Source organism: Nocardia suismassiliense, assembly GCF_900269665.1.
GTDB lineage: Bacteria > Actinomycetota > Actinomycetes > Mycobacteriales > Mycobacteriaceae > Nocardia > Nocardia suismassiliense.
Window position 1 is genome coordinate 6,324,616 of the sequence record NZ_LT985361.1, and the last position, 230,686, is coordinate 6,555,301.

General features: G+C 67.3%; 219 protein-coding genes and 5 pseudogenes (2 of these 224 running past the window's edge). 89 read left to right on the forward strand and 135 right to left on the reverse strand.

The annotated features are described in order from the left end of the window. Together DBO33_RS27915 and DBO33_RS27920 are read left to right on the forward strand one after the other, a co-directional pair. A protein-coding gene (locus DBO33_RS27915; RefSeq protein WP_107660641.1) for a TIGR02678 family protein crosses the window boundary here: on the forward strand, positions 1–621 show its 3' end. Its footprint begins 804 nt before the window's first position; only the last 621 of its 1,425 coding nucleotides appear in the window; the start codon falls outside the window, past its left edge; its stop codon occupies positions 619–621. 4 nt (positions 622–625) lie between these two features. After that, the gene (locus DBO33_RS27920; RefSeq protein WP_107657728.1) at positions 626–4,810 is read left to right on the forward strand and encodes a TIGR02680 family protein; all 4,185 of its coding nucleotides are present in this window, start codon (positions 626–628) and stop codon (positions 4,808–4,810) included. On the opposite strand, the gene DBO33_RS27925 is transcribed toward DBO33_RS27920, so the two are convergent. The 11 genes and pseudogenes from DBO33_RS27925 to DBO33_RS27975 all read right to left on the reverse strand — a co-directional run bounded on the left by DBO33_RS27925 (position 4,811) and on the right by DBO33_RS27975 (position 14,530). Beyond that, on the reverse strand, positions 4,811–5,209 hold the full coding sequence (locus DBO33_RS27925) for a PPOX class F420-dependent oxidoreductase (protein WP_107657729.1): 399 nt from the start codon (positions 5,207–5,209) through the stop codon (positions 4,811–4,813). 76 nt (positions 5,210–5,285) lie between these two features. Continuing rightward, positions 5,286–5,762: a DUF1772 domain-containing protein gene (locus DBO33_RS27930; RefSeq protein ID WP_107657730.1), complete on the reverse strand. Its 477-nt coding sequence runs from the start codon at positions 5,760–5,762 to the stop codon at positions 5,286–5,288. Between the two features lie 125 nt (positions 5,763–5,887). After that, on the reverse strand, positions 5,888–7,297 hold the full coding sequence (locus DBO33_RS27935) for a serine hydrolase domain-containing protein (protein ID WP_107657731.1): 1,410 nt from the start codon (positions 7,295–7,297) through the stop codon (positions 5,888–5,890). A 61-nt stretch (positions 7,298–7,358) separates the two neighbouring features. After that, entirely contained in the window at positions 7,359–8,372 is a 1,014-nt protein-coding gene (locus DBO33_RS27940) for an alpha/beta hydrolase (protein ID WP_107657732.1), read from the reverse strand. A 132-nt stretch (positions 8,373–8,504) separates the two neighbouring features. Then, positions 8,505–10,103, reverse strand: a complete 1,599-nt coding sequence (locus tag DBO33_RS27945) for an FAD-dependent oxidoreductase (protein ID WP_107657733.1) — start codon at positions 10,101–10,103, stop codon at positions 8,505–8,507. Positions 10,104–10,155: 52 nt separating this feature from the next. Next, entirely contained in the window at positions 10,156–10,806 is a 651-nt protein-coding gene (locus DBO33_RS27950; RefSeq protein WP_107657734.1) for a TetR/AcrR family transcriptional regulator, read from the reverse strand. A 51-nt stretch (positions 10,807–10,857) separates the two neighbouring features. After that, a pseudogene (locus DBO33_RS27955) lies at positions 10,858–11,223 on the reverse strand (M15 family metallopeptidase); the annotation flags it as partial. 183 nt (positions 11,224–11,406) lie between these two features. Next, the gene (locus tag DBO33_RS27960; protein WP_107657735.1) at positions 11,407–11,712 is read right to left on the reverse strand and encodes a hypothetical protein; all 306 of its coding nucleotides are present in this window, start codon (positions 11,710–11,712) and stop codon (positions 11,407–11,409) included. Continuing rightward, the gene (locus tag DBO33_RS27965) at positions 11,709–11,951 is read right to left on the reverse strand and encodes a hypothetical protein (protein WP_159080572.1); all 243 of its coding nucleotides are present in this window, start codon (positions 11,949–11,951) and stop codon (positions 11,709–11,711) included. The genes DBO33_RS27960 and DBO33_RS27965 overlap by 4 nt, the downstream gene beginning before the upstream one ends. A 463-nt stretch (positions 11,952–12,414) precedes the next feature. Beyond that, on the reverse strand, positions 12,415–12,711 hold the full coding sequence (locus DBO33_RS43650; protein ID WP_199856783.1) for a hypothetical protein: 297 nt from the start codon (positions 12,709–12,711) through the stop codon (positions 12,415–12,417). Between the two features lie 508 nt (positions 12,712–13,219). Then, positions 13,220–14,530 (reverse strand): sensor domain-containing diguanylate cyclase, encoded by a 1,311-nt coding sequence (locus DBO33_RS27975; protein ID WP_234391081.1) that lies wholly within the window; start codon positions 14,528–14,530, stop codon positions 13,220–13,222. Positions 14,531–14,927: 397 nt separating this feature from the next. Between DBO33_RS27975 and DBO33_RS27980 the strand changes: the two genes are divergently transcribed. After that, a complete protein-coding gene (locus DBO33_RS27980; RefSeq protein ID WP_107657737.1) occupies positions 14,928–16,040 on the forward strand; it encodes an alkane 1-monooxygenase in 1,113 nt (370 codons plus the stop codon). Positions 16,041–16,070: 30 nt separating this feature from the next. On the opposite strand, the gene DBO33_RS27985 is transcribed toward DBO33_RS27980, so the two are convergent. Further along, complete coding sequence (locus DBO33_RS27985) at positions 16,071–17,747, reverse strand: fumarate hydratase (protein WP_199856784.1); 1,677 nt, start codon at positions 17,745–17,747, stop codon at positions 16,071–16,073. A 273-nt stretch (positions 17,748–18,020) separates the two neighbouring features. On the opposite strand from DBO33_RS27985, the gene DBO33_RS27990 reads away from it, so the two are divergent. Further along, complete coding sequence (locus DBO33_RS27990) at positions 18,021–18,491, forward strand: MarR family winged helix-turn-helix transcriptional regulator (RefSeq protein ID WP_107657739.1); 471 nt, start codon at positions 18,021–18,023, stop codon at positions 18,489–18,491. Positions 18,492–18,495: 4 nt separating this feature from the next. Here DBO33_RS27990 and mftD read toward each other — a convergent pair whose 3' ends face one another. Together mftD and mftE are read right to left on the reverse strand one after the other, a co-directional pair. Beyond that, positions 18,496–19,707 (reverse strand): pre-mycofactocin synthase MftD, encoded by a 1,212-nt coding sequence (gene mftD, locus DBO33_RS27995; protein ID WP_107657740.1) that lies wholly within the window; start codon positions 19,705–19,707, stop codon positions 18,496–18,498. After that, positions 19,704–20,480 carry a mycofactocin biosynthesis peptidyl-dipeptidase MftE gene (mftE, locus tag DBO33_RS28000; protein ID WP_107657741.1) on the reverse strand — a complete coding sequence of 259 codons (777 nt, stop codon included), beginning with the start codon at positions 20,478–20,480 and terminating at the stop codon, positions 19,704–19,706. Before mftE ends, mftD begins: the two co-directional genes overlap by 4 nt. A gap of 40 nt (positions 20,481–20,520) precedes the next feature. Here mftE and mftR point away from each other — a divergent pair, with 40 nt between their 5' ends. The 8 genes from mftR to DBO33_RS28040 all read left to right on the forward strand — a co-directional run bounded on the left by mftR (position 20,521) and on the right by DBO33_RS28040 (position 27,123). Next, entirely contained in the window at positions 20,521–21,114 is a 594-nt protein-coding gene (mftR, locus tag DBO33_RS28005) for a mycofactocin system transcriptional regulator (protein ID WP_107657742.1), read from the forward strand. Between the two features lie 122 nt (positions 21,115–21,236). Further along, positions 21,237–22,139 (forward strand): STAS domain-containing protein, encoded by a 903-nt coding sequence (locus tag DBO33_RS28010; protein ID WP_107657743.1) that lies wholly within the window; start codon positions 21,237–21,239, stop codon positions 22,137–22,139. A 14-nt stretch (positions 22,140–22,153) separates the two neighbouring features. Then, complete coding sequence (locus DBO33_RS28015) at positions 22,154–22,543, forward strand: STAS domain-containing protein (RefSeq protein WP_107660644.1); 390 nt, start codon at positions 22,154–22,156, stop codon at positions 22,541–22,543. Next, positions 22,521–22,946 (forward strand): ATP-binding protein, encoded by a 426-nt coding sequence (locus DBO33_RS28020; protein WP_107657744.1) that lies wholly within the window; start codon positions 22,521–22,523, stop codon positions 22,944–22,946. Before DBO33_RS28015 ends, DBO33_RS28020 begins: the two co-directional genes overlap by 23 nt. Continuing rightward, the gene (locus DBO33_RS28025) at positions 22,939–23,574 is read left to right on the forward strand and encodes a SpoIIE family protein phosphatase (protein ID WP_107657745.1); all 636 of its coding nucleotides are present in this window, start codon (positions 22,939–22,941) and stop codon (positions 23,572–23,574) included. The genes DBO33_RS28020 and DBO33_RS28025 overlap by 8 nt, the downstream gene beginning before the upstream one ends. 13 nt (positions 23,575–23,587) lie before the next feature. Continuing rightward, positions 23,588–25,924, forward strand: coding sequence for a SpoIIE family protein phosphatase (locus tag DBO33_RS28030; protein ID WP_107657746.1), 2,337 nt, complete (start codon positions 23,588–23,590; stop codon positions 25,922–25,924). A 59-nt stretch (positions 25,925–25,983) separates the two neighbouring features. Next, the gene (locus DBO33_RS28035; protein ID WP_107657747.1) at positions 25,984–26,613 is read left to right on the forward strand and encodes a flavin reductase family protein; all 630 of its coding nucleotides are present in this window, start codon (positions 25,984–25,986) and stop codon (positions 26,611–26,613) included. Between the two features lie 171 nt (positions 26,614–26,784). Then, on the forward strand, positions 26,785–27,123 hold the full coding sequence (locus DBO33_RS28040; protein WP_107660645.1) for an STAS domain-containing protein: 339 nt from the start codon (positions 26,785–26,787) through the stop codon (positions 27,121–27,123). A 164-nt stretch (positions 27,124–27,287) separates the two neighbouring features. Here DBO33_RS28040 and DBO33_RS28045 read toward each other — a convergent pair whose 3' ends face one another. Then, positions 27,288–28,325: an LLM class F420-dependent oxidoreductase gene (locus DBO33_RS28045; RefSeq protein ID WP_107657748.1), complete on the reverse strand. Its 1,038-nt coding sequence runs from the start codon at positions 28,323–28,325 to the stop codon at positions 27,288–27,290. Between the two features lie 143 nt (positions 28,326–28,468). Here DBO33_RS28045 and DBO33_RS28050 point away from each other — a divergent pair, with 143 nt between their 5' ends. The 4 genes from DBO33_RS28050 to DBO33_RS28065 all read left to right on the forward strand — a co-directional run bounded on the left by DBO33_RS28050 (position 28,469) and on the right by DBO33_RS28065 (position 32,236). Beyond that, entirely contained in the window at positions 28,469–29,128 is a 660-nt protein-coding gene (locus DBO33_RS28050; protein WP_107657749.1) for a cyclodeaminase/cyclohydrolase family protein, read from the forward strand. A gap of 68 nt (positions 29,129–29,196) precedes the next feature. Further along, complete coding sequence (locus DBO33_RS28055; protein WP_107660646.1) at positions 29,197–30,162, forward strand: TIGR03557 family F420-dependent LLM class oxidoreductase; 966 nt, start codon at positions 29,197–29,199, stop codon at positions 30,160–30,162. A 223-nt stretch (positions 30,163–30,385) separates the two neighbouring features. Continuing rightward, complete coding sequence (locus DBO33_RS28060) at positions 30,386–31,135, forward strand: L,D-transpeptidase (RefSeq protein WP_107657750.1); 750 nt, start codon at positions 30,386–30,388, stop codon at positions 31,133–31,135. 198 nt (positions 31,136–31,333) lie between these two features. Next, on the forward strand, positions 31,334–32,236 hold the full coding sequence (locus tag DBO33_RS28065; protein ID WP_107657751.1) for an alpha/beta hydrolase: 903 nt from the start codon (positions 31,334–31,336) through the stop codon (positions 32,234–32,236). A 43-nt stretch (positions 32,237–32,279) separates the two neighbouring features. Here DBO33_RS28065 and DBO33_RS28070 read toward each other — a convergent pair whose 3' ends face one another. Next, a complete protein-coding gene (locus DBO33_RS28070) occupies positions 32,280–34,037 on the reverse strand; it encodes an ABC transporter ATP-binding protein (RefSeq protein ID WP_107657752.1) in 1,758 nt (585 codons plus the stop codon). Between the two features lie 84 nt (positions 34,038–34,121). On the opposite strand from DBO33_RS28070, the gene DBO33_RS28075 reads away from it, so the two are divergent. Then, positions 34,122–34,547 (forward strand): MarR family winged helix-turn-helix transcriptional regulator, encoded by a 426-nt coding sequence (locus DBO33_RS28075; protein WP_107657753.1) that lies wholly within the window; start codon positions 34,122–34,124, stop codon positions 34,545–34,547. Positions 34,548–34,718: 171 nt separating this feature from the next. Further along, positions 34,719–35,474 carry a hypothetical protein gene (locus tag DBO33_RS28080; protein ID WP_159080573.1) on the forward strand — a complete coding sequence of 252 codons (756 nt, stop codon included), beginning with the start codon at positions 34,719–34,721 and terminating at the stop codon, positions 35,472–35,474. A gap of 9 nt (positions 35,475–35,483) precedes the next feature. Here DBO33_RS28080 and DBO33_RS28085 read toward each other — a convergent pair whose 3' ends face one another. From DBO33_RS28085 to DBO33_RS28115, 7 genes are all read right to left on the reverse strand, one after another. Continuing rightward, complete coding sequence (locus DBO33_RS28085; protein WP_107657755.1) at positions 35,484–36,617, reverse strand: mandelate racemase/muconate lactonizing enzyme family protein; 1,134 nt, start codon at positions 36,615–36,617, stop codon at positions 35,484–35,486. Then, positions 36,614–37,993, reverse strand: a complete 1,380-nt coding sequence (locus DBO33_RS28090) for an aldehyde dehydrogenase family protein (protein ID WP_107657756.1) — start codon at positions 37,991–37,993, stop codon at positions 36,614–36,616. The genes DBO33_RS28085 and DBO33_RS28090 overlap by 4 nt, the downstream gene beginning before the upstream one ends. Next, positions 37,990–38,580 carry a thiamine pyrophosphate-dependent enzyme gene (locus DBO33_RS28095; RefSeq protein ID WP_107657757.1) on the reverse strand — a complete coding sequence of 197 codons (591 nt, stop codon included), beginning with the start codon at positions 38,578–38,580 and terminating at the stop codon, positions 37,990–37,992. Before DBO33_RS28095 ends, DBO33_RS28090 begins: the two co-directional genes overlap by 4 nt. A gap of 2 nt (positions 38,581–38,582) precedes the next feature. Continuing rightward, the gene (locus tag DBO33_RS28100) at positions 38,583–39,125 is read right to left on the reverse strand and encodes a thiamine pyrophosphate-binding protein (protein ID WP_107657758.1); all 543 of its coding nucleotides are present in this window, start codon (positions 39,123–39,125) and stop codon (positions 38,583–38,585) included. A 126-nt stretch (positions 39,126–39,251) separates the two neighbouring features. After that, positions 39,252–39,971, reverse strand: coding sequence for a GntR family transcriptional regulator (locus DBO33_RS28105; RefSeq protein WP_107657759.1), 720 nt, complete (start codon positions 39,969–39,971; stop codon positions 39,252–39,254). Positions 39,972–40,048: 77 nt separating this feature from the next. Then, a complete protein-coding gene (locus DBO33_RS28110; RefSeq protein WP_107657760.1) occupies positions 40,049–41,383 on the reverse strand; it encodes an MFS transporter in 1,335 nt (444 codons plus the stop codon). Between the two features lie 192 nt (positions 41,384–41,575). Next, the gene (locus DBO33_RS28115; protein ID WP_107657761.1) at positions 41,576–42,427 is read right to left on the reverse strand and encodes a bifunctional 5,10-methylenetetrahydrofolate dehydrogenase/5,10-methenyltetrahydrofolate cyclohydrolase; all 852 of its coding nucleotides are present in this window, start codon (positions 42,425–42,427) and stop codon (positions 41,576–41,578) included. 244 nt (positions 42,428–42,671) lie between these two features. Here DBO33_RS28115 and DBO33_RS28120 point away from each other — a divergent pair, with 244 nt between their 5' ends. Beyond that, positions 42,672–43,541 carry a YdcF family protein gene (locus tag DBO33_RS28120; protein ID WP_107657762.1) on the forward strand — a complete coding sequence of 290 codons (870 nt, stop codon included), beginning with the start codon at positions 42,672–42,674 and terminating at the stop codon, positions 43,539–43,541. A gap of 111 nt (positions 43,542–43,652) precedes the next feature. Continuing rightward, entirely contained in the window at positions 43,653–44,465 is an 813-nt protein-coding gene (locus DBO33_RS28125) for a putative protein N(5)-glutamine methyltransferase (RefSeq protein ID WP_107657763.1), read from the forward strand. 14 nt (positions 44,466–44,479) lie between these two features. Here the strand turns inward: DBO33_RS28125 and DBO33_RS28130 are convergent, their stop codons facing one another. The 3 genes from DBO33_RS28130 to DBO33_RS28140 form a co-directional block, all read right to left on the reverse strand. Continuing rightward, positions 44,480–45,556: a S8 family serine peptidase gene (locus tag DBO33_RS28130; protein WP_107657764.1), complete on the reverse strand. Its 1,077-nt coding sequence runs from the start codon at positions 45,554–45,556 to the stop codon at positions 44,480–44,482. Positions 45,557–45,660: 104 nt separating this feature from the next. After that, positions 45,661–46,491: an SDR family NAD(P)-dependent oxidoreductase gene (locus tag DBO33_RS28135; RefSeq protein WP_107657765.1), complete on the reverse strand. Its 831-nt coding sequence runs from the start codon at positions 46,489–46,491 to the stop codon at positions 45,661–45,663. Between the two features lie 31 nt (positions 46,492–46,522). Beyond that, positions 46,523–48,094, reverse strand: a complete 1,572-nt coding sequence (locus DBO33_RS28140) for a succinic semialdehyde dehydrogenase (RefSeq protein WP_107657766.1) — start codon at positions 48,092–48,094, stop codon at positions 46,523–46,525. A gap of 172 nt (positions 48,095–48,266) precedes the next feature. Between DBO33_RS28140 and DBO33_RS28145 the strand changes: the two genes are divergently transcribed. Then, a complete protein-coding gene (locus DBO33_RS28145) occupies positions 48,267–48,944 on the forward strand; it encodes a TetR/AcrR family transcriptional regulator (RefSeq protein ID WP_107657767.1) in 678 nt (225 codons plus the stop codon). 67 nt (positions 48,945–49,011) lie between these two features. Here DBO33_RS28145 and DBO33_RS28150 read toward each other — a convergent pair whose 3' ends face one another. Both DBO33_RS28150 and DBO33_RS28155 read right to left on the reverse strand, forming a co-directional pair. Then, positions 49,012–50,037, reverse strand: a complete 1,026-nt coding sequence (locus DBO33_RS28150) for a PDR/VanB family oxidoreductase (RefSeq protein ID WP_107657768.1) — start codon at positions 50,035–50,037, stop codon at positions 49,012–49,014. 41 nt (positions 50,038–50,078) lie between these two features. After that, positions 50,079–50,954 (reverse strand): metal-dependent hydrolase, encoded by an 876-nt coding sequence (locus DBO33_RS28155; protein ID WP_107657769.1) that lies wholly within the window; start codon positions 50,952–50,954, stop codon positions 50,079–50,081. 133 nt (positions 50,955–51,087) lie between these two features. Here DBO33_RS28155 and DBO33_RS28160 point away from each other — a divergent pair, with 133 nt between their 5' ends. Next, positions 51,088–51,753, forward strand: coding sequence for a TetR/AcrR family transcriptional regulator (locus tag DBO33_RS28160; protein ID WP_107657770.1), 666 nt, complete (start codon positions 51,088–51,090; stop codon positions 51,751–51,753). A gap of 8 nt (positions 51,754–51,761) precedes the next feature. Here the strand turns inward: DBO33_RS28160 and DBO33_RS28165 are convergent, their stop codons facing one another. Next, on the reverse strand, positions 51,762–53,255 hold the full coding sequence (locus tag DBO33_RS28165) for a flavin-containing monooxygenase (RefSeq protein WP_107657771.1): 1,494 nt from the start codon (positions 53,253–53,255) through the stop codon (positions 51,762–51,764). A 551-nt stretch (positions 53,256–53,806) separates the two neighbouring features. On the opposite strand from DBO33_RS28165, the gene DBO33_RS28170 reads away from it, so the two are divergent. Genes DBO33_RS28170 through DBO33_RS28200 form a run of 7 tightly spaced genes read left to right on the forward strand, consistent with a single transcriptional unit; the run spans position 53,807 to position 62,174 of the window. Next, positions 53,807–54,856: a 3-oxoacyl-ACP synthase III family protein gene (locus tag DBO33_RS28170; protein ID WP_107657772.1), complete on the forward strand. Its 1,050-nt coding sequence runs from the start codon at positions 53,807–53,809 to the stop codon at positions 54,854–54,856. An 8-nt stretch (positions 54,857–54,864) separates the two neighbouring features. After that, on the forward strand, positions 54,865–55,773 hold the full coding sequence (locus DBO33_RS28175; protein WP_107657773.1) for a beta-ketoacyl-[acyl-carrier-protein] synthase family protein: 909 nt from the start codon (positions 54,865–54,867) through the stop codon (positions 55,771–55,773). Beyond that, positions 55,770–57,443 carry a fatty acid CoA ligase family protein gene (locus DBO33_RS28180; RefSeq protein ID WP_107657774.1) on the forward strand — a complete coding sequence of 558 codons (1,674 nt, stop codon included), beginning with the start codon at positions 55,770–55,772 and terminating at the stop codon, positions 57,441–57,443. Before DBO33_RS28175 ends, DBO33_RS28180 begins: the two co-directional genes overlap by 4 nt. After that, positions 57,440–57,742, forward strand: a complete 303-nt coding sequence (locus DBO33_RS28185) for a hypothetical protein (RefSeq protein WP_107657775.1) — start codon at positions 57,440–57,442, stop codon at positions 57,740–57,742. The genes DBO33_RS28180 and DBO33_RS28185 overlap by 4 nt, the downstream gene beginning before the upstream one ends. Next, positions 57,739–58,785, forward strand: coding sequence for an NAD-dependent epimerase/dehydratase family protein (locus tag DBO33_RS28190; protein ID WP_107660647.1), 1,047 nt, complete (start codon positions 57,739–57,741; stop codon positions 58,783–58,785). The genes DBO33_RS28185 and DBO33_RS28190 overlap by 4 nt, the downstream gene beginning before the upstream one ends. A gap of 33 nt (positions 58,786–58,818) precedes the next feature. Beyond that, on the forward strand, positions 58,819–60,063 hold the full coding sequence (locus DBO33_RS28195; protein ID WP_107657776.1) for a peptide synthetase: 1,245 nt from the start codon (positions 58,819–58,821) through the stop codon (positions 60,061–60,063). Then, complete coding sequence (locus DBO33_RS28200) at positions 60,060–62,174, forward strand: MMPL family transporter (protein ID WP_107657777.1); 2,115 nt, start codon at positions 60,060–60,062, stop codon at positions 62,172–62,174. The genes DBO33_RS28195 and DBO33_RS28200 overlap by 4 nt, the downstream gene beginning before the upstream one ends. A 375-nt stretch (positions 62,175–62,549) precedes the next feature. On the opposite strand, the gene DBO33_RS28210 is transcribed toward DBO33_RS28200, so the two are convergent. After that, a complete protein-coding gene (locus DBO33_RS28210) occupies positions 62,550–63,569 on the reverse strand; it encodes an NAD(P)/FAD-dependent oxidoreductase (RefSeq protein ID WP_107660648.1) in 1,020 nt (339 codons plus the stop codon). 80 nt (positions 63,570–63,649) lie between these two features. Between DBO33_RS28210 and DBO33_RS28215 the strand changes: the two genes are divergently transcribed. Together DBO33_RS28215 and DBO33_RS28220 are read left to right on the forward strand one after the other, a co-directional pair. Next, positions 63,650–64,240 carry a helix-turn-helix domain-containing protein gene (locus DBO33_RS28215; protein ID WP_107657779.1) on the forward strand — a complete coding sequence of 197 codons (591 nt, stop codon included), beginning with the start codon at positions 63,650–63,652 and terminating at the stop codon, positions 64,238–64,240. Between the two features lie 167 nt (positions 64,241–64,407). Further along, a complete protein-coding gene (locus DBO33_RS28220) occupies positions 64,408–65,142 on the forward strand; it encodes a nucleotidyltransferase domain-containing protein (protein ID WP_107657780.1) in 735 nt (244 codons plus the stop codon). 422 nt (positions 65,143–65,564) lie between these two features. Here DBO33_RS28220 and rpmB read toward each other — a convergent pair whose 3' ends face one another. From rpmB to DBO33_RS28245, 4 genes are all read right to left on the reverse strand, one after another. Continuing rightward, positions 65,565–65,783 carry a 50S ribosomal protein L28 gene (gene rpmB / locus DBO33_RS28230; RefSeq protein ID WP_167768759.1) on the reverse strand — a complete coding sequence of 73 codons (219 nt, stop codon included), beginning with the start codon at positions 65,781–65,783 and terminating at the stop codon, positions 65,565–65,567. Positions 65,784–65,996: 213 nt separating this feature from the next. Next, on the reverse strand, positions 65,997–66,602 hold the full coding sequence (locus DBO33_RS28235; protein ID WP_107657783.1) for a response regulator transcription factor: 606 nt from the start codon (positions 66,600–66,602) through the stop codon (positions 65,997–65,999). Between the two features lie 412 nt (positions 66,603–67,014). Further along, positions 67,015–69,030 (reverse strand): TerD family protein, encoded by a 2,016-nt coding sequence (locus DBO33_RS28240; RefSeq protein WP_107660649.1) that lies wholly within the window; start codon positions 69,028–69,030, stop codon positions 67,015–67,017. A gap of 259 nt (positions 69,031–69,289) precedes the next feature. After that, complete coding sequence (locus tag DBO33_RS28245) at positions 69,290–69,622, reverse strand: hypothetical protein (RefSeq protein ID WP_107660650.1); 333 nt, start codon at positions 69,620–69,622, stop codon at positions 69,290–69,292. A 270-nt stretch (positions 69,623–69,892) separates the two neighbouring features. Here DBO33_RS28245 and DBO33_RS28250 point away from each other — a divergent pair, with 270 nt between their 5' ends. From DBO33_RS28250 to DBO33_RS28265, 4 genes are all read left to right on the forward strand, one after another. Beyond that, a complete protein-coding gene (locus tag DBO33_RS28250) occupies positions 69,893–70,222 on the forward strand; it encodes a hypothetical protein (RefSeq protein WP_107657784.1) in 330 nt (109 codons plus the stop codon). Continuing rightward, on the forward strand, positions 70,203–70,724 hold the full coding sequence (locus DBO33_RS28255) for a DUF6879 family protein (RefSeq protein WP_107657785.1): 522 nt from the start codon (positions 70,203–70,205) through the stop codon (positions 70,722–70,724). Before DBO33_RS28250 ends, DBO33_RS28255 begins: the two co-directional genes overlap by 20 nt. Next, on the forward strand, positions 70,721–71,560 hold the full coding sequence (locus DBO33_RS28260) for a helix-turn-helix domain-containing protein (protein ID WP_107657786.1): 840 nt from the start codon (positions 70,721–70,723) through the stop codon (positions 71,558–71,560). The genes DBO33_RS28255 and DBO33_RS28260 overlap by 4 nt, the downstream gene beginning before the upstream one ends. 105 nt (positions 71,561–71,665) lie before the next feature. Next, positions 71,666–72,181 (forward strand): DUF6879 family protein, encoded by a 516-nt coding sequence (locus DBO33_RS28265; protein WP_107657787.1) that lies wholly within the window; start codon positions 71,666–71,668, stop codon positions 72,179–72,181. Positions 72,182–72,245: 64 nt separating this feature from the next. Here DBO33_RS28265 and DBO33_RS28270 read toward each other — a convergent pair whose 3' ends face one another. From DBO33_RS28270 to DBO33_RS28290, 5 genes are all read right to left on the reverse strand, one after another. Continuing rightward, positions 72,246–72,602, reverse strand: coding sequence for an SRPBCC family protein (locus DBO33_RS28270; RefSeq protein WP_107657788.1), 357 nt, complete (start codon positions 72,600–72,602; stop codon positions 72,246–72,248). 62 nt (positions 72,603–72,664) lie between these two features. Continuing rightward, complete coding sequence (locus DBO33_RS28275; RefSeq protein WP_107657789.1) at positions 72,665–72,895, reverse strand: ferredoxin; 231 nt, start codon at positions 72,893–72,895, stop codon at positions 72,665–72,667. A 12-nt stretch (positions 72,896–72,907) separates the two neighbouring features. Continuing rightward, entirely contained in the window at positions 72,908–74,110 is a 1,203-nt protein-coding gene (locus DBO33_RS28280) for a cytochrome P450 (protein WP_107657790.1), read from the reverse strand. 108 nt (positions 74,111–74,218) lie between these two features. Further along, positions 74,219–74,815 (reverse strand): TetR/AcrR family transcriptional regulator, encoded by a 597-nt coding sequence (locus DBO33_RS28285; RefSeq protein ID WP_107657791.1) that lies wholly within the window; start codon positions 74,813–74,815, stop codon positions 74,219–74,221. A 143-nt stretch (positions 74,816–74,958) separates the two neighbouring features. Then, positions 74,959–75,978, reverse strand: coding sequence for an alpha/beta hydrolase (locus tag DBO33_RS28290; RefSeq protein WP_107657792.1), 1,020 nt, complete (start codon positions 75,976–75,978; stop codon positions 74,959–74,961). 879 nt (positions 75,979–76,857) lie between these two features. On the opposite strand from DBO33_RS28290, the gene DBO33_RS28295 reads away from it, so the two are divergent. Next, a complete protein-coding gene (locus tag DBO33_RS28295) occupies positions 76,858–77,061 on the forward strand; it encodes a cold-shock protein (RefSeq protein ID WP_069166293.1) in 204 nt (67 codons plus the stop codon). Between the two features lie 58 nt (positions 77,062–77,119). Here DBO33_RS28295 and DBO33_RS28300 read toward each other — a convergent pair whose 3' ends face one another. The 8 genes from DBO33_RS28300 to recC all read right to left on the reverse strand — a co-directional run bounded on the left by DBO33_RS28300 (position 77,120) and on the right by recC (position 88,961). Further along, positions 77,120–77,632, reverse strand: coding sequence for a methylated-DNA--[protein]-cysteine S-methyltransferase (locus DBO33_RS28300; RefSeq protein WP_107660651.1), 513 nt, complete (start codon positions 77,630–77,632; stop codon positions 77,120–77,122). 62 nt (positions 77,633–77,694) lie between these two features. Then, a complete protein-coding gene (locus DBO33_RS28305) occupies positions 77,695–77,973 on the reverse strand; it encodes an Ada metal-binding domain-containing protein (protein WP_107657793.1) in 279 nt (92 codons plus the stop codon). Beyond that, positions 77,960–78,682 carry a 2OG-Fe(II) oxygenase gene (locus DBO33_RS28310; protein ID WP_107657794.1) on the reverse strand — a complete coding sequence of 241 codons (723 nt, stop codon included), beginning with the start codon at positions 78,680–78,682 and terminating at the stop codon, positions 77,960–77,962. The genes DBO33_RS28305 and DBO33_RS28310 overlap by 14 nt, the downstream gene beginning before the upstream one ends. After that, positions 78,679–79,293 carry a methylated-DNA--[protein]-cysteine S-methyltransferase gene (locus DBO33_RS28315; RefSeq protein WP_107657795.1) on the reverse strand — a complete coding sequence of 205 codons (615 nt, stop codon included), beginning with the start codon at positions 79,291–79,293 and terminating at the stop codon, positions 78,679–78,681. The genes DBO33_RS28310 and DBO33_RS28315 overlap by 4 nt, the downstream gene beginning before the upstream one ends. Then, on the reverse strand, positions 79,293–79,766 hold the full coding sequence (locus DBO33_RS28320; protein ID WP_107657796.1) for an RNA polymerase sigma factor: 474 nt from the start codon (positions 79,764–79,766) through the stop codon (positions 79,293–79,295). Before DBO33_RS28320 ends, DBO33_RS28315 begins: the two co-directional genes overlap by 1 nt. A 49-nt stretch (positions 79,767–79,815) precedes the next feature. Then, positions 79,816–81,726: an exodeoxyribonuclease V subunit alpha gene (gene recD, locus DBO33_RS28325; protein ID WP_107660652.1), complete on the reverse strand. Its 1,911-nt coding sequence runs from the start codon at positions 81,724–81,726 to the stop codon at positions 79,816–79,818. A 232-nt stretch (positions 81,727–81,958) separates the two neighbouring features. Further along, entirely contained in the window at positions 81,959–85,477 is a 3,519-nt protein-coding gene (locus DBO33_RS28330; RefSeq protein WP_407670541.1) for a UvrD-helicase domain-containing protein, read from the reverse strand. A gap of 103 nt (positions 85,478–85,580) precedes the next feature. Further along, positions 85,581–88,961, reverse strand: a complete 3,381-nt coding sequence (gene recC / locus DBO33_RS28335) for an exodeoxyribonuclease V subunit gamma (protein ID WP_107657798.1) — start codon at positions 88,959–88,961, stop codon at positions 85,581–85,583. 674 nt (positions 88,962–89,635) lie between these two features. On the opposite strand from recC, the gene DBO33_RS28345 reads away from it, so the two are divergent. Then, on the forward strand, positions 89,636–90,481 hold the full coding sequence (locus DBO33_RS28345) for a serine hydrolase (RefSeq protein WP_107657799.1): 846 nt from the start codon (positions 89,636–89,638) through the stop codon (positions 90,479–90,481). A 25-nt stretch (positions 90,482–90,506) separates the two neighbouring features. Here the strand turns inward: DBO33_RS28345 and DBO33_RS28350 are convergent, their stop codons facing one another. Beyond that, positions 90,507–92,018, reverse strand: coding sequence for a cytochrome P450 (locus DBO33_RS28350; RefSeq protein ID WP_107657800.1), 1,512 nt, complete (start codon positions 92,016–92,018; stop codon positions 90,507–90,509). 230 nt (positions 92,019–92,248) lie between these two features. Here DBO33_RS28350 and DBO33_RS28355 point away from each other — a divergent pair, with 230 nt between their 5' ends. Both DBO33_RS28355 and DBO33_RS28360 read left to right on the forward strand, forming a co-directional pair. Then, a complete protein-coding gene (locus DBO33_RS28355; RefSeq protein ID WP_107657801.1) occupies positions 92,249–93,688 on the forward strand; it encodes an NAD(P)/FAD-dependent oxidoreductase in 1,440 nt (479 codons plus the stop codon). Positions 93,689–94,026: 338 nt separating this feature from the next. Then, the gene (locus tag DBO33_RS28360) at positions 94,027–94,746 is read left to right on the forward strand and encodes a hypothetical protein (RefSeq protein WP_107660653.1); all 720 of its coding nucleotides are present in this window, start codon (positions 94,027–94,029) and stop codon (positions 94,744–94,746) included. A 341-nt stretch (positions 94,747–95,087) separates the two neighbouring features. Here DBO33_RS28360 and DBO33_RS28365 read toward each other — a convergent pair whose 3' ends face one another. Genes DBO33_RS28365 through DBO33_RS28375 form a run of 3 tightly spaced genes read right to left on the reverse strand, consistent with a single transcriptional unit; the run spans position 95,088 to position 97,120 of the window. Further along, positions 95,088–95,744 carry an urease accessory protein UreD gene (locus tag DBO33_RS28365; protein WP_107657802.1) on the reverse strand — a complete coding sequence of 219 codons (657 nt, stop codon included), beginning with the start codon at positions 95,742–95,744 and terminating at the stop codon, positions 95,088–95,090. Continuing rightward, a complete protein-coding gene (gene ureG / locus DBO33_RS28370; RefSeq protein ID WP_107657803.1) occupies positions 95,734–96,444 on the reverse strand; it encodes an urease accessory protein UreG in 711 nt (236 codons plus the stop codon). The genes DBO33_RS28365 and ureG overlap by 11 nt, the downstream gene beginning before the upstream one ends. A gap of 25 nt (positions 96,445–96,469) precedes the next feature. After that, positions 96,470–97,120: an urease accessory protein UreF gene (locus DBO33_RS28375; protein WP_199856787.1), complete on the reverse strand. Its 651-nt coding sequence runs from the start codon at positions 97,118–97,120 to the stop codon at positions 96,470–96,472. Between the two features lie 181 nt (positions 97,121–97,301). Here DBO33_RS28375 and DBO33_RS28380 point away from each other — a divergent pair, with 181 nt between their 5' ends. From DBO33_RS28380 to DBO33_RS28390, 3 genes are read left to right on the forward strand one after another with little or no spacing between them, the layout of a single operon-like run. After that, positions 97,302–97,640, forward strand: a complete 339-nt coding sequence (locus tag DBO33_RS28380; protein ID WP_107657804.1) for a hypothetical protein — start codon at positions 97,302–97,304, stop codon at positions 97,638–97,640. Next, complete coding sequence (locus DBO33_RS28385; RefSeq protein WP_159080574.1) at positions 97,622–98,725, forward strand: polymorphic toxin type 44 domain-containing protein; 1,104 nt, start codon at positions 97,622–97,624, stop codon at positions 98,723–98,725. The genes DBO33_RS28380 and DBO33_RS28385 overlap by 19 nt, the downstream gene beginning before the upstream one ends. Beyond that, positions 98,725–99,081: a hypothetical protein gene (locus DBO33_RS28390; RefSeq protein ID WP_107657806.1), complete on the forward strand. Its 357-nt coding sequence runs from the start codon at positions 98,725–98,727 to the stop codon at positions 99,079–99,081. Before DBO33_RS28385 ends, DBO33_RS28390 begins: the two co-directional genes overlap by 1 nt. A gap of 207 nt (positions 99,082–99,288) precedes the next feature. Here DBO33_RS28390 and DBO33_RS28395 read toward each other — a convergent pair whose 3' ends face one another. The 3 genes from DBO33_RS28395 to DBO33_RS28405 all read right to left on the reverse strand — a co-directional run bounded on the left by DBO33_RS28395 (position 99,289) and on the right by DBO33_RS28405 (position 102,238). Beyond that, a complete protein-coding gene (locus DBO33_RS28395; RefSeq protein WP_234391084.1) occupies positions 99,289–100,182 on the reverse strand; it encodes an SDR family NAD(P)-dependent oxidoreductase in 894 nt (297 codons plus the stop codon). Between the two features lie 86 nt (positions 100,183–100,268). Further along, positions 100,269–100,715, reverse strand: coding sequence for a Cif family virulence factor (locus DBO33_RS28400; RefSeq protein ID WP_107657807.1), 447 nt, complete (start codon positions 100,713–100,715; stop codon positions 100,269–100,271). A 17-nt stretch (positions 100,716–100,732) separates the two neighbouring features. Further along, complete coding sequence (locus DBO33_RS28405; RefSeq protein WP_107657808.1) at positions 100,733–102,238, reverse strand: MFS transporter; 1,506 nt, start codon at positions 102,236–102,238, stop codon at positions 100,733–100,735. A gap of 91 nt (positions 102,239–102,329) precedes the next feature. On the opposite strand from DBO33_RS28405, the gene DBO33_RS28410 reads away from it, so the two are divergent. Continuing rightward, a complete protein-coding gene (locus DBO33_RS28410; protein WP_107657809.1) occupies positions 102,330–103,010 on the forward strand; it encodes a TetR/AcrR family transcriptional regulator in 681 nt (226 codons plus the stop codon). 52 nt (positions 103,011–103,062) lie between these two features. Next, positions 103,063–104,058: a zinc-binding dehydrogenase gene (locus DBO33_RS28415; RefSeq protein ID WP_107657810.1), complete on the forward strand. Its 996-nt coding sequence runs from the start codon at positions 103,063–103,065 to the stop codon at positions 104,056–104,058. A gap of 79 nt (positions 104,059–104,137) precedes the next feature. Here the strand turns inward: DBO33_RS28415 and DBO33_RS28420 are convergent, their stop codons facing one another. The 7 genes from DBO33_RS28420 to DBO33_RS28455 all read right to left on the reverse strand — a co-directional run bounded on the left by DBO33_RS28420 (position 104,138) and on the right by DBO33_RS28455 (position 112,318). Then, positions 104,138–104,815 carry an O-methyltransferase gene (locus DBO33_RS28420; protein WP_107657811.1) on the reverse strand — a complete coding sequence of 226 codons (678 nt, stop codon included), beginning with the start codon at positions 104,813–104,815 and terminating at the stop codon, positions 104,138–104,140. A gap of 76 nt (positions 104,816–104,891) precedes the next feature. Then, a complete protein-coding gene (locus DBO33_RS28425) occupies positions 104,892–105,065 on the reverse strand; it encodes a hypothetical protein (protein ID WP_159080575.1) in 174 nt (57 codons plus the stop codon). A 344-nt stretch (positions 105,066–105,409) separates the two neighbouring features. Continuing rightward, complete coding sequence (locus DBO33_RS44485; protein WP_159080576.1) at positions 105,410–107,320, reverse strand: tetratricopeptide repeat protein; 1,911 nt, start codon at positions 107,318–107,320, stop codon at positions 105,410–105,412. Next, positions 107,317–109,182, reverse strand: a complete 1,866-nt coding sequence (locus DBO33_RS44490; RefSeq protein ID WP_159080577.1) for a hypothetical protein — start codon at positions 109,180–109,182, stop codon at positions 107,317–107,319. Before DBO33_RS44490 ends, DBO33_RS44485 begins: the two co-directional genes overlap by 4 nt. Before the next feature lie 30 nt (positions 109,183–109,212). Beyond that, a complete protein-coding gene (locus DBO33_RS28445; RefSeq protein ID WP_234391085.1) occupies positions 109,213–110,505 on the reverse strand; it encodes an ABC transporter substrate-binding protein in 1,293 nt (430 codons plus the stop codon). 31 nt (positions 110,506–110,536) lie between these two features. Next, positions 110,537–111,886, reverse strand: coding sequence for an SPFH domain-containing protein (locus tag DBO33_RS28450; protein ID WP_107657816.1), 1,350 nt, complete (start codon positions 111,884–111,886; stop codon positions 110,537–110,539). Further along, on the reverse strand, positions 111,887–112,318 hold the full coding sequence (locus DBO33_RS28455) for an NfeD family protein (RefSeq protein ID WP_107657817.1): 432 nt from the start codon (positions 112,316–112,318) through the stop codon (positions 111,887–111,889). It lies immediately after the preceding gene. A gap of 151 nt (positions 112,319–112,469) precedes the next feature. Between DBO33_RS28455 and DBO33_RS28460 the strand changes: the two genes are divergently transcribed. The 3 genes from DBO33_RS28460 to DBO33_RS28470 all read left to right on the forward strand — a co-directional run bounded on the left by DBO33_RS28460 (position 112,470) and on the right by DBO33_RS28470 (position 115,095). Continuing rightward, on the forward strand, positions 112,470–113,297 hold the full coding sequence (locus tag DBO33_RS28460; protein ID WP_107660657.1) for a DUF3097 domain-containing protein: 828 nt from the start codon (positions 112,470–112,472) through the stop codon (positions 113,295–113,297). 90 nt (positions 113,298–113,387) lie between these two features. After that, a complete protein-coding gene (locus tag DBO33_RS28465; protein ID WP_107657818.1) occupies positions 113,388–114,203 on the forward strand; it encodes a hypothetical protein in 816 nt (271 codons plus the stop codon). 142 nt (positions 114,204–114,345) lie between these two features. Continuing rightward, a complete protein-coding gene (locus DBO33_RS28470) occupies positions 114,346–115,095 on the forward strand; it encodes a S1 family peptidase (RefSeq protein ID WP_107657819.1) in 750 nt (249 codons plus the stop codon). Positions 115,096–115,144: 49 nt separating this feature from the next. On the opposite strand, the gene DBO33_RS43100 is transcribed toward DBO33_RS28470, so the two are convergent. From DBO33_RS43100 to DBO33_RS28515, 9 genes are all read right to left on the reverse strand, one after another. Continuing rightward, on the reverse strand, positions 115,145–115,633 hold the full coding sequence (locus DBO33_RS43100) for a hypothetical protein (protein WP_199856788.1): 489 nt from the start codon (positions 115,631–115,633) through the stop codon (positions 115,145–115,147). Positions 115,634–115,703: 70 nt separating this feature from the next. Next, positions 115,704–116,765, reverse strand: coding sequence for a ferrochelatase (locus DBO33_RS28480; RefSeq protein WP_107657820.1), 1,062 nt, complete (start codon positions 116,763–116,765; stop codon positions 115,704–115,706). Between the two features lie 17 nt (positions 116,766–116,782). Continuing rightward, entirely contained in the window at positions 116,783–117,619 is an 837-nt protein-coding gene (inhA, locus tag DBO33_RS28485; RefSeq protein WP_107657821.1) for an NADH-dependent enoyl-ACP reductase InhA, read from the reverse strand. A 76-nt stretch (positions 117,620–117,695) separates the two neighbouring features. Continuing rightward, positions 117,696–118,412: a 3-oxoacyl-ACP reductase FabG1 gene (gene fabG1 / locus DBO33_RS28490; protein ID WP_107657822.1), complete on the reverse strand. Its 717-nt coding sequence runs from the start codon at positions 118,410–118,412 to the stop codon at positions 117,696–117,698. A gap of 232 nt (positions 118,413–118,644) precedes the next feature. Next, positions 118,645–119,646 carry a VWA domain-containing protein gene (locus DBO33_RS28495; protein WP_107657823.1) on the reverse strand — a complete coding sequence of 334 codons (1,002 nt, stop codon included), beginning with the start codon at positions 119,644–119,646 and terminating at the stop codon, positions 118,645–118,647. After that, complete coding sequence (locus tag DBO33_RS28500) at positions 119,643–120,599, reverse strand: DUF58 domain-containing protein (protein WP_107657824.1); 957 nt, start codon at positions 120,597–120,599, stop codon at positions 119,643–119,645. The genes DBO33_RS28495 and DBO33_RS28500 overlap by 4 nt, the downstream gene beginning before the upstream one ends. A gap of 26 nt (positions 120,600–120,625) precedes the next feature. After that, positions 120,626–121,840: an AAA family ATPase gene (locus DBO33_RS28505; RefSeq protein ID WP_107657825.1), complete on the reverse strand. Its 1,215-nt coding sequence runs from the start codon at positions 121,838–121,840 to the stop codon at positions 120,626–120,628. A gap of 125 nt (positions 121,841–121,965) precedes the next feature. After that, a complete protein-coding gene (locus DBO33_RS28510; RefSeq protein WP_107657826.1) occupies positions 121,966–123,381 on the reverse strand; it encodes an NlpC/P60 family protein in 1,416 nt (471 codons plus the stop codon). Positions 123,382–123,696: 315 nt separating this feature from the next. Beyond that, positions 123,697–124,260, reverse strand: a complete 564-nt coding sequence (locus DBO33_RS28515; RefSeq protein ID WP_107657827.1) for an Rv1476 family membrane protein — start codon at positions 124,258–124,260, stop codon at positions 123,697–123,699. 332 nt (positions 124,261–124,592) lie between these two features. Here DBO33_RS28515 and DBO33_RS28520 point away from each other — a divergent pair, with 332 nt between their 5' ends. Beyond that, entirely contained in the window at positions 124,593–127,412 is a 2,820-nt protein-coding gene (locus DBO33_RS28520) for an aconitate hydratase (RefSeq protein WP_107657828.1), read from the forward strand. A gap of 87 nt (positions 127,413–127,499) precedes the next feature. Continuing rightward, the gene (locus DBO33_RS28525) at positions 127,500–128,066 is read left to right on the forward strand and encodes a TetR/AcrR family transcriptional regulator (RefSeq protein ID WP_107657829.1); all 567 of its coding nucleotides are present in this window, start codon (positions 127,500–127,502) and stop codon (positions 128,064–128,066) included. A 2-nt stretch (positions 128,067–128,068) separates the two neighbouring features. Here DBO33_RS28525 and DBO33_RS28530 read toward each other — a convergent pair whose 3' ends face one another. Then, positions 128,069–128,863, reverse strand: a complete 795-nt coding sequence (locus DBO33_RS28530; RefSeq protein ID WP_107657830.1) for a hypothetical protein — start codon at positions 128,861–128,863, stop codon at positions 128,069–128,071. A gap of 196 nt (positions 128,864–129,059) precedes the next feature. Then, positions 129,060–129,629 (reverse strand): MarR family winged helix-turn-helix transcriptional regulator, encoded by a 570-nt coding sequence (locus DBO33_RS28535; protein WP_234391086.1) that lies wholly within the window; start codon positions 129,627–129,629, stop codon positions 129,060–129,062. Positions 129,630–129,734: 105 nt separating this feature from the next. Between DBO33_RS28535 and DBO33_RS28540 the strand changes: the two genes are divergently transcribed. From DBO33_RS28540 to DBO33_RS28555, 4 genes are all read left to right on the forward strand, one after another. Continuing rightward, entirely contained in the window at positions 129,735–130,238 is a 504-nt protein-coding gene (locus tag DBO33_RS28540) for a cupin domain-containing protein (protein ID WP_107657831.1), read from the forward strand. 79 nt (positions 130,239–130,317) lie between these two features. Beyond that, positions 130,318–130,734, forward strand: coding sequence for an acyl-CoA thioesterase (locus tag DBO33_RS28545; protein WP_107657832.1), 417 nt, complete (start codon positions 130,318–130,320; stop codon positions 130,732–130,734). Positions 130,735–131,005: 271 nt separating this feature from the next. Further along, on the forward strand, positions 131,006–131,551 hold the full coding sequence (locus DBO33_RS28550) for a hypothetical protein (protein ID WP_107657833.1): 546 nt from the start codon (positions 131,006–131,008) through the stop codon (positions 131,549–131,551). 11 nt (positions 131,552–131,562) lie between these two features. After that, a complete protein-coding gene (locus DBO33_RS28555; protein ID WP_107657834.1) occupies positions 131,563–132,525 on the forward strand; it encodes a hypothetical protein in 963 nt (320 codons plus the stop codon). Between the two features lie 313 nt (positions 132,526–132,838). Here the strand turns inward: DBO33_RS28555 and DBO33_RS28560 are convergent, their stop codons facing one another. Together DBO33_RS28560 and DBO33_RS28565 are read right to left on the reverse strand one after the other, a co-directional pair. Beyond that, positions 132,839–133,072, reverse strand: a complete 234-nt coding sequence (locus tag DBO33_RS28560; RefSeq protein WP_040736162.1) for a helix-turn-helix domain-containing protein — start codon at positions 133,070–133,072, stop codon at positions 132,839–132,841. Between the two features lie 80 nt (positions 133,073–133,152). Further along, a complete protein-coding gene (locus tag DBO33_RS28565; RefSeq protein ID WP_107660659.1) occupies positions 133,153–134,784 on the reverse strand; it encodes an ABC-F family ATP-binding cassette domain-containing protein in 1,632 nt (543 codons plus the stop codon). A 163-nt stretch (positions 134,785–134,947) separates the two neighbouring features. On the opposite strand from DBO33_RS28565, the gene DBO33_RS28570 reads away from it, so the two are divergent. The 4 genes from DBO33_RS28570 to DBO33_RS28585 all read left to right on the forward strand — a co-directional run bounded on the left by DBO33_RS28570 (position 134,948) and on the right by DBO33_RS28585 (position 138,483). Next, a complete protein-coding gene (locus DBO33_RS28570; RefSeq protein WP_107657835.1) occupies positions 134,948–135,712 on the forward strand; it encodes an SDR family oxidoreductase in 765 nt (254 codons plus the stop codon). Positions 135,713–135,757: 45 nt separating this feature from the next. Continuing rightward, complete coding sequence (locus tag DBO33_RS28575; RefSeq protein ID WP_107657836.1) at positions 135,758–136,870, forward strand: lycopene cyclase family protein; 1,113 nt, start codon at positions 135,758–135,760, stop codon at positions 136,868–136,870. 88 nt (positions 136,871–136,958) lie between these two features. After that, on the forward strand, positions 136,959–137,894 hold the full coding sequence (gene ku, locus DBO33_RS28580; protein ID WP_107657837.1) for a non-homologous end joining protein Ku: 936 nt from the start codon (positions 136,959–136,961) through the stop codon (positions 137,892–137,894). 34 nt (positions 137,895–137,928) lie between these two features. Then, entirely contained in the window at positions 137,929–138,483 is a 555-nt protein-coding gene (locus DBO33_RS28585; protein WP_107657838.1) for a GNAT family N-acetyltransferase, read from the forward strand. 6 nt (positions 138,484–138,489) lie between these two features. Here the strand turns inward: DBO33_RS28585 and DBO33_RS28590 are convergent, their stop codons facing one another. After that, positions 138,490–138,867: a nuclear transport factor 2 family protein gene (locus DBO33_RS28590; protein ID WP_107657839.1), complete on the reverse strand. Its 378-nt coding sequence runs from the start codon at positions 138,865–138,867 to the stop codon at positions 138,490–138,492. Between the two features lie 86 nt (positions 138,868–138,953). Between DBO33_RS28590 and DBO33_RS28595 the strand changes: the two genes are divergently transcribed. Continuing rightward, complete coding sequence (locus DBO33_RS28595; RefSeq protein ID WP_234391087.1) at positions 138,954–139,766, forward strand: helix-turn-helix domain-containing protein; 813 nt, start codon at positions 138,954–138,956, stop codon at positions 139,764–139,766. Between the two features lie 4 nt (positions 139,767–139,770). On the opposite strand, the gene DBO33_RS28600 is transcribed toward DBO33_RS28595, so the two are convergent. The 3 genes from DBO33_RS28600 to DBO33_RS28610 all read right to left on the reverse strand — a co-directional run bounded on the left by DBO33_RS28600 (position 139,771) and on the right by DBO33_RS28610 (position 141,887). Then, positions 139,771–140,385, reverse strand: coding sequence for a hypothetical protein (locus DBO33_RS28600; RefSeq protein ID WP_107657841.1), 615 nt, complete (start codon positions 140,383–140,385; stop codon positions 139,771–139,773). Between the two features lie 44 nt (positions 140,386–140,429). Then, positions 140,430–140,870, reverse strand: coding sequence for a hypothetical protein (locus DBO33_RS28605; protein WP_159080578.1), 441 nt, complete (start codon positions 140,868–140,870; stop codon positions 140,430–140,432). Between the two features lie 150 nt (positions 140,871–141,020). After that, positions 141,021–141,887, reverse strand: a complete 867-nt coding sequence (locus DBO33_RS28610) for a MetQ/NlpA family ABC transporter substrate-binding protein (RefSeq protein WP_107657843.1) — start codon at positions 141,885–141,887, stop codon at positions 141,021–141,023. A 132-nt stretch (positions 141,888–142,019) separates the two neighbouring features. Here DBO33_RS28610 and DBO33_RS28615 point away from each other — a divergent pair, with 132 nt between their 5' ends. The 3 genes from DBO33_RS28615 to DBO33_RS28625 are packed head-to-tail and all read left to right on the forward strand — an operon-like array spanning position 142,020 to position 144,597. Continuing rightward, on the forward strand, positions 142,020–142,895 hold the full coding sequence (locus DBO33_RS28615; RefSeq protein WP_107657844.1) for a MetQ/NlpA family ABC transporter substrate-binding protein: 876 nt from the start codon (positions 142,020–142,022) through the stop codon (positions 142,893–142,895). Beyond that, the gene (locus tag DBO33_RS28620; protein WP_107657845.1) at positions 142,892–143,923 is read left to right on the forward strand and encodes a methionine ABC transporter ATP-binding protein; all 1,032 of its coding nucleotides are present in this window, start codon (positions 142,892–142,894) and stop codon (positions 143,921–143,923) included. The genes DBO33_RS28615 and DBO33_RS28620 overlap by 4 nt, the downstream gene beginning before the upstream one ends. Positions 143,924–143,934: 11 nt before the next feature. After that, on the forward strand, positions 143,935–144,597 hold the full coding sequence (locus tag DBO33_RS28625; RefSeq protein ID WP_107657846.1) for a methionine ABC transporter permease: 663 nt from the start codon (positions 143,935–143,937) through the stop codon (positions 144,595–144,597). Between the two features lie 57 nt (positions 144,598–144,654). Here DBO33_RS28625 and DBO33_RS28630 read toward each other — a convergent pair whose 3' ends face one another. The 6 genes from DBO33_RS28630 to DBO33_RS44800 all read right to left on the reverse strand — a co-directional run bounded on the left by DBO33_RS28630 (position 144,655) and on the right by DBO33_RS44800 (position 148,933). After that, positions 144,655–145,095, reverse strand: coding sequence for a DUF4189 domain-containing protein (locus DBO33_RS28630; protein WP_107657847.1), 441 nt, complete (start codon positions 145,093–145,095; stop codon positions 144,655–144,657). A gap of 166 nt (positions 145,096–145,261) precedes the next feature. Then, positions 145,262–145,738 (reverse strand): DUF4189 domain-containing protein, encoded by a 477-nt coding sequence (locus DBO33_RS28635; RefSeq protein WP_234391088.1) that lies wholly within the window; start codon positions 145,736–145,738, stop codon positions 145,262–145,264. A gap of 121 nt (positions 145,739–145,859) precedes the next feature. After that, entirely contained in the window at positions 145,860–146,645 is a 786-nt protein-coding gene (locus tag DBO33_RS28640) for an ESX secretion-associated protein EspG (protein WP_234391089.1), read from the reverse strand. Next, entirely contained in the window at positions 146,632–147,960 is a 1,329-nt protein-coding gene (locus DBO33_RS28645) for a PPE domain-containing protein (RefSeq protein WP_107657849.1), read from the reverse strand. Before DBO33_RS28645 ends, DBO33_RS28640 begins: the two co-directional genes overlap by 14 nt. Beyond that, complete coding sequence (locus DBO33_RS28650) at positions 147,957–148,268, reverse strand: hypothetical protein (protein ID WP_159080579.1); 312 nt, start codon at positions 148,266–148,268, stop codon at positions 147,957–147,959. Before DBO33_RS28650 ends, DBO33_RS28645 begins: the two co-directional genes overlap by 4 nt. A gap of 83 nt (positions 148,269–148,351) precedes the next feature. After that, positions 148,352–148,933, reverse strand: coding sequence for a DUF3558 domain-containing protein (locus tag DBO33_RS44800; protein ID WP_107657851.1), 582 nt, complete (start codon positions 148,931–148,933; stop codon positions 148,352–148,354). Between the two features lie 503 nt (positions 148,934–149,436). On the opposite strand from DBO33_RS44800, the gene DBO33_RS28660 reads away from it, so the two are divergent. Continuing rightward, the gene (locus DBO33_RS28660) at positions 149,437–150,468 is read left to right on the forward strand and encodes a type IV toxin-antitoxin system AbiEi family antitoxin domain-containing protein (RefSeq protein WP_159080581.1); all 1,032 of its coding nucleotides are present in this window, start codon (positions 149,437–149,439) and stop codon (positions 150,466–150,468) included. 76 nt (positions 150,469–150,544) lie between these two features. Here DBO33_RS28660 and DBO33_RS28665 read toward each other — a convergent pair whose 3' ends face one another. The 4 genes and pseudogenes from DBO33_RS28665 to DBO33_RS44805 all read right to left on the reverse strand — a co-directional run. Further along, the gene (locus tag DBO33_RS28665; RefSeq protein WP_107657853.1) at positions 150,545–151,054 is read right to left on the reverse strand and encodes a DUF3558 domain-containing protein; all 510 of its coding nucleotides are present in this window, start codon (positions 151,052–151,054) and stop codon (positions 150,545–150,547) included. Continuing rightward, positions 151,051–153,510 (reverse strand): TPR repeat region-containing protein, encoded by a 2,460-nt coding sequence (locus DBO33_RS28670; RefSeq protein WP_159080582.1) that lies wholly within the window; start codon positions 153,508–153,510, stop codon positions 151,051–151,053. Before DBO33_RS28670 ends, DBO33_RS28665 begins: the two co-directional genes overlap by 4 nt. Then, positions 153,503–153,769 (reverse strand): hypothetical protein, encoded by a 267-nt coding sequence (locus tag DBO33_RS28675; RefSeq protein WP_107657855.1) that lies wholly within the window; start codon positions 153,767–153,769, stop codon positions 153,503–153,505. Before DBO33_RS28675 ends, DBO33_RS28670 begins: the two co-directional genes overlap by 8 nt. Before the next feature lie 196 nt (positions 153,770–153,965). Continuing rightward, positions 153,966–154,046 (reverse strand): annotated as a pseudogene (locus DBO33_RS44805) (metal-sulfur cluster biosynthetic enzyme); the annotation flags it as partial. 92 nt (positions 154,047–154,138) lie between these two features. On the opposite strand from DBO33_RS44805, the gene DBO33_RS28680 reads away from it, so the two are divergent. Beyond that, positions 154,139–154,366: a hypothetical protein gene (locus DBO33_RS28680; RefSeq protein ID WP_159080583.1), complete on the forward strand. Its 228-nt coding sequence runs from the start codon at positions 154,139–154,141 to the stop codon at positions 154,364–154,366. Positions 154,367–154,550: 184 nt separating this feature from the next. Here DBO33_RS28680 and DBO33_RS28685 read toward each other — a convergent pair whose 3' ends face one another. From DBO33_RS28685 to DBO33_RS28730, 9 genes are all read right to left on the reverse strand, one after another. Beyond that, a complete protein-coding gene (locus tag DBO33_RS28685; protein ID WP_107657857.1) occupies positions 154,551–154,919 on the reverse strand; it encodes a metal-sulfur cluster assembly factor in 369 nt (122 codons plus the stop codon). Further along, the gene (sufU, locus tag DBO33_RS28690) at positions 154,916–155,383 is read right to left on the reverse strand and encodes a Fe-S cluster assembly sulfur transfer protein SufU (protein WP_107657858.1); all 468 of its coding nucleotides are present in this window, start codon (positions 155,381–155,383) and stop codon (positions 154,916–154,918) included. The genes DBO33_RS28685 and sufU overlap by 4 nt, the downstream gene beginning before the upstream one ends. 3 nt (positions 155,384–155,386) lie before the next feature. Further along, positions 155,387–156,640 carry a cysteine desulfurase gene (locus DBO33_RS28695; protein WP_107657859.1) on the reverse strand — a complete coding sequence of 418 codons (1,254 nt, stop codon included), beginning with the start codon at positions 156,638–156,640 and terminating at the stop codon, positions 155,387–155,389. Between the two features lie 2 nt (positions 156,641–156,642). Beyond that, entirely contained in the window at positions 156,643–157,419 is a 777-nt protein-coding gene (gene sufC, locus DBO33_RS28700; protein ID WP_107657860.1) for a Fe-S cluster assembly ATPase SufC, read from the reverse strand. 36 nt (positions 157,420–157,455) lie between these two features. Beyond that, on the reverse strand, positions 157,456–158,664 hold the full coding sequence (gene sufD, locus DBO33_RS28705; RefSeq protein WP_107657861.1) for a Fe-S cluster assembly protein SufD: 1,209 nt from the start codon (positions 158,662–158,664) through the stop codon (positions 157,456–157,458). Beyond that, positions 158,664–160,100, reverse strand: a complete 1,437-nt coding sequence (gene sufB, locus DBO33_RS28710) for a Fe-S cluster assembly protein SufB (RefSeq protein WP_107657862.1) — start codon at positions 160,098–160,100, stop codon at positions 158,664–158,666. The genes sufD and sufB overlap by 1 nt, the downstream gene beginning before the upstream one ends. After that, complete coding sequence (locus tag DBO33_RS28715; protein ID WP_107657863.1) at positions 160,097–160,900, reverse strand: helix-turn-helix transcriptional regulator; 804 nt, start codon at positions 160,898–160,900, stop codon at positions 160,097–160,099. Before DBO33_RS28715 ends, sufB begins: the two co-directional genes overlap by 4 nt. Before the next feature lie 355 nt (positions 160,901–161,255). Next, positions 161,256–162,275 carry a zinc-dependent alcohol dehydrogenase gene (locus DBO33_RS28725; protein ID WP_107657865.1) on the reverse strand — a complete coding sequence of 340 codons (1,020 nt, stop codon included), beginning with the start codon at positions 162,273–162,275 and terminating at the stop codon, positions 161,256–161,258. A gap of 27 nt (positions 162,276–162,302) precedes the next feature. Next, complete coding sequence (locus DBO33_RS28730) at positions 162,303–163,055, reverse strand: TetR/AcrR family transcriptional regulator (RefSeq protein ID WP_107657866.1); 753 nt, start codon at positions 163,053–163,055, stop codon at positions 162,303–162,305. Positions 163,056–163,160: 105 nt separating this feature from the next. Between DBO33_RS28730 and mptB the strand changes: the two genes are divergently transcribed. The 5 genes from mptB (at position 163,161) to pip (ending at position 169,566) form a co-directional block, all read left to right on the forward strand. Continuing rightward, positions 163,161–164,843: a polyprenol phosphomannose-dependent alpha 1,6 mannosyltransferase MptB gene (mptB, locus tag DBO33_RS28735; RefSeq protein ID WP_107657867.1), complete on the forward strand. Its 1,683-nt coding sequence runs from the start codon at positions 163,161–163,163 to the stop codon at positions 164,841–164,843. A gap of 73 nt (positions 164,844–164,916) precedes the next feature. After that, complete coding sequence (locus DBO33_RS28740) at positions 164,917–165,846, forward strand: ABC transporter ATP-binding protein (RefSeq protein WP_107657868.1); 930 nt, start codon at positions 164,917–164,919, stop codon at positions 165,844–165,846. Then, positions 165,843–166,634: an ABC transporter permease gene (locus DBO33_RS28745; protein WP_107657869.1), complete on the forward strand. Its 792-nt coding sequence runs from the start codon at positions 165,843–165,845 to the stop codon at positions 166,632–166,634. The genes DBO33_RS28740 and DBO33_RS28745 overlap by 4 nt, the downstream gene beginning before the upstream one ends. A gap of 212 nt (positions 166,635–166,846) precedes the next feature. Beyond that, a complete protein-coding gene (locus DBO33_RS28750; RefSeq protein WP_107660661.1) occupies positions 166,847–167,815 on the forward strand; it encodes a COX15/CtaA family protein in 969 nt (322 codons plus the stop codon). Between the two features lie 764 nt (positions 167,816–168,579). Continuing rightward, the gene (gene pip / locus DBO33_RS28755) at positions 168,580–169,566 is read left to right on the forward strand and encodes a prolyl aminopeptidase (protein WP_199856789.1); all 987 of its coding nucleotides are present in this window, start codon (positions 168,580–168,582) and stop codon (positions 169,564–169,566) included. A 12-nt stretch (positions 169,567–169,578) separates the two neighbouring features. Here pip and DBO33_RS28760 read toward each other — a convergent pair whose 3' ends face one another. Genes DBO33_RS28760 through DBO33_RS28810 form a run of 11 tightly spaced genes read right to left on the reverse strand, consistent with a single transcriptional unit; the run spans position 169,579 to position 179,363 of the window. Beyond that, positions 169,579–170,190 (reverse strand): TetR/AcrR family transcriptional regulator, encoded by a 612-nt coding sequence (locus DBO33_RS28760; protein ID WP_159080584.1) that lies wholly within the window; start codon positions 170,188–170,190, stop codon positions 169,579–169,581. After that, complete coding sequence (locus DBO33_RS28765) at positions 170,187–170,861, reverse strand: TetR/AcrR family transcriptional regulator (protein ID WP_159080585.1); 675 nt, start codon at positions 170,859–170,861, stop codon at positions 170,187–170,189. Before DBO33_RS28765 ends, DBO33_RS28760 begins: the two co-directional genes overlap by 4 nt. 45 nt (positions 170,862–170,906) lie before the next feature. Further along, positions 170,907–171,488: a hypothetical protein gene (locus DBO33_RS28770; protein ID WP_107657873.1), complete on the reverse strand. Its 582-nt coding sequence runs from the start codon at positions 171,486–171,488 to the stop codon at positions 170,907–170,909. Between the two features lie 15 nt (positions 171,489–171,503). Further along, positions 171,504–172,448, reverse strand: a complete 945-nt coding sequence (locus tag DBO33_RS28775; protein WP_107657874.1) for an MlaD family protein — start codon at positions 172,446–172,448, stop codon at positions 171,504–171,506. Beyond that, positions 172,445–173,464 carry an MlaD family protein gene (locus tag DBO33_RS28780; protein WP_107657875.1) on the reverse strand — a complete coding sequence of 340 codons (1,020 nt, stop codon included), beginning with the start codon at positions 173,462–173,464 and terminating at the stop codon, positions 172,445–172,447. The genes DBO33_RS28775 and DBO33_RS28780 overlap by 4 nt, the downstream gene beginning before the upstream one ends. Next, entirely contained in the window at positions 173,461–174,510 is a 1,050-nt protein-coding gene (locus DBO33_RS28785) for an MCE family protein (RefSeq protein ID WP_107657876.1), read from the reverse strand. The genes DBO33_RS28780 and DBO33_RS28785 overlap by 4 nt, the downstream gene beginning before the upstream one ends. Then, positions 174,510–175,556 carry an MlaD family protein gene (locus DBO33_RS28790; protein ID WP_107657877.1) on the reverse strand — a complete coding sequence of 349 codons (1,047 nt, stop codon included), beginning with the start codon at positions 175,554–175,556 and terminating at the stop codon, positions 174,510–174,512. Before DBO33_RS28790 ends, DBO33_RS28785 begins: the two co-directional genes overlap by 1 nt. Continuing rightward, positions 175,553–176,560 carry an MlaD family protein gene (locus tag DBO33_RS28795; protein WP_107657878.1) on the reverse strand — a complete coding sequence of 336 codons (1,008 nt, stop codon included), beginning with the start codon at positions 176,558–176,560 and terminating at the stop codon, positions 175,553–175,555. Before DBO33_RS28795 ends, DBO33_RS28790 begins: the two co-directional genes overlap by 4 nt. Beyond that, complete coding sequence (locus DBO33_RS28800) at positions 176,557–177,540, reverse strand: MlaD family protein (protein ID WP_234391090.1); 984 nt, start codon at positions 177,538–177,540, stop codon at positions 176,557–176,559. Before DBO33_RS28800 ends, DBO33_RS28795 begins: the two co-directional genes overlap by 4 nt. A 48-nt stretch (positions 177,541–177,588) precedes the next feature. Then, a complete protein-coding gene (locus DBO33_RS28805) occupies positions 177,589–178,458 on the reverse strand; it encodes an MlaE family ABC transporter permease (protein WP_107657880.1) in 870 nt (289 codons plus the stop codon). Further along, on the reverse strand, positions 178,458–179,363 hold the full coding sequence (locus tag DBO33_RS28810) for an MlaE family ABC transporter permease (RefSeq protein ID WP_407670633.1): 906 nt from the start codon (positions 179,361–179,363) through the stop codon (positions 178,458–178,460). Before DBO33_RS28810 ends, DBO33_RS28805 begins: the two co-directional genes overlap by 1 nt. Positions 179,364–179,489: 126 nt before the next feature. Here DBO33_RS28810 and DBO33_RS28815 point away from each other — a divergent pair, with 126 nt between their 5' ends. From DBO33_RS28815 to DBO33_RS28830, 4 genes are all read left to right on the forward strand, one after another. Continuing rightward, positions 179,490–180,401, forward strand: coding sequence for a 2-hydroxyacid dehydrogenase (locus DBO33_RS28815; protein WP_199856790.1), 912 nt, complete (start codon positions 179,490–179,492; stop codon positions 180,399–180,401). 139 nt (positions 180,402–180,540) lie between these two features. Beyond that, entirely contained in the window at positions 180,541–181,230 is a 690-nt protein-coding gene (locus DBO33_RS28820) for a TetR/AcrR family transcriptional regulator (RefSeq protein ID WP_107657882.1), read from the forward strand. Between the two features lie 14 nt (positions 181,231–181,244). Further along, a complete protein-coding gene (locus DBO33_RS28825; RefSeq protein WP_107657883.1) occupies positions 181,245–183,860 on the forward strand; it encodes a PEP/pyruvate-binding domain-containing protein in 2,616 nt (871 codons plus the stop codon). Between the two features lie 12 nt (positions 183,861–183,872). Next, on the forward strand, positions 183,873–184,700 hold the full coding sequence (locus DBO33_RS28830) for an alpha/beta hydrolase (RefSeq protein ID WP_107657884.1): 828 nt from the start codon (positions 183,873–183,875) through the stop codon (positions 184,698–184,700). On the opposite strand, the gene DBO33_RS28835 is transcribed toward DBO33_RS28830, so the two are convergent. Together DBO33_RS28835 and DBO33_RS28840 are read right to left on the reverse strand one after the other, a co-directional pair. Further along, positions 184,697–185,491 carry a transporter substrate-binding domain-containing protein gene (locus tag DBO33_RS28835; protein WP_107657885.1) on the reverse strand — a complete coding sequence of 265 codons (795 nt, stop codon included), beginning with the start codon at positions 185,489–185,491 and terminating at the stop codon, positions 184,697–184,699. The two genes, DBO33_RS28830 and DBO33_RS28835, sit on opposite strands and share 4 nt — an antisense overlap. Positions 185,492–185,494: 3 nt before the next feature. Beyond that, positions 185,495–185,845 (reverse strand): hypothetical protein, encoded by a 351-nt coding sequence (locus DBO33_RS28840; protein WP_107657886.1) that lies wholly within the window; start codon positions 185,843–185,845, stop codon positions 185,495–185,497. 105 nt (positions 185,846–185,950) lie between these two features. On the opposite strand from DBO33_RS28840, the gene DBO33_RS28845 reads away from it, so the two are divergent. Next, on the forward strand, positions 185,951–186,922 hold the full coding sequence (locus DBO33_RS28845) for a quinone oxidoreductase family protein (RefSeq protein ID WP_107657887.1): 972 nt from the start codon (positions 185,951–185,953) through the stop codon (positions 186,920–186,922). Between the two features lie 6 nt (positions 186,923–186,928). Here the strand turns inward: DBO33_RS28845 and DBO33_RS28850 are convergent, their stop codons facing one another. Further along, positions 186,929–187,525, reverse strand: a complete 597-nt coding sequence (locus DBO33_RS28850) for a TetR/AcrR family transcriptional regulator (protein ID WP_107660663.1) — start codon at positions 187,523–187,525, stop codon at positions 186,929–186,931. A gap of 87 nt (positions 187,526–187,612) precedes the next feature. Between DBO33_RS28850 and DBO33_RS28855 the strand changes: the two genes are divergently transcribed. Beyond that, positions 187,613–189,034: an FAD-dependent monooxygenase gene (locus DBO33_RS28855; RefSeq protein ID WP_107657888.1), complete on the forward strand. Its 1,422-nt coding sequence runs from the start codon at positions 187,613–187,615 to the stop codon at positions 189,032–189,034. A gap of 7 nt (positions 189,035–189,041) precedes the next feature. Here DBO33_RS28855 and DBO33_RS28860 read toward each other — a convergent pair whose 3' ends face one another. After that, positions 189,042–190,064, reverse strand: a complete 1,023-nt coding sequence (locus DBO33_RS28860; protein WP_407670542.1) for a heme o synthase — start codon at positions 190,062–190,064, stop codon at positions 189,042–189,044. 384 nt (positions 190,065–190,448) lie between these two features. Between DBO33_RS28860 and tkt the strand changes: the two genes are divergently transcribed. The 9 genes and pseudogenes from tkt to DBO33_RS28900 all read left to right on the forward strand — a co-directional run bounded on the left by tkt (position 190,449) and on the right by DBO33_RS28900 (position 202,102). Further along, positions 190,449–192,608 (forward strand): transketolase, encoded by a 2,160-nt coding sequence (tkt, locus tag DBO33_RS28865; RefSeq protein WP_107657889.1) that lies wholly within the window; start codon positions 190,449–190,451, stop codon positions 192,606–192,608. A gap of 6 nt (positions 192,609–192,614) precedes the next feature. Then, positions 192,615–193,748: a transaldolase gene (tal, locus tag DBO33_RS28870; protein ID WP_107657890.1), complete on the forward strand. Its 1,134-nt coding sequence runs from the start codon at positions 192,615–192,617 to the stop codon at positions 193,746–193,748. Positions 193,749–193,753: 5 nt separating this feature from the next. Then, positions 193,754–195,313 carry a glucose-6-phosphate dehydrogenase gene (gene zwf / locus DBO33_RS28875; RefSeq protein WP_107657891.1) on the forward strand — a complete coding sequence of 520 codons (1,560 nt, stop codon included), beginning with the start codon at positions 193,754–193,756 and terminating at the stop codon, positions 195,311–195,313. Then, positions 195,310–196,218 (forward strand): glucose-6-phosphate dehydrogenase assembly protein OpcA, encoded by a 909-nt coding sequence (gene opcA / locus DBO33_RS28880; protein ID WP_107660665.1) that lies wholly within the window; start codon positions 195,310–195,312, stop codon positions 196,216–196,218. The genes zwf and opcA overlap by 4 nt, the downstream gene beginning before the upstream one ends. Next, positions 196,211–196,960 (forward strand): 6-phosphogluconolactonase, encoded by a 750-nt coding sequence (gene pgl, locus DBO33_RS28885; protein WP_107657892.1) that lies wholly within the window; start codon positions 196,211–196,213, stop codon positions 196,958–196,960. The genes opcA and pgl overlap by 8 nt, the downstream gene beginning before the upstream one ends. A gap of 1,966 nt (positions 196,961–198,926) precedes the next feature. Further along, positions 198,927–199,958, forward strand: a pseudogene (locus DBO33_RS44915) (thiamine pyrophosphate-dependent enzyme); the annotation flags it as partial. 381 nt (positions 199,959–200,339) lie between these two features. Then, a pseudogene (locus DBO33_RS44920) lies at positions 200,340–201,221 on the forward strand (alpha-ketoacid dehydrogenase subunit beta); the annotation flags it as partial. Positions 201,222–201,380: 159 nt separating this feature from the next. After that, positions 201,381–201,614: pseudogene (locus DBO33_RS28895) on the forward strand (MFS transporter); the annotation flags it as partial. Positions 201,615–201,619: 5 nt separating this feature from the next. Continuing rightward, positions 201,620–202,102 carry a hypothetical protein gene (locus DBO33_RS28900; RefSeq protein ID WP_107657893.1) on the forward strand — a complete coding sequence of 161 codons (483 nt, stop codon included), beginning with the start codon at positions 201,620–201,622 and terminating at the stop codon, positions 202,100–202,102. 191 nt (positions 202,103–202,293) lie between these two features. On the opposite strand, the gene DBO33_RS28905 is transcribed toward DBO33_RS28900, so the two are convergent. From DBO33_RS28905 to DBO33_RS44170, 6 genes are read right to left on the reverse strand one after another with little or no spacing between them, the layout of a single operon-like run. Beyond that, positions 202,294–203,475, reverse strand: a complete 1,182-nt coding sequence (locus tag DBO33_RS28905; protein ID WP_199856792.1) for a cytochrome P450 family protein — start codon at positions 203,473–203,475, stop codon at positions 202,294–202,296. 29 nt (positions 203,476–203,504) lie between these two features. Then, the gene (locus DBO33_RS28910; RefSeq protein ID WP_107657895.1) at positions 203,505–204,788 is read right to left on the reverse strand and encodes a cytochrome P450 family protein; all 1,284 of its coding nucleotides are present in this window, start codon (positions 204,786–204,788) and stop codon (positions 203,505–203,507) included. Continuing rightward, positions 204,785–205,396, reverse strand: a complete 612-nt coding sequence (locus DBO33_RS28915; protein WP_107657896.1) for a GTP-binding protein — start codon at positions 205,394–205,396, stop codon at positions 204,785–204,787. Before DBO33_RS28915 ends, DBO33_RS28910 begins: the two co-directional genes overlap by 4 nt. Then, entirely contained in the window at positions 205,377–205,739 is a 363-nt protein-coding gene (locus DBO33_RS28920; RefSeq protein WP_107657897.1) for a DUF742 domain-containing protein, read from the reverse strand. Before DBO33_RS28920 ends, DBO33_RS28915 begins: the two co-directional genes overlap by 20 nt. Then, positions 205,736–206,152 (reverse strand): roadblock/LC7 domain-containing protein, encoded by a 417-nt coding sequence (locus DBO33_RS28925; RefSeq protein WP_107657898.1) that lies wholly within the window; start codon positions 206,150–206,152, stop codon positions 205,736–205,738. The genes DBO33_RS28920 and DBO33_RS28925 overlap by 4 nt, the downstream gene beginning before the upstream one ends. Beyond that, positions 206,149–208,380 carry an ATP-binding protein gene (locus tag DBO33_RS44170; protein WP_234391093.1) on the reverse strand — a complete coding sequence of 744 codons (2,232 nt, stop codon included), beginning with the start codon at positions 208,378–208,380 and terminating at the stop codon, positions 206,149–206,151. The genes DBO33_RS28925 and DBO33_RS44170 overlap by 4 nt, the downstream gene beginning before the upstream one ends. A 372-nt stretch (positions 208,381–208,752) precedes the next feature. On the opposite strand from DBO33_RS44170, the gene DBO33_RS28940 reads away from it, so the two are divergent. Continuing rightward, positions 208,753–209,265 (forward strand): SRPBCC family protein, encoded by a 513-nt coding sequence (locus tag DBO33_RS28940; RefSeq protein ID WP_234391094.1) that lies wholly within the window; start codon positions 208,753–208,755, stop codon positions 209,263–209,265. Positions 209,266–209,284: 19 nt separating this feature from the next. Here the strand turns inward: DBO33_RS28940 and DBO33_RS28945 are convergent, their stop codons facing one another. Then, positions 209,285–209,887 (reverse strand): DUF7691 family protein, encoded by a 603-nt coding sequence (locus DBO33_RS28945; protein ID WP_107657900.1) that lies wholly within the window; start codon positions 209,885–209,887, stop codon positions 209,285–209,287. A gap of 59 nt (positions 209,888–209,946) precedes the next feature. Next, on the reverse strand, positions 209,947–210,333 hold the full coding sequence (locus DBO33_RS28950) for a hypothetical protein (RefSeq protein WP_107657901.1): 387 nt from the start codon (positions 210,331–210,333) through the stop codon (positions 209,947–209,949). 92 nt (positions 210,334–210,425) lie between these two features. Here DBO33_RS28950 and DBO33_RS28955 point away from each other — a divergent pair, with 92 nt between their 5' ends. Further along, positions 210,426–210,863, forward strand: a complete 438-nt coding sequence (locus DBO33_RS28955) for a hypothetical protein (protein ID WP_107657902.1) — start codon at positions 210,426–210,428, stop codon at positions 210,861–210,863. Between the two features lie 57 nt (positions 210,864–210,920). Here the strand turns inward: DBO33_RS28955 and DBO33_RS28960 are convergent, their stop codons facing one another. Further along, positions 210,921–211,910, reverse strand: a complete 990-nt coding sequence (locus DBO33_RS28960) for an alpha/beta hydrolase (protein WP_234391095.1) — start codon at positions 211,908–211,910, stop codon at positions 210,921–210,923. 54 nt (positions 211,911–211,964) lie between these two features. Between DBO33_RS28960 and DBO33_RS28965 the strand changes: the two genes are divergently transcribed. Continuing rightward, a complete protein-coding gene (locus DBO33_RS28965) occupies positions 211,965–212,813 on the forward strand; it encodes an SDR family NAD(P)-dependent oxidoreductase (protein WP_107657903.1) in 849 nt (282 codons plus the stop codon). Between the two features lie 22 nt (positions 212,814–212,835). Here the strand turns inward: DBO33_RS28965 and DBO33_RS28970 are convergent, their stop codons facing one another. After that, complete coding sequence (locus tag DBO33_RS28970; protein ID WP_456093883.1) at positions 212,836–214,026, reverse strand: LysR family transcriptional regulator; 1,191 nt, start codon at positions 214,024–214,026, stop codon at positions 212,836–212,838. Positions 214,027–214,095: 69 nt separating this feature from the next. Between DBO33_RS28970 and DBO33_RS28975 the strand changes: the two genes are divergently transcribed. Further along, a complete protein-coding gene (locus DBO33_RS28975) occupies positions 214,096–215,229 on the forward strand; it encodes a YbfB/YjiJ family MFS transporter (RefSeq protein WP_234391097.1) in 1,134 nt (377 codons plus the stop codon). Here the strand turns inward: DBO33_RS28975 and secG are convergent. From secG to DBO33_RS29005, 6 genes are all read right to left on the reverse strand, one after another. Further along, positions 215,216–215,449, reverse strand: coding sequence for a preprotein translocase subunit SecG (secG, locus tag DBO33_RS28980; protein WP_107657905.1), 234 nt, complete (start codon positions 215,447–215,449; stop codon positions 215,216–215,218). The genes DBO33_RS28975 and secG overlap by 14 nt on opposite strands. Positions 215,450–215,573: 124 nt before the next feature. Continuing rightward, positions 215,574–217,166: an MFS transporter gene (locus DBO33_RS28985; protein WP_234391414.1), complete on the reverse strand. Its 1,593-nt coding sequence runs from the start codon at positions 217,164–217,166 to the stop codon at positions 215,574–215,576. Positions 217,167–217,205: 39 nt separating this feature from the next. Further along, the gene (locus DBO33_RS28990; protein ID WP_159080587.1) at positions 217,206–217,373 is read right to left on the reverse strand and encodes a hypothetical protein; all 168 of its coding nucleotides are present in this window, start codon (positions 217,371–217,373) and stop codon (positions 217,206–217,208) included. A gap of 96 nt (positions 217,374–217,469) precedes the next feature. Then, positions 217,470–218,378: a DMT family transporter gene (locus DBO33_RS28995; RefSeq protein WP_107657907.1), complete on the reverse strand. Its 909-nt coding sequence runs from the start codon at positions 218,376–218,378 to the stop codon at positions 217,470–217,472. 199 nt (positions 218,379–218,577) lie between these two features. Further along, entirely contained in the window at positions 218,578–219,105 is a 528-nt protein-coding gene (locus tag DBO33_RS29000) for a hypothetical protein (RefSeq protein ID WP_107657908.1), read from the reverse strand. Positions 219,106–219,114: 9 nt separating this feature from the next. Beyond that, positions 219,115–219,744 carry a TetR/AcrR family transcriptional regulator gene (locus DBO33_RS29005; RefSeq protein WP_107657909.1) on the reverse strand — a complete coding sequence of 210 codons (630 nt, stop codon included), beginning with the start codon at positions 219,742–219,744 and terminating at the stop codon, positions 219,115–219,117. 170 nt (positions 219,745–219,914) lie between these two features. Here DBO33_RS29005 and DBO33_RS29010 point away from each other — a divergent pair, with 170 nt between their 5' ends. Both DBO33_RS29010 and DBO33_RS29015 read left to right on the forward strand, forming a co-directional pair. Then, on the forward strand, positions 219,915–221,336 hold the full coding sequence (locus DBO33_RS29010; RefSeq protein ID WP_107657910.1) for a lipase family protein: 1,422 nt from the start codon (positions 219,915–219,917) through the stop codon (positions 221,334–221,336). Between the two features lie 48 nt (positions 221,337–221,384). Next, positions 221,385–222,167: an META domain-containing protein gene (locus tag DBO33_RS29015; protein ID WP_107657911.1), complete on the forward strand. Its 783-nt coding sequence runs from the start codon at positions 221,385–221,387 to the stop codon at positions 222,165–222,167. A gap of 73 nt (positions 222,168–222,240) precedes the next feature. Here DBO33_RS29015 and tpiA read toward each other — a convergent pair whose 3' ends face one another. The 7 genes from tpiA to uvrC all read right to left on the reverse strand — a co-directional run. Then, a complete protein-coding gene (tpiA, locus tag DBO33_RS29020) occupies positions 222,241–223,038 on the reverse strand; it encodes a triose-phosphate isomerase (RefSeq protein ID WP_107657912.1) in 798 nt (265 codons plus the stop codon). Between the two features lie 8 nt (positions 223,039–223,046). Further along, entirely contained in the window at positions 223,047–224,261 is a 1,215-nt protein-coding gene (locus tag DBO33_RS29025; protein ID WP_107657913.1) for a phosphoglycerate kinase, read from the reverse strand. Between the two features lie 4 nt (positions 224,262–224,265). Continuing rightward, on the reverse strand, positions 224,266–225,285 hold the full coding sequence (gene gap, locus DBO33_RS29030) for a type I glyceraldehyde-3-phosphate dehydrogenase (RefSeq protein ID WP_107657914.1): 1,020 nt from the start codon (positions 225,283–225,285) through the stop codon (positions 224,266–224,268). Positions 225,286–225,754: 469 nt separating this feature from the next. Then, positions 225,755–226,738 carry a DNA-binding protein WhiA gene (gene whiA / locus DBO33_RS29035; RefSeq protein ID WP_040736336.1) on the reverse strand — a complete coding sequence of 328 codons (984 nt, stop codon included), beginning with the start codon at positions 226,736–226,738 and terminating at the stop codon, positions 225,755–225,757. Further along, positions 226,729–227,775, reverse strand: a complete 1,047-nt coding sequence (locus DBO33_RS29040; protein ID WP_107657915.1) for a gluconeogenesis factor YvcK family protein — start codon at positions 227,773–227,775, stop codon at positions 226,729–226,731. Before DBO33_RS29040 ends, whiA begins: the two co-directional genes overlap by 10 nt. A 34-nt stretch (positions 227,776–227,809) precedes the next feature. After that, positions 227,810–228,790 carry an RNase adapter RapZ gene (rapZ, locus tag DBO33_RS29045; RefSeq protein WP_107657916.1) on the reverse strand — a complete coding sequence of 327 codons (981 nt, stop codon included), beginning with the start codon at positions 228,788–228,790 and terminating at the stop codon, positions 227,810–227,812. A gap of 335 nt (positions 228,791–229,125) precedes the next feature. Further along, a protein-coding gene (uvrC, locus tag DBO33_RS29050) for an excinuclease ABC subunit UvrC (RefSeq protein ID WP_107657917.1) crosses the window boundary here: on the reverse strand, positions 229,126–230,686 show its 3' portion. Its footprint extends 449 nt past the window's final position; only the last 1,561 of its 2,010 coding nucleotides appear in the window; the start codon falls outside the window, past its right edge; its stop codon occupies positions 229,126–229,128.

Genomic DNA, 230,686 nt, shown 5'->3' on the forward strand with positions numbered 1-230,686 from the left:
CGCCGGGCGGAGGGGGTCGCGCTGATCGACATCTCCGGGCGGCTCTCGGATATCCGCTTCCCGAGCACCGGAACGTTGGCGCAGGTGGGGCTGCTGCTGGCCGGTGAGATCGCCGACCGGGTGCTCGATCTCGACAACCCGCTCGAACAGCGGCCCGGCGCACCGGATCCGGGCGAGGCGCTCGCGGCGCAGCTGGACGGCGCGATTCCGGAGTCGACGGTGTTCGCTCCGCTCGCCGAGTTGCGCGCGCTGGATGACTTTTCGGCACAGTCGGATTCGGCGTTCGATGCCGACGAGGACACCGACGATCCGGTCGAGACCACGTATCCGGTAATCGATGCGGCGTGGGTGCGCGAGACCGTACAGGCACTCGCCGATCGGTACGGCGCCACCTTCGCCGCGCAGTGGCAGGCCGATGTACCCGGCCTGACCACCGAGGTGGTGGCACTGCTGGAACGGCTGCGCCTGGTGCAGACGGTCGAGGACGGGCTGCTGGTGTTGCCTGCCCTGGCGCGTTATCGCGGCGCCGTCGTCACCGTGCGCACGAAGCGCACCGAGGAACTGTTCGTCACCGCGGCCGACACCTATGGGTCCGACAGCACTGGCACGGAAGGGAACTGAGGCGATGTCGCTCATTCACGGCGGAGTGCGGTTCATCCCGACCCGCGCCGGAATCGTCAACCTGTGGGACTACCGCGACCAGGAATTCTGCTTCGCCGACGGCAGATTGGTGCTGCGCGGACCGAACGGGTCCGGCAAGACCAAGGCCCTGGAAGTGCTGTTCCCGTTCGTGCTGGACGGGCGGATCGAGCCGCGCAGGCTCAACCCGTTCGCCGGTGAAGAGCGCACGATGAAGTCGAACCTGTTGTACCGCAAGCAGGAATCGGCCTACTCGTATGTGTGGATGGAGTTCGCGCGCGGCGACTGGGACGACCCGGAGGCGGTGACCGTCGGCATCGGCATGCGGGCCACCCGCTCCTCGGACAAGGTGACCCGCTGGTACTTCGTGGCTGACGGCCGGGTCGGCGTGGACTTCTCGCTGATCGGGCCCGACGACCGGCCGTTCACCCGCAAGCAGCTGGCCGAGCAGATCGGCACCGACGCCATCGTCGATCGCCCGGTCGAGTACCGCAACGCCATCGACGCCAGGATGTTCGGGCTCGGCACGCAGCGCTACGACCAGCTGATCAACCTCATCCTCACGCTGCGCCGCCCGCAGCTGGCGAAAAACCTGGACCCGCGCGGACTCTCGCAGGCGCTCACCGACGGCCTGCGCCCGCTCGACGAGCAGCTGATCCTGGACGCGGCCCGCTCGTTCAGCGACATGGAGGAGGTCGGCCGCCCCCTGGAGGGGCTGGTGCACGCCGACAGCGCCACCCGCGCCTTCGTCGACGTCTACCGCAAATACCTTGCGGTGCAGGCCAAGACGGACGTCGACCAGTTACGCACCCGGCTCGACGCGGTCACCCACGCGAGCACCGCGTTGTTCGCCGCGACCGCGTTGCGCGAGCGGCGCGAGGCCGAACGCGCCACCGCCGAGACCCGCGCCGAGGATGCCGACCGCGCCTATGAGCAGGCGCTCGGGGACCGGGAGAACCTGCAGCGCTCCAGCGCGTACGAGGGCAAGCAGCAGCTCGACGATCTCGCCGACGCGGTCCGCCGGCTGGAGACCTCGGCCAGCGTGCACGGGGACAAGGCGCTCAAGGCGCGCCAGACGCTCGACCAGCGGGCGCAGGAGGCCGAGCGGGCACGCACCGCCGTGCGCACCGCCGCCGCGGCGCTGGCCCGTGGCGAGGACGAATTGCGTTCCGCCGCTGAGGAAGCGGGTATCAACTGGACGGCCCTGTCGGAGACGGCCCGGGCCGAGCAGCTCACCGCGACGGTCCGTGGCCACGCCGAGGAACGCGATGCCGATGTGCGCGCGGTCCGGCAGGCCCTCGGGGTCATGGAGACCACGGCCGCCGAACGCACCAGGGCCGAGCGGCTCGCCGAACGCGCCCGCGAGCTGAGCGAGGCGGCCGCCGCCGAGGTCGCGCACGCCGAGGCGGCGGTGGTGCTGGCCCGCACCGAAGCCGCTGCGGCGCTGCGCAAGTGGTGGGACGAGCACCGCGAGGTGTACGCCCCGCTGGGCAACGGACTGTTCGAGGCCTTGGATACCGCGCTGGCGCAGGCGGGTTCGGAGGAGGCGACGGTCGCGGAGGTGCTCGCCGAACGCACCGAGTCGCTGATCGACGAGATCCGCACCGAGCGCCAAGAAGCGCGCGGGCGGGCGGTGATCGCGCGCGAGCAGATCGCCGAGTTGACCGCCGAACGGGACCGCGTCGCCGCGCAAAGCGATGACGCGCCACCGGCTTTCGCCGCGCGAGACAGGAACGCCGGCGATCGGCCCGGTGCTCCGCTGTGGCGGCTGGTTCGCTTCGCCGACGACGTCGCGCCGCAGACCGCCGCGGGCATCGAGGCCGCCCTGCACGCCGCCGATCTGCTCGACGGCTGGATCTGCGCCGAGCCGCCCGCGAAGTACGACTCGGACCAGTTCCTCGTCCCGCTGCCCGCCAAGGAACGGCCGAAGGGCCGCACGCTCGCCGATGTCCTTGTCGTGGAAGAGGATTCGAGCGAGCTGACGGTGCCCAGGCAAGCCGTCGCCGACGTGCTCGCCTCGATCGCCCTGCACGAGGGCAAGGGTGATCCCGCCGGCGGTATTGCGGTGAGCACCGCAGGCGCCTTCCGGCAGGGCGTCCAGGTGGGCAGGCATCACAAGGCCGACGCCGAGTTCATCGGCGCCACCGCCCGGGCCCGCCGCCGGGAACTACGGCTCACCGAGCTCGCCGCCGCGCTCGAGGCGGCCGGCGAAGCCCTGCGGGCCGCCCAGGATCAGGAGGCCGACGCCAACGCCGAACTCGCGCGAATCTCGGCCGCCGCCAAGGCGTTGCCGCGGGCCACGGCGGTCGCCACCGCGTTGCGCGCGGTCTCCGAGACGGCGGGCATGATGCGCTCCCGCTCCGAGGCCGCCGCCCAGGCCGAGCGCGATCTCGATCAGGCCGTCGCCGAGGCCACCGCGGTCGAGAAGAAGCTGCGCGCGGCCGCGACGAAACACCGGACCCCGCGCGATCCGCGCGAACTCGACGCCTTGGCCGCCGCCATCCGGCATTTCGAGAACACCGGCACCGGGCTGCTGCGGCTGCGCACCGAACACGAGCGGGAACGCGAACGCGAACGCGAGGGCAGCGACCGCCACGACGAGGCCAAGGATCTGGCCGAGGCGTTCGCCGAGGAGGCCGAGGCGGCCAAGTCCGGCTACCAGGAGCAGCTGCGCAAACTGGAAACCCTGCGCGAGGCCCTCGGTGCGGGCGCCGCCGACATCGATCAGGAACTCGAGCGGGCACGCGCGAAGATCGAGGCGACCAAGGCCGAGCAGAAAGCCGCGCGCAAGGCCGCCAACGAGGCGATCGAGGCGATCGGCGACGCGGAGGCCGCCTATCGGACCGCGCACGAAGCATTGGGCACCGCGCTCAACGAGGTGCTCGCCGACGTGAAAGCCCTTGCCCCGTACGCCCGTCCGGACCTGCTCCGGCTACTCGGTGCGACGTCCGAGGGCCGCTGGCCGAGCAGCGAAGCAGCCTGGTCCACGCCGGAACAGTTGCTGTATCGCATTTCCCAGGCGGGGCCGGAGGCCGAACCGCAGGTGCTGCCGGACGAGGTCGCCGAGCTCTTCGAAAGTCTCACCACCGCAACCGCTTCGGTTCGAGCCAGCGAGGCGACGCGCAAGTCCACCCGCAGCGCGGTGACGGCAGCGCTACAGGAATTCGATGCCGCGCTCGCCGGGTCCGGGCGCGACTACCGGCTCCAGTGGGACGCCGCGGACGGGCTCACCGTCGTGCAGGTGCAGGACGACGACGGCATGTCGGCGCTCGCCGATTTCGCTGCCCGCATCGACAGTGCGCGCAAAGACCAGGAGTTGCTGCTCACCGACGCCGAGCGCCGCATCCTGGAGGATGCGCTGCTGACCGGGCTGGCCCAGCAGATCTACGAACGCACCAGCGACGCCCGCGATCTCATCGCCAGGATGGGCGCGGAGATGAAGCAGCGGCGGATGTCCTCCGGCAACACCATCGGCGTGCACTGGGTGCTCGCCGACACGCTCTCCGACCCGGCCCGAGCCATGTGCAAGCTGCTCGACCGTGACGCGTCGGCCCTCGGCGCGGACGAACTCGCCACCATCCGTGCGCATTTCGCCTCCGAGATCCGGGCGGCGCGGGCGGCGCACCCCGAGCGCTCCTACCCCGAAATCCTGGCGGCGACCCTGGATTACCGCACCTGGCGGGTGTTCTCGTTCACCCTCATCTCCGCCGACGGCAGCGAGGACAAGCTCACCGTGGCCAGGCACAGCGCGCTCTCCGGTGGCGAGCAGTCCGTCTCGCTGCACCTGCCGCTGTTCGCCGCCGCCCACGTCATGCTCGACTCGGCCGACCCGCAGGCCCCGCGCCTGCTCGCGCTGGACGAGGCGTTCGCCGGTGTCGACGACAACGGCCGCAGCGAATTGCTCGGGCTCAGCGTGCAATTCGATCTCGACCTGTTCATGACCGGCTACGACCTGTGGATCACCTACCCCCACGTCCCCGGCTGCGCCCACTACGACCTCGCCCACGCCGCCGCCGAGAACACCGTCAGCGCAACCCTGCTCGTATGGGACAGCGGCGACCTGCTCGCCGAACACGACGGCACCGACCTCACCGCCGCCCTCGGCTCCCCCAACCGCCGCCGCGTGCACTCCACGATCGAAGGTGGGATCGAACTGACAACGGTCGGCTGACTACTCGGCGCGGCGGCTGGTGAAGTCGAAGGAGCCGCCGTCGATGCCCCAGGAGATGATCCGTGCGGGGTGGATGCGGATGATCGCGCGATCCTGGGGTGGGAACGGCGGCTCCTCGTCGTCGAGTGCCTCGGCCGTGCCGCGGACCTCGATGCCGCGAATGACGTAGGGGTCCAATGAAACCTGTTGGTCGATGACGAACGAGACTCGGCTGCCCGCCTCGACATTGCGGAACTTTCGACTGGCGCGCATGCGCATGCCGCCGATGTCGATCGTGCCGTCGGGGTTCACCCGATAGCTGGTCGGGTTGTTCTGCACCTCACCGTCGGGGGATACCGTGGCCAGCCGGCCGATCGCGGCCTCGGCGAGGAACTGCTGTTCATTGGTGGTGAAGGTCATGTCGGTTACTCCTCGATTCGATATCAGGATTGCCCGGCGATCAGCCGGAAGTTGTCGAGTGTGGAAAGCGCTGGGATCAGAACAGGATCAGCGCGGCGCACAGTCCGGCGATGGCGATGAACTGCAGCGGGACGCGGTATTTCAGCAGGCTGTCCCACTTGTCTGGCAGCGCACGGGCATTGGGCGGGATGATGCCGCTCGGCGCGGCGGCGGTCTGCTGGGAGTTGATCGGCTTCGCAATGCGGACGTACGGGGCGGGCCAGGTCAGCGGGGCCGCGACCGTGATCCCCGCCGCGACCGCGGCGCCGGCCTGCCCGGCCAGAATCGCGATCAGCAGCGTGAGCACCGCGGTGACCACACCGCCCGCACCGACCACCGGCATGCGCTTGTCGCCGTAGTAGTGACCCCAGCCCGCACTCACGGTCACGGTCGCGTCATCGAGCTTGCGGTAGACCGAGCGCATGATCACCGCCCCGCAGACATCGGTGCCATAGACGACGGCATTAGCGAGAACGGCGATGGCGGCGATGATCTGGCCGGTGACGATGAGCATTTCGGCTTCCCTTTCCAAAATCTAGCAACGCTAGAAGCTGGAGCAACGGTAACATTCCGCTACTAGCTTGTCTAGCGTTGCTAGATTTCAGATCGAGACCGCGGACCGCGGTCGAGCCAGGAAGGTCAGCGTGGGCCGTGGCCGAGGCCGAGCAGGGCGGCGACGATCTGGCCGGTGGAGTCGAGCATGTTCGCGAAGATGTCCTGCGGCACCAGCTTTCCGTTGCACCACAGCACATTGCAGTTCGACTGGGCGTACGGGCCGACACCGAAGAGGATTTGGGCGGTGTGTGCCGGGTCGACCCAGAAGGCGAGATCGTCGAGATCACTGATGATGGGGCCGAAGGTGTCGCCGTAGCGGTACGGGTCGTCGAACGGTTCGGCGGGCACGTCGGTGACGGCCGCGACCACCCGGCGCAGGAACTCCTTGTTGTCCGGATTCGACTCGGCCGCAAGGGAAGTCTGCACGTTGCCGGTGTCGATGCCGCCGGGCACGCCGAGCCGGACGATCACCATGTCGCGGCTCGGGATCACCACATTGAACTGGCCGAGCGCGCCGACGAACGCGTACAGGTCGCGGGGCGCGCCGGGGAACATCGCATGGTCGAACACCTTGGCGGTGGGCACCGTCGCGGTCTTGTAGGAGTCACCGGCGTTGAGCCAGAACAGGAATCCGTAGCCACCGTTGGCATCGGTCGGCTGACGCGCCTGCCGGATGTAGTCCGGATCGATCAGTTGTGTTGCACCCCAGCGACCTTCGTGCAGCAGGAGCAGGCCGAGCCGGGCCAGATCGTCGGCGCGCATCGCGAGACCACCGTTGACGGCGGTGTTTCCGCTGCGGTCGCGCAACCACACCCACTGGTCGCGGGCGATACCCAATGGCTGCATGAGTTCTCGCTGGACGAAGTCCTGGAAATCCGTTCCGGTGGTGAGCTCCACGATCTTCGGCAACAGGGCCAGCACGGCCTGGGCGTACTGGAAGGTGGTGCCCGGCTCGAAGGCGGGCGGGGTGTGCAGGGCTTGCAGCACCTCGTCGGTGGCGATACCCGCGATATCGGCGGCCCAGGAGAAGCGCAGGCCGGTCGTCTGATTCAGCACCTGCCGCACGGTCAGCGCGGCATGCGCGGCGTCGGCCTGCGGGAAGAACTTGCCGAGCGGGTCGTCGAGGCCGAAGTAACCCAGGGTGATCGCGCGACCCACCGCGACCGAGGTCACGCCCTTGGACGAGCTGGCCAGCGGCATCGGCAGGTTGCCGGTGCCGGTGCGGTCGCCGACCAGGCAGCCGTGGCGGTACACCTGGATCGCGTACGCGCCCTTGGCCGAGCCGAAGTTCAGTGCGTCGGTGAATGCCGCGGGGTCGAAGCCGGCGGTGGCCGGGTCGACGCGCTGCACCGCTCGGCCTGCAGGAGGTTCGGCGCACGCGGCGCTGGGCTCCCCCGCAGCGCTCGGTTCTGCCGCAGCGCTGGGCCCTACCACTGCGAAGGTGACCACAGCGGTGGCACTGAGCCCACCCGCCCACGCCCGACGGAAATTCATGCTCGACCCATTTCTGTGCTGTTCCTTTGCTGATTCGACGGAGCTGTTCAGTGCATCGGCGCTAGTTCAGCGCGTTGGCGAGGGCATTGCGCTGCACGCTGAAGAAGGTCTTGTCGGCGGGCAGCCACCAGTCGGGGCCGACGAAATACGCCTTCGCGACCTCGTCACCGAATGCCTGGTACCGCAGCCACGCCAGCGCGGTGCCCGTGTGCAGATAGCTGTCCAGCCCGTCGACCGGCGAGAAATGGCTCACCCCACGGGCATTGGCGATCCACGCGGGCGCCTGGAAGGACAGGTTGTACTGCCACCAGCGCACCCAGGCGAAGTCGGGCACCACGAAATCGTTGTAGCCGGTGAGGAACAGCGTCGGCACCGAGATCAGTGCACCCACCGCCAGCGGGCCCGGTTCGATGGCGAGCACGCCGCGCACCCGCATCGCCGGATCGATCATCGATGCGATACCCGGGAACACCGTTCCCGCTTGCAGCGCCGCCTGCCCACCGCCGGAATGCCCACCGAAGATCGTGCGGCTCAGATCAATGTTGTTGTACAGCGGTGAATTCGGATCCCGAGCGGCGACCACGGCGGTGGCGACGCCGAGGGCGGGCACGTACACCAGCGAGTTGAAGAACTCATACGGGATCACCACGACGAAACCGTGGCTCGCCCACTGCCGGGCGAGTGCGTCGTACATTCCCGGGTTCGCGCCGAACCCGGAAGTGAACACCAGCAGCGGCGCCGCGGGGAGTTCGGCGATGTCGGCCGGGTAGTAGGTGTTCACCCCGATCGGCGAGTCCAAGCCGTTGGGAAAGGCCTGGGTGCAGGTCATGTCGTCGCGGTTGCCGAGCATGTGCACGACGATGTGTTCGACCATGCCCCAGACCGATTCCTGGCACGGATTTGTGCGCACCGGGGTCGCGACCGGATGAGGACCGGGCTTGTTGAACACGCTCTGCGCGGTGGTGCCCGGTTCGGGTATGTCCGCGGTCGCGGCAGGCGCCACCGTGGCGAACACCACGATCGCCGCCGCCAGAATCGCGGTCGCCGCACGTATCCGAGTAGCAAACCTCATCATCGAGGGCTCCCTCATCCTCCGGCATCGTTGCCGGACCTGCCTATCCGATAGTGAAACCATTCAGTCTCGAATTGCAGACAGTACTCGGTAGTGGCCTACGACACAATGGGGCCCGGCAGCGATCCAGGCCGGTCAGTCCCCCTTTGCCAGGTCGCGTCCCGCGATCCAGCCCCAGGTGAGCGCCGAAGCGATCGTCAGTCCGCCCGCGAGCGTGCCAGGCCCGAACACTGCCGCGGCCGCGTTGCCCGCGGCGTAGAGACCGGGGATCGGCCGGTCGGACCAGTCGAGGACGCGGGCGCGGGTGTCGGTGCGCGGGCCGCCCTTGGTGCCGACCGCACCGGGGTAGACGGGAACGGCGAAAAACGGTGGCTCGCTGACCGGTCCGAGATTCGGATGGGCCGCGGTCGGATCGCCGAAGGCCTGCTCGTATCGGGTACGGCCCCGCTGGAAATAGTCGTCGCGCCCGGCCTCGGCCATCGTATTGAAGCGAGTGACGGTGTGCGCCAACGCCGCCGGGTCGATATCGATGCGCTCGGCGAGTTCGGCGAGGCTGTCGGCGCGGATCAGCCAGTCCGGGGCGGGCGTGCCGGCGGGGATGCCCGCGACCGAGTATTTGGCGCGGAACTGCGCGTCGCCAATGGCCCAGGCGGGCAGGTTGCGCGGCCGGTGGGTGTTGGGATCGAGTTCGGCGAAGGCGCTCGCACAGTTGTGGCTGGCCTCGTTGACGAAGCGGTGGCCCGCGGTGTTCACCCACAACACATGGGGCAGTGACCGTTCCGGCAAGGTGAGCTGCGGTTGCGGAGTGGCGGCGGGATCGGGCCAGGTGCGATCCGGCGCCTGACAGGCCGGCCAGGACCAGTACTCGCCGGTGTAGGCCAGCGCGGCGCCGACCCGTCCCGCCATTCGCAGCGCGTCGCCGTGCTGGATCGGCGGCGTCACGGGATGGGTGAGCGGTCCGGACAACAGCCGTGTCCGCAGCGTCGGATCATGTTCGAAGCCGCCGCTGGCGAGCACGACCCCGCGGCGTGCGCGGACGGTGCCGTCCGCGTGATCGATGCGCACACCATCGACTCGGCTCTGTTCGTCGCGCGTCAGTTCCGTTGCGCGGCAGTCGCGAATCAGGCGCACGCCCGCCGTTCGGCAGCCGTGCAACAGCCCGACCACGAGCCCCGCGCCGAGCGTGACCGTCCCGGCGGCCATGCGTTGGGCGATCAGTTCCATCGGCGGAGCGCCACCGGCGAACAGATGATGCTCCAGCACTTCCTGATTGGTCAGCACCGGGGCGAAAAACGGTGCGGGCCAGACGAGTTCGTTCAGGTCACCCAGGTCGCCGACGGCCAGCGGACGGACCTCGACGTGCCGCGCGGTCTTGCCGCCGGGCAGCTCGGCGAAGGTGTCCGGGTAGGCCGGAGCCGGGGCGAAGCGGATCGGCGAGTGCTCCTCCAGGAAGCGCACCACCTCGGGCACCGTTCGCAGGAAGGTTTCCACCATGGCGTCGTCGCGTCCGGGTGCGGCGGCACGGCAGTAGGTGCGGGCCTCGTCGATGGAGTCGGACTCGTCCATCCGATGGTTCGCCGGGGCCCACACCTGCCCGCCGGAGACCGCGGTCGAACCGCCCCACCGCGGCGATGCCTCCAGCACCACCACCTCCGCGCCGCTGTCGGCAGCGGCCAGCGCGGCCGCCAAACCCGCTGCGCCCGAACCGATCACGACCACATCGGCGTCGATCATGACTACCTCCTCGCTCTTTTGTTTATAAGTACACAAAAAAGCCGGAGGCCTGTCAAGAGCGCGGAATCAGCCCGTCCAGCAGTGCGTTGAGCCCGAAGTCGTAGTTGTCCCACGCATGCGGCCACGCGGTAGCGAGCGCGGCGACCGCCGGGGTCTCCCCCGGGTCCGCGGCGTCGATCATCGCGGTCTGGAAACTCGCGCGATCCGGATCGGAACCGCTGCGTGTCATCGCAATTCGGATCGTCAGCACGCCGACGGTGTATTGCCACACCGCCCGGTACGCGGCACCCGCCTGCTCCGTGCTGAGCCCGCAGGCGGCAAACGCCTGCAACAACTCCTCGAGCAACCACAGAATCGATCGGCCGACCAGATTGCCGCTCGCCAACACCCCGACCACCCACGGATGCGCCGCCAACTCGTCGTGCAGAAACCGCCACAGCACCACCAGCCGCTCCCGGGGATCCTCCGGCAGCTCAGGCCGTTTCAGCGTGGCCGCCACCCGATCCAGCAACAGCAGCAGCAGCTCATCCTTGTCCTGGACATGCCGATAAATCGCCATCGGCGAACTGGACAGTCGCTGCGCCACCGCACGCATCGTCAACGCATCGATCCCCCCGGAGTCGACGATCTCCTCCGCAACCAGCAGGATCGCATCCCGCGACAGCCGGGCCGGGCGCCCACGGCGCCGCACCGAATCGTTCATCCCCGCAGTCTGACAGCCCGAGGGCGGCGAGGGCGTAACCCGCCTCGGCGGCTAGCGGGTACTGGCGTCCGGGCGCATCGGTGGGCAGGTGTGGCCGGGGGTGGTCGCCAGTTCGAAATGCCACCATTCGTTGTCGTACATGCGGCAGAGGCCCCAGCGGTTTCCGTTGGCTTCCAACCACTGTGCTCCGGCGAGCGGACCGACGTCGACCGCGTGACCCGAGACGTGAGTCGACTCCTCGGGGGGTAGCACCCAGCGGCGGGCCGCGTCGGGTCCCCCGTAGGTCGCCAAGCCGTCGTCCCACAATTGCTGCTGCTCATCGGGTGTGCGATAACCGGACGTGATCGACAACGGCACGCCCTGCGCGTGCGCCTCGTTCTCCGCCAGTGTGTACGCCACCGCGAGCCCGGGTTCCAAGCTGTCTCCTATACACCTCTGACGCCGCCGACGAAGGCTTCGGTATAGACCTCGGTTGGTCCCGTCTCTTTTACAAAAAACAGAGCCAGCGAGNGCCCTAGTCGTTTCCACACACCACTCCGCAACACCATGCCGGCGATGGTAACGGGCCGCGCCGACGACCGCGCCGGTCGCCGGCCACGCTCAGAGATCCTGCGCGGCCCGCAGCGCTACCGATACCCGGTCCATCGTCTCGGTGTCCGCGACGCCGACGCACTCGTCGAGCCGACTGCGCACAGTCGCTTCGGGGTGCAACGCCGAGGCCCATCCGTGCGGTGGAAGTTCGACGGCGAGCAGCCCGCCGGGATCGGAGTCGAGGACGTGCAAGGTCAGCACGACCTTCAGGTGCGGATTCTCATTGATCGGGGCGGCACTGATGATCAGCCGACGGGTCGAAACGCCCGGACGGTTGATGATCGGCTCGTATCTCCATACTTCCCCGCGATTCACGCGAGCCCGGCTTCGCGCGCCGCGGCCTCGGCCTCTGCCGCGGCGGCCTCGGCGTAGCCGGGGTTCGCGGCGTCCCACTCGACGTAGGACGCGACCGATTCACGGAGCGCTTGTTCCCGGAAGTGCCGCTCGACCCACGCGGAGACATTGCCACCCGCGGCCGCCGCCTGCTTGGTGATGTAGTCGGCCGTGGCCTGTTCGAGACTCAACGTCATCCGGGCCTTCATACTCAACATCATACGATGCCTCCGACCCGGCGCAGAAGAACATCGCGTGTCGCGCGGGCTGGGGCGGTCGGCGTGGCAAACGGCGCAGGTTGTCTACTGCGGGCCACTGACGAGGAGTCATAGTCGATGGGCATGGCCCATGCTTACCCGAAATCCGTTGGCTGGCAAATGCTTCATCCACAAGGAACGGGGGTTGTCCACAATCTATCCCAGTGCTGTGGATCACAGTGTGCGGGCAGTTGCTACCAGTCCGATTCGTGACAGTTGTGGTGTTGCCCCGAATCTGCTTGCCGCCCAACTGGAGCCACCGGCTCCGATCAGGCCGCGGACGACACCCGGGCTGATGCGGTGGGTGGTCGCCCGCGGACCGGGCGGGTTGTGCACAGGTTGCGGCGGTGTACACATTCGCTCCCCAGAGATGTGAACAGCCACTACAACGGACAATTCGACTAGCGCACCGGACAATTCGGCCGTATCACTCGCGCAACGGAGTGACCAGCGTCAGGTGGTCCCGTTCGATGACAGGTACCCGCGCGGTCGCGGGGTGGCGAATCGCTTCCACCGCTTCACGATTGCGCCCGATGCGCTCGATGATTTCGCTACCGTGATCGCGGGCATAGGCAATGGCGATTTTGATCTTGCCGGTATGCAGGCTCGACTTCGCGCTCAGCACTTCGATGCGCCGCTCGACCGGACCATCCAATTCCTGCAGGCGGGCAACGACTTCCCAGACATCGGGGCCCGCGACCAACGCGGCGCGGCGATCGTTCATCGGCCCACGGAAAACAATGCCGGGATGGTCGAGCTGATCGACACCCTCCCGGATGAGGCGGTCTAGCAATGCGGTAGAAGTAGTACCCTCGCGTGCGGCGCGTGCGGCCAGCCTGCGACTGGCGGATTGTGAGAGACGCAGTGTTGTCGTGATGACCCTGGACGTACTCATTGTCCTCCTCGACCTTCAATGGCAGCTGAGATCAAACGGCACCCTGAACCAACGATGTACATCGCTAAGGGTGCCTCGCGAAACGGCCAGGTCACCCCGGCGATCGGGGTGACATCGGGATGTCCGCACAAAAGCCTCACCGAAAATCAAACGCCCACTTCACACCCCCTGCTCAGGGTCGGCGTCGTGAAATCGGGGCTCATTCCTCGCCGTATGCCGCGAAATCTGCGGCGGGATCGCTTACCGCCGAAACGATTTGCACGACGCGTTCCGGCAAACGTCACCGGTCATGAGTCGGCCGAGGTCGAAAGAATGGCGACCGGAAATGGCGCGAGCACTATCCCCCGGCAACGGACGACGGCGCCGCCTGCGATTCGAGGGTGTGCAACACCCAGCGATCCTTTCCATCCGCCTTGGCGCGATAAAGCGCGCTATCCGCCGCATCGAGCAACGCCTCGGCCTGCGTGCCGACCACAGCCATCAGCACCGCACCGATACTGGCCGACATCCGCAGCCGCAGCGCTCCGATGGAGAACGGAGCGACGAGCGCCGATTGCAGACTGGTCGCCACGGCGGTCACTCCGGAATGGTCGGCCGGCGGCGGAATGACCGCGACGAACTCGTCACCACCGATGCGCGCGACCGGGCACCGGAAATCGAGCACGCTTTCCTGCAGCCTCGACGCCACCGCCGCCAGCACCCGATCACCCGTCCCGTGCCCGTACCGATCGTTGACGGCCTTGAACCCGTCGATGTCGATGAAACACAACCCGACCCGATCATCGATGTCCGCCGTGGCGATCATCGCCTCCACCCGTTCCAGCAGATGCCGCCGGTTCGGCAATCCGGTGAGCAGGTCGTGCCGAGCCTGCCGATGTAGTTCGTCGCGCAGCCGATGCTGCTCGGTCACGTCCTCCCCCACCGCGAGCAGATAGTCGTCCTGCCTGCCCACCCCCTTGACGAAGGTGATGGCGAACGCGGCCCACCCATAGCTGCCGTCGGCGCGCACGAGGCGTTGTTCCAGCTTCACCGTGCCCTTCCCGTTCGGCACCAGCTCCCCGTACACCAGGGTGCGGATGTAATCCCGGTCGTCGGGGTGCGCGAAGTCGTAGACCGATGTGCCACGCAGTTCGTCGACCGGCACGCCGAGCATGTCGGTCAAGCCGCGATTGGCGTCCAGCAGAGTGAAGTCGGTGTCCACGATCGCGATCGCGACCGCCGCATTGTCGAAGACGACCCGGAACCTGTCGTCCGCCGCGCGGCGGGCTTCCTCCCGCGCCTGTTCGACCGATTGCCGTTCGAGGAAGAACTGCCGATGCAGCTCCGCCCCGTAACCCTGGCCGAACGCCGCGAGCAGCGCGGAGAGCCGGTACCCACACTCGGGATGCTGCGCACCCAACCGGTACAACACCTTTGCCGACGCGACCGGCACCTCCGAACCCAGCACGCCGGCCGCCACCAGCGCGGCACCCGCATCCGCGGCGACACTCGCGTCGAACGGATCGGCGTGCAGCCCGGCCACCATCTCCCCGACCAGGCTGGCCAGCAAGCGCAGCGTCTCATGGGGTGGCACCGGCATGCGGCACACCGTGGACAGCGCGTGCCACCACCCGTGCGCCAGTACGTTTCGTTCGGTCTCTTGCACCACGACCCCCTGCTAGTTCGGCCGTCGCTAACCCGCTCGACAGTGACACGTCTAGCACGCGTGGAATCCGTTCGCACGGAAGTATTCCCAGTGTTGGCCAAAGCATCAGGTCGGTGCTGTTCGAGAGTTACCGATTCGTGCTGCAAGTTGACGCACCCGAGCTGACCAGGGTGGACCGGGTGCTCAGGCAGCCCGCTTGTCACGATTGGGAACACTTTCGCTCCACATTCGTAACGAGAACCAGCGTTCAGGCGACTCTGCTATCACAAGCAACAATCGCGCAGTGGATACTGAGCAGCCACAACAGATTACGGTTGCCCCTCGCCGGAATCTCACTGAAAGAAGCAGGACGATCAGCCGCCGACAACCCCGAGGTCAGGACCGTAAGCGCCCACTGTGGATGCTCGGCCTGATCGCTCCCTCGTGTGCCTTACTGCCCTCGCAGCTCGTGCTGCACACCGGCGCGCCCGTGTTCTGGTGGATCGGCCCGGTGATCGTATTGATCGCGATCCCGGTGCTGGACTGGGTCGTCGGCGAGGACGGTGCGAACCCGCGCGACGAGGATTACGAATTGCTCTCCGGCGACCGGTATTACCGCTGGTGCACCTACCTGTTCCTACCGATCCAGCTGTTCGGGCTGGGCATCGCGTGTTACCTGTGGGCGGGCGAGCAGCTCACGATCGTCGACAAGCTCGGTCTGGCCGCGACGCTCGGCTTCGTCAGCGGGATCGGCATCAATGCCGCGCACGAGCTCGGGCACCGGGTCGAGCACCTGGAACGCTGGCTGGCGAAAATCGCGCTCGCCCAGTCGGCTTACGGCCATTTCTTCGTCGAACACAACCGCGGTCACCATGTGCGGGTCGCCACGCCCGAGGATCCGGCCAGCGCCCGGCTCGGTGAGTCGCTGTGGGAGTTCCTGCCGCGCAGTGTGCGCGGCGGTTTCCGGTCGGCGATCCAGCTCGAGCGGGAGCGGCTCACGCGCAAGGGCCGGGGCTGGTGGGACGCGGACAATCACATCCTGCAGGCGTGGGCGATGAGCGTGCTGCTGTTCGGCACATTGGTCGCGCTGTTCGGCTGGCAGATCCTGCCCTGGCTGGCGCTGCAGGCCGTGATCGGCATCGGGCTGCTGGAGACGGTGAACTACGTCGAGCACTACGGCTTGTTGCGGGCCCGCCGCAGCGACGGCAAGTACGCCAGGTGCTCGCCGCGCGACAGCTGGAACAGTGACCGGCTGGTCACCAACATCTTCCTGTTCCATCTCCAGCGGCACAGCGACCACCACGCCAATCCGGGACGCCGGTACCAGACGCTGCGCAGCTCGGCGCACGCACCGCAACTCCCGGCCGGCTACGCGACGATGGTCCTGCTCGCCGCCGTCCCGCCGCTGTGGCGCCTCGTGATGGACCACCGGGTGCTCGCCCACTACGGCGGCGACATCACCCTCGCCAACGTCCAGCCGCCTAAGCAGGGACGCCTGCGCGCCACCCTGGCCTACCGCCGCGCCACCGGCTGAGGGGCGGACGTTCGCGACCGCCCGCCTTGATCAGACCCGCTCTGCCGAGCGCGTGCGCACGCGCAGGGCGATGGGCTTCTGGGTTTCGGCGAAGAAGTCGTTGCCCTTGTCGTCGACGACGATGAAGGCCGGGAAGTCTTCGACCTCGATCTTCCAGACGGCTTCCATGCCGAGCTCGGGGTATTCGAGCACCTCGACGGACTTGATGCAGTCCAGTGCGAGGCGGGCGGCGGGGCCGCCGATGGAGCCGAGGTAGAAGCCGCCGTGCTCGTGGCACGCCTTGGTCACCTGGGCGGAGCGGTTGCCCTTGGCCAGCATGACGAAAGAGCCACCCGCGGCCTGGAATTGGTCGACGTAGGAGTCCATCCGGCCCGCGGTGGTCGGCCCGAACGAGCCGGACGCGTAACCCTCGGGGGTCTTCGCCGGGCCCGCGTAGTAGACGGCCATCTCGCGCAGGTACTCCGGCATCGGCTCACCCGCGTCGAGCCGCTCCTTGATCTTCGCGTGCGCGATGTCGCGGGCCACCACCAGCGGACCGGTCAGCGAAAGCCGGGTCTTCACCGGGTATTTCGACAACTCGGCGCGGATCTCCGCCATCGGCCGGTTCAGGTCGATCCGCACCACATCGCCGCCGAGGATGGACTCGGTCTGCTCCGGCAGGTAGTGCGCGGGCTCCCGCTCCAGCTGCTCCAGGAACACGCCCGCCGGGGTGATCTTGGCCAGCGCCTGCCGGTCGGCCGAGCAGGACACCGCGATGGCCACCGGGCAGCTGGCGCCGTGCCTGGGCAGCCGGACGACGCGCACGTCGTGGCAGAAGTACTTACCGCCGAACTGCGCGCCGATGCCGAAGGATTGGGTGAGCTTGAACACCTCTTCCTCCAGCTCCAGATCCCGGAACCCGTGCGCGGCAAGCGATCCCTCGGTGGGCAGGTTGTCCAGGTAGTGCGCCGAGGCGTATTTGGCTGTCTTCAAAGCGAATTCGGCGCTGGTGCCGCCGATCACGACCGCCAGGTGGTACGGCGGGCAGGCCGCGGTGCCGAGCGAGCGGATCTTCTCGTCCAGGAACTCGAGCATGCGCGTGGGGTTCAGCACGGCCTTGGTCTCCTGGTACAGGAACGACTTGTTCGCCGACCCGCCGCCCTTGGCCATGAACAGGAACTTGTACATCGGATGCGCGGGATCCCCTGGCGCGGAATACAACTCGATCTGCGCGGGCAGGTTGGTGCCGGTGTTCTTCTCGTCCCACATGGTGATCGGGGCGAGCTGGGAGTAACGCAGGTTCAGCTTGGTGTAGGCGTCGAACACGCCGCGGCTGATCCACTCGGCGTCGTCGGCGCCGGTGAGCACGCCCTCGGACTTCTTGCCCATGACGATCGCGGTGCCGGTGTCCTGGCACATCGGCAGAATGCCGCCCGCGGAGATGTTCACGTTCTTCAGCAGGTCCAGCGCGACGAAACGGTCGTTGCCGCTGGACTCGGGATCGTCGATGATCTTGCGCAGCTGGGCCAGGTGCGTCGGGCGCAGGTAGTGGCTGATGTCGTGCATCGCCTCGGCGGTCAGCAGGCGCAGCGCCTCCGGCTCCACCTGCAGGAAGGTCCGGCCGTTGACCTCGAAGGTGCTGACGCCCTCGGTGGTGAGCAACCGGTACGAGGTGTCGTCGGCGCCGATCGGCAACAGGTCTGAATAACGGAAGTCCGGCGCGGTCACGGGACGCACTCCTTCGGGCTGGGCCTTGGCTGTTGCTCAGCCGGGCTGGTCACAGGCACAGCGAGCGTATCCACCCCGCAACGTCACACGATGCTTAGGCAAGGCTTATCTCTGGGAGTTGCCACAAAAGGTTGCACGTTCAACCCCGGGGGTGCTACCTGTCGTCTCACACAAAACGATCGGACGTCCAAGCGTCCGTTCGCCGCAACAACCGTCGCGCGACGCACAACGACGCGCGACAATGTATGACACGCCAGAGTTTGGAGCGCTATCGTGACCGATCCCCATTGGCTCGATGACGTCGAAATGCGCGCCTGGGTGGGCTTTGTGCGCACCCGCGACCTCATCGCGGCGGCGGTCGGGCGGGACTCGACGCGGGAGTCGAACCTCACCTACGTCGAATACTCGGTGCTCGCCTTCCTGAGCAAGTCCGCGGACCACCGCTGCACCTTCGCCGACCTGGCCGCGCAGCTGGAATGGTCGCAGAGCAGGCTCTCGCATCAGATCACCCGGATGGAGAAGCGCGGGCTGGTAGTCCGCGAGCCGATCCCCGACGACGCGCGCCGCACCGCGGCCCGGCTCACCCCGCGCGGTGCCGAGGTGCTGACCGGTGCGGCGCCTGCGCACGTGGTCAGCGTGCGCAAGCACATGATCGACGTGCTGGACCGGCAGCAACTGGCCGCGCTCGCCGACATCTACGACACGCTGCTCGCGCATCATCGACAGCCGGCGAACGACAACTGACCACTCAGGCGGAGGTGGGTGCGGCCACCGCGCGTACCGGCGCGGCAGGCACACCCAGCGCGCGCTCGAACCCGTCCGGCACCACGAGATCGCCGCGATCGAGTTCCGCCACACTGGTTTTGCGCAGACCGAGCAGCGCCGAGTCGATGCCTCCGCGCAGGATGTCCAGGACGTTCTCCACGCCCGCTTGACCATTGGCGGCCAAGCCCCACAGGTATCCGCGCCCGATCATCACCGCGCGAGCGCCGAGCGCCACCGCCTTGACCACATCGCTGCCGCGCCGGATGCCGCCGTCCAGCACCACCTCGATCTGCGAACCGACCGCGTCGGCCACCGCGGGCAGTGCCCGGATGGCGGCGGGCGTGCCGTCGAGGTTGTTGCCACCGTGGTTGGATACCGAGATCGCGGCGACGCCCGCGTCGACCGCACGCAGCGCGTCATCGACCCGGATGACGCCCTTCAGCATCACCGGCCCGCCCCACTGCTCGCAAATCCATTGCACGTCAGCCCAATCCGGCGGCGGCGTGCCCATCCACTCGCCGTAGGCGCCGAAGAACCCGGGGGCGGGGCCGTCGCCGAGCGCCATGTTCGGCGCGGTGAGATCCGGGATGTGCCCGGCCTTCGCGTAGGTCGCGAGCCAGCGCGGCCGAGCCAGCGTCTGCGGCGCGAACTTCAGCATGGTGCGCAGGTCGAGCTTCTCCGGGATCACCGGGCTGCCCCAGTCCCGGCCGTGCGAGAACGACCAGTCCAGGGTGAGGATCAACCCCACCGCGCCTGCCGTCTTCGCCCGGTCCATCCGCTGCAGGATCTCGTCTTTGCTGCCGCACCAGTACATCTGGAAGAAGGTCGCCGGGTTGGCCGCGATCACCTCTTCGATCGGCTTGCTGGCAAAGGAGCTGAGCCCCATCGCGATGCCGCGCGCCGCCGCCGCCCGCGCGACGGCCACCTCGCCGTCCGGGTGCACCGCCTGCACACCGGTGGGCGAGATCATGACGGGCATCGAAAGCTGTTGACCGAGCACGGTCGTCGACTGGTCGCGGGTACCGATCGGGCCCGCGACGTGCGGGGCGAAGCCGAGTTCGGTGAACGCCTGCTGGTTGTCCTCGATGGTCTGGCCGCGCTCGGATCCGGCGATCAGCGCGCCGTACACCGATTTGGGCAGTCTCTTCTTCGCACGCCGCTGCGCTTCGGCAACGGTTTCGAACCACGGGTTCATGGTCGGACGGTCCTTTCCAGGGCAGCTACCGGCCACCACAGCCGGGTTCGGTCGAGCAGATCGGTGGTCAGGTGGTCGAGCAGAGTCGCGCCCTCGTCGGCGGTCGCGCCGGTGGGATCGCCTAGCACGCCGTTGGCGCTGACCGAGCGAACTCCGGCGTCGCGCAGCAGCGGCATGAGTTGGCTGAGCGGGCGTACGTCGCCCGCTTCGGCGCGGTCCAGCCGCACCCGATCGGGCGTGAGTGCCAGTTGCACAGCGGTTTCCGAGCGGCCCGCGTGCAGATCGCCCTGGTAGCGCGGCAGATACACACGAACGTCCCGGGATTCGCTGCGCAACAGGGTCTCCGCGCGCCGCAATGGTTCGAGGTTGCCGCCGTGCCAGTTGACCAGCAGGATGCGGTCGACAGTGTCCGTCGCCGAACGGCACAGCTCGACGACGAGCAGTTCCAGCGCGGCCTGCCCGATGGACAGCGTGCCGGGAAAGCCCGCGTGCTCACCGCTCGCCCCGTACGGGATCGCCGGTGCGACAAGCACATCCGGGCGCAGCGCGGCGAGGCGTGCGCACAGTGCCGCGGCGATGTCGGTGTCGGTGGACAGCGGCAGATGCGGGCCGTGCTGTTCGGTCGCGCCGACCGGAACGGCGAGAATCGCGCCTGCGGCGGCCCGCTCCCCCGCCTCGGGCCAGGTGAGATCGGCCGCCACCCGGCTCCGCGAACCGTTCGCGCGACCACGCGGAGCGTCCGCGACACTGTGGTCCGCGACACTTTCGAACATATCCGGAGATTATCGTCAGCCACTGACATAATCAATACCCGTGACAGCCAGGACCACCCGCGGTCGCCCGCGCGGCACCACCAAACGCGAGCTCGAACTGATCGCCATGCGGCTGTTCACCGAGCAGGGCTTCGACGACACCACCGTCGAGCAGATCGCCGCCGCGGCGGGGATCAGTGGCCGCACCTTCTTCCGCTACTTTCCTACCAAGGCGGAGGTGCTCTGGTACCAGTTCGATGACGAAGTCGCCGCTCTGCGCACCGCGTTCGCCGCCGTGCCCGACGATGTTCCGATGATGACCGCGGTGCGCCGAGTTGTCGTGAACGCCAATCGGTATCGGGCCGAGGACGTGCCCGAGCTACGTACCCGCATGCAGTTGGTCGCCACCAACCCGGCCCTGGCCGCCACCGCGGGCGCGCACTACGACGCGTGGGAACGCGCGGTCAGCGACTTCGCCGCGCGCAGGCTGGGCGAACCGGACAACGCGCTGATCCCGCTGGCCGTCGGCCGCACCACCCTGGCCGCCGCCCGCGCCGCCTTCGACGCCTGGCTGGCCCGCGCCGACGCGGATCTCACCGTTTACCTGGAGGCCGCGTTGAGTGGGCTGGAACGCGGTTTCGCCCCACCACCGTGAATCGCACGCGAACAACCGGCAGGTTTCATCCGCAACCGGGTTGGGGTATGACTAGGCTCGGTGTCGGTCGCACGACCGAACGATCATCCCGACTCAAACCGTCGAAAGGGGCAGGAGTTTTCATGTCCGAGGTGTCCATGAGCCTTTCGGCGGATTCGCTGAGCGGACCGGTCGACAATCTGCTTCCGCAGTTGGTCGAGCATCTGCGTCAGAATCGCACCGCCCTGCGCGAAGAGTGGGCTCGGCGGATCACCGACGCCCAGCTCCTGACCGCGATGACCCCGGAGGAGATCTTCTCCGAGGCGACCTCCGTCTACGACAACTACGTCGAGGTGCTCGAGACCGGTAGCGTCGAGGCGCTGCAGGCCTACGCCCGCGACCTGTCCGAGCGCATCATTCCGAGAGGAGTCGAGACCGACGAGGTCCTCGGTATCGTGCTCCTCCTGCGCGACGTGCTCGCCCGCTCGCTGTTCGAGAAGTACCAGGCGGACTTTCAGCTGCTCAACGCGGTGCTCGACGCCTACGAACCGGCCGCGAACCGCATCGCCAATACGGTGGGCGTCTCGTTCGTGCAGGAGCGCGAGCGCGTCATCCGTCAGCAGCAGGAAGCCATCCGCGAGCTGTCCACCCCTGTTCTGCAGGTGCGTGAACAGCTGCTCATCCTGCCGATCATCGGTGTGCTGGACAGCCAGCGCGCCCGCCAGCTCACCGAGCAGCTGCTGCGCGCCATCCGGGCCAACCGCGCCAAGGTGGTCGTCATCGACATCACCGGTGTCCCGCAGATCGACTCCACCGTGGCCAACCACCTGGTGCAGACCGTCGACGCGTCCGGCCTGATGGGCGCGAACGTGATCATCACCGGCCTGTCCTCGGAGATCGCGCTGACACTGGTCACCATCGGCTTGGACCTGTCGAAGATGAACGCGGTCGGCGACCTCCAGGGTGGCATCGAAGAAGCGGAACGTCTGCTGGGCTACGAGGTTTCCCGAGTCGCCGAGCGGGTCACCGAACGCGACGGCCGCTAGATCGGGGCGGGCAGATGCCGGTACCGATTCTCAAACAGGGCACCTATCTCATCGCGTCGGTGCAGTCCGCGCTGACCGACGCCGACACCGAACGCCTGCAGGACGACCTGATGAAACAGGTCAGCAAGTATCGAGCGCACGGCATCATCGTCGACGTCACCGCGATCGACATCATGGATTCCTTCGCCGCGAGATCGTTGCGTACCATCGCGCACATGACGCAGCTGCGCGGCGCCGAAACGGTGATCGTCGGGCTGCAACCGGAAGTCGCCTTCGCCATGGTGCAACTCGGGCTCACGTTCGAGGACATGCACACCGCCCTCGACCTCGAAGAGGGCCTCGCCTGGCTCAACAAGAAGACGGCGAGCCCACGCCAGCGAGATGGTCGTGACAGTGGCCGCTGAGAACCTGGTGATCGCGGTCAGAGTGTCGGGCGACATCGTGATCGCACGTCAGGCCGGCCGCGAACTCGCAGCGAAGCTCGGATTCACACTGACAGACCGCACCATGATCTCCACGGCGATCTCCGAAATCGCCCGCAACATCACCAGTTACGCAGGCAGCGGCGAGATCCGGCTGCTGGTCGACGACCGGGAGGGCCGGCAGGCCCTGGTGGTACAGGCCGAGGACCAGGGCCCCGGCATCCTCGACATCCCCCGCGCGCTGGAGGACGGCTACTCGACCGGGCGTGGCCTGGGACTCGGTCTCCCCGGCGCGCGCAGGCTGATGGACCGGCTCATCGTCGACTCGGCACCCGGCAAGGGCACGTTGGTGGAGATGTGGAAGTGGGTACCCAACGGTGCATGAAGACGGGTTCATCGGCCGAATCGAGTGGGCGGTGGCCGGTCGCGCGCTGCCCGGCCAACGCGTCTCCGGTGACCGCGGCCTCATCCTCGACACCGGCGGCGGCACCGTCCTTTTCGCCGTGCTGGACGGACTCGGGCACGGTGCCCCCGCGGCCGACGCCGCCGACCGCGCCGCGCAGGTGCTCTCGGAGAACCGCGCCGAACCGCTGGACGTGCTGATGGTGCTGTGTCATCGAGCCATGGCCGACACCCGCGGTGCCGCGGTCTCGCTCGCCTTGTTCGACCCCGGCGACACGGTGCGCTGGCTCGGCGTCGGCAATGTCGAATCCCGGGTCCTGACAGTTACTCCCGCAGGACTCGCCAGTCGCGCGAACATCTTGCTCACCGCGGGAATCGTCGGCTACCGACTGCCGCAGAATCTGCAACCGCAGACCATTCATGTGCGCCCCGGCGATCTGCTGCTGATGTCCACCGACGGCATCGTCAGCGAATCCGCCGATGCGATCGATCTCTCGAAGTCCACCGCGGAGATCACCTCCGACATCCTGGCCAAGCACGCCAAGGACACCGACGATGCGCTGGTGCTCGCTGCCCGCCACCGCGGCTCGGCGCAAGGCCTGCCGTCATGAGGGGCCGCGCCGTATGACAGCACTGGCCGACTTCCTCGACGAGTACGCGAAAGCCCTACGGCGGCACCTGGATTCACCGAGCCAGGGCACCTTGGCGGAGGGCTACGAGCTCGGCCGGCGAGCGTTGGTCGAGGGCATCAGCCTGCTCGATCTCAACGAAAACCACTTCCGGGTGGTGCAATCCGCCGAGCACGCGGCCGGCATCGGCGGCGGCGACTCGCGACTGGCCGAGTCGGCGCTGGAGTTCCTGCTGCAAACCCTTGCCGCACTGGACATCGCGACCCGCGGTTACCTCGACGGCGTCGGCCGGTACGAGCAACAGCGTACGCGCGCAGACGATCTCGCGGGCCGCGACGCCTTCCGCGCCGCGCTGGTCGAGTCGCTGCAGGACGGGTTCTTCGTCGCCGACTCGCACGGCGCCATCATCGAGGTCAACTCCGCGTTCGGCGCGCTGACCGGATACGGCGCCGCCGACGTGCCCTACCCGCTGCCGCATCCGTGGTCGATGCCGGACGGCCCGCGCTACCCCGATCTCGGTACCGAGGCACAGCGTTTCGTCATTCCGATCCGGCACCGCGACGGCCGCACCGTATGGCTCGCGGTGAGCACCAGCGCGCTGATCAAGCCCGAGAACAACGAACGCATCTTCGTCGGCACCATCCGCGATGTCACCGCCGAGCACGACGCGCAGGCCCGCGATCAGGCGGCGTCCCGGCTGGCCACCGCGGTGGCCGCGGCCACCAGTGTGGTGGAGGTGCTCGCCGTCGGCCTCGACGAGGTGCGGCGCACGGTGGGCGCGCAGACCGCGGTGGTGGCGGTGTGGCCGAGCAGACACGTCGAGCCGGAGGTGTACGTCTCCGGCGCCGAGGGCGCGAACGGTCCGGAGAACGCCGAACTGGACGCGCGGGCGCGGGCCATGCTGGAACGGGCCAGACGCAGACCCGGCCGCAGCCTGTTCGCGATCCCGGAGGGCACCGAGAGCTCCGAGGGCATCGTCGCCCCGCTCGGCGAAACCGGCGACGCCGCACTGTGGTTGAGGTTCGCCGCGCCGCGCGCGATCAGCGCCGCCGACTGGACGCTGTTCTCACTGCTGATCGGTCATCTGAGCCTCGCGGTACAGCGGGCGCGCAACTTCGACCAGGCACGCTCGACCTCACTCACCTTGCAGCGGGCCATGCTCGGCCCGATCGAACTGCCGCCGCGGTTCTCGGTGCATTACGAGCCCGCGCTGCCGCCGCTGGAGATCGGCGGCGACTGGTATGACGTGGTGCCGTTGCGCGACGGCACCATCGGCGTGGTGGTCGGCGACTGCGTCGGCCGTGGACTGTCCGCCGCCGTGGTGATGGGGCAATTGCGTACGGCCGCAAGGGCATTGCTCTTGCGCGGGGCCGGTCCCGCGCAGTTGCTCGCCGAGCTGGACACCGTCGCCGGACGCATCCCGGGGGCGATGTGCACCACAGTGTGCGCCGCCGTCCTCGATCCCGTGCGCGGGCTGGTCCGCTATAGCAGCGCGGGCCACATGCCGCCGATCCTGGCCGATGTCGAAGCGACCGGGCGGTTGCTTGAGGGCGGTCGCTCGGTTCCGCTGGCCACCTTCGATCCGCCGCGCCGCCCGGAGGCGACCACCGCGTTGACGCCGGGGTCGACGCTGGTGCTGTTCACCGACGGGCTCGTCGAACAGCGCGGCATCGACATCGACGACAGCTTCGCCAAGATCGCCGCCGTGCTCGCGGACACCTCGGCCAAACTGCCCAGGGAAGTGGCCGACGCGGTGCTCTCGCGCCTGCGGCCCGCCGCCGGATACGACGACGACGTCGCCATGGTGGTCTATCGACAGCCGCCCGCACCGCTGCGCCTGGAGGTCCCCGCGCACCCGGATGAGCTTGCGGCACTGCGCCGTACGCTGAAAGCCTGGCTCGCCGCCGCCGCGGTGCCGCACGATCTCGCCTCCGATCTGGTCGCCGCCGCGAACGAGGCATGCAGCAACAGCATCGAGCACGCCTACCGCAACGGCGCCGTGCCGAGTGGCCGCCCCGCGAGCACCGATCGCTCGATGGGCCGCGTCAGCAAGACCCTGCGCGACCCCGCCGCCGACATCAACCGCGTCCAGTTGAGCGCAACCTGCAACACCGAGACCGTGGTGATCACCGTCACCGACGCGGGCAGCTGGAAGCCGCGCTCCGCCGATCCCGGCTATCGCGGCCGCGGCATCGACATGATGCGCGCGCTCACCGAGGAACTCGACATCGACCACACCGGACCCGGCACCCGCGTCCGCATGTCGGTGACCCTGCCCGCCATCACCTTCCCGGTGGCCAACCCGCTGCGCGGCACCAACCGCCACCTGTAGGGAACGCAGCGTCCTTTTACCGCCAGCACCGGGCTGTCGGCGCGCGGCATCGTTGGCGCATGCATCGTGTTGTTGATCTCAAAGTTCTCTATTTCGGTACGCCGGTGGTGTTGATCGGCACCCGGAATCCGGACGGGACGGCAAATTTGGCGCCGATGTCGTCGGCCTGGTGGCTCGGCGATCAGTGCATGCTCGGGATGGGTACCAGGTCGCAGACGTCGCGGAATCTGGCGCGCGAGCGGGAATGCGTGCTGAATCTGCCGTCCGCGGACCTCGTCGAGGCGGTGGACCGGCTGGCGCTGCTGACCGGTGCGCCGGAGATGACGCCGCACAAAGTCGAGAAGGGGTACCGGTACGAGCCGGACAAGTTCGGGGCCGCCGGGCTCAGCCAGGTGCCCGGCGAGGTCGTCGCAGCGCCACGGGTCGCCGAATGCCCGATTCAGCTCGAGTGTGAGCTCGTGTCCGCCGCGCCGTTCGGCATTGACACCGGGGCCACCGCACACACCGTGCGGGTACTGCGCGCGCATGTGACCGACGAGCTGATCACTCCGGGCACCGACCACATCGATCAGCTGCGCTGGGATCCGCTGATCATGAAGTTCTGCGAGTTCTTCGGCGGCGGTACGCAGCTGTTCCCCTCGCGATTGGCCGAGGCGTGGCAGATACCGCGCCCGGCGACCAGCCGTTGAGCCGACCGGCCGAATGCTTCTATTGCGAAGCGCCACAACGGCAGGTTCGACCGGCGACCTTACGGTAGTGTTTGACCTTATGAACGCGCCGAGGTTGCGAATTCGCCGCTACTTGTGTGTTGTGATGTTGTGACCAACACTTCCGGAGACGCGTATCCCCTCGCGGACACGATGACCACCACCGTCGCCTCACAGGATGGTGCGACGGTCCTCACGGTGGTCGGCGAGGTCGACCTGGCAACCGCCCCCGCGCTGGAGAGCTCGATCGAAGCGATCCTCGACGGCAAGCCCGCGGCCCTGATCATCGATCTGACCGCAGTCAGCTTCCTCGCCTCGGCGGGGATGGCCGTGCTTGTCGCAACACATCAGCGTGCGGGTAAGGAAACCGCGATCGCCGTCGTCGCCGACGGCCCCGCCACCAGCAGACAACTGCGGATGACCAACCTCGATCAGGTCTTCGCCGTGCACTCCACGCTGCAGGAGGCGCTCGCGGGGTTCCAGAACCGCTGAGCAGTCAGCTAGGCCAGGCACCTGAGCAGTTCCTCGACCAGGTGCCGAGCAGTTCGCTCGGTTAGATGCCGAGCAGGCCATGACCCAGGCACTGGGCAGCCCTATGACATCAGCGACATCGGCGGGCAGGGCGATAAACCCTGCCCGCCGACGTCATCGGTGGCTCAGCAGAGCTCGCGCAGCTGCTCGATCAGCTTGACGCGCTCGGCCGGGGTGGCGGCCATCGGCGCGACGTTGAGCACGGTGACGCCAGCCTCGGCGAAGGCGGCGACCCGTTCCTTGACGTAGCCGGCGGATCCGATCAGCGAGGTGTCGCGGGCCAGGGCATCCGGAACGGCCTTGGCCGCCTCTTCCTTCTTGCCCGCCAGGTAGAGCTCCTGAATGCGGTCGGCCTCGGCGCCGTAGCCGTACTTGGTGGCCAGCGTGTGATAGAAGTTCTTGCCCTTGGCGCCCATGCCGCCGATGTAGAGGGCCAGGTGCGGCTTCACGAACTCCAGCAGCGGCTCGACGTCGTCGCCGATGGCCAGCGTGGGGCTCGCGTAGACGTCGAGGTCACCGAGCTGCGGGTCCCGCTTGGCGAAGCCGGCGTCGAGCGACTCGCCCCAGATCTGCTTCGCCCGCTCCGGCAGGAAGAAGATCGGCTGCCAGCCCTCGGCGATCTCGGCGGTCAGCTCGACATTCTTCGGGCCGATCGAGGCGAGCAGCACCGGAATGCGTTCGCGCACCGGGTGATTGATCAGCTTCAGCGACTTGCCCAGGCCGGTGCCCTGCCCCTCGGGCAGCGGGATCTGGTAGTACTTGCCGTTGTACTCGAGGCGGTCGCGGCGCCACACCTTGCGGCAGATCTCCACCAGTTCCCTGGTGCGCCCGATCGGCGCGTCGTAGGGCACGCCGTGGAAGCCCTCGATCACCTGCGGGCCCGACGCGCCGAGGCCGAGGATGAACCGGCCGTCGGAGACGAAGTCGAGGCCGGCCGCGGTCATCGCGGTCAGGCTGGGGGTGCGGGTGTAGATCTGCAGGATGCCGGAGGCCAGCTGCAGCCGCGTCGTCTTGGCCGCGAGGTAGCCGAGCGCGCTCACCGCGTCGAACGAGTACGCCTCGGGCACGAACACGATGTCCAGTCCCGCGCGCTCCAGGTCGGCGACTTCCGCCGCCGCCTCTTTGAAACCGCCCGAGTAGTTGATGCTCAATCCGATCCGCATAGCACTCAACATAACGGCGGCTATGGGTCGGCGCCGCACCGGACCGTGCTACCGGGGCGGTCCCGCAGCAAACATCGTCGGCCAACCGGTAGCGTTGACCGCGCACTCCCCGCCCACGCCGCTCTCTGAAAGGCCTCTGACCCGTGTCGCAGCCGAGCACATCGTCCCAGGAAACTGCGCCCTCGTTCGGCGAGGCCACGCTCGCGCAGTACCTGTCCGAGCTGGCCGCCAAGGTGCCCGCGCCCGGCGGTGGCGCCGTGGCCGCGCTGCACGCCGCGCAGGGCGCCGCGCTGGTCGCGATGGTCGGGCGCTACACCACCCGCGCCAAAGATGCCGAGAACCGCCCGGTGGTCGACCGGATCATCGAGGCCGCCGACGCCGCCCGCGCGCGTTCGCTCGCCCTCGCCGACGCCGACGCCGCCGCGTTCACCGCGGTCGGCGCCGCCTACAAGCTGCCGAAGAGCATGCCGGAGGAGGAGGCCACCCGCACCGCGGCCATCAACGCGGCGCTGATCGAGGCCGCCCGCGTGCCCGCGACCGTGGTCGACGAGGCCGACGAGGTGCTCTCGCTGGCCACCGAGCTGTTCCCGATCGGCAACCCCAACGTGGTCACCGACATCGGCGCCGCGGCCGACGCCTGCCGCGCGGCCGCCGCCAGCTCGCAGCTCAATATCGAGATCAACGTCGCCTCGCTGCCCGCCGCGGACGGGGACCGGTTCGCCGCCGTATTGCTGCGCATCGAAGAAATCGTCGCGCGCGCCGACGGCCTGCACGCCGACGTGGTGCACGCGGTTCGCGGTTAGGTCTGGGTTTCCGTACCGGACGGCCGGGTATGTCGGCGAAGACAGCCGACAGAGCCGAGGAGGTAGCCGTGCAGATCGGATACAAGCTGGCCGCGGAGGCATTCGGGCCGAAAGAGCTGATGCGCCAAGCGGTTCGGGCGGAGTCCGCGGGATTCGACTTCGTCGAGATGAGTGACCACTACCACCCCTGGCTCGACGTCCAGGGGCATTCACCGTTCGCGTGGACGGTGCTGGGCGCGATCGCCGCGCAGACCGAGCGGATCGGGTTGGCGACCGGGGTGACCTGCCCGACCGTCCGCTACCACCCGGCGATCATCGCGCAGGCCGCGGCGACGCTGGCGCTGGTGTCCGATGGGCGGTTCACCCTCGGCGTCGGCTCCGGTGAGCGGTTGAACGAGCACGTCGTCGCGCGGGAGTTCCCCGAGGCGCGCAAGCGCCAGGAGATGCTGCGGGAAGCACTGGAGATCATCCGCCTGCTGTGGCGCGGTGGTTATCAATCCTATGACGGCCGCTATCTGTCTTTGTCGGACGCGCGAGTCTTCGACCTGCCCGACGAGCTGCCGGTGATCGCCGTCGCCGCCAGTGGTCCGCCGTCCGCGCGCATCGCCGCCGAGCTCGGCGACGGATTGTTCGCTACCGAGCCCAAATCCGAGATCGTCGACCGCTACCAGGAAGCAGGCGGCAACGGACCGCGGTACGCGGAGGTGCCGATGGCCTGGGCGTCTGACGAGCAGACCGCCGCAAAAGCCGTCCTCGAAACGTCGCGCTGGGCATTGACCGGCTGGAAGGTGATGAGCGAACTGCCCAACCCGGTCAACTTCGACGCCGCGTCCAAGACCGTGCGCATCGATGACGTGCTCGAGCAGTTCGCCTGCGGACCCGATCCGGCCCGTTATGTCGAGGTCGCCCAGCAGTTCGTCGACGCAGGCTACGACCACCTGGTCATGCAGAACGCCGGACCGGATCCGGACGGTTTCATCGACTTCTTCCAGCAGGAACTCGAACCCCGCTTGCGCCAGCTCACCCCGCGCTGAGCGCGCGCGGTCAGGCGAATCCATTCACGATCGAGGGACGTGCGGGCGGAACCCAGGTGCGGCTGATCTGCACGAACGGTCATGCGATGGGTGTTTCGTCTGGTTTGTTCAGGGGTGGGGCGGGTAGGCAGCATAGAGAAGGCAATGGTGGTCGGTGACGACTACGGAACGGTCTTGGTGACCGAGAACCTGCCTACCCACACCATCTCGAAGGGGTGGAGCCATGAGGCACGTAATACAACATCTTTTCCTAGCGATCTTGGTCGTTGCGCTGGGCGCGTTCGCGTCCGGACCCGCGACGGCAACGCTGGCCGGGACGCCGCACACCAATTCGGTCGAATCGATCGGACCGTCGAACGGCGAAGTCGTAGGTGTCGCGCATCCGGTGACCATTCGATTCGGCGAGGCAGTCGCCGATCGCGCCGCCGCAGAGCGCGCGGTCGACATCCGGGCGACGCAACCGCTGAACGGAACTTTCGCGTGGACCAACGATCGGGAAGCGGTATGGACGCCTAGCGGGTTCCTGCCCGCCAACTCCCGCATCACTGTCGGCGTCGGTAACACCCGCACCGAATTCAATACCAACGCAGGCGTTTTCGGTGACGGCAACATGTCGGATCACACGTTCACGCTGACCGTCGGCGGCATCCCGCGCACGATGCCCGCCTCGTACGGCAAGCCGGGCTTCCGGACCCCGTCGGGCACTTTCCCCGTCCTGGAAAAGGATGAGGCCGTCGTATTCGATTCCCGGACCATCGGCATCCCGCTGAGCTCGCCCGAGGGTTATGTCATCAACGGCGAGTGGGCCGTACGTCTCACCTGGGGTGGCGTTTACATCCACTCCGCCCCGTGGTCGGTCGGCGATCAGGGCAACGCGAACGTCAGCCACGGCTGCATCAACCTGGCCCCCGAGAATGCCGAATGGGTGTTCCACACCATCAGCCCCGGTGACCCGGTAAACCTGCACTGGTAAACACGCCTCGCACCCGCGACCGGCGCACCGCCCCGCAAAATACCGTCGGCGATGCGCCGGTCACGAGCGTGAAAACCGCACCCCGCTCGGGACCTACGTGGACCGTCATCACCCAGCTCACGCATGGCTGTCACTCATGACATGATCTGGTGACTGGGACATACAGTCCCACTGGACGGACCTCGCAGGAGTTGACAGATGACGACCGCACCACGCTCGGATATCGAATTCCAGTCGCACGGCAGCACGGTTCGAGGGTGGCTGTATCGGCCGGCGACCGCGAGTGGCGCGGTTCCCGTGGTGGTCATGGCGCACGGCCTCGGTGCCGTCAAGGAGATGCGGCTCGATGCCTTCGCCGAGCGGTTCGCGGCTGCCGGATTCGCCGTGGTGGTGTTCGACTACCGGCATTTCGGCGCGAGCGACGGGGAACCCCGGCAGCTGTTGAGCATTCGCCGCCAGCTCGCCGATTGGTCGTCGGCGATCGATTACGCCGCCGCACTCGACGGTATCGATCCAGGTCGAATCGCTTTGTTCGGAACATCTTTCAGCGGCGGGCACGTATTGCGCGTTGCGGCACAAGACAATCGCATCGCCGCCGTGGTCTCGCAGTGCCCGTTCACCGATGGTCTCGCTTCGGCCCCCACCGTCGGATTCCGGCCGTTGCTCGCCATCGCCGCACGCGCAGGCTTGGATCTTGCCGCCGCGGCATTGCGCAGGCCGCCGGTCACCGTGCCGCTCACCGGCGAACCGGGCCGGACTGCGTTCATGAACGCACCGGACGCGGCCCCCGGCTACACCGGCCTGGTGCCGCCGAACTTCACCCACCCCAATGCCGCCGCAGCCCGGCTCGGGTTGACCCTCCCCCTGTACCGCCCCGGCCGCAGCCTGCGCAAGATCCAGGTCCCGGTGTTCCTGGGCGTCTGCCTGAACGACACCGTCGCCCCCGCCCGCCGAACCCTGCGCTACGCGGCAGCCGCCGGACCGAACGTCGAAGTGCACGAGTACTCCGCAGGCCACTTCGACATCTACGTCTCCCCCGACTTCGACAAGGTGGTGGCCGACGAGACCGCCTTCTTGGTCGAGCACCTGCGCCCGAGCTGAAGGCGGACCCGTTGAGCTGCCGCGCTCGAGACAGCGCGATCCGTCAAGCCGCAGCGCTCAACGCGTCGTCGCGGGAGAGCAGCGCGGCATAACGACCTTCGAGCTCCATCAACTCCTCATGCGACCCGCATTCGACCACGCGCCCGTGGTCGAGCACGACGATCTGATCCGCATCCCGGATAGTCGACAACCGGTGCGCGATGGTGATGGTGGTGCGGTCGGCCGAGAGCGCGTCGATGGCCTGCTGAACTTCCAGCTCGGTGCGGGTGTCGAGCGCGCTGGTGGCCTCGTCCAGTACCAGGATCGGCGGGTTGCGCAGCACCGCGCGGGCGACGGCGAGTCGCTGCTTCTCCCCACCGGAGAACCGGTAACCGCGCTCGCCGACCAGGGTGTCGTAGCCGTCGGGCAGGCTCATGATGTGCTCGTGGATCTGCGCGGCACGCGCCGCCTCGTGTAGCTCCTGTTCTGTCGCATCGGGTTTGGCGAAGCGCAGATTGTCCGCAACCGTCGCATGCAACAGGTAGGTCTCCTGGGACACCACACCGACCGCGGCGGCGAGATCAGCGAAGGACAAGTCCCGCACGTCTTTCCCGTCGATCGTGATCCGCCCAGAACTAACGTCGTAGAGCCGGGCCACCAGGTAACCGAGAGTGGTCTTCCCGGAACCGGTTTCACCGACGACGGCCAAACTCGACCCGGCCGGAACGGTGATGTCGATGTCGCTCAGCACATCCCGGCTCTGCGCCCCATACGAGAACCCGACCTGCTCGAACCGCACCGCCCCGCTGACCTTCCCGAGCGCGACCGGCCGAACAGGCTCCTCGATATCGGGTTTCAGATCCAGATACTCGAAGATCCTGCCGAACAACGCCATCGAGCTCTGCACCTCGACCCCGGTGGACAGCAACTGCACCATCGGCCGCAGCAACGTGGTCTGCAAGGTGGTGAACGCAACCAGCGTGCCGATCGACACCAGCGGCTTCCCGGTGGTGACGGCGAGCCCCGCCGCCCAGTAGATCACCGCGGGCATCGCCGACATGACGATCGTGATGGTCGACTGCCGCCACCGCCCCGCCATGCTCGCGCGAATCTCCAGATCGACCAGCCCGCGCGATTCCCGCGCGAAACTGTCGACCAGCGCGGGTGAGCGCCCCATCGTGCGCCCGAGCAGGATGCCGCTCACCGACAGCGACTCCTCCACGATCGCCGACATGCCTGCCATCTTTTCCTGCCGCTGCCCGGTGATCTTGCGGCGTTCACTGCCGACCCGCCTGCTGATCCAGACGAAGAACGGCAGCATGACCAGCGACACCATGGTGAGCCGCCAGTCGAGCACGATCATCGCGATCACCGCCGCGACCACCGTGGTGAAGTTCGAGACCAGTGACGTCGCGGTGGAGGTGACGGTCGACTGCATGCCGCCGATGTCGTTGGCGATGCGCGACTGCACCTCACCGGTGCGGGTTTTGGTGAAGAAGGACAACGGCATTCGCTGCAGTTGCGCGTAGACCGCGGACCGCAGGTCGTGCATGACGTCCTGGCCGACGGTGGTCGAGATATAGGTCTGCAGCACGCCGAACACGCTGGTCAGCGCGGCGACCGCGACCATACCCGCGGCGAGCAGGGTGAGCAGTCCGGTGCGCCCGTGCGGCAGTGCGTCGTCGAGCACGGCGCGCAGCATGAACGGCGAGGCCAGCGCGACGACCGAGGAGAGAAAAACGAGAGCGGCCACGAGGGCCAGCCGGGCCCGGTAGGGCCGGAACAGCCGGACGATCCGGCGAAGCTGATGCGGGGGCTGCAAAGGCGCCTCCTTCCGAGGGAACTACGTGATGAAACTGAGCATGACTCATAATTGTTCCCGAAACAATGAGTTATGCTCAGAAACATGGAGTCCGCCGACACCGACCTGCCCGAACTGTTCCTGCGCGCGGCCAAACGGATCCGGCGTAACCAGGTGGGCAAGCTCGCCCCGCTCGGCCTCACCCCGGCTCAGGCCCGCGCTCTGCGCATCATCGGTCACCAGCCGGAACCGCTGCGCATGACCGACCTGGCCGACCGCCTCGGCATCGTGCCCCGCTCGGCCACCACCCTCGTCGACGCCCTCGCCGCCGCCGACCTGGTCACCCGCGCCCCGGACCCGGACAACCGCCGCGCCACCCTGGTCACCCTGACGCCCGCCGGCCAGGCCACTCTCGCCCGGATGGCCGACGCCCGCCGCGAGGCTGCCGAAGAACTGTTCGCCACCCTCAGTTCCGACCAGCGCGAAACCCTGCGAGACCTGCTGGCCACCCTCGATTCCGCCACCTGCTAGCGCAATCCGGACTTACCGGCCGGATACCACCCGGCCTACACCTCGGGCAGCAAACGGGCAGTATTCTGCCCGGAGCGACGGCGAAGTCGGCTGGACATACGCGTCTACACGTTGCTGCATTTCGGGAACGGTGCGGATAACCTGGCGATATGACCTGACGAAGGTGGGGCGATGGATCGACCGGAGATGGGCTCACAGCCCGGATACGACTATGGGCGGGGGCCGCAAATGATGAAACCTGGTGTGCCGGAACAACGGTACGCACCGGATGACCGGTACCAAGGTACTTATTCCGACTGGGTGGACCGGCAGCCCGCGCCGGAACCGGAGCCGGATTACGAACCCGATTACTTCGAAGACGAGTTCAGTGGGCTGATCGATCGGTCCAAGCGGAATCGTTCGCCGCGCCGCTGGGCGGTGCCGCTGCTCGGCGTGCTCGGCGTCGCCGCCTTGGCCGCCGCCGCCGTCGTATTCTTCTTCGGCGGCGACGCGGAACCGCCCACGGCCGCGACCAATCCACCCCGGATCGGCGAGCCCGCCGCCTCCTCGGCCACCCAATGTACGGCCGAGCGGGTCGGCAATCGCATCAAGGGCAACGACCCCGGCAACTTCGACTCAGGCCCCGGCGCGATCTTCGCCTTCCAGCACGCGTACTACGTCGCGCGTTCCGGCGAGGAGGCTCGCGCCGCGACCACCCCGGACGCGGCGGTCGAGCCCGCGGCGGCCATCCAGCGGGGCATCGACAGCGTGCCCGCGGGCACCACCTACTGCGTCGCGATCACCCCTGGTGCGTTCGCGGGCCAGTACATGGTGGTGGTGACCGAGAACCGGCCAGGACGCCCGCCGGTCACCTACAACCCGCAGCTCGTCACCACCACCACCGAGGGCGGGCGCACCCTCATCAGCGCCATCAGTCCCGGCCAATAGGCCTGACGCTCAGGCGAATTCGTACTTGGCGACGACTTCCTCGTCCAGCTCGATCCCGAGCCCCGGCCGCGACGGCACCTGCACCTGGTTGGCCCCGTACCGCAGCCGCGTCTCGGGGGTGAGCAGCAGTTCGAAGTTGTAGATGCCCTTCTCCAGCGCGAAATACTCCACGACCAGCGTATTGGCCACCGCGCCGCACAGGTGGACGTGCAGGTTGTGATGCCAGTGCGGCGCCATCTGCAAGCCGAAGGCGTCGGCGGCGTGCGCGACCCGCAACCACTCGGTGACCCCGCCGACCACTCCGGCGTCGGCCTGCAGGATCGACGCGGCGCCCGCCTCGATGAGTTGCCGGAATTCCCAACGGGTCTGGTGTATTTCGCCGGTGGCGACCGGTGTGCGGATCTGCCGGGCGAGTTCGCCGTGCCCGGCGATGGCGTCCGGCCCGAGCGGTTCCTCGAACCACCACAGCTCCCGCTCCCCTGCCGCCCGCTCGAAAGCCTGAATGGCCGTGCGTGCTTCGTGCACCGAGCGGTAGGCGTTGTTGGCGTCGAGGGCGAGCCGGCCGGTGTCGCCGATCGCCTCGATCGCGGCCGCGACCCGGCGCGCGTCCTCGGCCACGCTCAGTCCGCCGACCTTGATCTTGTGATCGGTAAACCCTTGGCTCGCATTGAATTCGATCTCCTTGCGGACGGCGTCGGTCCATTCACCCTCGTCGGGTCGGTAGTAGCCGCCGGACGCGTAGGCGGGCAGCGGGGTCGTCGCACCGCCGAGCAGGCTGGCCAGGGGTAGCCCGGCGCGTTTCGCGCGCAGGTCCCACAGCGCGATATCGATGGCCGACAGGGCCCGCAGCACCGCGCCGCGACGGCCGGCGAGCAGCGCCTCCTGATACGCGCGGCCCCACAGTCCGTGCACGTCATTGTGGTCGGCGCTGAGGTAGACCGGCGCGAGCACGTCGTCGACCGCGCATTTGGTGAGCGTGCCGCCGCTCGTTCCGGCATAGGTGTAGCCGAGTCCGGTCGCGCCGGTGTCGTCGGTGACCTCCACCAGCACGTAGTGCCGATCGGTCAAGTCGCGGTTGGACATCCGGGTCGGCTTGTCGACCGGAATGCCGACGACGCGGGCCGAGATTCGAGTGATGGTCATCGAGTGCTCCTCGCGGATGGGGCGGTGCGTACCGCCTGGATGTTGGCGAATTCCGTTGCGCCGTAGCTGCTCAGCTCCCGGCCGTGCCCGCTGGCCTTGACCCCGCCGACGGGCAGGCGCGGGTCGGACTCGGAGATCCGGTTCACGAACACCGATCCCGCCGCGACCCTGGCCGCCAGTTGTTCGACCCGCCCGAGGTCACGACCCCAGATCGAGCAGCTGAGGCCGTACGCCGAGGTCTCGGCGGCGGCCAGCGCCGCGGCCGCCGACTTGACCGGAAGCACCGCACCGAGCGGGCCGAACGTTTCCTCCTGGAAGGCAACGGAATACGTGTCGGGCACCGCGACGATGGTCGGCGGGAACCAGGCGCCCGGGCCGGTATCGCCGGCACCGCCGATCAATACCTCGGCCCCGCCGGCCACCGTCGCGGTCAGCTGCCTGCGCAACTCGTCCCGCAGGTCGGCGCGGGCCATCGGGCCGATATCGGTACCCGGCAGCGTCGGATCGCCGACCACCAGCTTGCCGAGTTCGGCCACCATCGCCTCGGTGAACTCGGCAAAGATGCTCTGCTCCACAATGATTCGCTTCGCGGCGATGCAGCTCTGCCCGGCATTGAGGAAGCGGGAGCGCACCGCTGCCGCCGCCGCGTCGGCCACCTCGGCGTCGGACAGCACGATGAACGGATCGGATCCGCCGAGCTCCAGCACGACCTTCTTGACCGCTTGCCCGGCCCTGGCGCCGACGATCGCGCCGACCCGATTGCTGCCGGTGAACGCCACCGCCGCGATGCGCGGATCGTCGATGAGCGCACCGATCCGCTCCGGCGGCAGCACCACACTGGTCAGCACGCCCGTGCCGTACACCTCGTCGAACAGCCGCTGCACGGCCAGCGCGCAACCGGTGACATTGTCGGCGTGCTTGAGCAGCACGGTGTTGCCGATCGCGACCGCGGGCAGCATGGACCGGAAGACCTGCCAGAACGGATAGTTCCACGGCATGATCGCCAAGAGCACGCCGAGCGGCCGGATGCGGATCTGCCCGCTGTCGGGGAATACGTCGACCGCTTGCGGTGCAAGGAGTTCGGCGACGCGATCGGCGTAGTAGTCACAGGTGAACGCGCACTTCTCGATCTCGGCGATGGCCTGGCCGATCGGTTTACCCATCTCGGTGGTGATCAGGAGCGCGAAAGTGTGGGAGTCGGCCCGCAATCGGGCGGCGAGCAGGCGCAGCCGATCGGCCCGGTCCGTGATCGGTTCGTCGGCCACGCGACGTGCGGCCGCGACGGCTCGATTGAGCAGCGCGGACAATTGATGATCGGACGTGAAAGCGTAGGCCTCGAGGGGGCTTCCGTCGGCGGGATTGATCGTGGTGATCATCGGACCGCCTTTTCGGCCGAGCGCGACGCGAGCCAATCCTGGAAGCGCCGCCCGAGAATCACCGGGTTCTGCAGCAGCTTCGGCACATCGGTGGCATTGCCCACCGCGATGCGCACATGGAGAAACACCGGGCCATCCAGACTCAGCACCTCGCCCAACCGTGCCGTCAGCTCCTCGGGATCGGCTGCGCGTCGCACTGTCCAGCCCGCCGCGGCGGCCAGCTCACCCAGATCGATGCGTGCGCCGTAGGTCGGCAAATTGGCCGTCGCGCCGTACACCCCGTTGTCCAGCAACACCATCACCAGCTTCGACGGCCGCAGGAAGCCGCCGGTGGCAAGCACATTCGGGTTCATCAGCAACGATCCGTCCCCCTCGATCGTCCCCACCTTCGGCACCGCCGTGTCCGCGATCCCCAGCGCAATGCCGGTCGCGACGGAACCCGCCAACCCCATCGCATCGAGCAGATACAGATGATTCGGCCGATCCGCGACCGCCGCCAGCTCTCTACTCGAGGCAGCACAGGTCACCACCACCGGCAGGTCACCGGTCTGTGCGGCGATAATCCGCAGTGCGTCAATACGTTTCACGATCAGGCCGCCTTGCCGTCGGTCGACCAGAAGTGCGCGAGCACCACCACCGGACGAAAAGTCATGCGCGCGTGCACCCCGGCCTCGGTGACCACCGCCTCCCAATCCGCAGGTCCACTGCGCCGGTCGAGTTCGAAGAACGGAATCCCGAACTGTTCGAGCACGCGGGGCACGTGCTGACTGAACGTGTGGATCATCGAGTTGTACTCACCGAGCCCACCGCGGGTGTTCGCCACGATCAGCATGGGCAGGTGGTAGGCCACGTTGAACGTGGTCAGCGCGGTGAGCGCGTTACCGAAACCGTTGTCCTGCATGACGATCGCGCCGAGCTTGCCGGTCAGCGGCAGCGCGCCGATCAGCCCGGCCGCCTCCTCTTCCCTGGAGAGCGGGAACACCCGCTCGGAGCTGCCCGCGGCGCCGCCGCTGGTGTCGACCAGCGCCGTGATGACGGGTGCCACGCTCACCGATGGCACATAACCGACCAGATCGACCTCCGCCGCCCAGATACCACTGGCGACGGACGCCGCATACGAGTTGGAATTCACCGAATGTCCCTTCGCCGGACCGGCTGCTCGAACGCAGCCCCTTTGGTGTCTGCAACATACTACTCATCATGAGTAGCATGCAACACTCAAATATGCGTGACACCGATCAGGATTCGGCCGGGACTGTCAGTAGATGACTTGGTCGCCCTCGGGCACGGACACCGAGACCCACCGCCGCCACTCCGCGACCAGGCCGCGGTTGTCGTCGCTGCTGTGCGCGACGAGCAGATCACCCGAGCGCACCAGGTGTTTGCGCATCGCGCGCTCGGCACCGACGCCGTCGCGCTTACGCAGTGCATCGATGATGGCCCAGTGGTCTTTCAGCGCGGTGTCGACGGTCTGATACCGCGGCACGCTGTGCCTGCCGTCCAGGGCCAGCGTCTGCCGCAGCTCGTTGACCACCTTGGCCAGCCTGCGATTACCGCTGGCTTCCAGGATCAGCTCGTGCAGCCGCTCGTCGGCGGCGAAGTATTCGGTGCCGCCATCGGCCGTCCGTTCCATGATCCGGTACTCGGCCAGCATGGCTTCGTCGTCGCGGCTGGTCAGCACTGCGGCGGCACTGCGGCAGGCGGGCGGTTCCAGCAGCACCCGCAGGCTGCACAGGTCGACGATGCCGCGCCCGTCCTGCCCGAGCACCCTGGCGCCGCGATTGCGTTCGATCTTGACCAGGCCCAGATCGGCCAGCTTCAACAGCGCTTCCCGCACCGGCGTCCGCGAGGCGCCGAACCGCTCGCCCAGCTCACGGGACGAATACAGGATGCCGCGCTCGAGCCGCCCCTGCCGGATCGCGTCCCTGATCTCGGCAGCGATCTGCTCGGACTTGCTGTCTACCGCATCCTGCGACAAGGCACCTCTTCACGACCGAGAGCAACGGGAAATCGCCCGTGGCACACCGTCCCCGGGCGATTCCCCAGCATAGTCGCTCAGACAGTCTCCACCGACGAGGCGCGACGTGGCCTGGAACGCGCGGCGATCACGCCGATCACGAGCAACGCGCCGACGTTGGCCATGATCATCACGGCGATGGCGAAACCGGTGCGCCCGCCGGAGAAGTCCTTGATCCAGCCGAACGCATACGGGCTGACGAACCCGGCCGCGTTGCCGAGCGAGTTGATCAGCGCGATACCGCTGGCCGCGCCCGCGCCCGCCAGATACGCCGTCGGCACCGACCAGAACAGGGGTTTCGCGGTCTGCGCGGCCATCGTGGCCACCGTGATCGCGGCGAACGCCACCAGCGGTGACCCGAGCGCGAACGCCGTGATGGCGAACGCGACCACCGAGATGCCCAGGGCGACCAGCACCGGCCGCGACGCCCCCTCAGCCCGGCCCAGCCGGCCGGTGACGTCCATCCCGATAGCGGCCAGCAGGAACGGCACCGCCGACAACCAGCCGATCTGGGTGCTACTCAGCCCGTCACCGACCTCCTTGACCACCGTCGGCATCCAGTACGCCAGCGGATACGCACCGCACAGCACCAGGAAGTAGGCCAGGCACAGCGCGAGCACGCGTTTGTTCCGCAGCGCCGCCAGATGACCGGCGGGTGCCGTGCGCGCACGTTCGGCGTTCTCGGCCGCCAGCGTCTCGACCAACCAGGTCCGCTCGGCCTCGCTGAGCCACTTTGCCTCCCTTGGCGTTTCGGTGAGCGCGACGAAGAAGACGCCGCCGAGCAGCACCGCGGGCAGGCCGCCGACGACGAACACCCAGCGCCAGCCGTCCAAACCCAGTGCGCCGTCGAAGGTGTCGAGGATCCAGCCGTTGAGCGGACTGCCCAGCACACTGGCCACCGGGATGGCTACCATCACCGTCGAGATCACCTTGGCGCGTTGGGCATTCGGGTACCAGCGGGTCAGATACACCAGGATGCCGGGGAAGAAGCCCGCCTCCGCGACGCCGAGCAGGAAACGCAGCACGTAGACCATCTCGACACTCGTCGCGAACGCGGTCAAGGTGGCGATGATGCCCCAGGTCAACAGGATTCGGCTGAGCCAGATCCGGGCGCCGACCTTGTTCATGATGATGTTGCTCGGCACCTCCGCCAGCACGTAACCGACGAAGAAGATGCCCGCCGCGAACCCGTACTGGGTCGCGGTCATGCCGAACGTCTCCTCCATGCCGAACTTGGCGAAGCTGATGTTGATCCGATCGATGTAGCTCACGATGTAGCCGATCATCAGCAACGGCACGATCCGGCGGGTGATCTTCCGGATGGTGTTCGCTTGCAGCACGTCCCCCTCGACCCGGGGAATCGAACTATTCATCTCTTTCCTCCACAGCACAGAGCCAGCTGTGATGGCATGCCACCTAGATAAGTAACATGTCTCACTTGATGAGTGGCATGCTACTCATGCTGTGACGCGGCGCACAAGACTTTCGCTGACGTGTCGAGAAAACGGCGACGGCCGGTCCGGGATGTTCCCGGACCGGCCGTCGGTCTGCGTTGCTGTGGCCTGTCAGCTGCTCGCGTTCTCTGCGGCAACGACGACGTGCCGCATGAGCAGCGCGGTGGTGACGGGCCCGATGCCGCCGGGCACCGGGCTGAGGGCGGCGGCCTTGCCGCGCACCGACTCCGCGTCGACATCGCCGATGATGCCGCCGTCGGCGGCCTCGTTGGTGCCGACGTCGATGACGACCGCACCCTCGCGCACGTGCTTACCGGTGACCAGGCCGATGCGTCCCGCCGCGGCCACCACGATGTCGGCGGCCGAGGTGACCGCGGGCAGGTCGGTGGTCCGCGAATGGCAGACGGTGACGGTGGCGTTCTCGGCGAGCAGCAGCTGGGCGAGCGGCTTGCCGACGATGTTCGAGCGGCCGACGACCGCGACATGCCGACCCTCGAGCGGGATTTCGTGCCGCTTCAGCAACTCGACCACCGCCTCGGCGGTGGCGGGCACGAAGCCGTCCAGCCCGGAGGCGAGCAGGCCGAGCGAGAGCGGGCTCACGCCGTCGACGTCCTTGGTCGCGACGATCGCGGAGCTCACGTCGTCGAGGGAGATGCCGGCGGGCAGCGGGGTCTGGAGCATGATCGCATCGGTCGCGCTGTCCGCACTGCGCGCCGCGAGCTCCGCACGGATCGTGTCCGCGCTCGCGTCGGCGCCGAGATCCACGGTGTCGCAGGCGATTCCGAGACGCTCGGCGGCCTTGCGCAGCGAGTTCACGTACCAGGCGCTGGCCGGGTCGTCGGTCGCCACGACCAGGGCCAGGCGCGGTGCGGCGCCCGCCTCGGTGCGAGCGGCGGCGCGCTGCTTGGTGTCGGCGTTGATGGCGGCGGCGAGTTCCTTGCCGGTCAGCGAAACGGTATCCACGCTGTCATACCTTATCCGGGGCCGCGCGGGCCGCCGCGACTGCGCCCGGCAAGCCCGCCCGGTTTGTCCCGATGCCAGAAATAAGCCGCAGAATCCGCCCGGCTAATACGCGATTTCCAGATCACCCCGCCGTATCGTGATCCCTGCTTGCCCATGGCTAACTGCCAGCACGTGCCAGACCCGTTTCTTGCAGATCGTTCAGCTCGCTGATCAACAGCATTTTCGCGGAAAGGTGTCGACTGTAGTGAAGATCTCGAGGCACTCGAAACAGCTAGCCGCGGCGTTGTTCGCGGCCATCACCCTCACCGGCCTGGCCGGCGTCCCGGCCCAGGCCGACGTGACCGACGACCTCTACAACTCCGCCCAGCGCAACTTCACCGACGGTAACGACGTCGCAGGCCGCGCCGACCTGCGCGCCCTGATCGGCGCCGACCCCGCCGACGCCGACGCGCTGTCACTGCAGGCCATCTGGTCGCACTACGCGGGTGACCTGCCTGCACTCGCCGACGCGATGGCGCGGCTCAACGCCGTCGACCCCGGCAAGGCGGCGGGCACCAACCACGTGCTCAACGCCATCGGCGCGGCGGTCGGCACGTTGCCGAATCCGTTGCCCGCGTTGGTCGGACCGCAGACCGGCATCGTCGTGCTCGGCTACGGCCTGCTGCCGGACGGCGCGCTGCGCCCGGAACTGGTGAACCGGTTGACCGCAGCCTGGCTGCAGTCGATCGCCTCGCCGCTGTCCCCCATCGTGGTGACCGGCGGCAACCCGCAGAACGGCATCACCGAGGCGGACGCGATGGCAGGCTGGCTGATCGGCCACGGCGTGCCCCCGAACCGGATCCACGTGGAGGGTCGCGCGGGGTCGACCGTGCAGAACGCCTTGTTCAGCACGAAGCTGCTGCGCGATGTCGGCGCGACGAGCGCGGTGGTCGTCACTTCGCCCAACCACATCCGGCGCGCCGTCGCCGACTTCATCGTGGCGGGCACCACCGTGGTCGGCGCGACCACCTCGCTGGAGCAGCTGGTCTCCCAGTTGCCGCCGCCGGCCAGGCAGTCGCAGCGGGGCATCTATCTCGATGCCACGCGCACCTTCGAATTGGCCACTTCGCGCTGAGCACGCCCGCGCCCGGGGTCCGCACGAGGGTGCGGATCCCCGGCGGGCGAGCGAGATCACGGGGAAATTCGCTGGCTGCGCCCGGTCCGCGCACGGCAGGATGGCCGAGTGATGGCAGCAGGTAGTACCGAAGAAGTGGTCGCGTCCTTACGCGCGGCGGGCTGCGTTTTTGCCGAGGACGAGGCCCGCCTGCTCACCGCCGCCGCCGCGGAAACCGGCGCGGACCTCGACGACCTGGTCGCGCGGCGGGTCGCAGGCACGCCGCTGGAGTATCTGCTCGGCTGGGCCGAGTTCCACGGGCTGCGGGTCGCGGTCGCCCCGGGTGTTTTCGTGCCGCGGCAGCGCACCGCGTTCCTGGTGGAAGAGGCGGCCCGCTTGACCCGAGCGCGGCACCGGCATTCGGTCGTGGTCGATTTGTGTTGTGGCTCAGGCGCTTTGGGGCTGGCGCTGGCCACCCTCCTGGCCGCCGAGCACACCGCCGTGACGCTTGCCGCCGCCGATATCGACCCGATCGCCGTCGACTGCGCCCGCCGCAACCTCACCCCGCTCGGCGCGCCGGTCTATCAGGGCGACCTCTTCGAACCACTACCCGAGGAACTGCTCGGCTGCATCGACATCCTGCTCGCCAACACCCCTTACGTCCCGTCCGAGATGATCGCGCACATGCCGCCGGAGGCCCGCGATCACGAACCGCGCAGCGCCCTCGACGGCGGACCCGACGGTCTGGACATCTTCCGCCGCGTCGCCGAAGGTGCTCGATCCTGGCTGGCCCCGGGCGGTCATCTGCTGGTCGAGTCCAGTGAGGAGCAGGCTCCCGCGGCGATCGCGGTGCTCACCGAGCAGGGGCTCGCAGGCCGGATCGCCGAATCCGACGAGCACTACGCCACCGTCGTGATCGGAACCAGAGCAACCGACGGGGCGTAGCTTCCGGCGCTCCGTTATGCCGCGACTGCTGCCGCGGCGTCGACGATGCCGTACCCGTACAACGGGGTGTAGACCCCACGCAGCGGACCGGGGACGAACGGCGTACGCGCGGTGCGAAGGATGGCGCTGTAGATATCCGGCACGCTCCGCCCTTGCGCGGCCAGCAGCGCTGCGACACCCGCGACGTGCGGGCTTGCCATCGACGTCCCGGCGACCGCGTCGTAGTCGCCCTGACCGCAGCTGCCGGTCCCGGTCCCCCGCGGGACCGAAGACCACACGTTGTCATCGCAATTGATCAGTCCCGCACCGCCGGGAGCCGAGACGATCTTCAGATCCGGTTTGAGACCGAAGTGTGAGTACCAGCCCTTGAGCTCTTGGCGGTCGGTGCCGACCACACAGATCACGTCACGGGTGAACGCGGGATCCAGGCACAGCGGAAGGGAGGTGTTGCCCGACGCGGCGACGACCGCGACACCCTTGCTCACCGCGTAGGCGATCGCATCGGACAGTCGCTTTTCGATCCCGATCACGGCCAGCAGTTGGTCGTTGGGCAGCCCGCTCAAGCTCAGGTTGACGACGTCCGCGCCGTGATCGACCGCCCAGCGCACGCCCTCGCCGATGTCCTCGTAGGTGCCGATGTTCTCGACCACCTTCACCGGCATGATCTGCGCGTCCGGTGCGACCCCGGCGATACCGATGCCGTTGCCGGTCGCCGCGGCGGCGATGCCCGCCACGTGGGTGCCGTGCACGTCGATGGTCGAGCCGACGCCGTCCGGCCCCTTCCAGTCGCCGTTGCCACACGGCCGCTGTCCGTCGGGACATCCGGTGAAAGTGGCGCCGGGGACGAGCTTGCCTTGCAGATCCGGGTGGTCCAGGTCGACGCCGGAGTCGACGATCGCGATCACGACACCGGCGCCGGTACTCGTCGGCCAAGCCTGGGTGGCCTTGATCTGGGTGAGACCCCACTGTTTGCCGAACAGGGGATCATTGGTCGCCGCATTCGCGGGGGTGGCCAGTGCGACCACCGTCGCGGCAATCGTGCTTACGGTCAGGCAGAGCGTCATCGAGGTCCAGCTGCGCTTGGTCCGCATAGTCTGCTCCAAGAATCGATGCCCGATCTTTTGGGCCGGGCGTGTGCTGACTTCATCCCGGCCCGAGGACATCGCGTTACTGAACGGTTGCTGACGGCGGTCGCTTACTTCTTGCGGCCGGTGAATTCGTCCATCGAGTGGTAGACGCCGACTGAGTTGAGGAACAGGTCGCGCAACTTGATCGGCAGGATGCCCGACAGCGCCTTGTTGAGGCGGGAGGTCCACGGCAGGATCACCAGCGGGTTACCGTTCTTCATCTCGCGCCAGGAGGTGTCGACCACGGCGTCCTGCTCGAGGATCGGGGTGAACAGGAAACCCTTTGCGCCGTCGAACATTCCGGTGTTGATGTAGGTCGGGCAGACCGTGGTGACCTTCACGTGGTCGTGGCCCGCCTGCTCCAGTTCGATGCGCACCGAGTCGGACCAGCCGAGCGCCGCCCACTTGGAGGCGGCGTAGACGCTCATCCGCGGATTCGACACCAACCCTGCGGAGGAGGCGATGGTCAGCACCCTGGCCTCGGTCGAACCGGCCACCATGGCGGGCAGGAATTCGAGGGTGACGTACATCGGGGCGTGCGCGTTGATCGCCATCGTCTTCTCGATGTCGGCGCGGTTCCCGGTTTCCCAGAAGTAGTTGTTGCCCCGCACGATTCCCGCGTTGTTCACCAGGATGTCGATGGTGCCGACCTCGGCACGCACCGACTCCGCCGCCTCGGTGATGGCCGCGGGCACGGACACGTCGACCACGAAGTGATGGATGGTGCCGCCGAGACCGGTGAGCTCCGCGGCGGTCTCCTTCAGGGCGACCTCGTTGATGTCCCACAGCACCACCGCGGCCGCGCCCTCACGCACCGCGCGCTCGGCGAACAGCTTGCCGAGGCCCATCGCGGCGCCCGTGACGAGAACCTTCTTGCCCGCAACCGTGTCGAGTTTCATCCGTCCCTATCCCTGTCGATGTCGCTGAAAGTTACTTCTGCCGCAGTGTTTTCATCAGGCCGAAGTAGAAGGTCATGGTCTTGGCCCACAGCTCCTCGGACATGCCGGGCAGCGGCGCGATCGGCAGCATGCGCTGCACCGCGATGGTCTGGGTGTCGATGTACTTGAGCAGCCCCTCGGCGCCGTGCCTGCGCCCGGTGCCGGAGATGCCGAGGCCGCCGGACGGCGCGTCGGCGCTGCCCCAGGCCGCGATGAAGCCCTCGTTGACGTTCACCGAACCGGCGTTGATGCGCGCCGCGACCTCGCGACCGCGGGCGATGTCCTTGGTCCAGACGCTGGCGTTGAGGCCGTACGCGGTGTCGTTGGCCTGCTCGACGGCCTCGTCGTCGCTGCCGACCCGGTAGATCGAGACGACCGGGCCGAAGGTCTCCTCGCGATACACCGTCATGCCGGGCCGCACGCCGCTCAGCACCGTCGGCTCGTAGAAGTACGGGCCGAGGTCGGGCCGCGCCCGGCCGCCGGCCAGCACCGTGGCGCCCTTGGCCACCGCGTCCTCGACATGCGCACGGACCGTGGCCAATTGGCGCGGGAAGGTGAGCGAACCCATGTCGCTGTCGTAGTTCAGGCCGCCGCCGAGCTCGATACCCTTGACGTGCTCGATGAATTCGGCCACGAACTGGTCATACACCTTGTCGTGCACATAGATTCGCTCCATCGATTCGCACAGCTGCCCGGCCGAGGCGAAGCAGGCGCGGATCGCGATCTTGGCCGCCCGGGACACGTCGGCGTCGGCGAGCACCACCAACGGGTTCTTGCCGCCGAGTTCGAGGGAGTAGCCGATGAGCCGCTCCCCCGCCTGCTGGGCGATGGTGCGGCCGGTCGCGCTGGAACCGGTGTAGTCGACGTAGTCCGCGCGCCCGATCACCTCGTGCCCGATCACCGAGCCGCGCCCGAGCACCGCCTGCCACAGGCCGCGCGGCAGGCCGGCCCGCTCGGCGGCGTCGATCGCCCACAGGGCGGTGAGCGCGGTCTGGTTGTCCGGGCGCGCGACCACCGCGTTGCCCGCGACCAGGGCGGGCAGCGCGTCGGAGGCGGCCAGCGCGAGGGGGTAGTTCCACGGCGAGATCACCGCGACCACACCCTTGGGCCGGTGCCGCACGTCGACCTGGGTCAGCACCGGCAGCACACCGCGCGGCTTGCGGGTGGCGAGCAGTTTCGCCGCGACCTGCGCGTAGTACCTGGCATTGACGGCGACATCGCCGACCTCGTCGAAAGCGTGCGCGCGCGACTTACCGGTCTCGGTCTGCACGATGTCGAGGATGGCGTCCTGCTCGGCGAGCACGATGTCGTGGAAGCGGCGCAGCACCGCGGCGCGCTCGCGGATCGGGCGGCGCGCCCACTCCTGCTGCACCGCGCGAGCCGTCGCGAACGCCCGATCGATATCGGCGACCGAAGACTGCGGGAGGTCGGCGATCTTCTGCCCGGTGGCGGGGGCGAACACCTCGACCGAGGGCGCACCGCCCGCGGTCGCACCGTCGAGCAGGGACTGGACCAGCGACGATGGCAACGCGTCTGCCGCGGCGAGCTGGGGGGCGGTCGTCATTGTCGGCCCTCTCGATAGGACGGTCGGACGAGCCGTGCGCCCATCCGCCTTTAACTGAACACTAGTGTTAGATTAATAGGCGTGCCACACCTCGTGTCAAGCTCTTGGTCATGGAACACAGACCCGGCAGGCTGCTCGCTGTGAAGCAGCACCATGTCTGCCGAGTGCTGCGATGACCGAGGCGACCACGCGGCGCGGTAGGCCGCCGCAGACGCAGGAGCAGGCCGAAGAGGTCCGCGCCCGGATCGTGCTCGCCACCGCCGAGGTGTTCACCCGCAACGGCTCGCGCGGGCTGAGCGTCGCGCAGATCATCGAGCAGGCCGGGCTGGCCCGGCCGACCTTCTACCGCTACTTCGGCAACGCGACCGAGCCGCTGCACGTGCTGCTCAACACCTCGAACGACGGTCTGGTCGAGGGCATCCGGGTGGCGCTGACCGGCACCGACGAACCCGTCGAGCTCGGCATCCGGTTGATCGACGCCTACCTCGACTGGGCGGGGGGTCACGGTGCGATGCTGCGGCCGCTGTTCGCCGAGCTGCACGATCCGGCCTCGCCGGTGTCGGCGTATCGGGAACGGGCACTGGACGATATCCGCAGATTGGTCCGCGAGACGTTCACCGAGCTCGGCCGTCCGGTACCGAGTCCGCTCGATCTCGATGCGGCACTGCATGTTTGCGAGTACGTGGTCTACCGCATCTCCGCGGGCACCGAGCCGGGGGCCGGGCCCGACGCGGAAACGGTTGCCGCGGCACGGCTCACGATGATCCGCGTACTGCTGACTACCCTCGGCACCCGCACCGATCTCGAATACGCGCTGCAGCTGCCGGGGATCTTCCCGGCTGCGCCGTGACTATGGACAGTTGCGGGTCAGCGGGTAGCTGACCCGCGAACTCGGCGAGCGACGTTGATCGCCGAGTTCACAGGTCTAGGTCGAGTTCGGTACCGCGGGCCCGCGATACACAGGTCAGCATGGTGCGGTCACGTTCACCGTCCGACAGGAACCGGTCCCGATGGTCGACCTCTCCCGCCAGCACACCGACGCGACAGGTGCCGCAGAATCCCTGCTGGCACGAGTAGGCGATGCCGGGCAGCTGCCGCCGGATCGCGGCGAGCGCGGACTCGTCGGCCGCAACGTCGACCTCGGTGCCGCTGCGGCGCAGCCGGATACGGAAGGGCGCGCCATCACGCACCGGCACCGGTGAGAACCGCTCGGTGTGCAGCGAGGCCGTCGGATCGTGCAGCGACAACACCTGGCGCGCCGCCTCGGCCAATGGCGGTGGGCCGCAGACGTATACCGCGGCACCGGTCGGTGCCTGCTCGAAGATCATGCGCGGGTCCGGCATGCCGAATTCGTCGTCCGGGCGGACCACCACGTCGCCGCCGGTGAGCAACGCCAACTCGCACAGGAACGGCATCCGCGCGCGCGAGCGGCCCAGATACATGAGCCGCCAACGCGTTCCGGCCCGCTCGGCCGCCGCGACCATCGGCAGGATCGGCGTGATCCCGATGCCGCCGGCGACGAACAGATACTGCGGCGCCTCGATGAACGGGAAGGCGTTGCGCGGCCCACGCACCGCCAGCCGGTCACCGACCCGCAGCTGCTCGTGGATCTCGCGTGATCCGCCGCCGCCATCGGCGATGTAGCGCACGGCAATTCGATACTGCCGCCGATCGGCCGGATCGCTGGTCAGCGAATACTGCCGCTGGCGCCCCGACGGAAGGAACACGTCCAGATGCGCGCCGGGCGTCCATGCGGGCAGCAGGCCGCCGTCCGGATCGGTCAGGAGCACACTGACCACCTCGTCGGCCGCCTGCTCGATCCGATCGATGACGACAGTGAAGTCGTACCCGGTGTGCCGCACCGGCTGTGGCCGCGAAAGCAGCTGCGCCGCATCCCCTTCGGCGAAGACACGCTTGTACGCGTCGGCCACCGTCGCGATCATCCGCAGCCCCGGCCCCGGCCGATACCCCTCCTCGACGGCCGTCACGCGACGGCCGCCCGAGCCGCGGGCGACTGGGCGAGGTAGCGCAGCGCGTTGTCCATCGGCCCGAGCTGCGACGGGTGGAAACCCGGCCGCAGATAGCGGGGAATCTCGGTGAAGAAGGTGGTGAAGCTCGGCACGACGCCGCGCACCGAGGCACTGGCCAGCTGTAGTGGCCAGAATCTGCCCTTGTGCGGCGAGGGGTCCTTGTGGAAGAGGTAGCCGCCCGAAATGACGAACAGCACAAGCAATCCCGTGCTCGCGATCACCGCTTGCCTGGCCTTACGGCCGTAGCCACCGTCGACATACATGTACGCGTCGTAGACCACGCTGCGGTGCTCGACCTCTTCCGCGCCGTGCCAGCGGATGAGATCCAGCATCGCCGGATGCATCCCCTTCCGCACGAAAGTGTCGTTGGTCAGCAGCCATTCGCCGATGACGGCGGTGTAGTGCTCCATCCCGGCGAACAGGGCCAGCCGCTCACACAGCCACGCGTGCTTGGCGCGTCCGGACAACCCGTGGTCGCCGAGCACCCGATCGACCAGCCACGCAACACGTTCCACCATCGGACGCACGTCGAGGCCGAGCCGCTCGAGTTGTTTCCTGGCCAGCTCATGCGAACTCGCGTGCATGGCCTCCTGCCCGATGAACCCGCGTACTTCTTCGCGCAGCCGCTCGTCGTCGATCAGCGGCAGGGCCTCGGCCAGCGCCTGCGCCATGGCCCGCTCGCCCTCGGGTAACACCAGGTGCATCACGTTGATGATGTGGGTCGCCATCACCTCGCCGGGGATGTAGTGCATCGGCACCGTGTCGAAGTCGAAGCTCACCTCGCGGGCGTTGATCGCGTGCGCCTGATCGGCATAGACGGTGGAGCCCATCTCGCATCCTCATCTCTGATCGGCGAAGCCCTACAGCCTGGGATTGCGGCCCGGCATGCTGGCAATCTATTGCTGACATCAGATGCTGTCAACATCATCCGATGTCTACAAGACGGTGTGAGAGGATGGCGCCATGGTCGCCGAAGACGACGGGTCGATCCCGGGCATGCGCCGCTGGCGCGGACGGTCACCCGCCGATCGGGTCGCCGGCCGCCGCGAGCAGCTCATCGAGGCGTGCACCGAGCTCATGGGCACCGTCGGCGCCGCCGAGACCTCGATGCGCGGGGTGTGCAGGCAGGCCGGGCTGACCGAACGCTATTTCTACGAGAGCTTCCCGAATCTGGACGCGCTGCTCACCACCGTGCTCGACACCGTCGTGCTCGGCGCCCGCGACCGACTACTCGACGCGCTACCCACCGCGCCGATCGAGCGCGACGCCATGTTCCGCCACTTGGTCGGCATATTCACCGACTATCTGGTGGAAGACCGCAGGCGCGGCCGGATCATGTTCGTCGAATCGCAGGCCACCCCGGTGCTGATGCCGCGGGCGAACGAGCTGATCGGCTTATTCACGGCGCCGATCGCCTTGACGATCGGCGCCGGCGACTACTCCCGGTCCGCACCGGACGAGTACGACAACGCACTCAACGCGAGCGCCATCTTCGGCGCGCTCGCCTACCTCTACCGGCCCTGGCTGGACGGTGAAATACCGGTCTCCCGGGCCCGATTCGACGAGCACGCCGCGACCGTGCTGGAACAGATTGCGCGGGCCCGGTCTTCGGTGATCACCGAGGCCTAGCGTTCGGCTCAGTCCCGCGCCGCCACCGGCTCGGTTCGCTCCGCCCGCTCGAAGAGCAGCGCGTCGTCGGCGATCGATCCATGCCGCAACGTGATCATGTCGCGCAGATAGTTCATCCGTAATCGCCACGGCGCACGGTCGCCCTGGATCGGGAAGTGACTCGCGGCCCGCTGCACATATCCGGGATTGAAATTCAGGAACAACGATTCCGCACCGACCGACGGGTCGCGCACCGGCGTGCAGCGCGCATAACCGCGCGCGTACATGTGCCGGAGCAACCGAACCAGATACTCCGACACCAGATCGGCCTTCAGCGTCCACGAGGCGTTGGTGTAGCCGATGATGTAGGCAAAGTTCGGTACATCCGACAGCATCATCGCCTTGTAGGCCATGCTGTCGGACAGGGTCACCGGCCGCCCGTCCACCGCGAGGTCGATGCCGCCGAAGGCGAGCAGGTTCAATCCTGTTGCGGTGACGACGATGTCGGCGTCCAGCGTCGCACCGGAGGCCAGCCGCAGCCCGGTCTCGGTGAAGGTCTCGATGCGATCGGTGACGATGTCCAGCTTGCCCTTGCGGATGGCACGGAAGAAATCGTTGTTGGGCGCCAGGCAGAGTCGCTGATCCCACGGGTTGTAGCTCGGCGTGAAGTGCGTATCGATGTCGTAGCCCGGCGGCAGCCAGCGTTCCTGGTAGCCGCGGATGCGTTCGCGCACCCACGCCGGATAGCGTTGGCTCAGTTGATAAACCGTCGTGGCCAGCGCCACGTTCTTGGCTCGGATCAGCGCGTAGGCCGCGCGCGGCGGCAGGCGGCGGCGCAGCTTCATCGCGAGGGCGTCGCGGGCGGGCCGGGAGACGATGTAGCTAGGGCTGCGCTGCAGCATGGTCACGTGCGCGCCCTGCTCGGTGAGCGTGGGACCCAGCGTGACCGCGGTGGCGCCGCTGCCGATCAGCACCACCTTCTTGTTCGCGTAATCCAGGTCCTCGGGCCAGAACTGCGGGTGCACAACAGGTCCGGTGAAGCGCTCGACGCCGGGGAAGTCCGGGGTGTAGGCCGCGTCGTAGTCGTAATAACCGGAGCAGGACAGCAGGAAGCCCGCGGTGAGCACGACCGTCTCGCCACTGTCGGTCCGTTCGGCCTGCACGGTCCAGCGGTTGTCCACCGACGACCATTCGGCGCGCAGCACGCGATGCCCGAAGCGGATGTGCCGGTCGATGCCGTGCTCCGCGGCGGTGTCGCGCACATAGTCGAGGATAGAATCGCCGTCGGCGATCGACTTGTCGCCCAGCCACGGTTTGAATCGGTAGCCCAGGGTGTACATGTCGGAGTCGGAGCGAATTCCGGGATAGCGGAACAGATCCCAGGTCCCGCCGATCGCGTCGCGGCCCTCCAGGATCGTGTAGGTCCGCTGCGGGAAGGCCTGCTGCAAGTGATAGGCCGCGCCGATACCGGACAGTCCGGCTCCGACAATGAGCACATCGACGTGCTCAGTAGCGGTGGTCATCGCTATCTCCTCGACTAGTCGGCGGAATGCCCCAGCCTAACGACCCAGACAGTATTCCGGCGTGCCTCCGCCCACGACTCGGGCACCCCTTTATCACCGCGAATGCCGCCCTGTGCGGGTTCTGTTCGGCCGCAACATAGTTGAGTCTTGTACGACCTAGCGTGTGCCGAGCGGGGTATTCAACTGTACGACTCGCAGTGAAGTCACTCACATCGCCCTGGCACGCCACCCATAGTTCCAGCAGAACACTAGGGTAGCCATCGGTTAGCCGATCTATGGCGACGACCTGATGCACAGCCCCGTTCCGCGTCGCCGCACCAGCCCCGGAAACCATTGGCAACCCGCACTATTCGCCCCGAATCCACCCCGCCAGCACTCCATAGCCAGTCGGTCACCAGTTAGTGATACTTCACGAAACATGTACTTCTGCACAGTGATCGGCCCCCACTTCTGAGCCATAGGCATTCGTAGTTACCGTCGGGTAGTGTCCGTCGCACCGAAGATCAGAGACGATCCGGAACCGTTTCTTTCCACGATTTCCAGGAGCGCGCGTGTCGCATTCACGATTCGAATCCATCGGCGCCTATCTGCCTTCGAATATCGTAACCACCCAGGAGTTGCTCTCCCGGTTGAAGGAACCGCCGTCTTTCGATCTCGAGAAAATCACCGGCGTCAAAGAGCGCCGGGTGCACGATACGAACCCGGACAGCTACGAGGACTCCTTCGCGATCGCCATGAAGGCGGCGGAAGACTGTTTGTCCAGGTCGCGATACGAAGCAGCCGAGCTCGACGTGATCATCTCCACCTCGATCACCCGGAGCAACCACGGCAGCCGCATCTACATGGAGCCGTCCTTCGCCGGTTCGATAAGCCGCCTTATCGGGGCGAAGAACGCGATTACCTTCGACGTGTCGAACGCCTGTGCCGGGATGCTCACCGGCACTTACATTCTGGACCGGATGATCCGCTCCGGGGCGGTGCGCAACGGCATGGTGGTGAGCGGTGAGGCCATTACTCCCATCGCCGACACCGCGGTGGCCGAGATTTCCGAGAAATACGATCTGCAGTTCGCGTCGCTGTCGGTGGGCGACTCGGGCGCCGCGGTCGTGCTCGACGAGGCGGTCGACGACAACGACAAGATCCACTACATCGAGATGATGACGGCAGCGGAGTACTCCGAGCTGTGCCTCGGCATGCCGAGCGACAAGAGCCAGGGTGTTGCGCTGTACACCGATAACCGCAAAATGCACAACGAAGACCGCTTCCTTTTGGGCACCGACAGCCAGATCAACTATCTCCAGGCGCGCGGACGCACCTTCGCCGACGAGAAGTTCGATTACGTCATCCACCACCAGTTCGGCGCGGCCGCGATCCCCTGGATGAACGCCATCTGCGAGCGCGAGTTCGGCACCCCGATGCCGCCGGATCTACGGGTCATCGAGAAGTACGGAAACACCTCCACCACTTCGCATTTCATCGTCCTGCACGATCAGCTCAGCGACCAGAACATCCCGGCGGGCTCGAAGCTGCTGATGATTCCCGCCGCCTCCGGCATCGTGACCGGCTTCCTGTCCACCACCATCTCGTCTCTGAAGGTCTGAGGTCAGCCATGGGCGTTCGCATCAAATCCATCGGCATCAGCCGCGATACGCAGAGCAGTGTGCAGAACAGCGGCCTGGCCGCGAAGCAGAGCCTCGAGCGGGCCGGAGTCCGGCCCGACCAGGTCGGCGTGCTGATCAACGCCGGTGTCTTCCGCGACTCCAACACCGTCGAACCGGCCGTCTCCGCGCTGATCCAGAAGGCGGCGGGCATCGGCCTGGAGTACGCGAAGAACGATCCGCGGACCTTCTCGTTCGACCTGATGAACGGCGCGACCGGCGTGCTCAACGCGGTCCAGGTCGCCACCGCCATCCTGGCGACCGGCAGCGCCGAGCACGTGCTCATCGTCGCCGGTGACGGTCACCCGTCGATGACCCGGTCGGCGGCCACCGACGACTTCCCCTACGCCACTTCGGGCGCCGCGCTGCTGCTAGAGCACACCGACGAGCCGGACGGCTTCGGCCGGGTGCACACGGTGAACGGCGACGGCACCCCGGCGGTCGAGGCGTACGTCGACACGGCCACCATGGGCACCGTCGGCCGCGGCGTGATGACCGTGGAGCGGGAGCCCGGCTTCGCGGACCGCCTGCTGAGCGTGGCCACCGAGGCAGCTCGGGCCGCGCTCGCCGACGCCGGGCACAGCGACCTGGCCGGCACGGCGCTCATCGCGTCGACACCGAGCCCGGACTTCCCGGCCCAGCTCGCGGAAGCTCTTGGCATCGAACAGGATTCGGTGCGCACACCGGACCTGACCGACGGCGACCCGCACACCGCGTCGCTGCCGCAGGCCTACGACCGCGCGGTCGTCTCGGACACCCTGCGGGACTTCACGCACGTGCTGTTCGTCGCGGCGGGCGCGGGCCCGTCGGCGGCGGCGGTGCTGTACCGGCTGCCCGTGCTCGCCGGGGCGGCTGCGTGACCTCGGCGACCTACTGGCAGGCCATCGACCGGTTCCGGGCGTTCGCGCGCGCGGAACCGGATCGAGAAGCGGTGATCTACCCCGACGGGGCGAAATCCGCTGACCTGCCGTCCTATCAGCACGTCACTTATCGCGAGCTGGACGACTGGTCCGAGGCGATCGCCGAGCGACTCACCGCGGCGGGTGTCGGCACCGGCACCCGCACCATCGTGCTGGTGCTGCCGAGTCCCGAGCTCTACGCGATCCTGTTCGGGCTCTTGAAGATCGGCGCCGTGCCCGTGGTGATCGACCCGGGGATGGGCCTGCGCAAGATGGTGCACTGTCTGCGCGCCGTAGAAGCGGAGGCGTTCATCGGCATCCCGCCCGCGCACGCGGTGCGGGTGCTGTTCCGGCGTAGCTTCCGCAAGGTGCGGACCACGGTGACCGTGGGCAAGCGCTGGTTCTGGCGTGGCGAACGGCTGGCGGCGTGGGGCACCACGCCGTCCGGCGTCGCGCCCGAGCGGGTACCCGGCGCCGCCGACGACGTGCTGGTGATCGGATTCACCACCGGCAGTACCGGACCCGCCAAAGCCGTCGAGCTGACGCACGGCAATCTGGCGTCGATGGTCGAGCAGGTGCACACGGCCCGCGGCCGGATCGCACCGGAGACCTCCCTGATCACCTTGCCGCTGGTCGGCATTCTCGATCTGCTGCTCGGATCGCGCTGCGTGCTACCGCCGTTGATCCCGAGCAAGGTCGGCTCCACCGATCCGGCGCACGTGGCGCACGCGATCGAGAAGTTCGGCGTGCGCACGATGTTCGCCTCCCCCGCGCTGCTGATTCCACTGCTGCGGTATCTCCAGCAGCGGCCGATCGAGCTGAAGACGTTGGGCAGCATCTACTCCGGTGGCGCGCCGGTCCCCGACTGGTGCATCGCCGGATTGCGCGAGGTGCTGGCCGAGGACGTGCAGATCTTCGCAGGCTACGGGTCCACCGAGGCCTTGCCGATGTCGCTCGTCGAATCCCGGGAACTGTTCGACGGTCTGGTGGATCGCACGCACCGCGGCGAGGGCACCTGCATCGGGCGACCGGCGGACAAGATCGAGGCCAGGGTGGTCGCGATCACCGACGAGCCGCTACCGACCTGGGCACAGGTCGAGGAGTTGGCCGGTGACCTCGAAAGTTCGCGGGGTATCGGCGAACTGGTTGTCGCGGGCCCGAATGTCAGTACGCATTACTACTGGCCGGCGGAGGCGAACCGGCAGGGCAAGATCGTCGACGGCGACCGGATCTGGCATCGCACCGGCGATCTCGCCTGGATCGATGACGAGCGCCGAATCTGGTTCTGCGGACGCAAGAGCCAGCGGGTGGTCACCGCCGACGGGCCGATGTTCACCGTCCAGGTGGAGCAGATCTTCAATACCGTTGCGGGCGTTGCCCGGACGGCACTGGTGGGTGTCGGCGCGCGCGGTGCGCAGCGCCCAGTGCTCTGCATCGAGTTGAAGCCCGAGGCCGACGGCGCGGCGGTCGGGGCCGCGCTGCGGGCCCGCGGGTCGGAGTTCGAGCTCACCCGCCCGATCGCGGATTTCCTGATCCATCCCGGTTTTCCGGTCGACATCCGGCACAACGCCAAGATCGGCCGGGAGCAGCTCGCCCTGTGGGCCACCAAGCAGATCGGAGCGGCTGCATGAGCACGAAAACAACGGTGCTGCGGGCGATTCCGATTCTCGGCTGGTTGTATCTGGCCGGCGGTGTGCTGGCGATCGCGGCGGATCGGGTGCCCGAGAACCGGGGGCTGCGCGCCGCGTGGTGGATCGACGCGTTCCTCAGCGTCGTGGTGCACGCGGCTCAGATCCGGCCCGCGCTGCGGGCGGCCGAGGGTTCGGGGCGCTCCCCCGTCGAGACAGCTGTGTTGACGCAGATCTTCGGAATGACCTGGTGGCGAACGCAGGAGGCGCAATGGGCGAGCGGCAGCGAGGCGCAGGCATGACGAAAGTGTTGGTGACCGGCGCCTCCGGGTTCCTCGGCGGGGCGCTGGTGCGCAGGCTGGTCCGCGACGGCGAGCACGAGGTGTCGATTCTGGTGCGGCGCACCAGCAAGCTGACCGATCTCGGCACCGACGTCGACCGGGTACAGCTGGTCTACGGCGATCTCACCGATCCGGCGTCGCTGGTGGCCGCCACCGACGGCGTCGACATCGTGTTCCACAGTGCCGCACGGGTCGACGAGCGCGGCACCCGGGAACAGTTCTGGAACGAAAATGTCCGCGCGACCGAGCACCTGCTCGACGCCGCGCGCCGCGGTGGCGCGTCTCGATTCGTCTTCATCTCCAGCCCGAGTGCGTTGATGGTCTACGACGGCGGCGACCAGCTCGACATCGATGAGTCGGTCCCATACCCGCAGCGCTACCTGAACCTGTACTCGGAGACCAAGGCCGCCGCCGAGCGCGCCGTATTGGCCTCCGACACAGCAGGTTTCACCACTTGCGCACTGCGGCCGCGCGCGATCTGGGGCGCGGGCGACCGGTCCGGACCGATCGTGCGGCTGCTCGGCAAGACCGGTGCCGGTACGCTGCCGGACATCTCGTTCGGGCGCACCGTGTACGCGTCGCTGTGCCACGTCGACAACATCGTCGAGGCGTGCGTCAAGGCGGCGGCCTCGGATGCGGTGGGCGGCAAGGCGTATTTCGTCGCCGATGCCGAGAAAACGAATGTCTGGGAATTCCTCGGCGCCGTGGCCACCGACCTCGGCTATGAACCACCGAGCCGCAAGCCCAATCCCAAGGTGATCAATGCGGTGGTCAACGTCATCGAAACCGCCTGGCGCATACCGGCGGTCGCGACCCGCTGGTCGCCACCGCTGTCGCGCTACGCCGTCGCACTGATGACGCGCAGCGCGACCTACAACACAGCCGCCGCCGCTCGCGATTTCGGCTACGCCCCGGTGGTCGACCGGGACAGCGGGCTGGCCACCTTCCTCGCGTGGCTCGAAACCCAGGGCGGCGCCGTCGAACTCACTCGAAATTTGCGCTGAACCGCAGCACCCAGTCGGCACCGGAGGTCACCAATGAACCAAGCTTCGCGCAGCGATACCGTGCGTCCGGCGCCGAGTGGGGCCAGCGGCGCCGTCTTCCGCCGGAAGATCTCGCCCACCGAGCGCCTGTACTTCTTCACCAGGGAAGTGTCGCCGCCGTTCCTGATGCACCTGGCCGTGCACGGCGTCGGCACCCTGGACCCGGATGCGGTGCAGCGCGCGGTAGACGCTGCCTCCGCGGCGAATCCCGGTGCGCGGCTGGTCCGCGACGGCAACTACTGGGTGGACAGCGGTGTGCCCGCCCAGGTTCGGGTGGTCCCCGGCTGGACGCTCGACTACGCCACGCTGGAAGACGATGCGGTGCTGAACAGCCCGATCGGGCCGACGCCGGAGAAGACCACCGAGGTACTGCTGCTGACCGGTGAACAAACCACCCTGGTATTCCGTGTCTTCCACGGAGTGATGGACGGGATGGGTATGCGGATGTGGGCCGACGATGTGCTGCGCGTGCTGCGCGGGGTGGCGCCGGTCGGCGCGCCCGATCCGATCGCCGACGCCGAATTGGTGGCGCAGGTGGGTGCGCCGGGTAAGCAGACGCTCGTGCTGCCGACCTACCGCGCGGCGACCGGTCGCGGGCGGCAGGATCCGAACGCGTCGCGATGGTTGTTGCGGCACCGCACCATTCACGCGAACGGCAAGGGCATCGTCGCGCGGGTCTCGGCGATCCTCGCCGCCGAGGCCGGGGCGAAGTCTCGCTTCATGGTGCCGGTCGATCTGCGCAGGCATGACCCCGCACTGCGTTCGACCGGGAATCTCGCGCTGCCGCTGTTCGTCGACGTCGCGCCCGGTGACAGCTGGGAAACGGTCAGCGCGCGGATGCGGGCCGGGCTGCAAGGCAAGACCGAGTTGAACCAGCTCGACAACGGTGGCCTGTCGAAGTTTCCGCCCGCCGCCATCCGCACAGTGCTGCGGGTGAGCAACTGGCTCGGGGCCCGGTGCAACCGGAACATGGTGTCCGCCACGGTGTCGCACATGGGCAGCGTCGACCTGGACGAGATGGCCGTGCCCGGGTGGACCCCCAGCACGATGCGAGTGCTGCCGCAGCACAGCGGGGCGATGCCGATGCTGTTCGGCATGGTCGAGTCGCGCGGGCAACTCGAGCTGACGGTGTCCTGTCGCAACGGCGCCGGCGTCGAGCCGAGGCTGGAGGCCTTGCTCGACAAGATCGCCGCCACCCTCGAAGCCGATCTCGCACCCCAAGATTTACCGGCACGATGACCGGCTGGGCACGGTTCGTCATCGCCCGGCCGCGCACGGTCCTCGCCGTGGTGGTCGGGGTGATGCTGCTGTTCGGGCTGCTCGGGATGAATACCGCCGACAAGGTCAGCGCGGCGGGCTTCAATGATCCGCACAGCGAATCGGCCGCGGTCGATCGGCTGGTGCGGGAACACTTCGGGCCGCAGACCCCCGATGCGGTCGCGCTGTACACCGCGCCCGACGGCCAGACACTCGACGATATCGGCCCACGGGTGCAACAGGCGCTCGCCCGGATCGATCCCGCGCTGCTGGAGCGCCCGGTCGAAACCTATTGGAACAGTGTGCCGCCGCGTAAACAGTTCCTGCGCTCCGCCGACAACCGGCAGGCGCTGGCGGTGGTGTTTCTCGCGGGTGACGACAATCGACGCGTCACCGCCTATGCCGATATCGAAGCGGCGCTGCGGGTTCCGGGTATCGATACCAAGCTGTCCGGCTACAGCGCGTTGGCGACCCACATCAACAGTCAGTCGCAACACGATTTGGTTCGCGCCGAATCCCTCTCGCTGCCACTCACTTTGCTGATCCTCGTGCTGGTGTTCGGCGGTGTGGTCGCGGCGTCGCTGCCGGTGGCGGTCGGGGTGCTCGCGGTGCTCGGCGCGATGGGCACCATTCGTCTGCTCACCGAATTCACCGAGGTGAGCACGTTCGCGGTGAATATCGCGTCGCTGCTCGGGCTGGGCATGGCGATCGATTACGGGCTGTTCCTGGTGACCCGATTCCGGGAGGAGCTCGCCGGTGGGCGGGATATCGAGTCCGCCATCGAACGCACCTGCGCGACCGCCGGTCGGACCGTCGCCTTCTCGGCCTTGTTGCTGATCTGTGCCTTCGCCGGCACTTTCGTGTTCCCACAGGCGGTACTGCGGTCGCTGGGGTTCGGCGCGATCGCCGCGGTCGCGCTCGCCGCCGGTCTCTCGCTCACCGTGCTGCCCGCCATGCTCGCGCTGTTCGGTGCCCGAATCGGTAAGGCGGGCAGCAAAGATCGCACCGAACGGTTCTGGGGACGGGTGGTGGACGCCGTGCTGCGCAGGCCCGGCCTCGTCACCGTCGTGGTCGGCGCGATACTTGTGCTGCTCGCCCTGCCGCTCACCGGGGCCGAGCTCGGCGACATCGATCATCGTGCGTTGCCCGCGGGCAACGAAATGCGCAGCACCGTCGAGGAACTCACCGCCACGTTCCCTGCGGCGAGCAGTGGTGTCACGGCGGTGCTGCAGGGAGTCGACGGACCGCCGCAGTCGGCCGCGGTGGATGCCGCGAGCACGGCGCTCGGCCGGGTCGACGGTGTCCGGCAGGTGTTCCAGGTGGGCCGAGCCGAGGATTTCGTCGTCCTCCACGCGTTCCTCGATGCCACCGACCGCAGCGAAAACGCCTCGGCCACTGTGCAAGACATTCGTGCGCTGATTCCCCCGGACGGCACGTTCTTGCGGATCGGTGGCGATACCGCCGCCACCGTCGACAGTGTGCACTCCATCGTGCGCGCCATGCCCTGGATGATTCTGGCCATGGTGAGCGCGACCGTACTGCTGCTCGCGGCGGCGTTCCGATCGATCGTATTGCCGCTCAAGGCCGTAGCGATGGCGTTCCTCAGCCTCGCCGCCACCTTCGGCGTGCTCACCTGGATCTTCCACGACGGCCATCTCGCGGGTGTGCTCGGTATCAGTCCGGGTCCGCTCGCCGCGGGCATGCTCGTGCTGATCATCGCAGTCGTCTTCGGTTTGTCCACCGACTACGAGGTTTTCCTGCTGTCCCGCATGGTGGAGGCGCATGCGGCGGGGGCCGATACCGCGGGATCGGGCCGCATCGGGACGCTCAAGACCGCCCGGGTCATCACGGCCGCCGCGACGCTGCTCGTTATCGTCACCGGCGCGTTCACTCTTTCTCCGTTGACGCCCATGCGTTTTCTCGGACTCGGCATGATCATCGCGTTGCTGATCGATGCCACCTTGGTCCGCATGCTGCTGGTGCCCGCGTTGGTCAAACTCATGGGCGCGGCCAATTGGTGGACACCTTTCCCGCGCCGCCGGCTCATTCCCGCCACTGTCGAACCCTCGAAAGAAACGGCCTCGATTCGGTAAGTCGGGTAGCGCAGAAGTTCCAGGCGCACAGCAAGAATGCCCGGTACGCCTGGAACATCCGCGAATGTCCTATTTGCGGACTAAATTTCATACCGATCGGTCGCCACGCCGCACAGAAGATTGCAATACCTTCGGTGACTACCCAGGCTTAGCTCCCATGTCCGCCGCCTGCCCCTCCTGCTCCTGGCCCTCGCCCATGCTCGTCTCCGCACACGGGGCGGTGCGCTATTTGCGCTGCGTATGTGGCAGGTTCCTGGTGTCGCACGGTGGTGGGGTGGACTTGGTGTCCGGTCGCAGTGCATGCGGCACATCGAAGGCGGCTGAGCACCTCGAGCTGATTCCGCTGCCCGAGGGGTGATCTCGCGGGTCAGGTGATCACAGTCCGTGTCGACGCTCGGCCGACACCAACTCACCGACGTCCGCTTCGTTCTTCGGGGAGAACGGGTTCCGGTACGCGTCCACCGCGCGGCGGGTATCCTCGGTGACCAGATCCGCGTTGATCTGCGCCGCCGCGAAAGCGCCTGCCGCCGCGGCTCCGCCGACCTGCGCGGACAAGTCGGTGGCATTGCCGGCGACCCACACGCCGGGCACGTCGGTACGGCCGGCCGCGTCCGCCGGGATGTGCTCGCCCATACCCGACGGGTGCTGTGCTGGCTGAAGCCCCAGTGCCGCAAGGAAATCCGGACGCGCCACCATCCGGGACTGGACCGTCACCGCCTCGCGCGGGGCCACCGTGCCGTCGCTCATGCGCACGCCTGCCAAACGGTCATCGACGATCTCCAACGCTGCCACTTCGCCTGCCACCACCCTGATGCCGCGTGCAGCGAGTTGCTCCGTGTCCGCAGCGGTAAGTGATGGCATGGTGTGCGTGAACAGCGTGATGTCGGCGCTCCACTGACGGAAGAGCAGGGCTTGGTGCACCGCCATCGGTCCGGTACCGAGCACACCGATCGCTTGGTCGCGCACCTCCCAGCCGTGACAGTACGGGCAGTGCAGCACGTCTCGTCCCCACCGCTCACGCAGTCCCGCGATGTCCGGCAGCTCGTCTACCAGGCCGGTGGTCACCAGCAGTCGCCGGGCGCGGACCGCCCGGCCGTCCGCCAGTGTCACCGCGAATCCGTCGTCCACCCGGTCCACAGCGGTGACTTCGCCGGTCACCACCTGACCGCCGTACCCACGCACCTCCGCTCGCCCGCGCTCCAGCAGCTCGCCCGGCGCCATTCCCTCCCTGGCCAGCAGTCCGTGCACGCCGGTCGCCGGGGTATTGCGCGGCGCGCCCGCGTCGATCACCAGCACCGCCCGCCGTGCCCGGCCCAGCATCAGCGCCCCGCTCAGGCCGGCCGCGCCACCGCCGACAACCACCACGTCATAGCCGTCTTTCAGCTGTTCAGTCATCTCGACCACCTCCGCGACCCACCATGCGACCGAGCCCGGCATATGTGCAAACTTTGTTGCCGATCTGGCAAGATGACGGTATGGACGACGATCTCGATCAGGCACTCGACGCGGTCGGACCACGGCTGCGCGCACTGCGTCGGCAACGCGAAACCACCCTGGCCGACCTCTCGGCGGCCACCGGCATCTCGGTCAGCACCCTGTCTCGCCTGGAGTCCGGCGGCCGACGCCCGACCCTCGAGCAGCTGCTCCCCCTCGCCCGCGCCCACGGCGTCACCCTCGATGAACTGGTCGACGCCCCCGCCACCGGTGACCCGCGCATCCACCTGCGACCGGTCACCCACCACGGCATGACGATCCTCCCGCTCACCCGCCGAGCGGGCGGCATCCAAGCCTTCAAGATGATCATCGCGGCCGACTCCCGCCGCAGCGAACCCGCGCCGAAGACACACGAGGGCTACGAATGGCTCTACGTCCTCAACGGCAAGTTGCGGCTCGTCCTCGGCGAACGCGACCTGATCCTCACCCCCGGCGAGGCCGCCGAGTTCGACACCCGCGTACCGCACTGGTTCGGTGCCGCCGACACCGAACCCGTCGAATTCCTCAGCCTTTTCGGCAAACAAGGTGAACGTGCGCACCTGCGCGCCCGGCCCAAACGACCCGAGCGGTAGCCGCCTGGAAAATCGTTCGAGTTCGTCGCGCCGGCCCGGTACGATCCGACTCGTGGAGTGATGACCGATGCCGAGTGCGCCCGCCGAATAACGCTGCCCCAGTTGTGGTTCAGCGCCCGGTGGTGCTGCCCGTATCCGTCATCACTCCGCTTACCCCCGGGACGACTATGACCTTCCTTAAGCACGTCACCGGCCGATTGGCCACTCTCCCCGGCGTCCACGCCGTCACCCTCGGTGGTTCCCGCGCGCAGGGCACCCATACCGAAGACAGCGACTGGGACCTCGCCGTCTACTACCGAGGAACATTCGATCCCGCTGCACTCCGTGAAATCGGCTGGGCGGGCGAGGTTTCCGAGATCGGTGGTTGGGGTGGTGGTGTCTTCAACGGCGGGGCGTGGTTCACCATTGATGGCCGCAAAGTCGACGTCCACTACCGCGATCTCGATGTGGTCGAACATGAACTAGCCGAGGCCGAGCAAGGGCGGTTCCATTGGGAGCCGCTGATGTTCCACCTTGCTGGAATCCCCAGCTATTTGGTGGTCGCTGAACTCGCCATCAACCAGGTGCTGCACGGCACTCTCCCCCGGCCGTCCTACCCTGCGGCCCTTCGTGCAGCGGCGCCGCCGATTTGGCGGAATCGAGCCACGATGACTCTGCAATACGCCAAGGCCAACTATGTGTCTCGCGCCCAATGCACGGAAGTAGCAGCGGCTCTCGGCATCTCGGCGATGCAGACAGCACACGCGGTTCTCGCCGCTCGCGGTGAATGGGTTACCAACGAAAAGCGACTGCTGCAATCAGCTGGGCTACGGGGTATCGACGCGATCGTCGCCGGGCTCGCTCCTGAGCCGAAGTCACTCACCCGGGCGATCAGCGCGGCAGAGGCGTTGCTGGACAAGTGATCACGGGGAACTGATGGTGCGGCGCTCTCGGGCGATGCCACCACCAGTTTCCGATCGGTCCACTGGCAGGGCTCAGTTCGTGAGCGGTGGACGTAGGCGGTTTTGCAGTCGAGGGCTGTGGTGTCCGTAGCTCGGATCGTTCAATACCGCGGCGACGAAATCGGTGTGGTGCAAACGGCGTCCGAGCCGAGCCTCCAGACAGCCGATGCACAGAATGCTGTCCGCCGAAGCAGCAGCGCATTCCCACACATGGTCGTGCACCGTGTACCACTCATCCGGGCCGTCGAGCGGTGCGGTCGGCAATCCGCAGTCGTTGCAGAGGAATTCGTCGCGCTCGTACCGATGCCGACCACTGGTCAACCATGCCAAGAATCGGTGCGCCGGTCGCGAAACAAGGTGCATCGCCGCCTCATTCGCGATAACTATGCGCGACGCTGCACACTGCCCTTCTTGATGCACGAGGTACACACCTTCATCCGCACGGGCGCACCGTTCTGCACGGTCCGCACAGGCTGAATATTCGGATTGAACCGGCGACTCGTCCGCCCCTTGACGTACCGCCGTTGCGCACGGCGTCCGGCGCGGGCCACCCGCTTGCCGAAACTCGGCTTCTTACCGCATACGTCACATTGAGCAGACATCATCTCTCCTGTTCTCCGACGGCAATCGCCACCGGCTCGGCCTCGGGGTTGTTCGCAGCGATATTGTCGGCGGCGAGGCACGAGCCGTGCGCTGCGTTTGATTCGCGGATCGGACGGCGCGCACGCCGCTGACCAGCGCAGATGACGAACCGCGTGAGCGCTGCCCGGCCGCCGACCGATGCAGATCGCACGCCTCTCCGTGCAAAATGCACATCAGATCCATCCCCGGCCAACCGCAATCCGTATCGCCTCGATGCGATTACGAGCCCCCACCTTGCGATTGATGGCGGCCAGATTATTACGACCCGTCCCCGCCGAAAGATGCAGTGCCTCAGCAATTTCCCCGGGCGTGCGCCCCTGCGCGGCCAGCTGGAGGACCTCGAGATCCCGGGCAGTGAGCGGATTGTCCGTGCCACCCAGCGCTTCGGCAACCGCCTGCGGTTCCAGCACCCGCTCCCCATGCGCAACCCTGCGCACAGTATCGGTCAACGCCTCGATCGACGCCCCCTTACTCAGCACCCCCTCCACCCGAACCGCCAACGCCGCCCGCAACACATCGGGCCGGCTCGGCCCCGCCACAATGATCACCCGACAACCCGGCACCGCCGACTTCAACTGCGCCGCAGCCGAAACCCCATCCAGCCCCGGCAGATCCGCATCCAACAACGCCAAATTCGGCCGAGTACGCAACGCACCCGCCACCACCTCACTACCCAGCGACACCTGCGAAACCACCTGCACGCCAAGCTCACTGGACAGCACGGCAGCCAGCGCTTCACGAGGCAGCCGTAGCCCGCCCGCGATCAACACGCGAATCATGAGACGGCCCCGAAGGTCTCCACAAACACCAAAAACTCCTGTTGCGACAGTCGGCAAGAGATACGGGCAGGCCAGGGCCACGTACGCCAACTGCGCACAGAAAATGGAAACGGGTACCACAAAGCCCAGGCCGCGAGAAAGCCGTCCACGACAGACCCGGAGCACGCCTCAGCGGCTCACGGGCTCAGCGCCGAAAAACGACTACGCGGCCTGGGAAGGAATACGTCATCACCTCAGAACTCGACCGGAGCACCCATACGCACCCCGCAAACGCCACCACCCTACGACCCCCAACCCCCCAAGCCAACCCATTTTTGACCAGCCCAACCGTGGTGAGCGCCCCTACGCCGACAACACAGCCCCTCGCCGCGTCACTGAACGCCGCCACCGCCGCATAAAGGACTCCGCCGACTCAAGCGTCAGCGGGAACCACCACATCAGGTGATTCGGATTGCTTCGGAGCAGCGGGTACCCATCCCCGCAGCGGCTGTACCACCGCTCCATAAAACGTGTCGGTGGCTGACTTCACGCTGGCGATGAAGCTCGCCGCAGTCCCGGATCGCCGGTTGCCCATCGGAAAATTCTGCTGCAGGGTGAACGAAACGATCGGGCTCGCGTGCCCAGCAGTCAGCACCTTCGGATCCGCACGCACCGCGGCGAGGTGTTCGCATACTTCGGTACCGCGCTCGACGAACGCTACTTCGACCTGAACATCTCCCGGTGCGTTCTCGAGTTGCCGGAGCAGCCACGACAGTCGGCGACCCGAGGTGCCTTCGTTCGGTGCGTCCAGGGTGGTGCGGCAGCGAATCTTGTTGGTTCGTATGTCCGCAACCACGACCAGATCGCCTGCCGTATCCGGGATTCGGAGCACGGCTTCGAATATTCCGTCGCCGGCGAGCCGCTCCGCGACGGCGGCGCTGCGGGCGGCCGGGTCCGCGCGGTGCCGACGTGACAACAGGTGACTGACGGTCACGCCCAGTTCAGCGGTCAGCCGGAGCGCGAGATGCCGAGACAGCGACACCCACGTGTCGGCTACCGCCAAAGCCTTCTGGTCACCCGCGCGCAAAGTACCTGCCGTGACCGCATCACGAACGGCGACCCAATGGCGACCCATGTCGACGAACTCGGCGGCCCCGGATCGAGGGCTGTCGAGGTAGCGCAGGAATTCGCTCAGGATCCAGGCGTGCAGGTCGTTGTCGATCCCGCCGTGCGAGAGCAACATTCGCGCTTCGTGCGCCACCTCCGCCCACGACAGATGTCGCAACGCCACCTTGACCAATTTGCGGCGGTCGACTTCAACCGGCAGTTCACCCGGACTGGCGGGAACATCGTTCGACAAGCTGACAACAACGTCGTACTTCTTCTTGCGTGCGACGTCGAGGTAGCTCTCGAGCTGATCCCGCCGGAGTTTGCCGCTGCCGGTCTTGACCTCGAGCAGGCCGGTCCAGACTCGGCTGCCCCGCGAAACCTTGAGGACTGCGTCTGGAATGACCTTCGAGTCACCGCGTTCGAACTGAACCTCCACGTACCCCTCGAAGGCACCGACCGGCGCACCCATCCGTGCGCACACCGCCCGTGCGAATGGACGCACGGCCTGCATCGTGGCGATCAAGGCCGCCGTTGCTCGCCGCTCCTGCTCCTCCCCCGCACCCACACCGACCACCGAAAACAACGGAGCCGTTTGCCAGGTGTCGAGTTCCGCGAGCTTGAACTCGAGTGGCCTGGCCTTCTTCAATGTCCGCTTGACAGTGCGCACGCCCTGGTTCCGGGTCCGCGCCCGTGCGGGGGCGACGGGAGGACAGTCGGGCACGGCGATACCAACGGAGCCGACGACAGCGGGAGCGGTCGGCTCCGGGCCGCGCACAGCCGGCGCGTCGGTAGTTTCGTGCTCGGCATCGTCGTCCACGTCGACGCCGAAGTCTGTCGCAAGGCCGGCCAGCCCCGACTCCCAGCCCTGTCCTACCGCGCGGACCTTCCACTCGCTGCCGCGGCGGTACACCTCACCGAAGACGAAAGCCGACTCCGTGGTGGCATCGGCGGTGGCGTATTCGGCCAGCGAATGCCCGGCCGCGTCGACAACGCGGAGGGTGAGTTTGCCGAGATCCCCAAAGGTGCCGACGCCGAGGCTGCCGACGAGCGCCACGGTGTGAACGTGTTCAGGAACCGCCGACAAGTCGAGTGCCATTCTGGCCTGTGCACCCTCCTCCGTCGCACTCGTACCCAGGAACCGCACCGATCCGTCCGACGACTCCGGCTGGTTGTAGAAGACGAAATCGCTGTCGCAGCCGACCTTTCCATCGACGCCCAACAGCAGTGCCGACCCATCGACTTCGATCTCCGACTCGGTCCAACCGATCACCACATCGACGCGCACCACATCATCAGGCAGCGACAGGTTCTGGCCCTTGGTCAGAATCGGAGATGTCACGATGATCACCCTTCTCGTGATTCGGCACGCCGAGTGACAGGAAGGTTCATCGGCCGCATATCGAGGCCCAACCAGGCTGTGCCCAGCGGCCCCGGCGCCGGTCGGCGTCACGTCCTGCGGCAGCTACGTGCTTGCCCGATGAGTTTTGCAGCAACGACATTCGGTGTCTGTCCACCGAACATCCGACATCCTCAGATGGCCGGCTGCCGAAACGGCTGTGGCCGTTAGTCACACCGCACTGCGCGTTCGCGCCGCAGATTCACGCGCCGTCTCCAAGAAACGGAGACGCGTACGAACGCGCATATGTGTACTGCGGCGACACGGTGATCACATCGCACACGCGCACCACCCGCTCCGGCACCTTGCCACCGAAGTGCTCGGGTCCGGGCACAACTACTGCTTCGGCCCCCGCACTGCGCACAACCTCCAACAAGCGGTCGACCGCCTCCTCAGTGTCCCGCCCGAACACCACCGTCTTCGCCAGCTCATACCCGAGTCGCTTTGCCAGACTGCGGATCTGAGTCTCGTGCCACGGCTGGGAGATACCGGAAATGTCCCGGCGCAGATACCCGATCGCAATCGGTCGGCTCATCGGGCTCACCTCGCTCACATAGTCGAATCGGTCGGTCGGATCAGGGTGGGCACTGCGATTTGCTGCCGTTGTTGGCTGGCGGCTCGGGACCAGGTCGGCTGCACCGGCCCCAAGCGCTGCCTCTGACGTTAGGTAGCAGTCGAGCGCAAACCCAGAAGTGTGCAGAACTGTGCTCAGGGTTGCTGAACCGCTCACGATCAGGTCATTCCGGAGGGATCATGGAAAGTGCGCGAGAACACTCGTGCACAGGAAGAGACAGGGGGATGGACAATGCGCCTGCAGTTCCTCGGTAAAGGCGGCTCGGACGTGGGAGGCTGCCCTAGCCTCTACGCCACGGACCAAGACTCGTATCTCATCCAAGGATGGGAAACCGCCGCCGCCCAAACAGTCGAAATTCCGCACCTGCTAACGGGTTATGCGGAGCCCGATACATTCATTGGCGCACCGATGACCGACACCGGCCGCGGCACATTCACTCTCACCGGTAGACCGATCACCGAACCGGAGACATTGGCGCAGCTCGACCTAGCGCCCCACGAAACCGCTATCGAAGTTCCGAAGATCAGGAGGACGTTTTACGGTGCTCTACCTTCAGCATGATCCGCCGGACTGGGTCGCTCTGTTCCGAGGCTGCAAGTCCGAGGCTTTCCACCTCGAAGTCCGGGACGCCTACACGGTGCCCACCGAGTCCGATCGCTTTCGGCGCTTCCTCGCCGGGGCGCCCGCGCTGCCGGACGAGCACAAGGATCGCTGGAACGATCTCATTCGCGAGACGTGCGGGCGAGGTGTCACCGTAAGCCGGGTTCGCGTCGTGACGGTCCCGCACACCGACTATCACCGATGGTTGCTGTCGGTGACTGACACCAACACTGCTGCCGGCGAAGATATTCGGTATCTGCCCCGGCATCTCGCAGGAGAAGTCCCGCCCGACGACTGGTGGCTCATCGACAACGAGCGGGTGGTCTACAACCTTGTCGACGAGCACGGAAAACCGGCGGGGCTGGCAGTAACGACAGATCCTGGGATTGTCGCCTATTCCCGCGGTGTACAAGAACGGCTCTGGAAGCTGGCTACGCCGTACGCGGAGTATGCGGGCCAGTGACCGATGTTCATGATGCGCGGGAAGCTCTCGGGGCCCGTCTCCGAGAGCTTCGCCGCACGGCCGGACTCACCAACCGGAAGCTGGCCCGATTATCCGGCTGGCACGAGTCGAAGGTTTCGAAGATAGAGTACGGCCGGATCATGCCGTCCGACACAGATATTCGCGCCTACTGCCAGCACGCCGACGCAGCCGACCAACTACCGGACCTACTGGCTACCCTGCACAACATCGACAGCGCATATCTCGAATGGCGTCGAATACTCGCCACGGGCATGAGCCGTCGTCAGCAGAAATCCGTGAAGCTCGAAGCGGAAGCGAGGAACCTCCGGATCTACAGCACGCAAGTAGTGCCCGGCCTGCTGCAAACAGCTGAGTACGCCGAAGGGCTGTTCCGGCGACATATCGAGTTCTATCGCGTCCCCGACGATCTGGACAGCGCCGTCGCTAAGCGGATGGAGCGGCAAAGGGTCCTCTACCAGCGCGATCATCGATTTCACTTCGTCATGGGTGAGCAATCCCTCTACACGACAGTAGGCAACGATGGCGTGATGCGCGGACAACTCGACCGGCTCGCGTCGATGATCGGAATGCCACGGATCACCCTCGGCATCGTTCCCGCCACAGCCGAAGCACTAATAGTGTCAACCAGTTTCGTAATGTTCGACAACAACATGGTCATGGTGGAGGGAACAGCAGCCGAGCTCACCATCACCCAGCCGCGCGAGTTAGCGATCTACGGACGAGCATTCGATACCCTCGCCAAGCAGGCGGTAACCGCTGACAAAGCTCGAGCCCTGATCATGTCGGCCATAGACCTCCGACGGGGAGCCGAATGATGCCAGTAAACCGCTGCATCCGCCGTACAGCTGATCGAGCTCCGGCGCTGCTCGGCAGAGACAGCTCGGGTTGCGGCGGCTGTCCGGCAGGAAGGAAGTTTCACAGTGCTCCTTACGCAGGATGAAACGTTTCTGAACTTGTTTCACGAGGCCGAACGAGAGGCATTTCACCTCGAAGTAAAAGACGCCTACTACACCTCCGCCTACGAGCCACTTCGCAAATATCTGGCGGACGAGCCCGACGACTACGAATGGTTTCAACCGTGGCTGAACCACGTTCGTGAAACCGTAGATCGGGGCGTCGCTGTCAACAGAGCACGGATCGTGACCGTCCCGCACAACGACTACACCAACTATGCCAAGCATGTTGCCCGCCTCAACGCTCAGGCGGGTGAAGATGTCCGCTACCTCCCGCGCCACCTGATCAACCCCGACGACTTGACCACCGACGATTGGTGGTTGTTCGACGATGCCGTAGTTGCGTTCACCTTGTTCGAACCCTCGGGCCGCTGGGTTGGTGGAGCTGTCACAACTGATCCACGGATAGTCGAATACATTCACACCGTCAAGGAACGGGTTTGGTCAGCAGCTATCCCCTTGGCGGAATACAACGGGCAGTGACGAACTCGGCTCCGGAGGCCAGAGAAGCTCTCAGACGTCCGAGCGCCATAGTGTCTGGCAGCGATCACTGACCGTAAGAGAACCGGAGGTCGGCGAACAGTAGGTGGTTGAGGCGGCGGAGGTGTCCGGTCTTGCTCTGGTCCAGGAGTTCCGCCGGGGTGAGCAGGGTGAATCTCAGCAGGGTCTGTCCGCCCTCGGCTGGCGCCAGGTCGAAATGCACCTGGTCATCGGGGCGGCTCGGCCAAAGTGACGACCACACAACACTGTTGGGTTTGTCCGCCTCCAGCACTTCGGGTTCGACCTCGTCGGGCAGCAACTCGAGCCACGCACGCCCTTGTGGGCGCCGCGGCTGTGTCAGCGACTCCCATACGACGGGCGGAGGAGCGGGCAGGGTTCGTGCCCTCGAGCCGATCTCGATCACCCTGGCAGCGTAAGGCTCCGGCTCGGCGGGCGTGGTTGTAGGCGCACCGCCGTCGGATCCGCTCACTGTTCGGGGGCGAGGATGGCTCCGGATTCTTCCTCGCGGATGAGGATTGCTTCGATGGGGCAGGATTCGGCGGCGTCGATGAGGAGGTCGTCGGGTGGGACGAGGTCGGTGAGGGGGCTGGAGCGGCCTTCGACGAGGGTGAAGTGGTTGGGGGCCAGGCCGGTGCACATGCCGGAGCCGAGGCAGGTGGTTCGGTCTACTTCTATGCGCCAAAGTTGGTCAGCCATACTTGTTTCCCCTTACCAGGTCACCGGGAGTGCGGTGGGTCCGCGGACCAGCAGACCGGTTTTCCACGGTACTTCCTCGAACGGGACGGCCAGGCGTAGCGTCGGGAAGCGGTGCAGCAGTGAGCCTATCGCGACTTGCAGCTCCAGGCGGGCCAGTTGGGCGCCGAGGCAGTGGTGGACGCCGTGACCGAATGCCATGTGGGGGTTGTGCATTCGGGTTAGGTCGAGTTGCTCGGAGTTGTCGAAGATGGCTTCGTCGCGGTTAGCGGCCTGAGTGTTGACGATGACCGACTCGCCTGCGCGGACGGTGATGCCGCCCAGCGCGACGTCCTCGGTGGCGACCCTGGCGAACGAACCGCCGGAACCGAGTTGAACGTAGCGCAGGAGTTCTTCGATGGCGGCGGGCACGAGTTCCGGACGGGCACAGAGCAGTTCCCAGTGCTGCGGTTCGCTGAGCAGGACGTAGGTCAAGTTGGCGATCTGGTTGGCGGTCGTTTCGTGGCCGGCGATGAGCAGGCCGATGCCGAGGTTGACGAGTTCGTCCTCGGTGAGCCGGTCGTCGTTGTCGCGGGCGGCGACGAGCGCGCCGAGCAGATCGTCGGCCGGCCGCGCCCTGCGCTGCGCCACCAGTTCGGCGAGGTAGGCCTCCAAAGCCGTACGCGCGGCATCGATCTGGGCCGGGGTGTGCGCGGTGGTGGAGAGCACGGTGTCGGAGAAATCCCGGAAGCGGTGCTGGTCCTCGGTGGGAACGCCGAGCATTTCGCAGATCACGGTGACGGGCAGCGGCAGGGCGAGGCTCTGCACCAAATCCGCTACCGGACCGGCTGATTCGATCGCGGCCAGCCGTTCGTTCACGATCTCCTGCGCGCGGGGGCGCAGCTGTTCGACCCGGCGGCTGGTGAACGCCTTGGCGACCAGCTTGCGCAGCCTGCTGTGCTCGGGCGGGTCCATGCTGAGCAGCGAGTTCTGCCGCGACGGTTGCGGTGTGGTGCGTGGGATGTTCTCGCGGTCCACCGTGGCGGCGCGACTGAATCGGGGGTCGGCGAGCACCAGCTTGGCGTCGGCGTAGCGGGTGACCAGCCAGCCCTCGACACCGTAGGGCAGCTGCACGCGGGAAACCGGTTCCTCCCGGCGCAGTTTGGCGAACAGCGGGTCCATGTCGAGGCGGACGGGTTCACCGAAAGGGTAGTGACGCACCTCGGTTTTCACGGTCATGCGGGTCTCCCTTCGCCGACGCCGGCTGGCGCGGTAAGCGATGTAAGCAAGTGCTTACAAGACTCCATGTTAGGGAGGTCACAATGCCCCGTCAACGGTCGGATTCCGTTATGGCGGTGGGAAATTCACGTCCACTCGGTCCAAGAGCACCTGCGCGGCACGCAGCACATGGCGAGCAACCGTGGTCGGGTCGGCGCTGGCCAGCGGCTCGCGGCGGTGCACCGAACGCATCAATCCGATGCCGAGCAACCAGGCGAGCAGCAGGTCGGCATACAGCTCGCTATCGGGATCGTCGCTGAGCGTGGACAAGGCGCGGACGTACTCGTCGCCCAACTCGCGACGGATCGCCGACACCCCCTCGTCATGCCCGCTGGACCGCAACGCCGCCTGCAACCACTGCCCCTGTGCGACCGAGCCCGCGGGTTCGAGCGCGCGCGCGAGCAGCCTGCTCAGCAGCCCGTCGACCGCCCCTGCCTCGAGCGTTCGCCGCCCCTGGTCCGCGATCGCGGCGCGGAACAGTTCGTCCTTGTTGCCGAAATACCGGAACAGCAGTGCCTGATTCACGCCGGCGCGGGTCGCGATGTCGCGCACGGTGGCGCGCTCGTACCCCCGTTCGGCAAACAATTCCTGCGCCGCGGTCAGGATCGCGGCACTGGTGGCGGCCGAATCCCTTTTGCGGCTGACCGTTTCGTTCTCACTCGACATGCATCCTCCGGTTGCCGAATCTCCGGAAGAGCAGCGTAAAGCAGGCAACCGGTCCTTCGCTGGCGCCGGCGGACGCCAGTGGGTGAACCGAAGCCAGCGGCGCTAGACCCTAGCGACGGAAAATGCCTGGCAAATCAGACATTTCACGCACCGAGCGCACCGGCCAGCAGCGGCCAGGAATCGTGCAGATCCGTTTCGAACTGCCCCCAGGTGTGTGCGCCCTCCGGCCGGTTGATGTGTACCGCGGGCACGCCGAGCTGGGCGAGCCTGCTCGCGAAGGAGGCGGTGCACGAGCTCGCGATGGCCTCGAGCGGCGGGAAGGTCAGCCCGCCTTGGTCGATCGCGCCGGGCGTGCCGGTGGCGGCGGACAGGTAGATCGCCTTCCCGGCCAGCGCGGACGCATTGGCGAACGCGTCGTGCGCCCGCCATAACTCGCTGCCGGGCGGGCCCCACATGTTCGCCGTATTGCCGCCACCCCGCAGCACCTGCGCGGTCACCATCGCCGCGCCGGTCGCGTCCGCACTCCAGGGGCACCCGCTGTACGCCGCGACGGCGCTGTAGACCTCGGGCGCCTGAATCGCCAGATCCACCGCGGATCCCCCGCTCATCGACACCCCGGCGATCGCGTTGCGTCCGGTACTGCCGAGCTCCGCGTCGAGCACCCCCGGCAGCTCGCGGGTGAGATAGGTCTGCCACTTGTTACGCCCGACCGCCGGATCGTCGTTGAGCCAGTCGGTGTACAGGCTGAACGCGCCACCCACCGGCATCACCACGTTGACGTGTTTGTCGGCGAAGAACTCCCGGACATCGGTGTCGTCCCACCACGAGATGCCGTCCACACCCCCGCCGATCCCGGTGAGCAGGTACAACGTCGGCGCCGGACCACCGGTCGCCCGAATCACCCGATTGGTCACCACCCGATCCATCGAGGGCGAGTAGACATCCATGCGCGACACCGAACCGCCCAGCGACGCCTCTTCGACCAGCCGCGCCCCGGTCGGCACCGCCGCTACCGAACCGACGGACAGCAGCGAAACCAGCAACACACCGACTACCGAAACCAGATATTTTGAAGCCGCCACTATCCCGTTATACCGCCGCGCGATCGACCCAAAACCCGAAGTGGAAGACCAAGATTCGGGTCTTGACAGGGTGGTCGACATGCCGTGTGATGTCCCCGCCGGACCCTGGACCAGCTGTGATGACGCTGATCATGCACGGGGACAGGCATTGTCGATGCGTGCGGGAGAACGATCTCGGAAACGGCTGCACGACTGACTGATTCACGAGGATGCGGGAGCCCGGCGAATGCCCAGCATGCGGCGGCAGCGATGAGCACCCGCCGCGAAGCCCGCTGCCGGAGATTCGCCGCGCGCAACGCCGTGCTCGACCAGCCCTCGTCGAGGCTCCGGCGCAGCACGACGAATTTCAGCCCACCCCCTCACTGCCAAGAATTTACGAAAAACTCGACACCAAGGTGTGCCAGGCGTATAAGCAGTCCGCCACATGCAAGCGAGCGCCCTTGCACACCGAGTTGCTGCCCACGAAATTTCGCTCGCACCCGCCACCACCGTGCACACCATCGGCATCGAGCCCAAACGGAACTACCCGCCGGACGTCAGCGAACAAATCACACTAAAACCGGCGGATTCTCCCGCGAAATGTCCGAATCGGCCCCAGCACGCCCCTGCCGCACCTCCGCCGCCCGGACCGAGGCACGCCCAGGCCAGCGCGGTCCAGCACCGACCCGATCGACCACGCCACGAGCACCGAAGCCCCGCGGCGCGCCGAGCGAACAAAATTGGTTGTCTGCCACGCCGCCCAGGCCGCGCCACGCACAATCGGCGAGAAAAAGGTAGGCTTGCGCGGCGCTAGTGCTGTCGGCGGCAAGCCGGTAGCTCAGTGAGCGGAGAATGCTTTTGCACACAATCCGCCCGCCCGCGTTAACCATGCGGCAAGCGCGCATGGAATGCTGTCCACCGAGTCCTTGTTTTTCGCAAGATTTCCGTGGACTGAACAATCACCGAGTAAGAGGAGAAAATATGACACAGGGCGTCGTCAAGTGGTTCAACGCGGAGAAGGGGTTCGGCTTCATCGCGCAGGACGGCGGCGGTCCCGACGTCTTCGTCCACTACTCGGCTCTCGGCGGGTCCGGGTTCAAGTCCCTCGATGAGGGACAGCGCGTGGAGTTCGAGGTCGGCCAGGGCCAGAAGGGTCCGCAGGCCACGGACGTCCGCGCCATCTGATTCAGGCCGGATTGAGCTCCTCCCACTCGCGTGGTGGGAGGGGCACACCTGCCCCCGTTCAGGCCAGTAGGACGGGCAGCAGGAGATCGACCGACTCGAGGTCCAGTAGCGCGCGTTTGACGGGCAGTCCACCCGCATAGCCGGTGAGAGCGCCGTCCGCGCCGAGGACCCGATGGCACGGGATCAGCATCAACAGTGGGTTGCGCGCCAACGCGCCGCCGACCTTGCGGGCGTCCGCGGGTCCACGGCCCAGTGCGCGAGCGAGCGCCCCGTAGGTGGTCGTGTCGCCATACCGAGTGGTGCTTTCCAGAGTTTCCAGAACTTGACGGTCGAAGGCGCTCAGCGCGGACCGGTCCGTGGGAACGGTGAACTCGCGGCGGGTGCCCGCCAGATAGCCGTCGAGCTGAGCGACCGCCGTCACCACATACTCCAGCGCACACGAATTCTCGGCGGTCGGTGTGGCCGGGGCGTCGTCGGTGAAGACCACCCGGCTGACACCCACCGGGCTCGCTTCGATTCGGACGTTACCGAGGGGCGTGGCGTGCACTGTCCGGGCGGCTGAAATCTGCATGATGTGCTCCTGTTCGGCGATCTTGTCACCCAGTAGACGGTGGCCGGCCCCCGAACGTGAGATCACTGAGAGTTGTTGTCCCGCGCGGCTTTCCACGCGGCGTACCGCTCCGGTAGACACACCGCGCACGGCCGATAGCCAGCACTGATCGCGGTGGACTCGTCGGCGAAGAAGACGCGATGCGTGCGGTACACGCCGCGCGCCAAAGCACGTAAGGCGGACGGGCAGTCCAAACGGCCGTAGATCCGACCGCGCCGGTGACCGCCGTACCGGCCCGGTGTCGGACTGCGGTACGGGCGGCCGTCCGCGTCGAGCAGCGTGTACCCGCTACTGGGCGTCATGCAGCACAAGCCCGAGGGTGTGCCGGATACCGCCACGGATTCGGCTGACACCGTGGCGCACCGGGGCCCGAGACCAGCCGCGGCTCGACGGCGTCGGCCGGTCGCGCGTGGTGAAGATCAGACCGTGCCCCTGCTCCAGCACGGTGACAGTGGCCTTGGACTGCGCCCTCGCCCGCTGCTCGACCAACAGGAACTCACCACCGGCGTGGTCGACCCCCGGCCGGTCCAGCCCGATCACCACTTGCAGCGGGAACACCAGGTCACCGTAGAGGTCGCGGTGCAAGGCATTCCAGTCACCTTCGGTGTAGCGCAACAGAATCGGCGTCGGCTTGACCTGTCCGGCGGCGTGGCAGGCGTCGAGCCAGTCGGCGAAGTCGTCCGGCCATGGCGCCGGGTCACCGAGCCGTTCGGCCCAGGAACGGGCCACCGGCAACAACTTTCGGTAGAACGCCGCGCGCAGCGTCATGATCGGATCGGGCACCGGCTCGGCGAAGTAGCGGTAGGTGCCCTGACCGAACCGGTAGCGCGCCATGTCGATGGTGGAGCGGAATCGCGCTACGTCGTCCCACATTTCGGCGAATTCGGCGCATTCGCCGGGCGTCAGGATCGGGCCGGTCTGGGCGCAACCGTACGAGTCGAGTTCGTCGACCAGCGTGGGCCAGGACTGCGCGTCCACCCGATCAGCCAGCGGGGCAAGCGTTTCGGTCATGCCGCCTCCAGCGTCAGCAGCGTCGTCTTGGCCTCGATGCCGCCCACGTACTGACCGATCGATCCGTCACTGCGCACCACCCGGTGGCACGGAATCACCACGGGCAGTGGGTTGTGCGCGCAGGCGGAGCCGACGGCCCGGACCGCCCGCGGATTACCGACGGCGGCCGCGACGGCGGCGTAGCTTTCGCGACGTCCATAGCCGATGTCGGTGAGGTGCTCGATCACCTGACGGCGGAATCCGCCGGTCAGTTGCAGATCCAGCGGCAGGTCGAAATGTGTTCGGGCACCGGCGAAGTACTCGTCGATCTCGCGAGCCGCGGCGTCCAGGCGCGCCGGTGCGGCGAGTACACGCGGGCTTACCCGCTCGGCCAGCATGGTGAGGACGGCGTCGTGGTCCTCGTTGGGGTAGGCGACGCGCACCAGACCCGCGGGGGTCGCCGCGAGCAGCAGCGTGCCGACGGGGGTGTCCATGGTGCGGTAGGCGACGTCGAGCAGGCCTGCGGACTGCGCTTCCACGGCCAACCGGCGGCGCAGCTCGGCCAGCAGGGCACGCTCGGGGGTGAGGCCGTCGAACAGGCCGTTCGGGTCGCCACGGTCGATGGTGGCCATCATGAGTCATCCTTCGCATAGAGCTTGCGCAGCGTTTTGAGGCCGTCGGCGGCGGCGCGGCGGGCGGCATCGGTGGAGTTGCCGAGCAGCACGGCGATCTCGGCGTGTGGCAGGCCTGCCAGATAGTGGTAGGCGACCGCCTGGCGCTGCTTGGGCGGCAACGCTTTCAGGGCGGCCCAGAGGTGCGGGTCGTAGTCGGCCGGGTCGGGGTCCCGAGCCGGCCGCTCTGGCAGCGTCTCGGCCGGGACGGGGGCCCGGGTGAGCGCGCGACCGACGTCGATCGCGCGACGGTGCGCGATGGTGACCAACCAGGCCTCGATGTTCGCCCCCGGGTCGAGGTCGGGATACGCGCGCAGGGCGGACAGGAACGTCTCCGACCACGCGTCGGCCGCATCGGTCGGACCGAGCACCGCCCGGCAGACGCGCAGCACCATCGGGCCGTACTCGGCCACCACTTCCTCGAACGGAGGCAATCTCACACTGGGTAGACGTGCACGCCGCCGGAAACGTGAGATGCGCTGGTCATCGGCCGTCCTCGCGGCGGGACAGCCCGCTCGCGCGCAGCACCCGGCGTGCGATACCGGCCCTGATCGACTCGTCGGTGCCGATCACCCGGACGTGGCGGCGGGCGCGGGTGATCGCCGTGTACAGCAGTTCCCGCGTCAGCAGCGTCGATTCCGGTTCGGGTAGGACCACGGACACGGTGTCGTACTGACTGCCCTGGCTGCGGTGGATGGTCATGGCGAACACGGTGACCACGGCCGGAAACTGGGTCGGGTGCACCAGGTACGGTTCGCTGCCGCGTTGCAGCGCGGCGCGCAGTGAACCGTCGGGCATGCGCACGACGACGCCGGTGTCCCCGTTGTAGATGCGCGCCTCGTGGTCGTTGGCGGTGACCAGCAGCGGCTGGCCGGGATACCAGGGCGCCAGGTGCGAATCGGGCCCCGCACCCCCGGCGGCCGCCCACTCGGCGGCCATCCGGTCCCAGCGCTCGACGCCGAACGGACCCTGCCGGTGCGCGCACAGCAGACGGTGCGATTCGAGGGCGGTGAGTGCGCCCGCGGCGTCACCGTCGAGCGCGGCGGTGGTCACCTCGCGCGCGGCGCGCACGACATCGGCCCGCACACCGGCCATCTCGTCGGGTGCGCTCAGCGACAGTTCGTCACCGCCCGCGCGGAGCAGTTCGAGCGCGGTGTCGGCGTCACCGGCGCGCACCGCGACCGCGAGGTCGGCGATCCGGCCACCGAAGCGTCGGCCCCGGGTCAGTCGAACGATGCCGCCGCGCAGGCGAGTTCGCTCCAGCGTGGTCAAGGCCGCCGAATTGCTGTCCGGTGCGGCCGATTCCGGTGAGTCCGCGCCGAGGATCTCGTCGAGCATCGGATTCGGTGTGCCCGCAACGGGTCCCGCGACGAGGTCGGCGAGCACCGCGCCCGCGTCGACCGAGGCGAGCTGGTCGGGGTCGCCGACGAGCACCAGCCGGGTATCGGGCCGCAGGGCGGCGAACAGCCTGCTCATCATGGTGAGCGACACCATGGAGGTTTCGTCGACGACGATCACGTCGTAAGGGAGCCGGTTGAATTCGTGGTATTTGAACCGGGTGGTGCGGCCACGCTGCCAGCCGAGCAGGCGGTGCAGGGTGGCGGCGGTGAGGTCGGGCAGGCCGAGCTCGTCGGCTTGCTCACGCACGGCCTCCTGGAGGCGCGCGGCCGCCTTACCCGTCGGCGCGGCCAGCGCGATCCGTAGTGCGGGCAGTTTGGGATTGGCTTTGCGGTGCGCGTCGAGCAGGCCGATGATGCGCGCGATGGTGTGTGTCTTGCCGGTTCCCGGGCCGCCGGCCACCACCGTGGTCCAGTGGGTCGCGGCGAGGGCGGCGGCGAGCCGCTGGCGGTCGGGCACGCCGCCGACCGGCGCGTCGAACAGCCGATCCAGTTCGCGGCGAACGATATTCGGGTCGACCACCGGGTGGTGCCCGGACCGCTCGGTGAGCACTCGGCGGACGGTCTGCTCCTGCTGGTAGTACCGGTCCAGATAGAGCAGCGGGCCGGTGTCGTCGCGGCGCTGCGATTCCACCAGCCGCAAGGGGCACAGCGGGCCAGCGGGACCCCCGGTCACCAGCGGGCTGACCCGGAGCGCGGCCACCACCGCGTCGATATCGGGCCACGGCAGCGTCGCCGGATCGATGCGCTCGCCGGTGTCCCAGGTCTCGTCGGCGTCGATGCCGATCTCGCGCATCCGGTGCAACTCCAGGCACACCGAACCGGAGCGCACCGCACGCACCGCCAGCGCCGCCGCGAACAGCACCGCCTCGGTGTCCTCCCGCCCCAACCGGCCTAACCGAACCGCGACATGCACGTCCGCAGCCGACAGCACCCCCGCCTCGTTGAACGTCCGCAACAGCCCGGTCCCCCGCTGCGCCAACTGAATCGAGGTCACCAACCCACCTTCCGCGCCGAGCCGCACACTTTCTGACGTCCCGCACACCCAATCGCATGCGAAACCGTCTGCGGGAAATCAGAAAGTGTGCGTCTGCCCGGCCGGTAGTCGCACCTCGTGGGTGCGGGCGGACAGGCGCACACCTTTTGCTCTGGCGCATATCGAATCGCATGCGAAACCCTGTGCGGGAAATCAAGGGGTGTGCGGCTTTGGTGGGCGACGGGCGTGGCGCTCATCGGGTGACCTCGCCGGCCAGCAGGCGCGACAGCGCGATGATGAGGGCGGCGGGCGGGTTCCAGTCGAAAACGCCGTAACCGTTGGGGGTTTCGGGGCCGACCATGCCGCGGACGAAGAGGTAGCGGGCGCCGCCGAGGTGCCGGGCGGGGTCGTAGCCGGGCAGCCGCCAGCGCAGGTAGCGGTGCAACGCGACCGCGTACAGCAGAGCCTGGAGCGGGTAATGCGAGCGCATCATCTCGGCAGCCATCCGGTCGCGGGTGTAGTGCTCGACGGTGAGGTCGCCGGTGCCGAGGCGGTTGGTCTTGTAGTCGACGATCACGAATCTGGTGTCCGCCCCGTCGGTTACCCGCAGCACGGCGTCGATACTGCCGGTCAGGTAGCCGCGCAACGCAATGTCGTCCAGGGTCGCCAGGTGGTCGGCGTAGACGAAAAGGTCGTCGTCGGCAGGCAAGTGGGTGCGCAGCAGGTCGGCGATCTGCCGCAGCGTCGCCGACTCGGCGCGCGGGGTATCGCCACCCGCCAGCGGCAGCTCGAACTCCAACTCGTTCAAGCGATCTCGGCTGGAGATGTCGGCGAGCGAGCCGATACCGAGCGGCGTGCGCAGCACAGCGAGCAGCGCGGTGCTGAGCACTCCCGGGTCGGCTTCGGCCATGAGCTCGTCGACCGCCGCCCGGCATCGCTTGTCCACCTCGGCGGCCAGATCCGGTGCGTCCGTGTCGATCAGCTCGAGCACGCCGTGCACGAGGGTGCCGAACTCGGCACCGTAGGGCAGCGAGTTCATCAGCGACGGCGCGCCGGCGAACACCTCCTCGACCTCGGCGACCACCGGGGCGCTCGGCTCGTCGGCCGGCCCACGGGTGTCCTCGGGTTCGATCTCCAACTCGGGCGTGACCGGACCGTGCGCGGAGGCGGTCAACGCCGAGTACGAAGTGCGCCGCCACAATTGGTCCAGCTTGCGGTCGAAGCGGGCGGCGGCGAGGTCGCCGGTGACCGGTTCGGTGCGCACCCGCTGGATCGCGACATCGTCGGTTCCGGCGACGGCCGTCACCGAGATAGCCTCCGAGGCTCCCCCGGCCCACGCCGAAAGCATGCTCGGCGCAACGGCATCCGCGGGCACGGCGGCCCGCGGCGGTACGGTGTCGCCGCCGTCCGGGCGACCCAGGATCATCCGGTGCAGTGGCGAGGCCGCGGTGGTGATCGCGGGCGCCCACCACGCGACGACCTGGCACATGGCCCGGGTCAGCGCGACGTAGAGCAGGCGCAGTTCCTCACCGGCCTCCTCGGTTTCGCTGCGCAACTTGCGTTCGGCGTACCCGGACGCGTCCGGTCCACCGACGTCGAGCACGCGCATGTCGTTGTCGTCGTGGAACAGCAGCGTCGCCGGATACGGGTTCTTCGCGTTGTCCCAGGCGAACGGCAAGTACACGACAGGGAATTCGAGCCCCTTGCTGGCGTGCACGGTGGCGATCTGCACGGCCGCGGCATCGCGGTCGAGCCTGCGACTGCGGTCGGCCACGGTGCCCGACGCGGGATCACGCACCCGGTCGGCCAGCCAGCGGGTCAACGCGGTCAACCCCAGCGACTCGGTGAGCGCCACCTGATCGAGCAGTTGCGCGATGTGCCGCAGATCGGTCAGCTGCCGCTCCCCGTTCTCGACGGCGAGCAGCCGCTGCGCCAAATCGGCTTCGGCGGAGATCTTTTCGAAGACCGCGGCGAACCCGGCGCGGGCGAACAACCGGGCGGCGTCGCGAAGCTGCGAGCTGACCCGGCCGACCAGATCCGCACCGCCGCTGTCGATCTCGGCGGCGGTGACACCGATCAGCGGTGTGCATGCCGCCAGCCGTACCCGGTCACCACGATGCGGCTGCTCCAGTGCGCGCAGCAGCCACAACCAGTCGGTGGCACTGCTGGTCGCGAACACGCTGGTGCCGCCCGCGAGCACGGAGGCGACACCGACTCGGTCCAACGCCGCACGCACCACGTCGATTTGGGATCGTGTCCGCACCAGCACAGCGATATCGCCGGGGCTGATCGGCCGGCGCACCACAGCGTCCGGGGGCACGTCAGCCAGCCGTCCAGCGTCGCCGGACGGGCTGGTTCCGCCGGACGATCGACCCGAGTGCCGCGCACCGCTCAGCTCCATTGCCGGATCGACGATCGGCCCGCCGACTGGGGCATGCGGCCCCGCTACCGGATCCTGACCGGCGTGGCGTGCCGACGTGGCCAGCGAGGTGCCCGACTCGAGCAGCCGGACGATATCGGCGGCCAGATCGTCGGCGACCTTCGCGCGCATCCGGCCGACCGCCGGGAATCCGGACTTGTTCAGCGGCCCCGCACCGGTACGCGGCAGGCAGCGCATCCGCATCGGCGTGACCAGATCTTCCGGCCCCGTCAGTCGCGACCACGGCCGAGTGGCGGCCACCGGATACACGGTGATCTCCTTGTGCCCCAACGCCGCGCCACCTTGCAGATGGTCCAGCGCGGCCAGCAGCCCGGCGTCGCTGCGCCAGTTGGTGGTGAGCTCCTTACGGGTGTCCGCGTGCCCGACCGCGTCCAGATAACTGAGCACCTCGGCGCCGCGGAACGCATAGATGGCCTGCTTCGGATCACCGACCAGCACCAGCGTGGTGTGCCCGTGGAAGGAACGGCGCAGGATGTCCCATTGCAGCGGATCGGTGTCCTGGAACTCGTCGACCAGCGCCACCCGATAGCGCTCACGAATGCGGCGGCAGGCGCGCGGCCCGTGCTCGGTGTCGGCCAACACGTCGTGCAACAGCACCAGCAGATCGTCGAAGTCGCGCAGCCCGGCCAGCTGTTTCCGGCGTTCGGTTTCCGCCCGGACCGCAGCAGCGAACGCCACCCGCTCCCCCGCCGCGCCGTCGCCCTTCGGCATCAGCACCGCGTGCCGGTCGCGCACGGCGGCCAGCGCCAGCGTGTGCGCCTCCTTCACCGAGAACGGCGGTTCGGTGCGGGCGTAGCGGTTGAGGTAGAGGTCGTCGGCCACCGTGCCGACCAGCTCATCGACGTTCTCGACCAGCCGCGAACCGGGATCGTGCTCGCCCGCCAGCCCGAGTTCGTCCAGCATCCGCTGACAGAAGCTGTGGGTGGTCGCGATGGTGCCCGCGTCGAAATCCGAGAGGGCGGCGAGCAATCGGGCCCGCCGACGCCGCACCTCGTCCGAATCCGCCTGCGCGAGATGCCGAATCAGCTCGTCGGCATGCGCACGCGCCAGTTCGGGATCCGCCAGACCCGCCGCGACGACGACGAACCGATCCCGGGTACGTTCCCGCAACTCCTGGGTGGCCGCGCGACTGAACGTCACCAGCAGCAACTGGGAGACATCGATCCCGGCCTCGGCCACGTACCGCACCGCAAGCCCGACGATCGCGTGCGTCTTACCGGTCCCCGCGCTCGCCTCCAGCACGGTCGTCCCGGTGGGCAGCGGTCCGTACGGCTCGAAACTGTCGGGCGCATCGATCTCGGGCACCACGAACGAGGTGTCTTGCACGGTCACGCGAACACCCGCCTTTCGACCCGCCGAAACCGCCATTCTGCCGGTCCGACGGCCCGCTCGGGGCCACCGACACGCGTGACGAACACCGCCATACCACCGAGTCTCACGGTTGCCCCTGGCTCTCGGCGCTCAGCAACGGCGCCCACATGCGGCGGGCGAGCGCGCCGAAGCGGGTGGTCTCCCCCGGTTCACCGGGTGGCGCGGGAATCTCCATCAGGTGTTCCAGGCGCGGCGCCGGACCCCAGACGTAGCGCAGGTGGCGGTCGGTGTGGTCACCGAAGGGCCCGGGTCCGTTCGGGCCGCCGTTGAACTCACGTTCGGCGGCGACGATGGCTTCGTCGGTGTTGGCGCCGCGGAACCGGCGTTCGGCGTAGGCGGCGGTGGCACCGGGGGCGATCGGCAGCGGCTCGGTCAGCCCGGCATCCCGGAGTGCGACGAGTTCGCGCAGAATGCCCCGGGCCGCAGGCATATCCGGCGCGGTGATCTCCGAACGCCATGCGGGGCGGCCGAATTGACCACGGCCGGTGGTGACGGCGCGCCAGGAGCGGTCCTCGGTGACGGCGAGGGCGAGCAGCGACACCCAGGCGGCGATCCGGTGTTTCGGGGCGAGCCGGGAGAAGGTGGTGCGGACCAGCGTCTCGCCGCGCACCTCGGGCACGGTGCCGGTGAGCCTGCGACCGTTGCCGAGATCCACCGCGATGTCGACGGCGCGCGGGGCCCCCTCGTAGTCGCCCTGCGAGGCCCGCACCAGTTTGTCCACGGTGTGCTCGACCTCGTCGAGCACCGCGGCACCGAAACCGAAGGGCGGCAATGTGCCACGCCGCCACTCGGCGGCCCGGAGTCCGGCCGGGTCGGCGCCGGTGAGGCGGGCGGCCAGGAGACGTTCGCCCAGTTCCCATTTCGCCAGGCCGTCGAGTTCGATGGGCAGCCGGTCGGCGATGTCCTCCTCGTGTTCGGGGACGCGCAGGCCGAGCCGCTGCCACAGGAAGGCGCGGATCGGGTGCTCGACGAACGAGATCAGGTCGGCCAGTGCCACATCCGTGAGTTCCGGTGCGGGCAGCGGTTCGGGCAGGAACGCGGGCCGCGGCTGCGCGGGCTCCCCGGCGGACCGGGCACCGGCCAGCGCGACGGTGTCGAAACTGAACGGGGCTTCGGCCCGAAAATTGCGACGATCGAAGGCCTGCAACGGATGTCGGGTCACCACCCCGTCCATGCTCGACGCACCGACATGCGCGCGCAGCACGTCGAGCAGCTCGGCCACCGGGATGGCCGGCGGGCGGTGGGCGCCGGTGACCGGGTCGGCGCCGGTATGGAAGACCAGCAGCTTGTCCTGGGCCGCGAGCATCGCGTCGAGCAGCAACTGCCGGTCCTCGCTGCGCGGATCACGTTCGCCCAGTAGCGGGTTGCGGGCGAGCACGTCGTCGCCGTCCACGCCGCTGGTGCGCGGGAACACGTCGTCGTCCAAGCCCAGCAGCACCACCACGCGATGCGGCACCGAACGCATCGGCACCATGGTGCACACGGTCAGCTCGCCGGTGCGGAAGTTGGCGCGGGTCGGCGCGGCCGCCAGCCGGGAGTGCAGCAGCACCGCGACGTCGGCCAGCCGCAGCGGCACATCGCCCGCGTGCTCGGTGGCGGCGGCCAGCTCCTGGCGCGCCTCGGTGCGCACCCAGGCCTGCGAATCCGGTACGTCCGTCAGCAGATCCAGCGCGCGGCCGAGCACCGTGGCCCAGTCGTGGGCCGGGCGTGGACCGCGCAGATCGCGCAGGCAGACCGCGAGCCGGTCGATGAACTCGGCGAACCGGCCGGCCAGATCGACGTCGTTGCTGTCCACGTCGTCCAGCGGCAACGCGAGATCGAGCCAGTCCTCGGAGGTTTCACCGGCCGTGACACCGAGCAGGATACGATCCACCGCCGCGTTCAAGGTGTTCTGCGCGAAGTCGGCGAGCCCGAACGCCTGTCGCTGCCGCTGCCCGATCCCCCAGCGCGCGCCGGACTCGGCGGCCCACTCGCGCAGCCGCTCGATATCGTCGTCGTCGAAACCGCAACGCCGCCGGACTGTTTCGGCCGCCGCCAGATCGAGCACCTGCGTCACGGTGACCCGGCCGTCGGCCAGCTCCAGCAGCACACCGATCACCGCGAGCAACGGATTGGTGATGCCGCGACCCCGGTCGGCGAGCCGGACCCGCAGGCGGTGCGCCGGGTGTGCCGAATCCGGCGCCTGCTCAGTCGATCCCGGCAGCCGCTGCCCGAACGCCGCGCGCACCAGCGGCGCGTACGCCTCCACCTCGGGACACATGACCAGCACGTCCCTGGGCTCCAGGGTCTCGTCCGCGGCGAACAATCCGAGCAGGCATTCCCGCAGCACCTCGACCTGGCGCGCGGGTCCGTGGCAGGCGTGCACCTGCACGGTGCCGTCCCCGGCGGACAGGGCGACCGGCGGCCAGCGATCGTCGCGGATACCCGCCTGCAACGCACCGAGGAGCGTCGGCGTATCCCCTTCCGGCACAAGCTCATTCGACGCGATCGGATAGTAGGTGTCCGAAGTCGCGGTCAGGCGCTGCTGGAGTTCCCGCACGTCACGGGCGAGCCCGGCCAGCAGCGGGTGGCCGACGACGCTGCCGCTGAGGTCCGCCGCACGTGAACCAGCGGCCGGACTCCCGGCCAGCTCGGTCCACATCACCGGACTCGGGTGCGGCAGCCACAGATGGATCTCCCGCGTCGCCGCCAACGCCGACAGCACGGCGAGTTGATCGGTCGACATCCTGGTCGCGCCGAACAACGAAAACCGCGCCGAAATTGGAACAAGTTCAGGCTCCGCGCGCAGCCGCGCGCACGCGGCCTCGAGACGCTCGGCCGGACTCGGCGCACCGACCTCCGCGCGCAGCCGCCGCCACAGTTCCGGCTGCCACAGCAGATCGTCGGGCACCGGGTTGCCCGCGCCGTCGGTATCGGACCCGGCGGCCCATTCGGTGATGAGCCGCGGTCGCTGCGCGGCGTAACTGTCGAACAGCGCGGCCAGGTGTGCGGCGGTGGCGTAGCGGCGCCCGATGCGGTGATCGCGCCCGGCCGGGTCCCGTGCGCCGAGATGCCGGGCGAGCACCGCGCACCACGGCTCGCCGAGCGAGGCGTCGATCACTCGCAGCAGCGTCCACACGACACGCTCTCCGGCCCACGGATCGTCCTCCGGACGCACCCCGCTCGCCGCCGCCGACGCGGTGGCGACCAGCCCGGACGGCGAAGGAAACTGGATGTTAGCGGCGACACCGTCGGTCGAGGCGGCGTCGAACGACGGGGCGAACGCCGCCGCGCCGGACACGCCGAGCACCCCGGACAACCGCTGCGTCAACCACCGCTCCACACCCTTCGCGGGCACCGCGACCACCTCCGCCGCGAACGGGTCGGGCAGCGGCGTGGCCAGCAGTTCGGCCAGCCCGTCCGCCAGAACATCGGCGCGCTCGGCACGGTGGATGTGCAGCGGCATCTGCGCCCTCTCGGTAGGTGGAGTATCGGACGGCGCTCGGTGGACGAGCTGCGCGGCGCGCGGCTGCCGGATTGCTCGGTTGTGGCGAGGCGCCTCGGGCTTCGTGCACGTTTATACGCCCAGCCGCTCCGACACCACTGTGCCACCCCGAAGCAGGTCCGAACGGACTCGTTTCTGTTACCTGTGTGACTGGAGTGAAATGAGCCACATAAGAACACATTCCTACGCCGTGTCCGCTCGGTTCCGAGCGCTCGATGTGCAACAGTGCTGAACCGGGGAGGACGAGAGAGCTGCACCGAAAGGCTGGTTCGCGTTCATGATTGCGATGGTGATTCCCCTGGTTCCGCGAGGCGGGTTCACAGTCCGCCGCGTAGGAGATCGCTGGGAGCTCGTCAACTCGCGAGGCTACGGCCGTACCGTCGTCCTACATTCCTGGCCGCGTGATCAGCACACCGAGGCGTTCGAGCACTGCTACCGCCTCAACGGGCGCACGGTAGAGGAATTACAGGCCGCGTTCCGCTGAACGGTTGGTGGTGGCCGAAACCCGCTGGGACGCAAGTGCACAACCTTTAGCACAAGGCTAATTCGAGCTCAAGACGTGCATCGAGCTCGCGGATGTGCGATCGTGATCCCTCGTGCGTCAACCCTCGCCCGCCACCCGAACCGTTCCCCGCGTGGCCGCATCCGCCTGTGTCCTCGCCGCTGCCGCGATCCTCATTCCCAGCGCGCCGAACGTGCTGCCGAGCGCGGCCGCCGCGCCACTCGCGCATACCAGCGCGTGCCTGGCCGGTTTCGACTGCGATATGAGCAGCCGGATCGCCGCGGTCGACAAATACCTGACCGGCCGCCCCGGCGTCACCGGTTATGTTGTGCGCGACCGGGTCTCCGGCGGCGTCTACGCGAATGCCAACGCGGAGAACGCGGTCTGGACCGCCTCCACGATCAAACTGGCGATCGCCGAGGATTTGCTGAACCGGGCCAGGGTCGGTGCGATCAACCTGACGCCGGAAGATCGCATGACCATGGAGTCGATGCTCGCCACGTCCAACGACGGCGCGGCGGACCGGCTGTGGAACAAGTACGCCGGCCTGGACCGGATGGCGTTCAACAACGCCTTCCGCGCCAACGGCATGGACACCCTGGTCCCGCAGCCGACCCACACCGCGCTGTTCCCGGACTGGTCGTTCCAGAAGTGCACCGCCGCCGACCTGGACCGGCTGATGGACAACATCCTCACCCGCATGCACCCCGACGACCGCAACTACCTGCTGGACCGGATGCGCGCGGTGGACAGCAACCAGCACTGGGGCGTGTGGGGCGCGGGCGCGAACATGCGGCCGGGCCTGAAGAACGGCTGGTCCGCCGAACAGGGTGGCTGGGTGGTGAATTCGGTCGGCTTCGCCGGTCCGAACGAGCGCTACACGCTGGCCATCATGACCGCACTCGGTGACCAGGGCGGCTACACCGAGGGCGCCGACACCGACACCAAGGTGGCCGAGATGCTGCTCGCGGGGCGCTGAACGAGCCCCGCACGCACCCACCGGTTCACGCGGAGCGTCGACGCAGCACCATCGGCGCTCCGTCCCTGGGGGCCGGAATCGCGTTGAACCCCCACGGCATTCGATAAGTCTCCGGTATCTGCCACGCGTACGCACGCACCAGCGCGGCGATGACCGTCTTCACTTCGAACGTGCCGAAATGCATGCCGATGCACTTGTGCGCGCCCGCGCCGAATGGCAGCCAGGCCAGCCGATGCGACTTGTCCTCGCGGCGGGCCTCGCCGAAACGCTCAGGGTCGAACAGCTCCGGCCGGGTCCACAGTTCGGGCAGCAGGTGATTGACCTGATAGGCCAGGTCGATCGGGGTGCCCGCCGGAATGTAGTGGCCCGCGATCTCGGTGTCGCGCACCGCACGACGCGACAAACCGGGCACCGGCGGCATCAGCCGCAGGCTCTCCTTCAGCCCCAGACCCAGGTCGCGCAGACCCTCCAACTGGTCGATAGCCGGTGCCGCGCCATCGATTTCGGCGTCGAGGGCCAGCACCTCGGCGCGTACCCGCTCCTGCCACTCCGGGTGTTTGCCCAGGTAGTAGGCGACCGCGGTGGCCGTTGTCGTGGTGGTGTCGTGCGCGGCCATGATCAGAAAGATCATGTGGTTCACCACATCCGCGTCCCCGAACACGCCGCCGTCCTCGCTGCGCGCGTGGCACAGTCCGGAGAAGAAGTCCGGTGACTCCGAGCGCCGCTTCTCCGGCAGCATCGCGGTGAAGTACTGCTCCAGCACCTTGCGGCCGCGCAGCCCGGACCGCCACTTGCCGCCCGGCACCGGATGCCGGACGATCGCCAGACCCGCGTGCGTGCAGTCGATGAACGCGTCGATGAGCTGACGCCGCTGCGGGCCGACATCGACACCCATGAACGTCTCCCCCGCGATGTCGAGGGTCAGTTCCTTGATGGTCGGATACAGCTGCACCGTGCGTTCGGCGTTGCCGCCCTGCGGAACCCAGCGTTCGATGCCGGCGCGCACGACCGGGGTGAGCGCCGCGAGATGAGCTTCCAGGCGCTCCCTGGTGAACGCCTGCTGCATGATCCGGCGGTGGAATTTGTGCTCCTCGAATTCGAGGAGCAGCAGGCCGCGCCGGAAGAAGGGGCCGATGAAGTAGTCCCAGCCCTGGCCGAAGTCGCGGCGTCGCCGGCCGAGCACCTCGTCGAGCGCCTCCGGCCCGGCGACCAGCACCCGGTCGATGCCGAGCGAGGTGTTCACCGTGACCGGTCCGTATTTGCGATAGCGGCCGACCATCTCGGCCGGACCCCAGCGCATGTACTGGAGCACTCGACCCAGGTACGGGAGTCCGGCGTCGCCGTGCACCGCGGTCGTCTCGCTGCCCTGCGGCGGTGTCGCGAGGATTCGGCGCCGTTCCGGTAGCCGGTGCAATGCCCGATCGAGCAGATGATCGCGCGGTATATCGATCAGCGCAATGTTCTCCGATGCTGCTTCGCCGTCGGATCGCCCGCGCAGGCTGGGCTTTCGGCCGACAGCACGGTCCCCGGCGACCATGGCAAACCTCCCTGAAAGAGACATTTATCGTATTCGCTTTTGCGCATTCGTTCGGGCGGTTCGCCGCAACCGAGCACGGCGATCGTGGTGCGGCAGGCGCGAAGCATCGCAGCGCAACACACCCGGAACAGGGATGTCGGCGCGACCATCAAGACAGACCCGACTACGGTTGGGACCTGACCGCAACCGTTCGCGGGGGTCAAACCCCAGGTCTGTCGAGGAGCAGGACGATGAACACTCAGTCTGGCGAGAACCGTCGTCACCAGGTGGTGGTGATCGGCTCCGGCTTCGGCGGCTTGTTCGGCACCAAACACCTCAAGCGGGCCGACGTCGACGTCACGTTGATCTCCAAAACCACCTCGCACCTGTTCCAGCCGCTGCTCTACCAGGTGGCGACCGGCATCCTCTCGGTCGGCGAGATCGCGCCCGCCACCCGGTTGGTGCTGCGCAAGCAGAAGAACGCGCAGGTGTTGCTCGGCGATGTCACCGACATCGACCTCGAAGCCAAGACGGTCACCTCGCGGCTGCTGAACTCCAACACCGTCACCCCGTTCGACAGCCTGATCGTGGCCACCGGCGCGCAGCAGTCGTACTTCGGCAACAACCAGTTCGCCACCTATGCCCCCGGCATGAAGACCATCGATGACGCGCTCGAACTACGCGGCCGCATCCTCGGTTCCTTCGAGGGTGCGGAGCTGGCCACCAGCCAGGAGATGCGCGACCGGTTGCTCACCTTCGTGGTGGTCGGCGCCGGACCCACCGGTGTCGAATTGGCCGGGCAGATCGCCGAACTCGCCGACCGCACGCTCGAAGGCACCTTCCACAACATCGATCCGCGCGATGCCCGCGTCGTGCTGCTCGAGGGGGCGGGCGCGGTGCTCGGTCCGATGGGACCCAAGCTCGGTAACAAAGCCAAGCGGCGGCTGGAGAAGATGGGCGTCGAGATCCAGCTCAACGCCATGGTCACCGATATCGACGCGCTGGGTGTCACGGTGAAGGACGCCGACGGCACCATTCGCCGCATCGAATCCTCGTGCAAGGTGTGGTCGGCCGGTGTGCAGGCCAGCCCGCTGGGCAAGATGCTCGCCGAACGCTCCGACGGCACCGAGGTGGACCGCGCCGGACGCGTCGTGGTCGAGCCGGACCTGACCATCAAGGGACATCCGAACGTCTTCGTGGTCGGCGACCTGATGTCGGTGCCCGGCGTGCCCGGCCAGGCGCAGGGCGCGATCCAGGGCGCCACCTACGCGGCCAAGGCCATCAAGGCCGGGCTGAACGGTCAAGCGCCGCAAGACCGTAAGCCGTTCAAGTACTTCAACAAGGGCAGCATGGCGACGGTGTCGCGGTTCAACGCCGTGTGCCAGGTCGGCAAGCTGGAGTTCAGCGGGTTCATCGCCTGGCTGGCCTGGCTGGCACTGCACCTGTACTACCTGATCGGTTACCGCAGCCGGATCGTCACCGTCATCCAGTGGTTCGTCACCTTCCTCGGCCGCAGCCGCGGGCAGATGGCCGCCACCGAGCAGTGGGTGTTCGCCCGGCTCGCGCTCGAGCAGGTCAACTCCGATGAGGAAGAGGCCGACGAGCTCGCGGCCGCGTTGGGGGCACCGCCCGCAGACAATCGCAAGCTCGCGGAGAAGGCGAAGGCCGCCATCGACGGCCGGGTGAGCTGAGCCGCACCGCCTGATTTTCCCGGAGGCGATCTTCGGTCTGTCCAACAGACCGGAGGTCGCCTCTGGTCTGTTTCGGGCGGGGTCCGTCCAGCAGTCCCACCGTGCCGTGTCCGGAGTGTCCGGACCCCGCTCCGAAGCGCATCCGCAACCCACACGTAGCTATTTGTCGGCAATGGCAGGGCTGACGAGTCGGCCGAAAATGAACCCATCCAGGTGCCCAGCAGATCCGAATGTCGGACGTCGAAAGTGACATCTCTTCTGACCTGACGAAAGGCGATCTACCTATGGGCACAGGCAAGCACAGAGCCCCCAACCCGCAGCGGCAAAAGGTGGGCTCGATGGTCGCGGCGAGTGCGGTACCGCTGGTCCTCGCACTGGTCGGCACCGGCACCGCCAATGCCGAGCCTGCACAACCCAATGTGACGGCACAGCCGGATCAGCCCGCGCAGTGGCCTGCGGCCGAACCGCCGAACGCCATGCCGTACGAGGGCCTGGACATCCCGGACAACACCAAGAGCTCGCTGCAGTGGTCGCGGCCGCTGCCGGACAAGAAGTACCTGGCACCGGTCGGCGTGCTGCACGCACCGGTCCCGGTGGCGCCGGTGCCGCCGATCGCGCCGCCGCCCGGCAAGTTCCGCTTCGGCGACGTCCAGGTCGACGCGCCGGACTGGATCGACCAGGAACAGGCCATCCAGATCAACGACAACGCGGCCATCGCCGAGGCCAACCTGGCCACCTTCCTCGACTCGGTCGGCATGGAACGCAGCAGGTCCGACCGGATCGCCGGGCAGACCGTCGGCACGGCCGCCATGGGCGCGCTGGCCGGTGCGGCGTCGGGTGCCCCGTTCGCGGCGACCTCCGCGCTCGTCGGCGGCGCGGTCGGCCTGGTCGTCGGGCTGCCGTTCGTGCCGGTCGGCGTGGTGGCGGGCCCGATGCTCGGCGCGACCTTCGGCGCGGCCGTGATCACCATCCCGGCTGCGGCGATCGGTGCGGCGGCCGGTGCGGCCGTCGGCGCGGTCAACGCGTTCAACGCCCCCTCGCGGGTCGTCGGCGACTGACCACTTCGTGCCGCGGTTAGCGAATAAGGGTGGGAGCCCGACGACACTGTCGAGTTCCCACCCTTTCTCTTTGTCCCGTTGTGGGCGGAGTACGCGCCGCGGTGACCCTCGCCACTCGGAGGTGTTTCTGATTCGGCGAGTCGCTTTCGGCGAGTCTTCCCGGGTACAAGATCAGCGCAACATGACAGCAATCGAGGCGAGGAGACGCGGTGGAGACGGGCGACTGGATGGTCGTATTGCTGGGCGGCGTGCCCTTGCTCGGCGTCGTCGGTCTTGCGGCCGCGTTCCTGCTCCGGAGGTGGCAACGAGCTCGAGCGGAGCGCTCTTCGGAGCCGCCTCGATCAACGGGCAGCGGCGAGCAGTGAGCTCGTTCGAGTGAGCAGGGTGCCGCCCGCGGCCAGTGGGAGGCAGGTCTCGGTCAGGCCCGTGGTTTGCACCGGTCGATCGTCCGGGTAGTGCAGTTCGCTCTCCAAGGCGCGCGGCGCTGCGAGCTGGTCATCCGCCGCTGTGCCCGCACCCAGCTCCAAACGGTGTCGCAGCAGGGGGATGTCGCCGAGGTCGGCGATGAGGTCACCGCACCAACTGCCGGTGTCTTCGCCGGAACGTCCGATCTGCACCCGTTCGCGCAGGCGCAGCTTGGCGTCCGGCGCCAGCAGGACCGAGCTGATCGTGTGGTGCCGCGCGCCGCCCGCCACGATCGTCGGCTCCGGATCGAAGTCGAGGTCTCCCCCGCTGTCGACCTGGAAGTGCCAGTGCGCCAGCGAGAACGGTGTCGCCGCGCTCGGCAGCGCGATGGTGGCGGCGACCGAGCGCACGACGAGTCGCGCGCCGGGACCGACCACGATCGTGATGTCGAGTTCGTCGCCGCCGAGTGGAGTCGCCGCCGTGCCGATCAGGTGCACGGTGTGCGGGCCGGTGCGGCGGGCCGACAGCCCGCCGCTCGCGTGGATCTCCGGCAGCGCCGCGGTGGTCGCGACTATCCGTACTTCAGTGCGCAACAGCGGATTCGACGCCGTCTTGCTCGGCGATGACGCGCAGTTGCTCGCGCACCCAGCCGAGCACGGGGGTGGCGGCGGGGTCGTCGGTGAGCGAGACCAGCGCGGTCGGGCGGCCTTCGCGCACCTTCGCCGCGTCGCGCTCCATCACGCCGAGATCCGCGCCGACCAGCGGTGCGAGGTCGGTCTTGTTGACCACCAGCAGATCCGAGAACGTCACGCCGGGGCCGCCTTTGCGCGGCACCTTGTCGCCGCCGGCCACGTCGACCACGAAGATCTGCACGTCGATCAGGCCGGAGGAGAAGGTGGCGGTGAGGTTGTCACCACCGGATTCGACCAGGATCAGATCCAGCGGCGGGTTCGCCGCGATCAGGTCGTCGATGGCGTCCAGGTTGGCGGTGATGTCGTCGCGGATGGCGGTGTGCGGGCAGCCGCCGGTCTGCACCGCGGTGATCCGCTCGTCCGGCAGCACGGCGTGGCGACGCAGGAAGTCGGCGTCCTCGGTGGTGTAGATGTCGTTGGTCAGCACGGCGAGGGAAAGTTCCTCGCGCAGCTGCCTGCACAGGGCGGCCACCAGCGCGGTCTTACCGGAGCCGACCGGACCGCCGATGCCGATGCGCAGCGCCTCGCCGGGGGTGCGCTGGCGTTTCGGCCGGTCGTGGGTGTGGTCGTGCGGTTCACCGTCGATCAGGTGCGGTGGCATGGGGTGATCTCCTTCGTTCGGGGACTCAGCTGGCGAACAGCGGCATGTCTCGATGCAGGTGGCGTTGTGCGAGTACGTCTTGCAACGGGTCGGACAGGCAGGCGAGGCCGTCGGCCGCTTCGGCCGCGGTGCGGTCGCACAGGTCGGCGAGGCGGACGGTGCAGCCTGCGATGGCGGCGGGGTCGAGTGCGAGCAGCCGTTGGGCGGCGGTGGCGGCACCGGTCAGCGTTGTGTAGACGACAACGCCCGCGGTCTCCTGCGGGGTCACGCTGCAGGCGGCGCCGACCAGGCCGAAGACGGTCGACAGGTGTGGCCGCGGGCCGAGTGTGGACCAATCCTCCTGCGGCCACAGCTGTTTGGCCAGGCGCAACAAGCCGCGACCCTGCGCACGGGAAGCCGTCCGTGCGGCGGGCGACGGAGTACGCGCGTCCGCTTCGGCCTCGGCCCGCTGCGGTTCCAGCGCGCCCGCGCACACCGCGGCCGCCAGCGAGGCCGCGACCAAGCCCGAGGTGCTGATCCGGCGGCGCAGGTACAGCTCGACCGTCGCGACGTCGCGCACCAGGCCGGACGCTACCGCCTCCTCGACCCCACCGGAGTGCACATGTCCGCCGATCGGCAATCGCGAATCCGCCAGCGCGAACAGCGTCGCCAGACTCGTCGGACCGATTTCACCCACCGGGGGATCCTATGCCCGGCGTGTCGCTGGGCGTGTCCCGGGCTGGCCGGTCCGGTTCTGGACCACCAGAAGTATTGGGGGCTGACGAAATCTTCTGGTCGGCCGCCTGGTCCGTTATTCTGCGAGGTCAGGCCGCGACGATATCCATCGCGCGTACCGGTGTCGAAATGGGGAATCGTCGATGACGATAAAAGTCGATCTGGAAAAACTGGGGACGGCCTCGAAAACACTGCACAAATTGAGCGGTGAAGCAGCCGATTTGGATGCGCTGCAGGCTGTCCCGATCCAAGTTCTCCTCCCGTTCGGCGGGAACTCGACGCTGGAATCGGTCGTCGCGTCGAGCCTGATGGCGCTCGATGTGCAAACCAGTTTGGTGCCCGCGGTGTCGCGTCGGCTGAGCGAGATCGGGGACCTCATGCACGCGGTCACGGTGCAGTTCCAGAAGGCGGAGGAGGCCAGCACGGTGACCTTGGCCGCCACCTTCACCAAGTCCTCCGGTGATTGGCAGAAACCGAGATGACGCCGACCAGACGCCAACTGGAAAAGTATGATGCCCAGCCCATCTGGGATATCGCTCAAACGTTCAAACGCATCGGCCCGCAGATCGAGAACCTGTTCGAGCGTTATGTCGGCAGCGTCACCGCGCCCGACTGGCAGGGCGTGGCGGCCGAAGCGGCACTGGACCGCGCAGGCAAGGACCGGAAGACGGCGTACGCGATGGCCGATACCCTGACGGCGTCGGCGGACCGGCTCGAGCAGGGCTACTGGGACGTCAGCACGCCGTTGAAGACCGCCCGCCAGCACATCACCTCCGCCGAGGCCGCGGGTTTTGCTGTCGGGTCGACGCTCGGTGTCTCCTTGCCGCAAGGAAGCGATCCGACGCCGGCGTTGGAATCGACCCGAGCCGAATGGGAACGTCAAATCGTCACCGCCGCCAATAGCGTGGAAACCGAAGACAAGCGGCTGCAACAGGATCTGACGAAACTCAGCGCGGCGATGAAGACCGAGTTCGACGCGATCGGCGGCAGCCAGACCACACTCGATGAGAAACGCTTCTCCGACGCGGAACGTTTCATCTTCGACGAGATGAAACGGAACATCAACTCCGACACCGTCAAATCGATCCAGGGGCTGCTGCGCGAGCCGAAGTGGTATGAGTTCGGCCGCAACTACGGCAACGACATCATGACGGCCCTGACGATGTGGGGCGTGAAGGTCGCGCCGGGGCAAGATTGGGACCACAAACCACAGCTACAGAGCAAATTCGATCTGAAGACGTCGAACGACTTCTATTTCAAGCAGCCCGGCACCGACCGGAAGGTCTACTACGATATCTATTCGAACATTCACTACGGATACGTCGGTCGCGCCGCGGGGATCGACTCCGAGACACTGATCAAGGGTGCCTCGCTCGGCGAGGCGATCACCGGCAACGACGACGAGGCAGACCAGATCACCATGCGCGCCGGGATCGACCTCTACAACAAATACGGACCCAACATGACGCCGGAACAGTTCCACCAAGGTGTGACCGAGGCGATCGACAAGATGGAAGCCGCCGAGAACGACGGCAGAGACCTCACCCAGTTCAAGCACGAGAACTGATGCGCAACCCCGGCCCCGCCGTCTGCGTAATCGCCAGTGCGGGTGCCGCTCTCGGCACGGTCATACTGCTCGGCCGCATGTGGAACGCCTGCGACGTCGGCGGTGCCGGCAACGCGATGGTCCTGCTGTTGCTCTACTTGCCCGCCACCTTTGTCGTCTCGGTCGCGGTGACGGGGGTTGTGTATGCGGTCACGCAAAGGGTGAGTCATCGGACGCCGCTCGCCTGCCTCGCCGCCGTCGTCACCGCAGTCCTGGTCGTGTGGGCCACGCTGTGGCCGTTCCACGGCGGCGACTACCCGTCACCGATCTGCGAGAACAACATTCCGCCATGGTGGCCGGACTGGATCCCGCTGTGATTGCCTGTGGGCCCAGTTCAGCGGTGGAAGGGTTGTTCGAGGTGGCGGCCAGATCAGGTTCGGGCTTCCGACCAGGCAGGACAAGCCGCGTTCAAGTAGCGGCCAGATCAGGCGCGAGCTCCCAGCCAGGCGAGACAGATCGCGCTCGCGCAGCGACCAGGTCCGGGCCGAGTCCCCGGCAGACGGGCAGTCGCGTTGGAATAGCGACTAGGTTCGGCTCGAGCTGCCGGGCAGGAGGGACCGTCCGCGTTCGAAGAAGCGTTGGACCTGGTTTCGGGTGAGGTTGGTCCAGGCTTGGACGGGGGCCGACCACCATGGTGCGATTTCGCGGGGGCGGGTGGTGACGGCGTGGCAGACGAGGTCCGAGGCCTCGTCGACGGTGAGGCCGGGGACTCGGCTGAAGTCGGTGGGGGCGCTCATTCTGGTGTGCACCAGGGGCATGTAGATGGAGGTGGTGGTGACGCCGTCGCCGGAGACCTCCGCGGCGACGCTGCGCAGCCACACGTCGAAGGCCGACTTCGACGCGCCGTAGGCCGCCCACTGCGGGGCGGGCGGCATGAGCACACCCCAGGTGGAGATGTTGACGATGTGGCCCTGTTTGCGTTCGCGCATGTCCGGCAGCAGGGTGAGTAGCAGGCGCACCGGGCCGAGGTAGTTGATGTCGATGGTGCGGGTGAAATCGTGGAAGCGGTCGTAGGAATCGCTGATGGAGCGGCGAATCGACTTGCCCGCGTTGTTGATCACCACGTCGATGTGGCCGTGTTCGTCCAGGAACTGACGAGCCAACCGCTCCACCGCGTCCATATCGGTGAGGTCGGCGGGATAGACGTGCGCGGTGCCGCCGTCGGCCTCGATCTCGGCGGCGACCTGACGCAGGTCGTCGGCGGACCGGGCGACCAAGAGCACGATCGCGCCCGCCGCGCCGAGCTTGCGCGCACTCGCCTTGCCGATGCCGTGTGACGCGCCGGTGACCAGCACGATCTTGCCGTCGACCGCCTCACGCAGCGTCTTCGCGCGCGGACGGGAGGTCGGATACAGCAGCCGCGTCGCCACTCGCTCGGCAATCGGCCGCCCGTTGCTCTGCGCCGGAGTCTCGTTCACGCTTCCGACTCTATTAGCAGCGCGCCAATTTGGGTGGCGTTCGATGCGCCGTGCTCACCAGCGGCATGCCGCCCTCGCGCTCACGATCAGTCCCGCCCGTCGGCCGCACGCAGGAGTTCCGGCAGATCTTGCCGGGTGAGGTACGCGGCGATCCGGAGTCCGCCGTCGACCCGCCGAATCAACAAGTCGCTGTAAACCTCGATGGCTCTGCCGTCACCAAAGGTCAACGCCCACTGCACCGAGGTGAGCCAGTAGTGTCCGCCGAGCTCGGTGGTCGACTGTTCGACCAGTTCGAGTTCGGGCACCGAATCCAGTTGGCGGACCCGGCTTTCCACTGCGGCGACGAACTCCGCCCGGGATAGGCAGAGACTGGACGACGGCGTGACGACCAGGATGGTTTCGTCGAAAAAGCTTGGCAGCGTGCCGAAGTCCGCCGCCTTGACGGTGTCGTCGTAGCGGCGGACGAAGTTGTGTACCGCGGCGGTGCCATGCGAAACGCGCTGGTCGGCAACGGCCGGATCATGCGTGACCATGGCATTCAATTATGCTATTAGTGCGCCGCTCCCGCGTTGGAACGGACGCGCGCGGGCGAGGCGAATCGCGCGATCATCGCCATCGCGACGAGCAGTGTGGCGCCGACCGCGGTCGCGATATGCATTCCGGAGACGAAGGATTCGCGGGCGGACTCGATCAGCGCGGCGTTGTCGCCCGACTCGTGGATGGTCTCGCCGAGGGTGGCCGCGAAGTCGCCGCCGGAGCGGAAGATCAGTGCGGCAAGCGATCCCAGCAGGGCGAGGCCGAGCGCGTTGCCGAGCTCGAAGCTGGTTTCGGAGATGCCGACGGCCGAGCCGGCTCGTTCCGCGGGGACCGAGGACACCGCCACGTCCGACACCAGGGTGAAGGCGAGGCCGTAACCGATGCCGGCGATGGTGGATCCGGCCAGGTACCACCCGAGGCCGCCGTGCACGCCGACGCCGAGCAGCATCAGATTGCCGACGGCCGAGGCGATCAGCGCGAACACGAAGGTGTTGCGGGTGCCGAAGCGATGACCGACCCGCGCGCCGCTCATCGAGAAGATGAAGACAGCGACCGCCATCGGAATCCCGAGCAGCGCCGCGGCCAGCGGGTCGCGTCCGGTGACCGACTGGAGGTAGATGCTGGTGAGGTAGCTCATCGCGGCCAGCGACATCATGCCGACGAGACTGGACCCGATGGCCACCGAGAACCCGGCCCTGGAGAACAGCCGCAGGTCGAGCAGTGGTTCGTCCAGCTTGCGCTGCCTGCGCACGAACACGATCAGGATCAGCACACCGAGCAGTGCGATGATGACCGACTCCGCGTCGATCCCGTTGGCCGCCGCATGCTTGACTCCGTACACCAAGGGCAGGATGCCGCCGATGGACAGCGCGACGCTCGGCAGGTCGAGTGGTCCGAGCACGCCCGCGCGATGCTCGGGCAGCACGAACGGACCGAAGGCGAGCAGGATCAGCAGCACCGGGATGTTGATGAGAAAGACCGAGCCCCACCAGAACTGGTGCAGCAGCACGCCGCCGATGATCGGGCCGACGGCCGAGCCGCCCGCGAAGAACGCGGTCCATACGCCGATGGCGGCGGCCCGTTCGCGCGCGTCCGGGAACAGGGTGGAGATCAGCGCGAGGCTGGACGGCAGCAGGGTCGCGCCGCCGACACCCATCAGCGCCCGCGCCACGATGAGCACCGCGGCGCTCGGCGCGAAGGCGGCGACGACCGAGGCGATGCCGAAGATGGTGGCGCCGACGAGCAGGATGTTGCGCCGCCCGATCCGGTCGCCGAGGTTGCCCATGGTGATCAGCAGGCCTGCGATCAGGAAGCCGTAGATATCCAGAATCCACAGTTGCTGGGCGGCCGACGGGTCGAGGTCGACGGTGAGGGTCGGCATCGCCAGGAACAGCACCGAGATGTCCATCGACACCAGCAGCACCGGCAGCAGCAACACCGCGAGCCCGAACCACGCGCGGCGCGAGCCGACAGTGGGCGCCGCCTCCTGCGCGGACCGCACCGCCTCAACGTCTGTCATCCTAGGTATTCCTCTCCATCTCGCGTACGCCGTACGCACAACTGGAGTACAGTGTACGCAAGCTCCCCCGGAAGTGAAAGTGAGTCATGGGATGACTGAGCTCAAGCTCAACCGAGCCGCCATCATCGACACCGCCATAACGCTCGCCGACGAAGAGGGCCTCGACGCGCTGTCCATGCGTCGGATCGCCGACAAGATGGGCGTCGGCGCCATGTCCCTGTACCGGCACGTCGCGAACAAGGACGAACTGCTCGAGGCGATGACCGACGAGGTGGCGCGGCGCAATCCCTACCCCTCCGCCGAGGGCCAGCAGTGGACCTGGCGCGACCGGGTCCGCATCGCCGCCGAGATCGATTGGGCGCTCTACCAGCAACATCCGTGGGTGCTACTCACCTTCGCCACGCCGCGCTACAGCTTCGGCCCGCAAAGCCTGGCCTGCCTGGCGTGGATGGTCGAGGGATTTTCCGAGCTGAATGTCTCGACTCGGGAAGCCACGGCTATGGCGTTCAGCGTGTGGAATCACATCTCCGGCGCGACCCTGCCGCATATCAGCGCCGCGCTGATGGCGCGCAAGGGAATGAACCCGGAGGGTGACAATGGATTGCGCACGATGCTGAAAGGAAAATCACAGTTTCCGGTGCCGCCCGCGCTCGTCGACCTGGAGGGCAGCGGGATCAACGATCTCTCGCAGGAAGATCTGCTCTACGCCGGTCTCGCCGCGCTGTGCGACGGCTTCGAGGCCAGGGCGCGCAGGCAGGCCGACTTGACCTGAACCTAGCTTCATGTTGCACGGTGGTCGGTGACCATCACGAACAGGAGCCACCGTGCACGCGATCCGTCTTCACGCCTTCGGCCCGGCCGACAATCTGCGCTACGAAACCCTGCCCGATCTCAGTCCGGGGCCGGGTCAGGTGCGAATCACCGTGGCTGCGGCCGGAGTTCATCTCATCGACACCGCGTTGCGCAAGGGGCTGCCCGGGCCTTACCCCGTGCCGGAGTTGCCGACGGTGCCCGGGCGTGAGGTCGCCGGGACGATCGATGCGGTCGGCGCCGAGGTCGACGCGGGCTGGATCGGTAAGCAGGTGGTCGCGCACCTGGGCATGGTGCCCGGCGGGTATGCGTCGGCCGCGGTGACGGAAGTTGCTCGGCTGCACGAGATTCCGCCGAACCTCGACCCTGCCGAGGCGGTCGCGATGATCGGTACCGGCCGCACGACCATGGGCATTCTGCAATTCACCGAGCTCGGTCCGGACAGTGTTGTCATCGTGACGGCGGCGGCGGGCGGCATCGGCACGCTGCTGGTGCAGTACGCGAAGAATGCCGGGGCGACCGTGATCGGTCTTGCGGGTGGTCCCGCGAAAGTCGCACTGGTGCAACGTAATGGGGCGGACCTGGCGGTCGACTACCTGCTCGCCGACTGGCCCGAGCAGGTCCGCGGCTACCTCGGGGACCGTTCGGCGACAGTGCTGTTCGACTCGGTGGGCGGCGAGACGGCTCGCGCCGCCTTCGAGCTGCTCGGCAAAGGTGGGCAACATCTCGTCTTCGGTGCGTCCGGTCAAGATCCGAAAGACGCTGGGACACCGCCACTCTCCGCAGACGAGTTCGCCGCGCGCGGCATCACGTCCGAGTTCGTACTCGGCCCGCCGATGCTCCAGCGGGCGGGCGGTGACCTTCGCACCCTCGAGGACCGTGCGATCGCCGAGGCGGCCGCCGGGCGGCTACGGCCCGCAGTCCACCGATTCCCGCTCGCCGACGCTGCCGCGGCGCATCACGCCTTGGAGAACCGAGGCACGACCGGCAAGGTCGTGCTGATCCCGTGACGGCTTCGGGCTGAATACGATTGGCGCGCAGGGAGTTCGATCGCGGACGCCAGCTGCGTCCGCGATCGCGCAGGTGCGCTCAGTCCGTCGGCTCGCCGTTCACCACCGCGTAGGCGAAGCCGTCCCAGCCTTTGCTACCGACGGTCTGCACGACCGTCGCCTCGAGTGCCGGTTCGGCGGCGAGCAGCTCGACGGTGGCGCGGCTGGCACGGATGGCCTGGTCCTCGGAGGTGGCGTCGACGAGGCCGCCGTGGCGCACGACGTTGTCGACGATGATCACCGAGCCCGGGCGGGTCAGGCGCAGGGCCCATTGGACGTAGTTGGGGTTGTTGACCTTGTCCGCGTCGATGAACACCAGATCGAACGGCTCGGGGTTCTCCTCGGCCAGCACCGGCAGGCTGTCCAGGGCCGCACCGACGCGGATGTCGACCCGCTCGCCGACCCCGGCGTCGTCGAGGTTCTTGCGCGCGACCTCGGCGTGCTTCGGCTCGAACTCGAGCGTGACCACCTGCCCCTTCTCACCGACCGCGCGAGCAAGCCAGATCGTGCTGTACCCGCCGAGGGTGCCGATCTCCAGCACCCGTCGCGCCCGCGCCGTCCGCGCGAGCAGATACAGGAACTTCCCCTGCGGCGCAGACACATCGATCGCAGGCAACTCCGCCGCGGCATTCGCCGTCAGCGCCGCCGCCGTCGCCGCGTCCTGCACCAGAGTGTCCACGATGTAACCATCGACATCGGCCCATTCGGTTGTCGTCATACCTCGCAGTCTGCCACCGCACTCCCTCCCCCGCCCACCACAACAAGCCCGCACTCCCCTCTGGGGATCCGCACCATTAGGGGCGGGAAACCGCGAGTAAGCCCGCCGTGACGTCCCACTCGAGGCCGAACCGATCCCCCAGCGGGACATCGGAGCGGGCAAACGCGAGTAAGCCCGCCGTGACGTCCCACTCGAGGCCGAACCGATCACCCAGCGGGACATCGGAGCGGGCAAACGCGAGTGAGTTCATCGTGATGTCCCACTCGGCACCCGGCTGCTCACCCAGCGGGACATAGCGGCGGTGAACCGCGCGTTTTGGTGCCACTAGGTTCCGTTGATCATGAACGGAGCTTCAGAGGGTATGCGAAATCGCTCCAACGCTGGCGGGGCGCGGTGGTTCGGCAAGATCCGCACTGGCTCTCGGGATCCGCACTGACTACGGGGGTCCCTAGTGGGCGCGGATCCCGAGAGAGGGTGCGCATTTTGCTGGCAGCGGGCTGGTTCATCTCCCGCTGGTCTTGAAAGCCGACGGCACCGCTCCCCTTGGACGGGCGCACTCCTCCGCCGCCCCGCGTGCGAGTGGGTGGTTGGGGATCAGTGGTCGTCGGCGGGGAGGGGCCAGTGGTCGATGTGGGTGAGGACGGTGGTGTCGGTCAGCAGCGTGCGGGCCTTGTCGAGGTAGCGCTGGAGGTAGGGGGAATCCTGTTGTAGGCGTTGGGATTCGGCCAGCCAGCCGCTGGCTTGGCGTCGGACTTCGGTGGTGGTCAGAGGGTGGTCGGCGGGGAGGAGGGTGCCGCCGTGGGCGGGGGCGACGAGCATGGCGGAGCCGAGGTGTTTGAGGCAGCGGGCGGTGCCGTGGTTGTCGGCCAGGGTGCGGTAGGCGGTGAGCGCTTGTTGCCAGCAGCGCAGGGCTCGGCGGGGTTCGCCGCGCGACCACCACACGATGCCCATGGTTTCGCGGATATGTGCACGACCGTCGGGGTCGCGGCCGTCGCGGGTCAGGGACTCAGCCAGTTCCAGGCGGTCCTGGGCGGCGTCGAGCCTGCCTTGGTGGATGTGGACGACGGCCATGTTGATCAGCGCGCAGACCTCGCCTGCTACGTCTTCCCGCGGGAGGAGCCACCACGCGGACTCCAAGTGGGCAACCACAGCGTCCAGGTCGCGGTAGGAATCGGTCGGCGGGTCGCCATGAGCAGGCGGCTCGCCCTGAGCAGGCGGCTCGCCCTGAGCAGGCGGCTCGGTCGGAGCAGGCGGCTCGGTCGGAGCAGGCGGCTCGGTCGGAGCAGGCGGCTCGGTCGGAGCAGGTGGATCAGCCGACGGGGGCGGATCCGACGGCGAGGGCGGACGCGGATCGGTCGGCGGAGGTGGATCCGACGACGTACACCATTCGGCCAACTTGCGCAGGGCCTCTTGATGTTCCCACCTCGCGGCCAGACTGGTGGACAGGTTGCGGGGCCGGTAACGCTTCGGCCGTTCAGTCGGATCGCCGGCCCGCATCGAGACCAGGTCATGGTGCAGCACAAGGGCTTTCATCGCATCCATGTCGCGCAGTTCGGCGGCCAGCCGTCGGCTGCTCACGTCTTCGCCGGTTCGCGCACACCACCCGTCCAGCGCATCCCCGATCCGTACCAGTTCCAGCACCACGGTGGTCGGTAGGTCGTTCGCATAGCGGTTTACGCAGGCGCTGACGAGCCCGCACAGTTTCGACTCTTCGGCTTTGAACCAGCGGCATGCCCCCGCTGCGAACCGCACCGAATCCAATGCCAACGCCCACCGAGTGGCTCGATCGGCGTAATAGTGCACGAGTGCGGTCAGCGCCGCAGCCCACTGCGGACTTGCGATCACCTGCTCTTCTCCGGGCGCTTCGGGCACCTTGAGTAGTTGATAAGGTTGCGCAGCATTGATTTCCACGCAACCGCGGCGCACTAGTTCATCGAGCAGCACAGCGGCCGTTCGTGGCGGCTTGTCCTGTGCCTGCGGCAGCCGAGCCGATGCGTCGAGCGCGGCGGCCAACACGGCAAGCAATGCGGCCGCCTCGAACTCGCGCCCGGGCAGCTTCCGCAAAACCGCGGCCTCTTCATCCCTCCAACCCGGAATGGTGGGCAGCTCGCCCGAGCCCGAGCCCGAGCCCGAATCCGAATCCGAATCCGAGCGCGGCGACCCGTCTGTCGCCGCGGACACCGGAGGCCCCGGCTCGACCAGATCAGCGATCATGTCGAGTTCGTGTGCCGTGCGGACTTTTTCGCGATATCGCTGCACGAACCGGTACCCCACATAGACCGCAGCCGCGACAACGACGAGCACCGACAGCCACCGCAAGGTCCCGGCCGCCACCTCGACCGCGGGACTCTCCCCAAGCGAGTTCACCACCACATTGCGGGCCAACTCGAACAGCAGCGCATAGGCCACCACCGACGCGGTCCCCAGAAACCCTTGCCAGATAGACGATCTCGGCGCGCTCGGTTCGACCGACGAAGCGCGGTCCTGCTCGCCGGGGTGACTCATCGCAACACTCCCCCGGTCAGCCCCGGCACCAGCCAGCGCCGCCAGGTCGCCAGCAGCAATGCGACCGGCAGGATGGCCGACATCAACGCACCCGCCGCCAATTGTGCCGAGTTCTCACTGAATTGACGCGCCTCGCCCCAGAGCAACAGCGACCACGGCGTCGCCCCCGCGCCGCTGATCAGCAGTCCGATCACGAAATCGTTCCAGACCTGGATGAATTCGAGCACCGCCACCGCACCGAGCGCCGGACCGGCGGTGGTCAGCACCCGCCGGGCGATCGTGCCGGGACCCGCCAGACCGTGCAAGGCGTCAGCGGCGGGCGTGCCGGGCGCGGCCAGCAAGGCGCCGCGCAGTACCAGGATGGCGATCGGCAGGCCGGCCGCCGCGTGCAGCAGGATCAACGGGATTCGGGTGCCGGAGAGCCCGTAGGTGTCGATGAAGGTGTTGACCGGTCCGAGGTAACTCTGCACCGGCAGCACGGAGAGCACCACCAGCGACACCACCGCGATGTTCGCCGCAGGGCGGTTAGGACGCAGTGCCGCAAGCCGATACGCGACCGGCACTCCGGCGGCGACCACGATGACGGTGGCCAGGCCGGCCACCCACGCGGTCGTCTCCAGGGACCGCAGCAAGGCCGGGTCGCGCCACATACGGGTGATCGCGCCGAAACCCCAACCGTCGCGATCTTGCAGTGCCGCCAGAATCAGCGCGACGATCGGGAGCAGCGCCACTGCCGACACCGTCAGCATTACCAGCACCCGCAGCGGCTTCGCCGGATGCCGCGCCACTTCCACCGGGTGCTGCCGCGGCACCGACCAGCTCGTCTTCTGGGTGCGCACGTCGGGCTGCAACAGCCAGGCCACGAATCCGACCAGCACCGCGAGCGGCAAACCGTAGGCCGCCGCGACGCCCGCCTCGATCTCGGAGTCGACGGCCAACCGCCACCAGTGCACCGTCGCGCTGTCGACTTGGTACTGCATCGAGCCCGGCACCCCGATCAGCACCACATCGAACACCCTGGCCGCGGCCACCCCCACGGCCAACCCGACGATCAGCATCACCGGACGCAGTTGCGCGTCGAGCCGCTGCGCCAACGTCCCCTCCTCGCCGCGATACAGGTAGCGGGCGCGGGCCGGATCGGACTCGATGGCGCGAATACCGGCCCGGAACAGCCCCGTGACGAACCCGAACCAGGTCCACAGGAACGCCGAACCCAGCATTACCGCGAACCAGAAGCGGTACACCCCAACGCTTTCGATGCCGAGCCGATCCCCGAGGTACTGGAAGATCAGCCGAAAGGCGACGCCGGACACCACCGCGGAGATCCCCACCGGCACGATCAGCGGCCACCACAACCACCGCGAATCCCGTCCCCACCAAGCGATCCCGAGCGCCACCACCAGCAGCACCACCCCGAACAGCACCCACACCAGCGTGCGCACATACGCCCAACTCCCGTCCCGCCCCAGCGCCGTCCCCAACACCACCAACCCCGCGACAACCAACCCCAGCAGCACCGGCCACAACCCCCACCGAAGCCACGTGGCCCGCTGATCCCCCCGCTGATCCCCTCGGTGCCTGACAAGCTGCGTCACCCCGACCGCACCGACGGCGACGACCGCACACGAAGCCACCACCAACGGCCGGGCCCGCACCGCGCTCACCACAGTCCACGCCACGGGCACCACAACCAGCGACACCGTCAGCACGGTCGCAGGCAGCCCGGCTACCAAGCCGACCCACCGCCGCGGATGACTCCCCGCGACCAGCGGCCCGCGCATCCGCCGGGTAGCAAGCTCCAGACGCAGCCCGTGCGAATCGAAGTCACCGCGTTCGCGCGGCGCCTCAGGTGGCTCAGTCATCGCCACCGCCAACGTCGCATCGCCCCACCATCACCGCCGCCGATCCACCGCATCGAGCGCGGCGATCGCCCGATCGGTCGCGTCGGCGAGCTCTTCGATCTTCCCGTCCCCGACAGTGATCAGGAAGTCGGTCAATATGCGCCACAATCCGTTTCGCCCACCGACCGCACCGATCCGATCGGACAGATCGAAGGCGCTGCGCGTACTCAACATTCGCGCCGAGGGTTCGAGGAAACTCGAATACCGCGCGTTGGTCCGCAGATTCGGCGCGATGAACCCGTGATACTCCTCGATCCACGGCACCGGCGCGGACGGTTCGGCAAGCGCCGCAACCACTTCCATGGCCCGCTCGGTCGCCGACTCGGTCACCACCATCACATCACCGCCCACGATGCGCGGCGGGTTCTGCCCCGAGGTGACCGCCGGAAACGCGGCAACGCCGACCTCGTCCTCCAAACGGCGACCAGATCGGCGCACGGCGGAGCGCACGATGGGTTCGGCGAAGTCCGGCACGACGACCATCACCGCGCGCCGATGCTCGAACACCTCGCGCACCGCGTCCGGGAACTGGCGGGTCAATGCGGCCGCGATACCGCCGGGAAACGCATGCCGATGCCCCCACAGCGCACCCAGATGACCGAATGCGGCACGCACCGCAGGGCTTTCCCAGGAACGACCATTTCCATCGACCGCCACCTCGTCGTAGATCCGCGGCGACTCGGCGAGCAGCGCGTTCTCGAACAGGTCGGTGAGGACCCAGCCGTCCGCCGCACCGAGCGCAAGCAACCGCACCGGCGACTCTGCGAGCACCTCCATGCGGTCGAGCCAGTCCATGATGGTCCAGCCGGCCGGGTCACCGAGACGGTACTTGTCCACCAGGCGCCGGTTGTACCAGACCATCGACTTGTCCGCCGCCTTGAACGGCACGCCATAGAGTTTCCCGTTGTACTGCACCAACTGCCGCCACACGTCCGGGTAGCGCGACCCCAGCTCGTCGGACCACAGCGTCTCCGCCAGCGGCCGCAGTTTGCGCTGTTCGGCCAGCGCCCGCACCCGGCCGGCCTGCGGCAGCATCACGATGTCCGGCGCCGAGCGGCCACCCGCGGTGAACGCCGTCTCGATGTCGTCGCCGAGCGGAACGACATCCACCGGGCGGTCATAACCGAGGCGGGCGAGCACCGCCCGGAACGCCGCCAGCTCGGACCCGCTCCAGGACACCCCGATGCGGACCGCACCGGGGTTGCCGAGCAGTAGGTCGGGGGCACAGGCGGCCGCGAGTGGCGCCACGAGCGCCACTTGCAGTAGTTCCCGCCTGCTTCGCATGACCCCCCGGCCACCTATGTCGAGATACTGCCTACTTGGAGAAGTTCTCCGGCGGCTGCCACGGCCTGCCGTGCGGATCCTCGGACCGGTAGGTCGGCGGCTGCTGTTGCTGCGGCGGTTGCTGCTGCTGGGACTCCTGCTGCGGCGGCTGTTGCGGTAACTGCTGCTGCGGTGGCTGCTGCGGAATCTCCTCCTGCGGCGGCGGGTACGCCTTCTCCTCGGCGGGCATCACCGGCCGATGCGGCGACGCTTGGCGCGGTACGACCGGCGGCGAGGCCATCAGGTCTTCCACCGGCTTGCGGGCGGTCTCTTCCGCGGCACGGACCGCTCGCTCGATGGCGGGGTCGGGCGCGGTGTCGAACCATTCCGCGACGTCATCGGAGTCGTCCTCCACCTTGGTCGGCTCGCCGTCGGAGGCGGGCGGCTCGTAGCGGAAGATGCCGTCCTCCCCCTTGCTGCCGAAGCTGGTGGCGAACCCTTCGAGGGCCTTGCCGAAATCACTCGGCACCAGCCACACCTTGTTGGCGTCGCCGCGCGCGACCATCGGCAGCGTCTGCATGTATTGGTAGGCAAGCAGTTCCGGCGTCGGCTTGCCGTTCTTGATTGCGGCGAAGACCTTTTCGATGGCCTTGGCCTGGCCCTGGGCCTGCAGGTAGGAGGCGGCCCGCTCACCCTGCGCGCGCAGGATGCGGCTCTGCCGTTCACCTTCGGCCTCCAGGATCGCCGACTGCTTGGCGCCCTCGGCGGAGAGCACCTGCGCCTGCTTGGAGCCCTCGGCCATCTTGATCTGCGATTCGCGGGTGCCCTCGGCGGTGAGGATCATCGCGCGCTTCTCACGATCGGCCTTCATCTGCTTTTCCATCGACTCCTGGATGGACGCGGGCGGGTCGATGCTCTTCAGCTCGACCCGGGCCACGCGCAGCCCCCAGCGTCCGGTCGCCTCGTCCAGCACGCCGCGCAGCTGGCCGTTGATCTGATCGCGGGAGGTCAGCGTCTGTTCCAGGGTCATGCCGCCGACCACGTTGCGCAGCGTGGTGACGGTGAGCTGCTCGACCGCGGCGATGTAGTTGCTGATCTCGTAGACCGCCGCCTGCGGGCTGGTGACCTGGAAATACACCACGGTATCGATGTGCAGCGTCAGGTTGTCCTCGGTGATCACCGGCTGCGGCGGGAACGACACCACCCGCTCGCGCAGATCCACCTTGGCGCGAATGCGATCGGCGAACGGCACCAGGAACGTCAACTGCCCCGACACCGTGCGCGAATACCGGCCGAGCCGCTCGATCACCGCCGCTTCCGCCTGCGGTACCAGCGCGATCGACTTGAAGACCACCACCACGACCAAAAGCACGAGTACAGCGGCAACGATCAGTACAGCCATTTACGGCCCCTTCCAGACGACGGCGGTCGCGCCTTCGATCCTCATGACATACACCTTCGTACCGGGTTCGTACACCTCGGACTCGTCCATCGGCCGGGCGGTCCAGACTTCACCGCCCAGTTTCACCTGGCCGGAATGTGCGGCCACCTCTTCCAGTACCACCGCCGATTTACCTTGCAGCGCATCCACGTTCGTCGGCGTCGGCGGTGGGGTGCCGAAGCGGCGGCGCAGGATCGGCCGCACCCCGAGGAACAGCACCAGCGTGAGCACAGCGAAGACGATGGCGTCGACCACGAGCGAGGGGCCCGCGATCGCGCTGACGCCCGCGGGGCCCAGCGCGGCGGTACCGAGCATGATCAGCGTCAGGTCCCCGGTGAGCATTTCCGCCGCCGCGAGCAAGATGCCCGCGACCAGCCAAATTATTGCGGCCACGCCACCACTCTAGTGCGCCGGTGATGATCACGGGCGGCACTGACGCGACTACAGATCTCGGGTGAATCACGAATCGCGCACCGGTGTCGCGTGGCCGTATCGGCCGCGTCGGTGTACTGAAATCGCCAGCGGCGGTGCTAGCTTCGAGCGGGTGAGCGGGCATGACAGCTATGGCGGCGACATCTTCTCCGGACATTCCCGAGCGAAGAAGCGGGTGGTGCCGCGGGTTACGGCGGAGCGCGACCTCGTGGTCGAGGACGCGGCCAGCGGATTCTGCGGCGCTGTGGTGGGTTTCGATCGCAGCTACGACGGTGAGTTCGTGAAGCTGGAGGACGCGCGCGGCGCGGTGCGGCTGTTCGCCATGCGCGAGGCCGCGTTCCTCATCGACGGCGAGCCGGTGACGCTGATCAAGCCGGCCGCCACCGCGCCGAAGCAGCCGACGCGCTCGGCGTCCGGCTCCACCAGAGTGGAGGGTCTGCGGGCCCGCGTCGCCAGGACCAGCCGGATCTGGGTGGAGGGCGTGCACGACGCCGCGCTGGTCGAGCGGGTGTGGGGGCACGATCTGCGGGTCGAAGGTGTGGTCGTCGAGCATCTGGAGGGCCTGGACAATCTCGCCGAGCGACTCACCGAATTCGAGCCGGGGCCGGGCCGCCGGGTCGGGGTACTGGTCGACCACCTGGTCACCGGATCCAAGGAGACTCAGCTCACCACCGGGCTCGGCCCGAACGTACTGGTCACCGGTCACCCGTTCATCGACGTCTGGCAGGCGGTGCGCCCGGCCACCGTCGGGATCCCCGCCTGGCCGCAGGTGCCGCGCGGCGAAGACTGGAAAACCGGCATTTGTGATCGATTGGGCTGGGGCACCCCGCAGGAGGGCTGGCGGCGGGTCTACGGCGCGGTCGAATCGTTCCGCGACCTGGAGGCGCCGCTCATCGGGGCGGTGGAGCGGCTGATCGACTTCGTCACCGAACCGGAATAGCAGGTCCGCGCGAGTGACTCGCGTCGCTGCTCAGGAATGCCGTTCGCGGGAATGCCCGCGAATAACCGTCACCCTTTATGCTCGATAATTATGTGCTCTCCTAGTGCCACGCTGACGGTGTGGGCCGGCTCATGGCTGGCCGGCTGTAGCGCGCCCGACGACGTCCTGGCGGCCCTGCACGCGTGGGCGCCCCAGCACACCATCGCCGCGGGCGATCCGGTCACCGGTGGTCGCACCGACCTGCCGTGGTCGTCCAGGGGCAACCTGCCCGGGACCGGAATGATGGCGCTGCTCAAGGTGATTCGCGAGAGCATGGCCCAGCCCGGCGCCCAGCTGCGGCTGGTTCTTCCGGTGCCGGGCGACGTGCGTGGCCTGCCCACCGGAACCGCCTTCGCCGCCGACGCGATCGAGGCGGAAGAGGGCCTGCTGATCGGGGTGCCCGGCACCGAAGGCACCGGTCTCATCCCGCAGTGGACCGACGAGGACACGCTCCAGTGGTCGGTCTACAGCACGCCGATCCCGCCCGCGCCCGGTCAGGACATGTCGCTCGGCGAGGCCGAATACGCGATGCGCGAGGCGGTTCGCGATGCCGCCGACGCCCTGCTGCAGCTGCACACCACCTCGGTCGGTTCGGCCGACTCGGACCCGCGCGAACTCATCGAGGCCGAGCTGGCCGACTACTCCCGGCACGACTACCCGGACTCGATTCCGTTGCGCGCCAGGAAGATTCTCGATACCGCCGATCACGTCGCCGCCATCCTCACTGTGGCGCAACGGGAACCGGCGTCCTCACCGACCTCGGCCAGCGCGATCGGCGCGCAGGAGTCGCTGCTGCGCCCGCTGTGGGACGCGATCCGCGCGGCGCGGCTGGTCGCCATCCACGCCGCGGCGCGCAGCACGCCATGAGCCGCGCGCTCTCGGCGGCTCGATATTCAGCGCCGACTCCGTAACAACGCCCTACCCGGCCGCGACCGGGCGACAAGACCCCGACCATCCAGCTTCTGGTTGAATGGGCCGACCATCCGATCCCTCCAGCAGGAGGTATGACATGGACCTTCGCCATCGTGGCGCCGCGGCACTCACCGCCGCGTTGATCGCCCTTGGGCTACCCGCGGCACCTGCGTCAGCGATTTTCGGCGGCGCGGAAACCGAGGCGAGCGACTATCCATGGCTCGCCGCCGTCGGCAGCCCGCTGTTCTTGACTAGGCCGTCCGGGCAGTTCTGCGGCGGCGCGCTCATCGCGCCGGATCAGCTGCTCACCGCGGCGCACTGTGTCGCGCCGGCCCGGCAGGTCCCGCAAGCTCTCACCGTCACCTTCGGACGCACCGAGCTTCGCGGGTCCGACGGAATCACGGTGCACGTCAAGGACATTCGCGTGCACCCCGACTTTCACGACTCCGATTTCGATGGCGAGACCGTTCATCACAACGATCTCGCCATCCTCACCCTCGATCGCCCCCAACCCGGACCGATGCTGGAAGTCGCCGTCCCCCAATCGAACACCGGCACCATCCTCGGATGGGGCGCCACGTCCGAAGCCGACGAATCCAACACCCACCTCCGCACCGCGACCGTCCCGCTCGTGCCGGACGCGCAATGCGCCGCGGCCTACGGCACTGCGTTCGATCCGCGCGACATGCTGTGCGCCGGTTCGACCGAGGCCGATACGGGTCAATACGACAGTGGCGGGCCACTTCTCGTGGACGGCCGCCTGGTGGGGCTCACCTCGTGGGGCAAGGGTGCCGCGCGTCCCGGTTTCCCCGGCGTGTACACCAAGCTGTCTGCGGTCATGTTCTGATCGCCGGAAGCCGCTGCACGACTACGCTTTCGCCTCGCCCCCACGCGGCTCAGTGCTGATACGGCTGCTGCGGCGGGTACTGCTGCTGCACCGGATACGGCTGCTGCGGCGTGTACGGCTGCTGCTGCTGCGGATACTGCTGCCCCGGGTAGGGCTGCTGGTACTGCTGTTGCTGCCCGGGATAGGGCTGCTGTCCCTGATACTGCTGCTGCGGCGAATACTGCTGCTGCGCGGGATATTGCTGTCCGCCATACGGCTGCTGCGGCGGATACGGCTGCCCGCCGTTGCCCTGCTGCGGCAGCTGTCCCTGGTTGTTCTGGTTGTTCTTCTTACGGGCCGACAGCCAGATGATGAGCCCGATGCCGACTACCACCAGCCCGAAGCACACCAGGCCCACTACCCACGAGCCGCCCCCCTTGCTTCGGCTACCCCGGCGCCTGGCCTCACTGGTTTCCAGGGCGGCCGTCCAGACGTTCTGGTCGGACCACACCTGCGGATCCAGCAATCCGGTGTTGGTCAACATTTCGGTATAGATCATCGAATTCATTCCTTGCACCCCGCTTCGGCTTCTCCGAAGGCGAATGCATGCTATCGCAACCCGATTGGGGTTACCTTTCGGCCACAACTCGGCGCTGCGGCGCACAGCAACCGACCGCACAGGGCGTCCCGTTCAGGGTGCAGCCGAAACCGGAAACCTCACCGAGGTGCCGGGCAGCGGTGTCGTTGAGCTGCTCGTCGATCAGTTCGACGACCAGCGCGGCGAAGCGCGGATCGGTGCCGGGAGTGGCGGCGCGGGCGAAGGCCATGCCGAGTTCGGCGGCTTTCTCCTTCGCCTCGTTGTCCAGATCCCAGATCACCTCGAGATGATCGGAGACGAAGCCGACCGGGCAGACGATGACCGACTCGACGTTTTTGGCCGCCAGATCGTCCAGATGATCGACGATGTCCGGCTCGAGCCACGGCACCTGCGGCGGGCCGGACCTGGACTGCCAGACCACGTCGTAATCCGTGAAACCGGTTGCGGCGGCGGCCAAACGGGCGGCCTCGGCGACCTGACGGCTGTACAGGTGACCGCCGTCGGCGGGCGGGCCCGCGGCCGTATCGGCGGAGAGCGGAATGGAGTGCGCGGTGAAGACCAACCGCGCGCCGTCCCGGCGATCGGCCGGAAGTTCTTGCCGCGCAGCGCGAATGGCGTCGGCGAAGGCCTCGATCAGCAATGGGTGATCGAAGTACTGGCGCAGCTTGACCAGATCCGGCGCACCGTCACCGAAAGCGGTTCGCGCCCTGACTATGTCCTCGTGGTACTGCAGACACCCGGAGTACCCGCCCCACGCCGAGGTGGGGAACACCAGGGCGGAGCGGACACCGTCGGCGGCCATGCGCGCGACGGTGTCCTCCACCATCGGAGCCCAATTGCGATTGCCGAAATACACCGGGAGATCGATACCGGCCGTGGCCAATTCGGCCTCGACCGCCGCGATGATGTCCCGGTTGAGCGCGTTGATCGGCGAGACGCCGCCGAAGTGCAGGTAGTGCTGGGCGACCTCTTCGAGACGTTCGCGCGGCACACCCCGGCCCCGAGTGACGTTCTCCAGGAACGGCATCACGTCCTCGGGCCGTTCCGGGCCACCGAAGGACAGCAGCAGAAGTGCGTCGACAGCCCGGACCACAATGCCTCCTCGGCGGATCAGTTGATCGACATGCCCTCGGGGAACCAGGTGTTGTGGCTGGCTCCACCGTCGACGTAGATGATCGACGCGGTCGTGCCGGGCAGCCAGTCCGACAGCAGCGCGACGATCGACTTCGCGACCACCGTCGGGTCGTCGACGTCCCAGCCGATCGGCGACGCGCCGTCCCAGTACTCGTTGAGCTGGTTCAGCTTGGCCGCATCGTCGGTGGCGGTGCCCGCGATGGCCTTGGCGGCCAGCGTCTTGATCGGGCCCGCGGCGATCAGGTTCGAGCGAATCTTCTTGGCGGCGCCCACTTCGCGCGCCACGTACCGGTTGACCGACTCGAGCGCGGCCTTGGCCACACCCATCCAGTTGTAGTACGGCATCGCCGTGCGCGGGTCGAAGTCCATGCCGACGATCGAGCCGCGCTCGTTCATCACCGGCAGCACCGCGCGGGCCAGCGACGCGTAGCTCCAGGCCGAGATCTCGAAGGCCTTGGCCGCGTCCGGGCCGGGGCCGTCGAGGAACGGACGCGCCTCCGGACCCATCAGGGTGCGCGGCGCGAACGCGATCGAGTGCAGCACGCCGTCGATGCCCTCGGGCGCCAGCTCACGCACCTTGTCCGCCAGCTCGCCGAGGTTCTCCTCGTTGGTGACGTCGAGCGGGATGGCCGGGGGGACCTCTTGCGGCAGCCGCTTGGCGATCCGGTCGATCAGCCGCAGCCGCTCCGGAATGCCCGTAATGATCACCTTCGCGCCCTGCTCCTGCGCGACGGCGGCCGCGTGGAACGCGATCGACGAGTCGGTGATGATCCCGGTGACCAGAATGGTCTTGCCTTCGAGCAGTCCGCCCATGTGTTTTCGGTTCTCCTGGAGTCGTGTGTGGATTGCTTGCGGCCGTCGAGGTTTCGCAGGCCGCCGGGCCGTCAGGTCAGTGGCCCATGCCCATGCCGCCGTCGACCGGGATGATCGCGCCGGACACGTAGCGGGAGTCCTCGGAGGCGAGGAAGCTGACCACGGCCGCAACGTCTTCCGGCTGGCCGAGGCGCTGCAGCGGGATGAACTTCTTGGCCATGTCGCGCAGATCCTCGGGCAGGTCCGCGGTCATGTCGGTTTCGATGAAGCCGGGCGCGACGACATTCGCGGTGATGGAGCGCGAGCCGAGCTCACGGGTGATCGAGCGGGCCAGGCCGATGACACCGGCCTTGGACGAGGCGTAGTTGATCTGACCGGCTTGTCCGGCGAGACCGACCACCGAGCCGAGGAAGATCATCCGGCCCCAGCGTGCGCGCAGCATCGCCCGGTTGGCCCGCTTGGCACAGCGGAAGGCGCCGGTCAGGTTCGCGTCGATGACCTTCGAGAACTGCTCCTCGGTCATCCGCATCAGCAGTGTGTCATCGGTGATGCCCGCGTTCGCGACGAGCACCTCGACCGCACCCTGCTTCTCCTCGATCTCGGTGAACGCGGCATCGACCGAAGCACTGTCGGTCACATCGCATTTCACGCCGAACAACCCGTCCGGCACCCCCGATCCGCGATGCGTGACAGCCACCTTGTGACCGTCGGCGACCAAGCGTTGTGCGACTGCGAGACCGATGCCACGGTTACCGCCCGTCACCAGGACGGACCGCGGTGTGATGTTGGACATGGGCAACAACCTACCTGGTCGGATCAGACGGTTACGACCCGCCCGGCCACCGTCCCGGGCCGCACAGACGAGTGATGCCGACACCGGGAACGGTGCCGGCATCGCCGTGTATCGCTGAATACACCCAGCCGCCGCCCGATCGGGTGACCGGCAGCCGGGTACCCCGTCGCGGTGAATCCCAGTGCGGAAGCAGCTTCGCCCGGAAGCTGCGTGCGTCAACGGAACTGAGCGCTTACGGCAGCCGCTGGCGGTACAGCAGCCCGATGATCACACCTGCGGACGTGATCAACAGCCCGAGCAGCAACCACGGCCTGCTCGCGTCACCCCTGGTGAGCTCGAAGCCGATCTGCTGTTCGAGGGTGTCGTACACCCCGCTCAGTTCCTGCAGGGTGGACGCGGAGTAGAACTCGCCGCCGGACAGCCGCGCGATCTCCCGCATCGCCTCGTCGTCGACTTCCACCTTCACCTTGTCGGTGCCGCCGCCTTCCCGCGGAATCTCGACGACACCCCACTTGGTGCCATACGAGATCGTCGAGATCGGGACGTTCTTGTTCTTGGCCAGTCGCGCGGCGACGAATTCGTGCCGTGGATTGTCCATGTCCTCGTAGGCGGGGACGGTCTGCTTGCCGTCCGACATCAGGACGATCCGGGCCGGCGGCGGTTCGGCGGCGCCGCCGAGCACCGAAGCGAGGGTATCGATCGCGTTGAGCGCGGTGATGATGCCCTCACCGGTGGCCGTGCGCTCGGCGAGCTTCACGTTGTCGATCGCGGCCTTGACGGACTCGTGGTTGGTCGTCGGCGTCACCATCACCGAGGCCGTGCCCGCGAAGGTGATGAATCCGATGTTGAGGCCCTCCGGCAGGCCGTCCACGAACTCCTTGCCCGCCTTCTTCGCGACCTCGATCCGGCTCGGCGGCACATCGGTCGCCTCCATCGACAGCGACACGTCCATCACCAACATGACGGTCGCCCGGTTGCGCGCCACCTTCTTCACCGCGGTCGGCCCCGCCGCCGCGATCGTCAAGAACACCAGCCCGATCACCATGAGCGCGATCGGCACGTGCCGGAACAGGCTCGGTCGCGTCGGCGCGACCTTCTCCAGCAGTTCCATGTTGGAGAACTGCAGCATGTGCTTGTGCTTGCTGCGCTGAACCAGCACATAGCCCAGCGCGATCAACGCGATAACGGCCAGAAAGCCGAGCCACAGCGATGCGGTGAAATGCGAAATACTCACTGGCGTGGCACCCGCCCGGTCGGGGCGCCGAAGCTGTGGCGCCGGGTGGACACGAACCGGACCACGTCGGCGATCCAGTCCCGGTCGGTCTGCAGGGTGAGCACGGGCGCGCCGCAACTGCGCAACGCCTGTTCGACCTGATCCCGGTGCCGCTGCGCGGCGGCCGCGAAATCGGCACGCAGCGTGGGCGTCACGCTGAATTCGCGGGTGCGCCCGGTCTCCGGGTCGTGCAGCACGACGTCGCCGACGTCGGGCAGCGAGAGATCGCGCGGGTCGAGCACCTCCACCGCGAGCAGGTCGTGGCGCGCCGAGATGGCGCGCAGTGAACGCTGCCAGTCGATGTCCCCGAGGAAGTCGCTGATGATGACCGCCAGTCCGCGTTTGCGCTGCGGTCGGCGCAGCGATTCGATGCCGCCGCGCAGGTCGCCGCGCACACCGTCACGGGCGTGCGGGGTGGTCGCGATGCTGCGCAGCAGCGACTGGGCGTGCACCCGTCCGCTGCGCGCGGGCACCCGCACCAGTTCCTCGCCGGTCGCCACGACGGCGCCGATCCGGTTGCCGCCGCCGCTGGTGAGGTGGGTGATCGCGGCCGCGGCGGCGATCACCAGGTCGCGCTTCTGGCAGTAGGCGGTACCGAAGTCGAGGCTGGCCGAGAGGTCGACGACCATCCAGGTTTCCAGCTCCCGGTCGGCGATGGTCTGGCGCACGTGCGGATGGGTGGTGCGGGCGGTGACCGACCAATCCATCTGCCGCACATCGTCACCCGGCTGATAGGTGCGGGCCTCGCCCGGCTCGGAGCCGGGGCCGGGGATCAGGCCGAGGTGGTCGCCGTGCAGCACGCCGTCGAGCCTGCGGCGCACCGTGAGCTCGAGCGTTTTCAGCGCCGCGGCCAGCCGCGGATCGGTCAGCTCGCCAGCGTGGAACGACGGCGGAGCGTGCGGAGACCTGGACACTGCACGAGACGGTTCCGGCGCCGCGGTCACTTGTTCTGAACGTTGCCGGCGGGCTGGGACTGCTGCCCGTTCGGCGGCTGCGGCACGGCTTGCGGGACGCTCTGCTGCTGCGGATGCTGCGCGGGCTGCGGCGCGTTCTGCTGCGAGACCTGTTGCGGCGCACCGACGGCAGGCGCGGCGGACGCGCCTGGCGCGACGGCCTGCGGGGCGACCTGCGGCATGCCGACGGTCTGCAGCACCCGCTTGATCACTTCCTCCGGGCTGATCTCGTCGGCCAGCGCGTCGTAGGACAGCACGAGCCGGTGCCGCAGCACGTCCGGGATCACCTCGACCACGTCCTGGGGCACCACGTAGTCGCGGCCGCGGATCAGCGCGACGGCGCGGGCGGCGGCGATGATGCCGAGGCTGGCACGCGGGGAGGCGCCGTAGGCGATCCAGCTGGCCACGTCCTGCATGCCGAAGTCGGCGGGCTTGCGGGTCGCCGCGATCACCCGGACCACGTAGTCGACCAGCGCGTGGTGCACGAAGGTGTTGGCCGCGACCTGCTGCAGCCGGACGACCTCCTCCGGGGCCAGGATGCGCGTCGCCTCCGGCGGGGTGACACCCATCCGGTAGATGATCTCGCGCTCCTCCTCGACCGAGGGGTAGTCGACGACGACCTTGAACAGGAAGCGGTCGCGCTGCGCCTCGGGCAGCGGGTACACGCCCTCGCTCTCGATCGGGTTCTGCGTCGCCATCACCAGGAACGGGTTCGGCATCGGGTAGGTCTTGCCGCCGATCGACACGTGCCGCTCGGCCATCACCTCGAGCAAGGCCGACTGCACCTTCGCGGGCGCGCGGTTGATCTCGTCGGCGAGCACGAAGTTCGCGACGACCGGGCCGAGCTCGGTGTCGAATTCTTCGCGGCCCTGCCGGTAGATACGGGTACCGATGAGGTCGGTGGGCACCAGGTCCGGGGTGAACTGCACCCGGGAGAACGAGCCGCCGACCACCTTGGCGAAGGTCTCCACGGCCAGCGTCTTCGCGATGCCCGGCACACCTTCGAGCAGCACATGACCACGCGCGAGCACGCCGACGAGCAGCCGTTCGACCAAGCGATCCTGGCCGACGATTACCCGCTTGACCTCATATATCGCCTTCTCCAGCGTCTGGACGTCACGCTCCAGGGTGCTCGGCTGGGACGCAGGCGCATCTTTCGCCAAATTCGCCCCGCTCACACCGTCTGTCGAAGTCACCAACATCCCCGCTTTCGCCTTGGTCCTGTGCGTGCTGCCACAACTATTCCAGGTAATGGCCGTATGTGCCGCAACCGGACCCGACATGAAGGGAATTCAAAGCTTTCGATGTCCGATTCACCGCGACTGCGTCAGCTGACGATACGCACCGCGTACGGCATGATCCCACCTTCGCGGACCGACGTCACCCGGACGACGGACCCCGATTCCGGCGCCTCGATCATCTGCCCGTCGCCGAGGTACAGCGCGACGTGCTGGCTGCCGTTGGGCCCCCAGAACAGCATGTCGCCGCGGGCGCGCTGGTCCACCGGCACCCGGGTACCCATGTTGTATTGGTAGCCGCTGTAGTGCGGCAGCGAAACCCCGATTCCGGCAAAGGCATAGATCATCAGACCGGAGCAGTCGAAGCCGACCTTGTTGTAGTCGCCGTGCTCGTCGGCGACGCCGCCGTCGCGGATGCCGAGCGTCGGGCCGTCCTCGTCGCCGCCGCCCCAGGCGTAGATGACGCCGAGCTGGGACATGGCGCGGTCGACCACCGTCTCGATCGCCGCGGAGCCGCCGATGGACGGCAGGCTCGGACGCGGGGTGCTCTGACGGGGTCGCGGTGAATTCTCGAGCTGGGTGTGCGGGCGTTTGCCCTCGCCGAGTTGGCCGGCGCGTCCCTGGGCGTTCTGGTCGGCGGCGGCGCGGGCCGCGGCGGCTGCGGCGGCTGCGCGCACGGCCGCTTCCTCGGCCCTGCGCTGCTGATCCCAAGTTAGATAGGCCTCACGCTGGCCTTCCAGCCCGGCCACATGCTGGCGCGCGAAGTCCAAGCGGCCCTGCGCATCCTGGCGCTGGCGTAACAGATTGTCGCGCTGCACGGTCTGCTGGTCCAGCGCGGCCTTGGCGGCGGCGACGGCGTGCTCGGCGTCGATCTTCGCCTGCTCGGCGGCTGCGGCGGCCGCGTCGGCGGCCGACTTCGCTTGACGCGCACTGGAATTCTTGTTGCCCTGGTCGACCTGGGCGCGGCGTAGGCCGTCGAGCACCTGCTGCTGGTTCTTCGAGACCAGGGCTAGTAGTTGAGCTTGGTCCAGGGCGGCGGCCGGGGTGGCCGCGGCTAGGTAGACGACCATCGAATCGGCGGCGGGGCGGGTGTAGGCCTGGGCGGCGAACTGGTCGAAGTTGCGCCGGGCGGCACCGACTTTCGTTCCGGCGTCCGCCAATTCGCGTTCGGTCTGCACGACGAAGGCGGCGGCCGCGTCGGCGGCGTCGCGCGCGTTCTGCAGATCGACGAGGGCCTTGTTCACCTCTTCGCGCTTGCGGGCGACCTCGCCGTCGAGCTGCTGCAGCTGCTGGTCGACCACCGCGACCTGATTGATCAGCGCGCCGACCTCGGTCACGCCCGCGTCGACTTGTGCTCCGGCGTCGGCGATCTCGCCATCACTCGGGTTCGGCGGGGCGGGCGGCACCGCGACCGCGGGACCGGCCAGCAGCAGGGCGGTGGTCATCAGCAACCCCAGAGCGATCCCCAGCGGACGCCGATAGGCCACCTTGCGGTGATTGCGCATCGCACCTCCCAAGGACCCGATTCCGGCAACGCTCGCGAGCATCGACCGGACCAGCGGCGCCGTGCCCGCACACTCGCAAGCGCTCTAACACGGGCGATGGTCGGCAGATAACCCCTGACAACCCTTCTTCCCCATCAGCAACTACACGACCGTACGACACTTCCGTCACCAAAGGAACTCCAGTCACAGAATGTCAGGCGGGTAATTTTTCCTTTGCCTGGAATTAGCCGGATGTGGCAAAGGTTTCCGGCCGGTAGAACATACCGGTCGTCAGGAAAAGTAGCTGGTTCGAAACCAGCTATGGAGTGAGAGGCCCTAGCGCGCGTCGGCGCTGGAAACGTGCACCGGCGTGGCGGGTTCGCCGCGCCGACGTGACTTCACGAAGTAGAGCCCGGCCACCACGGCAGCGGTGCCGACGAGCAACACACCGGTGATCGCGGTGTAGGACACGCTCTCCGGCTGCTCCAGCTTGTCCACGAAAAGCCGTGCGGCTTCGGCAGAGTGCGCGCCGCCCTTGAACTTCGCGGTGTCCTCGGCCCACTCCAGGCGGACCCGGGAGATGGTGTCGCTGTAGGTGCCGACCCAGTCGTCGCTCAGCACCACCACGGTGCCGTGCTGGGTCTTGCCGACCTCGGTGGCCAGGTCCCGTAGGCTCGAATCGTGGCCTGGATTACCGGGAACGACCACGATGCTCAGCGCGATGCCGTCCGCCCGCGCGTCGGCGGCGACCGCGGCCAACTCCGCCTGATCCTTGCCGTCCACCGTGGCGACGTGATTGTCGGCCAGGTCGGCATTGATGGTGGTGACGGTGTCCTCGGTGATGTTCGGCGGCAGGCCGGCGGCCATGGGTGTGAAAACCGAGGTGTGCGAGACGGTCATCTTCCATCCGGTCTGTCGAGCCGCATCGGCATCCGAAGCGACGTGCATCCAACACTGCAAGGTGAGCTCAACGCCACCCGGCTGGCTCCGAAAGCACAGTACGCGACGGAGAGTCGGAGCACGCGCACACCGCACACGACGCGCCCCGGTGTGCAACGCCGTGGGCGGTCGTGTCCGGTACCCCAGCCGCCCCCGTGCGCCTCACAGGACAAGCGTACTGTTAAGGTCATAGCGCGAGGAACCGGCGCCCTCCGGCGCTGGAGCACCTGCAAAGACTCGGTCGCCGGCACAGCCCCGCCGACGACCAACCCTCACAGACGAGTGGAGCTGACGTGACGACAAGTATCGATACTTTCGGCGCCAAGGGCACCCTCGAGGTCGGAAGCAACTCCTACGAGATCTTCCGCCTCTCCGCCGTGCCCGGCACCGAGAAACTCCCCTACGCACTCAAGGTCCTCGCGGAGAACCTGCTCCGCACCGAGGACGGCGCGAACATCACCGCCGATCACATCCGCGCCATCGCGGACTGGGATCCGTCGGCCCAGCCGAGCATCGAGATCCAGTTCACCCCGGCCCGCGTGATCATGCAGGACTTCACCGGCGTGCCCTGCATCGTCGACCTCGCCACCATGCGCGAGGCCGTGGCCACCCTCGGCGGCGACCCGAACAAGGTCAACCCGCTCGCGCCCGCCGAGATGGTCATCGACCACTCGGTGATCATCGACGTGTTCGGCCGCGCCGACGCGCTCGAGCGCAACGTCGACATCGAATACTCCCGCAACCGTGAGCGTTACCAGTTCCTGCGCTGGGGCCAGGGCGCGTTCGACGACTTCAAGGTCGTCCCCCCGGGCACCGGCATCGTGCACCAGGTCAACATCGAGCACCTGGCCCGCACCGTGATGGTCCGCAACGGCCAGGCCTACCCGGACACCTGCGTCGGCACCGACTCGCACACCACGATGGTCAACGGCCTCGGCGTATTGGGTTGGGGCGTCGGCGGTATCGAGGCCGAGGCGGCCATGCTCGGCCAGCCCGTCTCCATGCTGATCCCGCGCGTCGTCGGCTTCAAGCTGACCGGTGAGATCAAGCCCGGCGTCACCGCCACCGACGTGGTGCTGACCGTCACCGACATGCTGCGCAAGCACGGCGTGGTCGGCAAGTTCGTCGAGTTCTACGGCAAGGGCGTCGCCGAGGTGCCGCTGGCGAACCGCGCCACCCTGGGCAACATGAGCCCCGAATTCGGTTCCACCGCAGCGATCTTCCCGATCGACGAGGTGACCATCGACTACCTGCGCCTGACCGGCCGCACCGACGATCAGCTCGCGCTGGTCGAGGCGTACGCCAAGGAACAGGGCATGTGGCACGACGCCGAGCGCGAGCCGGTGTACTCGGAGTACATGGAGCTCGACCTGGGCGACGTGGTGCCCTCCATCGCGGGCCCGAAGCGTCCGCAGGACCGAATCCTGTTGTCGGAGTCCAAGACCGCGTTCCGCAAGGACATCCACAACTACACCAGCGACGCGGAGAGCGGCCCCGCCGCCGTCACCCCGCACACACACCTGGACGAGGCCATCGAGGAGTCGTTCCCGGCCAGCGATCCGGCCGTGCTGTCCTTCGCCGACGACGACGCGGTGCTCATCCCGTCCGCCGCGAACGGTGCCGTCGGCCGGCCGAGCAAGCCGGTCAAGGTGTCCTCGGAGGAGTACGGCGACTTCGTGCTCGACCACGGCGCCGTGGTGGTCGCCTCGATCACCTCCTGCACCAACACCTCCAACCCGTCGGTCATGCTCGGCGCCGCGCTGCTCGCCCGCAACGCCGTCGAGAAGGGCCTGACGTCCAAGCCGTGGGTCAAGACTTCCATGGCGCCGGGTTCGCAGGTCGTCAACGACTACTACAACAAGGCAGGCCTGTGGCCCTACCTGGAGAAGCTCGGCTTCTTCCTGGTCGGTTACGGCTGCGCCACCTGCATCGGCAACACCGGCCCGCTGCCGGAGGCCGTGTCGAAGGCGATCAACGACAACGACCTCTCGGTCACCGCGGTGCTCTCCGGCAACCGCAACTTCGAAGGCCGCATCTCCCCCGACGTGAAGATGAACTACCTGGCCTCGCCGCCGCTGGTCATCGCCTACGCGCTCGCCGGAACGATGGACTTCGACTTCGAGACCGACCCGCTGGGCCAGGACTCCGACGGCAACGACGTCTTCCTGAAGGACATCTGGCCTTCGCCGAAGGAGATCGAGGAGACCATCGGCTCCGCGATCAGCCAGGACATGTTCATCAAGTCCTACGCCGACGTGTTCAAGGGCGACGAGCGCTGGCGCGGGCTGGAGACCCCCGAGGGCAAGACCTTCGACTGGGATCCGCAGTCCACCTACGTGCGCAAGCCCCCGTACTTCGACGGCATGCCGCAGAACCCGGAGCCGGTCACCGACATCAAGGGCGCGCGAGTCCTTGCCTACCTGGGCGATTCGGTCACCACCGACCACATCTCCCCCGCGGGCAACATCAAGCCGGGCACCCCGGCCGCGCAGTACCTGGAGTCCAACGGCGTCGAGCGCAAGGACTACAACTCCTACGGCTCGCGTCGCGGTAACCACGAGGTGATGATCCGCGGCACCTTCGCCAACATCCGGCTGCGCAACCAGCTCCTCGACGACGTCTCGGGCGGTTACACCCGCGACTTCACCCAGGACGGCGGCCCGCAGGCCTTCATCTACGACGCCTCGCAGAACTACCAGGCCGCGGGCATCCCGCTGGTCGTGCTGGGCGGCAAGGAGTACGGCTCGGGTTCCTCGCGCGACTGGGCGGCCAAGGGCACCTCGCTGCTCGGCGTGAAGGCCGTCATCACCGAGTCCTTCGAGCGCATCCACCGCTCGAACCTCATCGGCATGGGCGTCATCCCGCTGCAGTTCCCGGCGGGCGAGTCGGCCGCGTCGCTGAAGCTGGACGGCACCGAGACCTTCGACATCGAGGGCATCACCAAGCTGAACGAGGGTGCGACTCCGAAGACCCTGAAGGTCACCGCCACCAAGGAGAACGGTGAAAAGATCACCTTCGACGCGGTGGTGCGGATCGACACCCCCGGTGAGGCCGATTACTACCGCAACGGCGGCATCCTGCAGTACGTGCTGCGCAACATGATTCGCGGCTGATCACGCACTCGCCGTTAGTCGAGAGTCCGCGCACCGCGTTTTCGCGGTGCGCGGACTTCTCACACCTCTTGGAGGAGCACGTCCGTTATGCCCAAAGTCAGTGATGATCACCTCGCCGCCCGGCGCAGCCAGATTCTCGACGGGGCGCGGCGATGCTTTGCCGAATACGGGTACGAGGGCGCCACGGTGCGCCGCCTCGAGGAAGAGATCGGCCTGTCCCGCGGCGCGATCTTCCACCACTTCCGGGACAAGGACGCACTGTTCCTCGCGCTGGCGCAGGAAGACGCCGAGCGCATGGCCGACGTGGCGGCCAACCAGGGCATCGTCGGCGTCATGCGCGATATGCTCGCCCACCCCGAGCAATTCAATTGGCTCGGCACCCGTCTGGAGATCGCGCGCCGCCTGCGCACCGATCCCGAATTCCGCGCAGGCTGGTCGCAGCGCTCGGCCGAACTGACCGCCGCGACACTCGCCCGGCTGGAGCGCCGCAAAGCAGCGGGCGCCCTACGCGACGACGTCCCCACCGACGTGCTGCTCGGCTACCTCGACCTGGTCCTGGACGGCCTCATCGCCCGCATCGCATCTGGGCACACCAACGAAAACCTCACTGCGGTACTGGATCTCGTCGAAGCGTCGGTGCGCCGGCGGGACTGACGCTAGAAGTTGACGTTGAGGTAGTCGGCCGCGTGCGTTGTCCACAGCACGTCGGTGCCCGGCATGGGGTGACCGGAATACCGAACGTGCTGTCCATCCGGCCACGGGGTGAGGTAGCCGATGAGGCCGCGGACCGCGGCGGCGTAGCGGTCCAGGTTCGCGATCGGATCGTGCATCAGCCACTCGAGCAGCTCCGCGAAGATCAGCGGGGCGAGATTACCGATGCGGGCGCCCTCGAGGAACGAGAACGGGGAGATTCCGACGTCGAGGAACCGGAGCGGGGAATCGGCGGGTGCGGCGGTGATGATGTCGCCGGGGTTGGCGTACTCGCGCACGGCAACCCCGGCGGGCCACGCGCCACGCTGGCCGTGCAAGCCGTAAGTGGTTGGCGGGCAGAGGTTTCCGACCGACTGGCCCGCCTTGCGCAGCGGGTTGGCGATGTTCACCGCGAACGCGATCTCCAGCGGCGAGCCGTCGATGTTGGTGTACTTGCCTGAGCGCACGCCCTCGAGGATCCGGCTCGCGCAGATACCGCCGAGCGAATAGCTCAGCAGCCCACAGACATTCGGCGAATCCTGAATCGCTTTGACGCCCGCTGCGGTACCCAGCCGCACCGAGGTGTCCAGCGACGGCCCCCAGATATCCGGCGACGGGCCCACCGAGGCAGGCCAATTCGGCTCGAAGAACGAGAACTTTTCGGTATCGAGCAGTTTCGTGACGTCGTACAGCATGCCCGCGGGTGCACCGTCGGAGTTCCGCGGCTCGCCGGTTCCGCGCAGGGTAATGATGTCGATCATCGTTCGTCTCCTAGCGCGCCGAGGTGATCGGCGCGAAACCCACGCTAGGTGCGCCGCGCACCCGATGCGCGAGTAACGAACTACCTGATTCGCTCACCGGACCCACCGGAGCCACCGGCCCGCGCGGACGCGGACTCGCCGGTTCGTCCGCACTCCCGATGCCGACGCGCTCCAGAGCGGATGGACCTACCCCCGCCTATCTTCCCGGCTCCAGACTGCCGAGCAACGCGCGGGCGATGCGGTCGAGTTCGTGGCGGTCGTGTGCGGACAGCACGGACAGCATGCGGGTTTCGTTCTCGGTGTGGGCGGTGACGACCTGGTCGACGAGCTTGCGGCCGTCGCCGGTCAGGGCGACGCGCACGGCGCGGCGGTCGGCGGGGTCGGCGATGCGACGGACCAGGCCCGCGGATTCGAGCCGGTCGAGCCGGCCGGTCATGCCCGCCCGGGAGAGCATCAGGGTGTCGGCGAGCACGGACGGGTTGAGTTCGAACGGTTCGCCGGAACGGCGCAGGGCGGCGAGCACATCGAACTCGCCGCGCTGCAAGCCGTGTGCGGTGAAGACCTCTTCGATCACCCGTTGCGCTACGACGAGCAGCCTGCCGAGGCGGCCGACGATCGCCATGGCCTCCAGTTCGAGGTCGGGTCGTTCGCGCCGCCACTGCGCGACGATCGCGTCGACCGGATCATCCATCCCATCACGACCTTTGCCGATCGCGGCCGCTTGAACCGGGGCGTCGTCCGGTGCGGGCTCGGGTGCGTCAGCCATGTGCGTGCGAAATCAGTTGTCGCGTCTCCACCATGGACAGGATTCTATTCGCCGATATATAGTTCGGTAGCGAATTATCAATCGGCGAACTACCTGGAGATCCAAATGAGCACCACCACCCCTCGCAACGACGTCGCGATCCGCCAACCCCAGGACGCCGAGACACTCAGCACCGACGCGGTCACCGTGCGACTACTGCTCGACGCCTCCGACACCGACGGCACGCTGAGCACCCTCGAAGTCACCATGCAGCCCGGCGCCGACGGCGCAGCGCCGCACTACCACACCAGTTCCGACGAACTGTTCTACGTCGCGGACGGCGAACTGCAACTGCTGGCCGGCGACCGGATCGTCACGGTCGGCGCGGGCGGCTCGATCGTGGTGCCGAAGTTCCTGCCACACGCCTTCGGCGCCACGCCCGACAGCTCCGCGCGCATCATGATCGCGCTACTGCCCGGCGTGCAGCGCTTCGAGTACTTCCGGCTGCTGGACCGCATCGCCAAGGGCGAATCCACCCTGGCCGATCTCGCCGCGGCGCAGCAGGAGTTCGACAACCACTTCGTCGACGCGCCGAACTGGTGGGCCGAGCGCAACGCCAATCGCCGCTGAGGGTCGTGCACAATCCGACTGTGACCAACCCGTCGATGCAGGTCGGAACAACTCCGGCCGCACAGGAGGTTCGCAGGAGATGACCTTTTCCGTCCCGATCGCCGTCCGCGGTTACGAGCTCGACACGCAAGGCCACCTCAACCAGGCGGTCTATCTGCAATACGCCGAGCACGCCCGCTGGGAGCTGATGCGGGCGGCGGGCGCACCGCAGGAAAAGCTCGTCGCCAGTGGCGTCGGACCGGTCGTGCTGGAAACCACCATCAAGTATCTGCGGGAACTGCGCGGCGGTGACGAGGTCACCGTTTCGGTCGACTTCGAATGGCTGACCGGTAAGACGTTTGTGTTCCGGCACGAGATCCGCAAACTCGACGGCACCGTCGCGGCCGAGATATCGACGATTACCGGCCTGCTCGACCTCACCGCCCGTAAGCTCGTCGCCGCGCCGGGCGAACGCTTCGCGGCGCTGGCCGAGCGGCCCGACCTGCTCGGACTTTGAATCGGCAAGTACGGATGCACAGCCGCCAACCCCGAGCAATATATGGCTCAATTTTTCCATCCGGAAATAGCTCACCGGTTGCGCTGGAGCCATGTCCGGAGCACCGAAAATCTTTCGGCGCTAGCGCATCCGGTTCCGAAATTCGGTTTGCCACCGGCCGTGAAATCTCTCGAACCGATCCGATCCGGCCGAGCTGCGCGTTATGATCCAAGTCACGCTCGGGGGTCGTGGCAAATCGCGAGCAGATCGGATTCAGATCGGAGAATGAGCTATGACCGACGCACTCCGCCTTCCCGGAACCGCGCCGAAGAGTGATCGCGTTGCTCCGCTGCGGGGTGTGCTGGTCGCGGAGTCGGAACGAGATATCACCGTCCGCGTGCCCGAGGGCACGTGGACTTTCCGTCGGTCCGACGTCGTGCGCGTGCTCGATTCGCCGCTGACCGACGGACTCTCCTGCGTACCCGACGGCATCACGACGTTGCCCGACGGCACCGCACCCCGGACCGGCAGAGTCAGCGCGGCCGGCGACGTCGGTGCTGTGCGCGTCGGCCGCCAGGTGGTAGTGGACATCCGCGCCGGTGCGACCGCCGATTTCACCCGCAAGATGCGCATCGATCTCGTCGATCGGCCGATGACCATCCCGGAGACGCCGTCCCCGGCGCGCGGCGACGAAGAACTGCGGCAGCTCACCGAGCGCTGGGCCGAGCGCCTGAACATCGTCGACCTCACCGGCGCGCACGGCGCCACTTACACCTACTGCCAGACCAAGTCGTTCGCAACCAGCGACGACGGCATCAACTGCGACAGTCTCGACTGAGCGGTGCGCGCATGACGGCACGCCGGGCGAGCTCGGTCCTGATAGTGTCGGAATCCGACGACCTGCACGCCACCGCCATGGCGGCGACGCTGCGAGAGCATCACGCGCTCAGCGCGATTCACCTCGACCTGCGCGACTTCCCGCGCGAGTCGGGCAGTTTCCGGCTGGATCGGCTCGGCACCGCACGCTCGCTCTCGCACCTCATCGGACTCGACGACGTGCGCTCGGTCTGGTGGCGCCGCCCGCATCCGTGCCAGGTGCCCGGCGGGGTCCGCGCCACCGACGACGAGTTCCGCCAGGCCGAATGCGACAGCTTCATCCAGGGCATGCTCTGGTCCATACCGGCCAACTGGATCAACGACCCCGGCGCCGACCGCACCGCGGCCCGCAAGATCGTGCAGCTGGAGACGGCGCTGCGGGCCGGCTTCGCGGTGCCGGAGACGCTGATCACCAACGATCCGGACGAGGCCCGCAGTTTCGCCGAATCCCGGCCCGGCCCAGTCGTTTACAAGCGCACCGGGACCAGCCGCGCCGAGTTCGCGGAGACCAGGATCATCACCGAGGCCGACTACGGCAGGCTCGCGGGCATCCGCGCCGCACCGACCACCTTCCAGGATTACATCGACGCCGAATGCGATCTGCGGGTCGTCTGGGTGGACGGTGTCGAATGGACGGTGCGGATCGACTCGCAAGCCGGGGTCGGTCGGGTGGACTCCCGCCTGGACACCTCGGTCGATTTCGTGCCCGAGCATCTGCCCGCGTCGGTCAGTAAATCGCTCGCCACGCTGATGGGTGCGCTCGGATTGTCCTTCGGCGTCTTGGACATTCGGCTCGGCCTCGACGGCGAGTACTACTTCCTCGAGGTCAACCCGCAGGGCCAGTTCGCGTACCTGGAGATCAAGACCGGCCTGCCCATCTTCCGCAGCCTCGCCAACCTGCTCGTCGACGGCGACGGCTCGGTCAGCGGCTACTGACGGCGAAGGTCGCGGCATCGCGAAGCGATTCGATGAGGTAGACAGCACGATCTTCGGCAACGCGTTGACCAGTGGTGCCAGCAGCGCGTCGCCGGGCGTGGCCGGATCCTGTTGCGCGCCCGGCCAATACTGGCGAGCAGCGCGTAGGAGGCATGGCCGAAGATCTGGGCGTCCACCGCACCGAGCAGCTCGGCGAGGTACGCGTCCAGTTCGGGGTCGTCGACCCCGATCCAGTCCAGCGCATCGGGGCAAACGACCTCATCGGTTCGGTCGAAAAAGATACCGGCCGAACCGATTTCGAGTTCTGCGGACGCTACTGGCTCTTACGGCGGTTCGCACCGCCGCGGCTGCGGAGCTGCACATGCGACTCCACCAGCACATTGTGGATGAAGCCGTAGGAGCGACCGGTCGCTCGCGCCAGCGAGCGAATGCTCGCCCCTGCCTCGTACTGCTTCTTCAACTGGGTCTGTAGGCGGTCCCGGGACTTCCCCGTGACACGTGTTCCCTTACCCAGGGTGGCTTTGACTTGCGTTGGCCTGTCGCTCATGGCTTCCTCCGAGTCGCCGAGCAGCTCTTTCCAGGCTAAGCACTCGAGGGTCCGTGATCAACGGATTCTTGTGATGAAAGTCACGCAAGCTGAATAAGTTCCAAATATTCGGCGGACCAATGGTCTTCCGTACCGTCCGGTAGCAAGATCACGCGCTCCGGCGACAGTGCTTCCGCGGCGCCCGGGTCGTGCGTCACCAGGACGACCGCGCCCGCGTAAGTGCGCAGCGCGTCGAGTACTTGCTCGCGCGAGACCGGGTCCAGGTTGTTGGTCGGTTCGTCGAGCAGCAGCACGTTGGCGGCCGAGGAGACCAGCCCGGCCAGCGCGAGACGAGTCTTCTCACCACCGGACAACGTGCCCGCGGGCTGATCCAACTGGGGACCGGTGAACATGAACGCGCCGAGCAGGCTGCGCAGGTTCTGCTCCCCCGCGTCCGGCGCCGCGTGCCGGATGTTCTCCCACACGGTGGCCTGGTCGTCGAGGGTGTCGTGCTCCTGCGCGAAATAACCGACCTTGAGGCCGTGGCCGGGCACCAGATTGCCCGCGGTCGGTTGTTCGACCCCGGCGAGCATGCGCAGCAGCGTGGTCTTGCCCGCGCCGTTGAGACCGAGCACCACGACCCGGCTGCCGCGGTCGATGGCGAGGTCCACGCCGGTGAAGATCTCCAGCGAGCCGTAGACCTTGGTCAGGTTCTCCGCCATCAGCGGCGTCTTGCCACACGGGGCGGGTTCGGGGAACTTGATCCTGGCCACCTTGTCGGCCACGCGCACGTCGTCCAGCTCGGCGATCAACCGGTCGGCGCGCTTGGCCATGTTCTGTGCCGCAGTGGCTTTCGTGGCCTTGGCACCGAGCTTGGCGGCCTGCACGCGCAGCGCGCTCGCCTTCTTCTCGGCATTGGCGCGTTCGCGACGGCGGCGCTGTTCGTCGGTGGCGCGGGCGTCCAGGTACTTCTGCCAGCTCATGTTGTAGACGTCGGCCTCGCCGCGCACCGCGTCCAGGAACCACACCTTGTTCACCACGTCGCCGAGCAGTTCCACGTCGTGGCTGATCACGATCAGCCCGCCGTCGTGGTTCTGCGGGAAACCGCGCAGCCAGGTGATCGAGTCGGCGTCGAGGTGGTTGGTCGGCTCGTCGAGCAGCAGGATGGTGTCGGAGCGCCCGCCGCTGCCGTCGGAGGCGGCGAACAGGATGCGCGCCAACTCGATTCGCCGCCGCTGACCGCCGGACAGGGTGCGCAGCGCCTGCGCGAGCACCCGGTCGGGCAGGCCGAGGCTGTTGCAGATGCGGGCGGCGTCGCTCTCGGCGACATAGCCGCCGAGCGCGGAGAAACGCTCCTCCAGGCGGCCGTACTTGCGGACCGCCTTGTCGCGCTCGGCCTCGTCGGCCACCTCAGCCATCAGCGCCTGCTGCTTCTCCATGTCGCGGATCAGCGTGTCCAGGCCGCGGGCCGAGAGCACCCGGTCGCGGGCCAGGATGTCGAGGTTGCCCTCCTTCGGATCCTGCGGCAGGTAGCCGATATCGCTGGAGCGCAAGATCTTTCCGGCATACGGCTCACCCTCGCCCGCCAGGATGCGCAGCGTGGTGGTCTTGCCAGCACCGTTGCGCCCGACCAGTCCGATCCGGTCGCCGGACTGCACCCGCAGGGCCGGTCCGGGGGCCGACAGCAGGGTGCGGACTCCGGCCCGGACCTCCAGGTCGGTCGCGGTGATCACAGATTTCTCCTCGCGGATCAGTGGTGCTGGGCGGTAAGTACTCGATTGTGCGACGTCGATACGCACAAGAACCACCGATTTTACCTGGGTTCGCACACCGCTCTTACCCGCGGCGACTCGGGTGTGACGGCCGTAACTGAACCGCCGAGTAACCTGCCGTGGCATGAGTAACGATCTTTTGGGCAAGAGCGCTCTGGTGAGCGGGGCAAGTCGGGGCATCGGTAAGGCCGTCGCGGCGGAGCTGCTGAGCCGCGGCGCGAACGTGCTGATCACCGCGCGCAAGCAGGACCCGCTGGACGAGACCGCCGCCGAGCTGCGCGCCCTCGGCCACCAGGGTGAGGTCGTGGCGCTGGCGGGCAACTCCGGCCATGCCGAAGACCGCGCGGCGGCCATCGACCGGTTGATGGCCGAGTTCGGTTCGGTGGACATCCTGATCAACAACACCGGCATAAACCCCGTCTTCGGATCGCTGATGGAGGCCGACCTTGATGCGGTGCGCAAGATCTTCGATGTGAACGTCGTCGCGGCGCTCGGCTACATCCAGCAGGCGTTCAAGGCGTGGATGGGTGAGCACGGCGGCGCGGTGGTCAACGTCGCCAGCGTCGCGGGCATCCGCTCGTCCGGTGTGATCGCCGCGTACGGCGCGTCGAAGGCGGCGCTGATCCGGCTCACCGACGAGCTCGCCTGGCAGCTCGGGCCGAAGATCCGGGTGAACGCGGTCGCACCAGGCGTGATCAAGACGAAGTTCGCCGACGCGCTGTACGCCGAGGACGAGGAGCGGGCGGCGAGCGTTTACCCGATGAAGCGGCTCGGTACGCCGGAGGATGTGGCGCGGCTGATCGGGTTCCTGGTCTCGGACGAGGCGGCGTGGATCACCGGGGAGACCGTGCGCGTGGACGGCGGATTGCTGTCTACCGGCGGCATCTGAGCGTCCCGAAGTGCCAGTGAGCCGGTACGTGTCGAGGGCCTCGACGTGACGGTGGATGTCGTCGTTTGCGGACTCGGCCCGGCCGGTCGGGCGCTGGCGCATCGTTGCCTGGCCCGTGGGCTGTCGGTCACCGTGGTCGATCCCGCACCGGATCGTCGATGGACGGCGACCTACGCGGCGTGGGCGAACGAGCTGCCCGGGTGGCTGGATGCGTCGGCCATCGCGGCGACGGTCGACCAGCCGACGGCGTGGGGAACTCGTGAGCACCGCATCGAGCGGGCTTATGCCGTGCTCGATACGGACCGGCTGCGGGAGTCGCTCGATCTGACCGGAGCCGAGGTCGTCGCGGATCGCGCGGTGGAGCTCACCGCAGGCACGGTGTCACTGGCCTCTGGTCGGCTGCTGAGCGCGCAACGAGTCATCGATGCGCGTGGCATTGCCCGCTCCCCCGCGTTGGCCGAGCAGACGGCTTACGGGCTCGTGCTCGACGCGAAGCGGTGTGCGGGACTCGCGCCGCTGTTCATGGACTGGCGTGCGGATAACGGCGCGCCCGAGGACGCGCCGCGGTCGTTTCTGTATGCGGTGCCGCTCGGCGGCGGCGGGATGCTGCTGGAGGAAACCTGTCTGGCCGGTCGGCCGGCGCTCGACGGGACCGTGCTGCGCGAGCGGCTGGTGCACCGATTGCGTTCCCGCGGCATCGACCTCACCGGTGCCGAGCGGGTAGAGCGAGTTCGGTTCCCGGTCGAAGGCGGCAGACCCGGCCGTGGCACCTTCGGCGCGGCGGGCGGATTCGCGCATCCAGCTACCGGATACAGCGTGGCCGCTTCCCTCGCGGCGGCCGACGCCGTTGCGGCGGGAGCAGCGATCTGGCCCGTATCGGCGCGGGCGGTGTATCGACTGCGGGCCGCCGGTTTGCGGGCGTTGCTCGCGTTGCCGCCGACCGACCTCCCGGTTTTTTTCGACGCATTCTTCGGCCTGCCCACCGCCGCACAACGCGTGTATCTTTCGGGCCGCACCGACCTGAATGGCATGGTCAGCGCCATGCGGACGCTGTTCGTCGCGCTCCCGCCGACACAGCGTCGGCGCGTCGCGGCCGCGACACTCGGGATGCCGATTCGCTCGCCTATTCGAATGCGTTCCGCCATCATGGAGGAATGAGTGGGCCTTACCGTCCAGCACTCAACCGTCCCGGGCCGCTGCCGCAGCGGCCCCGCGGACGAGGCACCCGCGTCGAGGGGATTCAGCAGTGAGGTCGATCTGGAAGGGCTCGATCGCGTTCGGGCTGGTGAATGTCCCGGTCAAGGTCTATACCGCGACCGAGGACCACGACATCCGATTCCATCAGGTGCACGCCAAGGATGGAGGTCGGATCAAATACGACCGCGTCTGCACGGTGTGCGGTAAGTCCGTGCAGTACGCCGACATCGATAAGGCGTATGAATCGCCCGACGGCGACAAGGTCATTCTGACCGACGAGGACTTCGCCAAACTGCCCGCCGCCGAGAAGCACGAGATCCCGGTGCTGCAGTTCGTCCCGAACGAGCAGATCGACCCGATCCTGTTCGACAAGAGCTACTACCTCGAGCCCGATTCCAGCACGCCCAAGGCCTATGTGCTGCTGGCGACGACGTTGGATCGCATCGACCGCACCGCGCTGGTGCACTTCACGCTGCGGCAGAAGACCAGGCTCGCGGCGCTGCGGGTGCGCGACGGAATGCTGGTTTTGCAGACGCTGCTGTGGCCGGACGAGGTGCGCGAGGTCGACTTCGAATCCCTGGACGGGGTCGCCGAACCGAAGCCGCAAGAGATCAAGATGGCCGAGACGCTGGTCGAGACCATGTCCGATGATTTCGACCCGGATCAGTTCACCGACGAGTACCAGATCGAACTCAAACGGTTGCTCGACGAGGCCATCGCCAGCGGCACCGGCAAGGTGCCCGAGCAGCCGGAGGCCGCGCCCGCGGAGATGGACGCCGAGGTGGTCGACCTGGTCGCCGCCCTGCAGCGCAGCCTGGAGGCCAGTGGCCGGCGCGCGGCGGGCAGCGCCGACGACAACGGCAAGGCCAAGCCGGCGAAGAAGGCCGCTGCCAAGAAGACCCCGGCCAAGAAGGCAGCTGCGAAGAGCACCGCGAAGCCCGCGAAGAAGGCGGCCAAGAAGACCGCGGCGCGCAAGGGGGCCTGAGGGTACGACGGCTTCCGGCTGGCAAACTGTCGGCATGGATTCTGCCGTTGTGATCGTCCCGATGGGTCTCGGCCACCTGCGCCAGGTCCTCGATCTCGGTCACGAAGTCTTCGACGTCACCGCCAAGCCGTACACGTCGTGGTCGCTGACGTCGGTGGCCGAACACCTCGACAGCCCCGACAACGCCTGCTGGGTCGCACTCGATTCGGACCGTGTGGTCGGTTTCGTGCTCGGATCCATGGAATTCGAGAACCGCGACGACTGGGCCTATCTCGAATGGATCGCCGTCGCGCCGGACATGCAGGGCCACGGCATTGCCCGGCGGCTGGTCGACGTGTGCTCGGAGGCGTTGTTCGCCCGCGGTGCGCGGCGCATCGTCACCGATGTGGAAGACCGCAATACGGCCTCGACGGCGTTGATGACGCGCAGCGGGTTCACCCCCGCGGCCACGGTGACGCTGTTCGTCCGGCCGAATCCCAACGATCCCGACCCGGACTCCCAGCTCACCCCCGCCGCGATCGCCCCCGGCACCAAGCGCGCGCTCATCCGCAGAGGCCGGCTGGCCGGGGACAACCGGATGGCTCGCTAGCGTTTCTCAGAACATGCCGTTGGGGATCTGATCCTCGTCCGGCACCGGCTGCAGTGCGTGCCAGTGTTCGGTGATCATGCCGTCGACCAGTCGCCAGATGTCGACCACGGCCGCGCCGCGCGGGTCGTCCTGCGGAATCAGGTGGTAGTGCACGGCCACGTAGTCGTCGTCGGCGATCACCCGTTTGATGTCGAGCCGGGACCCGGCGATCGGCGAGTTGGCGGTGAACTCCAGGAAAGCGTCTCTGCCGGAAGGGTTTCCGGGGGCATGGGCGCGGAAGTCTTCGTGTAGCAGCGCACGCATGCCGTCGAGGTTGCCTTCGGCGAATTGCGCGAGGCCGTGCAGGACGAGGTTCTTGTTGCGGGTGGCGAGGTCGTTTGTCATGCGGTCACCGTGGCAGTCGCGGTGGCGGGCTGTCGATTACCAGGGATGTAATGGCTGCGGGTCGGTCGGGTGGTGATACTGGGCGGGTGGATCAGGAGCATCGGCCGGTCGGTGAGCTACTGCGCGAGTGGCGGCTGCGGCGCGGGCTGAGTCAGCTCGAACTGTCCGTTCAGGCCGACATCTCGTCCCGGCACGTGAGTTTCGTCGAGACCGGGCGGACCGTACCCAGTGCGGTGATGGTCGAACGGTTCGCCGAGCATTTGAATGTTCCACTGCGTGAACGCAACCGGCTGTTGGTCGCGGCCGGGCACGCGCCGGTTTACCGGCATCGGTCGCCGGACGATCCGGAGTTGGCTCGGGCGCGTGATGCGGTGCGGCGGGGGCTCGATGTGCCCGAGCCGTTTCCCGCGTTGGCGGTCGACCGGCGGTGGAATCTGTTGTTCGCGAATACGGCCACTCGTGTCTTCTTCGACGGGGTGGATCCGATGCTGCTGCGTGCGCCGATCAATATGATGCGGATCGGGCTGCACCCCAATGGTTTCGCGCGGAGACTACGCAATCTGGACCAGGTGCGTGGTTTTCTGCTGCCGCGGCTGGCTCGCCAGGCCGGGCAGACCGGTGACGCCGAACTGCGCGCGCTGTACGACGAATTGAGCTCGTACTATCCGGCAGGCGAGACGGTTCCGATCGATCCGGCGGAAGTCGCGCTGCCGATTCGGATTCGGCATGGGGACGCCGAATTGTGCTTCTTCAATACGATCACCACCTTTGGTGCCGCGTTCGACATCACCCTCGATGAGATCGCGGTGGAAGCCTATTTTCCTTCCGACACGGTGACTTCCGACTATCTGTATGCGCTTGCGCAGGAGGGCGAGCGGGTCGGCACGAACGGGTCCTGACAGGTCAGCCCGCTGCAGCCCGGCCTTGTTCGAAGAACGCCAGCAGTTTCGACGCGGTGTCGACTTCCGCGCGCTCGCGTAACGCGCCGAACGAGGCGTTCCAGAATTCTCCGGTGCGTGGTGTCCATGGACCGACGTAGGCGTAGGGCGCCGGGTGGCTCGCATCGCCGGGCGAGACACCGTAATTCACCGCGCCGACGGAGCTGGACAGGTCGAAGTGTTCCGGCCACAGCACCGGTGTGATATCCGGCGCCAGACATCGCAATGCCTTGTCCCCCAGTGCGAACCACTCACTGATCTGCCGTGCGGCCGCGGGATCGATCGCCATCGCGCTGTCGGGGTCTACCCCTGTCGTGTCCTTGTACAGCTCCTTCGGTGCCTCCGGCTCGAATCCGGCCAGCTTCGCGACGTCCCGGTAGGTCCCGCGCAGCGGTGCCCGACCCTCCGGCCACACCAATTCGGCGCCGACGACCGACACCGGCCACTGCACGCCGCCGAAGCCGTGGTGCACGGCGCGTAGCCGGATCGTTCCGTATTGCCGGTACTGCGGTCCTGCGATCAACAACTCCGCGGCCGCGTGCAGGCCCAACCGCGACCGCACGTAACTCTGCTCGTCCACACCGGCATCATTGCCGGTGTGGACGCGTCATGCAGGGGTTTCGCCTACGGCTGAGCCGCAACCTCGGGGATCGTGATGCCGAAGTGCGAGACGATGGCTTTGACGCTCTGCTTCAAGCCCGATACGTCCTGCTGCAACGCCGAAACATCGCGCCGGACAGTTGCGAACTCACCTTGGACTTCCTGCTGGAATGTTCCCATTTCCTGTTGGAACGTTTCCATTTCGTGCTGGAACATTCTCGTTTCGTGCTGAAACGCACCCATTTCCTGACGGAACGAACTCATGTCCAGTCGGAACGATACGAAGTCCTCCCGCAACTCCCAGACTTCTTGCTCGATTCCTATCACCCAGCGATGCGTCTTCTTCACCCTTCTCTCCGTCTTGAAGATGGCGTCCTTGTACGAGCGCCGATTCTCAACCAGCTGTTTGTACTTCGTCTCCAAAACGCGCACACGCACATCCAGCGCGGCCAGTGTCACTGTCATGTAGAGCCCCCTCTCGTCTCGAATGGAAGCCCCAGTGTAAGACCGGGTACCGACAGAAAACCACTCGAAAATCGAGGCCGAAGAACGCATTTCAGCGACACACCGGCGAATCGCCGATATCGCCATTTTTAGGAACGTTCGCGACTGGAACTACCTACGAAACTTGGCTTCCAGTTCCGCCGAAGCAGCCTGCAGATCGGCCGGATCGTTATTCTTGAAGATCCCTTCGTACCCGGTCTCCGCCCGCACCGCCGCCTCGACCTCCGGATCGTGGTACAGCCGAGCCAGTTTCAGCAGCGTCGGGTTGTCCTTGTCCGCACCCCGTGCGGCGAAGATGTTGATGTACTGCTTCAGTTCCGGGCGTTCCGGGTCGTCGGTGTAGATCGTCTCGTTCTTCGTCAAGCCGGCGGGCCTGGCGAAGGTGTCGTCGACGAAGGCGGCGTCGACGCTGCTGAGGGATTGTGCGGTCAGCGTCGGATCGATCGGGGTCAGCCGCACCTTCGACGCCGAGGTGTCCACGTCTTCCAGCTTCGAGTCCCAGCCTGCGTTGCCCCGCAACACGATCAGGCCGGCCGCGGCCAGGGACAGCAGCGGCCGAACCTGATTGGCGGGGTTGTTACTCAACGTGATCTGGCCGCCCTGCGGGATGTCGGCGACCGACTTGTGCTTCCGGGAGTACAGCGCCAGCGGGAAGATTTCGGTCGCCCCGATCGGCACCAGCGTGTCGTTGTTGCGGGCGTTGTAGTTGGCCAGATACCGCACGTGCTGAAACTTGTTGAGATCGATGCGGCGTTGCGCCAGTGCGGGGTTCGGCTGGTTGTAATCGGTGAAGTTGACGTATTCGACGGTGATGCCCTGTTCGGCGGCCTTCTTCTTGTATACGTCCCAATGCGGCAGTGCGACGTCGTTCACACCGATGCGGATCACGTCGTCGCGGTGTTCGGCGCCACAGGAAATCGAGGCGGCGGCCAGGGCGGACAGGATCGGGAGCAGCAGTAGTCGGTGCTTCAAGCGCATTGCGCGCAAACTAGATGCTCAGCCGGTGCGAGGGAATGGTTTCGCTCATCACAATTCAAACCGTTGCCCCCACCGCTGCCGGATCGCTTGGATTACCAGGTTCATATCGCGACAAGCATTTCGGGAGCACGAGTGAAATTCCATCGGGTACTGGCGATCCCGGTCCTGGTAGCCACCGCGGCCCTCACCCTTACGGCGTGCGGTTCTGACGACAAGGCCTCCTCCGACACGGTAGTGCGGATCGGCACCACCGACAAGGACAAAGCCTGGGACGTCTTCGAGCAGCGGGCCAAGGACAAGGGCATCACGCTGAAGATCACCAACTTCTCCGATTACAAACAACCGAATCTCGCGCTCGCGCAGAAGCAGATCGATGTGAATCTGTTCCAGCACCTGCAGTTCCTCGGTGCCTACAACGTCGCGAACAGCGACACCCTGACGCCGATCGGGTCCACCTACATCGTGCCGCTGGGCCTGTATTCGAAGAAGCACAAGACCCTCGCGGATCTGCCGCAGGGCGCGGAGATCGCGATCCCGAACGACCCCACCAATCAGGCGCGGGCCCTGTTCGTATTGCAGGCGGCCGGCCTGCTGAAGCTCTCCTCGACCACCAACTCCCCCACCCCTGCCGACATCGACAAGGGTGCGTCCAAGGTCAAGGTGACCACCGTCGATGCCGCGCAGACCGCGCTCTCGCTCGCCTCGGTCGACGGCTCGATCGTCAACAATACGTTCCTCGAGCGTTCCGGCATCGACCCCAATTCAGCGCTGTACAAGGATGATCCGAAGAACCCGGCGGCCGAGCCGTACATCAACGCGCTGGTGACCAGGGCCGAGGACAAGAACAACCCGAAGCTGCTGCAGCTGGTCGAGCTCTGGCACGACCCCGAGGTGCAGCAGGCGCACCACGAGGTGACCAAGGGCACCGCCGTCGAGGTGCGGCGCACCGGTCCCGAGCTGGAACAAATTCTGCAGCGGGTGCAGCAGTCCATCCGCGACGGCAAGTGAGCACTCCGCCTGCCGTCGAGTTCCGTTCGGTCACCAAGGTTTTCGGCAAGGGCGCGGATGCCCAGGTCGCGCTGGACGATATCGATCTGCGGATCGAGCAGGGCGAGATCTTCGGCGTGATCGGCTATTCCGGCGCGGGCAAGAGCACGCTGGTCCGGTTGATCAACGCGCTGGAGAAGCCGACCAGCGGCACCATCGAGATCTCCGGCACCCCCATCACCGGGGTGCGGGAGCGCGAGGTGCGGCGGCTGCGCCGCGATATCGGGATGGTGTTCCAGCAGTTCAATCTGTTCCGATCACGCACGGCCGCAGGCAATATCGAGTATCCGCTCAAGGTGGCTGGCTGGCAGCGGGCCGAGCGCAAGGCACGGGTCGCGGAGCTGCTGGAGTTCGTCGGGTTGTCCGACAAGGCCCGCAGTTACCCCGATCAGCTCTCCGGTGGGCAGAAGCAACGGGTCGGGATCGCCCGCGCGCTGGCGACTTCGCCGTCGCTGTTGCTCGCGGACGAGTCGACCTCCGCGCTGGATCCGGAGACCACCGGTGAGGTGCTGCGGCTGCTCAAGAAGATCAACCGGGAACTCGGCGTCACCATCGTGGTGATCACCCACGAGATGGACGTCATCCGCGCGGTGGCCGACCGGGTCGCCGTGCTCGCCGAGGGCCGGATCGTCGAACTCGCCAGCACCTTCGAGGTTTTCGCGACCCCGCAGGCCGCGCCGACGCAGTCGTTCGTGGCGACGGTGCTGCACAACCGGCCGTCCGAGGACGAACTGCGCAGGCTCGGCGAGCTGCACGGCGGCCGGCTCGTCACCGTCGATATCGACGACCGGCGCGGTATCGGCCCGGCGCTGGCCACGGCGGCATCGGCCGGCGTCCGGTTCGAGGTGGTGTACGGCGGCGTGAGCACGTTGCAGGACAAGACATTCGGCAGCGTCACGCTGGTGCTGCACGGGGACGACGAGGCGATCGACAAGGTGATCGATGAGCTCGACCGTCCCGCTCTGCTCGAAAAGATCCTTACGGACTGAAAGGAGTACCGATGCAGACGGATTGGGACAAACTCCGGCCGGTCCTGAACGAGGCGATCGGCACCACCATCTATCTGGTGCTGGTCGCGTTCGTAGTCGGCGGACTGATCGGGCTCTTCCTCGGCACCATGCTCTACACCACCCGCAAGGGTGGCCTGCTGGCGAACGCGCCGATCAACGTACTGCTCAACGTGCTGGTGAATGTGGTGCGGCCGATCCCGTTCATCATTCTGCTCGCGGCGCTCGGCCCGGTGACGTTGCAGGTGGTCGGCACCACCATCGGCACCGAGGCCGCGGCGTTCGTGATGATCATCGCGGCGTCGTTCGGTATCGCCAGGATCGTGGAGCAGAACCTCGTGACGGTCGACCCCGGCGTGATCGAGGCGGCCCGAGCGGTCGGCGCCGGGCCGCTGCGCATCATCTTGACGCTGTTGATCCCCGAGGCGCTCGGACCGCTGATCCTCGGCTACACCTTCGTGGTGATCGGGATCGTCGACATGTCGGCGATGGCGGGCACCGTCGGTGGCGGCGGGCTCGGCGATTTCGCGCTGGTCTACGGCTATCAGCGATTCGATTGGCAGGTCACGCTGGTGGCGACTCTGATCATCATCGCAGGCGTGCAGGGCATCCAGTTCGCCGGCAACTGGCTGGCCCGAAAGGCCCTGCGCCGCTGAAGCAGTCGGCACGCTCGCTGAGTGTCCGGGGACTCGCCCGGACACTCAGCGGCGGAACTATTCGGCGTTCGCGGTGCAGTGGGTGGTGCCCGCGATCCGCGCGGTGTCCGGTGCCGAGCTGCCGAAATTCAGTGGCGGCGGGCCGAATGCGGCGATGGCCGCCCGTTCCGCCTCGGCCCGGGTGGCGCCCGTGCCGCCGAGGTAGCGACCGTCGCGTTCCGCGATGGCGCCGCATCCGTTGACGAATCGCACGATGATCGTGCAGTTCGTCGCGCCGTCCTCGCGGCAGTCCGCCAGTGCGGCCGCGTCGGCTTCCGCCCAGTTCGGGTAATCCCACGCCGTCGAGACCGACGCGCCTCCCGACTGCACCGAGATCGCCTTCGACCCGTAGAACGAGCCGTCCGAGCCGGGCTCGGCGGTGGCCGATCCCGCACTCGCCGCGACGAAAGCCGCGGCCGCGCACAGGCCGAGGGCAGCCTTGCCCGATAGAGACATCATGATCCTCCCCGAGAAGAAATAGGTTTCGGCTCAGAGCATGGAGCATCGCATCCGATATGTCCAAATCTTTGACTATCCGGATGGCGCTTGAAATGCACAGGCACACAGAGTCATTCGAAATGAAATCCTCGGGGCCGACCGGACTACATCAGAGTTGCGCCGAGCCTCAGCTCGCGTTCTTCGTGCACGAGGAGAGCGCGATGCTCGCCGCCCGCGGCGAAGCACTCCCGAAATCAGGGAACGGCGGCGCACTCTCACCGAGCTTGGCGATAGCCAACCGCTCCGCCTCCGCCCGCGTCGGCGCCCAGTCCGCCGCGAACTGCCCGTCGGCGCCCCGCGCCACGGCCGCACAACCATTCGCGAACCGCACCATGATCTTGCAGTCCCAGACCGCGCAGTCCCGGATCGCCGCCGCATCCGCCGCCACGTACGACGGATGATCGACCGCCTCGACCACCTTTCCCGCCCCCGGCGAAACAGCGAGCGTCCCATAATAATTGCCCGCAGCATGCGCCGAGCCGACCACGGTGAGCGCTGCGGCGGATGTCAGCACCGCACCCAGCGCGGCCCTATTCAGAAGTGACACAGTAATCCCCGTCTCGAGAAAGTTGACGCGACGCTGATCATCGCCGAGCGCGGCCACCGTGTCCAGTATTTCGTTGCGGCCCTTAAGGATCGCGGTACCGCAGCGCATGGTTTTGAACCCGTCGCCCGGCGCACCCATCCGTTCTACGGGGACTGTTCCGTCACCCCAGGCGTTCCAACTACCATGACTGCCGCAATGATTCGTCGTGCTCGCGGTCTTCGCGGTAATAACGCTGCGTGAGAGCGGCCAGGCGATTGATCTCCGCCACCATGGCGTCGCCGTCCATCGGGCGGGCCACGATCGGGTCACCGGTTCTGACGTAGTAGCGGCCGTCCGGGTAGTCCATCCACCAGAACGCGCGACCGAACGTCGGGCGCGAGTCGACGGCGGCACCCGGCGACACCGTGATCTCACCGAGCCCGAGGCGTTCCCGTTTGAACAGGCGATCCAGTTGCTCGGCCAGGCCGAGCCCGCCCGACGACCGCATCGTCCGGTCCCGATCCGCCGCCACCTCGGCCCGGCGCACTTCGATCGATGCCGCGGTGCCCGCCGACGTATCCGGCAGCGCGGCGACGAGCAGAGCGGCGGCACCGCTGGCTGGGCCGTACCTCATGATCACATCGGCCCCGGTGTCAGCGGCTCGCCCAGGAAGCTGCGTGAGGGTGGTCGCTGCCGAACCGTTGACCGCGGCGTGAAAACGTAAGATCCGCGCCAGATCTGGGCCGTCGAATCCCTTCGACTCGATCCGCACCTCCGGCTCCAGCAGCACGGCGAGTGCACGTTCCAACTCGAGCGAATGCCTCCCGAGCAGCGCATCGACCGCGGCTTCCTGCTGCCGCACGAGATCATCGAAATCGACGGCATCCGGACGGAATTGCAGCGGGTAAGGCAGACGGTCCCGGCCGTAGGCGGACAGCAGCAGCTGGAACTCGAGACCGCTGAAGCGCCAATTATCCACTGTCACCGCCGATTACCGGTGGGACCGCCTTCGGCAGCGAGTCCAAACCGGTGACCTCTTCGCCATGTTCTCTGGTGATCAGATAATCCTTGGTGCCGGAAGTTTGCTCGTCGTCCTTACGCTGCCCCGCCGCACCCGGCGCCATACCGCCCGGCGCTCCCGCAGTGCCCCGCTGCGCACTGCTCGCATTGGATGCGGCGGCGGCCGCCGGGGTAACGCCGGGCTGCTGCGGTACACCGGGGATGCTGCGTCCCAGATTCGGCGGCGCGGTGTGGGTGCCGGGGACCCCGGTGGGACGACCTGAGGTCGTGCCAGGCGAACCTGGACTCGGGCGCGTCGGCGAGCTCGGTGTCCCCGTACCGGTCGGCGACGGGCTCGTGGTGCCCGGCACGTTCGTCGTGGGATTTGTACCGGTCGGTGCCTGTGTGGTCGGGTTCGCCTGCGGCGTAGCAGGATTCGCCGTAGGCGAGGTCGTCGAAGCCGGTGTGGTCGACTCCGGATTCACACCGGCCGGTTGCGTGCCCGGCGTCGAATTACCAGCCTCCGAAGGTTGATTGCTCGGCTGTCCACTCGTCGCCTTGTCCGGCGCTGCGCTGGGGTCGCCATTGGCCTCCGTCCCCTGTGGTCCGGAAGGCATCGGACCGGACGACGGCGTGACCGGCCCCTGCGGGTTGCTCACCAGAGTCGGCGCGGGCGGAATGATCGGCACACCGTGATCAGTCTGATTCGCCACCTGCCAATACACCGACTGCAGAATCCGCTTGGCCTCTTCCCTGGCCTCCTCGGCGGAATAGTCCCCCGCCTTCATCACGCCGTCCTGCGGAAGGGTCTTGCCTTTGGGATCCGGCGCCTCGGTGACTCCCGGCATCAGCGTCTGCGTTTGATGCAGACCGGTGTACATCTCGGTGAGCTTGAAATACAGCAGATGCGCTGCAGTGGTCAGCTCCCCCGCGCCTGCACTGTACTTCTGCACCGCCTCAGCGGCTTTGGTCGCAGCCTGCCCCGACCACCCACCGGCGATGGTCCGCTGCACACTCGCATTGAACGTCTCGGTCGTATCCCGAAACGCCGTACCAATCTTGAACCACGCCTCAGCAGCCTGCAGCACGTTCCCCGGCTTCATCGCCGCCACCCGCTGAACCAAGTCCTCCAACGGCAGCGTCTCGAACAGCGCAAGATCCTCGTTGGTGATCTTCGGCGGCTCGAATCCCCCGTTGAACTGTTCGTTACCGATGTTCGTCACCGTGTAGGTCGCCGCGCGGTCCTTGTTCCACTGCTCCTGCGCGGCAATGATTTTGGCCCGGTACTCGTCGTAGGTCATGAGGGGAAGTCGATTCCGGCGAGGTTGTCGGCGTTGGATTGGTCGAGGGAGTGGTAGTTCTCGATGGCTTTGGCGAAGACTTGCTTCATGAGCATCACTTCATCGATGTGCTCTTTGATTCGGTTCTGGATCGAGTCCTCCCCGGTCGAGCCCTTCAGCGTGAACTTCTCCTCGAGCACCATGCCCGACGGGAAACCACCAAACCCGGAAATGACCGCTACGTCACGCGCGGTACGCAGAATTGCTTCCAAATTGTCGATGTTTCGGTCACAGTCCTGGGCAAGTCCGTTACCTACGTCGGGTGCCAATCGGAGCTCCCCAGCGTTAGCAGAGTCGAGTAACGCCTGCCACTTCGATCCACTCGCTTCAACCATGGAACGACCCCCTAGTTCTACGGCAGATACTTCGCCAGCTCAGTCGCATGCCTGCCAGCGACTACACACGGATCCTCTTGGAGCGGTTCGCTGTACCGGCCGAGCACGTCGAATATGACTGTCCCCCTGGGCACTTCGACTGCCACACCGCATCCGAGATGATCATTGTCGCTTGCGAGCTTGAACTGAACCGCTTGACGACCATCGATGCCCAATGCCTTGATATCTGTGAAATCCTTCCGGCCTCGAACCTCTTGAAGGGTCGGAGAGCCCGCGAAGATGCTCGCGCTGTACCAACGCGCCGACGCTCGCCAATTGCAGACTTTCCATCCCTCGAAGTCCACGCCAGCGGCACCCTTCTTCTTGCTGTCCGGATCGAGCCCGGTCGATCGCAAAACGTCCGGCGAGAGGGTGCACGGATCCCAAGGGGCATTGTCTGTCGCAGGTGACGTCTGTGCCGAAGTACCAACGCCGACCGACGTGCTCGTAACACCAGCACTGGTAGGCGTCCCATTCGAACTGTCCTGACAACCAACCAGCACCATCACAACACCAACCGCAAGCCCCACAGCGCGGCCAACACTCCCCCTGCTCTTCATCGCACCCTTCCCAAACCAGAGTTCACCACTGGAACGTCCCAGTTGAGCCTGGACAATCTGGACTCCCCCGCGACCTGCCCAAACCCTACCGCCCGCCAACAACCACCCGCAACGACCACCAACTACCTGGTCGCGTAGCGCCGCGCCACGAAACGAAGCGCTGGTCAGGCCCGCACCGGCGGTGTCGCGGTCAGGCGCCCGACCGCCGCTCGCGCGAGCAGGCTTGGTCGTCCGCAAGGAGCGACGGCGGGTTGTCGCCCGCGATGTCGCCGCGGCATGACAGCACCAGTTGATGCTTCGGTGGAACGCTCCTCAACAGAAACCTCCACCACCTCACGCCTGACCGTCCCATCGAGCAGAGTCATATGGTCGCCAAAAGATCTTGGCCGACAACCATACGACTCTGCTCGATTCGTATCCCCAGACGGGGGACTGTGCACAGGGAAGTTGTTTGGGCTGGCGGAGCCAGAGGATGGGTGCTCGGTTAAGTGATGCTGAGGGGTATGCGGGCACGGTTGGAAAGGTTGCGGGACGGGCAGTTCGGGGTTTTTACAGCGGCGCAGGTTTTGGGCGAGTACACGCAGGCGGAGTTGCGGACTCGGGTGTTGCGTGGTGAGTGGGTGCGGGTCTGTCATGGCGTCTATCGAGAGGCCAGCACGTCGCCGGTGGCGCAGCTTCGTGTCGAAGCGGCGCGCCTGTCAATGGGGTTGCCGACCCTCATCGCCGGGTATGACACAGCCGCCGAGTTGCATGGCTTTTCCGTAATCGACAGTGCAGCGACACACGTGATCGGGAGGCAGCGGTCTCGGTCGAAACAGATAGTGGTGCACCAGGATCGAGTCGACTCTTTGGATCTGGAGTTGGTCAAGGGGACGTTGACGACCAGTCCGGTGCGGACCGCGGTCGATCTGGCGCGAACGCTCGATCGGTTGGACGCATTGGCCACGCTGGACGCCGCACTCCGGGTAGGGCTTTCGCCTGGACGCGTGAGCCACCCGCTGGAATTTTCGCGGCAGGCGATGGACGAAGAAGCCACACGTCACCGCGGACGGCGCGGGCTTCGGCAGGCGGTCGAGCTGATCAGACTTGCGGACGGGCGAGCCGAGTCCCCGATGGAGTCACGCACACGAGTGCGGTGCATCGACGCCGGCTTGCCGTACCCGGAACCGCAAGTGGAGGTTTCGACACCCACTGGACTGCGGCGCCTGGACCTGGGTTGGCGAGAATCCCGAGTAGGGCTGGAATACGACAGTGCTACCTGGCATTCCGGCCGACACGCGGCCGCGCGAGACACCGCCCGCCACAACAGCCTCACCACCCAGGGTTGGACGATCTTCTACGCCACCGCGCTTGACGTCCTCCACCACCCACACCTCTTCACCGAGCCCATCAGGGCCATGCTCGACCGGGCAGCAGGCCGCAGTCCACAACCTGCTTGCCGCAGGTTGCATCGCCGCGAGCCAAATGGTCGCGAGTTGATCATGAGCGGCAACCATTTGACTCTGTTCGATACAACGTCGGGCGTCGACAGATGAGCTCACGCCAGAAAGCGGCGCGAGCGGATTGATGTCGATATTTGTTGCTGCAGAGGCGATCTGAGTTGCTTGTCTTTCAGGCGCCCGGCGGGAGGAGTGGTACCAAGCCTTCAGCCACCGCAGTCACCGTTGGGCATGCCTCGATCGGAGACCTAGGTATCAGACCCAACTCCAATATCCCGCCAGTCATTTCGATATACAGGTTGCAGAATCTCTTCTCTAGTGGTCGCGATAGTATCTTCGCGGCACGCCCGGCTATCTGAATAGATTGAAACGTGTGCGGCGCCCCACGCCCCACCTCCGCCAGCGGGGTGTTGCTGACAAAGATCGTCAGGTCGTAATCGCGACCATTATAGTCGCAACCCCAGTAAATGTAGCCGTCGATCAGGTTGTCTGCGGACTCCGGCTCTGCGCCGAGGTGATGTTCCAACAGGAACTTACTCGGCACCTCGCGACACGGATTGAATACCTCTTCGAAGAGATACTTGGTCGAACTGGTATCGACGGGGCCCTCGTCGCTTGTACATCCGACCATCGACGCGCACAGTAGAGCGGCACCAACTGCTACCCGGAGCGTGCCGATCATTTCGGAGCCACCGACGGCTGGCCAGTCAGCAAGTAGTTGATATCATCGGGCCGTCGAGCTGTGCCGACAATGGAAATGAAAGCATGGTCGTCGGCATAGCTTTCGGTAAACTCAATCAAGTTTCGGTCTGTGAGGAACTGGTTCAACACAGCTTTTCCGGGCGGGGCGAGGAAGGGAGTGACACCGATCGGCTTACCATCGGAACCCACGTACTCTGCAGGAAGTTGCCCCTGGGCGTGCAGTGTGTTGAACAGCTGCTCGAGAACCCGCTTCTTGGCTTCGCTCGTCGCCTGCAAACCTTCCGGGTAGGTGGGATACGTTCGTTCGGGTTCGGGGTTGAACTTCTCCATAGCGGCGTCGTAGCCCGCGTCCTTGGCGACCTCGAGTACTTGATTACCGACGACGCTGATCGGCGTGCGACCTGGTGCCTCCAGATTGTCCAGTGTCAGCCCCTTGATGATGTCACCAACCTTCTGGCGCATCTCATAGGTGTCCTGCTTTTCAGCGAATTCCTTTTCACTAACCTTTTCTGCTTGAAAAGTAAGTGCGTTCAACGATTGGTTGGTGATTCGCCCGTCGAGGCCGGCTAGGTCCGCCGCGTGAACCTCGAGCCACCTTTGCGGGTTTCCACCACCTTCGGTAACTGCACGCTCCAACATATCGGCTTCGTACGCCTGCCGAGCAAACTCGAGAGTGAATCTGCCGCCCTCGGATTGGCTGGCCAAGAATAGAAGCCGGTCGGCTTCGATCGCCTTGAACATGACGCTGGGCTGATCCCCTGGCACCATGGGATTGTCAACGATGACGGTTTCCACCGGATCTCGGCTCACGAACGTATCGATGTTGTTCGCCATCACCTGCGAAAGCCCGTCCGCCAGCTTCGGATTCGTAACGAACGCCTTCGCACTGTCCTCGAAGACAGTCTTGCCGTCACCTTCCTTCAGCTTCGGCCGCCCGGAATCCTCGTCCTTCTCCTCCGGCGCAAAGATGTTCGGCAACTCCGCCAACGCCTGCTTGGCCATCACCCCATCCTGCCCCGGCTTATCGGTCCCATCCGCGATCCACTCATACAACCCAGCAGCGGTCTTACCGTCATCAGCCCACTCGTGCTGGAAGATCGAGGCCGTGAACTTGTCCCGGTCGAAGGGCTCCGGATTGTAGTGCTCACCCGCCCCGAAGGAGAGATCACCCGGGATGTCCTGACCCGTAACGGGATCCTTGCCCGTCAGTAGCGCGTAGCTGGATTCGGTGTTGCGCGTGCTTGTTTCGAGGAACTGCTGGCTCGCGTTCTCCACCTTGTCGAGGTCGCCCTGATTGAAGCCGAGTGGATTACCGTTCCAGTCCCTCTTGCCGTATTCCACGTACTCAGCGAGGCTGGCGCTCTGCCTGCCCAGTTCGATCCCCATGGTTTGGCCCGGCTCGTAGCCGGGATTGGCCTGAGTCAGCAGTTCGGCGAGCGCGGCTTGCTGGAGCATCCGGTCCCGGACCGGGAGCTGCCGGTCCATATCCATCTCGTCGCGCTCTTCGAAGCGACCGGAGATCAGCTCACGCAGACCATCGGGAAGATTGGCGTAGGAACCCTTCTTCTCACCGGAGCCGACGCGCTCGTTCGACACCACCATCAGCGAGTTGGCGAGGTTGTCGCGCTTCTGCGCCGCGACAGGGTCACCGGCTTGCTCGCGGGCCGCGAGGCGTTCGTTCAACGCGAGGATGCCGTCCTTGCCAGCTTCCTGATACAGCGCCTTGTAGTAGTCCTGCACGCTGGCAGGAACGGTGCTCACCTCTTCACCGGCGGCCAGTCGCCGCAATTCCTCGGGACTGAGAACATGTTCGGGCATGTCGCCGGCGATCTGGTCGAGCAATGCCATATCCCTGGTCCGGGCGGCTTCCGACAATGCCTTGCCGTCTTGGCGGCCGAAACGGGAAGCCTGGTTGTCGGCGTCGGCGACGTCGAGGCTCGAGCCGAGCAGGTCGCCGGCCGACCTGATTTCCAGTGCTTGGTCGCCGACCTGTTTGGCCAGGTTCTCGACGGCGTCGCGGAACGGGAAGAACGCGCCGTTTAGGGATTCCTGGTGTGCGCGAATGACATCGGCTTCGACGCCTTCTTTGTCCAGCACCTTCCAGGCATCGTCGACAACCAGCTGGGCCGCCCGCGCATCGTTCAACCGAGCCAGCAGAGTGGCGTGATAAGCGGCCACCGTGCTCGCACCGTTGGTCGCGATATCGATCAACTCATCGATCTCGTAGCCGAGCTTCTTGCCCTGCTCATGGTCCTGACCAACCCTGTTGTAAGCGGCGTCGTAGGCGACACCCTGCCAGTCCTGACGGACTTCGTCGAAGTGGCGGCGGGCGAAATCCAGCCGCTCCATCATGAGCGTCCGCGACTGACCGAGCTGGGTGACCCACGCCGTCAGTGCACCGAGATCCCAGCGTTCGACCTCGCCGGGGCTAAGCACGGTGCACATCCATACCGTGCAGCAGGTCGGCGAATTGGGTATCGCTGACCTGGAGGTTGTTGGCCGCGTCCGTGGATTTGTTCGCGACGTCGCGCATCCGTTCGGCGACGCGCAGATACGCACCCTCGACGAACTCGGCCGCCAATTCGATGGCGCGGGGAATGTCGGACCCGGGCAGGGCGGCATTCAACCCTGCGGCCCCGGTTCGGACGTCGATATTGTCGATCTCCGTGCCCACCCGCGCCAGTTTGTCTGCCATGGCACGGATCTGGTCTATGTCAGCTTTTAACAAACCCCCGACCCCTCTGCTCAGCGAACTGGGTTGCATCGTAACAGGATTGGGGCGCAGCCAGGCCTAACGGAGCTCGGTCCGACGGGTGATAAAACGGCCGCCTCGATGACAGCCCCTGCTGCCAGGAGCGCCTCGACAGGCGGCCGTTCGTAGCGCAGTGCGGTCAGACAGTGAAACCGAGGGCGCGCAGCTGTTCGCGACCATCTTCGATGGTCTTGTCCGGACCCCACTGCGGCATACACACCGGACTCATTGAGTAACGTCCACCTCGGGGGCCAACTAGGGATCCTCCGGACGATCTGCTCAGCCGACTGCTCGAATGCGAAGGGATGAATGATGGCGCTCTACGCGGAGATTCAGAAGCTGGACGAAGACAGCGGGCAGGTCCGGTATGGATACACCGATGTCGAGGGCGTGCAGCGGACTCTGCTGCTGGACAAGGCGGCGGAGACGATCATCCTTGAAAGCGGTTCCGAGGACATGCTTTATCGGGCTGTGGCACGGAAGATCGCCTCAGCATGGGTGAACGGTCTGGTACCCGACCACATGATCGTGCAGTCGTAAGGCAGCCGCGGCCAGAAGGCAGCAAGACATTGTCGAAGGCCGCACGCCCCAAAAGAATCGGCACGCAGATGCCTGACCGAGGGCGGTCAAAACATAGCTTCGGCAATAACGAAAACGGCCGCCTCGATGGCAGCCCCTGTTACCAAGGGCACCTCGACAGACGGCCGTTCGTAGCGAAGTGCGGTCAGACGGTGAAACCCAGCGCGCGGAGCTGTTCACGACCATCTTCGGTGATCTTGTCCGGCCCCCACGGCGGCATCCACACCCAGTTGATCTTGAGATCATCGACGAGCCCGCTGCGAACCAGCGCGTTGCGGGACTGATCTTCGATGACGTCGGTGAGGGGGCAGGCGGCGGAGGTGAGGGTCATGTCGAGGATCGCTACCTCGTCCTGCACGGACAGTCCGTAGACCAAGCCGAGGTCGACCACGTTGATGCCGAGTTCGGGGTCGACGACGTCACGCATCGCCTCCTCGAGGTCCTCCAGGCGCTTGATGTCTTCGGCGGACAGCTCGACCTGTTCGGCTGTCTCGGTTGCCGGTGTGTCTGTCATGGCTGGTCCCCATTCTTGGATTCTTCTGCCGAGGTTATCCGGACCACCGCGTCTTTGAACGCCATCCATCCGAGCAATGCGCATTTGACCCGCGCGGGGTATTTGGAGACGCCGACGAAGGCGATGCCGTCGCCGATCATGTCCTCGTCACCCTCGATGGTGCCGCGGCTGGAGATCATCTCGTTGTAGGAGTCGACCACCTTCAGCGCCTGCTGCACGGGCAGGCCGATCACCTGGTCGGTGAGGACCGAGGTGGATGCCTGGCTGATCGAGCAGCCCTGGCCGTCGTAGGAGACGTCGGCGATGTCGCCCTTGTCATCGAGCTGGACGCGCAGGGTGACCTCGTCGCCGCAGGTCGGGTTCACGTGGTGCACTTCGGCACCGTACGGTTCCCGCAGCCCGCGGTGATGCGGGTGCTTGTAGTGGTCCAGGATCACTTCCTGGTACATCTGCTCCATGCGCATGTCTTATGCAACTCCGAAGAAGCTCTGAGCCTTCCGCACGGCCGCGACCAGTGCGTCGACCTCGTCGAGGGTGTTGTAGGCGGCGAACGAGGCGCGGGCGGTGGCGGCCACGCCCAACCGGCGCATCAGCGGCCACGCGCAGTGGTGACCGACCCGCACCGCGACACCTTCGTCATCGAGAATCTGCCCGACGTCGTGGGCGTGGATGCCGTCCACCACGAACGACACCGCGCCACCGCGGTCGACGTTGTCGGTGGGCCCGACGATCCGCACGCCGTCGATCGCACCCAGACCGGTCAGCGCGGCCTCGACCAATGCGTGTTCGTGGTCCGCGACGGCCTGCATGCCGAGCGCTTCGAGATACCGCACGGCGGCGCCGAGCCCGACCACCTGCGAGGTCATCGGCACGCCCGCCTCGAACCGCTGCGGCGGCGCGGCGAAGGTGCTGCCCTCCATGGTGACGGTCTCGATCATCGAGCCACCGGTGATGAACGGCGGCGTCTCCGCGAGAATCGCGCGACGGCCGTACAGCACGCCGACACCGGACGGACCGAACATCTTGTGTCCGGAGAACGCGGCGAAATCGACGCCGAGCGCGCGGAAGTCCACCGGCATGTGCGGCACCGACTGGCAGGCGTCGAGCACGGTCAGCGCACCGACCGCCTTTGCGCGGCGCACCATTTCGGCGACATCGGTAATCGCACCGGTCACGTTGGACTGATGGGTGAACGCGACAACCTTTGTGGCAGGCGACAATTCGAGCGAATCGAGATCGATCCGGCCGTCGTCGGTCACGCCGTACCACTTGAGTGTCGCGCCGGTGCGACGCGCAAGCTCTTGCCACGGAACGAGATTCGCGTGATGTTCGAGCTCGGTGATGACGATCTCGTCGCCGGGCCCCACGTGGTACGGAAACCGGTCGTCGGCGAACGAGTAGGTCACCAGGTTCAGCGACTCGGTCGCGTTCTTGGTGAACACGATCTCGTCGGCGTCCACCCCGACGAACCGGCCGATGACGGCGCGCGCGTCCTCGTAGGCGTCGGTCGCCTCCTCCGCGAGCTGATGCGCGCCGCGGTGCACCGCCGAGTTGTGCGTGGTCAGGAACTCACGTTCCGCGTCGAGCACGGCGAGCGGTCGCTGCGAGGTGGCGCCGGAGTCCAGGTACACCAACGGTTTCCCGTCCCGAACCGTGCGGCTCAGGATCGGGAAGTCGGCCCGGATGCGGGCCACGTCGAGTGCGGGGACCGTGGCGGTCATAGTCAGGCTCCTGCGGTCGCAGACTGAGTGAAACGGACGTAGCCGTTGGCGTCGAGTTCGTCGGCGAGCTCCGAGCCGCCCTCGGCGACGATGCGGCCTGCCACGAAGACGTGCACGAACTCCGGCTGGATGTAGCGCAGGATGCGGGTGTAGTGCGTGATCAGCAGCACGCCACCGTTCTCGCGCTCCTTGTAGCGGTTCACACCCTCGGAGACGATGCGCAGCGCGTCGACGTCCAGGCCGGAGTCGGTCTCGTCCAGGATGGCGATCTTCGGCTTGAGCAGGCCGAGCTGCAGGATCTCGTGCCGCTTCTTCTCGCCACCGGAGAAGCCCTCGTTGACGTTGCGCTCGGCGAAGGCCGGGTCGATCTCCAGCTCGGCCATCGACTCCTTGACTTCCTTGACCCAGTGCCGCAGCTTGGGCGCCTCGCCGCGCACGGCGGTGGCGGCGGTCCGCAGGAAGTTGGAGGTGGAGACGCCGGGGACCTCGACCGGGTACTGCATGGCCAGGAACAGGCCGGCGCGGGCCCGCTCGTCGACCGACATCGCGAGCACGTCCTCGCCGTCGAGGGTGATCGAGCCGGAGGTCACCGTGTACTTGGGGTGGCCGGCGATCGCGTACGACAGGGTCGACTTGCCGGAGCCGTTGGGGCCCATGATGGCGTGCGTCTCACCGGACTTGATGGTGAGGTCGACGCCCTTCAGGATCTTGATGGGCTCGCCGGACGCGTCCGGGTTGGCGACCTCGACGTGCAGGTCCTTGATCTCCAGGGTGGTCATCGAATTCGAGTTCCTTTGCAGGGGTAAGTGAGTGGTTCAGACACCGACAGCGGCGAGTTCGGCCTCGATGGCCGACTCCAGCCGCTCCCGGATCTCCGGGACCGCGATCTTCTGGATGATCTCCTGGAAGAAGCCGCGCACCACCAGGCGTCGCGCCACGTCCTCCGGGATGCCACGGGCACGCAGGTAGAACAGCTGCTCGTCGTCGAAACGTCCGGTCGCCGAGGCATGTCCGGCGCCGGCGATCTCGCCGGTCTCGATCTCCAGGTTCGGCACCGAGTCGGCGCGGGCGCCGTCGGTGAGCACCAGGTTGCGGTTCACCTCGAAGGTGTCGGTGCCTTCGGCGGCGGCGCGGATCAGCACATCGCCGACCCACACGGTCCGCGCGTCACCCTTCGGGGAGTCCGGATCACCTTGCAGCGCACCCTTGTACAGCACGTTCGACTTGCAGTTCGGCTGCGAGTGGTCGACCAGCAGCCGCTGCTCGAAGTGCTGCCCGGCATCGGCGAAATAGAGTCCGAGCAGTTCGGCGTCGCCGCCGGGGCCCGCGTAGCGCACGGTTCCGGTGAGGCGAACCAGGTCGCCGCCGAGGGTGACGGCGATGTGCCGCAGCGTGGCGTCGCGGCCGAGCAGCGCGTGGTGCGCGGTGGCGTTCACCGTGTCGTCGGCCCAGTCCTGCACCGCGACGACGGTGAGCTTCGCGCTGTCACCGAGCACGAATTCCACGTTCTCGGCGTAGGTTCCGCTGCCGCGCTGGTCGATGACCACGGTGGCGGCGGCGAAGTTGCCGAGCCGGATCTGCAGGTGGCCGTAGGCGGTCTTGCCCGCGCCGGGGCCGGTGACCGTGACGACGACCGGTTCGGCGACCTCGGTCTCCGCGCCCACCGACACCACGGTGGCCGACTCGAAGCCCGAGTACGCCTGCGCCGCAACACGATCCGCGGGCGTGCCCGCGGTACCGAGGCGCGCGTCGTCGCGGCCGACGGTCTCCACCTGGATACCCTCGACCGAGCTGACCTCTACCGTGGCCTGCCCGTCACGCACCGCGGAACCGTCGTGCAGACCGCGCAGCCGACGCAGCGGCGTGAACCGCCACTCCTCGTCCCGGCCGGACGGGATCTCGAAGGCGTTCACATCGAACGAGGTGAACACCTCGCCCTTGTTGATCGCGGCGCCCGCGCCGGGGTTCTGAATCGGCTTCGAGGGGTTCTCGCCCTCGACCGCGCCAATGACACCTGTCGCCATCAGCCGACGGCTCCTTCCATCTGCAGCTCGATGAGCCGGTTCAGTTCCAATGCGTATTCCATCGGCAGTTCCTTGGCGATGGGCTCGACGAAGCCGCGCACCACCATGGCCATCGCCTCGTCCTCGGTCATGCCGCGGCTCATCAGGTAGAACAGCTGGTCCTCGGAGACCTTGGAGACGGTCGCCTCGTGCCCCATCGTCACGTCGTCCTCGCGGATGTCGACGTAGGGGTAGGTGTCCGAGCGGCTGATCGTATCGACCAGCAGCGCATCGCATTTCACGGTCGACTTGGAGCCGTACGCGCCCTTGTTCACCTGAACCAGGCCGCGGTAGGAGGCCCGGCCACCGCCGCGCGCCACCGACTTGCTGATGATGTTCGAGGAGGTGTGCGGCGCCAGGTGCAGCATCTTCGCGCCGGTGTCCTGGTGCTGGCCCTCGCCGGCGAACGCCACCGAGAGCACCTCGCCACGGGCGTACTCGCCGGTCATCCAGACCGCCGGGTACTTCATGGTGACCTTGGAGCCGATGTTGCCGTCGACCCACTCCATGGTCGCGCCCGCCTCCGCCTTGGCCCGCTTGGTGACCAGGTTGTAGACGTTGTTCGACCAGTTCTGGATGGTGGTGTAGCGGCAGCGGCCGCCCTTCTTCACGATGATCTCGACCACCGCGGAGTGCAGCGAGTCGGACTTGTAGATCGGCGCGGTGCAACCCTCGACGTAGTGCACGTAGGCGTTCTCGTCGACGATGATCAGGGTGCGCTCGAACTGGCCCATGTTCTCGGTGTTGATCCGGAAGTAGGCCTGCAGCGGGATGTCGACGTGCACGCCCGGCGGCACGTAGATGAACGAGCCACCCGACCACACGGCGGTGTTCAGCGCGGAGAACTTGTTGTCGCCCGCGGGGATCACCGAGCCGAAGTACTGCTGGAAGATCTCCGGGTGTTCCTTCAACGCCGTGTCGGTGTCGAGGAAGATGACGCCCTGCTTCTCCAGATCCTCACGGATGGAGTGGTAGACGACCTCGGACTCGTACTGCGCCGCGACACCGGAGACCAGGCGCTGCTTCTCCGCCTCCGGGATGCCGAGCTTGTCGTAGGTGTTCTTGATGTCCTCGGGCAGGTCGTCCCAGGTGGCTGCCTGCTTCTCGCTGGAGCGCACGAAGTACTTGATGTTGTCGAAGTCGATGCCGTCGAGGTTGGAGCCCCAGTTCGGCATGGGCTTGCGATCGAAGATGCGCAGGGCCTTGAGGCGGATGTCGAGCATCCAGTCCGGCTCACTCTTCTTGGCCGAGATGTCGCGGACAACCGCCTCGGACAGGCCTCGTTGCGCGCTGGCTCCGGCCACATCCGAATCGGCCCAGCCGTAGCCGTATTTACCCAGTGACGCGATGGTCTCTTCCTGAGTGAGCGGCTGCACCTGGTCGGTGGTTGTCGTCATTCGGCACTCCTTCCGGAGTCGTTCGTTCGAAGTGCTGCGGGCTGTGCAGCGGTTTCTGGTGAAGTTTTCTTGGTGATCGGCAGGACGAGCAGCGGCACGTGCGTGGTGCACGCGCAGTCGCCGTTGGCGATGGTGGCCAGGCGCTGCACGTGGGTGCCGAGCAGGTCACGGAACGCCTCGAGTTCCGCCTCGCACAACTGCGGGAATTCCTCCGCGACGTGTGCGACCGGGCAGTGATGCTGGCAGATCTGCACGCCGGTGCCCACCTTGCGGGTGGAGGCGGCGAAACCGGCGTCGGTGAACGCGTCCGCGATCTCCTCGGCCTTGGCCTCGGTGCGCTGCGGCGTGTGCTCCTCGACCGGTGCGATCCCGGCCACGATAGTCCTGGCTCGTTTCCTGGCGAACTCGGTGATGGCCTGTTCGCCGCCGATCTCGCCGAGCTGGCGGATCGCCGCGCCTGCCAGATCGTCGTAGGCATGACCCAGTTGGCCACGACCCGCAGCGGTGAGCTGGTACTGCTTGGCGGGACGGCCGCGACCCTTCTGCTGCCACGGCGCGGACCGGCTGGCCCGAGCCTGACCGGAGTCGATCAGGGCGTCGAGGTGGCGCCGCACCCCGGCCGGGGCGAGCCCCAGCGTCGTTCCGATGGCCGTCGCGGTGATCGGCCCCTCCGCCAGCAGCAGCTGAACGATGGCCGCGCGGGTGTGCCCCTCCGCGACGGTCGTGGACGCAGCAGACGACCCGGTGCCGGCCTTACGACCAGCCCTTTCGTCTTCGCTCCGCAAACCCACGGTTTTCACAACATCAGTGTGGCGGAATTCCTTCCCGAAATCTAATAAGGGTGCCCTGAGTTCTCGGGCCTCGTGACCTGCGTAGACCGCTGATCCGGGGTGCTGAAGAACGAGAGGGGCGGTGCCGTGATGTTGCGAAACGGGCTCACCGCAGGCTCATATTTAAGCTGAGTCTTCACACGACCGCTCGCATGGCCTCTGACCTGCGAAATAACCGCGTACTCCGCAGACGCCATGGCATGCGAGCAGTTCGCCTGCCGCGGACCAAGCACCCGCGCGACGGACGCTGCGATGATCTTCTCGGCACACATTCGGTCCAGTGCGTTACATCACATCTGTCGATCCGACTATCCCGCCAGACCCCTCAGCGGACGGCTACGAGCTTCAGCGGCGTCTCCACCAGAGCCTCCACCGCCTCGTCCCAGTTTGCTGTCCGGGTGGTTACCAGCGACGGATCGAACTTCCCTGTGGCTACCAGCTCCAGCACCTCGGGGATGACGGGACGGGCGTGCGCGCGACCGGTGTGGAACGTGCAGCAGCGCGAATACATCTGAAAGATCGGCAGTGGCACATCGGTGAGCTGGACGCTCACGCTGGTGCACCAGCCGTCGTAGGTGGTGGCGTCGATCGCGGCGCGCAGCGCTTTGGCACCGCCCGCGGATTCGACGGTGATCGGGAACCGGCCGACGCGCGCATCGCGCGGACCTTCGATCGTCTCGGCCCCCAACGACCTCGCGATCTCCAGCCGCTCGACGGAGTTGTCCAGGTAAACGACCCGGGACGCGTTCAGCGCGACCGCTAGTCCTGCGGCATACAGGCCGATGGACGGCGCCGCGGGACCACCGATGACCAGCACCTCGGCACCGGGATGGTCGGCGAGCTGCGGGCCGACGGCCCGGTAACCATCGGGGATGTTGTCGCTCGCACTGGCGACGGCGACCGCATCGACCCCTGGCGGCAGCGGCACGAGCATGGCGTCCGCATGCGGGATCAGCGTGAGATCGGCCCAGAGCCCACCCCAGTCCAAGCCACCGAGGGGGCCGAGACCGAAGGTGGACAACGGTGGATGGCTCGTGCAGTTGCCGGTGCGCCCACGCAAGCAGGAAGCGCAGGTGCCGCAAGAGATTTGGAACGGCACCACCACCCGGTCGCCCACCGCGACGGCACGCACGTCGTCCCCGATCGCGACCACCTCGGCGACCCCTTCGTGCCCGAACGGGTACGGACCCGGCAACGGGAAGGTGCCGCGCAGCACCGCCGGATCGATATCGCAGGTGGCCAGCGCGATCGGGCGAACCAACGCCTGATCCGGCTGCGTGAGCACGGGTTCCGGGTGCTCTTCCCAGCGCAACTCGCCGGGACCGGTCAACATCAGACGCTGCATCCTTCCAGTGTCGATAGAACGTTCTTTCTAGTCAACACCCGGCGCGGGATTTTGTTGCTCGGCAACAACTTCCGGAATATTTTCGGTCGATGCCGCGGCCGCGGCCACCACGCTCGCGTCGACGTCGGGTTGCGCGGGCTCCACCGCGGGCATGCACGCGTCGATATCCGACGAGCCCGTGCCCGTCGCACCCGTGGTCGTCTTCGGCAGCCCCGCCTCGGTGAATGTCACCCGGATCAGCCGTTCCATCGCCACCGCCACCGTGCGCAGCGGTGCGTCCGAGCGCCGCACCCTGGCCAGCATGGTTGCGCCCTCGTACGCGGCGACCACCGTCGTGGCCAGCTCCCCCGCGTCCTGAGCGGACAGCCCCAATTCGGCGAGCATGCCTGCGAACGCCTGCTCCATCGCGTCGAACGCCGCAGCGCAGGCGGCGCGGATCGCCTCGACATCGCTGGCACCGTCCAGTGCGGGGGTGCCGATCGGGCAGCCGTCGTCCCAGTCCGAGCCGGCCAGTTTGCCGACCATGAAGTCGAACAGGGTTGCCGTGGTGGCGAAGACATCGGTCGGCGCCTGCCGGATCATCCGCCCGGCCGCCGTGCCCGTTCCGGTGATAGCGGCGACCGCGATCTCCTCCTTGCCACCCGGAAAGTGGTGGTAGATAGAGCCATACGGCAAGCCCGCCGCCTCGCTCAACGCCTTCAGACCGAACCCGTGATACCCGTGCTGTGCGAGCAGCCCGCACGCGGCGCGCTCGATCCGCCGCCTGGACTCCGAAACCATATGTCCGATTGTGCCCTCGGTCGGCGACGCTTCCGATCGGAACGAGCAGGCCCGTCCAGGGCTGTGACAGGACTGTGGCGGGGCGCGCACACTACGCTTCGTCTCGTGGCGGTACTGGAGGGCGCGCGGCGCAGAACACTGGCATTCGGGCGCCGAGCACTCGGGTTGGACGCACCGGCCGCCGATCACACGATCGCGGTCCTGCACCAGGACGAATCCGAGGTGCCCGGGCTCGATCGCAAAGAGCTGGTCCAGCTCGACCGGATCCGGCTGATGGGCGCGACCGGGACGGTGCTGATGGCGATCAGCGCTCTCGGCATCGGTGCGCAACCGGTGCATCAGAATCCGACCTCGGGCGTCCGGGTGCTCGGCATCTTCGCCCGCGCGCACACCGGCTCGCTCGCCATGTGCATGACCGGCACGGTCGTGGTGGTGCTCGCCTGGCTGCTGCTCGGCCGCTTCGCGGTCGGCGGCTTCGGCGGCGCGCCACGCCACCGGCTCAGCCGCTCCCAGCTCGACCGAACCCTGCTGGTCTGGATCATTCCGCTCAGCGTCGCGCCGCCGCTGTTCAGCAACGACGTGTATTCCTATCTGGCGCAGAGCGAGATCGCGGCCCGCGGCATCGACCCCTATCAGGAGGGGCCGGTCGACGGGCTCGGCATCGACAACGTGCTGACCAACAACGTGCCGACCATCTGGCAGAAAACACCGGCACCCTACGGTCCGCTGTTCTTATGGATAGGTCGCGGCATCGCCGAACTCACCGGCGACAACATCATTCTCGGTGTCTGGGTGCATCGCGCGCTCGCGATCGCAGGCGTCGCGCTGATCGTGTGGGCGCTGCCGCGGTTGTCCCAGCGCTGCGGGGTCGCGCCGGTCAGCGCGCTGTGGCTCGGCGCGGCCAACCCGCTGGTGCTGTTCCATCTGGTCGGGGGCGTGCACAACGATGCGCTGATGCTCGGCCTGATGCTGGCGGGCATGGAGCTGTGCCTGCGCGCGATCGAGGACATCCATCCGTTCGACGGACGGGCCTACGCCTGGTTGATCGGCGGGGCGATCCTCATATCGCTGTCGTCGGCGGTCAAACTCACCTCGATCATCGCGCTCGGTTTCGTCGGGATGGCGTTGGCCCGCAGGTGGGGATTCAGCCTGCGCACGGTCGCCGTGGCCGCGGCACTACTCGGCGCGATCGCGCTCAGCACAACGCTTTTCATCGGTTCGGTGAGCGGGCTGGGCTTCGGGTGGATCCACACCCTGAATGTCGCCAATGCCGTGCGCAGCTGGATGTCGGTGCCGACCGTGCTCGGCATCATCACCGGATTCGGCGGGGTGCTGCTCGGGCTGGGCGACCACACCACCGCGCTGCTCAGCATCACCCGGCCGATCGCCGCGGTGGTCGCCGGGTTCCTCGCCCTGCGCATGCTCGTCGCGACCGGCATCGGACGGCTGCACGCGGTCGGCGCGCTCGGTGTCGCGCTGGGCGCCATCGTGCTGCTGTTCCCGGTGGTCCAACCCTGGTACCTGCTGTGGGCGATCGTGCCGCTGGCCGCCTGGGCCACCCGGCCCGTCTTCCGCGTTCCCGCCGTGACGTTCTCGGCGATCGTCAGCGTCATCCTGATGCCGCGCGGCGCCGACCTGGAGGTCTTCCAGATCGTCGGCGCCGCCATCGCCACCGTCATCGTCGCCGTGCTGTTCATCGTGATCACCCGTAACAAACTGCCGTGGCGTGGCCAGGAGGGGGTGTCGGCTCCGTCACAGGTGGCTACCTCTTACGGTGTGAGGTCGTGAGCGAGCGAAGCGAGCGAACCATCGGCGCAGCCCCGGAGGGCACGGCGGAGCCGAGCGCCAGCGAGGTGCAGTCGTGACCTCCCACGGACTTGCCGTTCGCGTCGAGGGTGTCGTCAAGCGCTACGACGAGACCACGGCGGTCGACGGTTTGAGCTTCGATGTCGAACGAGCGCAGGTGCTCGCGCTGCTCGGTCCGAACGGGGCGGGCAAAACCACCACGGTCGAAATGTGCGAGGGGTTCGTGACTCCCGACGCCGGGTCGGTGCGGGTGCTCGGCCTGGATCCGATCGCCGATTCCGATCGGCTGCGGCCGCGCATCGGGGTCATGTTGCAAGGCGGTGGCGCGTATCCGGGCGCGAAGGCGGGCGAGATGCTCGATCTGGTCGCCGCCTACTCCGCCGATCCGCTGGATCCGGACTGGTTGCTGCGCACGCTCGGTCTGCAGGACAACCGCGGTACGCCGTATCGCAGGCTCTCCGGCGGCCAGCAGCAGCGGCTCGCGCTGGCGTGTGCGCTGGTCGGCAAGCCGGAGATCGTGTTCCTGGACGAGCCCACCGCTGGACTGGACGCGCAGGCGCGGCTCATCGTGTGGGAGCTGATCGACGCGTTGCGCCGCGACGGCGTGACCGTGCTGCTCACCACGCACCTGATGGACGAGGCCGAGCAGCTCGCCGACCAGCTGGTGATCATCGATCACGGCCGGATCGTCGCCTCCGGCACGCCCGCCGAGGTGACCGCGCACGGCGCCGCCGGGCAGCTACGCTTCTGTGCCCCACCGAAACTCGATCTGGAGCTGCTGAAATCGGCGCTACCGGAGGGTTTCTCGCCACGGGAGACCACCCCCGGCACGTATCTGGTGGAGGGCGAGATAAATCCGCAGGTGCTCGCCACGGTGACCGCCTGGTGTGCGCGAGTGAACGTGCTGGCCACCGATATTCGCATCGATCAGCGCAGGCTCGAAGACGTCTTCCTGGAACTCACCGGACGGGATCTACGCGGATGACTCAGCCCGACCTGACCGCCAACCGCTTCACCCCGGGCACCTTCGCCCCCGACCCGCGGCCGAGCTCGCGCGCCGCGATGATGCTCGCGCAGACGCGGCTCGAGCTGATCCTGTTGCTGCGCAACGGGGAACAGCTGCTGCTCACCATGTTCATCCCGATCACGCTGCTGGTCGGCCTGAGCCTGCTGCCGTTCGGCGATCTCGGCGACGACCGGGTGGACAAGATCGTGCCCGCGGTGATGATGGTGGCGGTCATGTCGACCGCGTTCACCGGGCAGGCCATCGCCGTCGGCTTCGACCGCCGCTACGGCGCGCTGAAGCGGCTCGGCGCCACCGCACTCCCCCGCTGGGGCATCATCGCCGGCAAGAGCGCGGCGGTGCTCATCGTCGTTGTGCTGCAGGCGATCCTGCTCGGCGCCATCGGTTTCGCGCTCGGCTGGCGGCCCGAGCCGGCCGGGCTCGCGCTCGGCGCGCTCGTGATCGCGCTCGGCACCGCCACTTTCGCGGCCATGGGACTGCTGCTCGGTGGCACGTTGAAGGCGGAAGTCGTGCTGGCGCTGGCGAACATCCTGTGGTTCGTCATGCTCGGTATCGCCAGCGTGGTGTTCGCGTCCGACGATCTGCCCGCCGCAGTGAATGTGCTTGCCCGCCTGGTGCCGTCGGGCGCGCTGGCGGTCGGTCTGGAGGATGCGATGCGCAGCACCGTCGACTGGTTCGGCATCGCCGTGCTCGCCGCGTGGGGCGCGGTCTCCGGCATCCTCGCCGCCCGCTACTTCCGGTTCCAGTAGACCCGCTCGAACTGCGCACCGCACCGCGAAGCTGCCGACTGCGCTTGCTATCCGGCACCGCCGACACCCCAGCGGCTTAGTTGAGGGACGGCATCTCGACCCCACCCGCTTCGGAGCTGCGTACGACAACTCGCGCATCGCCGACGCCCCGCCGGGTATCGCCGACCCGTACCAACGACAGCGTGTAGTTGACCGTGCTCTACCATCGTGACGTGCTGTATCGCGCCTTTCTGCGACTCGTCGACAAGCTGCCGCTGCCCTCACTGCGGGTGCAGCGAATCATTGCTATCGCGGTGATCCTCTCGCAGGCGGGCATCGCGGTCACCGGGGCCGTCGTCCGGGTCACCGCCTCCGGTCTCGGCTGCCCGACCTGGCCGCAATGCTTCCCCGGCAGTTTCACCCCGATCGGCGTCTCCGAGGTGCCGGTGCTGCACCAGACCGTCGAGTTCGGCAACCGCCTGCTCACCTTCGTCGTCTCGCTGTGCGCCGCACTGATCGTGCTCGCCGTGACCCGCGCCCGGCGCCGCAACGACGTCCTGCTCTACGCGTGGCTGATGCCCGGCGGCACGCTGCTGCAAGGCATCATCGGCGGCATCACCGTGCGCACCGGCCTGCTCTGGTGGACCGTCGCCGTGCACCTGCTGGCATCGATGCTGATGGTCTGGCTGGCCGTCGTGCTCTACGCGAAGATCAACGAACCCGACGACGGCATCGAGGTCGTGCGCGCACCCGCGCCCCTACGCTGGCTCACCGGCCTCAGCGCCGTCGCGATGGCTGGCGTGCTGGTCGCCGGAACCCTGGTGACTGCCGCCGGTCCGCATGCGGGCGACAAGAGCATCGAGCGACCGGTCGCGCGCCTGGAGGTCGAGATCGTCACCCTGGTGCACCTGCATTCCCAACTGCTCGTCGGTTACCTCGCCCTACTGGTGGGCTTGGCATTCGGCCTGTTCGCAGTCGGCATCACCCCACCGGTCCGCAAACGCGTACTCGTCCTGCTCGCCATCGTCTGCTCACAGGCCCTGGTCGGCGTCGTCCAATACTTCACCGACGTCCCCGCAGCCCTAGTCGTCATCCACGTCGGCGGAGCCGCCGCCTGCGTAGCCGCCACTGCCGCCCTCTGGGCCTCCCTCCGCACCAGGGAAAAAATCGAAACCCCCACCCCCACACCCCAACCCGCCTGACCGCATCCAGCAAAACCCGCACCCACTCTCTGGATCCGCACCCACTTGGGACCCCCGCAGTCGGTGCGGATCCCGAGAGCCAGTGCGGATCTTGCTGACAACCACCGCTGCGCCAGCATTGGCACCATTTCGCGTACCCCCTGGCGCTCCGTTCATGAGCAACGGGACCCAGCGACGCCAAAGCGCGCGGCCCGCCGCCGCCATGTCCCGCTGAGTGAGCAGCTGCATGCCGAGCGGGACATCACGGCGGACTCACTCGCGTTTTCCCACCCCTATGTCCCGCTGGGTGATCAGCTCGGCCGCAAGTGGGACGTCATGGCGTGCTTACTCCCGTCTCCCTGCCCTCATGTCCCGTCGTTCATGAAAGCGGGCCGCTGCCAGCGAAATCCGCACCCTCTCTCCCGCAACGTATTCCATTCCCGGAGCTCTCGAAACGCAACCACAGCCAGATGACCACGCTGGAACTGAGCGCCGCGTGACCGACCGCGGAGGTAAGCCGGGTACGGCACACGACGCGCCCAGCACTACTCACGGGAAAACCTGGCTAAGTCTTCAGCTCACTGGATTGTTCACCCGGGGAGTTCTTGATTGCTCCTATCGGGGAGGTGAACCTTGGCGAGGTGTCTCTGGGTGCACCCGTCTAGGACCGCGCGCTCAAAGTGCGAGTGGGGCTCGCCCTTATGTCCCGTTGATCATGGTCGACTCGGGGTGGCTACGCTCGGAAGGTGTCGGCTTGGGGCCGATCGTCGAGGAGGGGGTTACCGATGACTGCGAGCCAGTCGGAACATGTTGTGGCACAGCCGTTTCCTGCGATCGAGCCGTATGCGCACGGGCTGTTGGATGTCGGGGACGGTAACCAGATCTACTGGGAGACCAGCGGTAATCCCAACGGTAAGCCCGCGTTGGTGGTGCACGGCGGGCCGGGGAGCGGGGGTCGCCGGGGTTCCCGCAAGAACTTCGATCCTGCGATCTATCGCACCGTGCTGTTCGATCAGCGCGGCTGTGGTGAGAGCCTGCCGCACGCCTCGGATCCGGCAGTCGATATGTCGCACAACACCACAGACCACCTGATCGCCGATATGGAGCGCCTGCGGGTGCACCTCGATATCGAGAAGTGGCTGCTGTACGGCGGGTCTTGGGGGTCGACGCTGATTCTCGCCTACGCCGAACGGTTTCCCGAGCGGGTCTCCGAGATCGTCCTGGTCGGTGTCACGATGACCCGTCCGGAAGAGACGGACTGGCTTTACCGCGGTGTCGCCCGCTTCCTGCCGGGCCCGTGGGAGACGTTCCGCAACGCGCTGCCGGAATCAGAGCGCGACGGGAATCTCGTTGCCGCATACAGCCGTTTGATGAACAACCCCGATCCGGCGGTGCGCGCGACGGCGGCCCGTAACTGGTGCGCGTGGGAGGACGCCGTCATCGCGCACGAAACCCAAGGCAACTCCGGCCAATACAGCAACAAACCCGACGCGGCACTGCTCGCCTTCGTCCGGATCTGCACGCACTACTTCGCCAATGACGCGTGGCTGCCGGACGGACAACTACTCGCCGACGCGCACAAGCTCGCGGGCATCCCCGGCGTACTGATCCACGGACGCCTGGATCTCGGCAGCCCCTTACAAACCGCCTGGCAGTTGGCGCAAGAGTGGCCCGACGCCGAACTGCACGTCATCGACGAATCCGGCCACACCGGCAGCCCCGCAATGCTGACGACGATCCTCGAAGCCATCTCCCGCTTCGGTCGCCGCTGACCAACCGCACTGTCAGGGCTCGAGCACCGCACGGACGAACGCGACAAGGTCGTTGCGGACCCGTTTCTGGTCCAGCCCGTCGGCACCGGCCCGAAGCGCGGACAGCAAGGCGGACAACAGAATCGACAGCAAAATCTCCCCGGTCAACCGCGGATCGAGCTCCGGATCCAGATACCCGAGCGTCATCCCCTTCTTGAGCCGGGAGGTGGCCTCGTCGCCGTAAACGGTCAGGTTCCGGATCGAACGCTCCGCCACCTGATCATCGATCGAGGTCGCCTCGAGCAGAATGAACGACACCAAACCCGGCTCGTCCGCGACCAATTCATAACAGTGATCGACGACGCGCCCGAACAGTTCACAGAATTCGTCGAGCGTCTGCGGCCGCTGCCCGGTCACCGCCCGGCCGAAGACCCGCTCGCGGATCAACGCAAAGTAGTGATCGATAACAGCGTCGAGCACATCGCGCTTGTTGGTGAAGTAGTTGTAGAAGGTGCCGTGACTCACGCCCGCCCGGGCCACGATGTCGGCGACGACGACGGTGCGATACCCCTTGTCGACGAACAGCTCGTACGCGGCGAAAACGAGCTCGGCGCGGCGTTTGGCGCTGCGATCGGCGGCATTCACCGAGCCGGCCCGTCCGCGACGGCAGCACGCGGCCGCAAGGCCTTTTCGAGCACGGTGAGCACACCGGCGGTGGCCCGTTCCCGCGCCTGTGGCGTGTTGTCGCCGCGCATCTCCTGCAACACCCCGGGCACCACCAGAGTCAGGGTGGTGTGCGCGGTCACCTCGACGTCGATGTCGGCCCGGATCCAGCCCGCCGCGACACCGCGCCGAAGTTCTTGCGCCACAAAGGTACTGACGAGCATCTCCAAGCCGAGCAGCCGGTCGCTGAGCTCCTTGTCGATGGCGCCGGCCTCGACGAGCACCAGCCGGACGAAGTTCGGGTCGTGCTCCAGCATCGCGTACAACCGCGCGATGGCCGCCCGGACACCGGCGAGCATCTCCGCGGCCGACGTCGGACGGCTCAGCAGCGTGTGCGGCTGCAACACCTCGACGAGCTTCTCGACCCCGAAATCGACGACGTGGTCGAGGATTTCGCGTTTACTCGCGAAATACCGGTACACCGTGCCCTGCCCGATCCCGGCATGCGCAGCCACATCGGAGATCGCGGTCGCCTCGTACCCACGTTCGGCGAACACGGCGTAGGCCGACTCGATAATCTGCTGTCTGCGCCGTTCCGGCAGACCGGCAAGCGGCGGCCGACCACGGCGGGCCGCGCGGGACTGGTCCGGCACAGCATTCCCTCTCGACGGAACCAGGACAGCTAGCGCGTCAGCTTATCAACGCGCCGGCGCCTCGCCCTTCGGGCCGTAGTCCACCACCTGCCAGTCGCCGCCGTTCTTGGCCACGGTCACCACCAGCAGGTTGGGCACTGTGGCCGGCGTCGGCTGCTGGATGTTCTGCGTCTTCTGGGTGGCGAGCACCGTCACCGAGTACTGGTCGTTGCCCTGGGCGTCCACCGTGGTGCCCAGCACCTGCCCGGTGGCCACCACCTGCGCCTCGGTCATGATCTTCGCCAGCGTGTCGTGCACCTCGTCGTAGCGCTTGCGCAGCGCGTCGGAGGTGCCACGCTGCACGCCGTCGAAGAACGCGGGCAGGTTCTTGTGGTCGTAGGTGAGTGAGCGCAGCGTGTAGTCCTGGGCGACCTCGGCGGCCTTGGCGCGGTCGGTGTTCTGCTGCCGTAACGCGCTGAGATCGTCGGCGGCCGACTGCCAGGACAGCCCGAGCGCGATGGCGAGCACCGCGAGCAGTACGGTCAGTCCGCCGAGTATGTAGCCGATGCTGTTGCGCTGCTGCATTTCTGGCGCAGGCTTCGCTGGCACTTCGGCGCCGCTTTCGGCCGCGGGATCGGGCGTGGTCATGATGGCCTCAACTCTCTACTTCGGAATGTCGAGCGTGATTCGGGCGGTCCCGTGCTCCGGGAAGGTCGCCGACAACAGGTCGATGATCGAACCGGCGTCCACCCGAACGGGTTTCAGCACACTCGTCGCCGGCCGCAGCGCGGTGGCGATGTGCGCAAGGTCCGGTCCGAGCACCGTGAGGTACTGGTCGATCTTGCGCACCAGCGGCCCCAGCGGCTCGTCCCAGACATGTTCGCCCGCATAGGAATAGCCGCGGAACGCCTCGATCAGGTGCACCACCTCGGGCAGCAGGTCGGTGAAATCGTCGGCCCAGCCACCGATCACCGGCCCGTAGCCGTCGAAGTTCTGCGCGAGATCCTGCCCGTTCAGATACAGCCGGGTGATGGCGTCGCGCTTGTCGTGCAGCAGCTGCGCCGTCATGGTCAGCGTCCGGGTGAGGTTGGCGATCTCCGGTTCCCGGCCCGCGTACCCCTGCGACAGGATGGCGGCGAGTTGTTCGATCTTCACCGGATCGATCTGCGCGTTCAGCACGTCCAGCTTGGCCAGCGCCTCGCTGACCGTCGTCGCGATGCGCACCTGATGGGCAGGCACGACACTGCCGTCGGTGAGGTACGGGCCCGCCGTGCCGGTCGGGCGAAAGTCCATGAACTGCTCGCCCGCCGCCGACAGATTGCTGACGTGCACCTCGCTTCCCAGCGGGACCCGGTACTTCGCGTCCAGCTCGATCCGCACCGCCAGCCCGGTACCGGTGGCGGTGATGGCGCGCACCTTGCCGATTCGCATGCCGCGCAGGTCGACCTGGGAGGTCTGCATCAGGCCGCCGGACGAATCCATCAGCACCGTCACGGTATTCGTGCTGCGGCGCGGGTCGATGTCGAGCACCCCGACCGCCATGTACGCCGCGCACACCACGGTCATGACGAGCAGCAGCACCAGCGAGACCGGACCGGAGAGCTTCATCGCACCATTCCAATCGACCGGAGCACCTGGATCATCTCGTCCGAGCGGCCCGCGGCGTCGGCGGCGACCGCCTCGGGCGTCACCCGCTGCACCCGAATGTTGGGCGGCGCACTGAAGAACGGAATCAGCTTGTCGCGCAACAACCGGTTCATCGCGGCGACGTTCATCGGCACCGTGGTGTCGGCGCTGCCGATGGTGCGGGCCGCCGGCGCCAGGATGCCGATGATGTCGTGCAGGTCGCCGCGCAGCGGAAGCGCGAGATCGCCCACGTACGTGGCCAATTCACCGCCGTCGATGATCAGCTGAACCAGGCCGAACAGCACCTCCGACAGACCGGCGGCGCGGCCGGGCCCGAGGGTGAGAGTGCGGTCGACATTGTCCTTGTTCGCCTCCAGCGTGGTCGTGACGCTGGCGGCGGCGGCCAGGATCCGGTCGAGTTCGCTGGTGTGCGTGGCGAGGTCGTGCAGCGCGTTCCGGCCACCGGCCAGAATGCGGGACAGATCCGCCGGGTCGGTCGGGAAGGCCGCGTTGACGCTGGCGACGAGCTCCTGCATCTCACCGAAGCGGCCACCGGTGACGATGTTCGACATCGCCCGCAGGATGTCCTCCACATTGGCGGCGGGCACCGTGCGGCTGCGCGGGATGACATCACCGTTCACCAGGAACGGCGGACCGGCGTTCGACGGCGCCTGCAACGCGATATGGATGTCACCGAGGATGGTGCTCTGCCGCAGCTCCGCGGTGGCCGACTTGGGCAGTCGCACATCGGCTTTCAGGTCTACCGTGGCGACGGCGGTATCCCCGATCAGCTCGATCCGGTCGAGCATGCCGACCTCGACACCCTCGGCGATGATCTTGGCCCGGTCCGGCAGGTTCAGCACCGAGCCGAATTCGATGCGGATCGAGAAGGTGTCGCCCGACAGATACGTGCCCGGAATCGGGACGTCGGTCGCCCGCACGCCACAGCCGGTCAGCACCAGGACCACCGCTGCGAGCACCGGAATCAGCCGCTTCATGGCGCCCCCAGCGAGCCCAGGATGACCCGGACCAGACCGGGCTGGCTACCGTCGGCCGACTCGTAGTGCGGCGGACGGTAATTCACCCGCACCGCACCCGTGGCCGGGTCGTACACCTGGGCCAGCCGACCGGCCAGCGGCGGCAGCTGCACCAGCAGATCCACGATGCTGCCCGCCAGCACCGCGTAACGATGCACCTCCGGCACGATGCGATCCAGGAATTCGAAGGACTGCTGGTCGTACTTGCCGACGTTGCGGGCGATCACCGGCAGGAACTCGAGCGCGAGATCCACCGCCCTGGACAGTTCCGCGGAAAAGCCGTGGACCAAGTCGATGCCGTTGTTCAGATTGTCCAGCAGCGCTTGCATATCCGGCCAGTTGGTGATGAACATCGTGGTGAGCAGGTCGAGATTGTCGACGAGCCGGCGGATCACCACGTCCCGGTCGGCCGGATCGCCGATCACCTGGGACAGGCGCTGCAGTAGCGAATTCCACTGCGGGCCGGTGCCGTCGAGCGTGCGGACCGCGCCGGTGAGGGTGTCGTCGAGCAGCGTGTCCGACGGTGCGCCCGGTGTCGGTGACTGCTGCGCGCCGAGCAGGTCGCCGGACAGCTTGCCGAGCGCGTCGAGCGCCTCGCTGATGCCGACCGGGGTCTTGGTGCGCGCCAACGACACACACTGTGCGGTGTCGAATTTCGGGCCGCCGGTGTAGGTCTTGGTCAGCTCGACGCGCCGGTCGGTGACGATGGAGCTCGACATGGTGACGGCCTCGACGTCGGCGGGCAACGTCAACTTGCCGTCGATCGTCATGGTCACCCGCATCCGGTCGCCGAGTGCTTCGATGCCGGAGACGGTGCCGACCTCCACGCCGAGCATCGTGACGCTGTTGCCCTCGTAAAGCCCTACGGTGTCGGTGAATTCGGCACACAGACGCTGCTTGGCCGGCTGCACCCGATCCAGCCAAGACGCGCCGCTCACGCCGACCACCACCGCGACGGTGACCAGCACTGCCCCGATGACCACGCCCGCTCTTACCCAAGCACGCATCAGCAAGCCCTCCCCTCGAACGGAATACACAGTGCCGGACCGCGTATCACGCTGGCGGACTGGTCGATGGTCACGCCGTCCACGCCGAGCATCGCCGAGATCTTCCCGATGAAGTCCTTGATCCCCGCGATGACCGTGTCGAGCCGGCCGGGGTCCTGCACGAGTTTGTTGAACAGCTGCTCGAATTCGGCGACCGACGGTTCGATCGAGTCGCCGTAGGCCATTACCGGCCGGTGCAGCACCGCGAAGAACCGCTTCAACAGTTCGAAGACCTGGACGACCTCGCCCCTGCGCTGCCCGAGCACCACGGCGACACCACCGAGTTCGCGCACGAAGTCGGCGAGCACCGCCCGGTCGGTCGCGATCGCGCCGATGTATTCGTCGGACACCCGCACCGCCGAGTCCAGCTGGGTCGACCGCTCGGCCAGCACGCCGGTCAGGTCGTTGAAGTTGCCGATGATCGAGCGCACCGCGTCGGGCTGACCGGCCAGCGCCGCGTTCACCTCGGCGATGGTGCTGCGCAGCGTGGTTCCGTCCACCTGGCTGAGCACCGGGGTGGCGACGTCGATGATGTCGGTCAGCTCGAACGGGGTGGTGGTCCGTTCCGGCGGAATGTGCTTACCACCCAGCGCTCGCTCCCCCTGCGGAGCGAGCGACAGGTAGTGCCCGCCGATCGGCGTCAGCATCTTCACCGCCACCGACGAGGCGTCACCGACCCGGACCTCGCGGTCCACGCCGAAGCGCACCTCCACGTGGTCACCGACCAGCTCCACCGAGCGGACCTGGCCCACTTTGATGCCCGCGATGCGCACCTCGTCGCCGGTGCGGGCGCCGCCCGAGTTGCGGAAGTCCGCCGTGTAGGACTGCTCACCGAAGGGCACCACGTACAGCACCGCGGCGGCGAGCAGACCGAGCACGCTCACCAGCACACCGGCTATCCCCCATCGCATCTGCGACCAGGAGTCCGATTTCTCCGCGCGTAACTGTTTCACCTCGCCGAACAGTCGCCACGGCAGCCCGATGAGTTGCCTTGCCGCACCGGTCATTTGCATACCACCAGCTTCTGGTTGCCGAGCACGACATCGCCGATGCCCGGTAGCCCGAGCTCGCCCCCGGCGCAGGAGTACGTCTTCGCGGTGCCGCTCGCGGGCACGTTCTGGTTCAGCCCCGCGATCAACGACGGCACCAGCGACAGGATTTCGACCAGCTGATCGGTCTGCGGCAGCAACCTGCGCAGCAGCCCGTCCAACGGCAGGTAGCTGTCGTCGTAGGCCCCTTGCAGCTCCTCCAGCAGCGGAATGAGCGGCACCAGCGTGCGATTCGCCTGCTCGACCGCCTTGACGATCATCGCGGTCCGGCTGCCGAACTGGTTGAGCACGCCGTTCAGCTGCTTGACCAGATCGCCTACCGCCGCGGACTTTCCGCCGATCGAACGGGAGATCGCGCCGAGGTTGTTGATCAGCAGCACCACCACCGCCTCGCTGCTCTTGGCATGCTTGGTGAGCCGGTCGAGATCGGCCAGCGCGGGACCGATGCCGCTGCCGTCGCCCTGCAGCACCCGCAGGATGTTCGTGCCGAACTGGTTGAGCTGTGCGGTATCCAGCGTGTCGAACAGCGGCTTGAAGCCGTTGAACAGGGTGGACACGTCGAAACTCGGGATGGTGCGCTGCACCGGAATAGTGCCCCCGGCTGCGAGCCGCACGCCGCCCGGTTTCGGTGTCATCACTTCGATGTAGCGCTGCCCGATCAGATCCTGGTAGCGCACAGCGGCTTCGGTGTTGTCGTAGAGGGGACGCTGGCGGTCCACGGTGAACCGGACGCGTGCGTGCTTGCCGTCCAGCTCGACGCTGTCGACCTTCCCGACGGCCACGCCCGACATGCGCACCACGTCCCCGGCGTACAGCCCCGAGATATCGGTGAAAACAGCGTCATAGGAGACCTTGTCGTCGGGCACCGGCGTATTCAGCGCGGCCACAATGAAAGCCGAGCACACCGCGACAATCGCGACGAACACCCCGAGCTTCACCGCCGCGGCGGTCACACTGTTCATCGCGGCACCCCGATGATCGAATCGGCGAGGTAGGGCATGTTTTTCACGATCACCTCCAGCTGCAGCTGCACCCGGCCGTCGACCACCGGGAACGCGCTGTCGATCCGGGCGAGCAAGGCGGGCAGCCGGTTGTACGCGGGCGCGACCGTGCCGAGCGACGCGCTGATCGGCACCACCAGATCCAGCACGCCGCCGATCGTCACGGCCAGATCCGGGTTGTTCCGGCGCAGCAGATCGGTGACCGGCAGCAGCAGTTCGGTGTCCAGGCCGGACAGCGAATGCTTTGTCCGCTCGCGATTTTCGAGGCTGCCGAAGTACTCGCTGCTGTCCAGCACGCCGAGGATCACATCGACCACCGGTGCCGTGGTCTGCGCGGCACCCGCTCCGACGTCGGCGCCGATATCCAGGTAATGCCCCAGCGGCGCACGCTGATTCATGGCCAGCACCCGGGCGGTGGCGAAGAACGACCGCACCGCAGGCCCCATCGACGCGGTGTTGTCCAGCAGCAGATCGAACAGCGCGCGCACGGTGTCGGAGTCGAGCACCTGGGTCAGCCGTGCCGCCCGGCGGAACACACTCGACACGGTCGCGTTGGACGCGTTGGCGCCGATGAACAGCGTGGTGTTCTCCGGCAGCCGCCCGCCCTTGCCGGTGTTCACCAATTCGATGGCGCTGGAGCCGAAGATATTCGACGAGGTGAACCGCGCCGACACGTCGTCGGTCAGCGCACCGGCCTGGTTCCGGTCCAGCGCCAGCTCGATGCGCTGGTGCCCGTAGTCGACGGTCTGCACCGTGCGCACCGTGCCGATCGCGAAGCCACGGAACTTCACCTCCGCGCCGGGCGCGAGCCCCTCACCGAGGGTGGCCGCATCGATGGTGAGGGTGAACCGGTCCGCGAACTTTCCCTGCGCGTACTGCGTGGTGAGCACGGCAACCACCAGGATGACGGCGGCGACGACCAGCCCACGCAACCGCAGCATCCACCGTCCGGCGGCCCGGCTTGAAAGGTCAACGAATATCGGCATCAGTCACCCCGAAATCTTGATTCCGACATCGAGCCCCCAGAAGACGATCGTCATGATCATGTCCGCGACCACCACCAGCACCAGGCTCGCGCGGATCGCCCGGCCTGAGGCCCGCCCGACGCCCTCCGGCCCGCCGGTCGCGTAAAACCCTTGGTAGCCGTGGATCAGGATGATCATCACCACGAACACCGTCGCCTTGATCAGCGACGCGACCACGTCGCCGGGTTGCAGGAAGGCGTCGAAGTAGTGGTAGTAGGTGCCCGAGGACTGACCGTGCAGCACGTTCACCACCACCGCGCACGAGAGGTAACTGAGGATCAGCGTCAGCAGGTAGAGCGGAACGATGGTGATCATGCCCGCGATCACCCTGGTGGTCACCACGAACGGAATCGGCCGGATACCAATGGCTTCCAGCGCGTCGATCTCCTCGGAGATGCGCATCGCGCCGATCTCGGCGGTCATCCGGCAGCCCGCCTGCGCCGCGAACCCGATCGCGGCGACCATCGGCGCCATCTCCCTGGTGTTGGCGTAGGCGGAGACGAAGCCGGTCAGCGGCCCCATGCCGACCATGTTCAGCGCGGTGAACCCCTCCACGCCGATCGAACCGCCGACCGCGACGCCGAGGAAGATCAGCACCGCCACCGTGCCGCCGCCGACGATGATATTGCCGCTGCCCCAGGTGATGTCGGTGAGCGTCAGCATGGTCTGGCGGCGGTACGCGCGCAGCGTGTGCGGTATCGCGGCGAGCACCTGGATCACGAAAGTCAGCTGGTGGCCCAGCGATTCGAACAGGGTCAGCGGTCCGCGCGTGCCACGCTCGACGAGGCGACCGGCACGGCCGAACGGCCGATACTGGGCTGGTATTTCCGTCATCAGCCCACCTTCTGCGGCAGGAACATCGAAACCAGCTGGGTGATCACGAGGTTCACGCCGAACGCGGCGATCACCCCGATCACCACCGCGGCGTTGACCGCGTTGGCGACGCCCTTGGGCCCGTGCGTCGCTTCGAGCCCGCGCTGGCAGGCGACGATCAGCACGATCACCCCGAAGATGACCGACTTGCCGATCGCCACCGCGAGATCGGCCATGGTGGCGAAGGCCGCGAACGAGGACAGGTAACTGCCCGGCGTCACCCCTTGGAACCCGACCGCCACCACATATCCGGTGAACACGCCCATGAAGATGACCAGCAGGCACAGCAGCGGCGTCAGCACGATCATGGCGGCGAGCCGCGGGGCGACCAGTCGCCGCACCGGGTCGATGCCCATGGTGCGCAACGCGTCTACCTCCTCGCGGATGGTGCGCGCGCCCAGATCCGAGGCGATGGCCGACCCGGCCGCGCCGCCGAGCAGCAGCGCGGTCACCATCGGCGCGCCCTGCCGGATGACGCCGAGCCCGCCCGCCGCACCGGCCACCGAGGTCGCGCCCACCTGCTGGGTCAGGCTGCCGACCTGCACCGAGACGATCACGCCGAACGGAATCGCCACCAGCACCGCGGGAATCGCGGTGACGCTGACGATGAACCAGCCCTGTTGCAGTGTGTCCCGCCAGGGATGGCGCAGCTTGAGGATGTCGCCGACGAGATAGCTGAACGCGGCGACGGCGAGCTGAAGGGTCCGGCCGAAGGTCCGCAGACTCGTCAGGACGAGCTCGAATCCCCAGCGCACCAGTGGCTCGGACACCCGAGCGACCCTGTCGACCACCACTACCTCGATTCCGCCGGCTCCACCCCCGACCGGGCTCAATTTAACCGACTGATATGTCACTCTGCGGCGAATCGGCCGGATTCGCTCAACTGACCCAGACAGTACAGCCTCCAGCGGACGATTGCGCCTCCGCGCTGCCGCAGACCGGAAAAAGTGCAGCCGGATGCGTGCCCGGCCGGGACCGCTAACCTGGCCAGCATGGCGGTCATTGTTCTGGTGCCGGATGACTACGGCTTCGAGGTCCTGTCCGGAATCGACGGCATACAGCCGTTGCGCTACGAAGCGGGCGAGCCACTGCCCGACGGCGCCGAACACGCGGAAGTGCTGGTGCCCAAGTTCCTTTCCCGCGCCGACACCGTCGACCTGACCCAGCTGCCCAAGCTACGACTGGTGCAGATGATGACCGCGGGCGCCGAGGGCTGGATCAGCCGGTTGCCCGATGGCGTGCGCCTGTCCACCGGACGCGGTGCGCACGGCGGCAGCTCGGCCGAATGGGTAATGGCCGCGCTGCTGCACATCTACCGCGAGCTCGGCGGCTTCGCCGACGCCCAGCGCGCCCAGCAGTGGACCTTCCATCAGACCGGAACATTGGTCGGCAAGCGGATTCTGGTGATCGGCGCCGGCGATCTGGCCGCCGAACTCGTCCGCAGGCTCGACGGATTCGACACCGAGGTGACACTGGTCGGCACCCGGGCCCGCGGCGGAGTGCGCAGCGTCGACGAACTACCCGGCTTGCTCCCCGGAAAAGACGTCGTCGTGCTGACTGTCCCGGTCACCACTCGCACCACCGGAATGGTCGACGCCGCCTTCCTCGCCGCGATGGACGACAACGCCATTCTCGTCAACATCGCCCGCGGGCCGGTCGTCCAGACCGATGCCCTGCTGGCCGAGCTGCAATCGGGCCGGCTCCGTGCGGCACTGGACGTCACCGATCCGGAACCACTGCCACCGGGCCATCCACTCTGGACCGCTCCGAATCTCCTGCTCACCCCGCACGTCGGCGGCAACAGCACCGGCAGTTACGAACGCGGCTACGCCGTGGTCCGTGCGGAGATCGCCCGTTTCGTGGCTGGTGAGGAGCCCAAGAACCTGGTGCGCGGGGAGTACTGAGCCAGGCCCGCCGAATCCCTTGCCGCAAGGACCTTTACACATTCCCTAAGAGGCCGCTCAGCACCCGTTGACGTAGGCCCGTGGCAGGCGTACGGTCGCTTTTGACAACTTCTCAAAATATGTCAAGGTGACAAAATCGATGAGCGTCAATGAGTTCGAACGCGAGCAGGCCATCCTCGATGCGGCGGCCGACCTGCTGTGCCGGATCGGCTACAACAAGCTGACGATGGGCGACGTCGCCGATGCCGTCGCCCTGCACCGGGGTTTGGTGTACCTGCAGTTCAAGTCGAAAGACGAGCTCGTCGAGGCGACGGTGCGACGCGAGCTGAGCCGGTACGCGGACACCTGGCGGGCGCAGCTGGAAGCGGATCCGCAGGCGGGCAGTGTGGCCAGCGTCTACCGGGCGATGGTGCACACACTCACCCGGCTGCCGCTCGCCGCGGCGATCGTCGCGCGCGACGAAGACATCCTGGGCAAGTACCTGCGCAAGCCGGGCAACGTCTTCGACCGGCTGCCCAAGCTCGGCACCGGCGATTTCCTGCTCGCCATGCAGGAGGCGGGCACGGTCCGCTCCGACGTCGACATCCGCACGGCCGCTTTCATTCTCGACGCATTGACCCCCGCCATCCGGCGCACCTTGCCGTCGGATCGGGCCGAACCCGCCGATCCGGACCAGCCGTCCTCCGATGAACTGCTCAGCACACTGGCCGACCTGCTCGAACGGGCGCTGACCCCGCCCGAGGGCGCCGACCTCGCCCGTGGCAAAGCGCTACTGCTCGATGAGCTGGCGCGCGCCCACGCGAATTTCGGCGCCGAGCCGGGCCGGTAGAAAGGAAACATGTCATGACCACCAGCGATCCGCTCGTCCTCGACCTGGACGACACCCGGGCCACCCTGGAGGTAGCCGGCGGCAAGGGCGCTTCGCTCGCCCGCATGGCCGCGGCGAAACTTCCGGTGCCACCAGGGTTTCACGTCACCACGGCCGCATACCGGCACTTCGTCGACAGCGCGAATCTGCACGACAAGATTCTTCGCACGGTCACCGCGGCGGACCCGGATCGGCCCGCATCGATCGAAGCCGCGGCGGCTGAAATCGCCGGACTGTTCGCCGAACAGCCTGTGCCGGAAGAGATCACGGCGGCCGTCCGCGCCGCCTATGCCCAACTCGGTGACGAGGTGGCGGTAGCGGTGCGTTCCTCGGCCACCGCGGAGGATCTGCCGGAGATGTCCTTCGCCGGGCAACAGGATACCTATCTCAATATCCGTGGCGCCGAACAAGTTCTGGCTGCGGTGCAACGCTGCTGGGCATCCCTGTGGACCGCGCGGGCCATCGATTATCGCGCCCGCCAAGGCATCGAGTCCGACGAGGTGAGTTTGGCGGTCGTCGTGCAGGAGCTCGTTCCCGCCGACGCCGCCGGTGTGCTGTTCACCGCGGACCCGCTGACCGGTGCGCGGGACCGGGTGATGATCAACGCGGCCTGGGGTCTCGGCGAGGCCATCGTCAGCGGAAACGTCACGCCCGACACCCTTCTCGTCGCGAAGTCCGACGGGCAGGTCCTGCGCGAGGACATCAGCGATAAACGCTCGATGACCGTGCGCACGGCAACGGGCACCGAGGACGTCGCGGTACCCGAGCAGCAACGGAACGCGCGGGTGCTCGAAGCCGATCGAGCCGCCGAGCTGACCGAGCTCGCCGTGCGGATCGAGGAACTGTACGGGCAGCCCATGGATATCGAGTGGGCGGTGCACGATGGCGAGTTGTTCATCGTGCAGGCACGGCCGATCACCGTGCTGCCGGACGACGCACCAAAACCGGCAACCGAATGGGAGCTGCCCGACCGCAAGGGTAAGTACATGCGGGCCAGTGTGCTGGAACTCCTGCCGGAGCCACTCTCGCCGCTGTTCGCCACGCTGGGCCTGCCCGCGTTCGGCAAGGCGACCAAGGATCGGTATGACGACCTCGGGCTGCCCTACTTCGACAATCCGTTGGTGGTGATCAACGGGTATGGCTACTACGACATCACCTACACCCCGGGGATGCTCGCTCGAATGTTGTTGGCGCAGCCGCGATTTCTGGCGTCGACCTTGCCGCGAGCGCTACGCACCGCGCCACAGCGGTGGCGTGCGGGACACACACGGTATACCGAGGTCACCGCGGAAAAAAACGGGCTGAATCCGGCCCAGGCATCCGCCACCGAATTGCTGGAAGCCGCCCGGGCGATCGTCGAGGAGGCGGCGCGTTACTACCTCACGTTGCAAGGGGGCGTGCTGCCCGCGACGTACATCAGCGAGGGCCTGTTCTCGGCCGCCTACAAGACGATGAAGCGACGCGACGACCCGGCCGCATTGACCTTCCTGCTCGGCTTCGACAGCAAGCCATTGCGCGCGGAGAAGTCGCTTTACGAACTTGCTCAGTGGATCCACACGCAACCAGGCCTGGCCGATCGAGTCGAGAACCTCTCGGGCACAGACCTTCTCGCGCTCCTGCACGACAAGGACGCGAGTAGCGGGAACCAAGCGTGGCACGAGTTCCTCAGCCGGTTCGCCGAACACCTGGCGACCTACGGCGATACCGTCTACGACCTCGACTTCGCCGCACCGCTGCCCGTCGACGATCCGGCACCGCTGTTGCAGACGCTCGCATTCTTCGGTACCCCGGCGGCACACGATCCGCACGACCGTCAGCGCAACGCACAGTTGAAGCGAGAGCAGGCCATGCGCCGCCTCCAGGCGAGGCGGCCGGGTGTACGGCGCTGGCTGACACTGCGTTTGCTGCGCTGGGCGCAGACCATGAGCCCGTTGCGCGAGGACGGCCTGGCGGATGTCGGTCTCGGCTGGCCGACCGTGCGTCGCCTGCTGCACGAGCTCGGTCGACGCCTCGTGACCGCAGGCGCACTCCGCACGGACGAGGACGTCTTCTGGTTGCGTCTCGACGAACTACAGGACGCGGCGCGCGCACTGGATGATGCTCGCCCAGTGCAGGATTCACGCGCCGTAGTGGCCGAGCGCAAGGCGACCGCGGCGGCGCAGCGCATGGTCACCCCGCCGCATGCGCTACCTGTCAGCGGCGGCGCGAAGCTCTTCGGCCTCGACTTCTCGAAGCTGTTGCCCGCGGGCGGTGAGCAGGATTCCGGCGCAACGGTCAAGGGCGTGCCCGGCAGTCCCGGCCGGGTGACGGCGCCCGCGCGAATCATCCACGGCCCCGAGGATTTCAGCCGCCTGCGCCCCGGTGACGTGCTGGTCACCAAGATCACCACCCCGGCCTGGACGCCGCTGTTCGCTTTGGCTTCCGCGGTCGTCACCGACGTCGGCGGACCACTGAGCCACAGTTCGATCGTGGCCCGCGAGTACCACATTCCTGCAGTACTGGGCACCGGCGTGGCCACCGAACGGCTGCCCGACGGCGCACGGGTCACCGTCGACGGTGACGCAGGCACGGTCACCCTCGCCACCAGCTGAAACGGAACCCGCATGCACACAACGACTTCCGACGAGATCATCCCGCTGTGGCCCGGCTCGAGCCCACGCCTGCCGTCACCGTATGGCCAGACAACCACCGTCCCAGGCTTGCAGGACGGCAAGGCCGTCACGCTGATTCGTAATGTCACCGAACCCGCACTGACCGTGCACCGCCCGGATCCGGCGCGCGCGACCGGAACCGCCGTCATCGTCTGTCCCGGCGGCAGTTTCATCACGCTCACCCGAGGCACCGGCGCCGACATCGCCGATGCTCTTGCCGCACAAGGCTGCACGGCCTTCGTGCTGCGCTACCGCCTGCTCCCCTCGGCGCCGGACGACGAAGACTTCATCCGGCACTGGGCCACCGACTACACCATGGCCGATATCGAGGCGCAGTCCTACCCGGCGGCCATCGATGCACGCCGAGCAGTCCAGTTCGTCCGCGAGCACGCCGCCACCTGGCAGGTCGAACCGCGGCACATCGGCATCCTCGGTTCCTCCGCGGGCGGGCAACTAGCCTTCAGTGCCGCAACGGATTACGACCGGCAGAGTCGTCCCGATCACGTCGCCGCGTTGTATGCCCCCGCCTGGCACGAATACACCGTCCCGGCCGACGCACCCCCGCTGTTTCTCGCCCTGGCCGGCGACGACCCCGATGAGAACGTCGTACCCGGGAATCTGGCCCGCTACCAGGCCTGGCGAGCCGCGGGCCACGCCGCGGAGTTGCACGTCTACGCCCAAGGTGGCCACGGTTTCGCGATGGAGCCGCGAGGCCTGCCCTGCGACACCTGGATGGACCGCTACCTCGAGTGGCTTGCCACCACGAGACCGTCGGACTAAACCGGCACCGTCGCGTTGGGTCCGATCCACTGGTCGAACAGCCGGTCCACCGTGCCGGTAGCGAGCTGAGTGGTCAGGTACCCGTTGAGCAGCGTGGCCAGCACCGGGTCGTCCTTGCGGATCAGCAGCACCTTGCCGAAGGAGTCGAAAGGCTTGTCCCGGTGCAAGACCTGCAGGCCCGGGTGCTGGCGGACGCGGTAACGGCCCTCGACGGCGTCGGTGACGAAGACGTCGGCCCGGCCCTGCTCGACCTCGTCGAAGATGGTGAGATTCTCCGGCCAGAGGGTCAGCTGAGCGTCGGGGAAGTTCTTGCGAGCGAACTCCTCGTTCGTGCCACCACGATTCGCGATCACCCGCACCTCGGGCCGGTTGATCTGCTCGATCGTCGAGAAGTCGGCGCCGCTGGCTCGGCGGGTGATCGGCGTCTTGCCGTCGGTGCCGTAGACGATCGAGAAGTCGGCGAAGGCCCGGCGCGCGGGCGAATCCGAGATACCGCCGACCGCAATATCGCACTGGCGCTCAGCGAAATCAGTCTTCAGGGTCGCCCAGGTGACCGGGACGAACTGGATCGGCCTGCGGAGCAAGTCGGCGAAGCCACGAGCCAATTCGATGTCCACACCGCGGTATTCGCCGGCACCCTCGGCGACCGAATACGGCGGATAATCGCCGGGCGTGCACACCCGCAGCGCATTGCTCTGCTGCGCGCTCGCCGGAATCGCCGGGGCCACAAGGACTATGCACCCGGCAAGCAGTACCGCACCGAGGCGGCCGAACAGCCGCGTCACGCGCACCGCTCAGTTCTCGTTGCGCGCCTTGGGGAATCGTTTCTGTTTGGCCACCCAACCGGCCATCTGGGCCCAGTGCGACTTGCGCGGGGTGACGATCGAGGTCAGTTCCCGGTCCCACTCGTCGGCCTCGGTGAGCCCGTCGATCGTGGCGACGAGCTCCTTCGCGGTGGCCATATCGGTGACGACCCGGTCGCCGAGGATGCCGTCGGCACCCACCAGCGTCACCCGGACACCGGCGCGGCCGAGCGGCTGCAGCACGGCCGTGGCCGAACCGTCGTGATCGGCGACGAAACCCTTGACGGACTCCACGAGGGCGCCCGGCAACTTCACCGGGGCCGCGGCGACATCAGCACTCATGGCACGGAGTTTACCGGCCAGTAGCAAACGGTCCAGTCCCCCTGCCGGATTTGTCCGCGACCGCCGGATCCGGCCTGCCCACCGTGAAGGTGTAGAACAGAACTCATGCGTGCGATTCAGGTGTCCGAACACGGTGGTCCCGAAGTCCTGGAGTACGTCGAGGTGCCGGACCCGCAGCTCGGTCCCGATCAGCTGCTCGTCGACATCCAGGCCATCGGCATCAACTTCATCGACACCTACATCCGCACCGGCCGCTATCCGCAGGACGTGCCGTATGTGCCCGGCGCCGAGGGCTCCGGTGTGGTCGCCGAGGTCGGCGCGAACGTCACCGAGTTCGCCGTCGGCGACCGCGTCGCGTGGGCCGCCGGACCCGGCAGCTACGCGGAGCGGGTCGCGGTGAACGCCGCGGTGGCCGTCAAGGTGCCCGGCGAGGTCGACCCGAAGGTGGCCGCGTCCGCGCTGCTCCAGGGCATGACCGCGCACTATCTGCTCGAATCGATCTACACCCCGCAACCGGGCGAGTCGGTGCTGGTGCACGCGGGCGCGGGCGGTGTCGGCCTGGTGCTGACCCAGCTCGCCGCGGCCCGCGGCGCCCGGGTGATCACCACGGTGTCCACCGATGCGAAGGAGAAGCTGTCCCGCGAGGCGGGCGCCGCCGAGGTGCTGCGTTACGGCGACGACCTCGCCGACCAGGTGCGCGCGCTCACCGACGGTGTCGGCGTGGCCGCGGTGTACGACGGCGTCGGCGCGGCCACCTTCGAGGCCAGCCTCGCGTCGCTGCGGGTCCGCGGCATGCTCGCACTCTTCGGCGGTGCCAGCGGCGCGGTCCCCCCGTTCGATTTGCAGCGTCTGGCCGGCTCAGGCTCACTATTCGTTACCCGGCCGACGCTGGCCCACTACACTCGCGACCGGGCCGAACTGCTATGGCGCGCAACGGACATCCTCAACGCCATCGACGATGGCACGCTGCGGATCCGGATCGGCGCGACCTACCCGCTCGCCGAGGCCGAGCAGGCGCACCGCGATCTCGAGGCGCGCAAGACCACCGGCTCCATCGTCCTGCTGCCCGGTTCCTAGACCAGTTCAGTAATCACGGCCGGTGAGGCCGCGGTAGATGAAGCGCGTCAGGCCGTCCACGGCCTGCTTGTCGGTCAACTCGACCGTGCCCTCCTCGACCGCCTGCACCATGCCCGCGGCGAGCAGGAACATCATCGCCAGGCTGGCGTCGGGCGTGCTCGGCAGCGTCGGCCCGTCCGGACCGAAACCGTCCAGATGGTTGACGATGTCGCGGCGCTGCTGAATCGCGAACTGCCCGGCCTGCCTGGCGAATTCATCGTTGACCAGCGCCGCCTGCTGGATGGAGCGGTACACGGCCCAGTGCTGGCGCGCCGAGATCCAGTACTGCTCCACGTGAAAGCGGATCGCCGCGGGATCGGTGAAGTCCGGGTTGTGGTCCGGCCCCTCCGCCGTCACGTCGCCGGCCGCCGCGACGTCGTCCAGCAGCGCCTGGAGTAGCTCTTCTTTACCCGCGAAATGGTTGTAGAACGACCCGGCCGCGCGCCCCGCCGCCGTCGTGATGTCGACGATCTTCGTATTCAGGTAACCGCGCTCGGCGAATAGGCGCAGCGCAGCCGCCTTCAGCGCGTGCTCGGTTTCGGCCGACTTCTCTTTGCGACTCATCGACACCCGCACCCACCTCCTTGACAGGCAACGTACCAACTTCAATACTGAATCAGTATTCATTGAATTTTAATTCAGGAGCAGAACGTGCACGAGCAGGTACTCATCGCAGGCGCCGGACCCACCGGCTTGACCCTCGCCCTCGAGCTGGCCCGCCGGAACATTCCGGTGCGCATCATCGACCAGGCCACCGAGTTCTTCGCGGGCTCGCGCGGTGACGGCATCCAACCCCGCACCCTCGAGGTGTTCGACGACCTCGGCGTGCTCGACGCGGTGCTGGCGGCGGGCGCGACCGGGCCGGTCATGCTGGCCTACCTGGGTGGCGAGTTCGTCGGCGAGCACCGGATGTGGGACCCGATCGAGCCGACGCCCGCGGTCCCCTACCCGAATGGCTGGGTGCTCGGGCAGGCCGGGACCGAGGCGATCCTGCGTGATCGGCTCGCGGACTTCGATGTTCGCGTCGAACTGGGCACGACACTGCGGACGTTCACCCAGGACGCGACCGGCGTTACCGCGATTCTGACGTGCGGCGATGCCGACGAGACCGTGCGCGCCGCCTATCTGATCGGTGCCGACGGCGGCCGCAGCACTGTACGCAAGACGCTCGGTATCGCGTTCGAGGGCAGCACCGACGAGTCGCTGCGGATGCTGCTCGGCGATGTCCGGGCCGACGCCCTGGACCATGCCTTCGGCTACTGGTTCGCCGGTGCCGATCGGCCGATGGAGGGGATCGCCATGTCCCCCTTGCCCGGTGGGCGCCAATTCCAGTTCGCGGCGCCGCTGATCGACGAGGCCGAGCCGACCCTCGCGGTGCTGCAGGAGTACGTCGACCGTTACTCCGGCCGCACCGACATCACGTTGTCCGAGCTCACCTGGGTGACGGTGTGGCGGCCGAATATCCGCCTGGCCGAACGGTTCCGGGACGGCCGCGTCTTCCTCGCCGGTGACGCCGCGCACGTTCATCCGCCGACCGGCGGGCAGGGCATGAACACCGGCATCCAGGACGCGTACAACCTCGGCTGGAAGCTGGCCGCGGCCATGCACGGTGACGAATCACTGCTGCACAGTTATGAATCCGAGCGCAGGACGGTCGCCGCCCGCGTGCTCGGTATCAGCTCCGCGCTGCTCGACAAGCTGGTCGACGGTGCCGAGGATGCGATGCGGCGCGGCCCGGAAACCCAGCAGTTGGACATCAGCTACCGCGACCCGGCCGACCTCGGTCCGCTCGTCGCGGGTGACCGCGCCCCCGACGCTCCGCTCAAGGACATGGCGGGCAACCCGATTCGATTGTTCGACCTGTTCCGCGGCCCGCACTCGACGCTGCTGTGCTTCGGCGAGACCGGCGAACTCCCCACCGGCACCGAGGCCTACGCGGTCGTCCGGCCCGGCACCACGGCGGCCGGACGGTACGTCGTCGATGTGGAGGGCCATGCCTTCGCCGCGTACCACGCGGTCGACGGCACCCGAGTCGAGATCCGGCCCGACGGCTACTTGGCCCGCCGCGACTGACGGTGGATCAGAGGAAGCTGCCGACGGTGTCCCAGCCGAGCACGGAATCCACCGCGAGACCGCAGAACACCACGGCGAGATAGTTGTTCGACTGCAGGAACAGTCGCAGCGGCTTCACCGATTCGCCGCGCCGCACGCCGGAGTACAGCTGGTGCGCCATGAGCAGGAACCACGCTCCGGCCACCAGCGCCACGGCCGCGTAGACCACGCCGGTCGCGGGGACCAGCGCCAAGGTGGCGAGCACGGTGAGCCAGGTGTAGATGACGATCTGCTTGGTCACCACCTGCTCGGTGGCCACCACGGGCAGCATCGGCACGCCGGCCGCGCGGTAGTCCTCCTTGTAGCGCATGGCCAGCGCCCAGGTGTGCGGCGGCGTCCAGAAGAAGATGACAGCGAACAGCACGACGGCGGGCCAGCCGATACCGCCGGTCACCGCGGACCAGCCGACCAGGGCGGGCATGCAGCCCGCGGCGCCGCCCCACACCACGTTCTGCGAGGTGCGGCGTTTGAGACCGAGGGTGTAGACGAAGACGTAGAACAGGATCGTCGCGACCACCAGGACACCGCTGAGCAGGTTCGCCTGCCACCAGAGCCAGGCGAACGAGCCGAGGCCGAGCAGCACACCGAATACGAAGGCGTGCGAGGTCGGCACCGCCTCCCTGGCCAGCGGGCGCTTCGCGGTCCGCTTCATCACCTTGTCGATATCGGCGTCGGCGACACAGTTCAGCGTGTTCGCGCTGGCCGCGCCCATCCAGCCACCGAACAGGGTGACCACGATGAGGCGCAGGTCGATGTGCCCTCGATCGGCGAGCAGCATCGTCGGAATCGTCGCGACGAGCAGCAATTCGATGACCCGCGGCTTGGTGAGCGCGATGTACGCGAGCACTCGTCGCAGTAGTCGGGACGGCAGCCCTGGCCCGGCGAACCGGTCCGCCAGCGCCGTCGGAGCGGAGCCGTGCGCGCCATTGCCACCCGGCTGTTGCCCAATCCGCACTGTTTCTCCTCGCACGCTGTGCATCGCATCCGGCATGGACCAAGCAGCACGCTCGGTCCCGCTGAGCTGGATGCGCGAGAGCTGGACCTTCGCCCGCCTCGGCGCCTCTTCAGCCGTGCGGCGCGGCTACTACTACAGAGGATGGTAGACCCCGCCGAGCATGCTCCTCGCATAGCCCCACGCAACAACATTGGGAATGTGACCCAGCTGACGGTGCGCCACGGGTCCGGAGAACCCCGGCCGCACGCGGGTTTCGAGCGCCGTGCGCGGGGCAAATAAAGACAGGGTTCCCCGCACCCCGCTCAATGGGCACATCTAGGGTGGTTGGGTACACACCCGGTATGCACGCGCCGCTGCCGTGCGTTCATCGCCGCCAGTAAAGCCGCCGTCGACGAAACCAATGTCAGGAGAACCTCGGTCGTGTCAGTCACAGACGACATCCGCGCCCTCACTCAGCCGAATCACCCGGACGACTGGACGGATCTGGACACCAAGGCCGTCGACACGATCCGGGTGCTCGCCGCCGACGCGGTGCAGAACGCCGGCAACGGACACCCTGGCACCGCGATGAGCCTGGCGCCGCTGGCGTACTCCCTCTACCAGCGGACCATGCGGATCGACCCGAGCGACCCGAGCTGGGTCGGCCGGGACCGCTTCGTGCTGTCCTGCGGTCACTCCAGCATCACCCAGTACATCCAGCTCTACCTGGCCGGTTTCGGCCTGGAACTGGACGATCTGAAGAACCTGCGCAAGTGGGGCTCGCTCACCCCGGGCCACCCCGAGTTCCGGCACACCGACGGCGTCGAGATCACCACCGGTCCGCTCGGCCAGGGCCTGGCCGCCGCCGTCGGCATGGCGATGGCCGCCCGCCGCGAGCGCGGCCTGTTCGATCCGAACGCCGCGCCGGGCACCAGCCCGTTCGACCACTTCATCTACGTGATCGCCTCCGACGGTGACATGGAGGAGGGCGTCACCTCCGAAGCGTCCTCGCTCGCGGGCACCCAGCAGCTCGGCAACCTCGTGCTGATCTACGACGACAACAAGATCTCCATCGAGGACGACACCACCATCGCGTTCGACGAGGACGTGGCCAAGCGCTACGAGGCCTACGGCTGGCACGTTCAGGTGGTCGAGGGTGGCGAGGACGTCGTCGCCATCGAGTCGGCGCTGGCCGCCGCCAAGGCGGAGACCGGCAAGCCGTCGATCATCGTGCTGCGCACCATCATCGGCTACCCGGCGCCCAACAAGATGAACACCGGCGCCGCACACGGTGCCGCCCTCGGCGCGGACGAGGTGGCCGCCACCAAGAAGATCCTCGGCTTCGACCCGGAGCAGACCTTCGAGGTGGACGACGCGGTGATCGCGCACACCCGCAAGGCCATCGATCGCGGCAAGCAGGCGCACGCGCAGTGGCAGCAGCAGTTCGACGCGTGGGCGCAGGCCAACCCGGACAACAAGACCCTGTTCGACCGGCTCGCCAAGCGCGACCTGCCGCAAGGCTGGGCCGACAACCTGCCGAGCTACGAGCCGGACCCGAAGGGCGTCGCCACCCGCAAGGCCTCCGGCAAGGTGCTGGCCGCGCTGGCGCCGGTGCTGCCGGAGCTGTGGGGCGGCTCGGCCGACCTCGCCGAATCCAACAACACCACCATGTCCGGTGAGGCGAGCTTCGGCCCGGAGTCGATCTCGACCGGCATGTGGAAGGCCAACCCGTACGGCCGCACCCTGCACTTCGGAGTGCGCGAGCACGCCATGGGCGCGATCCTCAACGGCATTGCGCTGCACGGCCCGACCCGCCCGTACGGCGGCACCTTCCTGGTGTTCAGCGACTACATGCGCCCCGCGGTGCGCCTGGCCGCGCTGATGCGCGTGCCCGCCATCTACGTGTGGACGCACGACTCCATCGGCCTCGGTGAGGACGGCCCGACGCACCAGCCGATCGAGCACCTCGCCGCGCTGCGCGCCATCCCCGGCCTCAACGTGGTCCGCCCCGGTGACGCCAACGAGACCACCTACGCGTGGCGCACCATTCTCGAGCGCGACAGCAGCGAGCACACCTCGCACTTCTCGGTCTCGGAGATGCCGCACCAGGACGGGCCGTCGGCGCTGGCGCTGACCCGCCAGGACCTGCCGGTCCAGGAGGGCACCAGCTACGAGGGCGTCAAGAAGGGCGGCTACATCCTGGCCGAATCCTCCACCGACACCCCGCAGGTGATCCTCATCGCTACCGGTTCGGAGCTCCAGCTCGCCGTCGACGCGCGGATTAGCCTGGAGGAGCGTGGCATCGGTACCCGGGTGGTGTCGATGCCGTGCGTGGAGTGGTTCGACGCGCAGGACCAGGCCTACCGCAACGAGGTGCTGCCGCCGACGATCACCGCACGCGTGGTGGTCGAGGCGGGTATCGCGATGCCGTGGCACCGGTTCGCCGGTGACGCGGGCGAGATCGTCTCGATCGAGCACTTCGGGGCGTCCGCCGACTACAAGACCCTGTTCCGCGAGTTCGGAATCACCACCGAAGCCGTGGTCGCCGCCGCGCTCACCACGTTCGAGAACAGCGGCGCCGTCGAAAACGTGAAGGGATAAGCGCTCATGACACAGAACGCGAATACCGCCGCCCTGTCCGCGGCCGGCGTCTCGGTGTGGCTCGACGACCTGTCGCGCGACCGCATCCAGTCCGGCAACCTCGCCGAGCTGATCGAGACCCGCAGCGTCGTCGGGGTGACCACCAACCCGACCATCTTCCAGGGTGCGCTGAGCAAGGGCCACGCCTACGACGGACAGCTCAAAGAGCTTGCCGCCCAGGGCGCGGACGCCGACGCCGCGATCCGCACCATCACCACCGACGACGTGCGCTCCGCCTGTGATGTCTTCGCGGGCGCGTTCGAGGCGTCCAACGGGGTGGACGGCCGCGTCTCCATCGAGGTCGACCCCCGCTTCGCCTTCGACGCGGACAAGACCACTGCGCAGGCCATCGACCTGTGGAAGACGGTGGACCGGCCCAACCTGTTCATCAAGATCCCGGCCACCGAGGCGGGACTGCCCGCCATCACCCGGGTGATCGCCGAGGGCATCAGCGTGAACGTGACGCTGATCTTCTCCGTCGCGCGCTACCGCGCGGTGATGGGCGCCTACCTCGACGGGCTGCGCAGCGCCAAGACCGCGGGTCACGACCTCGGCAAGATCCATTCGGTCGCTTCGTTCTTCGTGTCCCGGGTGGACACCGAGATCGACAAGCGGCTCGAGGCGATCGGCTCCGACGAGGCCCTCGCGCTGCGCGGGCAGGCCGGAATCGCCAACGCCCGCTTGGCCTACGCCGAATACCAGGACGTGTTCGACGGTGGCAAGCACACCTCCACCTACAACCACCTCGCCGCCGCGGGCGCGAATCGCCAACGGCCGCTGTGGGCTTCGACCGGTGTGAAGAACCCGGACTACTCCGACGTCATGTACGTCACCGAGCTGGTCGCGCCGAACACGGTGAACACGTTGCCGGAGAAGACACTCGAAGCCGTCGCCGACCACGCCGAGATCCGCGGTGACACGGTCAGCGGCACCGCCGCGGCCGCGCAGGAGGTCTTCGACAAGCTGTCGGCCGCCGGCGTCGACCTCGACGACGTGTTCCAGGTACTCGAGCGCGAAGGCGTGGACAAGTTCGAGAAGTCGTGGGCGGAACTGATCTCCGCCACGACGGAGGAGTTGTCCGCAGCGGCCGGGAACAACTGACCCCGATGGCCGGCCCCAAGAACCCGACCTGGCAGAACCCGCTGCGCGACGAGCGGGACAAGCGGGTCCCGCGCATCGCGGGCCCGTGCAGCATGGTGATCTTCGGTGTCACCGGCGACCTGTCCCGGAAGAAGTTGATGCCGGCCATCTACGACCTCGCGAACCGGGGGCTGCTGCCCCCGGGTTTCGCGTTGGTCGGCTTCGCCCGCCGCGACTACGCGGACGAAGACTTCGCGCAGGTCGTGCTCAACGCCGTGAAGGCGCACGCCCGCACGCCGTTCCGCCAGGAGGTCTGGGACCACCTGGCCGAGGGAATCCGGTTCGTACAGGGCAGTTTCGACGACGACAAGGCCTTCGCCACGCTCGCCGAGACCCTGGCCGCGCTGGACACCGAACGCGGCACCGGCGGCAATCACGCCTTCTACCTGTCAATTCCGCCGAACATGTTTCCGGTGGTGCTCAATCAGCTCTCCGAACACGGACTCGCGCAACCGGACAACACCGACGCCGCGGGTCGTAAACCGTGGCGGCGGGTGGTGATCGAGAAGCCGTTCGGCCACGATCTGGAAAGCGCCCAGGAGCTCAACGCGCTGGTCAATGGAGTGTTCCCGGAGGAGACAGTCTTCCGGATCGACCACTACCTCGGCAAAGAGACGGTGCAGAACATCCTGGCGCTGCGCTTCGCCAACCAGCTCTACGACCCGATCTGGAACGCCAACTACGTCGACCACGTGCAGATCACCATGGCCGAGGACATCGGATTGGGCGGTCGCGCAGGCTATTACGACGGCATCGGCGCGGCCCGCGATGTGATCCAGAACCATCTGCTGCAGCTGCTCGCGCTCACCGCGATGGAAGAGCCGATCAGCTTCCAGCCCAAGCAGTTACAGGCCGAGAAGATCAAGGTGCTCTCCGCCACGAAACTGGTCGAACCGCTGGACGAGACCACTGCGCGCGGACAGTACGCCGACGGCTGGCAGGGTGGCGAGCAGGTGGTCGGCCTGCTCAACGAGGAGGGCTTCGACCCGGAGTCGCGCACCGAGACCTACGCCGCGATCACGCTGGAGGTCGACACCCGCCGCTGGGCCGGGGTGCCGTTCTATCTGCGCACCGGAAAACGGCTGGGCCGCAGGGTCACCGAGATCGCGGTGATGTTCAAGCGGGCGCCGCACCTGCCGTTCGACCAGACCATGACCGAGGATCTCGGGCAGAACGCGCTGGTCATCCGGGTGCAGCCGGACGAGGGCATCACCACCCGGTTCGGCTCGAAAGTGCCAGGGTCGAGCATGGAAGTGCGCGACGTCAACATGGATTTCAGCTATGGCGAGGCGTTCACCGAGTCCTCCCCCGAGGCCTACGAACGCCTGATCCTCGACGTGCTGCTCGGGGTGCCGTCGCTGTTCCCGGTGAACGCGGAGGTCGAATTGTCCTGGGGCATCCTCGATCCGGTGCTCGAGCACTGGGCCACCGAAGGCAAACCCGAACCGTACGAGGCGGGCACCTGGGGTCCCTCCTCGGCCGACGAGATGCTCGCCCGCACCGGGCGCGAATGGCGGCGGCCATGATCATCGACATTCCGCACACCACCACCGGCGAGGTCACCAAGCGCATCGTGCAGCTGCGCGAGAGCAACGGCGTGATCACCATGATGCGGGTGCTCACCCTGGTCGTGTGCACGCTGGACAGCTCCGAGGCCGAGGACGCGATTGATGCCGCCAACGATGCCAGCCGCGAACACCCTTGCCGGGTGGTCGTTCTGGCGCGTGGCGACCGCGATGCCGAGACTCGACTCGACGCTCAGATTCGAGTCGGCGGGGACGCGGGCGCGGCCGAGGTGATCGTGCTGCGGTTGCAGGGCGAGCTGATCAATCACGAGAGCAGCGTCGTCATCCCGTTTTTGCTGCCGGACACCCCCGTGGTGGCCTGGTGGCCGCGGGGGGCTCCCGAGTTCCCGTCCAAGGATTCGGTGGGCCGCTTGGCGACTCGGCGCATCACCGACGCCACCTATGCCGCCGATCCGCAGGCCGCGATCAAGAAGCGGCTCGGCTCCTACGCGGCCGGCGACACCGATCTGGCGTGGAGCCGGATCACCTACTGGCGTGCATTGCTGGCCGCCGCGATGGACGAACCGCCCTTCGAGCCGGTGGAATCGGTGCTGGTGTCCGGGTTGCGCGACGAACCCGCGCTGGACACGCTGGCCGGCTGGCTCGCGATCCGCCTCGGCTGCCCGGTGATTCGCCGCTCCGGCGCACTGCGCGTCGAGCTGCACCGGCCGTCGGTGTCGGTCACCATCGAACGCCCGCAGACCGGGCGCACCGCGACGCTGACCCGCACCGGTGATCCCGATCAGCGAATCGCGCTGGCCCGCAGGGAAACTCGCGACTGCCTCGCCGAAGAACTGCGCAGGCTGGACGCCGACGAGATCTACGCCGAGGCCCTCGCCGGAATCGAGAAGGTGACCTATGAGTGAATCCGCCAGCGACACAGTAGAAGTCCACATCGATACCGACTCGCTGATCGCCGCCGCGGCGACCCGATTCGTCGAGATCGTCGTCGCCGCACAGGAAGAACGCGGCACAGCGTCGGTCGTACTGACCGGCGGCGGCACCGGCATCGGGCTCCTCGAACTGGTCCGCAAGTCCCCCGGCGACATCGACTGGTCCAACGTCGACTTCTTCTGGGGCGATGAACGTTTCGTCCCCGCAGGCGACGCGGAACGCAACGACCTCCAGGCGCGCCAAGCCCTACTGGATCACGTCCCGGTCGACCCCGCCCGGGTACACCCGGTAGCCGCGTCCGACGGTGAATACCCCGACCCGATCGAGGCCGCCGCCGAATACTCCACCGCCGTGCACGCCTACCTGGCCGAACACGGCTCCTTCGACCTGCACCTGCTCGGCATGGGCGGCGAAGGACACATCAACTCCCTGTTCCCGCACACCGACGCGGTCCGCGAGGAACACGAACTCGTTGTCGCCGTAACGAATTCGCCGAAACCGCCCCCGGTCCGGGTAACGCTCACGATCCCCGCCATCCGCCGCACGCGACATGTAGTGCTGGTCGTCGGCGGAGCGGCCAAGGCGGACGCGGTCGCGGAAGCGATCTCCGGAGCCAGCCCCGTCGACATCCCTTCCGCCGGTGCGGTCGGACTCGAGTCCACCACCTGGCTGCTGGACCAAGACGCGGCCTCAGCGTTGCAGTTGCCGGACTGAGCGTCACCGTTCATCGTCGGGGACAAGGTGAGTCGAACATCGATGAGGCACGCAATCATGTCCCATCCGACGCACCTGCCGTCCGCTTGACTCGCCGAACGGGACACCACGGCGACGAGCACCGAGTAGGCGCGCCACTAGGTCCCGCCCGGCGCAACCGCCACCCCGCTTTGCCGCCGAGCGGGCCATCATGACACCGAACGCCGAGTAGGCGCGCCACCACGTCCCATTCGCAGCACTGCTGTCCATCTGGCGGGACATCACGGCGCCAAACGCCGAGTGCGCACGCCACCACGTCCCGTCTGCCACATCTCGGGGCGCCGAGCGGGACATGGTGGCGGGCTGCGGCAAGTCGAACGCCGACAAGGCACTCGGCCATCTCCCGTGCCACGCGCCGCAGCGCGCTACTCCGAGTGCTCGACGTAGAGCGAACGCCGAGTGCGCACGTCACCACGGCGCACCTGCCACCATGCATCAACGCCCAACGGGACTTCACGGCGACGAACGCCAACTAAGCACGCCACCACATCCCGTTGGCGCAACCGCGGCGCCACACCTTGGCCGCCGGAACGCCTAGTCCACTGAGTGGGACATGAGGCTGGCAAACCCCAAGAAGGCACACCCTTATGCCCCGTTCGGCACCTGCGACTCACCCAGCGGGTCATGAAGGCGCAGAACATCGAGTAAGCACGCCACCACGTCCCGTCCGCGACATCTCGGTGCGCCGAGCGGGACATGCTGGCGGCAAACGACGAGTAAGCACGCCACCAGATTCCGTCCGCCACATCTCGGGGCGCCGAACGGGACATGCTGGAGAGGACAGGCGCGTCGAACACCCGACAAAGCACGCAACCACCTCGCGCGCCACGCGCCGCTGCGTGCCACCCAGTGCACGACATGGCGCGAACGTCGACTGCGCACATTCCCACTGCGGACCTGCCTCCGTGTATTGCCCGCCTGGCGGGACATCACGGCGCTGAACATCAAAGTGAGCGCGCCACGGTGTCCGTTCGACGCACCCGCCGCGCGTCTCGCCCGCCAGGCGGGACATGACCGGTCACGAAGGTCGAGTGCGCATGGCCACCATGCCCTCACGGCGCATCTGCCACCAAGTCTCGTCTCGCCCACCAAAGAAACCTCACGGCGCCAAACACCAAATAGGCGCACCACCACGTCCCGCCAGGCGCACTGCCGCCCACCCAGTTCGCCGGGCGCGACATCGCGGCACCCAACGAGTGCACACATCACCATGTCCCTTCCGGCGCAACCACCGCCACGTCTTGCCGCCGGGGGGACCTGACGGCGGCAAACGTCAAGTAAGCACGCCACCAAGTCCCGTCCGCGACGTCTCGACGCTCCGAACGGGACCTGCTGGTGGCAAACGACGAGTAAGCACGCCACCAGATCCCACCCGCCACATCTCGGTGCGCCTAACGGGACCTGCTGGTGGCAAACGACGAGTAAGCACGCCACCAGGTCCCGTCCGCCACATCTCGGGGCGCCGAACGGGACATGCTGGAGAGGACAGGCGCGTCGAACACCCGACAAAGCACGCAACCATCTCGCGCCACCCGTCGGCAGCGTGCCACCCAGTCCGCCAGATCTCGCACCCTCGAACGGGACATCGTGGCGGCGATGGCGAGTGAGCGCGCTGCGATGTCTAGTTGGACGTGCGTGCCGCCATGTCTTGGGTGCCGTGGGGGACATGGTGGCGGCGAACGTCTGGTGCGTGGTTCATCGTGTCCCTGCGGAATGCTGGTCGCCGAATCAGGCGGGTCGGCGTTCATGTCCGGCCCGTCGGGGGTTTGGCCGGAACTTATTCGGCTGAACTGGATATGGCGCGCATAATCATCAGGTTTGCCGATAAGGTGGGGCGGTGAGTGAGCGGGCAGCGAACCCGGGATCCAGCCCGGGCCAGGTTCTCGATGAGCGGTTTCGGGCGGCGGTCGGTGCGCTGACGACGGCACTGGATCGTGCCGCGGCGGAGGATATCGCGCCCGGGATCAGTGGTGCGACTCTGCTGGAGTTGTTCGAGGCGCAGGCGACGAGCAGGCAGTTGGATCTCGCGGCTCGGCAGTTGGGGGCGAGCAAGCGGGGGTATTACAGCATCGGGTCGTCGGGGCACGAGGGTAATGCGGCGCTCGGGGTGGCGTTGCGGGTGACCGATCCTGCGCTGCTGCACTACCGGTCCGGGGCGTTCTTCGTGCAGCGCACTCGGCAGGTGCCTGGTCTCGATCCGATCCGCGACGTGCTGCTCGGGGTCGTCGCCGCCGCGGCGGATCCGATATCCGGTGGGCGGCACAAGGTTTTCGGCAGCAAGCCCGCCGCCATCATTCCGCAGACCTCGACCATCGCCTCACATCTCCCCCGCGCGGTCGGCCTCGCGTTCGCGATCGATCGTGCCGCGCGACTGGGTGTTTCGAGCGAGTGGCCGTCGGATGCGGTGGTGCTGTGCAGCTTCGGCGACGCCTCCGCCAATCATTCCACCGCAGCAGGCGCGATCAATGCGGCGATTCATACTGCCCGCCAAGGTGTTCCGCTGCCGATCCTGTTCCTGTGCGAGGACAACGGCATCGGAATCAGCGTCCCCACTCCGGCGGACTGGATCCAGCAGGCGTATGGCTCCCGCCCCGGCTTGCAGTACTTCGGCGCCGACGGCTGCGATCCCGTCGACGCACTGACCACTTCGACCGTAGCCTCAGCGTGGGTCCGCGAGCACCGCAAGCCCGCGTTCCTGCACATGCGAACGGTCCGCCTGATGGGCCACGCAGGTTCCGACGTGGAAGCCGCCTACCGGAGACCCGCCGACATCGCCGCCGACCTACTCCGCGACCCCGTGACCGCGACCGCCCGCCTGCTGGTCGCCGCAGGTGTAGCGACCCCCACCGAGGTGCTCGAGCGCTACGACGACATCGCCCACCGCGTCACCCGCACAGCCGAACTCGTCTGGCGCGAACCGAAATTGACCTCCGCGACCGCGGTGATCGCACCGCTCGCACCGTCCCACCCGGCACTGGTACGCACCGATGTCCTGCGCATCGGCCAGCTCGCCGCATCCCCGGCGACCGAGGCGCAAGCAGACAGTTCACCCGCCGATGTCCCGCCGCCAGCCGTCACGGCCACGGCCACGGCGAATAATGCGGCGCATCCCAACCCTGCCCCGGTGACGACATCGCAGACTTCCCGCGCACGGCAGGCAAGCTCTCCCGCCGATATGGGGCCTACTCCCGCAGCACCGAACGATGCAGCGGGGCGGGGCGTCCCGACCCCCGCCGGTGCACCACGCGGCGACACCACACTCGATGCGACAACCGCAGGCCGCAATACAACTCGGGCGACACCCGCCATCGCAGTGCAGGGCACGCCGACAGGCGCCGACGCAACGCAGGCCGACGCCTTGCCGGACGCGACAACCCCAGCCGACAGCACACGTCGTTCGGCGCCTGCCGCTGTGGACACGAACCTCGTTGCAGGCAGCGATGATTCGTTAACACTCGGCCAGGCCATCAACCGCACACTGGCAACCCTGCTCGACCGCGACCCGGACGTGCTCGTCTTCGGTGAGGACGTCGGCCGCAAGGGTGGCGTGTACGGCGTGACCAAGGGTCTGCAGAAGCAGTTCGGCAAGCGACGCGTCTTCGACACCTTGCTCGACGAGCAGAGCGTTCTCGGCACCGCGCTGGGCACCGCGCTCGCCGGTTTCGTGCCGATCCCCGAGATCCAGTACCTGGCCTACGTGCACAATGCCGCCGACCAACTACGTGGCGAGGCCGCCACCCTGTCCTTCTTTTCCCATGGGCGCTACCACAATCCGATGGTGGTCCGCATCGCCGGCTACGCCTACCAGAAGGGTTTCGGCGGCCACTTCCACAACGACAACTCCATCGCCGCCCTGCGCGACATCCCCGGCCTCGTCATCGCCTCCCCCGCGCGCGCCGACGACGCCGCCGCCCTCCTGCGCACCTGCGTCTCCGCCGCCCGAGTAGACGGCCGCGTCTGCATCTACCTCGAACCCATCGCCCTGTACCACACCCGCGACCTGTACGAGCCAGGCGACAACGCTTGGCTCGCAACACCTTCCGACCCCGACCACGTCGAAATCGGCCGCGCCCGCGTCTACGGCGACGGCACCGACCTCACCATCGTCACCTTCGCCAACGGCGTCCCCATGAGCCTGCGCGTAGCCCGCCGCCTGGCCGACCGCGGCATCCGCCCCCGTGTCCTCGACCTCCGCTGGCTCTCCCCCCTCCCCCTCGNAGAGGGAGGAGAGAAGGCAGGAGAAGAGAAGGAGGGGAGGACGGGGGTAAGAGAGGAAAAGGTAGTAAAGTAGAAGAAGATGGTTGTTTTTTTTTTTTACAAGCAAAGGCGGGCATACGAGTTCTAGTCGGGTCTGGTGGGCTGGGAGATGTAAAAAAGAGACGACCTCCTCCAACACGCCCGCGCCACCGGCCGCGTCCTCATCGCCGACGAAACCCGCCACAGCGGCGGCGTCTCCGAATCCGTCTGCGCCGCCCTCATCGACGCCGGCTTCGACGGCCATATCGCCAGAGTCACCAGCGAAGACACCTTCATCCCCCTAGGCCCCGCCGCCGACACCGTCCTGCTCGACGAAGCCAAAATAGAAACCGCCGCCGGAAAACTCTTGGCACAGTAGACATCATGGTCGGCACCAATGAGGATGCTGTTCCGGCGGAGCACCGGCGCTATTGGCAGTACCAGCGAGAGTTGGCCGCCGTAGCCGACAACGCAGAACCCGAGTTGGTCGCCACCGTCCTACGCGACCCGGACAAGGTCATGGCTGAGGCCGCCGTATCCGGCCACTTCGACAAGCGTGCGCCCCAACTGATCCAACTCGGCAGCACCCACTTCGATCAGTGGGCAACGTCCATGTCCGAACTGATCGCCGACCACGACTTCCTCGCCCGCCGCCTACGGGAATGGACCCTCCTGAAGTCGATCATTCTGAGCCACACCTGGACTCCCGAGGAAGTTGTCGCCGCCACCGACTGGTTCCAGCGCAAGGCGGTCGATCTGATCACCGAGGCCGATGCTCTGCACCTGCTGGCGGAGCAGGGCAGAACACGACGGGTTCGCAATGCCGCGGACCGCAAGCTACGCCGCGGGGAGGCGCACCTCGACTGAGTCGAGGCGCGCCACAACTCGGCATCCCTTGGCGGAACTGCGATTACGCTATGCGAGCCAACCATCGAGACCCGCTACGAACAGCTGCTCCGCGACGGTAAGTCACGAAATCCCCGGCAGAAAGGCAATTCCGGGACACGCGCGAGTCGCAACATCCCCTGCAGGAGCAGGGATCTCGCGATGCGAATAGTTCAGCCGAGGTGAACGGGGAACGCCGCCAGGTCGTTTTGCGTGAGCACTGGAAGATTGCGAATTTCCTCCACCGGAACCGCAAGCCGAATGTTCGGGAACCGATCGAAGAGGGCGGGCAGGGCGATGCCTGCTTCGAGCCGGGACAGGGCGGCCCCGGGGCAGATGTGCGGACCGTGGCCGAAGGTGAGGTGGCGGTGGGAGGTGGTGCGGGTGAGGTCGAACTCGTCGGAGTCTTCCCCGTGTACGGCGGTGTCCCGGCCGATGGCGCGGTAGGACATGACCACACCCTCGCCTTTCTCGATCACGGTGTCACCGATGGTGATGTCTTCGGTGGCGAAGCGCATCAGCAGGTGGGTGACCGGGCTGTCCCAGCGCAGGGTCTCCTCGACGGCCTGCTTCCACTCGATATCGCCGGAGCGGACCTTGTCCAGTTGTTCAGGACGGGTGAGCAGGGCGCGCACGGCGTTCAGGATGAGGCCGACGGTGGTTTCGTGACCGGCGGCGACGAGTGCCTTGAGGTTGCCGACCACTTCTTCTTCGGTCAGCGGTTCCCCGCCGTCGGTGGCCAGGATGAGGGCGCTGGTGAGGTCGTCGGTGGGGTCGGCGGTCTTCTTGCGCACCAGATCGGTGTAGTACCGGTCCATTTCGTCGATCACGCGCAACCGCTCGTCCTGCGGTGTGAGCAGCGAGAAGAACGCTTTGTACCAGGTGAGCAGCATCGGATGGTCGGCGCGGTCCACGCCCATCAGCTCACTGATGACGCGCATCGGCAGCGGGTAGGCGAACACCTCTTTGAGGTCCACCACGGAGTCACCCGCAGCACTGAGATCGTCCAACAGCTCGCTGGTCAGTCGCTCGATGACAGGCCGGATGTCTTCTAGTCGACGCGGCGACAAAGCCTGCGTGGTCTTGATCCGCAGCCTGCGATGCTCGGCGCCGTCCACGGTGAACATGGAACGGCCGGCGTCGATCATGCCGATCAGCGGCCACTGCCGCGTCACCACACCGGAGTTCCACAGCGACCAGCCGTTGATGTCCTTGATCAGCCGCGGATCGACGAGCAGCTGCCTGGCCACCGCGTGCTCGGTGACGGTCCAAGCGGGCACGCCGAGCAGTTCGATGCGGGTGAGCGGACCCGCGGCCCGCAGGTAGGCGGTCTCGCCGGCGAGGTCACCGACCATCGGATCGATGGCAAAGGGGCATGTTTGTGTCACTGGGGACCTCCGACTGCACGAACTGGGGTGAAACGAACCGGCAAAGAAGTCATGCCGCGCAGGAACGCCGACGGGCGCCGGACCAGGTTCTGCGCGGGAACCATGAGATCGATGTCGGGCAGCCGGTCGAGCAGCACCTCGATGCTGGTGCGCGCGATGATCTCGGCCAGTTGCTGAGCCGGGAACGGGCACCGGTACTCGCCGTAGCTGAACGCGAAGTGCGCGCTGTTGCCCGCGTGCGCGGGTTCGACACCGTCGACGAGATGCTGACGTACGTGCGGATCGGCGTTGGCGGCCGCGAGACCGAGCAGCAACATGTCGCCCGACCGAATCACCTTGTCCGCCAACCGTGTATCGCGCGCCGCCCACCGACCGGCGAGGATCTGCGTGGGCGTGTCCTCCCACAGCACCTCGTTCATCGCCTCGCCGACGCTGCGCCGCCCACCACCGAGGGCCGCGGCGAACCGGTCGTCGGTGAGCATGAGCCGCACCGAGTTCCCGATCCAGTCGGCGGTCGGCAGGTGCGCGGCGGCGGTGACCGCCATCAGGTCCTGCACGTACTCTTCGTCGCTGAACTGCGCGGGGTGGGCCAGCATTCGCGACACCAGGTCGTTGCCCGGCCGGGCCTTCTTCGCGGCGAGCACCTGCTGCATCTGCTCGTAGAAACGCCCGTACGCCGCCTGCGCGTCGGCGCCACCGTCGGCGAGCGCCTTCATACTCCACGCCAACCGCGCGCCGTCCTCATCGGGAAAGCCGAGCGCCCAGGCGAGCGCGAGCACCGGCATCGGCACCGCGAACTCGGCGACCAGATCGGCCTCGCCCCGCCCGCAGAAACCGTCGATCAGCCGGTCCGCCAATTCCTCACAGGTGCGGCGCAATTCGAACGGATCGACCGATTCGAGCGCGGGCTCGACCATCGCCACATGCCTGCGATGCTCGGCACCCGCGGTGAAGTAGATCGACGGCCGCGGCTGCCCGACCATCGGCAGCAGCGGCCAATCCTCGGGGATGTTGGGCCACTGGTTCCACAGGCTGACATCGCGCGGGAACAGCTCCGGATCGCTGGTGACCTGATGCAGTTCCCGATACCCGATGACCAGCCAGGACGGGACACCACCGGGCAGTTCGACGGATACGACGGGCCCGTGCTCGCGGCGCATCTCGCGGTACAGATGCTGCGGGTCGGTGTGGAAGCGCGGACCGCTCAGCGGCACGGCGCCGGTCTCCGGGTGGACCGGGCAGCCGCCGGTGGCCGCCGCGGCGGCACTCGAGGTGGTCATGATGCGGTCTCCGCTCGGGCGTCGGCATAGATGTGCTCGACCAGACTGATCAGCACCCGCTTGCTGGACTCGCGCGACCTGGCATCGCAATCCACCAGTGGCACATGCGGATCCAGGTCGAGGGCGTCGCGCACCTCGGCGAGCTGCGAGGGCCCGCCGAAGTTGTTGCACGCCACCACGAATCGAGTGCGCTGGGCTTCCAGCCGGTCGATGGCGTACCAGGAGTCGGCAATTCGGCGTTGGTCGACGAGCACGATCGCGCCGAGCGCACCGGAGAACAACCGGTCCCACAGGAAGAAGAACCGTTCCTGCCCCGGGGCGCCGAAGAGGTACAGCACGTTCTCGGCGTCGATGGTGATGCGCCCGAAGTCGAACGCGACCGTGGTCGTGGACTTGCCGGGGGCGCCGGTCGGGTCATCGATCCCGACGCCGGCGTTGGTCATCGTCGCCTCGGTATCGAGCGGGCGGATCTCGCTGACCGCGCGGACCATGGTGGTCTTGCCGACGCCGAAGCCGCCGACGATGACGATCTTCAGCCCCTGGCGGGTCGCGCTGTTCAGTGGGGCGTCGGCGCGGGCGGGCCGAGCGTCAAAGGTTGCGGAGTCCAACGAGCACCTTCTCGAGGGTGGTGGAGTCGGGCACCGAGTTCCACGGCGCAGCCGGGCCGACGTCGGGATGCCGGACGGTGATCTTGCCTGCGTGCAACAGGTCCGACAGCAGGATGGTGGCGATGCCGAACGGGATGCGCAGCTCGGCGGCGATCTCGACCACCGCGGTCGGCGCGCGGCACATGTCCAGGATGGCAACATGTTCGGACTGCATGCCCTGCGTCGGCGCGCACTCGCTGACCACCAGGGTGACCAGGTCGAAGGCGTCGGAGTCCGGTTTGCTGCGTCCCCCGGTCAGTGTGTAGAGCCGGTCGGGGTCGTCGTCGCGGCCTGGCCTTTTCACGACACGCTCGCTCCCCCGACGCGTGGCGCGGACGCGAGATGATGACCCAGCTGTTCGACCAGCTCCCGCATGTTGTGCCCGACCAGGCCCGCGTCCGCGTCCTCGCCGGCCACGACCGCGATGTGCGCCGCGAGACCCGCCTCGACAATGAACAAGATGCCGCCGTAGAACTCCGTCATCGACTGGCGCACACCGCCTCTGCCGTCACCGAACTCGACCGACGCACCGTGCGAAAGACTTTGGATGCCCGCCGCGATCGCGGATAGCTGATCCGCCTTGTCCATGCTCAATTCCGGCGTGTGGCAGATCTTGAGACCGTCACCGGAGAGCAGCAGCGCGTGGCGGGCGCCTGGAGTGCGGGCGAGCAGTTGCTCCAACAGCCAGCTGAGTTGCGACGGCACAGACGTTGTCATCGATCATTCTCCACGGCAACGGTAGGGGACGGGGAAGGTGTTGCGGCAGCGGAGGTATCGGTGTCCCGGCCGGACACCGCGCGCTGGAACGCACCGAAGGACGCAGGCGTCGACACCGGCGGGGTGGCCGCGGCGGGCGCATCATGCGTGGGTAGCGAGAGTCCGGCGGGGTGGACGGCGGCGAGGGTGCTGCCGCGGCGGCGCTTGGGTAAGCCCATGCTGGTGTGCTCGACGGTGGGCGAGAGGTCCGGAGCGGGGGCGGAATTCGGGGTGGCCGAAGGAGTCCACGCGGTGGGGTTGGTTGGAGTCGAAGAATGCGGCGCGGTGGAAGTCGTGCCGGCTGCGAAGTTCAGGCCAGCCGACGGGTTCCCGATCGACGCCACATTTCCGGCACCCGCAGGACTTCCGCCGACCTCGGAGCTCGCACCAGCCGCGAAGTTCACGTCAGCCGAAGGGTTTCCGACCGACGACACGTTTCCGGCACCCGCAGTGCCCATGCCGAACTCGGAGTTCCCGCCAGCCGCAAAATTCAGGCCAGCCGCAGGGTTACCAACCGACGCAACACTTCCGGCACCCGCAGCGCTCGTGCCAGCCGAAGAATTCGTGTTAGCTGCAGCGCTTCCGGCACCCGCAGGGCCTGCGCCGACCTCGGAGTTCGCGCCAGTAGCGAGATTCAGATCAGCCGCAGGATTCCCGACCGACGACACGTTTCCGGCACCCGCAGCGCTCGCACCGAACTCGGAATTCCCGTCAGCCGCGAACTTTCCGGTAGCCGCAGGGCTCGTGCCGCCCACAGAGTTCGCGGCATCCGCAAGGCTCGCGCCAGCAGCAAAGTTCGCGCCGACCACAGAGTTTCCGGCGCCCACAGCGCTCGCGCCACCCGCAGAGTTCGCGCCAGCCGCAGGGCTGACTGCACCCGCAGAGTTTCCGGCACCCGCAGAGTTTCCGGCAGCCGCGGGGTTCGCGGCAGTACCGGGGTCCGCGCCAACAGCGTTCGCGCCGGCGGCGAGGTTCGCCGCAGCGGCGGGGTTCGTGTCGGCCGAATTCACGGCTGCGACGTCCGGCAGCGCCGTAACTCGCGCGGCCGACGCCGGTTTCGGCTTCGACAGCGCGGTGAGCTGGGACGTCGCACTGGGCAACGTAGCGGTCGGAATCGCAGGAATGGTACCGAGCGCCGACGGTTGCGAACGGTCAACGCGCGCAGTGAGGTCCCGCGGCACCACCACGACGACCGCCGTGCCACCGATGGCGGAGGGCCGGAAGGACACGGTGAGTCCGTGCTTGCGCGCGAGGTGCCCGACGACGGCGAGCCCCAACCGCGTGCCGCTCAACGACGACAGGTCGGAGGCCCGCTGCCCGCGTCCGTCCGGCCCGTTCGACACGGTCTGTTCGGCGCGGCGTAGCGCCGATTCGCTCATCACCAGTCCGCTGTCCTCGATGGTGAGCACCACGCCCGCGGGCACCTCGGCGGCGTAGACGTGTACCTCGGTGGTCGGCGGGGAGAAATTACACGCATTGTCGAGCAGCTCGGCCAGCGTGTGCATCACACCTTCGGCCGCGTGCCCGGCGATGGCGATCTCGGCGATGGCGCGCAGCCGAACCCGCTGGTAGCCCGAGACACGCCCCATCGCGCCACGCAGGATCGACTCCATGGCAATGGGTTTGGCCCAGCGTCGGCCGGAGCGGGCGCCGCTGAGCACGGCGATGCTGTCGGCGAGACGCCCGGCTTGCGCGGTGCGGTGGTCCAGGTGCAGCAGGTCGGCGAGCACCTTCGGGTCGGCGTGCCGATGCTCCATTTCGCGCAGCTCGGCGAGCATGCTGGTGGTCATCGCCTGCATGCGGCCTGCGGCACCGGCGAACGCGGCCATCGCGGCGGACCGGCGGCTGTCGCTGTTCTTCGCTTCCCACGCGTGCAGGTTGGTGGCCTCGCTCGCGGCCGCCATCCTGGCCGACGCCTCGGCGGTCACCGCGGCTGCGGCCTGGCGGGCGCGGATCGCCGCACCGCGATAGTGCACCGCCGCGGTTACCGTGGCGCACAACGCGATCGCCGCCGCGACGGCGCCGATGGTCAGCGGGATGCGGAAGTCGGTCGGCGCGTAATACACCGCGACCACCACGACAATCGAGGTGACGGCGGCGCAGGTCAACAGCGCTAGCAGGGGTATGCGCAGACGTCGAAACAGCGGTTCCCGACGCTCGCCTTCCGGCGCGTTCAATGACTGTGACAAGTTCCGTACTTCCGCACTCACGTTCACCAAGAAGGCATGCTGGCTGACCCCGACCCCTCCTGCAGCGTTCGGGCTGCACCAAATGTACAGACCACCAAGCAGTTCCGCATCTCGGCGGAACGCACATACCTGCACCACCATCGACCTGCGCGGTAGTTGTATTGTATTGCGCTACTTTATTTTTCAATCATGCTGGCGGTTTGCCGACGCGCCTTCGACAATCGCGAGCGCACCACTTCGTCACACAGCGGTCACACCGCCGCCGTCCGCAGGCCGCGTCGGCGCAAACTTCGATTACCACCGCGCCGAGGCGCGCCGCACCGGTATCCAGCGATTCGGATTCGACGGGGGAATACTGGAAATACAGTGGCGGTGAGACGACAACCAGCGGCGAAGGGCACGGCGATGACCATGATGTCCATGCTCGGTGAGGTTCGGCCGGAGCACGATCGCGCGGCGGACGGCGATCTGGTGCTCCTGCACTATCTGCGGTCCTTCCGCAAACCGGTACTCGACGTGTGGTCGGCGGCGACCGACCGTACGCAGTTGGCGCGCTGGCTCGGCGCGGTGTCCGGCGGCCACGGCAATCTGACCATCGAACCGATGGACGGGCCGGTGTCGCGACCGGTCGCGGTGCGTGTCGATCATTGCCAGGCACCGCACGAACTGGTCGTGCATGTCGACGGCTGCCTGCTCGAGGTTCGCATGACCCAGGTCGGCGTGGTCACCAATGTCGAGCTGATCCGCCGGCACGTGAGCCCGGCGGAGGCGAGTGCGATCGGCCCCCGCTGGCAGTACCTGCTGGATCGGCTCACCGCGTACCTTGATTATGAACCGCTGCCGCAGTGGGCCGACTATCCGAAGCTGGCCGACGAATACCGTTGAGTCACACCTTCACCCACCGTCAGAGGAAGAATCCGGCGATCCCCCAGCCCGGTCGCGCCTGCGCCTCGCGAATCCATTCCATGCACGATTCGATCGCGGCGAGCACCTCGTGGTCGACGTCCTCGCGCTGTTTCGGCGTGGTCGATTCCCATTGCACCAGGGCTTCCGCGCACTGCTCCGGCGTCCATTCGCCGTAGCCGGGTAGCTCGTCGGGCTGGGGTAGCGCGGCGGGCAGCGCGTGGTAGACGAAGTCGGCGAGGCTGATCGCCTTGATGCCCAACTCGGCGAAGCCCTCGTCGACCTGCTCCAGCCAGCTGCCGCGGAACGGGGAGAAGTAGCGGTTGTCGACGAACCTGCCGTAGAACTGGCAGATCGTCTGGTAGGCGTAGGCGTATTGGAAGCCGTACGCCTCGTCGAACGGGCCGCCGTCGATGACGGCGCGCACCGCGTCGTAGCGCGCCGGGGCGCCGTTCGCGATCTCCTCGGCGAACCAGTCGTCGGCGTGCGCCAACTGGGCTTTGAACCGGCCGCCGATCATGCGCCGGAGCTTGTCGTCCCGCGAGCCGATCGCGGCCCTGACCCTATCCAGTTCGACGACGTAAACGCTCAGGCTGTAACTCATGATCGAACATTAGCGGCACCCACCGACACGAACGCCGCACCGACGGAAGGCGTTTGACGCTACGCGGTCTGCACGGTGACGCGGTAGCCGAGATTGATCCCCTTGGCGATATGGGCTGCGCCACCGAGGTGCAGCCGCCGAGTACTGCCGCCCTCGCGTGGGTCGACCAGATAGCTGGCACGCACATGGGCGACGCCGGACGGAAAACCGCTGGCCGGGGACGAAACACTGCTCGCGACAAACGCTTCGGCCCACAGATCGGGCTCGGTTACGCCGTCGAGCAGCGGCGCGGCATCGGGGAGGAACACGCCGAACTCATCCGGTTGCCCGCGCAGCGATTGGAGGAATCTGCCGGACATGGCGAGCTGCACAATCCCGGTGTGGATCGTGCAGTCCGGGGTCAGTCGCAACGGCGGGGCCGGGTAGATATGGAGCTGCAATGCCATGGGATGACTCTACGGATGTCGTCGCCGCGAACCGGTTCTGGCAAGCTGCTTTTCACTCGCAATGGCGCATTCCCCGCAGGAGGACCGACTAGATGCCGAATTGGCCGACGCTCGACCCGGTCGAGCAGCATGACAAGCTCACCGACATCACGAGCGAAGTGCTCCCAACGTTGCCGATCGGCTGGACTCGGCTTGTGGTGCGCGCCAGGATGATCGGCACGCACGCGGAATCCGATAGCGGAGTGCGGATGCCCGATGGAACGGTGCGAGCCTGGTCTTTCCCGCCCGAGGTCTGGCGGAAATTTCAGCAACTGAGAAAAGGAATGTACATCCAAGGCAGCGGGTCATGGCACGAGTTCGAGTACATTCTGGATCCGCCCGACCACTTCACCATTCAATACAACCGAGATCTGATGCCGACCTTCTCGACTCCGCCGACGGCTGAGCACTTCGCGACCGAGAACAGATGGTTTCCGCGGCCAGAGGAAGCTATGCCGGATTGGTTTCGCCGCGGGCTCGGTCAGGCCTAGCAGCCGCTTATGACGCGGTAGGCAAGGTCCAGTCAGCGCCGGCTACATCGACCGCGGTTACGCGGGCACGTCGGACGGGTTCGGGACGAGTTCCCGCAAGTGGGTGGTGATCAAAGTGTCGACTTCGGACGCGCGCTCCAATTGCACGAGATGACCCGCGTCGGCGATCTTCGTCACCGCGCGCAGATCCGGGACGTAGGTGCGCAGCGTGGTCAGTGGGTCGCGGCCGCTGAAACCCTCCATGTCGGGGTCGCGGTCGCCGTACATGAAGTAGGCGGGCACGGTGACGGACGCGTCGGCGTAGGCGGCGGTGAGTTCCCAGTTGCGGTCCAGGGCGCGATACCAGTTCAGGCCGCCGGTGAAGCCGGTGCGTTCGAAATCCTGGGCGAGGGTGTCGAATTCGGCCTCGGTGAGCCAGCGCCACGGCAGCGGCGGCGCGGTCGGCAGCACATCGAGGTAGCCGGTGCCCTCGGCCGGGAACTGCCAGGTGTCGAGGTAGTGGTAGTCGGCGCTGAGCGAGTAGTAGACGTTGGCCAGGAATTCCCTTGGCCGCGCGGCCAATTCGGCGTCGGCGACGCCCGGCTTCTGAAAGTAGTCCAGGTGCAGGAAGTGTCGCGCGGCCGCCTTCGCCCATAGTTGGGACGGTGCGCGGGGTGGGCGTGGCGCGAAGGGATTGTTCAGGACGATGACGCCGCGCACCCGTTCGGGCGCGCGTAGTGCCAACTCCCACACCAGAGCCGCGCCGAAATCCAAGCCGACGAACACCGCCTGCTCGGCACCGATGTCGTCGAGCAGGGCGAGCAGATCGCCGATGACGGCTTCGTTCGTGTACGACTCGACGTCCGCCGGTACGTCGGTCTGCCCGTAACCACGCAGGTCCGGCGCGATGGCGCGATACCCGGCCGCGGCAACCGACGCCAACTGGTTGTGCCAGATGAACCAGGTGTGCGGAAAGCCGTGGCAGAAGATCACCGGATGCCCCGCGCCCTGCTCGGCGACGTGCATCCGGCCGCCGTTGGTCGTGATGAACCGATGCGTGATCTGCACTGCGGCCTCCAAAATCTAGAACGTGTTCTCGTTTCACGGTAGTGTCCTGAAGTCGTGAACGGAATACCTGAGGCACTCAGCGGCAAGATCGCGGTCGTCACCGGCGCGAGTCGCGGCATCGGCAAGGGCATCGCACTGGAACTCGGTGCGGCGGGTGCGACGGTGTACGTCACCGGGCGCTCGGCCACCCCCGGGCGGCTGCCCGGCACCGTGCAGGAGACTGCTGCCGCCATCGATGCGGCGGGCGGCGTCGGCGTTCCGTTCGTCTGCGATCACCACGACGACGACGCGGTGCACCAACTGTTCCAGCAGATCGGCGACGCACACCAGCGCCTCGATGTGCTGGTGAACAACGTGTACAACTCCCCCGCCGCGGCGCGCTGGCTCGGCAAGCCGTTCTGGGAGGTGCCGCCGAAAGCGTGGGACGAGACCTTCGACATCGGGGTCCGATCACATTACGTGGCAAGCGCTTTCGCCGCGCCGCTGCTGATCGAATCCGGCGGGCTGATCGTCAACATCTCCTCGCCGGGTGCGCAGCGGTACATGCACAACGCGGTGTACGGCGTCGCGAAGACCGCACTGGACCGGCTCACCGCGGACATGGCGCACAACCTGGCCGACACCGACGTCACCGTCGTCTCCCTGTGGCCGGGCATCGTGGATACCGAACTGCTGCAGCTAATTCCGGCCGACGCACAGGGCCAGCGCTTGGTCACCCTGCCGGGCGAAGGCACCTACGACCTCGCCGCGGCGGAGACCCCGCAGTTCCCCGGCCGCGCGGTCGTCGCACTCGCCACCGACCCCGCCCGCCGCTCCCGTACCGGATCAGCCTGGCGGGTAGCCGATCTCGCTGATGCCTACGGCTTCACCGACGTCGACGGGCGCATCCCACGCGCGGACTGACCTCGGGGCTGCCGACAACGACTCAAGCAACACCTAAGAACCGTTGCACCGCACGCGAAGGCGCGGGCTTGGCGTGCCATGCGAGGTACACGTGCGACGGTGGTGCGTCCGGAATGTCAAGGTAGACAACGCCGGGATGGGGTGCGCGGGTGCGGGCCAGGGCGGGGACGCCGCCGATGCCGCGGTTCGCTGCGACGAGTTCGATCCATTCGTCGAAGTTCCGGCAGGTGATGATCGGCCGGTCCGGATCGCCGTGCTCCCATGAACCGGCGTGGGTGGTCCCGGAGACCACGTTCACCACTAGCGGATAGCCGGCGAGATCAGCCCAGCGCAGGTCGGTCGCGTCGGCCAGTGGCGAGTTCGCAGCGACGGCGAGCATGCGCTGCTCGGTCGCGATCACCCGGGACTCGAGATGGCTCGGCAGCTGAGTTTCCCTGCGGTATATGGCGATATCGATGGCTCGGGCTTCGAGGGCGGCCAGTGGATCGTCGATGCGGTGCAACGTGATGCGGCCGCCGAGTGCCTCGTAGCGGCGGCGGGTGGCGGCGAGCCAGCTGGTGGGCAGCAGCCAGGCGAAGCCCACCTCGATGGCGGACCGTGCGCGCAGTTGGGCGGCGACCGTGTCGACGTCGGCGAGGATTCGCCTGGCGTGCGTCAGCAGTTCGGTGCCTTCGTCGGTCAGCGCGAAGCGACGGGAGGTGCGTTCGATGAGCCTGCACTCGATGTGCCGCTCCAGCTGTTGAATCGTCCTGGTCAGCGCGGGCTGACTGAGGTGCAGACGGGCCGCAGCACGGGTGTAGTTCGACTCTTCGCACAGCGCGACGTACGCGCGCAGATGCCGCAGCTCGATCTGGGTATGTCCGCCTAGACCGCGGTCCGCACCGCCGACACTCCGACCGGCCCCACCGGCACCCGCATCGGCCCCACCGGCACCCCGATCAGCCGCACCCGCATCCCGATCGCCCCCTCCNTCCCCGCCCTGGCCCGCACCCCCACCGGCATTCGCATCCACACCGCTGGCACCCCCACCGTCCGCACCGCCATCGTCCGCTCCCGGATCAGACCCACCTGCGCTGCTGCTGGCCGCACCCGCACTCGCGTCCGCCACGCCCGCACCCTGGCCAGCCGCTCTCACACCCCGACCGAATGCACTCGGCCCCTGATCGCCCGCACCCTGCGGAACAGTCCTCTCCGGCAGCGCACGTTCGTCCATGCATCAAGCGTATACATGGTGCATAGAAAGCATTTAACAGACGCCGGAACGAACCGTACGGTCGCTGGAGTGACCGTTACTCGCACCCACCCACCGCGCAGCGGTCTCGCCCCCGCCTTCGCGGCCGCCGCCGGGTTGGCAGCCGCGATGGGCGTCGGCCGATTCGTCTACACGCCCCTGCTGCCGATCATGGTGGACGCGCACCAGATCAGCACCCATGACGGCGCGGTGATCGCGACCGCCAACTACGCGGGTTATCTCCTCGGCGCCATCCTGCTGACCCGATGGCCGGAACTGAACAGTCGCAACACTTTCCGCATCTCCGCCGCCCTGCTGATCGTCAGCGAGGTCTTGATGGCCGTGCCCGCGCCGACGCTGTTCCCCGCCGCGCTGCGCCTGATCGCCGGCGTCACCAGCGCCGTCGTCTTCGTCGCCTGCGCCGGGGTGGCCGCCAGACCAGGCAGCAGCCGGGATGCGGCCGGAATCGCTTTCGGCGGAATCGGATTCGGGATCGCGCTCACCGGGGTGCTGGTGTTGGTGGTGCGGCCGTTCCTGGGGTGGCAGAGCATGTGGCTGGTCTCCGCCGTGCTCACCGGAGTATTGCTCTCACCCGCGTTGCGGCTCGATATCCAGCCGGGCCGGCGTGCGGGCAAGGCCACCATCCGGTCGCGGGGTGCGTGGCGGGCGCTGCTCGTCGCCTATTTCCTGGAAGGTGTCGGCTACATCGTGATCGGCACGTTTCTGGTCGCCGCGGTCAGTGACCAGCGCGGCCCGGTGGTCGGCTCGGCGATCTGGGTGGTGGTCGGCGTGGCCGCGGTGCCCGCCACGGTGCTGTGGGGTGTCGCGGCGCGCCGCTGGGCGCCCGCCATAGCCATGCCGATCGCCCTAGTGGCGCAATGCGTTTCGGCGGTGCTGCCCGCCGTCTCGACCGCCGTGTGGCCCGCCGTGCTCTCGGCGGCGCTGTTCGGCGCGACGTTCCTCGGCATAGTGATGCTGGCGATGCGGATCGGCGGTGAGCTGTCCGATGGTGGCGCTGCGGCGCCGCTCACCGCCGTTTATGGTGCGGGGCAGATGCTCGGTCCGTTGGTGGTGGCGCCGGTGATCGGCGACAGTTATCCGGCCGCGTTCGTCATCGCCGCCCTGGTGCTGGCGGCTGCGACGATCGCGGCCGGTATGGTGACGCGCCTGATCAGGCGAACTTGATCTCCAAGCCGATGCCGAGGATCGCGCTGACCCAGACCAGGCCGGTGAAAATAGTGATTCGGTCGAGGTTCTTCTCCACAACGGTCGAGCCGGAGAGGCTGGACTGCACACCACCGCCGAACAGGCTGGACAGACCTCCACCCTTGGCGCGGTGCAGCAGCACCAGCAGCACCAGCAGCAAGCTGGTGATGATCAGGAGGATATCGAGGAACATCCGCATGCCCGACAGTGTATGCGGACGATCGGATCCCACCGAATCAGGCACTCGGAAACGTCGATCCCAGGCCCTGTGTCGAAGTCCGGCCGGATGCATCGAGGCGCCGGATGGGACTTCGACACAGGGCCTAGGGTGGCAGGATCGCGACCAGGTGGGTCACCTCGTCCTCGCCGATGGTGAATTTCGACGCCTCCTGCTCGCGGATCTGGTCCTGAGCGGTGAGTCTGACCTGGTGCTGGTGCATGTGCTCGGCCCAGGAGCGCACGACGAACGCCTCGACATAGCGGTCCAGCACACCGACGTCGCGGTACAGCCGCCACTCCATCGCACCGGTGCGTTGCCGGGAACGGCCGACGAACGCCATGGCGGTCATGAACTCCTCGACGTTCTCCGGCGGGACATCGTAGGCGCGCAACACCATGACCGGTCCGTCGGCGGCGTCGGGTTCGACAACGAGCTGCGGTTCCGGCCAGAACGCCGACGGAGTCTGATCGAGGGTCTCGGCGTTGTGACTGATCGGCAGCCAGACCGTGCTCACCGCGCACAGCGCGAGCAGTGCCGCGGCGATCAGCAGGGCTTTGACCGGTCCGGCGGCACCGGCGACCACACCCCAGACCAGCGAGCCGATCGCCTGCCCACCCATGAACACCAGCAGATAAACCGACAGCCCGCGCGCCCGGACCCACGCGGGCAGCAGCAACTGCATGGTCGAGTTCATCGTGGACATTGCGAGCAACCAGGCGAAACCCGCGAACACCAGCAACACCAGCACGACCGGCACCACGTGCAGCACCGCCGCGGCCGCCGTCGCGACGCCGAACAGCACGGCGGCCGTGGTCAACCGCTGGGTCGGCGTGAGCAGCAGGCGCAGCCGCGACAGGCCGACGGCACCGAGCACCGCGCCGACACCGAGCGCGGCGAGCATCAAGCCGTAACCCGACGAAGACAGCCCGAGCTCGTCGCGCGCGATCACCGGCAGCAGCGCCCACAGCGCGCTGGCCGGAGCGATGAACAGGATGGAGCGCAGCAGCACCCGCCGGATCGCGGGCGCCGCCTTGATGAACCGCGTCCCGGCCTGCAACGCCGCCAGCGGGCGTTCGCTCGGCAGCTGCCGATCCGTGGCCGGCCTGCGCCAGACCCCGAGCACCACCACGATGCCGATGAACGACACCGCGTTGAGCGCGAACACCAGCGTCGGCCCGGACAGCGAGACCAGCACACCCGCGATCGCCGGCCCTACCGCCCGCCCGATATTGATGCTCATGCTGCCCAGCGCGGCCGCCGACGGAATCTGTTCGCGCGGAACCAGTTCCGGCTGGATCGCCTGCCACGCGGGCCCGGTGAGCGCCTGACCGCAGCCGAGCAGGAACAGCAAGGTGAGCAGCACGGCCGGCGTGGTGTGCCCCGTCGCCGTCGAGATCGCCAGCACCGTCGCGAGGATCGCCATGGTCGACTGCGCACCCAGCAACAGCCTGCGCCGATCCACCAGATCGGCGATCACGCCGGACGGAATAGCCAGCAGCATCACCGGCAGCGTGATCGCCGTCTGCACGAACGACACCAGGACCGCGGCGTTCGGCTCGTCCACCAGAATCCACTGCGCGCCGACGGTCTGCATCCAGGTGCCCAGGTTGGACACCAATTGCGCGATCCAGAGGGCGCGATACACCTTCGACCGCAGGGGCGCCCAGGTAGAGACAGGGGTGTTGGCCGCAGTGATCACTTACCGAAGCTTAGGCTCACCCGTCGCTCCAGGTATTCAGGCGAGACCGGGCGCCGCCGAAGTAGCCATGACAGCGCCGATGATCTCGTGGCTGGTCTGCGGGGCGCACTGCGGATTACCCTGCGCGTCCGACAGCGGGGTTCGCGCGGCGGCCATGGATTGCGCCCCCGCCATGAGCTCCCGCCCCTCTAGTACGGCTGCCACAAAAGCAGTGTTGGCGGCCGTGAACCCGTGGGCAACTCCGCCGATATCCGGCAAGTTGCCCACTCGCTCAGGAATCGGCCGCCTCCACGTATCCGGCTACTCCACGTCGGTGGGGCGCGACTCGTTGGCGGCGAGGAGGAGGGCGGCGGTCAGTAGCGCGCCACCCATCATGCCCAGCGGGGTCAATCGCTCACCGAGGACTATCGCCGCGAGGACCGCACCGGTGAGCGGTTCGAGCAGGGCGAGGACCGCGGCGGTGCCGGGGCCCGCGTCGGGCAAGCCACGGAAGTACAGCGTGTAGGCGACCGCGGTCGGCACGAGTCCGAGTGCTGCGAGCAACGCGAGGCTGCCCGCGTTCGGCTCGAAGGTGATACCGGTGGTCAGCGCCAGGGGCATGAGTAGTACTGCACCGCCGGTGAATCCGAGACCGGTGGTGGTCATCGCATCGAGCCCCGGTATCGGCCGGGCGCTGATCACGGTGACCGCAGCGAACGCGCCGGCCGCCGCGACGGCGAGGGCGGCACCGGCAAGCAGCCCGGTGGCGTGCAAGTCATCGGACGGCACACCGACCAGCAATGCGAGTCCGGCCAGCGCGAGCCCGATCGTCGCCGCGCGCCTGCGGTCGACGGCGCGGCGGCCGGTGACCTGCTCCAGCAGTGCCACCATCACCGGCGACGCACCGATGGTGAGCAAGGTGGCGACGCTGACCGATGATGCCGCGACCGCCCCGAAATAACACGCCTGGAAGGTCGCGGCGAGAGCGGCAACCGCGCCGATCCTGCGCCAGGCCAGCAGATTTCGCGGCAATGGACGCCGGGTCAGCGCGAGTAGCGCGACGAGCAGCAGCCCGCCGACGGCAAGGCGGCAGGTGGCCACCGCGACGGGTGACAATCCGGTGGCACGACCGAGCAGCGTGCCGAGCAAACCGCCGGTGCCCCACAGCATTCCGGCGCCGACAAGGTAGACCAGCCCGGAACGGCCGGTCGTGGACAGAGATATGGACATGAAGGATTCGCGCTCCTGCGACAGAGAGGGATGGGGTCGCGGAAGCGAGGTGCACAACGAATGCCGAAGAGACGCACTCACCTATCCAGGTGGCGCGCTGACTGCTACACCTCGCTCAGGAGGCGGGCGGCGGTGTGATCGGAAAGCATCGGTGCACGCGGCCGATCCTAGTGCCCGGCGGCATGCCGTGTCGCTCGGGTTATTTGCCGAACTCGCGCAGCAGCGGATCGGCGGCGATCCGGGCGGCGGTGCCGGCGTCCGGCGGATAGGGCTTGGCCCGAACGATCCACTCGCGACGCAACTCGGGGATGGTCACCTGGAGTTCGTCCCACTCCGAGGTCAGCTGACCGGTCCAGTCCATCTGTTCGGGACCGTCGAGGAATCCGATGGTGTAGCCGAGATAGTCGTTCCACACCGCGTACGAAGTGGCGAGTGTCAGCTCATCCGGCACGTCGAGCTTCAGCAACCACCGACCGTGCGCCCACTCATGATCTCCCAGTAGCGAATTGGCCGTGCGACGAATGGCGGACCTGCGCAGACCACGGCCGGGCCAGCACCACACCGGCGGCGCGTCCCCGCAATCGATGCCGCGCCTTGCCATTTCGGCAGCGATGATCCCGAAACCCGGTCGCAGGTTCGGCGAAATGAGCTCCCAGCTCGCACGATACGAGCCGTTCGCCCGCACCGCGGCGACCACCTCGGGCGCCTGTAAGGTCCATAGCCTCATCCGGTCGACCTACTCATCGACCGCCTCGGCGTAGTTCTGCATCATGTCCTCGATCAGCCGCAGCACCGCTTCGTCGAGTTCCGGACGCTGGTACACCCCGCGCACCACCGCCTGACCCGAAAACAGATGCAGCGCAAGGAAGAACAGCGGCTCACGCAGTCGCTGCGGATACCTGCTCAGCACCCCGGTGCGCTCGACCGCGGCCACGATCTCGTCGTAGTAGTTCTCCACCGTCGGCGCGATCCTGGCCCGCAGCTCGGCGTCCGAGCGGGCCGCGAGATAGATCTCGCGCAACGCGTGGGTGATGTTGTCCGACTGCGCCGCCTGCAGGAAACGCAACGCCGTATCGAGCGAATCCGCTTGATCCCCAAGCTGTTCCATCACCCCGGTGAACGCGGCGGTCTGCCGCGTGACGATCTCCTCGGCGGTGCGCACGATCAGATCGAGCCTGCTGTCGAACTGCCGGAACATGGCCCCGACGGACAGCCCGGCGCGCCCGCAGATCTCCTGCACGGTGGTGCGCTGATAGCCCACCTCGCCGATCGCGGCGATGGTCGCTTCGATCAGCTTGCCGACGGTGGCGGCGCGGCGTTCCTGCTGCGTCCGGCGTGGACGCGATATTTCGGCGCTCCCGGTCATGTTTACCCATCCTGCCCGGCCGGTCCGGCAGCCACTGTCATCGGGTCAGCGTGATCGTTGACACAGCGTCGAACGGCACTCTACAGTCGACCCGCCAGTTAGGAAACAGTCGCTCTCTTTTCTGCCCGAGAGCCCGGCGCGCAGCGCTGCGTTATGTCGAGGAGTTCCAAATGAAGATGGGCACCGCTACGGGCACCAAGAGGGTGGTCGCGCACGTTTGCCTGGTACTGACCGCGGGCTTGACCGTCGCGGTGTGCCCCGCGATGGCCGGCGTCGCGCAGGCCGAGCCGGTGGCGGTCGCCCCGCCGCTCCCCTTCCCGCTGCCACCCGCTCCGCCGTACCTCGATCCGGGTTTCTACAACCCCGATCCAGGCAAGGTCGCCGCGGCACAGCCCGGTGAGATCCTGGCGGCCAGGCAGGTCAACCTCGCGAATTTCTTCCTGATCCCGCTCAATGTGCGGGCCTGGCAGTTGTCCTTGCGCAGCACCAATACCCGCGGCGAACCGATCGCGGCGGTCGCCACCGTCATCGTGCCGCACCGCCCGTCCCCCACCCCGGACCGGAATCTGGTCGCCTTCCAGTTCGCCGAGGACTCGCTCTCGGTGAACTGCGCACCGTCCTACGTCTTGCAGATGGGGTCGCTGCCCAACCCGACGAACCCGGTGATCTCCGCGGAGTTCATCGAGGTCCAGGCCATGCTGCAACTCGGCCACGCGGTCGTGGTGCCCGACCACCAGGGCCCGAACGCGGCCTACGCGGCCGGACCGCTCGGCGCCCGCATCACCTTGGATTCGATCCGGGCCGCCGAGAACTTCGACCAGGCGGGCCTGCCCGGAGCGGCCACCCGGACCGCGCTGTGGGGCTATTCGGGCGGCGCCATCCCGACCGCGCACGCGGCCGAGCTGCAACCCACCTACGCACCGGAGCTCAACATCGTGGGTTCCGCGGTCGGCGGCCTGCTCGCCGATCTGCGCATGAGCCTCGACTACAACAACGGCACGTCGACCTTCGGCGGCGCGGTACTCGGTGGATTGTTCGGTGTCGCACGCGAATACCCGGTGCTGGACCGATTCATCGACCAGTACATGAACCCGCTCGGCAAGGCGGTGCGGGTGGTGCACGAAGGTCAGTGCGTCGCTTTGCAATTCGCGGCCTTCCCCTTCGTGAACATCAAGGGCCTGTTCAACTACCCCGGCGGCGATCCGATGACCGCACCCGAATTGCAGCCACTGCTGGACGAGATGACCCTCGGTCGGCGCGGCACTCCCCCGTTCCCGCTCTACATCTACGAGGCGCCGCTCGACGAGGCGATGCCGATCAACGCGGTCAACAAGCTGTACGACACCTACTGCAAGGATCCGAACGCGCAGGTCGCCTACACCAGGGAGATCATCAGCGAGCACGGCATCGCCGCCGTCTCCGGCGCAGGCTCGGCCGCGATGTGGCTCAACGATCGGCTCAACGGCGTGCCCGCGCCGCAGGGCTGCAGCAATCGGGATGTGCCGTTGCAGATCCTGGATCCCGGCGCCTTCGCCGCGTTCGCCAACGCCATCGGCCAGACCCTCGCGTCGGCTCTCGGCATGCCGGTCTGACCTGCCGAAAACCCGGCCGAACCGCACGACATCGGTACCATCGCCGTCATGGCGGCTAATTTCGTGCGGTTCGGCCCGATCGTTGCCCTGGCACTGCTCGCGGCCACTGCCTGTTCGAGCGGCGACTCCGACTCGAAGCCGGCCGAGCCCGGCCTGGTCGGCCGCACCTTCCTCTCCACCGAGGTGGAGGGCGCGCCGATTCCCGGCGGCGGACCGCTGACGCTCACCTTCAAGGACGACCGCATCGCCGCGGACGCGGGCTGCAACTCGCACTCCGGCGTAGTCGCGCTCGATGACCACAAGCTGCACGTGTCCGGTCTGGCGAGCACCCTGATGGCCTGTCCCGGTGATCGGGAGGGCGCCGACGAATGGCTCAGCGGCCTACTGAATTCCGACCCTGCCTGGCAGCTCGACGGCGCGAAGCTCACCGTGAAAAACGACAACCTCACGGTGCACCTGCTGGACAAGAAGGTCGCCAAGCCGGACAAGCCGATCAAGGGCACCACTTGGATCGTCACCGCCCTCATCACCCCCGACGCCCAAATGCGTTCCCAGACAATCGATGAGGTGAAGCCCACGCTGACCATCGCCGAGGACGGCAGCGTCTCCGGTAGTGCTGGCTGCAACCGGATGACCGGTCGCGCAACGGGTCCCGACACCGAACTCACCTTCCAGGTCGGCACCACGAAGATGCTGTGCTCCCCCGAGGTGATGGAGGTCGAGCAGGCGGTGCTGAAAGTGTTGGACGGCAAGACAACCGCGACCGTCGACGCCGATGTGCTGACCCTCCGCAATGCCAACGGCAACGGACTCACCCTGCACGCGGAGTAAATCGGGTCCCGCTCACAACGCAGCAGAGCCGGGCAACGCTCTCGCGATGCCCGGCTCTGCTCCGTGAAAACGGTTACGGCAGTGGGCCGCCCGCGGCAATCGCGGAGAGGGTGGCGAACTCGTCACCCTTCAACGAAGCACCACCGACCAACGCGCCGTCGATGTCGGTCTGGCCGACGAGCTCACCGACGTTCTTGGCGTTGACCGAGCCGCCGTAGAGCACGCGCACGCCCGCAGCGACCTCCGGGGAGGCCAGCACGGCCAGTTCCGCGCGGATCGCGCCGCAGACTTCCTGCGCGTCGGCGGGGGTGGCGACCTTGCCGGTGCCGATGGCCCAGACCGGCTCGTAGGCGATGACGACCTTCGAGATCTCCTCCGCCGTCAGGCCTTTCAGCGAACCACGCAGCTGCTCGAGGTTGTACTCGACGTGCGTCTTCGCCTCGCGCACGTTCAGGCCCTCGCCGATGCAGACGATCGGGGTGAGCCCGTGCTTGAGCGCCTGCTTGGCCTTGGCGAGCACGGTGGCGTCGTCCTCGTGGTGGTACTGCCGCCGCTCGGAGTGGCCGACCGCCACGAAGGTGCAGCCCAGCTTGGCCAGCATGGCGCCGCTGATCTCACCGGTGTAGGCGCCCGAGTCGTGCATCGACACGTCTTGCGCGCCATAGGTGAGCAGCAGCTTGTCGCCCTCCACCAGCGTCTGCACACTGCGCAGATCGGTGAACGGCGGCAGCACCGCGACGTCCACCTTGGCGAAGTACTTCTCCGGCAACGCGAAAGCGATCTTCTGCACCAGCGCGATCGCCTCGAGGTGGTTGAGGTTCAGCTTCCAGTTGCCCGCGATGAGCGGCTTCCTGGCATAGGACTTCGTCACAGCACTCCTCAATCTTCCAGCACTGCGATGCCCGGAAGTTCCTTGCCCTCCAGGTATTCCAGCGACGCACCGCCGCCGGTGGAGATATGCGAGAAACCGTCGTCGGGCAGCCCGAGCGCACGCACGGCCGCGGCCGAATCGCCACCGCCGACGACGGTGAACGCACCCTTACCGGTGGCCGTGACGATAGCCTCGGCCACGCCGCGGGTACCGGCCGCGAAGTTCTCGAACTCGAACACGCCCATCGGGCCGTTCCAGAACACCGTCTTCGCCTCGGTCAGCAGCGCCGCGAACCGGTCGGTCGATTCGGGTCCGATGTCCAGACCCATCCAGCCGTCCGGGATCTCGTGTGCGGGCACGACCTTCGAGTCGGCGTCGGCGGCGAACTTGCTCGCCGCCACGATGTCGCGCGGCAGGTGAATGACGTCCGCGTACCGATCGAGCAGGCCCTTGCAGGTCTCGATCATCTCTTCCTGCAGCAGCGAGCTGCCGACCGAAAGACCCTGGGCGGCAAGGAAGGTGAAGCACATGCCGCCACCGATGACCAGCGTGTCGACCTTCGGCGCGAGCGCCTCGATCACCGCGAGCTTGTCGGAGACCTTGGACCCGCCGAGCACGACCGCGTACGGCCGCTCGGTGTCCTGGGTCAGCTTGGCCAGCACCTCGACCTCGGCGGCGACCAGCTTGCCCGCGTAATGCGGCAGCAGCTTCGCGACGTCGTACACCGACGCCTGCTTGCGGTGCACCACACCGAAGCCGTCGGAGACGAACGCGCCGTCGTCGCCGACCAGCTCGACCAGCGCGGCGGCGAGCTTGGCCCGCTGCGCGTCGTCCTTGCTGGTCTCGCGCGGATCGAAACGGATGTTCTCCAGCAGGAGCACATCGCCGTCGGTCAGCCCCTCGGAGCGCGCGAGCGCGTCCCCGCCGACCACGTCACCGGCGAGCTGGACATTGCGGCCCAGCTCTTGGGCGAGCTTCGCGGCGACCGGCGCCAGCGAGAGCTTCGGGTCCGGCTCGCCCTTCGGGCGGCCGAGGTGCGCGGTGACGACCACCTTCGCGCCGGCCTCGACCAGCGCCTTCAGCGTCGGCACCGAGGCGATGATGCGACCGGGATCGGTGATCTGACCGTTGTCGTCGAGGGGGACGTTCAGGTCGGAGCGCACCAGGACGCCCCGACCTTCGACACCCTCGTTCAGCAGATCCTCGAGAGTTTTGACTGTCATGGCCTCAGAGCGACTTGCCGACGAGGCCGATGAGGTCGGCGACACGGTTGGAGTAGCCCCACTCGTTGTCGTACCAGCCGACGACCTTGACCTGATCGTCGATGACCTTGATCAGCGGCGCGTCGTAGATGCACGAGTGCGGGTCGGTGACGATGTCGCTCGACACGATCGGGTCGACGTTGTACTTCAGGATGCCCTTCAGCGGTCCCTCGGCAGCAGCCTTGTACGCGGCGTTGATGTCGTCGATCGAGGCCGACTTGCGCAGGGTGACGGTGAGGTCGGTGACCGAGCCCGTCGGAACCGGCACGCGCAGCGCGTAACCGTCCAGCTTGCCCTGCAGTTCCGGGAGCACCAGGCCGATGGCCTTGGCCGCACCGGTGCCGGTCGGCACGATGTTCAGCGCGGCCGCGCGGGCGCGACGCAGGTCGCTGTGCGGGCCGTCCTGCAGGTTCTGGTCCTGCGTGTAGGCGTGGATGGTGGTCATCAGACCACGCTCGATGCCGAAGCTGTCGTTCAGCACCTTCGCCAGCGGGCCGAGGCAGTTGGTGGTGCACGAGGCGTTGGAGATGATGTTCTGGCTGCCGTCGTACTTGTCGTCGTTGACGCCCATCACGACCGTCAGGTCCTCGCCCTTGGCGGGCGCGGAGATGATGACCTTCTTGGCGCCCGCGGCGAGGTGACCCTTCGCCTTGGTGGCATCGGTGAAGATGCCGGTGGACTCGACCACCACGTCGACGCCCAGGTCGCCCCACGGCAGCGCCGCCGGGCCCTCCTTGATGGCCAGCGCCTTGATCCGCTGGTCACCGACCACGATGGTGTCGTCGCCGTCGAGCGAGACATCCTGCGGCAGGCGGCCGAGGATCGAGTCGTACTTGAGCAGGGTCGCGAGAGTCGCGTTGTCGGTGAGGTCGTTGACCGCGACGATCTCGATGTCGGTGGTGCCCAGCGCCTTCTGCGCCTCCACCGCCCGGAAGAAGTTACGTCCGATACGACCGAAGCCGTTGATGCCTACCCGGACAGTCACGTTATCGCTCCTCAGCTTTCAAGCGGATCATTCCGATGTCTAGTAACAGTAGTGCCCGCCTGTAACCCCACCGACATGCACCTGTCCGTTGTGAACTGGCGATCTCGACGCGGTCATCAGGCCACCAGGGTGCGAACGTTCCCGAGTCACCACTTCACTACGGTAACCAGGGAAATCAATCACCGACTGGTCTGTTTCCTCACAGTCCGGCGCGCCGACCAGCGCAGGAACATCGTCAAGAGTCCTGGCATTGCGACACACCGGTCATTCTGACGTCTCCGGGGTTACCCGGTTCCCGTTCCGGCACACGTGTGCGTTGTTCGACCGGCTCGGCCGCCACTCCGGCTCAACCATCCACCGACCGGACTTCAGCGCGCACCGCTACGCCAACGCGTCGACACCGGCCCGCTAACGGGATCATCCGGCCGGTCGGCACGAAGGCCGACCGACCGGATGACAAACTCCCGACTCAGGCTTCGTCGAGCAATTCGGCCGTGACAGCGGACTCCGTGTCGGGGATGCCGAGCTCCTTGGCCCGCCGGTCCGCCATCGACAGCAAGCGCCGAATGCGGCCCGCTACAGCGTCTTTCGTCATCGGCGGGTCGGCGAGCTGGCCGAGTTCCTCCAGCGAGGCCTGCCGATGCTGCACGCGCAGTTTGCCCGCCGCGGCGAGATGGTCGGGCACGTCGTCGCTGAGGATCTCCAGCGCACGCTCCACCCTGGCGGCCGCGGCGACCGCGGCCCTGGCCGAACGGCGCAGGTTGGCGTCGTCGAAGTTGGCCAACCGGTTGGCGGTGGCTCGCACCTCGCGGCGCAGCCTGCGCTCCTCCCAGACGATGCGGGTGCCGTGCGCACCCATCCTGGTGAGCAGCGCGCCGATGGCCTCACCGTCACGCACCACGACCCGGTCGGTACCGCGCACCTCCCGCGCCTTGGCGGTGATGCCGAGCCTGCGGGCCGCGCCGACGAGCGCGAGCGCCGCCTCCGGACCCGGGCAGCTGACCTCCAGCGCGGAGGAGCGACCGGGTTCGGTGAGCGAGCCGTGCGCGAGAAACGCTCCGCGCCAAGCTGCTTCGGCATCGGCGATGCTGCCGCCGACCACCTGGGCGGGCAGGCCGCGCACCGGACGACCGCGCACATCGAGCAGCCCGGTCTGCCGGGCCAGCGCCTCGCCCTCCTTGGACACGCGCACCACATAGCGGGAGGTCTTGCGCAGACCGCCCGCACCGAGCACGTGCACATCGGAGCCGTAGCCGTATAGCTCGAAGATCTCCCGGCGCAGCCTGCGTGCGATGGAACCCATGTCCACCTCGGCCTCGACGATCACCCGCCCGCCGACGATGTGCAGGCCGCCCGCAAAGCGCAGCAGCGCGGACAGTTCCGCCTTGCGGGAACTGACTTGCGACACCGTGAGCCTGCTCAGCTCGTCTTTCACATCGGCTGTCATCGCCACGAGACGCGCTCCTTTCCACCCAACCCGGAACGCACATCCTGACCCATGTGCCGTCCCTCGACTCGAAGCCCTGCCATTTGTGGCCGAGGTTGCCGGATCAGTTGATCCAGTGCGGCGGCAAGCTTTCCGGGGTGATGCCGGTCCGTTCCCGCTTCGGCGACATCGGAGAAGGTTACCCGTGCCCGCAACTGTTCGGCAGCTCTCGCCACATGTTCTCTTTCGCGACCCTCGGGCACCGACCCCGAATCGACCAAAACTTCGTCGACCACGAATTCCGGTGCGTGCTGGGACAATACATGCAGGTGCCGTTCGGCGGAGAAACCCGCCGTTTCGCCGGGCTCGGCGGCCAGGTTCAGCACGAGAACTTTTCTCGCTCGGGTGTACACCAGCGCCTCTCGTAGTTCGGGGACGAGCACATGGGGGATGACGCTGGTAAACCAGGAACCCGGTCCGAGCACGACGACGTCGGCGTGCTCGATGGCCGAGGTGGCCTCCTGGCTGGCGGGTGGATCGGACGGAATCAACCGCACCCGCCGGACTTTTCCTGGGGTGGTCGCGATGGCGACCTGGCCGCGGATGCAGCGGCTGACGCGCGGATCCGCTTCCAGCCCAGCCACATCCGCTTCGATATCGAGCGCGATGGGCGACATCGGCAGCACCCGTCCGGTGATGCGCAACATCTTCGCGAGTTCGTCGAGCGCGGCGACCGGGTCGCCGAGCACCTCGGTCAGGCCGGCCAGGATGAGATTGCCGACCGAGTGGCCGGCCAGTGCACCGGTGCCGCCGAAGCGGTGCTGCACGGTCTTGGTCCAGATGCCGTCGGAATCCGCGGCCAGTGCGGCCAGCGCCATCCGCAGGTCACCGGGCGGTAGCACGCCTAGCTCGGCGCGTAGGCGACCGGACGAGCCGCCGTCGTCCGCGACGGTGACGACCGCGCAGATCTTTCTGGTCAGCCGCCGGACGGCGGTCAACGTCGCGTACAGGCCGTGCCCGCCACCCAGCGCGACGATATTCGGGTCGGATTCCCACCCCGTCATGCCTTCGCCTCGCTAACGCTCAGCTCGCGCGCACTCATTCGCGCCCCAGATCGCGATGCACGACGCGCACCACGTCGGCGGGGCCCTCGCTGCCGCCGGTGCCCTCGCTCATCAGTTCGCCAAGAGCCTCGGCTATCGCCACGCTGCGGTGCCTGCCTCCGGTGCAGCCCACTGCCACCGTCATGTATCGCTTCCCCTCTTGGCGGTAACCGTTCATCGTCAGCTCGACCAGGTGGTGGCAGGTACGCAGATAATCGGCCGCGCCGGGGCGCGACAACACGTACTCGCTCACCACTGATTCCTGACCAGTGTGTTCCCGCAATTCCGGTATCCAATGTGGATTAGGTAGAAAACGCACATCCAACACCATGTCGGCGTCCAGTGGAACCCCATGCTTGAAGCCGAAGGATTGCACGGTCAGCTGCAATGCACTGGGTGCACCGTCGCCGAAGGCCTCCTCCAACTTGCGGTGCAGCTGGTGGATGGACAGTTCGGTGGTGTCGATGACCAGGTCCGCCGCGGTTTTCACGGCCGAGAGCCGGATGCGTTCGGCGGCGATGCCCGAGGAGAGCGTGCCGTCTTTGCTCTCGCTTTGCAGCGGGTGGCGGCGCCGGGCGAAACCGAAACGCCGGATCAGCACATCGTCGGAGGCTTCGAGAAACAGCACCCTGGTTTCGATGCCGAGTTTGCGCAACTGCTCGGTGACCACCGAGAGATCACCGGTGAAGAACCTGCTGCGCACGTCCATCACCAGGGCCAGACTGCGGATCGGCGGGGCGGCGGGGGCGCCGAGGTCGACCATCCGGCCGATCAGCTCCGGCGGCAGGTTGTCGGTGACGTACCAGCCGAGATCCTCGAGTACGCGGGCGGCGGTGCCGCGGCCCGCGCCGGATAGTCCGGTCACGATGACGACTTCGACCTGCGGGTTCGCCGCTGCGACAGCGCTCGAGGGGCCGGCCCGCCCCTCGGTCTGTCGCGGATCACCCGCAGTGTTGTTCGCTTCGACGCGTGTCATGTCCTACCGGATCTCGTCACACGACCGCACCTCGCGGGCGCTCGGCTCCGCCGTGCGCCGTGGCACGCTGTGTTGTCGGTTCACTCGCTGCGCTCGCTCTCTGGGTACCCCTCGAATCATCCCGCACCGGTTCCGGTATCGGGCGCAGACATGCGCGATCACCTTCCGTGGTGCAGGTGGAAGGTTAGCGACTCCACCGCGCTGGCGCTCGGTTCCGTCGTGCGCCCGCACGCGGTGTCTCCCTGGCTGTTCGCTGACGCTCGCGCACAAACATGTGTTGGAACGGTACCGAGAATATAGGTGTATCGGAGCAAAGCCGCCGTTTCCGATGGTCCTCAGCCCTCCTGTAGCGCCGCGAGCACGGCCTTGGCGGTGGCCAATCCGATGCCGGGGACCTCGGTGATCTCCTCCACCGTGGCCTGCTTGAGTTTCGCGACGGAACCGAAATGGGTAACCAGCGCGGTTCGGCGCGCCGTCCCGAGCCCGGGCACCGAGTCCAGCGCGGACGCGGTCATCCGGCGGGAGCGTTTGCTGCGGTGGAAGGTGATGGCGAACCGGTGCGCCTCGTCGCGGATCCGCTGCAACAGGAACAAGGCCTCGCTGTTGCGCGGCATGATCACCGGGTCGCTCTCCCCCGGCACCCACACCTCTTCCAGGCGTTTGGCCAGGCCGATCACCGCGACATCGGTGATGCCGAGTTCGTCGAGCACCTCGGCGGCGGCCGCGACCTGGGGTGCGCCGCCGTCGACGACATAGAGGTTGGGCGGGTAGGCGAACTTACGCGGACGGCCGGTCTGTGGGTCGATGCCCGGGCGGGACACGAGTTCGGCGGTGTCGTCGAGGGCTTCGACCTCCGCCAGGTCCTCGTTCACCATCAGCTCGCGCTCCTTCTGCAGCTTGTAGAAGCGCCGCCTGGTCACCTCCCTGATGCTGCCGACGTCGTCCGAGCGGCCGTCGCCCGCAGCCTCCTTGATGGTGTAGTGCCGATACTCGGATTTGCGGGCCAGGCCGTCCTCGAACACCACCAGTGAGGCGACCACATCGGTGCCCTGCACATGGCTGATGTCCACGCACTCGATCCGCAGCGGAGCGCTGTCCAGCTCGAGCGCGTCTTGGATGGCTTGCAGCGCAGCCGATCTCGATGTCAGGTCGCCCGCACGCTTGAGCTTGTGCTGCTGCAAGGCCTCCATCGCGTTGCGCTGTACGGTCTCGGCGAGGGCCTTCTTGTCGCCGCGCTGCGGCACCCGCAGCTGCACGGCCGAGCCGCGCAGGTTGCACAGCCACTCCTGCAACTGCTCGGCGTCGGCCGGGAGTTCGGGGACCAGCACCTCCCTGGGCACCACGGTCGCGGGCTGCTCGGCCTCGCCCAGCTCCGCCACCGCGACCTGCTCGCCGTAGAACTGGGTGAGGAACTGCTCGACCAGCACGGCCAGTTCGCTGCCCGCTTCCGGCGAGTCGATGGCATCGCCGGATTTGTCGACCACCCAGCCGCGCTGACCGCGGACCCGGCCGTCGCGGACGTGGAAGATCTGCACCGCCGCCTCCAGCTCGTCGGTGGCGAAGGCGATCACGTCGGCATCGGTGCCGGTGCCGAGCACCACGGCCTGCTTCTCCAGCGCGCGGCGCAGCGCCTGCACGTCGTCGCGCAGGCGGGCGGCGTTCTCGAAGTCGAGGTCCTCGGCGGCGTCCTGCATGCGGCGTTCGAGCTGGCGCACCATGCGGTCGGTGCGCCCGGCCAGGAAGTCGCAGAAGTCCTCCACGATCTGGCGGTGTTCGGCGGCGCTGACCCGGCCGATGCACGGCGCCGAGCACTTGTCGATGTAGCCGAGCAGGCACGGGCGCCCGATCTGGTTGTGCCGCTTGAATACTCCGTTGGAGCAGGTGCGCGCGGGGAAT

Bases quoted from the DNA above. Each gene is read 5' to 3' on its own strand.
- DBO33_RS28420 (WP_107657811.1), bottom strand. From the start codon at position 104,815: ATGACGACAACCGAATGGGCCGATGTCGATGGTTACATCGTGGACACT.
- DBO33_RS28840 (WP_107657886.1), bottom strand. From the start codon at position 185,845: ATGAGTGCTGATGTCGCCGCGGCCCCGGTGAAGTTGCCGGGCGCCCTC.
- DBO33_RS28905 (WP_199856792.1), bottom strand. From the start codon at position 203,475: ATGGTCGGTGACCTCGCCGGCGAGACCGCCTACCTGCGGGCCGCGGGT.
- DBO33_RS28185 (WP_107657775.1), top strand. From the start codon at position 57,440: ATGAGCACGAAAACAACGGTGCTGCGGGCGATTCCGATTCTCGGCTGG.
- DBO33_RS28530 (WP_107657830.1), bottom strand. From the start codon at position 128,863: ATGATCGACATCATTACCCTGCGCGGAACCGGCGAGCCGCGGAACTCC.
- DBO33_RS28315 (WP_107657795.1), bottom strand. From the start codon at position 79,293: ATGGCCACCATCGACCGTGGCGACCCGAACGGCCTGTTCGACGGCCTC.
- DBO33_RS28190 (WP_107660647.1), top strand. From the start codon at position 57,739: ATGACGAAAGTGTTGGTGACCGGCGCCTCCGGGTTCCTCGGCGGGGCG.
- recC (WP_107657798.1), bottom strand. From the start codon at position 88,961: ATGCCGCTGCACATCCACCGTGCCGAGCGCGCCGATGTTCTGGCGGAC.
- DBO33_RS28995 (WP_107657907.1), bottom strand. From the start codon at position 218,378: ATGTCCATATCTCTGTCCACGACCGGCCGTTCCGGGCTGGTCTACCTT.
- DBO33_RS28745 (WP_107657869.1), top strand. From the start codon at position 165,843: ATGACTCAGCCCGACCTGACCGCCAACCGCTTCACCCCGGGCACCTTC.
- DBO33_RS44490 (WP_159080577.1), bottom strand. From the start codon at position 109,182: ATGACTGAGCCACCTGAGGCGCCGCGCGAACGCGGTGACTTCGATTCG.
- sufB (WP_107657862.1), bottom strand. From the start codon at position 160,100: ATGACGACAACCACCGACCAGGTGCAGCCGCTCACTCAGGAAGAGACC.
- DBO33_RS27920 (WP_107657728.1), top strand. From the start codon at position 626: ATGTCGCTCATTCACGGCGGAGTGCGGTTCATCCCGACCCGCGCCGGA.
- DBO33_RS28075 (WP_107657753.1), top strand. From the start codon at position 34,122: ATGGAGTCCGCCGACACCGACCTGCCCGAACTGTTCCTGCGCGCGGCC.
- DBO33_RS28770 (WP_107657873.1), bottom strand. From the start codon at position 171,488: ATGACCACGCCCGATCCCGCGGCCGAAAGCGGCGCCGAAGTGCCAGCG.
- DBO33_RS28815 (WP_199856790.1), top strand. From the start codon at position 179,490: ATGGCGGTCATTGTTCTGGTGCCGGATGACTACGGCTTCGAGGTCCTG.
- DBO33_RS28585 (WP_107657838.1), top strand. From the start codon at position 137,929: ATGGATTCTGCCGTTGTGATCGTCCCGATGGGTCTCGGCCACCTGCGC.
- DBO33_RS28825 (WP_107657883.1), top strand. From the start codon at position 181,245: ATGACCACCAGCGATCCGCTCGTCCTCGACCTGGACGACACCCGGGCC.
- DBO33_RS28060 (WP_107657750.1), top strand. From the start codon at position 30,386: ATGAGGCACGTAATACAACATCTTTTCCTAGCGATCTTGGTCGTTGCG.
- DBO33_RS28680 (WP_159080583.1), top strand. From the start codon at position 154,139: ATGGCGCTCTACGCGGAGATTCAGAAGCTGGACGAAGACAGCGGGCAG.
- DBO33_RS28910 (WP_107657895.1), bottom strand. From the start codon at position 204,788: ATGACCACCTCGAGTGCCGCCGCGGCGGCCACCGGCGGCTGCCCGGTC.
- DBO33_RS28220 (WP_107657780.1), top strand. From the start codon at position 64,408: ATGACCTTCCTTAAGCACGTCACCGGCCGATTGGCCACTCTCCCCGGC.
- DBO33_RS29040 (WP_107657915.1), bottom strand. From the start codon at position 227,775: ATGACGGGGTGGGAATCCGACCCGAATATCGTCGCGCTGGGTGGCGGG.
- DBO33_RS28630 (WP_107657847.1), bottom strand. From the start codon at position 145,095: ATGATGTCTCTATCGGGCAAGGCTGCCCTCGGCCTGTGCGCGGCCGCG.
- DBO33_RS28850 (WP_107660663.1), bottom strand. From the start codon at position 187,525: ATGAGTCGCAAAGAGAAGTCGGCCGAAACCGAGCACGCGCTGAAGGCG.
- DBO33_RS28015 (WP_107660644.1), top strand. From the start codon at position 22,154: ATGCCGGTACCGATTCTCAAACAGGGCACCTATCTCATCGCGTCGGTG.
- DBO33_RS28080 (WP_159080573.1), top strand. From the start codon at position 34,719: ATGGATCGACCGGAGATGGGCTCACAGCCCGGATACGACTATGGGCGG.
- DBO33_RS28200 (WP_107657777.1), top strand. From the start codon at position 60,060: ATGACCGGCTGGGCACGGTTCGTCATCGCCCGGCCGCGCACGGTCCTC.
- DBO33_RS28035 (WP_107657747.1), top strand. From the start codon at position 25,984: ATGCATCGTGTTGTTGATCTCAAAGTTCTCTATTTCGGTACGCCGGTG.
- DBO33_RS27980 (WP_107657737.1), top strand. From the start codon at position 14,928: ATGCTCGGCCTGATCGCTCCCTCGTGTGCCTTACTGCCCTCGCAGCTC.
- DBO33_RS28685 (WP_107657857.1), bottom strand. From the start codon at position 154,919: ATGACAGACACACCGGCAACCGAGACAGCCGAACAGGTCGAGCTGTCC.
- DBO33_RS28235 (WP_107657783.1), bottom strand. From the start codon at position 66,602: ATGATTCGCGTGTTGATCGCGGGCGGGCTACGGCTGCCTCGTGAAGCG.
- DBO33_RS27950 (WP_107657734.1), bottom strand. From the start codon at position 10,806: ATGAACGATTCGGTGCGGCGCCGTGGGCGCCCGGCCCGGCTGTCGCGG.
- DBO33_RS28145 (WP_107657767.1), top strand. From the start codon at position 48,267: ATGACCGAGGCGACCACGCGGCGCGGTAGGCCGCCGCAGACGCAGGAG.
- pip (WP_199856789.1), top strand. From the start codon at position 168,580: ATGACTGCGAGCCAGTCGGAACATGTTGTGGCACAGCCGTTTCCTGCG.
- DBO33_RS28860 (WP_407670542.1), bottom strand. From the start codon at position 190,064: ATGCCGGATGCGATGCACAGCGTGCGAGGAGAAACAGTGCGGATTGGG.
- DBO33_RS27965 (WP_159080572.1), bottom strand. From the start codon at position 11,951: ATGATGTTGAGTATGAAGGCCCGGATGACGTTGAGTCTCGAACAGGCC.
- mftD (WP_107657740.1), bottom strand. From the start codon at position 19,707: ATGAACCCGTGGTTCGAAACCGTTGCCGAAGCGCAGCGGCGTGCGAAG.
- DBO33_RS28785 (WP_107657876.1), bottom strand. From the start codon at position 174,510: ATGCGTGCTTGGGTAAGAGCGGGCGTGGTCATCGGGGCAGTGCTGGTC.
- DBO33_RS28465 (WP_107657818.1), top strand. From the start codon at position 113,388: ATGTGCTCTCCTAGTGCCACGCTGACGGTGTGGGCCGGCTCATGGCTG.
- DBO33_RS28045 (WP_107657748.1), bottom strand. From the start codon at position 28,325: ATGCGGATCGGATTGAGCATCAACTACTCGGGCGGTTTCAAAGAGGCG.
- DBO33_RS43100 (WP_199856788.1), bottom strand. From the start codon at position 115,633: ATGATCTATACCGAAATGTTGACCAACACCGGATTGCTGGATCCGCAG.
- DBO33_RS28290 (WP_107657792.1), bottom strand. From the start codon at position 75,978: ATGTCGACCACCCTGTCAAGACCCGAATCTTGGTCTTCCACTTCGGGT.
- DBO33_RS28510 (WP_107657826.1), bottom strand. From the start codon at position 123,381: ATGCGCAATCACCGCAAGGTGGCCTATCGGCGTCCGCTGGGGATCGCT.
- zwf (WP_107657891.1), top strand. From the start codon at position 193,754: ATGGCCGGCCCCAAGAACCCGACCTGGCAGAACCCGCTGCGCGACGAG.
- DBO33_RS28020 (WP_107657744.1), top strand. From the start codon at position 22,521: ATGGTCGTGACAGTGGCCGCTGAGAACCTGGTGATCGCGGTCAGAGTG.
- DBO33_RS28010 (WP_107657743.1), top strand. From the start codon at position 21,237: ATGTCCGAGGTGTCCATGAGCCTTTCGGCGGATTCGCTGAGCGGACCG.
- DBO33_RS28215 (WP_107657779.1), top strand. From the start codon at position 63,650: ATGGACGACGATCTCGATCAGGCACTCGACGCGGTCGGACCACGGCTG.
- DBO33_RS28525 (WP_107657829.1), top strand. From the start codon at position 127,500: ATGCCCAAAGTCAGTGATGATCACCTCGCCGCCCGGCGCAGCCAGATT.
- DBO33_RS28675 (WP_107657855.1), bottom strand. From the start codon at position 153,769: ATGGCAGACAAACTGGCGCGGGTGGGCACGGAGATCGACAATATCGAC.
- DBO33_RS28065 (WP_107657751.1), top strand. From the start codon at position 31,334: ATGACGACCGCACCACGCTCGGATATCGAATTCCAGTCGCACGGCAGC.
- DBO33_RS28590 (WP_107657839.1), bottom strand. From the start codon at position 138,867: ATGACAAACGACCTCGCCACCCGCAACAAGAACCTCGTCCTGCACGGC.
- mftE (WP_107657741.1), bottom strand. From the start codon at position 20,480: ATGTTCGAAAGTGTCGCGGACCACAGTGTCGCGGACGCTCCGCGTGGT.
- DBO33_RS28800 (WP_234391090.1), bottom strand. From the start codon at position 177,540: ATGCTGCGGTTGCGTGGGCTGGTCGTCGCCGCCGTCATCCTGGTGGTT.
- DBO33_RS28110 (WP_107657760.1), bottom strand. From the start codon at position 41,383: ATGAATAGTTCGATTCCCCGGGTCGAGGGGGACGTGCTGCAAGCGAAC.
- DBO33_RS28390 (WP_107657806.1), top strand. From the start codon at position 98,725: ATGCGCAACCCCGGCCCCGCCGTCTGCGTAATCGCCAGTGCGGGTGCC.
- DBO33_RS28040 (WP_107660645.1), top strand. From the start codon at position 26,785: ATGACCACCACCGTCGCCTCACAGGATGGTGCGACGGTCCTCACGGTG.
- sufC (WP_107657860.1), bottom strand. From the start codon at position 157,419: ATGACCACCCTGGAGATCAAGGACCTGCACGTCGAGGTCGCCAACCCG.
- DBO33_RS28550 (WP_107657833.1), top strand. From the start codon at position 131,006: ATGACCGACGCACTCCGCCTTCCCGGAACCGCGCCGAAGAGTGATCGC.
- sufD (WP_107657861.1), bottom strand. From the start codon at position 158,664: ATGGCGACAGGTGTCATTGGCGCGGTCGAGGGCGAGAACCCCTCGAAG.
- DBO33_RS28380 (WP_107657804.1), top strand. From the start codon at position 97,302: ATGACGATAAAAGTCGATCTGGAAAAACTGGGGACGGCCTCGAAAACA.
- DBO33_RS28950 (WP_107657901.1), bottom strand. From the start codon at position 210,333: ATGGCATTGCAGCTCCATATCTACCCGGCCCCGCCGTTGCGACTGACC.
- DBO33_RS28130 (WP_107657764.1), bottom strand. From the start codon at position 45,556: ATGCGGACCAAGCGCAGCTGGACCTCGATGACGCTCTGCCTGACCGTA.
- DBO33_RS28310 (WP_107657794.1), bottom strand. From the start codon at position 78,682: ATGACCGAAACGCTTGCCCCGCTGGCTGATCGGGTGGACGCGCAGTCC.
- DBO33_RS28535 (WP_234391086.1), bottom strand. From the start codon at position 129,629: ATGGCTGACGCACCCGAGCCCGCACCGGACGACGCCCCGGTTCAAGCG.
- DBO33_RS27925 (WP_107657729.1), bottom strand. From the start codon at position 5,209: ATGACCTTCACCACCAATGAACAGCAGTTCCTCGCCGAGGCCGCGATC.
- DBO33_RS28790 (WP_107657877.1), bottom strand. From the start codon at position 175,556: ATGACCGGTGCGGCAAGGCAACTCATCGGGCTGCCGTGGCGACTGTTC.
- DBO33_RS28400 (WP_107657807.1), bottom strand. From the start codon at position 100,715: ATGGTCACGCATGATCCGGCCGTTGCCGACCAGCGCGTTTCGCATGGC.
- DBO33_RS44485 (WP_159080576.1), bottom strand. From the start codon at position 107,320: ATGAGTCACCCCGGCGAGCAGGACCGCGCTTCGTCGGTCGAACCGAGC.
- DBO33_RS28820 (WP_107657882.1), top strand. From the start codon at position 180,541: ATGAGCGTCAATGAGTTCGAACGCGAGCAGGCCATCCTCGATGCGGCG.
- DBO33_RS27930 (WP_107657730.1), bottom strand. From the start codon at position 5,762: ATGCTCATCGTCACCGGCCAGATCATCGCCGCCATCGCCGTTCTCGCT.
- DBO33_RS28545 (WP_107657832.1), top strand. From the start codon at position 130,318: ATGACCTTTTCCGTCCCGATCGCCGTCCGCGGTTACGAGCTCGACACG.
- DBO33_RS28300 (WP_107660651.1), bottom strand. From the start codon at position 77,632: ATGCAGATTTCAGCCGCCCGGACAGTGCACGCCACGCCCCTCGGTAAC.
- DBO33_RS28280 (WP_107657790.1), bottom strand. From the start codon at position 74,110: ATGACCGTGAAAACCGAGGTGCGTCACTACCCTTTCGGTGAACCCGTC.
- DBO33_RS28470 (WP_107657819.1), top strand. From the start codon at position 114,346: ATGGACCTTCGCCATCGTGGCGCCGCGGCACTCACCGCCGCGTTGATC.
- DBO33_RS28360 (WP_107660653.1), top strand. From the start codon at position 94,027: ATGGTCGCGGCGAGTGCGGTACCGCTGGTCCTCGCACTGGTCGGCACC.
- DBO33_RS28925 (WP_107657898.1), bottom strand. From the start codon at position 206,152: ATGACAACGTCTGTGCCGTCGCAACTCAGCTGGCTGTTGGAGCAACTG.
- DBO33_RS28660 (WP_159080581.1), top strand. From the start codon at position 149,437: ATGCGGGCACGGTTGGAAAGGTTGCGGGACGGGCAGTTCGGGGTTTTT.
- DBO33_RS28350 (WP_107657800.1), bottom strand. From the start codon at position 92,018: ATGGTCGCCGGGGACCGTGCTGTCGGCCGAAAGCCCAGCCTGCGCGGG.
- rpmB (WP_167768759.1), bottom strand. From the start codon at position 65,783: ATGTCTGCTCAATGTGACGTATGCGGTAAGAAGCCGAGTTTCGGCAAG.
- DBO33_RS28405 (WP_107657808.1), bottom strand. From the start codon at position 102,238: ATGACAGACGTTGAGGCGGTGCGGTCCGCGCAGGAGGCGGCGCCCACT.
- DBO33_RS28730 (WP_107657866.1), bottom strand. From the start codon at position 163,055: ATGGTTTCGGAGTCCAGGCGGCGGATCGAGCGCGCCGCGTGCGGGCTG.
- DBO33_RS28090 (WP_107657756.1), bottom strand. From the start codon at position 37,993: ATGATCACCACGATCAATCCCGCCGACGGAAGCCCCCTCGAGGCCTAC.
- DBO33_RS28160 (WP_107657770.1), top strand. From the start codon at position 51,088: ATGGTCGCCGAAGACGACGGGTCGATCCCGGGCATGCGCCGCTGGCGC.
- DBO33_RS28155 (WP_107657769.1), bottom strand. From the start codon at position 50,954: ATGGGCTCCACCGTCTATGCCGATCAGGCGCACGCGATCAACGCCCGC.
- DBO33_RS28425 (WP_159080575.1), bottom strand. From the start codon at position 105,065: ATGAACTCACTCGCGTTTGCCCGCTCCGATGTCCCGCTGGGTGATCGG.
- DBO33_RS28410 (WP_107657809.1), top strand. From the start codon at position 102,330: ATGACTGAGCTCAAGCTCAACCGAGCCGCCATCATCGACACCGCCATA.
- DBO33_RS27945 (WP_107657733.1), bottom strand. From the start codon at position 10,103: ATGATCGACGCCGATGTGGTCGTGATCGGTTCGGGCGCAGCGGGTTTG.
- DBO33_RS28780 (WP_107657875.1), bottom strand. From the start codon at position 173,464: ATGAAGCGGCTGATTCCGGTGCTCGCAGCGGTGGTCCTGGTGCTGACC.
- DBO33_RS28175 (WP_107657773.1), top strand. From the start codon at position 54,865: ATGGGCGTTCGCATCAAATCCATCGGCATCAGCCGCGATACGCAGAGC.
- DBO33_RS28645 (WP_107657849.1), bottom strand. From the start codon at position 147,960: ATGACCTACGACGAGTACCGGGCCAAAATCATTGCCGCGCAGGAGCAG.
- inhA (WP_107657821.1), bottom strand. From the start codon at position 117,619: ATGGGCGGACTGCTCGAAGGCAAGACCATTCTGGTCACCGGGATCATC.
- ureG (WP_107657803.1), bottom strand. From the start codon at position 96,444: ATGCCACCGCACCTGATCGACGGTGAACCGCACGACCACACCCACGAC.
- DBO33_RS28900 (WP_107657893.1), top strand. From the start codon at position 201,620: ATGGTCGGCACCAATGAGGATGCTGTTCCGGCGGAGCACCGGCGCTAT.
- DBO33_RS28540 (WP_107657831.1), top strand. From the start codon at position 129,735: ATGAGCACCACCACCCCTCGCAACGACGTCGCGATCCGCCAACCCCAG.
- rapZ (WP_107657916.1), bottom strand. From the start codon at position 228,790: ATGACACGCGTCGAAGCGAACAACACTGCGGGTGATCCGCGACAGACC.
- DBO33_RS28805 (WP_107657880.1), bottom strand. From the start codon at position 178,458: ATGACGGAAATACCAGCCCAGTATCGGCCGTTCGGCCGTGCCGGTCGC.
- DBO33_RS28560 (WP_040736162.1), bottom strand. From the start codon at position 133,072: ATGAGCGACAGGCCAACGCAAGTCAAAGCCACCCTGGGTAAGGGAACA.
- DBO33_RS28845 (WP_107657887.1), top strand. From the start codon at position 185,951: ATGCGTGCGATTCAGGTGTCCGAACACGGTGGTCCCGAAGTCCTGGAG.
- DBO33_RS29015 (WP_107657911.1), top strand. From the start codon at position 221,385: ATGGCGGCTAATTTCGTGCGGTTCGGCCCGATCGTTGCCCTGGCACTG.
- DBO33_RS29010 (WP_107657910.1), top strand. From the start codon at position 219,915: ATGAAGATGGGCACCGCTACGGGCACCAAGAGGGTGGTCGCGCACGTT.
- DBO33_RS28135 (WP_107657765.1), bottom strand. From the start codon at position 46,491: ATGAAACTCGACACGGTTGCGGGCAAGAAGGTTCTCGTCACGGGCGCC.
- DBO33_RS28275 (WP_107657789.1), bottom strand. From the start codon at position 72,895: ATGGCTGACCAACTTTGGCGCATAGAAGTAGACCGAACCACCTGCCTC.
- DBO33_RS28955 (WP_107657902.1), top strand. From the start codon at position 210,426: ATGCCGAATTGGCCGACGCTCGACCCGGTCGAGCAGCATGACAAGCTC.
- DBO33_RS28450 (WP_107657816.1), bottom strand. From the start codon at position 111,886: ATGGCTGTACTGATCGTTGCCGCTGTACTCGTGCTTTTGGTCGTGGTG.
- DBO33_RS28665 (WP_107657853.1), bottom strand. From the start codon at position 151,054: ATGATCGGCACGCTCCGGGTAGCAGTTGGTGCCGCTCTACTGTGCGCG.
- DBO33_RS28305 (WP_107657793.1), bottom strand. From the start codon at position 77,973: ATGACGCCCAGTAGCGGGTACACGCTGCTCGACGCGGACGGCCGCCCG.
- DBO33_RS28285 (WP_107657791.1), bottom strand. From the start codon at position 74,815: ATGTCGAGTGAGAACGAAACGGTCAGCCGCAAAAGGGATTCGGCCGCC.
- DBO33_RS28210 (WP_107660648.1), bottom strand. From the start codon at position 63,569: ATGACTGAACAGCTGAAAGACGGCTATGACGTGGTGGTTGTCGGCGGT.
- tal (WP_107657890.1), top strand. From the start codon at position 192,615: ATGACACAGAACGCGAATACCGCCGCCCTGTCCGCGGCCGGCGTCTCG.
- sufU (WP_107657858.1), bottom strand. From the start codon at position 155,383: ATGCGCATGGAGCAGATGTACCAGGAAGTGATCCTGGACCACTACAAG.
- DBO33_RS27935 (WP_107657731.1), bottom strand. From the start codon at position 7,297: ATGAATTTCCGTCGGGCGTGGGCGGGTGGGCTCAGTGCCACCGCTGTG.
- DBO33_RS29005 (WP_107657909.1), bottom strand. From the start codon at position 219,744: ATGACCGGGAGCGCCGAAATATCGCGTCCACGCCGGACGCAGCAGGAA.
- DBO33_RS28195 (WP_107657776.1), top strand. From the start codon at position 58,819: ATGAACCAAGCTTCGCGCAGCGATACCGTGCGTCCGGCGCCGAGTGGG.
- DBO33_RS28610 (WP_107657843.1), bottom strand. From the start codon at position 141,887: ATGCGCTTGAAGCACCGACTACTGCTGCTCCCGATCCTGTCCGCCCTG.
- DBO33_RS28515 (WP_107657827.1), bottom strand. From the start codon at position 124,260: ATGACCGTCTCGCACACCTCGGTTTTCACACCCATGGCCGCCGGCCTG.
- DBO33_RS28085 (WP_107657755.1), bottom strand. From the start codon at position 36,617: ATGACCATCACTCGAATCTCGGCCCGCGTCGTCGGCATTCCGGTCGAC.
- secG (WP_107657905.1), bottom strand. From the start codon at position 215,449: ATGCGGATGTTCCTCGATATCCTCCTGATCATCACCAGCTTGCTGCTG.
- DBO33_RS28295 (WP_069166293.1), top strand. From the start codon at position 76,858: ATGACACAGGGCGTCGTCAAGTGGTTCAACGCGGAGAAGGGGTTCGGC.
- DBO33_RS28030 (WP_107657746.1), top strand. From the start codon at position 23,588: ATGACAGCACTGGCCGACTTCCTCGACGAGTACGCGAAAGCCCTACGG.
- DBO33_RS28605 (WP_159080578.1), bottom strand. From the start codon at position 140,870: ATGACAGTGACACTGGCCGCGCTGGATGTGCGTGTGCGCGTTTTGGAG.
- DBO33_RS28695 (WP_107657859.1), bottom strand. From the start codon at position 156,640: ATGACCGCCACGGTCCCCGCACTCGACGTGGCCCGCATCCGGGCCGAC.
- DBO33_RS28775 (WP_107657874.1), bottom strand. From the start codon at position 172,448: ATGAAGCTCTCCGGTCCGGTCTCGCTGGTGCTGCTGCTCGTCATGACC.
- DBO33_RS28570 (WP_107657835.1), top strand. From the start codon at position 134,948: ATGAGTAACGATCTTTTGGGCAAGAGCGCTCTGGTGAGCGGGGCAAGT.
- pgl (WP_107657892.1), top strand. From the start codon at position 196,211: ATGAGTGAATCCGCCAGCGACACAGTAGAAGTCCACATCGATACCGAC.
- DBO33_RS28795 (WP_107657878.1), bottom strand. From the start codon at position 176,560: ATGAACAGTGTGACCGCCGCGGCGGTGAAGCTCGGGGTGTTCGTCGCG.
- DBO33_RS28445 (WP_234391085.1), bottom strand. From the start codon at position 110,505: ATGCGAAGCAGGCGGGAACTACTGCAAGTGGCGCTCGTGGCGCCACTC.
- DBO33_RS28625 (WP_107657846.1), top strand. From the start codon at position 143,935: ATGCAGACGGATTGGGACAAACTCCGGCCGGTCCTGAACGAGGCGATC.
- DBO33_RS28830 (WP_107657884.1), top strand. From the start codon at position 183,873: ATGCACACAACGACTTCCGACGAGATCATCCCGCTGTGGCCCGGCTCG.
- DBO33_RS43650 (WP_199856783.1), bottom strand. From the start codon at position 12,711: ATGAACGATCGCCGCGCCGCGTTGGTCGCGGGCCCCGATGTCTGGGAA.
- DBO33_RS29000 (WP_107657908.1), bottom strand. From the start codon at position 219,105: ATGAGGCTATGGACCTTACAGGCGCCCGAGGTGGTCGCCGCGGTGCGG.
- opcA (WP_107660665.1), top strand. From the start codon at position 195,310: ATGATCATCGACATTCCGCACACCACCACCGGCGAGGTCACCAAGCGC.
- DBO33_RS28245 (WP_107660650.1), bottom strand. From the start codon at position 69,622: ATGAGCCGACCGATTGCGATCGGGTATCTGCGCCGGGACATTTCCGGT.
- DBO33_RS28355 (WP_107657801.1), top strand. From the start codon at position 92,249: ATGAACACTCAGTCTGGCGAGAACCGTCGTCACCAGGTGGTGGTGATC.
- DBO33_RS28165 (WP_107657771.1), bottom strand. From the start codon at position 53,255: ATGACCACCGCTACTGAGCACGTCGATGTGCTCATTGTCGGAGCCGGA.
- DBO33_RS29025 (WP_107657913.1), bottom strand. From the start codon at position 224,261: ATGACAGTCAAAACTCTCGAGGATCTGCTGAACGAGGGTGTCGAAGGT.
- DBO33_RS28125 (WP_107657763.1), top strand. From the start codon at position 43,653: ATGGCAGCAGGTAGTACCGAAGAAGTGGTCGCGTCCTTACGCGCGGCG.
- fabG1 (WP_107657822.1), bottom strand. From the start codon at position 118,412: ATGTCCAACATCACACCGCGGTCCGTCCTGGTGACGGGCGGTAACCGT.
- DBO33_RS28945 (WP_107657900.1), bottom strand. From the start codon at position 209,887: ATGAGTTACAGCCTGAGCGTTTACGTCGTCGAACTGGATAGGGTCAGG.
- DBO33_RS28505 (WP_107657825.1), bottom strand. From the start codon at position 121,840: ATGTTGGTGACTTCGACAGACGGTGTGAGCGGGGCGAATTTGGCGAAA.
- DBO33_RS28555 (WP_107657834.1), top strand. From the start codon at position 131,563: ATGACGGCACGCCGGGCGAGCTCGGTCCTGATAGTGTCGGAATCCGAC.
- DBO33_RS44800 (WP_107657851.1), bottom strand. From the start codon at position 148,933: ATGAAGAGCAGGGGGAGTGTTGGCCGCGCTGTGGGGCTTGCGGTTGGT.
- DBO33_RS28725 (WP_107657865.1), bottom strand. From the start codon at position 162,275: ATGCAGCGTCTGATGTTGACCGGTCCCGGCGAGTTGCGCTGGGAAGAG.
- DBO33_RS28140 (WP_107657766.1), bottom strand. From the start codon at position 48,094: ATGACGACCGCCCCCCAGCTCGCCGCGGCAGACGCGTTGCCATCGTCG.
- DBO33_RS28150 (WP_107657768.1), bottom strand. From the start codon at position 50,037: ATGATCGCGACGGTGGCCGACGCGTACAAGCGTGTCTTCGCCGAAGGG.
- DBO33_RS28250 (WP_107657784.1), top strand. From the start codon at position 69,893: ATGCGCCTGCAGTTCCTCGGTAAAGGCGGCTCGGACGTGGGAGGCTGC.
- DBO33_RS27940 (WP_107657732.1), bottom strand. From the start codon at position 8,372: ATGATGAGGTTTGCTACTCGGATACGTGCGGCGACCGCGATTCTGGCG.